The sequence below is a fragment of the Denitratimonas organivorans genome, from assembly GCF_037478135.1.
Classification (GTDB): Bacteria; Pseudomonadota; Gammaproteobacteria; order Xanthomonadales; family Xanthomonadaceae; genus Denitratimonas.
In genome coordinates, this window is sequence record NZ_JBBHDV010000005.1 from 1 (window position 1) to 230686 (window position 230686).

The following is a 230686-nucleotide window of genomic DNA, read 5'->3' on the forward strand; positions in this document are numbered from 1 at the left end:
CGTCAAGCGCCGCCGGCCTTTGCCCCAGTCCGCCTCGCCCTCGACCACGCGCCCGATTGCGCCATTCGAAAGCACTCTCCTTGGCTACGGGTGTGGAGCAGTGCCCGCTTCCGAGGAGCAGTGTGCGCCATCCAGACTGCACCCACTGCTCCTTTTGCTGCTCCAAACGGCGACGGACGCCTGCAAGTGCCCGTCGTCAAAGTGTTAACTTTTGCAACGATTTGACGCTGAATAAAACGCACTCGTTGCCCCAATTCCCCATAAGGCGATGATCTTTCGACCTGCCTTCATCGCGAGCATCTGCGCCAGCGGTAGTCGAAGGCGATTGAGATGCTCCACCACGATTGCATTGTTTCGTCAGGGATATGTGAGCGCGCCATATCGCGTGGTGGCTCCATCTTGCTTCAATGAAAATCCCGACTCCGCACATCCAGTGAGGCATGCCAAGGGCTTGGGTCATGCAGGCCTCTGGCGATCAGGTGGCGGACGCCATCCTTAACCTCCATTTTGCCATCGACCTGCATCAGGCGCGCTTCGATGAAAGGGACGGCGCTGGCGGCTGGCGGCCGATGACGAGGCCGGCGGGTGGACAAATCGCGATGATTCCAGCGCAGCCAGATCGCGGGAGAGGAGGAATGGGGTATATTTGTATTCCATGAGCAGCGCTTCTGCCACCTCTTCCACCTCATGAGATCGCCTGTCATGCGGGACGATAAGGTACGGCTGCACTATTCAAACAAATGAGGCCAGTTCTGTCGGGAGCCTCCAGAAATCTCGGGGCGGTTCAAACAGTCTGCCCCAGTGGCAACGCATTCAGTTCCGCACGAGCATCCCGCCAGGCAGGATAGTGTTGGGCCAGCAGCGATATAAACCGCTCACTGTGCGTCGGCTCGATCAGATGGATCATTTCATGCACGATCACATATTCAAGCAAGTCACGAGGCTTCTTGGCCAGTTCCGTGTTGAGCCGAATGTGGGCCTGGCGATGATTGCAACTACCCCATTTGGTCTTCATCCGTTGCAGGAAGTAGCCATTGACCTTCACGCCGATGCGGGGCTCCCAATATTCGATCAGAGGCGGAATGGCATGGTGTAGTAAACCGCGTTGCCAGCGTTGATAGATGGTTTCGCGCTTGGCTGCATCGGAGCCGGGTCGCACAGACAAGGTAATGCGACGGTGATCCATCTTCACCGTGGGCGGGGCATCGCGCTCCAGCACCGAGAGCAGATAGCGACGTCCCCAGACGTAATGGCTTTCCCTGGTAACGAACTGGCGAGGAGTTTCGCGGGACTGTGCCTGCAATTGCGCTTGTTGCTGGCGAATCCAACGCAGCTTGGAAATAGCATAGGCACGAGCAACTTCCAGCCGCGTGCCCATCGGGGCCACCAGCGTCACCACACCCTCGGGCGGATGCACGGAAAGATGGACATTCTTCACCGCCTTGAACGTGACGGCAATGTCCAGTTCCCCCAGACGTATGTGCGTCTGCACCATCAGTAGCCCGGCTGATTTTTCAGCAAATCGAATAATTTTAGCGTGGCCTCGCGGTTGCGTCCGGTCAACGGATGCAGGAAATTCTGCACGATGCGCTCCTTGGCTTCGTCGCCACGCCATCCTGCCGGGGCTTCGTCATGCATCACACGATCGATCTTCAGCGCCAGCAAGGCCAACGGGTCTCCGTACTCGGCTTGTGGATCTTTGACTCCACCACCCGCATCGGGCAGCACATCGCTGGAAATGATGTCAGGCAGATTGCGATAAATTACCAGCGCACCTGCATTGCCGCGCAATATGGCAGGCTCATCGACATCGTGTTGTTTCGCGCGGTGCTTTTTCAATATGTCTTCCGCCTTGCTCAGGAATGCTTCGTAGGCCTCGGTGCCTTCACGGCTTTGCTGGATCAGGTCATCGAGCAGCTTGGACATCTGCTCATAAAAGCGCGGGTCGGTCAGGCGATCTCGGATGATGGTCTTGCGGACGTTGTTGATGATGGTTTCCGCAATTGCATTCTTCGACAGCTTGCCCTTCTCGTTGAGCTTCTTGGCGATGGCATTGTGGATGCCGGTCTCGATGATCAGCTCGGTCAGCGACAGTTCGGCCAGGTCCCCCAACGCCTGCGCTGGCTCGGCCTGGATATAGGTGTTGATGAGGTGGCGCATGTCGGCCTCATAGGGCTTGATGTCCAGCTCTTCGCCGCTGTAATGCTTGATGGCCGAACGCACCTCGGCATAGAACTCGGTTTCCCGCCGCAAGGTGTCGGCTTCGCTGTCTGAGTAACCCGCCTCGGTCAGGTTCTGCGCGATGTCCGCGAAGGCACGCAGATAGGTCGCCACCGCCTTGTAGAAGGCAATACGCAGCGCCTCGCTTTCCAGCAGTGCCTCCGGATCACCTGCATGGCCGCAGAAGTAGTGGATGAACTGCTCCAGCTCACGCGGCTGCAGCACCGGCTCGCACAGGTAATGCAGCGCTTCACGGGCCTCGTCCAGTTGCTTGCGGCCTTCCTCCAGCCAATTTTTCAGATGGACGTTGTTGTCGCCGCCATTGCCCGCATCGATGTCCAACTCGTCGGAACTGTACACCGCAATGGCCTGCTGCACGTCGCCGAACAGCTCCTTGTAATCGACAATATGACCATAGTCCTTGTCGTCGCCATCAAGCCTGTTGGTACGGCAAATAGCCTGAAACAGGTTGTGATCGTGCAGCTCATTGTCCAGATAGATGTAGGTGCAACTGGGTGCGTCGAAACCAGTAAGCAGCTTGCTGACAACAATCAGCAGCTTCATGCTTGCTGGTTCTTCGATAAAGCGGCGCTTGGTTTCGTCTTCGTACTGCTTCGTACTCTGGCCATCGCGCAGCACGTACTGCTTATAGGTATCGTATTTATAGCGTTCGTCGCTGCCAGCGGATTCTTTCGAGATGGCGGCGGGATTGGGCTCGAAGGAGGTAATGAGACCCACATGCGGGGCAAAATGCGTGTTCTGGAACAACCGGAAGTAATGGCAGGCATCATAAATTGAGGCGGCCACCAGAATCGCCGTGCCACGATCATTGTCCAGGCGCGGTTTGAGGCTGAAGTCCTCAATGATGTCAGCGACGATACGATCCTTGCGCTCCTTGGCGCTCATCAATTCTTCCATCGTTGCCCAGCGCTTGCGCAGGATGGATTTCTGGAAGTTATTTAGTCCGCGCGTCTTTTTCTCAAACCAGGCATCGATGGCCTCGCGCGAGGTTAGCCGCTGCGGCACGTCACGGGCTTCGTATTTCAGATCCAGCACCACCTTGTCGGCCACCGCTTCGTGAAACTTGTAGGTGTGGATATAGGTGCCAAATACCTCGCGGGTGGTTTGCTTGTCTTTGCGCAGTAACGGTGTACCGGTAAAACCAATGAAAAGGGCATCGGCCAGCCAGCGCTTCATCTGCTTGTTCATGTTGCCACCCTGGGTGCGGTGGCATTCGTCCACGAACACATAAAAACGTCCGTGGATTGGCGGCGGCTCACCTTTGAGGTCAGCGGCATCAAATTTATGTATCAACGCGCACAACAGGCGCGGGGCGGTGGCACCAAGCTTCTGCACAAAATCCGCCCGAGAGGTGATGCGCGGCGATGCCGAACCTTCACCGATCACTCCGGCGTTGCGCATCACACCTTCAATTTGTTTATCCAGCTCATCCCGGTCGGTGATGACCAGCACCCGTGCCTGCGGATCGTGCTCCAGCAGCCATTTGGCCAGCAGCACCATCAAAATACTTTTGCCACTACCCTGGGTGTGCCAGATCACGCCACCCTCACGTTTGGCAATGCGCTCCTGAGCGGCCTTGATGCCCTGGTACTGATGCTGGCGCGGCACCTTCTTGAAACCTGCATCGAAAATCACAAAGTTGCGAATCAAGTCCAGCAGCCGTGCCTTGCTACACATCTGTGCCAACGGGCGATCCAGCAAGGCACCCGCTGTGGTGGTGGCTTGCGACTGTTCATCCTTCCACTGTACGAAGAACTGTTCCGGTGTGCCGGTGGTGCCGTAACGAAGGCCTTGCGCATCGCTGCCCGCCAACAGCAACTGCACGGTACTGAAGAAGCCCTGATTGAAGGCCTCCTCCTGATTACTGATCAGTTGCCGAATGCCGTCACCCACATCCACCGAGCTGCGCTTGAGTTCGATCACCGCCACCGCCAGGCCGTTAATATACAAAACGATATCCGGCCGACGGGTGCTCGCGCCCTTCAGCGTCACTTCCTCTGCCAGGGCGAAATGATTGCGCTCCGGTTGTGCCCAGTCGATCAGTTGCACCGTTTCGTGCGATTGCCCTGCGGTAACCTGCACCGGCACACCATAACGCAGTAATTGATAGGTGCGCAGATTGGCCTGATAAGGCGTGATGCCGGTAACATCTACGGCAACTTCCAGTTTCTGCAAGGCGGCGCTGATGTGGGCAGGCGAATAACCGCGTGCGGCCAGATTCTCACGCAGCAGATCGACTTCGATGGCGCGATTACCCTCACGTTTACTCCAGTTGCCTAGGTTCTCGTAGCCCAGGCCACCTTCGGTCTCCGGTGTGGTGAACAACCGCACGATGCGATTCTGACTGCTGCGCTCGGAGCGCGGAACGGATGGATTCATGGCGTTAGGGCTCCTTGCGCAGGGCTTGCCGCAGGGTGTGGCCTGCGGCCGTCAGGCGGTACTTCTGTTGGCTGCTCAACGGTTTGTCCGGAATGGTCATCTCGATAAGACCGGCCTCCATCGCCGGGCGCAGATAGGCATCTTGGAAGTGCTTTCTGTCCCTCAGCCCCAGCAGGGTCTGAATTTCTGCCCGCTTCATATCACCCTGCATAGTGTTTAAAAGACGCAGGACTTCCCCCGTAACTTGGGGGGTAACTTGGGGGGTAACTTGGGGGGTAACTTGGGGGGTAACTTGGGGGGTAACTTGGGGGGTGACTTGGGGGGTGACGCTTGCCCATTCCGCTACTGGCCGCTGAATCACGGCACTGAACTGGTTACCGGTCACATCATCCACCAGATCAATGCGCGGCCACTCCGCCAACGCACGCGGCAAACCGCTGCCCAGCCCACGATAAGGCAACAGGTGAAAAGCATGATCAGTCAGCGTTGGATTGCGGCGGTTGGTTTTACCCTGGCGCACATCGGCCACGCTCAGGCTGTCCGGCAAATGGCCGGGGCTGATGATCTCCACCCGGTCGGCAAAGATCAGGATGCGGATGGAAGCGCTGGTGAAGTAATCGCGGTGCACCAGCGCATTCACCAGTAACTCCTCCAATGTGGCTTCCGGAATTTCCAGCTCACCCGGTGAGTTGAACCCCTGTCCACGTTGTACGTGATGCAAATTGCGCTTGATAAAGGCGAAAGCGCTCCTGAACTGCTCAGCCAGGGTGCCGCTGATGTCCTCGCTGTCCAGATAGCGTGTGTCCCAGATTACCGTGCCGGGAAAAGCCACCGCCTTGATGGTAAAGGCCGGGCACCAGCGCAACGGGTTGCGGCCAAACAGCATCAGGCCAGACAGGTTCAGCTCGCATCCATCGCCCAGGCCAAGGTTTTGCAACACCTGATCCAGCGTTGCACCGGTGCTTTCAATGCTCTGCCCATAGCGCCGCTCAAAGTAGGAGACAAAAGCTTTGTCATCCAGATCGGCCACCGATGTGCCTGCCACCGGCACCACATCTGCCCGCACCAGCCCGGCACGCTGGAACATGCGCTGCATCTCCTCGCGCGAGGTGACATGGCGCTTGTCCGCCCCCTGCTTGATCCACAAGCGCCCCTGGTTATCCAGATAGGGTTTGGACAAACCATCAGGCACCGTTACCACCATTACAATACCTTGTGCCGTTTGCACATTTTCGGTTAAGGGGTGTACCGGCGGACGCACATGCTGGGATGCCGCATTGCCCAGCAACTGATTCAGTCGTCTAACATCGGCAGCATCCAGCCCGGCCACCGTGCCATCGTCATTCACGCCGAGAAACAGCGTACCGCCTCCGCTATTGGCGAATGCCGCCAGCTCCGCAGCCAGGGCATCGGCGTTGGTGGCATCGCGCTTGAACTGGTGGCGGCTGTCTTCGCCTTGTGCCAGTTTCTGGGGGAGGTTAGAAAATCCCATAGAGTCTCTACTTTTTCAAAACCAGTATTAACTCGTCCGACGTTTTTCTTGCCGACCTAGTTATATCGTTTCCCCCTAATGTGCTGAATCGAGTTTTGACAACACGCCTAGACACATTAAAAAAATTATTCGCAAGTTCTTCCAAATCCTCTCCTGCCAGGCCATTGCTGCACTCTCCTTTAGGAAAAGTAAGAATTACTGTGCAACCACAGTCTGAAAGGCTTTTTAACAAGTCCTCTATGGCATCGCGAGATGTCCCTCGCTTACTGTAAGCTGAATTTGGTCGCTCTTCTGATGGAGGATATCGTCCGATGCCACTAACCTGCCCACACTGGCCTCTCGCAATGGTTTCCAGAACATGATAGAAGCGACTGTAATGAACTCCTGAATAGGGAGGATCTACAAAAACCAAGTCGTTCTCAAGTAAGTTTCTTGCAACTTCATTGGAATCCTTGACGCAAGCTTTTCCAATTTTTTTTGCATGAAGAGGGGCTATTTTTTTTACTGCTTGAGTTACATAAAAAAAAGGGTCTCTTGACCATGCTTCCAACAAAAACGGGGCCGCCGTTTTGGTTGCCTTAAAAGGTTGTGCTGTATGCCCAGGAGAAGCAGAGCATTGACTAGCTGCAACAATGGTAGCTGACAGGCATACTGACCTTAACACCTCATCCTCGGGAAGATTTCTTAACAAACTATCGAAAGCGAGAGCCTGGGTTGGGCTAAAATAATGTCCACCATAACGATTGAAAATTATTGAACTTTTGGAGCCTATTCCTGAACTACACAGTTTCTCGGCACTTTTTTTCCAAGATGAAATTTTCTTTTCTTTTCCCTCCAAATGAATAGACTCCTTCCACCCATTCATTTTTCGCAGACTTGCCCTAGAGCGATCAATCCAAATCTTTTCAACGTTTTCTATTGAAACCGGCTGATCCCTTGATATAACTGATTGAGCCATCACCACTGCGTACGATTGCAAATCATACGCTTCTACAGGAATATCAAATCGTGTTGCAGAAAACCATGAAACAGAGGCTGAACCGGAAAAAAGGTCTACGATTCTTGATGCAGACAACGCTTCTTCTTTGAGAAGCTCACCCAATCCATTTTTTAACATCGCCCGTTTTGAACCCATGTACTTCATAGGCATAATCCCCAAAGGGCCACACGTTCAGTAGTAGGAAAAACAGAAATTTGTCGGCTATTCTGTCTCCATATACTATGATACGAAATATGGGGACTATTGGCTGCATCAATCAGTTCGTCTTTAGCTTCGCCAATATCCTCCCATAAGTCAGAGAACTGGTCGGGAGGCGAGTCCGGCTCCCATAGTCTTCGTGAAACGGGAGATCCGGACCACCAAAAATTCAGACTATCTTTACTACCGCCACAGTCTTTAACAAGAACAGAGGTTGATCCAGTTGCGACGCGAAGCAATAGTAGTGCCCGTGAAAGTACTTGACGGGAATGGCCAACTTGATTAACAGAGAGTGTTCCTGCTGACTCTGCCAAGACAGGATGCTTCTCATTTCGTGAAAGAAATTCTTTCCACTGAGATTCGTTCAAATCTTGAGGAGAAATATTATCCAAAATGGTTTGAACATCAGACCGAACCATGCGTTCAAATTCATCTTCACTGTCAATTTTTTGCTTGATTGCTTCGTGAAGTGAAGCGCGAAGTATATGGCGATCCATGACCTGAAATCCGCCTTGAGATCTTGGTTCGCATAACTCCCATAGCTGGCATACAGACGTAATCGTATTCTGAACAGAGTCGCATCCAGGCGAGATGAATGCAGATGGCCTATAACTGGCAACATTTCGGGCATCCCTGTCCTCAGCCATTCTGGCAATGTCAAGACCCCATTGCTTCAACCAGTGGCTAGCCACAAAATTGGCACTGCCTGGGTAGTGGTTTAGCCATTCACCCAAAGGAATGTTTCCAGGGAAAATACTGTTAAACAGGGTATCTCTTGCTGGCAGAAGATCACCCCAATATTGCAACGCTTCCCATACGAACTGATGAGTGCGTAGATATTGACCATCATCCTTTCTAGGAAACAAATAACAAAATCCGTCATCTTTTACGATGACGTGCTTATCGTTAAAAACGCCTATACCATGACCTGCTAGCAAAGACATGGCCGCTCGCAGTTCCGCATAATAGGCCAGGTGTTTTGCGGTATCTGAATCCCCTGAGAGCTCTGCATCCAAAGCTCTACCTAAGAAAGACCACCCATCAAAACAATGGACTACTGTAGACGCTGCAATGTACTCCACCAAATAGCGACAATTTATACTTGTCACCCCTTGCGAAAAAACTTGTTTTAACTTGTTAATACAGTCTGTCTTGTAAGGGTTTTCTGTTGGCATCCATTCACCTTGATGCCAAAAATTTTTCTTTCCTCTTTCGAGGCCATTAAGAATGGCATTTCTGCTGGCTTCTCGGATTAACTCCTGCTGTTGTACGGACAATGACATTAGTTGTACCCCAGAATGCTCAGGAGTTCTCGGGCGGATAAGGCGATATCGTTATCACCTTTTGCCAAATGATTCAGTACATTCTTTCGCAGATCTTTATAGCCACTACTGCCTCTAAACGAGGCCTTTAGTGTTCGCTCATGATCACCTAACCCAGGAGCATCCGATGATCTCCAGTCAAACAGTGCCAGGCTTTCGGCCAAGTTTGACATGAACTGAGATATCAATGGTTGACTACTTAATGAGGCGACTCTTTCTTTTACAACTTCTTGATATTTTTGCTCTTCGTCATGGTGGCCACCCCATTGTTGCAGGCTCAACTTATCGGAGTTGATATAGAACACATCATTGACAACCTGAAGAAAAACCCGAATACCTTGATCTTGGTTAATCAAGGATTTGGCCCCATAGAATGCAGCATCGTCGTCGTCAAAGAGCGATGGCTCCTTTTGATTTCTCAGAGCTTTTGCCCAATCAGCATCGCATTCAGAAACGGCTTGCCGAATCATTTTTCCAGAAAAAATGATAAATGCTGCCTGTTCGACTCTAGTCCAGGGAAGAACCATTTCGTGCTGACCGACAGGTGCTCCAAAAAGCCCACCTACTTTAACGCCAGGGCCTTCCCAACTTTTTATGAAAGAGCTAAGCAGGGATCTTATCCATGCAGCCTGAGCAACCATTTTCCCTTTGGTTCCTGACTCACCCAGCATGTTGATCCTGTGATACCAAGGGCTTTCGTCGCAAGACCAGAGAAGATCCACAATTTCCTGCGCCCTTGTCTCACGATAAATGGCATGGCCTTCAAACTTTGTGAGCCATTCTTGTGTTCTAAGGAGTGGATACAAATCAAATGCCAAGCTAGCGTTGATCTTTTTCGGTTTGACATTGATCGTATAGAAAAGGTACGCCTGCCACTTTAGATCAAGACCAACAAAAGCTATTACCGGAAGTTCAAAGTCGCCCTCTAGATCCAAGTTATCAAATGCCCACAGTCTATGCTGGCCGTCAATAACTTCTATAGGGGGCAAGGTATTACTTCTCCAGCTCGGACCATCAAAGCCATCCGGGAGACAGACTGAAGAAAGACGACTATTTTCGTCATTTTGAATTTTTATGAGGTCGTTGGCGCCAATCTTAGATCCTCGTCGCTCATCATTTTCTGTCAAAATGTTGACAACAATAGCGGTAGGCAACCATCCTGGTCGCTTTAGCTCGTCAAACTCCCCGGAGCTTCTTTTTTTCTCACTCAGATCCGACCAAGGATATCCGTATTGGATGAACTTCTTGATTTCTTCGGAGCGGGATAACTCATGCTTTCGCTGAATGCCGTGGTCATCAGCTCCCTTGGCTCTTTGCGTTGTCCTAGGATAAATACCACTCAAAGCTTTGAGGTCTCTGGCAGACATGCTGAATTGGTAGAACCAATGCTGGGGTTCTGCGCCTCTTTCATTCTCGCCCCATTTAATATCATCCCAGCAATCCAACCACTGTCTGACTTTCAACGCTGGCACCGTGTGATTTTTTTTGGCATCAGACATGACGTGAATTCTCCTTATTAAAACGTGATAATCTGGTTCGACCTGTCAGCAGTTCCTGCATCATAGCTTGCTTGAGGGCGCGGGTCTTGGTGCGACGAGTTTCCAGGGAGGTGATTTCAGTGTCCATGTCGCTGAGGATGGTGGCGATGGCGGCTTGTTCCTCCTCCTCAGGAATATAGACTTCAATTTCAGCCAGCGCTTTTGCACTGATGTGCACAACAGCATCGCCCTGCCCAAAGCTGGCTTTCTGACTGACCAGATTCGGGGTATTGCAGTAGTACCCCATAAACATGGGGTCAGCTTCACTCAGTCTGAGAATCACTATATCGCCGCCTGCATACGCTTCTTCGTCGTCAATGAACACAGCACATTTTCCGATTTCTTCCTTTGTCTCTCCAGAGCAAGCGAACAGAATGTCTCCTGCTCTGATTCGGGTGGCTGATTGTGCAACTTCTTTAGAAATGTATGAATTGAACGAGCGGATTACATCATGATGGTGCGTATACAGCTCACCATAGCGAATGCAAGGCAGCACACCGCTCTGTGCTTCATCTTTGCGTACACCAGAACCTTTCATAAATATTCCGAGATCACCCAACCGCTTCACTTCCCACTCTCCCCAGAACCCCGGCAGGCGGGTTTGACCGGTGAGGAGTTGCTGCATGGTGGCCTGTTTGATGGCGCGCTTTTTGACGATCAGGCGATCCAGTCCGTCCAGCAGCGCGTCCATGTCGCTGAGGGCGGTGGCGATGGCGTCCTGCTCCTCAATTGGCGGAATCTGGATATTTAACCCTGACAGCGTTGCCTGATTCAGGTTGATCATTGTCGAACCGACGGACGCATCCTCAATGGCTTTGATCGCTACGGTACTTGACAGTATTCGCTGCAAGAAACTTGGGTGATCTAGTCGAGGACGAATGAGCATGGAACCTGTGCCACACATCCAGCCTGCATGCCCTTCATCCACGACAGCGCATCGCCCCATATCGCCGCGCCTACCGATGATGATTTCACCAGGCTTCATGCGAAAGTCAGTCAAACGCCGGCCAGCTTCTTCGGAAACAGACATCGTCACAATAGGAGTTATCCGACCATCATTGATGTGCATCGGGTTAATTACAGGAATGCCCCCATCTATATAGTCAGATTGGTGTAGTGTGCTGCCAAATGGTCCGGTTTTAAAACTTGCACGCGTGCCTAACGGTTCGACATCCCAATCCTCCGGAATCACCCCCACTTCCGTTTGCTTATACCCCGGCTTCACTTCCATGTCGCCCCCATCTTTTTCAGGTGCGCTGCCACCTTGGTGCTGAGGGCAGCCACTTCATCTTCCAACTTCGGCAGCGGCGTTTCGTAGCGTTCGGCAAGTTCACGGATACGCTGGGCGAGGGTTTGGGAGATGCGATCCAGCTCTTGCTGCACGTAGCCTTGCAGGCGGGCCAGCCATTTGTCTTGCACCACCAGCGTTTTGACCTTGGCTTCGCTGAGGGTGGCGTAATGGTTGTGGGCTTGCTGGTCGAGTTCTGATTGCAGCGTTTTGACGGCCTTTTTCAGTGCAGCTTCCTGCTCGGAGAGACGCAGCCAAGTGTCTAGAACCTCCAGTTCTTCGGTTTCCTGCGCATCAGCTGAAGGCGCTGGATTCCCGCGTGCGCGGGAATGACGGGCTTTATAGGCTGGGTCTATCTCTTTGATGCGGTCTTTCACCTGCGCGGCGTTGATCTTGTCGAAGCCTGCAAAGGCGCCGTCATCGCTGCCGTGTTCTTCCTCCAGTTCGGCGACCTGGCTAGCAATGCTTTCAAGCTCAGCCTGTTTTGCCTCCAGTTCGGCCTGTTTGGCGGCGAAGTAGCGGGCGACGATATAGCGCTTGGGCAGCAGGTCGCAGGTCCAGCCCTTGTCACGGGTTTTGCCTCTCTTGTCGATTTCCACAATGCGTCGGGGTAGCGCCACCCAGCCATCAGCAGCAATCAGGTAGGCATCGTCCTGCATGGTCTCGGCCCAGTAGTCCATCAGGTGCTGGTAGATGTCGTAGGGGTCGAGCAGTGGCGCGGCCTGGAAGGTGGCAAGCAGGGTTTCGGACACCTGCGCGATCAGCGTCTTGGGTTTGTCGCCGGGCTGGATGCCGGTGAGCAGGGGCATGACGGCCTGCTGCCATTTGCCGAACAGGGTTTCGACCTTGCTGCGGAATTGCTGGAACTGCGGGTGGGCGAGGATGATGGAACGCACTTCGGCCATCGGCTGGCGCAGCCGCGCATAACCGGGACGCTCGGCCTCGAACAGGGCATAGCGCAGGGCGGGCATTTCCTGCCAGTCAGCGGAGAAGGCGTCGATGTCGCGTTCGGGGATGCCGCCGTTGAGGTGGGCGTCGATGTCGTGCAGGTCTTCCGGCTCGCTGCTGTCGATGTAGCGCGGCAGGTTGAGGTTGTAGTCGTTCCTGTCACTGGCGATTTCATCCAGCGGCACCATGCGGGCATAGCGCGGCACGTCTACGCCACGGCGGAAGGCATCGACGATGCGGTGGATGTCCTGCTCGCGCAGTCGGTTCTTGGGACCGTCCTTGATGAAGCCTTTGCTGGCGTCGATCATGAAGATGCCCTTGCGGGCGCTGGCGTTTTCCTTGTCCAGCACCAGGATGCAGGCGGGGATGCCGGTGCCGTAGAACAGGTTGGCAGGCAGGCCGATGATGCCCTTGAGGATGCCGGAGCGCACCAGTTGCCTGCGGATATGAGCTTCCGCATTGCCACGGAACAGCACGCCATGCGGCAGGATGATGGCACCCTTGCCGGTGGTGGCCTTCATGCTGCGGATGACATGCAGCAGGTAGGCATAGTCGCCCTGTTTGGCGGGCGGTTCGCCCCAGGCGAAACGATGGTACGGGTCGTTGGCCGGGTTGAGACCGGTGGACCATTTCTTGTCGGAAAATGGCGGATTGGCAACCACGTAGTCGTAGGCGCGCAGTTGTTCACCGTCCTTGAACTTGGGGTTCACCAGCGTGTCGCCGCTGAGGATGGTGGCATCGGGAAAGTCATGCAGGATCATGTTCATCCGGGCCAGGCCAGCGGTGGTGACGTCCTTTTCCTGCCCTTCCAGAGTGATCCGGCGTCCGGCTTCGGCGGCGACTTTCAGCAACAACGATCCTGAACCGCAGGTCGGGTCATACGCGGTGGTTGAGGCGCGGGTGTTGGCGTGCGAGATGCCAATCACCTGGGCAATGATGCGGCTGACTTCGGCCGGGGTGTAGAACTGGCCTTTGCTCTTGCCGGAATCCTGCGCGAAGTGGCGCATCAGGTATTCGTAGGCATCGCCAAGCAGGTCATCGTTGTCGGCGCGGTTGTTGGCGAAGTTCAGCTCGGGCTTTTCGAAGATGGCGATCAGGTTGCCCAGCCGTTCGACCATGGCCGAACCTTCGCCCAGCTTGTTGGGGTCGTTGAAATCAGGGAAGTCGCTGCGTGCCAGCTTGGTGTTGGCGTCGATCAGCTTCTGGATGACCTGGGTGTTGATCCTGTCACCGATGTCGGCCTTGCCCTTAAGTTTCACCATATCCTTGAACGATGCACCGGGCGGGATAACCACGGGCGGGGCGAAGTCGTCGCTGTCACCGTACTTGTCGCTGATGTACTTGATGAACAGCATGAACAACACGTAGTCCTTGTACTGGCTGGCGTCCATGCCGCCGCGCAGCTCGTCGCAGGAGGCCCAGATGGAGCTGTAGAGGTCGGATTTCTTGACCACGCCGTTGCGTGGGGCAAGTGTCTTGGCAGTAGGGGTAGCAGTCGCTCGGTTCCTCGATGACGAATCTGCTTTCGTCCTTGTCTTCAGGTATGGCACGGAGGCTTCGTGCACTTCCAACGATGTCGCTGATTCTTTGTTGGCCGTATAGGCTGTCATAGCCAGTGCAACCGAACCGCCGCGCCCTCGACCGGGAATGATCCGCCCCTCCTCGATCAGTTGCTGCTTGATGCTGTCATAAGTGGATTCCTGCCATCCCAACGCCTCCCGGAGCCGCTGATTCCCAGCGGAACCTCCTACGGCTTCGAGCTTGCTGATAAAGCGGTCAGTCTTCTGTTCGGTGCTTGTCACTTCAATATCCATCATTGTTGCCGGTCTGTTTTTTGGACACCGGCTCTTTGTTATCTGCATCGTTTGGCATGTCTTGCCTTTTGACCTTCTTGGTATCCACGCCGTCCACGTTGAACGGCGGATTGACCATGACGAAATCGCAACGGTCAATCAATGACTGGCTCTGGTCGTAAAAGGTATTCAGTGGCAGTGAGCTTGGAGTTGGCGACCGATTGCCCCAGGTCGCTTTCGAGTCGCTGGATGTTCATGGGGTGATTTGTTGTTCGTCTGTTCTATTCATCCAGCGCCGACACGGAATCCATCAAGTATCCCGCGACATAGACACCATCAAATCCAAGCCTTCGGGTTTCATCTGCGTACTGACGGCGGTACTCGGCAACGACCGCAGGGAACGCCTGCCCAGGGCACCGGTTTGCATCCAGTAGCAGGACAAGGCCTTGCCGTGCCTCTGGCTCAATCTTGCCAACCTTCTTCTGCACGGCATCCCACATCATTTGCGCAGCCTGGCCGAGACTCAGGGATGCTGTGTACTCGCCCGTTGCACCGAGTTCACGCCAGATTTGAGGGTCTACGATGGCCCGGACGACTTGGATTTTCAGTGTCGCGCCAGCGTTCGCGCCGACACCTTCGGCAACAGCATCGGTATGTGCCGCAGAGCTTTCTGATGGTTCCCCCCACTTGATCTGCTCTCGATTCAACCATTGCACCAGGTTTCGGGCGACCCCCATGGTGTCCTGCTCCCCCTGAGGGCTTACTCCTCGAATCCGATGCTCGACCTGATCACCCCTGATGTCACCAGAGGATGCCGTGCCCTGACGTTCCGACTCGGAGTAACCCACGGTGACCCCGTCGCGTTTAGCTTGCCCGGCGAAGTGCGAGCTGAGCTCTACAGTGTCGGCCAAGTGCACGGAGTAGTGCCGTAGGATTGAGCCGCAATTGGCGCATGGCACGCGGTCGGCAAATGGTGAGTCATCAGGCACTTCAGCATGGCATTGGGCACACGTAACCATGCGGTGAGTGTAGCGGATAGTCGCCTCCCCCCCGCGTTCCCAAGGCCGTGTTGACCGCACTGCCCGAACGGCATCACGTGGCGTACCACTCCTGATGATCCAGAGGCTGCGCAGGCTGATGTTCGGCTGCGACAGATCAGGCAGTCTCGCGCCTCAAAACAGGAACTCACGGAACGCGAGGAGGTACGGAATCAGCACCACCAGATAGAGTACCAATCCCTTGCGCATGGCCTCGGCAATGCCCGTGGCTATCTCAATGTCATCCTTACACGATGGCGATGAACCGCCCCGGCTTTCTTGGAGGCTATTTGGTTTGAGTCAGGCCGCCATGGCCTGACCGGTGTGTTGCCGATAGTAAGCCACTTCGGCTTCCGCTGGCGGGACATGCCCGATCGGCCCCAGCAGTCGCTTGTGGTTGTACCAGTGCACCCAGTCCAGCGTGGCCAGTTCCACCTGCTCGCGGTTGCGCCATGACCGTCGATGGATCACCTCGGCCTTGTACAGCCCATTGATCGTCTCGGCCAGCGCGTTGTCGTAGCTGTCGCCCACACTGCCCACCGACGGTTCGATCTCAGCCTCGGCCAGCCGTTCGCTGTAGCGGATGCTCAGGTATTGCGAGCCCCGGTCGGAGTGGTGGATCAGTTGGCCGTCCGGCTGCCGCGCATGCAGCGCCTGATCCAGCGCATCAAGCACGAAGTCCGTGCTCATCGATGTGGACGCCTTCCAGCCCACGATCCGACGCGCGTACACGTCGACCACGAAGGCCACGTACACCATGCCCTGCCAGGTCGACACATAGGTGAAGTCGCTCACCCACAGCACGTTCGGCTGGTCGGCATGGAACTGCCGGTTCACCCGATCCAGCGGGCATGGCAGCGCGGTGTCGCCGACCGTGGTCTTCACCGGCTTGCCCCGGACGACGCCTCGCAGCCCCAGCCGTCGCATCAGCCGCTCCACCGTGCAACGCGCCACCTGCCAGCCTTCCCGCAACAACTGCTTCCAGACCTTCTTCGACCCGTACACCTGCTTGTTCTCCTCCCACACCCGGCGAACTTCCTCTTCCAGCGCACGATCCCGCCACCACCGGTTCGGGCGCGCTTCCGGATCGGTCTCCCGGGCCGCATGGCTGTAGTAGGTCGACGGAGCGATCTGAAGCACCCGGCAGATCGGCTCGACTCCGTAGGCGTGACGATGGTCGCCCACGAACCTGGTCATGGCTTGAAGCGGCGGTCGAGCTCCGCTTGGGCAAAATACGCCGACGCCTTGCGCAGGATCTCGTTGGCCTGCCGCAGTTCCCGAACCTCGCGTTCCAGCGCCTTCATCCGCACTCGCTCGTCCGTGGTCAGACCCGGACGCAACCCCTGGTCACGCTCGGCCCGCCGCACCCAGTTGCACAGCGTCTGCGCGGTGCAACCGATCTTGCTGGCAATCGACGCGATCGCCGCCCACTGCGAACTGTGCTGATCCTGGTGCTCCAGCACCATCCGGACCGCTCGCTCCCGCACTTCCGGGGAATACTTCACTGGCTTGTTCATGACTCCATCCTCTCAAGATTTGGAGCCTCCAGGAATCCCAAGCCGGTTCATTGGGGCGGTTGAGAATTATCCCCATCACTCATGTGTCAAGCACATGCTCAGGTCGTTGACAAGTGTTCGTTCACGTGATACATATTTTTACAATTCACCGTCTATAGCGGTTGTAGTCCGCCCACATTTGAATGCACTTACATCCAGCGGTCTCTGGTTAAAAGTAATATCTTTGTCTGGCCAGCGGGATATAATTTTTATTATTCATAATAAGGATGCCTATGGATACCAAGTCGACAATAATTGACCTTAGCAAGATTGCTATTGATGAAAATGGGAATATTTTAGCCAGCGATCAAGTTGTAAAGCAGCTAAAAGAAGCGTATGCATCATCAGTTGACGCTCCACAGTCTACGAATCGTTTAAATTGCGCAAACACGGGGTGCGATAACAGTACAAATAGATTAAGTTGCACAAATCGTCTGCGCTGCGACGACAGTAATAACAGCTTGCGTTGTGAGTTTGATAGTCCACACCGTTAATAGTCACGTCAGGGCCAAGGAAGCAATTCATATGTCTACTGAGCAGACGTTTCCGAATGGGTACCATCCATCAACAATAGCATCTGCATTTGATAATTCGACTCTTGAGTTGATAATACTGCCTACCGAAAAATGTAACTTTCGCTGCACTTATTGCTATGAGGATTTCAAAATTGGCAAAATGAGTGCTGAGGTGGTTTCTGGAATCAAGAATCTAATAAGAAATCGCATAACCTCACTAAAGAGGCTCCACCTCTCATGGTTTGGTGGGGAGCCATTGCTGGCAAAATCAATTTTGTTTGATATATCAGAGTTTGCTGCGAAGTTATCGCGGGATAATAAAGTTAGTTTTAATGGGGGGCTGACGACTAATGGTTACTTGTTGGACAAGGAGACCCTTGATCGGCTTGTTAAGTGTGGGCAGAATCACTTCCAAATAACCCTTGATGGTGATGTTGATATTCATGACACGCGTCGATTGCGAGCAGATGGGTCGGGAACATTTGACGTCATTTGGAACAATCTTATGGTGATGAAGTCATCAAGTCATCATATTTCAGTTACTATTCGAGTTCACATCGCCAGTGACAATTTGGACAGTTTGGGGAGGCTCGTGCCGAGGTTGAATGGAAGTTTTGGTGATGATGGGAGGTTTGATATTCACTTTCATAGGCTATCTGATCTCGGGGGGTCAGCATCGGGAAATATACCGACGTTGAACTATTCGGACTACTCCAAGGCCATGCTTCGACTCAAAGGTGAATCCAGGGTATTGGCGGACTCAGAGCTGGATAAAACAAAGCGAAGAGAAATATGTTACGCGGCTCGATCAAATTCAATAATGGTAAGGTCTGACGGGAGGCTGGGGAAGTGTACTGTAGCGCTTGACGATCCAAGAAACACTATCGGTCACATTAACCCGGATGGAACTGTTGATATTGATAATGATCTGCTCCGCCTATGGCTCGAGGGGTTCACAGACTTTGACGTCAGTGCTCTAAGCTGCCCTCTTACGGCTATAAATCGAGCTGCTCGTCGTCAAATCCCCATAGTACTTAATGCCAGCATGAGTTAACTTATGAATAACATCGATCCTTCCTTAGTGTCCCTAAATCAAGATGGCAGCATAAGTATTGACCCGCGGCTTGCTGAAAGACTCGACTCAATAGTTCCGGGAGACTCTGAGGTAATGGCAAATTTCAATAAATGTAGTAATTCATCTAAGTGTGGAGATACAACAAATATCAGCAACTGCACTAATCGGCTGACATGTGGTGGAAACTCTAACTGGTCTGGTTGTAGTAACCTAAACTGCAACCCTCACGAGCAGGAGAAGTAGTTAATGGATAGTCGTCGAGGCTTTATTCAATCAGCTTTAACTGCACTAGCTGCAGCTCCAGTGGTTGCTGCGATGCCTTCTGCTATTGCAGGCGAGAGCAAGAAGGGTTCCGATGTTTTTCATGTTGTTTTCTTTAATAAATCTGACTATTTTCCAATTAATGTTAGTTTTATTCCGTCTGGTGATTTCTCGCACTTCATTGCACCATCTGGAGCTGAGATTGCTGTTCAATTAACTCAACTTCCAAACGATCAAGTAAGCGTTGAGCTGTTTGATGTAACAGAGGGTTTGAAGGTTAGACGTGTCACTAAGTCAATAACAACCATGAATTCATATACTAGTTGGACATCACTGGGATTAGGGATGCATCTACTCCCGAAAGGATAGAAGAGCAAGGACTTGCGGGTAGAGCTCAAATGAATCGACGAGCAATTATATTAGCAGGAGTGGTCGCTGTCACTGTCTTTGGAGTTATAATTCAATGGGGGTATGATGTAATAGCGCCCAAAGAAAAACAGCAGCCTGATGTAACGAAATTAATAGAGAAACAAGCCTTAGACACACTTTCTTCTGCTGTCAGCATAAAATCTTCGCTCGCAACACCCTTGTCGAATGTTGCGGCTGAAACGCTAGAAACCCAAACACTCCCCTCAGTGGATACTCCTGTCATCGATTATTTTGATGAGCTTGCCGAGCAGGCAAGAAACGGAGACGAGCAGGCCGGTTGTAGGCTGGCGCTTGATCTGCAGCTATGTGCAATGCAGCCTCTAATTCAGGCAGGCGTCAATTCATCCGTGGAATTTGCTACCGAATTGCCACCAGGCTCCGGTGCAGAGACTCGAACAATCTCCAATGCAGCGTATTTCAGTGCGCTCGGTGACCGGGCGGCTACGGTATGCGATGGCTTGACGCCAGCACAGGTTTCCAGTTCGTGGCAATACATGCTTATGGCAGCAAACCAAGGCAGCACTGCTGCGGCGGTCCGATTCGCTGGATTTCCTCCGATGATGGCCAACGTCAACAATTTTGCGGTAGATGCAGAAGCGTGGGCGGCGTATCGTGACAATGCACCCCATTTGTTGGAATTTGCAGCTCAACATGGAGATCCAAGAGCTCTATTTATTTTATCCGGGATTCTGTCAGGGCGAGACAGCCTGATTGGATTTCCAGATGATTTCTTCGAGCAAGATCTGATTCGAGCTGCCGCGTACGCGTTGGCTCTCATGCCAATTGCCGATGACATTACTCGTCAAGGGTTTGAGCGGCGACTGGAGGGGATCTGGGAACAGCTGAGCGAAACAGAAGCATTACAGGCTCGACAGATGGCTGAACAGGTCGGGGCAACAATGAGTTCGCGTGAACAAGTCATTGATTTTGCTTCTGGGATATTCAATCGGCTGGAGCCCCAGGATTGCGAAGAGCCCTAAGGAAGGTCTGAACATTCCCTTCCGCTTCGTGTCCACGACCATCACAGGTCATGGGTGATGCCGCATTCCGGGATTTGCTTCAATTTCCGCTTAAATATCACTGATTTTTCTATTTGGGCGATTCCTTCGCCCTTTCCGCGCCCGTCAGGCGCAACTTCTTGTCGGGCAGAGTCGAACACGGATGCCACGGTGAGGATGGGGTGCATGCATTTTCTCGGTCAACCCCCCCTTACCCGAGTCCACTGATAACTGGAATTTCCTGTGACTGCCATCGTCGTTTGAACGCCAACGGCGGCAGCTGACCGATGGCGCTGTGGGTGCGTTGCTCGTTGTAGATGGCCAGCCACTCCTCGGTGACTGCGCGGGCTTGATCCAGCGACTGGAACTGGTTGGCATCCAGCACTTTGAACCGCCCCGGCTTTCTTGGAGGCCATTTGGTTTGAGTCAGGCCGCCATGGCCTGACCGGTGTGTTGCCGATCCGGGTCACGGCTCCGGTCACGGCGGGGTCGCAGGTGCAGGTGCGTCTGCCCAACGGCCTGGTGCTGGGCCTGCCGCTGCCGGCCGAGGCAGCCGGCCTGCAGGCGCTTGTCCGGAGCCTGTGCGCATGCTGAGCATCCGCGCCTGGTGGCTGGTGACCGCGCCCACGGACCTGCGCTGCGGGATGGACCGGCTGTTGCTGCAAGTGCGTGTGGTGCTTGGCCGCGACCCGGCCGAAGGCGAGGCCTACGTGTTCGGCAATCGGGCCGGCACGCGGATCAAGCTGCTGTGCTGTGATCGGCACGGGGTGTGGCTGGCGGTGCGGCGTCTGCAACAGGGGCGGTTCGTATGGCCACGCGCGGGTGAAGCGGCATGGACCCTGAGCGCCGAGCAGTTCGGTTGGCTGTGCGCAGGGGTGGACTGGCAGCGTTTGTCCATCGGACCGATTACACATGCGCGCGCGGGGTAGTGCATGGCATCGTGGCGGGCATGGACCTGTCTGCCCTGGATGCCATCGATGATCCGCAGGCGCTGCGCACGTTGCTGGTTGAGGCATGGGGCGAGCGCGACGCTGCCCTGGCCACGGTGAACCGGCAAGCGACACTGATCAATGCGCGTGATCGCACCATCAGCCACCGCGATGCCCAGATCGCCGCCCTGACGGCGGAGATCGTCCGATTGCGTCGGCTGCAGTTCTCAGCCCGCTGCGAGCGCATGGACCCGGCGGAGCGGGAGCTGTTCGAGGAAACCATGGCTGCCGACATTGCGGCGGTGGAAGCGCAGCTGCAGGCGATCCAGGCCGAGGGCGAAGACGCGGCAGAACGCCAGCGCAAACGCAAGGCGGCCAGCGCCGGCCGCACGCCGCTGCCCGAGCACCTGGAGCGGGTCGAGCGCCGGCATGAGCTGGAGACCTGCACCTGCCCGCAGTGCCAGGGAGCCCTGACCCACATCGGCGATCACGTCAGCGAGAAGCTGGCGTGCTAGCCGCTGACGTTCTACGTCACGCGCGACGTGTACCCGCAGTACGCCTGCCGGACCTGCGAACAGATCGTGGCCGAACCGGTGGCCCCGGCGATCATCGATCGCGGCCAGGCCGATGCCAGCGTGCTGGCACAGGTGGCCATCGCCAAGTATGTCGATCACCTGCCGCTGCACCGGCAGGAAGGGATCTACGCCCGCAGCGGCATTGCGCTGTCGCGCAGTACGCTGGCCGAGTGGATCGGCGCGGTGGGGGTGGCGCTGCAACCGCTGGCCGAGCGGCTGGGCGAACACCTGCGCCAGCAACCGGTACTGCACGCCGACGAGACCCCGGTGGCCCTGCTCGATCCCCAAGGCCGGCAAGACGAAGCGTGCCTACCTGTTCGCCTACAGCAACGCCCGCCACACCGGTGCCGGGCCGCCGCGGGTGGTGTTCCAGTTCCATCCCAACCGCAGTGGCAGCCATGCCCGGCAGTTCCTCGGGGACTGGCGCGGATCGCTGATGGTCGACGAATACGCCGGCTACAAGGTGCTGTGGGCCGAGGGTGTGACCGAACTGGGCTGCTGGGCGCATGCACGTCGGAAATGGTTCGACCAGCACGCCGCCAGCGGCAGCGCGATTGCGCAGGAAGCACTGGCGCGCATCGGCGTGCTGTACCGGATCGAGGAGGCGGTCCGGGACATGACGGTCCAGGCGCGCCATGCCCACCGCCAGCAGCATGCCGTCCCGGCCCTGGCCGGGCTGAAGGCCTGGCTGGACGAACTGCACCCCAAGGTCCTGGGCAACAGCGGCACGGCACGGGCGCTGGCCTACACCCTGCGGCGCTGGGACGCACTGGCCCGCTATGTTGAAGACGGTCGGTACCCGATCGACAACAACGCCATCGAGAACGCGATCCGGCCCATTGCTGTGGGTCGCAAGAACTGGCTGTTCGCCGGCTCCGAGCAAGCCGGCCGACGCGCGGCGGCGATCATGAGCCTGCTGGCCACCGCCAAGGCCAATGGCCTGGACCCGCACGCCTGGCTGACCGACACGCTCAACCGCCTGCCAACCACGCTCAATCGCAACATCGACAGCCTGCTGCCGTTACGTCGGAACTGATCCGAATACAAGGTGTGGGAGTCGGACGCTTACGCACCAGCCGCCTGCGCCGCCGACGCCGGATCGCCAGGCCATACTGCCGATACAGCCGTTCGGTGCGCTTGCGGTTGATACGGTGGCCTTCGTGGCGTAGTTGCCGGTGAAGCTTCGGACAACCCCAGGCCGGATGGGTTTGCGCCAGTTCAATCAAGCGTGCCTCCGTATCCGACGACCCATCCCCGCGACCGCGCAAGCGCCGCCGCTGTGTGGAGCGCGGCTGCTGGGCCAGGCGACAGGCGTGACGCTCGCCCATTGATCGCGCCTCCAAAAGCCAGCCCATCACCTCACGGCGCTGTGCCGGCGTCACCACTTTCTTGCGACGATCTCCTTGAGCAGCTCGTGATCCAGGCTCAGGTTCGCGTACATCTTCTTCAGGCGCGCGTTCTCCTGTTCCAGCTCACGAAGTCGCTGCATGTCAGATACCGCCATCCCGCCGTACTTGGACCGCCAGGCGTAGAAAGTCGCTGCACTGATGCCGTGCTTGCGTGCCACATCGGCTACCGCCGCTCCGGCCTCGGCTTCCTTCAGGATTGACGCGATCTGACTCTCGGTGAACTTTGACTTGCGCATGGGAACCTCTGTGGGGGGAAGTTTCCAGAAACCAGTGGACTCACTCTACGGGGGAAGGACCGGCGGAATTCGAAGGATGTCGATGCAAGTGAGCGGCTCTCGGAACGGCGTCATGCGTGGCGAAGGGGGTTATTCGAGGTGCCCGACTGACAAACTCATTGGGCCACGAAATCACATGAAAAGACGATAGGGGTAGTCTCGACACGGCAGGCTTGGAATGTTGGCGATGGTCCGCGCCAAGCGCTTGGAGTATTGGATCGTCACTGGTAGCGGGTCGTAAAGCGCATCGTTGTTCCAGTCCATCTTGGTTAATGCGAGCGCCTCCGCAGCAATCAACTGCAAAGGCCCTGAACCTGAGTGGCGCGTGAGCACCAAGGGACGCGGGATGCTCTTGCCGCCTTGATAGTACGCGGAGGTTGTCGAGACGCCTGGCGCATTGCCTGCGACCCAGACAAGGCATGAAGTACCGGAACGCGTTTGCAGGATCCCCCGCGGCACCGGGTAGCCATCAGCCTTCGTCGGCTTTGGTCCACTGGGATTGCCGACCATCCATACGCCCCGCCACGACGAATTGCTGCCGACTTCGATGCACTCGAACTCGGGAACTGCCGCCAACGCTTCGCCGGCCCCTTGAATCTCCTCTTCTCGGAATGCGGTCGTCTTGTGGACTACCAGTCGCCGGGGCAACGCACCGCCGTTGCGCTTCTGATACAGCTGCAAGCTGCGAGCAAGTACCGCACGCATGTCCGACCTGCTGAGGAATGGGTTGCGCTTGGCTTCTTGCACATCCTCAACGGGGTCACGAGCCTCGAATGCAACGAACTGCATTCCTCCCCCGTCCATGTCAAACACCTGGGAACAACAGGTAACGTAATGAACCCCGCCCTCATGCGGGCGCAGTGCATACGCCAAGCCGATGTACGCCGTGCCTTCTGGCACACCAGACAGCGGCGCCAGTTTCCACGGAATGCCGCCAGCTTTAACGTAAAGGGCAATTGCCAGCCGCCACGCGATAGATGCCTTGGCCGAGAAAGTAAACGCCCGATCATTGAGAACCTGCGTAGGAATGCCGAATCGCGCACCTATGACCTTCAACATGTCGTGTGCGTTGAAAGTTGGCGTATACAGGGAACCTGCCCATGCATCGGGCAAATGAACGACTACGACATCGAACTCGGAACGCACCAGATCCAGCTGGCTTAACGCTCTCTCGAACGCTGCTTGCAGCCTCTGCTCGCCAGTGCCTTCAAATTGGAAGTCCTCCAAGGCGTCTGGCCAGGTAACGCGCGTGACTGGCGCCGCCGCGCGAAGGGGAACGCCGAAGAGCTTCTGAAACCCCGGGTAATCGGGCACATACTCCTTGCGGTCGCTTGGCCGATGGGACTGCTGTACTAGCTTCATCAGGGCAACCACGTTGTCGCGCCCAGACTGCGGCCCAACCATTGCCACGCGCAGTGTCGGTGTAAAGGTGCCGAAGGATCTCGTTGAGAAAGGGCCGTGATTGATCAGCCCTCGCAGTGGATGTATATCAACCGCCCGCGGATCATCCGGTGCGAAGGACAGGATGGGCTCATCCAGGAGCTGGAAGGGCGCAAGCTTGGCGTCGGCAGCGCTCATCGTCCACCCCGATGGAAGTAGGCGTGGTCGTGCGACGGCCGGCTCCATGCCGACACCGAACCCACTTGAAAGACAGCATCGATACCCTCACCGTCGTTGAGCCAACAGATTCTGGCCTCTCCGGCCAAGAGTTGCGACCACGCATCGATGATGGCCGTCCATTTCCGGTTGTAGCGTTGCGCCCAGCGCTCACGAAGCCAGTCAGCCGCAGGATTGATCCGGAAGCGAACCGGTTCGTCGTCGCGAGCCGCTTCTATCTCTGGAAGGTCCACGTGCGTGAACGCATCGAACACGCACCACCACTTTCCACTCACCTGCTCCAAGCGCAAATCCAGGGCCTCATTGAAGGGAAGATCCGACGGAGAAGTTCGGCCGTACAGTGGAACTCCGTACGCTGATTTCAACGGGCCAAGAGCCTTCAAGCGCTTCGCCCGTCGCGCACCATCCTCACCGTCACGGTCACCCGCCACTACCACCCGGTGGCCTTTGCTCCTCAGCCTTGGGTGAAGGGGCCGACCGCGGCACACCGCGCGCACGAAAGCGTCATAGAGAAGGCCCAGTGCCCAGCTATCATGCTCTGGATAAAGCGCAATCTCCCCTGCGAGCGTGGGCTCGAGTGGTGCAAGTGCGGCCAAGAGCTCCTTGTCCTTGCCGAATGCAGCGAAGTCCCTTCCTGCCGCAGCAATGCTTCCTCCGACCTTGGCTGCCTTGAGTAGGCCGCGCACTTCAATAATGGAGGCTGGCTTCTTGAAACTGATACGCCGCGCGGTAGCGGGCATCTGCGTGATGCGAAGCGCCGAACAACGCAAGATGGGGTCTCTTCGTGCCTCGTTCGCAGGCAAGGGGACAGGAATGACTGTCTTGGTCGGCCCGGCCTCTTGGATGTGCTGCTTCAAGACCTCCTCGAAGGCAAGGACATCTTCCAAGTCACCGGCCAGCTCGTCGAACGTCTCTGATACCAGCAGGTTAGCGCTGACGCCTTTGGCCGCGGCTGTTTTCAGAAATTCATGAACCGCTGGAAGCAAGCCTGATGGCGAGCGTGTCATCCAGTAAATGCCGCCAGGGTACGCTCCCTCCACCGCCAAGGCATCGGTAAGCGCCTTCATGACAGAGGCATCGCGGCCACTGTATCCAACAACAACAAGCGCGAACCGCTGAGCACAAGCAGCCAGCACACCGCGCATTCCAATGTCCTGCTCTACAAGCTCCTGTTCGGTGTTCTTGAGGTCTACGGACTGGAAGTCGCCATGGATCTTCGCCAGGAGTGGCCAATCATTCTCCCTGACACATCGAGCGGCGCGGTCGGCTGAGTCGATCGCAGCCACCGTCATGTCCTTGTGCTTGGTGGGGTCTACCTTCGAACGAGCAACCGTGGTGGCCGACTCCACCAAATTGTCGAAATTGGTGGTGAATATGCAGGGCACCTTTCCGGTGACAAGCATGCAGGCCAGAACCCTGTGCGCATAAGAAGGGACTCCCTGCTGCACCTTCTGTGCGATGTAGGTACGGCGATCATCAACACTTGGGTAGACAGCTTCAAAGGCGCGCGCGTACTCCGACGGGTCACCTGCAGGAGGGAGATTTCCTTGCTGGCTGAGGAAGAGCTCAATTCGAGCCTTCCATATCGGATCGCTCGGATCTATCTCGCGGCGTGGCGTTCCACTTCCCTGACAAAACAGAGTTGTCTTGAAGTCGGTGATCATGTCATAACCCGTGGGGATACGCGCACTTGCGGAGGCACCAGCGCCTAGAAACCACCCGAACTGCTCCGGCCGCAACGCAAACTTGGTCGCAAACTGACGGCCTGTGATCTGTGAAATACTCACTCCCACCCCCTATGGGCTCTCCAACCTTACCCGCTCCTCCGCGCCGCCATCCACTTCCATGCCGGCGTGAGATCGACCCAATCGAACTCGTCGCCTAGGCTACCGTCATCATTGACGATGCGCAGGCGTGTGTCCTCCCGAGTGACGAACAGCACCTTGCCGTAGATCTTGGGCGTACGCTGCGCCTTGCGGCTGGCGTCGAGCCTAGGCAGAACTATGTCAGCATTCAACACCTCATCGTGCTCGATGGCGTTGCGCTCCCAGGTCAGGCCCAGCTTCCGCTTGGTGAGGTGCTCCACCAGTAGCCGCCGCAGTTCGGGGGCACCTAGCTGGCCAAGGCGAGTAAGAAGATCTGTCGGCTTTTCGGGTTGGGTCATGGGCTCGATCAAAGTGTTTGAACGTCCCCTCGGGGCACAGGTTCGTTTAGGATTGTCGCACAAGGCCATCACCCGACTTTACGGGTTCCACGGCCACACACTGGAGGGTACTGGATCGACCGTGTCTGTAACATCGCGTGTGGTGGGCGTCACTACATGCTCGCGTTCAACCCAAGCCGATCCACCATCACCAGCACCGCCAGAATGCCCACCAGAAACCACATTATCCGCTTGAACAAGCCCAGGTATTCGCGCAGGTTCTCAAGCGGAATGCCCGGCTCGGGCTTGCCTTGGGCTTTCAGCCTGGCTGCGTTGCGCATCTGGCCCCTGGCTTCCCAGACCATTCCGACCGAGACGCTGAACAAGATGAGTGTCAGCACCATCATGGACTTGAGCATCGTGACCTCCTGATTCATTTGCGGTGCCCGGCAACACCTTGTCTGCCGGACGGATTGGTACAGGCGTTCAGACCGCCTGCCGTGCCTTGCGGTCACCCTATACGCCGCGTATCTCACAGCGTGAGACGGCATCACAGGTGTGGCTTGAACAGGTTGGCTATACCGCGTTCCGTCCACGCTGTGGCCGTTCCTGATCGCCACGAAACGCGCCCGGCGCGGTAGCCTCGGCGCATCGCCGCCGTTCACGCGATGCGCTCCGCATCGTCGGGTCGGTGGCTGCGCGCGGGATCGGGTCCGGGGTGTGGTGGCGCAATGCCCCGCGCGCAACGCGGGGGGTCTTCGGAGCCCAGCGCAGACATGTGCATCATCAGTCGCGCAGTTGCAGGTTCGCCGGTCGCAGGTTGGTGTAGCGGCGCAATGTGGCCCAGTCCATGTGGCCGGAGAACTGGGCCACTTCGTGGATCTGGTAGCCGGCCTCGAACAGGCGGCTCACGCCTTCATGGCGCAGGTCGTGAAAATGCAGGTCTTCGATGCCCATTCGTTCACAGGCGCGGGTGAAGTTGCCCTGCGCCGTGGTCGGGTTGAACGGGAAGATGCGGACATCGGTGCGTGGCTGCCGATCGATGATCTTCAAGGCGTCGCGGGTCAGCTTCACGGTCACGTCATTGCCCCGGCTGCCCTTGGGGCTTTTCATGTTCCGCACCACGGCGGTCATGGTGTTCCGGTCCAGGTCGTCCCAGCGCAGGCGGAAGATTTCGCCCAGGCGACGGGTGGAGGCGATGGCAAAGTCGATGACATCGCCCATCGGAATCCGGCGGCGGGATTGGGATTGTTCGAACCAGTCGCGTAGCGCGTCCAATTCTTCGTTCGACGGCCGGCGTTCGCGCCGGGTGCTTTCGGCCACCAGTTCCAGATGCAAGGACATGTGGATGCCACTGGCCAGCGCATCCAGCGACACCGGATGGCCCCAGGCACCGCGCGCCACCTTCAGCACCACCCGCAGCCACTTCAGGTCCATGTAGGCAGTGGACGGTTTCACTCCGGCCAACAACCGCTGGCGGACATGCTCAACGATCAATTCCGGCGTCACCGCCGTGGCGTCCCAATGACCGATGCGCACTTGCAAGCTCCGCAGAAAGCCGGTTTTGGCCTCGGACCACTGCTTGATCGGGTAGAACTCGTCAACGTACCGATCAATCAGGGAAGACACCAGAACCGCGCGCCGAGCCTTGAGCCGGGCCGCCGCCTTTTCGCCCACGCCGTCCTGCTTCAACTCGGCTTCGCGATGGCGCGTCCACTGCTGAGCGGTAGGCTTGTCACGGAAGGTGCGCGTTTCCCGATGCAGAACCGTATTGCCGCGCATGATGCGAATGGTGGCTCGATAGCTGCGGGTGCCGTCCTTGCGGCGACGTGCGATGATGGTGGCCAATTGGGTGCTCCTGAAACCCTGCGCGCACAGTGGCGCAGTACGGGAGCAGTATCGGCAATCGAACTGCTCCAAGTCACTGATTCAACAGGGTTGTGGAGCAGTGGATTTCAACCGCTATTTTTGGCGCAATTCCAGGAAAAAGGTCGAAAGATCATCGCCTTATGGGGAATTGGGGCAACGAGTGCGTTTTATTCAGGTGTTAGGCCGCATGTACAGCGTATCGCCCCATATCGTTTCAACTACTCTCACCCGCTGCATCCATGCACGTTTACCTGTCCTGTGCCAATGACCGTCGCTAAGTTCTGACAGCGGCACCGGCCACCATACAAACCGTTCAGCGGAGCGAGGCACTACTTGCGGCTGGAGAAGGCGCTCTCCGTATGCGTTTTGTTGACCCGGTTCCGCTAGTCCGGGAGCCCGTTTTGTTGGTGCTTTCATGCCTCGCTCCGCTCAATGGTCTGCGCCCTAACAAGGCGCTCCAGGCGACGCCGCTTCGCAGCGCGCCTGAGCTTCGGTGTTAGCCTTTCACCGACAATCGATGCAAGAGGGCGAGTTATGAAGAGTTTCAGAATGTTGCTACTTGTGCTCCTCTCATTGTGGGTCCTACCGGCTCAGGCGGGCTACGAGGTTGAGCCAAACAATTCAACCTCGACTGCCACAGCAATCCGTTTCGGCGCTCCAGTTTACGGCAACATAGCAACTCTTTCGGATGTTGACATGTTCACCTTTGATGTCGGGTCTACTTCGTCCGTTCGTGTGTTGTATATGCGCGCACCAAGAAGCTTTCAATACAATCTTGCGCGAATCCGGGTTACGGATGGAACACAAGAGCTTGCGAGCGTCGACGCATATGCGGCGGACGTCTTCACGAGTTTTGATGTTGGCGTTAACCCCGAAGGAACGTATTTTATAGAGGTAACGGGCTGCCAAGAGGTCGGGCAGTATCAAGACTGCCCAGAACATCGCTCAGAGCAATATGAATTAATCGTAATCGGATTGCCCACTCCGACATTTGAATCATAACCTAATAATTCAATCGCACAAGCTGATCCAATCGGATCTAATGCGTGGATTTTTGCTCAACACAGCTCAAAAACGGATGCTGACTACTTCCGCTTTGATGTGCCAGGCCCTGGCGACGTGCTAGTTCACCTTACGCGCCCAGTCGATAATTATGTATATACTCTGTCGAGGATTGAGATTCTAGATGCGAATGGCAATCTACTTACGGGTGATGATGTGTTTGCGCCAAATGGTCAAGGGCGTGCCGTGGTTGGGGTAACAAGCCCTTCCACTCTGTACATACGTGTCACAAGCTGTGCAGGTGGTTCTCGATGCGACATAGTCTTTAGTAATCCATATCAGTTTGTTCTGAGTTTTCGGCCCGCGACCTCTTGTGAGATATTTCAAGATGGTTTTGACTGTCCTGCAAGAGCGCAAATTACTGATCCGATTTTAGGCGTTAGCGCGAGCGAATAATTTTTGGCTAACTAATCGTCCAAGCGGACGCGCGAAAAGCCGCGCGCCGCTTAACTCAGGCGTTGGACCGCAATGGAAAGAACTACGCGACTCGGAAAATGGGAACCCCTTGGTGTCGGGGTAGTCCTGTATGGCTATGCGATTCTTCTCGGGGCCGCATACATGCTTGCTTACTGGAGACCTTTTGGCTTCGACATATTTCCGTATATCTCGCCTCAGCTATTGTTAACATTACCCCTTAACCGTCTGTCCATCCTGCTCGCCCCCGTCGCGCTCGTTGGCTTAGTGCTATTTCTTAACTGGGGCATCAAAGCTCGCATTCCTCGGCTTCTTTTTATTGGATTGGCGGCCCTGCATGTATGGCTAATCTTCTCAAACTTCAGCAATGCGCTCGAACGGTATAAATTTTTAGCGGATAATTACAACAACGAGAAGAGCATTCTTGTATTTATTCCACTTCTTGCGCTGTTGGCGGGAATTTTCATCTTTCAAGCGCTACGTGAGCGGCACCCCATGCGCTTCCAGACAGCCTCACTCGCATTGCTGCAACTATCGGCGGTTCTGGCAGCAGGCTACGCTGATGGGAAGGCGGTCTATCTTGGAGGTGACAGAACCTTCTTCCTTGAAAATCCCACTGCGTGCGAGCCTGATCCAGTAAGGCACTGGGTGTATCTTGGTAGGTTTGATAGCCAAACAATTTTTATGAACACCATCGAGAAGCGCATCTGCATTTTGCAAAATGCCCAGTTCACTCTTACTCCGCGTTCGCTAGTAGACGGAAAATTGGCGGACTAAGTTGCAGCCCAACAATTCATTCAAGCCGACGCCGCTTCGCGGCACGGCTTAATTCAGGCGTTATGCGCTTACATCGGAGGTTCCCATGGTAAATAGCTTTTCGAAAAACGTGGCGCCTTTTGTGGTGACTGAAATTGATTTGGCATTGAAGGCTCGGTGTGCCGGCAACATCGATCTGGAATTCACGCACTTGGAAAATGCGCATGTCATTGGGCAAGAGTCCACTTTCTGGCATGTTAAAGTTCACATCCTTATGCTGCAGTGGGCAGCCAGAAACTCGCGGGTAGGTGAATTTCTTGGCCAAGTGGCTCGTATTATCGGTGCTGCTACAAAAACGGCATTTGGCTTGGTCCCGAAGGGCAATACCGGTGGCGCAAATGTTAGTCCGTTTAAAGTCATGCCAATTAAACCTGAACATCAGGCGGCCATTAGTCGTGCCAAAGCAGGCGCATAACCAGGCGTTCAACTGGACAATTTACAGCGGGGCATTTGCTTCGCAAATTGTGCGCCCCGCTGTAAACCACTGCGCCCGCAAGCGGGCTCCGTTTTGCCAGTTAACTTGGCGTTAGATGCGCAATAAGACTGAAGCCTCCTTTTGGCGTTTCGTGGCGGGTGCTTTAGGCCTGTCGCTGGTGGTATGTGTCCTGATCAATACCGCACGAAACGACGCCGTACCGCATCAGATCACGCTTTTCCTCTTCGGCTGTCTGGTCGCTCTAGGCGTCGGAAGTACAATCGTGAACCCGAATACGTCGCAGGCCATGCTCTCAGAACATGAAGAGTTCAAGTTTCGTAGAAAACAATACGCCGTGGGCTTCTTCTTTAGCGCGATTCTCGCGCTCTTATTGTTCTTAACGGAATTGCGCCACTCCGTTCTGGCGTGGTTATTCGCACCCATTATTGCTTTGCCGTTCGGTCTTCTGATTCGAAACCGCATAACAAAGAAAGGGTAATCGCTGAAAAGTGTACTAACCCCACTGTCCTACAGGGTGCACGGTCTCGGCGCCGCTGCATCTAACATTCGGTTCGAGAGAGGACGCGGCAAAAAGTGCCGCGCCTCTCAACCGAGCCGTTAGCAAACGGGAGCGGTTGCATTCGTGTATTCGGCTTTGCGGTGGGCTTTGCCCGAGCCATCATTCCGGCCAGTCCGCTTGCATGAGGACTGATGGCAACAGACGGCAGCATCTCTACACCGCTGCGGAACAGGCGCTACAGCGCCCTGTCAGCCGGATCAAAGCCTCGCCTCCACCGCGTCACGCGGCAGCAGGTATTTCACGTCGAAGACGATGCCGTCGGGTTTGAGCAGGGCGCGGATGCCGTCTGCGCCCAGTTCGCGGAATTGGCGGTGGGCGACGGCGATCAGTACGGCGTCGTAGTGGCCGGGTTCGGGTTGGGCGATGGGTTCGATGCCGCATTCGGCCTGGCATTGGGCCGCGTCCACCCAGGGATCGTAGGCGTCCACCTGTGCGTGGCAGTCGCGCAGTTCGGCGATCACGCCGGCGACCTGGCTGTTGCGCAGGTCCGGGCAGTTTTCCTTGAAGGTGACGCCCATCACTAGAACACGCGCACCCACGGTGCTGATCCGCGCTTTTGCCATCGCGCGCAGCAGGCGTGCTACCACGCGGCTGGCCATGCCGTCGTTGATGCGGCGCGCGGCCATCACCAGTTCCGGGTGGTAGCCGGCTTCCTGCGCCTTGTGGATCAGGTAGTACGGATCCACGCCGATGCAGTGGCCGCCGACCAGGCCGGGGCGGAACGGCAGGAAGTTCCATTTGGTGCCGGCCGCTTCCAGCACGGCCTCGGTGTCCATGCCCAGGCGCGCGAACATGCCGGCGAATTCGTTCATCAGCGCGATATTGACGTCGCGCTGGGTGTTTTCGATGGCCTTGGCGGCCTCGGCGGTGCGGATGTCCGGGGCCAGATGTGTGCCGGCGCTGATGATGCGCCGGTACAGCGCATCGACGAAGTCCGCAGCCTCCGGCGTGGAGCCGGAGGTGACCTTGACGATATCCGGCAGGCGCCGGGTCTGGTCGCCGGGATTGATCCGTTCCGGGCTGTAGCCGACGAAGAAATCGCGGTTGAACTTCAGCCCGGAGATTTCCTCCAGCACCGGCACGCAGACTTCCTCGGTGGCGCCGGGGTAAACGGTGGATTCGAACACCACGACATTGCCGGGCCGCAGCGCGCGCGCCACCGATTCGCTGGCGGAAATCAATGGCGAAAGATCGGGCCATTTGTGCCGCGTGACCGGTGTCGGCACCGCGACGATGAACACATCGTGCCCGGCGAGCGCGGCCGGATCGTCGGACAGGTGCAGTTTTTCCAGCCAGGGCTGGTCTTCCGCGCCGGTTTCGCCGGTGCTGTCGTGGCCGGCGGCCAGTGCGCGGATGCGGGCACGGTCCAGATCCAGGCCGAAGGTGTGGAACTGGCGCGCGAAAGCCAGCGCCAGCGGCAGACCGACGTAGCCCAGGCCGACGATGGCGATGCGGGCGGAATCGAGCGCGGGAAGCGGGGAAATCGAAGGCGTATTCACGTTGTCATTGTGTCACGTCAGGCTGCCGCCAGAAGCGCCTGGACGGCATCGCGGGCGCGCCGCTTGTCACATTGCGACACGATCGCGCATTGCCGATCCGGCACACTCCGGCGATCATGCCCGCCCGTGTGCTCCGCGCACAGCGCCGGTCCGGCGCCTGACAACCGCTGCGGCAGGGGCCGCACGGCGCCACCTTGCACCTGTCCTTTCAACCCCGGGAGATGCCAATGACGATCCTGCTGCGCCTGTTGCTGGCGGCCATCGTGCTGGCCGTGCCGCTGTCCGGGCAGGCACGCGACATCCGGCTGTTGAATGTCTCCTACGACCCCACGCGCGAACTGTTCCGCGACATCAACGAAAGCTTCGCCGCGCACTGGCTGGAGAAGACCGGCGACACCGTGCGGGTGCAGGCGTCGCATGGCGGTTCCGGCAAGCAGGCGCGTTCGGTGATCGACGGGCTGCCGGCCGATGTGGTGACGCTGGCGCTGGGCTACGACATCGATGCCATCGCCGCGCACGGCCGCAGGTTGTCGCCGGACTGGCAGCAGCGCCTGCCGTTCAACAGCACGCCGTTCACGTCGACCATCGTGTTTCTGGTGCGCGCCGGCAATCCGAAGGACATCCACGATTGGGGCGATCTGGCACGCGAAGGCGTGCGCGTGGTGACACCCAATCCCAAGACCTCCGGCGGTGCGCGCTGGAACCATCTGGCCGCCTACGCCTGGGCGCTGCGCGAGCACGACGGCGATGCGCAAGCCGCGCAACGCTGGATCGGCACGCTGTACCGCAACGTGCCGGTGCTGGATACCGGCGCGCGCGGCGCCACCACTACCTTCGTGCAGCGCGGCATCGGCGATGTGCTGATCACTTGGGAAAACGAGGCCCACCTGGCCTTGCGCGAACTGGGCGCGGATGCGTTGGAGATCGTCACGCCCTCACTGTCGATCCTGGCCGAACCGCCGGTCGCGGTGGTGGATCGCGTGGTCAAGCGCAAGCAGACCGAAGCGGTGGCGCAGGCCTATCTGGAATACCTCTACAGCGCCGAGGGCCAGCGCATCGCGGCCCGTCATTTCTACCGCCCGCGCCATTCCGAATATGCCGATCCGGCCGATATGGCGCGGTTCGATACGCTTGAGATGGTCACGATTGCCGATTTCGGTGGCTGGGCTGCCGCGCATCAGGCCCACTTCGCCGAAGGCGGGCTGTTCGACCGGATCTACACGGCGCCGCGATGATGCCGCCACGCCTGCCATCGCCCTGGATTCACGCATGGACGCACGAAGCGTGAGCACGCCGCGTTGGCGCAGGCGCCGGGTGCTGCCCGGCTTCGGCCTGACGCTGGGTTACACCCTGACGTGGCTGGCGCTGATCGTGCTGATTCCGCTGGCCGGCGTGTTCCTGAAAGCCGCCGAGCTGGGCTGGAGTGGGCTGTGGGCGGTGTGGACCGATCCGCGCGTGCTGTCCGCACTCAAACTCAGCTTCGGCACCGCGCTGGCGGCGGCTGCGTTCAACGCGGTGATGGGCACGCTGGTGGCCTGGGTGCTGGTGCGCTACCGCTTCCCCGGCCGGCGCCTGCTGGATGCAATGATCGACCTGCCCTTCGCCCTGCCCACCGCCGTGGCCGGCATCGCGCTGACCGCGCTGTATTCGGGCAACGGCTGGATCGGGCGCTGGCTGGAGCCGTATGGCATCAAGGTCGCCTACGCGCCGCTGGGCATCGTGGTGGCGCTGGTGTTCATCGGGCTGCCTTTCGTGGTGCGCTCGGTGCAGCCGGTGCTCAGCGAAGCTTCGGTGGAGCTGGAAGAAGCCGCCGCCTCGCTTGGTGCCAGCCGCTGGCAGACGGCGCTGCGGGTCAATCTGCCGACGCTGGCGCCTTCGATCCTGACCGGTTTCGCGCTGGCATTCGCGCGCGCGGTGGGCGAATACGGCTCGGTGATCTTCATCGCCGGCAATATTCCGTATGTGAGCGAGATCGCGCCGCTGCTGATCGTGATCAAGCTGGAGGAATTCGATTACCCCGCCGCCACCGCCGTGGCCGCCGCGATGCTGCTGCTGGCGTTCGCGCTGCTGCTGGCGATCAACCTGCTGCAAGCCTGGAGCATGCGACACCGTGCCGCAGTCCACTGACACCCAGCCATTGCGCGTACCGCGCCCGCCCACCAGCGATCCGCCATGGGTGCGGCGCGGGCTGATCGCGTTGGCGGTGCTGTTCCTGGCCAGCTTCGTGCTGCTGCCGCTGGTGCTGGTGTTCGCCGAGGCGTTGCGCCACGGCGTGGGCACCTTCATGCAGGCGCTGGTGGAACCGGATGCGCTGGCCGCGATCCGGCTGACGCTGCTGGTCGCGGCAATCGCGATTCCCGCCAACCTGGTGTTCGGTATCTGCGCTGCCTGGGCAATTGCCAAATTCCAGTTCCCCGGCAAGCAGATCCTGGTAACGCTGATCGATCTGCCGTTCTCGGTGTCGCCGGTGGTGGCCGGCTTGATCTATCTGCTGATGTTCGGCGCGCAGGGCTGGCTCGGGCCGTGGCTGGACGAGCACGACATCCAGATCGTGTTCGCGGTGCCGGGCATCGTGCTGGCGACGATCTTCGTGACCTTTCCGTTCATCGCGCGCGAGCTGATTCCGCTGATGGCCGAACAGGGCAGCGACGACGAGCAGGCCGCGCTCAGCCTCGGTGCTTCGGGCTGGCGCACCTTCATCGCGGTGACGCTGCCGAATATCCGCTGGGCACTGCTGTACGGCGTGCTGCTGTGCACCGCGCGCGCGATGGGCGAATTTGGCGCGGTCAGCATCCTGTCCGGCCACATCCGCGGCCTGACCAATACCCTGCCGCTGCACGTGGAAATCCTCTACAACGAATACAACTTCGCCGCCGCCTTCGCCGTGGCCTCGCTGCTGGCGCTGCTGGCACTGGTCACGCTGGGGCTGAAATCGGCGCTGGAATGGCGCCTGGACAGCGAACGCGGCGCCGCCGGGCGCCGGGAGTAACCGCCTATGGATATCCGGATCGAAAACCTCTGCAAGCGCTTCGGCAACACGCACGCGCTGGACCAGGTGAACCTGTCGCTGCAAAGCGGCGAACTGGTCGCCCTGCTTGGCCCCTCCGGCTCGGGCAAGACCACGCTGCTGCGCAGCATCGCCGGGCTCGAATTCCCCGACAGCGGCCGCATCCTGTTCAACGGCAACGATGCGCTGCACCTGACCGTGCAGCAGCGTCGCATCGGTTTCGTATTCCAGCATTACGCGCTGTTCGCACATATGAACGTGCTCGACAACGTCGCCTTCGGCCTGCGCTGCAAGCCGCGACGCGAGCGCATGAGCCGCGCGGCGATGCGCGAACACGCGCAGGCGCTGCTGGATACCGTGCAACTTTCCGAACTGGGCCAGCGTTACCCACACCAGCTTTCCGGCGGCCAGCGCCAGCGCGTGGCATTGGCGCGCGCGATGGCCATCGACCCGACCCTGCTGCTGCTGGACGAACCCTTCGGCGCGCTCGATGCCAAGGTGCGCGGCGAACTGCGCGCCTGGCTGCGCCGCATCCACGATGAAACCGGCTACACCACGCTGTTCGTCACCCACGACCAGGAAGAAGCCATCGAACTGGCCGACCGCATCGTGGTGTTCAACCAGGGCCATATCGAACAGGTCGGCACCCCGGACGAGGTCTACGACCAGCCCTGCAACGCCTTCGTGTTCGATTTCCTCGGGCGCGGCAACCGCATCCATGGCGAGTTCTCGGCCGACGGCTTCATTCCGCGCGGCACCGAACTGCGCCTGCCGGCCCGCCATGCCGCCGGCGAAGGTCACATCCTCGTACGCCCGCACGATTACAGCCTCGCCGATGCCGGCCAAGGCTTGAATGGCCGCGTTCGCAGCCGACGCCGCATTGGCGGCCGCATCACGCTGGAACTGGATGTGGAACATCAGCCCGAAGTGATAGAGCTGGACCTTCCCTACGACCTTGGTCCCTCCGCACCGCAGAACGGCGAACACATCGGTGTGGTGCCGACGCGCTATCACGTGCTGGATTGAGGTCGCAGCATCGCGGCTGCATCATGACGTTGGGGTTCCCCCGGATTACGTCCGGGGTCATCTCCAACCCATGTGCTTCCCCGCCAACCCATGCACTTCCTTCGCACCGCGCAGATCGGCATAGGTCGGGCTGAGCAAAGCGATGCCCGACAGGCAGCCGGTTTCGATTCACCAGCCTCGCCGCCGCAGCGCGACCAGCGCCGCCAGCACGAACCAACCCAGATACACCGCCAGGATCAAACGCTGCGCATGGCCCGGCTGCCCGGCCAGCGCCGGCACCAGTTGCTGCGGCGGCTGCACCAGAAACACCAGCAGCAAGGCCGCCAGCGCCGGCCCGACGCGCGTCAACATGCGCCAGCGCGGCGCACGCCGCAGGCTGGCGGCGACGAACATGGCGCCGGCCATCAACCCCAGCAACGCGAACGCCAAGGCCGAGGCATGGCGCTGCGATGTGGCCGCATCCAGTTCGGCAGGATCGAACGCGAACACGCCCTGCGCCGCGAACGCCAGCGCCGACACCATCAGCAAACCGGTGCCCAGCCGCCCGCCGCGCGCCGCGCCATCGCGCTGCATGCCGCGTTCCAATGCGATCACGAACAGCAGCAGCACCACTCCCGTCACGATGTAGCCCAGCAGGTTGAACCACCCCGCGCCCGGCGCACCGACCGCACCCAGCATCGACAGCGACTGCGTGGCCGGCACATAAGCCTCGCGCCAGGCGCCGGCCAGCAACGCCACCAGCACGAACCACAACGGCCCGAACCAGCCGCCATGCAGCATCAGGTGCCAGAAGCCGGCGGCCGGCCGGTTCGATATCGCAGGTTCGCTCTGCATCGTTAGATGGTCCAATGCGCGCTTGGATGGGGCCGCGATCTTGCCTTGCATCGGCGCCAGTCGCCACCATGTTGGGCTTCATCCCTTCAGCCAGCCGCGCACCCGCGCGAACGCAGGAACCCCGCATGCCCAGCAACTCCCCTTCCAACGCCCCCAGCCATGTATTCGATGTCACCACCGAAGGCTTCCAGACCGATGTGCTGGAAAAATCCCTGACCACCCCGGTCCTGCTGGATTTCTGGGCAGAGTGGTGCGGCCCGTGCAAGCAGTTCGGGCCGCTGCTGGAAAAGCTCGCCGCCGAATACAACGGCGCTTTCCTGCTCGCCAAGGTCGATGTCGACGCGCAGCAGCAACTGGCCGGCTACTTCCAGATCCGCTCGGTGCCCACGGTGATGCTGGTCAATGATGGACAGGTCATCGACGGTTTCCCCGGCGTCATTGCCGAAGGCCAGCTGCGCCAGTTCCTGGCCCAGCACGGCATTGAACCGGGCGCGCCGGCCGAACCGGAAGAGGCCGCCCCGCCGACCCCGGCCGAGGATGTCGCTCGACTGCGCGCCGAAAGCGCCGCCAAGCCGGACGATGACAGCCTGCGCCTGGATCTGGCATTGGCGCTGGCACGCAACGGCGATACCGGCGAAGCCTCGCAACTGCTCGATGCCCTGCCCGCCAACCTCGGCACCGACGAGCGTGCACGCAATGCTGGCGTGCTGATCGCCAACGCCGCCGCGCTGCAGGACGCACCGGCCCGCGCCGAACTGGAACGCCGTATCGCCGCCAACCCGGCCGATCTCACCGCGCGTCACCTGCTTGGCCTGCGCCTGCTCGGTGATGGCGAAGCCGAAGCGGCACTGGAGCAGTTTCTCGAAATGCTGCGGCGCGACCGCAACTTCGAGGACGGCCTGCCACGGCGCGCTCTGACCCAGGCCTTCGATGTCATCACCGACGCCGAACTGGTGGCGCGCTACCGCCGCCAGATGGCGCTGATGATGTTCTGAGCACACGCGACGGCGCTTGCCGCCGTCGTATCGCCGCCACGATCACGAGCCTGCACCGATGACACCCCGCCACCTGCGCCGCATCTTCAACCTGTGGCCGCCCTTCCTGTTCGCCGGCATCCGCGTGCACGAGATCGCGCCGGATTGGCGCCATGCGCGGGTGCAGCTGAAACTGGCCTGGTACAACCGCAATTACGTGCGCACCCAGTACGGCGGCAATCTGTTCTCGATGACCGATCCGTTCTGGATGATCCTGGTCATGCACAACCTCGGGCCGGACTACGTGGTCTGGGACAAGGCCGCCGAGATCGAATTCATCGCGCCCGGCCGCGAGGATGTCTTCGCCGATTTCCAGCTGGAGTCGGCGGTACTGGACGAACTGCGCCAGGCCGCCGCCGGCGGCGACAAGGTGCTGCGCTGGTTCGACACCGAAGTGAAAACCGCCAGTGGCGAGCTCGTGGCGCGGGTACGAAAACAACTCTACGTACGCCTCAAGCCCGGCCTGCGCCCGGGCCCGGATGGAACCGCATGACGCGCCTGCCCGGGTGATGCATTGCAGGCTAGAATTAGTCGTATGAATACCACCATCGCCGCCGCGTTCTACCACTTCGCCACCCTGCCCGACTTCGCCGAAAAGCGCGCCCCGCTGCTGTCGCTGTGCGAAGCGCACAAGGTTTCCGGCACCATCCTTCTGGCCGCCGAAGGCGTCAACGGCACCATCGCCGGCACACCGGACGATGTGCGCGCGGTGCTGGATTTCCTGCGGGCCGATCCACGTCTGGCCGCGATGGAGCACAAGGAATCCCCGGCCCGGCGCGAGCCCTTCCACCGCATGAAAGTGCGCCTGAAGCGCGAAATCGTCACGCTCGGCGTTCCCGAAGTCGATGCCTCCACGCAAGCTGGCACCTATGTGGAACCTGCGGACTGGAACGCGCTGCTGGATGATCCGGACGTGGTGCTGGTGGACACCCGCAATGATTACGAAGTGGCGATCGGCAGCTTCCCCGGCGCCTTGAATCCCGCCACCCGCAGTTTCAGTGAACTGCCCGCCTGGGTTGAACAACACCCGGAACTGCGCGGCAAGAAGATCGCGATGTTCTGCACCGGCGGCATCCGCTGCGAGAAATCCACCGCATTGATGCGCCATCACGGTTTTGACGAGGTGTATCACCTCAAGGGCGGCATCCTCAAATATCTGGAAGCCGTGCCGGCGCAGGAAAATCGCTGGCAGGGCGAGTGTTTCGTATTCGATGAGCGCGTCTCGGTCGGCCACGGCCTGGCACAAGGGCCACATACGCTGTGCCGCTCTTGCCGACATCCGCTCGGGCCGGAGGAACGCGCTTCCTCCTTGTACGAAGAAGGCATCGCCTGCCCGCACTGCCACCACACCCTGGATGAAACCCGACGCGCACGTCTGGCCGAGCGCCAGCGGCAAGTCACGCTGGCGGAAAAGCGCGGCCAGCGCCACGTCGGCGCACGCCCCGAGGACATGTAATCACTCGCTGTCGGCGATCCCGTCACCGGTTTCGACTTCGAAAATGATCCGGCCCTGGAACGGTTCGCCCAAGGGCCGTGTGACATAGCCGTGCTGCATGACAGTGCCCTGCACGTGCGCCCAGCGCTCTTGCTTGACGACGTAAATCAGACCGTGTTCCACACCGGTTTCCTTGATCTCGTCCCATAGCGTCTCGTCATCGGAAGGGTTGAAACGCGCGCGCGTGCCCGGCGCGATGGAGACTTTTTCAACCTCCACGCCCAGATGCAGGCGCAGCCCATAACGCGCCATGTCCTCGACGAAGATCACCTCGGAAACATGCGGCGCACGCTCGCGGATCGCATCGGCCCACACCGACGCATCCTTGTGCGTGGGGAAATACGCGCTCGCCAGACGCAGGCCGAGCAGTAACACCACCCACAGCAACAACCAGCGCCCGCGCGGCATGCCCACACCCTGCGCCTGCCGCGTCATCGCCACGGCAATGGCCATCGGCACGAAAAGCGGCAGCAGATATAGCGGCAAACGCGAGCGCGCCAGACAAAACACCAGCAACGGCACCAGCACCCACAGCGCAAGCAACAGCGCCGCAGCTTTGTCCACGCCATCACCTGCGGCCACGCGCGTGCGAAACAGCGCCGGCAAGGTGCGCAGCCAGCGCCACAGACTGGCCGTCCACGGCATGGTTCCGATCAGGATCGTGGGCAGATACACCGCGATCCATCCATACCACTGGCCATTGCGTTCGAAACGGTTGCTGGCAACCCGATCCACCAGTTCCGCACCGAGGAAATAATCGATCAGGCCATCATTGCGAAACGACACCAGCGCAAACCACGGCAGCGCCACGGCGAAAAACAGCACGACCCCGAGCAGATGCCAGCGCCAATGACACGATGTCGGGCGCGGCACGAGCCAGTGCAGCAATACCACCGCCAGCAACGGCATCAATGCCGGCGGCCCCTTGGTCATGAAGCCGAGCGCGAACCCCAGCCACATCAGCACAAGACCGTGCTGCGGCGGGCGCGAAAGATCGAACCGGAACAGGACAAACCCGTACATCGCCAGCGCCTGAAACGCCGCCAGCACGAAGTCGGTGGTGACCAGATGCCCGGCGCTGAAGGGCAGCAGCATCGTCGCGTACACCACCACAGCCAAGGACTCGCTGCCGCGCGCCAGATGCCGCGTGATGCGCCAAATCAGCCACATGCAGGCCAGAAACGCCAGCGCCACCGGCAGCCGCGCCGCCCACGGCGTATGTCCGAACGTCGCGGCGCTGGCGGCGATCAACCAATAGGTGAGCGGCGGCTTGGTCCAGTGCCCGGTGTGCCCGTTGCGCATCGGTTCGATCCAATTGCCGCTGTCGAGCATCGTCAGCGCGACATTGGTGTAACGCCCTTCGTCCGGGTCCCAGATGCCGCGCGTGCCGAGAAAACCGAAGGCAAGGGTCAATGCCAGCGCAATCAGAAGGAACCGATGGCGAGTTGCCATCATCGCCCGTCTCCTGCGGTGACGGTTCGGTGGTCGGAAAGCCGCAGGCGACTCAAGGTGCCTCGGCCCGGTCTGGAGGAAATCGACAGGCTCCAGCCAAGGTGGTCGCACAGGCGACCCAACAGATCCAGCCCGATGCCGCCGCCCTCGCGCCGGCCGCCACGCGCGATCTGCTTGTAGATGCGGCTGATTTCTGCCGGCGTCATGCCGTGACCAGGATCTTCGATGGTGACGGTGGCATCAGCATCCAGCGTCACCAGAATCCTGCCGCGATCACTGTTTTCGATGGCATTGCGCAACAGATTGCCAATAGCGGCCTGCACCAGATGCAAAGGCGCTTCCACCACACACGGAGCCAGATCGTCCACGACAATCTCCAGCGCCTTGTCGTGCAGCAGGTGATGGTGGGCGTCGATGATGTCCGGCAGCAGTTCGTGCAGCCGCAGCGTGTCGTTGCTGCGTGCCAGCCGCGCCGGATCTTTGGCCAGCGTCAGCAGCAGCGCGATGAGTTGTTCAACGTTGCGCGCGGCATCCAGCGCGCGGCGCATCTGTTCGCGTGCGGTCGGCGGCAGGTCGGGCTTTTCCAGTACCAGTTCGATGGCACCGGCGATCACCGCGATGGGCGTGCGCAGTTCATGGCTGGCGGTGTTGTTGAACACCCGCTCGCGCTCGACGAAGGCATCCTGCCGATACAGATAATCATTGAGTGCGTTGGCAATGACATGCAGTTCCGAACTGGCGTGGTCTTCCACCACAACGCGCTGCTCGGCCTGATCCGGTGACAAGGCGCTGATGTCGCCAGCCAGATCGGACAAGGGCTGCAACGAGCGCCGCAATCCCCTCGCCACCAGCACACCCATGACCAGCAACAAGGCAACCGCCAGCCCCAATACGGAAAGAATCAGGCCTTCTTCGAGCGCCTTCAGCTCGGTGATGTCGCGCACCAGAATGAAGTCCACGCCTTGTACCCGCTGCACCAGCACCACGTTTTCATGATCATCGAACCAGAAATCGTCGCGCACCCCGTATGGCAATGCCGACAACGCCGGCGGTGGCGGACGCCCGGGCAGGCTGTAAAGCCGCACCGATTCGGTGTCCTGCCAGCGATAGTCGGGATCGGCGGCCTTGCGTTCCAGATGCTGGGTGATTTCCTGTTCGAGAAAAAATCCCCAGATCCGTTCTTCAAGAACCTCATCGGCAAGAAACAGCGAGATCACCACCGCCAGCAAGACTGCGTACGCACGCAGCCAACGCATGATCTGCGCGTGCAGACTGCGACGCCTTCTCATCGGTTCACCTCATCCTGCGCGATGGCGAGCCGGTAGCCGACGCGCGGCAAGGTCTGGATCAATTTCACCGCAAACGGCCCATCCACGCTGCGGCGCAATTCGTAGATATGCGAGCGCAGCATGTCGCCATCGGGCGGGTCTTCGCCCCATAAGGCGTATTCCAGTTGCTGCCGCGTGACTGCCGCCGGGCTGGCCTGCATCAAGGCCTCCAGCAACTTGCGGCAGGCCGGGTACAGATGCAGCGGCTGGCCCGAGCGCGTGACGTCCAGGGTGGAAAGGTCGAATCGCAGATCGTGCACTTCCAGCACGCGGCGGCGCTGGCGGCCATGCGCACGCGCCATCAGCGCCTCCAGCCGCACTTCCAGTTCGGGCAGGGCGAAGGGCTTGGTCAGGTAATCGTCCGCGCCGGCGCGGAAACCGGCGATCTTGTCGGGCAGGTCGTCGCGCGCGGTCAGCATGATGACCGGCACCGATGAATCATGTTCCTCACGCAGCCGGCGCAGCACTTCAGGGCCATCCATGCGCGGCAGCATCCAGTCCAGCACGATGGCGTCATAGGCCTCGTTGCGCGCCAGATGCAGGCCGGTGACGCCGTCGGGCGCGGCATCCAGGGTGTGGCCGCGCGCCTCGAAATAATCGAACAGATTGGCCACGAGGCTGTGGTTGTCTTCGATGACCAGCAGGCGCATCGGTGGAGCCCGGCGGAAAGGAATGGCCTACAGCATGGCAGGGTGAACGTCGGAAAAGCGTCGGGGAAAGCCTGCCGGCGGACTCCGACGCTTCTCCGACATCGCGCTGGTGAAGATGCCGTCCCATCGCCGCAACGATGATGTGCCGCCCTGATGTCTTCCCCGTTTCCGCGTTCCGCGTCCGCTTGGCGGCTGCCGGTACTGATCGCGCTGGTGGTGCTATCGCTGGCGGCCGGCATCGGCCTGCGCGAGCCGATGCCGGCGGACGAGCCGCGTTTCGCGCTGGCGGCGCAGACGATGGTGGAAAGCGGGCAATGGCTGTTCCCGCATCGCGGCAGCGAGCTGTATGCGGAAAAACCGCCGGTATTCATGTGGATGCAGGCCGCCAGTCACCGGCTGACCGGCAACTGGCGCGTGGCCTTTCTGCTGCCTTCGCTGCTGGCGGCGCTGGCGACCCTGTGGCTGGCGGGCGATCTGACGCGCCGGCTGTGGGGCCGTTGGGCGGTGCCGTATGCGGTGTTCGGCCTGTTCGTCTGCCTGCAATTCGCCTTGCAGGCCAAGCGCGCGCAGATCGACATGGTGCTGGTCGGCCTGACCACGCTGTCGCTGTGGGCGTTGCTGCGCTATCTGCTGGAAAAACCGAGCCCGTGGTTGCTGGCGCTCGGTGCGTTTGCCGCCGGGCTGGGCACCGTCACCAAGGGCGTGGGTTTCCTGCCGCTGCTGGTGTTTTTGCCGTGGCTGTGGCTGCGGAAAAAATCACCGCGTGAACTGCCCACGCATCGTGGCGTGCATGTACTGGCCGGCATCGGTGGTTTCCTGCTCGGCGCGGGCGTGTGGCTGATCCCGATGCTGGCGACGGTGCTGGCCTCGGACGATCCCGCGCTGCACGCCTATGCCCGCGAGATGCTGCTGCGCCAGACCGGCACGCGTTATGCCGCCGCCTGGCACCACGTCCAGCCGTTCTGGTACTACCTGCAATCCATGCTGACGCTGTGGCTGCCGGGCGTGCTGCTCGCGCCGTGGTTGCTGCCGGCGTGGTGGCGACGTTTGCGTCGGGTTGATCCGCGTCAGGTATTGCTGCTGGGCTGGGCGTTGCTGGTGCTGGCGTTCTTCAGTGCCACGCCGGGCAAGCGCGAGGTCTACATCTTCCCGATGCTGCCAGCGCTGTGCGTGGCCGCCGCGCCGCTGTTGCCGGGCCTGCTGCAACGGCGCAGCGTGCGCGCGGTGGTGTGGGCGTACCTGGGCGTATTGGTGCTGGCGGCGTGCGGGTTGGGCATCGGGCTGCTATTGGCAGCACCGGAGCGGCTGCAATCGCTGGTCGAAAGGCGCGGCATGGAGGTGTCCAGCGTGAACACGCTGGGTGCGTGGCTGCTCGCGTTCGGCCTGGCTGCCCTCATCGCGATGGCGTTCTCGTGGTGGAAAACACGTGCGCAGCCAAGATTCGCGCTGGTCGTGGTCACGGCCCTGCTGTGGATCGTCTACGGCATCGGCCTGATGCCGGCGTTGAGCCCCGACAGTTCCGCACAGGCGCTGATGTGGCGCGTGGGCAAGCGCATCGGTCCGGAGGCCGAACTGGCCCTGCTCGGCTGGCGCGAACAACACCTGCTGCAAGCCGACCGCCGGGCCGTGGATTTCGGCTTCAAGCGTCCCTGGGCCGAGCAATGGCCGCCGGCACGCGACTGGCTGCTGGCCGATCCGAACCGGCGCTGGCTGTTCCTGCGCAAGGAAGCCGTCGGGCCATGCATCGACGAAACACAGGTCATCGACATCGGCACTTCCAATCGCCGTGCCTGGGCGCTGGTGCCAGGCAGTGCGTGGATCAGCGGCTGCGCGATGCCTGCCGATTGGGCCACCGACATGGAAAACGAATAACACATGGACATTCTCCTGACCGGCGCCGCCGGCTTCATCGGCTTCCACAGCGCGCAGCGCCTGCTCGCACACGGGCACCGTGTGACCGGCATCGACAACCTCAACGCCTATTACGACGTGCAACTCAAGCACGACCGGCTGACGCGGCTGCAAGGCACGCCCGGATTCACGTTCCGGAAACTCGATCTGGCCGACCGCGATGCGATGGCCGCGCTGTTCGCCACGCAGCGCTTCGACGCCATCCTGCACCTGGGCGCACAGGCCGGCGTGCGGTATTCGCTCGACGCGCCGTTCGCCTACGCGGACAGCAATCTCGTCGGCATGCTCAGCGTGCTCGAAGGCGCGCGGGCGCAGGGCGTGCGGCATCTGGTCTACGCCTCTTCGTCCTCGGTCTATGGCGCGAACGTGAAGCAGCCATTCTCGGTCGAGGACCGCACCGACAACCCGGTATCGCTGTACGCTGCCACCAAGAAGGCGAACGAGCTGATGGCGCGCGCCTATTCGCATCTCTACCGGATTCCGATGACCGGGCTGCGCCTGTTCACCGTGTACGGCCCGTGGGGTCGGCCCGACATGGCCTATTTCAAATTCACCGACGCCATCCTGCGCGGCCAGGCCATCGACCTCTACAACGGCGGGCAGATGGAACGCGATTTCACCTATGTCGACGATGTCGTGGATGGCATCGTGCGCCTGCTCGAAGCCACGCCGGCCTTCGCCGAAGACGCCGTGCCGCATCGCGTCTACAACTTCGGCAACGACCGGCCCGAACGGCTCGGCGATCTGGTCGATCACCTCGAACGCCTGCTCGGCCGCGCGGCCAGCCGCAATCTGCTGCCGATGCAGCCCGGTGACGTATTGAGCACGCGCGCCGATATTTCACTGGCCGCGCGGGAACTGGGCTACGCGCCGAAAACCACGCTGGCGCAGGGTTTGCAGCATTTTGTCATGTGGCATCGCGAGCATTACGGCCACGCCTGCGCGAGAGCCGTGGCATGAAGCGCATCACCGTCGTGGGTGCGGGTTACGTGGGGCTGGCGAACGCCATCGCGCTGGCGCAGCGTCACGCTGTGACCTTGCTCGACATCGACCCGGCGAAGATCGACGCCATCAACCGCAAGACCTCGCCCATCGCCGATCCCGACATCGAGCACCATCTCCAGCACGGCGACCTGCATCTGCACGCCACCACCGATGTGCATGAAGCCTATGCCGGTGCCGACCATGTATTCATCGCCACGCCGACCAACTATGACCCGGACACCCACCGCTTCGACACCGACTCGGTGCAGGCGGTCGCGCGTGAGGCGCTGGTGCGTGCGCAGGATGCGCTGATCGTGCTGAAGTCGACGGTGCCGGTCGGCTTCACCGAGGCACTCAAATCCCGGCTCGGCACGCAGAACCTGGTGTTCTCGCCCGAGTTCCTGCGTGAAGGCGCGGCGCTGCACGATTGCCTGCATCCTTCGCGCATCGTGGTCGGCGAGCGTTCCGAGCGCGGGCAGGAACTGGCCGATCTGTTGCGCGCTGACAGCCCGCGCCCGGGCCCGCCGGTGCTGCTGACCGGCAACACCGAAGCCGAGGCGATCAAGCTGTTCGCCAACACCTATCTCGCGATGCGTGTGGCCTTCTTCAACGAACTGGACACCTACGCCGCGATCCAGGATCTGGATACGCGCCAGATCATCGAAGGCGTCTGCCAGGATCCGCGCATCGGCGATCACTACAACAATCCGTCCTTCGGTTACGGCGGCTATTGCCTGCCCAAGGACACCCGGCAATTGCTGGCCAACTATCACCACGTGCCGCAGAACCTGATCCGCGCCATCGTCGAGGCCAACACCACGCGCAAGGATTTCATCGCCGACGACATCCTGCGCAGGAAACCGCGCGTGGTCGGCATCCATCGGCTGGTGATGAAGGCCGGCAGCGACAACTTCCGTTCCAGCAGCGTGCAGGGCGTGATGAAGCGGCTCAAGGCCAAGGGCGTGGAAGTGATAGTGCACGAGCCGCTGTTGCGCAGGCCTGACTTCTTCAATTCCGAGGTGATCGAGGATCTGGCGGCTTTCAAGCAGCGCAGCGATGTGATCCTCGCCAACCGTCACAGTCCCGAACTGGCTGACGTGGCCGACAAGGTCTACAGCCGCGACCTGTTCGGCGCCGATCATTGACTTCACCGAGCGCAGACATGCCATGAACTCCCTGTCCATCGTCATCCCTGTCTTCAATGAGCAGGACAACATCACGCCGCTGATCCACGAGGTGGTACGGCATCTGCGCGGGCACATCGTGTTCGACATCCTCTGCGTGGACGATCACTCCGACGATGCCACGCGCGATGTACTCGCCGCCCTGATGGCGCAAGTGCCCGAACTGCGCGCGTTGAGCCATCGGCAACGCTGCGGCCAGAGTGCGGCGATCCGCACCGGCGTCAAACATGCCCTCGCGCCGTGGATCGCCACGCTCGATGGCGACGGACAGAACGATCCCGCCGACATCCTGCGTCTGCTGGATGCGCGCACCAAAGCCGATGCGGCGACCCGGCTGTTCGCCGGCTGGCGCGTGGATCGCCAGGACACCGCCAGCAAGCGCTGGGCTTCACGCTGGGCCAATGCGATCCGCTCGCGTGCCCTGCGCGATGCAACGCCGGATACCGGCTGCGGCATCAAACTGTTCGAACGCGCGGCATTTCTCGATTTGCCGTATTTCGATCACATGCACCGCTACCTGCCCGCGCTGATGCAGCGCGCCGGCTGGAAAACCGTCAGCGTGCCGGTATCGCATCGCCCGCGTGAGGCCGGGCAATCCAAATACACCAACCTCGGCCGCGCCCTGGTGGGAATACGCGACCTGCTGGGCGTGGCATGGCTGATCCAGCGCAGCCATGTCGCTTCGGCCAGCGACATCAGCGCACGCCAGCCGACGGAGCGGACAAGATGAATCAGGAAATTCTCTGGTTGAGCTGGACCGGGCTGCATCTCACGCCGTGGAAACTGGTCGGGCTGACGGGCGCACTGATGTTCGGCCTGCGTTGGCTGGTGCAACTGATCGCCTCGCACCGCGCTGGCCGCCCGGTGATTCCGCGCCTGTTCTGGTACATGAGCCTGATCGGCAGCTTGATGGCACTGAGCTATTTTCTGTTATCCGCCAAACAGGACGTGGTGGGCGTGTTGCAAAACCTGCTGCCGGCATTCACGGCGGCATACAGCCTGTTTCTGGATATCCGAAACGGGCACAAGAGCCAGCCTGCTCCGTAAATGCGTTCTCGCCAGCAAGTCGCGCAGCGACACACCACATCACACGACAAACAAATGGTAAGGAATGGTGGCCAATTTGAACGATAGTAAAAAGCTATTGATTCAAGCCAAACCATCAATTTCTCATTGATGTCATGGATCGCTTACGCTGGGCACCCTCTCCACTCAGGAAGCCCGCCATGAGCAAGCCCAGCGACAACGAAAAGAAGTGCCCGGTCACCCACCTGACCACCGATTTCGGCGCGCCCGTGCCGGACAACCAGAACAGCCTTACCGCCGGCCCGCGCGGCCCGCTGCTGGCCCAGGACGTCTGGCTGCATGAGAAGCTCGGCAACTTCGTGCGCGAGGTGATCCCGGAGCGGCGCATGCACGCCAAGGGTTCGGGCGCCTTCGGTACCTTCACCGTCACCCACGACATCACCAGATACACCCGCGCGAAGATCTTCGAATCGGTCGGCAAGAAGACCGAGATGTTCGCCCGCTTCACCACCGTCGCCGGCGAGCGCGGCGCGGCCGACGCCGAGCGCGACATCCGCGGCTTCGCGCTGAAGTTCTACACCGAGGAAGGCAACTGGGACATGGTGGGCAACAACACCCCCGTGTTCTTCATCCGCGACCCGCGCAAGTTCCCCGACCTCAACAAGGTCGTCAAGCGCGATCCGCGCACCAACCTGCGCTCGGCCACCAACAACTGGGACTGGTGGACCCTGCTGCCCGAGGCCCTGCACCAGGTCACGATCGTGATGAGCGACCGCGGCATCCCCGCCAGCTACCGCCACATGCACGGCTTCGGCTCGCATACCTACAGCTTCTGGAACGCGGCCGGCGAGCGGTTCTGGGTCAAGTTCCACTTCCGTACCCAGCAGGGCATCCGCAACCTCAGCGACGCCGAGGCCGCCGAACTGATCGGCAACGACCGCGAGACCCACCAGCGCGACCTGTACGAGGCGATCGAGCGCGGCGAATTCCCGAAGTGGACCATGTACATCCAGGTCATGCCGGAAGAGGACGCCGACAAGGTGCCCTATCATCCGTTCGACCTGACCAAGGTGTGGCCGAAGGGCGACTATCCGCTGATCGAGGTGGGTGAGTTCGAGCTCAACCGCAATCCGGAGAACTTCTTCGCCGACGTCGAGCAGAGCGCGTTCGCGCCAAGCAACCTGGTGCCGGGCATCAGCGCCTCGCCCGACAGGATGCTGCAGGCGCGCCTGTTCAACTACGCCGATGCGCAGCGCTACCGGCTGGGCACCAACTACCAGCAGATCCCGGTCAACAAGGCACGCTGCCCGGTCAACAGCAACCACCGCGACGGCATCGGCCGCGTGGACGGCAACTACGGCAGCCTGCCCCATTACGAGCCCAACAGTTTCAACCAGTGGCAGGAGCAGCCGCAGTTCCGCGAGCCGCCGCTGAAGATCGGCAATGTCGCCGACTGGTTCGACTTCCGCGAGGACGACGCCGACTACTACAAGCAGCCCGGCGACCTGTTCCGGTTGATGACGCCAGACAAGCAGCAACTGCTGTTCGACAACACCGCCCGCGCGATGGGCGATGCGCCGGACTTCATCAAGCGCCGCCACGTGGAGAACTGCACCAAGGCCGATCCTGCCTACGGCGCAGGTGTCGAAGCCGCATTGCGCAAGCTGGGCGCGTTCGCGGGCGAATAGTCACCCGACAGCCCCGGGCAGGAACAAGCCCGGCGCCCTTTCCCGCCACCAGCGGGAAAGAACCTTGCAAGAAGTGAAACGGAACGGGCCTGCCTTGCGGGCCCGTTTCCTTTTCCGGACCAGGCCCAAGCGTGCGCAGCCACCACTTCCTCGCGCTGTCAGGCAGGGTCACCGGCCGCAGCCGGTTCAGCTGCACGGCCACCCGCACGCCGCGCCATCGCGTATCATGGCCGGATGATTCCACCCGATGGGAGAAGCGGGCCCGCCCCGCTGCCGAAGGCGCAACGCCCGTAATCGCTCAGGCCCCGAACCATCGCGTGCGTACAACTCTGGAGAGACCGGAACCATCCGGCGCCGAAGGGGCAAGAGGCCAGGCAACGGCCTTGAAACTCTCAGGCAAAAGGACAGAGGGGCCAGGACGTGCCGCACGGCACGCCACGGTCACCCTTTCTTCCCAGTCCGGATGCCTGCCATGAGCCACGAATCGCTGCACGATCTCGAACACCACGACGCCTTCGTTTCCCGCCACATCGGCCCCAACGAGGCCGAAGTCACGCAGATGCTGGGCGTGCTCGGCCACGAATCGCTGGACGCGCTGACCCAGGCCATCGTGCCGGCCAGCATCGCGCATACCGGCACGCTGGAACTGCCCGGCAGCCTCACCGAAGTCGACGCGCTGGCTAAGATCCGCGCCATCGCCTCGAAGAACAAGGTGTTCCGCAGCTTCATCGGTCAGGGCTATTACGGCACCCACACGCCGAACGTCATCCTGCGCAACATCCTGGAAAACCCGGCCTGGTATACCGCCTACACCCCGTACCAGGCGGAAATCTCGCAGGGCCGGATGGAGGCGCTGATCAACTTCCAGCAGATGTGCGCCGATCTGACCGGCATGGACATCGCCAATGCCTCGCTGCTGGACGAGGCCACCGCCGCGGCCGAAGCGATGACCCTGGCCAAGCGCTCGGCCAAGTCCAAATCCAATACATTCCTGGTCTCCGGCGACACCCACCCGCAGACGCTGGAAGTGCTGCACACCCGCGCCGCGCCGCTCGGCCTGACGATTGAAGTGGCCAACTCCGAACAGGAGTTCGATGCCGCGCTGGCCAAGGGCGACTATTTCGGCGTACTGGTGCAGTACCCGGCCTCCAGCGGCTGGCTGTTCGACTGGGGCCAGTGTGCCGACACCATCCATTCGCACAATGCGCTGTACGTGTTCGTCACCGATCTGCTGGCCCTGACCCTGCTCAAGTCGCCCGGCGAAATGGGCGCGGACATCGTGGTCGGCAGTTCGCAGCGTTTCGGCGTGCCGTTCGGCTTCGGCGGCCCGCACGCCGGCTTCATGGCCTGCCGCGACAGCTTCAAGCGCTCGATGCCGGGCCGCCTGATCGGCGTCTCGGTCGATGTGCACGGCGATCCGGCCTATCGTCTGACGCTGCAAACCCGCGAGCAGCACATCCGCCGCGAGAAGGCCACCTCCAACATCTGCACCGCGCAGGTGCTGCTGGCGGTGATGGCGGCGATGTACGCGGTCTACCACGGCCCCGATGGTCTCAAGCGCATCGCGCGCCGGGTTGCGCGCCAGACCGCCATCCTGAAAGCCGGCCTGAAGCAGCTAGGTTTCGACAACCCACACCACGAAGGCTCCGCGTTCGACACCATCAGCCTGAAGACCGGCGAGCGCACCGATGCGCTGCTGGCGCGCGCGGTATCGATGGGCGCCAACCTGCGCAAGGCCTGGGACGAATACATCTGCATTTCGCTGGATGAAACCACCACCCGCGCCGATATCGAGCTGCTGTGGCGCATCTTCGCCGACGACAACGCCACCCTGCCCTCGATCGACGAACTGGACGCCAGCGCACCCTCGCTGATTCCGGCCGAACTGGAACGCAGCAGCGAATTCCTGACCCATCCGGTGTTCAACACCCACCACAGCGAACACGAGATGCTGCGCTACCTGCGCGCGCTGGCGGACAAGGATCTGGCGATGGATCGCACCATGATCCCGCTGGGTTCGTGCACGATGAAACTCAATGCCACCGCCGAGATGATCCCGATCACCTGGCCGGAGTTCGCCAACATCCACCCGCTGGCCCCGGCCGACCAGGTGCAGGGTTACAAGGAACTGATCGATTCGCTGGAAGCCATGCTGGTGGACATCACCGGCTACGACGCGGTCAGCTTCCAGCCCAACTCCGGCGCGCAGGGCGAATACGCCGGCCTGCTGGCGATCCGCGCGTACCACGCCTCGCGCGGCGAAGGCCATCGCAACATCTGCCTGATCCCGGAATCGGCGCACGGCACCAACCCGGCCTCGGCCCAGATGGCCGGCATGAAGGTCGTGGTCACCAAGTGCGATGCCAACGGCAACGTCGATGTCGCCGACATCCGCGCCCAGGCCGAAAAGCATTCGGAAAATCTGGCCGCGATCATGATGACCTACCCGTCCACGCACGGCGTGTTCGAAGAAGACGTGGTCGAAATCTGCGAGATCGTCCACCAGCACGGCGGCCAGGTGTATACCGACGGCGCCAACATGAATGCGCTGGTCGGCGTCGCCAAGCCCGGCAAGTGGGGCTCGGACGTGTCGCATCTGAACCTGCACAAGACCTTCTGCATCCCGCATGGCGGCGGCGGCCCCGGTGTCGGCCCGTGTGCGGTCAAATCGCATCTGGCGCCCTTCCTGCCGCGCGGCCACAAGGATTCGGACGGCAGCAACGGCATGGTCAGCGCCGCCGCGCACGGCAGCGCCAGCATCCTGCCGATCAGCTGGATGTACATCGCGATGATGGGCGTGGACGGCCTGCGCCGCGCCACCCAGATCGCGATGCTCAACGCCAACTACCTGGCCAAGCGCCTGGAGCCGCACTATCCGACCCTGTACACCGGCCGCAATGATCTGGTCGCGCACGAATGCATCCTGGACCTGCGCCCGCTGGAAAAGGCCACCGGCATCAGCGCCGAAGACGTGGCCAAGCGCCTGATCGACTTCGGCTTCCATGCTCCGACGCTGAGCTTCCCGGTGGCCGGCACGCTGATGGTGGAACCGACCGAATCCGAATCGCTGCACGAACTGGACCGCTTCATCGACGCGATGATCCAGATCCGCGACGAGATCCGCGCGATCGAGGAAGGCCACATGGATCGCGAAGACAACCCGCTCAAGCACGCCCCGCACACCGCCGCCGCCATCGCCGCCGAACAATGGCCGCACGCCTACAGCCGCGAGGCCGCCGTATTCCCGCTGTCCAGCCTGCGCCAGCAGAAATACTGGCCGCCGGTGGGCCGCGTGGACAACGTCTACGGCGACAAGAACGTCTTCTGCGCCTGCATCCCGGTGGATGCCTACAAGGACGAAGACGAAGGCTGATCGGCACGGCCAGGGAAGGCGGGAACGCCTTCCCTGGCCGCATGCGGTGAACGGCATGTCAGTGAAAAACAGCTGTTTCAAGCACAATCCCAAGGACTGACAGGCCACCTTGTGACGCGTTGTAGTACATTGCGTCGGACTTGTTCGGGGATACATCCATGGCTGTCACATCGGTTCGCATCCAGCCAGACATCGAAGAACGTCTTGGCGCCATTTCAGAGCGGCTTCACCGCAGCAGAAACTGGCTTATAAATCAGGCGCTGCGAGAGTTCATTGCGCGTGAAACGGAAACTGCGGAACGCTGGAAGCAGACGCTTGCAGCACTTGAGTCGGTTGCCCAGGGCAATGTCGTTCAAGGCGATGTGGTTCATGAGTGGCTGGAGTCATGGGGCAGCAGCAATGAATTGCCGGCCCCCAAGGTTCCGGAGTGAACCTGCTGTACTCGTCGGAGGCTCTTGCAGACCTGGTACGCCTGCGGGACTTCATCTCCGAACACAATCCGCAGGCTGCCTCCCGCATCGCCAAGGATCTGGTCAAGCGCATCACCTGTCTCGAAGAGTTTCCTGAAATGGGCGTTGGTGTTGCAGAGGCACCCGATCCCGATACGCTCCGGGATCTGATCGTCGGGCGTTATGTTGTCCGTTACGCACTCCACGCAGAAACCATTTTCATCCTTCGCATCTGGCATGGATATGAAGACCGTGGGCGTGGCGCCTGACCATGCGTGCATGACCTCGAAGCCGAAGAAGCAGTGATTCTTGCCCCGGCAGCGACCACGCTGCTGCTTCAACCCGTGACCGGCAACGGGTGCATACCTGTTTTCCCAGACACTGCGCCGTCATCGCCCATCACGAACGCCACCGACGTCCCGCAAGCGCCGACTGGCCCAGTCAACAGGCACGCCACGCTACAATTGCCGGTTTCCTCCGCGCCCAGAGCACGTTGAACACTTCCCAGCCTCTTTTCCCGCCGCTGCCGTTGCCGCACGGCACCCAGAAACGTGCCGACTGGCGTGCGCCAGCCAGCAGCAGTGCGTTGTCGCTGATGCTGGCGCGTGTCGCGCAGGCGCAGTCCGGCGTACTGATCGCGGTCACCCGCGACAGCCATAGCGCACACCTGCTGGAGGCCGAACTGGCGGTGTTCGCACCGGAGCTGCCGGTGCTGCCGTTCCCGGATTGGGAAACCCTGCCCTACGACCTGTTCGGCCCGCAGCCGGACATCGTGTCGCGCCGCGTGGCCACGCTGTACCGGCTGCCGGGCGTGCGCCACGGCGTGCTGGTGGTGCCGGTCTCCACGCTGATGCAGCGGCTGGCACCACCCGGCTTCATCGCCGGCCAGGCGCTGGTGGTGGAACAGGGTCAGCGGCTGTCACTGGAAGAGGAAAAGCGCCGGCTGGAAGCCGCTGGCTACCGCAACGTGCCACAGGTGCTGGATCCAGGCGATTTCGCGGTGCGCGGCGCGCTGCTGGACATCTACCCGATGGGCAGCCCGGAGCCGTACCGGATCGAGCTGTTCGACGAGGACGTGGATTCGATCCGTACCTTCGATCCGGAAACCCAGCGCTCGCTGCACAAGGTCGATTCGGTACGACTGCTGCCGGCGCGCGAATTTCCGCTGGATGAAGACGCCGGGCTCCGCTTCCGCAGCGTGCTGCGCGAACGCTTCCCGATCGATCCGCGCCGCTGTCCGCTGTACCAGGACATGAAACAGGGCGGCGCGCCGGCCGGCATCGAATACTACCTGCCGTTGTTCTTCGAGCAGACCGCAACCCTGTTCGATTATCTGGGCCAGGACGCGCTGTGCGTGCTGGGCGAAGGCGCGTTGGAAGCCGCCGAACATTTCTGGACAGAGACCGGCGAGCGCTACGAACAGCGCCGCCACGATGTCGAACGCCCGGTACTGCCGCCGGAAGAACTGTTCCTGCCGCCCGAATCGCTGCGCGAGGCGCTGAACCTGCGCCGCCGCATCGAGGTGCTGGGCAAGGAGCACAACCGCTGGCAGCAGGCCCATGCGCTGGGCGATATGCCCGCACCAGCGCTGCCGCTGGTGCAGAAGGGCGAAACCAGCGCCGCGGCGCTGCGCGGATTCCTCGACAACTACCCCGGCCGGGTACTGATCGCAGCCGATTCGCCGGGCCGGCGCGAAGCCCTGCTCGACGCGCTTGCCCCGCATGATCTGAAACCGGAAACGGTGGCGGATTGGAATGCGTTTCTGGCCCCCTCTCCCCCGTCTGCGGGGGAGAGGGCTCGGGTGAGGGGGGTTGTTGCGGACACCTCAGCAGAAAACCCTCGCGACTCCATCGCTCGCCCCCTCTCCCTGGGCCTCTCCCCCGCAGACGGCGGAGAGGGAAATGCTGCCTCAGATAACGAAAGGAGCACGCCCCGCTTCGCCATCACCGTCGCCGCGCTGGATGACGGTTTCGCGCTGGAACAGCCCGCCCTGTGCGTGCTGACCGAACGCCAGTTCTACCCCGAACGCGCCGCCGGCCCACGCCGCCGCACCCGCGCCGGACGCGATCCGGACACCATCCTGCGCGATCTTTCGGAAATCTCGATCGGTTCGCCGATCGTGCACGAAGACCACGGCGTCGGCCGCTACGCCGGGCTGGAAACCCTGGATGTCGGCGAACAGCGCGCCGAGTTCCTCTGCATCGAATACGCCAAGGGCGACAAGCTCTACGTGCCGGTGGCGCAGTTGCATCTGGTCAGCCGCTATGCCGGCGCCTCGCCGGAGCTGGCGCCACTGCATTCGCTCGGTGGCGAGCAGTGGGAAAAGGCGAAGAAAAAGGCCGCCGAAAAGGTCCGCGACGTGGCCGCCGAGCTGCTGGAAATCCAGGCCCGCCGCCAGGCCCGCGCCGGCATCGCGCTGGAAGTGGACCGCTCGATGTACACACCGTTCGCCGCGCAGTTCCCGTTCGAGGAAACCCCAGACCAGCTCAATGCCATCGAAGCGGTGATCGCCGATCTGGATTCGGCCCAGCCGATGGACCGCGTGGTCTGCGGCGACGTGGGTTTCGGCAAGACCGAAGTCGCGCTGCGTGCCGCCTTCGTCGCCGCCATCGCCGGCAAACAGGTCGCGGTGCTGGTGCCGACCACGCTGCTGGCCGAACAGCATTACCGCAACTTCCGCGACCGCTTCGCCGACTGGCCGCTGCGGGTGGAAGTGCTGTCGCGCTTCAAGACCGCCAAGGAAATCAAGGCCGAACTGGACAAGCTGGCCGAGGGCCAGATCGACGTCATCGTCGGCACCCACCGGCTGCTGCAACCGGACGTGAAATTCAAGGATCTGGGCCTGGTCATCGTCGATGAGGAACAGCGTTTCGGCGTACGCCAGAAGGAACGGCTGAAGGCGATGCGCGCCGAAGTGCACCTGCTGACGCTGACCGCCACGCCGATCCCGCGCACGCTGAACATGGCGATGAGCGGGCTGCGCGACCTGTCCATCATCGCCACCCCGCCGCCGAACCGGCTCGCGGTGCAGACCGTGGTCACGCAGTGGGATGCAGCGCAGATGCGCGAAGCCTTCCAGCGCGAACTGGCGCGCGGCGGGCAGGTGTATTTCCTGCACAACGAGGTCAGCGACATCGAGCGCGTCGCGCGCGAACTGGGCGAACTGGTGCCCGAGGCGCGCATCCGCGTCGCGCACGGCCAGATGCCCGAGCGTGAGCTGGAACAGGTGATGCTGGATTTCCACCGCCAGCGTTTCAACGTACTGGTCTGCACCACGATCATCGAATCGGGCATCGACATCCCGAACGCCAACACCATCGTCATCGACCGCGCCGACCGCTTCGGCCTGGCCCAGCTGCACCAGTTGCGCGGCCGCGTCGGGCGCTCGCACCACCGCGCCTGGGCCTATCTGATCGTGCCGCCGGACAAGGCCATGACCGGTGACGCGCGCAAGCGTCTGGAAGCCATCGCCTCGCTCGACGAACTGGGCGCCGGTTTCACCCTGGCCACACACGATCTGGAAATCCGCGGCGCCGGTGAGCTACTGGGCGAAGGCCAGTCCGGCCAGATCGCGGAAGTCGGTTTTTCGCTCTACACCGAGCTGCTGGAACGCGCGGTGCGCTCGATCCGCCAAGGCAAGATTCCGGATCTGGACGACACCGACCGCCACGGTGCCGAGGTTGAATTGCATATCCCGGCGCTGATCCCGGACGACTACCTGCCCGATGTCCACACCCGCCTGACGCTGTACAAACGCATCGCCTCGGCCACCAGCCGCGATGCACTGCGTGAGTTGCAGGTGGAAATGATTGACCGCTTCGGACTACTTCCCGATCAGGTCAAGAATCTCTACGCCGTGGCCGAACTGAAACTGGCCGCGACCGCGCTGGGCATCCGCAAGCTGGAAGTCGGCGAACGCGGCGGCCGGGTGCAGTTCGTGCCGCAGCCCAAGGTCGATCCGATGACGGTGATCGGCCTGATCCAGAGCCAGCCGCGCGTGTTCGCGATGGATGGCCCGGACAAGCTGCGTTTCAGATACGAACTGCCCGGCGCGGCCGAGCGCCTTGCGACCGCACGCGATGTGCTGATCGCGCTGGGTGGCAAGGTCTGAGTTTTCACCCGATTGGCAACATTCGCGATCACTGCGGTGCCGGTGCCGATATCCGCAGACGCGCCGGCACCAGCTTCTCCCACTCTGATTGCGCAGTGCAGCACAAATCCGCATGCCTGATGGTGCAGCGCATACGCCTGCGCATGGCACGGATCCGCGCCGCTTCCACCCCGGCCGTGCAACTTCTGCCAGAATAGGCGGACCGGGTCGCATGGCCCGGCTGCAACGCGGATGTCGGCACCCGAACAAACCGATGTCCGGATCGAAGCTGGAATGCACAGGAACAGCCTTCCCCGGCACCCTTCGCAGCCATGCTGCATTGCGCAAATCAGCGCAGAAGGTCCATCCGGAACACTGCCCTTGCCTTCCGGCGCCGCCCGCCTGAGGCCGCAGGCCCTGGTCCATCGTCACCGCTTCCGGAGTTCCATCATGACTGACGTCGTCATCGCAGGTGCCAAGCGCACCGCCATCGGATCCTTCCTCGGCCAGTTCACCGGCGTGCCAACGCCCACGCTCGGCGCCACCGCGATCAAGGCCGCGCTCGAACACGCCGGCATCGACGCCGACCAGGTGGACGAAGCCATCATCGGCTGCGTGCTGCCCGCCGGCCTGGGTCAGGCGCCCGCCCGTCAGGCCGCGCTCGCCGCCGGCCTGCCCACCGCCACCACCTGCACCACGATCAACAAGGTCTGCGGTTCCGGCATGAAGGCCATCATGCTGGGAAGCGACCTGATCCGCGCCGGTTCGGTCAAGGTCGTCGTGGCCGGCGGCATGGAATCCATGACCAACGCCCCGCACCTGCTCAACGGCTCGCGCACCGGCCTGCGTTACGGCAATGCCGAGATGCTCGACCATATGGCCTTCGACGGCCTGACCAACGCCTATGACGGCAAGTCGATGGGCATCTTCGCCGACGCCACGGCGGAGAAGTACAACTTCAGCCGTGAAGACCAGGACGCCTTCGCCGCCGAGAGCGTGCGCCGCGCGCTGGCTGCGCTTGAGTCCAACGCCTTCGCCGACGAGATCGCGCCGGTCACCGTGTCCGGCCGCAAGGGCGACGTGGTGCACAGCACCGACGAACAGCCGGGCCGCTGCAACATCGAGAAGATCCCGACCCTGCGTCCGGCCTTCAACAAGGACGGCACCGTCACCGCCGCCAGCTCCTCCAGCATTTCCGACGGCGCCGCCGCCGTGGTGCTGCTTTCGGCCGACGATGCCAAGGCGCGCGGCATCACGCCGCTGGCGCGCGTCGTCGCGCACGCCGGCCACGCGCAGGAACCGGCCTGGTTCACCACCGCGCCGGTCGCCGCGATCCGCAATGTGCTGGACAAGGCCGGCTGGAAGGTCGAGGACGTCGATCTGTTCGAAGTCAACGAAGCCTTCGCCTGCGTCGCGATGGCCCCGATCAAGGATCTGGGCATCCCGCACGACAAGCTCAATATCCACGGCGGCGCCTGCGCCCTGGGCCACCCGATCGGTGCCAGCGGCACCCGCATCGTCGTGACCCTGCTGCACGCCCTGATCCGCAGCGGCGGCAAGCGTGGCGTCGCGGCACTGTGCATCGGCGGCGGCGAAGCCACCGCGCTGGCGATCGAACTGGTCTGATCCGGCGATCCTGATCCGGTCATCTTGAAACAGCGGAATCCGTGCAATGCAGATTCCGCTGCGAGTTCACCTCAACTGCTTTCGCTCCCGGCACGATAGGTTGGGGTGAGCTTGCGAACCCCAACATGGCACGGTGCCGGAAGTCGCATTGCCGGGATTCGCATATTCACCCGCTGCGGCCCGTCACCGGTATCCGGACCAATTCCGCAAGCGCCGTTTGCAAGCAGCCATAGCCAATACGCTCCTGCTCCAAGCGCAGGTGCGGGCGGATGCGGTCAAAGCGCAGTTCGTCGTAGAGCGCGGTTTCTTCTTCGGAAAGATGCGCAAGATCGCGTCGCGCGGGGTTAAGTTCTTCACCCCAGTGGGTTTGATGGGCCAATAGCGTGGCGCGATCCATCAACAGCGAAACCGCATGCGGAAAATGGCGGCGAAGCTGGTCCAGGATGACAAAGCCATGGGTGTCGATGTCGCCCCAGTAATGCAGTGCGCAACGATGCAACCAATCGGCCTGCGCCAGGGCCTCCCAGCCGTAGCCGGCACCGAATATCACGATGGCGCGCGCGGTGTCGGGAAAGGCCAGGAAGTTGGTTTCGTTCTCGGTGATAAAGACCCGTTCCAGCGGCAGCGCCAGCGCGGCGAAGCTGTCGATATCCAGCGCAATGTCGGACAAACCGTTGCAGCCGGGCAGGCTCGGCAGCGACGGATCGAGCAACCGGAAGCGGATGCGCAGCGGCTTGTCGAGAAAGCCGTAACGGCGCGCGAACTGCGCCACGCCGCCGGCACTGGCATCCACCGCTTCCGGCGGCAATACCAGATCCAGCCATTCGCCCAGCACGCCGCGATGGGCTTCGATGAACTTGCTGTCCACGCCGGGCACATCGACCTGCCGCAAATAGACGCCAGGACGCGGGTGCGCCTGCATCCAGCCTACGATGGCGAGCAACCGCTCCCAGCGATCCGCCAGTTCCAGCGCCTGCAAGGGACGGCGCAACAGCCATGCCGGCAAGGCAGGCTGAGCGCCTTGCGTGTGCTGCCACAGTTGCCGGAATTGCGCCGCTGCGCGGGTTTTTTCGATCATCGCCAGCGCATCGGCCAGCGAATCGACCCAGACCGATTCCGGCAGCCGCTGGCGGCCCTGCACCCGGTGCGTCCATTCGCGCCACTGGATGCGGATGCGCGGCGTGGCAGCCAGCACCGGCAGCCAATCGCGCACCGCCTCGAATCGTGCGGCCAGGTCGGCCGACGACGGCAGTCTCAGGCTCAGCCGCAACGGCCAGTTGATGACGTCATCGGCCACCGTGGCGCGCAGCAGCACCCCGCGATCCCACAGCCGCTGCACTTGCGCGCGCAGATCGGCGGGCGAGCTCCAGCTCATTCCCGGCTGCCCTGACTGGCGGCCTTTTGGGCCTGGTATTCCTCGATGCTCAGGCAACGCAGGCGCGAGTCGCGTCCACCCTCGTTGTGGACGAAACCGACGCTGGAAACGAACGGTTCGATGATGTGGATCTTCTGCAGTGGCGTGACGATCAGCAATTGCAGGTTCAGCTGCCGGAACAGCTCCAGCCCGTACTGCGCCGACTCGTCCGAACCGCGCCCGAAGGCTTCGTCGATCACCACGAAACGGAACGAACGCGAGCGCACCGCGCCCCATTCCAGGCCGAACTGGTAGGCCAGGCTGGCGGCCAGCACGGTGTAGGCCAGCTTCTCCTTCTGTCCGCCGGATTTTCCGCCGGAATCGGAATAGTGCTCGTGTTCGGCATCGTCGGCGCGCCAGCGTTCGCTGGCCGAGAACAGGAACCAGTTGCGCACATCGGTGACCTTGGCCATCCAGCGCCGGTCCGCGTCGGCCAGACCTTCGCGTCCGCGAAAACGGTCGATGATGGCCTTGACCTGGAGGAACTTGGCCTCCGAATACTGCTCGTCGGCCGAGCCGGTCAGCGCGCCTTCGGTGCAGGCCCGCAGATCCTGCTGGAAGTCGCGGATTTCCGCATCCGGGCTGGGCTGCGCCAGCAGCCGGATGTAGCGGCCGGGGTTGTAGTCGATGGCATGCAGCGACTGGTTGATGCGCTCCACACGCTCGCGGATGGTCTCGCGCTCGCGCGCCAGTTGCGCGTTGAAATTGGCGATTTCGTTGATCGTGTTGACGTTCAGCAGTTCCTTGAAACGCGCTTCGAAACGCGGCAGGTCGTCGCGGCCCAGCTCATCGAGCAGGCGCGCGTAATCGGGCAGCGCGGCCAGGCTGGCGTCCATCTCCACGCTCTCGGCCTTGAACGCCTCGCGGAACGCGCCCATCGACTTGAGGATGCGTTCGGTCAGGCGCGCCAGGCGCTTGTCCTGCGCGTCGATCCGGTCCTGCAACCAGCGACGCAAATCCTGCTCGCGGTTGTCGCAGGATTCGACCGTGAGCTGGTGCGCGCCCAGCGCCTCGGCGCGCCAGGCATCGAGGCGGGTGGTCAGGGCGTCATCGAGGAGAGTCTGGGCGGTGATGGCCGCGACCTGTTCGAGCAGGAATTGCGCCGCCTCGTGCCGGCTTCGGATTTCTCCGCGCTTGCCCTGGGCATCGCCGAGGCTGCTTTCGATTTCGACCAGGCGCGCTTGCGCCTCCTGCAACTGGCGCTCCAGTTCGCGCAGGATGTCGGAGGCGGCTTTCAGGCGGGCGTATTCCTCGCCCAGCGTGGCGATCTCGCGCGCCGGGGCATGCCAATCGATCTCGGTGTAGCGCGTGAACACTTCCAGCTTGGCCAGCGCCTCCAGTTGCCCCTGCAGCGCGTCGCGTTCGCGCCTGATGTCGGCGATGCGCTGGCCGAGCGCGGACAACTGCGCTTCCAGCTGTTCGCGCTGGTCGCGCAAGGCGCGCAGCTTGTCGGCATTGCTCCAGCCCAGCACATAGCGGCGGCGGTCGTCGATGCGGTGGCGGTCGTCCTTCTCGTGCCGCCCGCCGGGGTCCTTGATCTGGCCGGCGCGGGTGATGGCGCGCGCTTCGCGCCGGAACTGTTCGAGGCTGTCGCAGCAGGCCACGTCGAAACGCTGGCGCAGTTCGCGCTCCAGCCAGTCGTAATGCGGCGTATCAGGCTTGATCACGAGTTTGCGTGCCAGCGATTGCGGATGCAGCGACGGCAGCGCTGCGGCCTTGCGCGGGCGCAGGTGGAAGTACACCAGCCGCCCGTCCAGATGCTGGCGGTTCACCCAGTCGGCGACGGCGGCGTAGTGCGTATCGGGCACCAGCAGCGTGAGGCCGAAGCCGCGCAGCAGGCGTTCGGCGGCCCCTTGCCAATCGGCCTCATCCTCGCGCACCTGGATCAGCTCGCCAGCGAAGGGCAGCTCGTCCTCGGCGATGTCCAGGGCCGCGCACAGGGCGTCGCGAATGCGGATCTGGGCGGTGTCGATATTGCTCCTGCGGCGTGCGAGGCTGTCGATTTCCGCGCTCAGTGCGGCATGCTCGTCCTTGCCCTTGCGGAAATGGAACGATTGCTCGTGCTCCGCGTTTTCCTGCTCGGCAATGTCGTTGCGCAAGGACGCGGCACGCGCGCCGATGGACTGCTGCCGGGCGATGAAGGCGGCCTCGTCACCAGGCAGCGGCTCGCCGATGCGGGCCAGCAGGCCGGCATAGTCTTCGGCCTTGCGCTGGCGCTGCTGCTTTTCCGATTCCAGATGGCGGATTTGCGCCGCCAGTTGCTGCAAGCGGTCGCCGCCGTTTTCGCGCAGCGCGCCTTGCAGGTTGGCGACATCGCTGCGGACGTTGTCGCGTTGTGTCGTCAGCGCTTCGATCTGGGCCTCGCAGCGTGTCGCTTCCTGGCCCAACAGTTCCAGCCGCCGCTCCAGCAGGCCGCCCTTGAGTCCGGCGAAATACGGCCGCAGCGCATCGCGGCCTTCGCGCAGCACGGCGATTTCCGCCGCCAGTTCCGCGTGCTGGCGGCCATCCTCCACCAGCGGCGTCAGCAGTTCGATCTGGCGCTTGGCCTTGAGCACGGCCTGATGGGCGCGATCCAGATCGTCGAAATGCCCGATCAATGCCTCGATCCGCGCGCCGACATCGAACGGTTCCAGCATGTGGTGGCGCACGAAGTCGGTCAGGTTGCCGATCGACTTCATCGAAACCGTCTGGTGGAACAGCTCCAGCGCCTGCTCGTGCTCGATGCCGAAACGGCGCCGGAACCACGCGCCATACGGCGGAAAGGTGTCCGACAACTCGCAACCGACGGCCCGCAGCCGTCTCCGCAGCGCATTGATTTCATTGCCGAAGCCGGAAAAATCCTTGCTGATGGACAGCGCCCGTTCGGCGGCGACGAACAGGCGCTGCGGCTGGCCTTGCGGTTCCTTGAACCAGAACACCTGGGCCAGCGTCACCGCCTGGTCGTAACCTTCGTTGCGGAACACGCCGAGGATCACCGAGTAGCTCGACGTCTCGCGCAGCGCCACCGCCCGCGCGCTGCCGGAGGTTTCGTGGCGTTCGCTCTTGTAATGGCCCAGCACATAGGAACGCAGCGAACGCTCGCGCGCGTCGGCCCCGGCGGCCTTGTTGTAGGCCACCCGCTGCGCCGGCACCAGCAAGGTGGTGACCGCATCCACCAGCGTGGATTTTCCCGAACCGATGTCGCCGGTCAGCAGACCGTTGCGACCGGCCAGGTCATAGCTCCAGACATGGCGGTCGAAGGTTCCCCAGTTCAGCACTTCCAGTTGATGCAGGCGGAAGCCGACGCGACGCTCGTCGGCAACGAAATCCAGCCCCGGCATCTGCGGCTCGCCGTTCATGCCTCGCCGCCCTCCGCAGCCGGTGCCGACAAGGCCGTGCGATAGGTTTCCAGCCGCGCATCGAATTCCGCCAGCCACTGCGCATCGACGAACGCCTTGAGGATGCGTCGCACCTCGTAAGGCCCGGCATCGGCGCGGCTGCCGCCGCCGGCCTGTTTGAGCCGACGCAGGAATCCCAGTTCCACCACCTTGGTGATGATGCTGTCCACCTGATCCACCAGCCGTGCCTCGTTGCTGCCTTCGGGGAGGAATACCCGCACCATCTCGACCAGTTCGTCGCGGGTCAACACCAGCCGGGTATCGCCGCCGCCGGCATCGAATTCGGCCAGGCGCTTGCGCAGCAGCGCCAGCATCAGACTGACCGGATAGGACAGCGCACGCCGTGCGATCAGACGCGGCGGACGCGGCCCGGGCTGGTCTTCATCCGGATCGGGCCGACTCTTCAGGAAGGCGTGGCCCTCGGCTTCGTCGAGCACCAGCTCCAGCAGCAACACGGCGGCCTGTTCGCGCACCCGCGCCTGCAGGCGCAGCAGGCTGTCCCACTGGGCTTCGTCGTCTTCGCGATGCAGCACGCCCTTGAGCAAGGCCACCATCAGCCGCGAGAGCGCAGGCACGGGATGGCCCGTCCCACCCGGGGCGGCGGCGTTGTTGTCAGTTGCTTCCATGTCCTGGTTTTCCATTCCGCCGCCTCAGCGCAGGAAGATCACGCGCGGCAAACGTGCCTCGCGTTGCACGGGCTGACCGGCCGCGTCATGCGCCTGCCAGCGGATCGTGTCCTGCACGCTCTCGTCCACGGTGGCACGTACATCCTGCAAGCTGCCGCTGCCTGCGTGGGCCAGTTCCAGATAGGCCACCAGCTCGGCCAATCCGTTGCGCAGCGGCATCTCCTCAACCAGCGCATGCAACGAGACCTGGCTGCTGCCGCGCAGCGCCTGCCGGATGTTCGCCGACAACCGCGCCTTGTCCACCACGATCTGCTCGAACAGGCGTGCGGTGTCGATGTCGTCATCGCCCTGCTCGGGCAGCAGTTGTTCCAGCCGCAGCCGGGCCTTGGGCGAAAACAGCGGGCGCTCCAGCGGCAGCGCGATATCCGCACCGATCCCGTCGATCTGCATCACGTCCCCGCGCAGTGCCGTCTGGCGCAGGGCCAGCGCCTTGCTTTCGATGCCGCGCAAAAGGTCCAGGATGCGGCGGTTTTCCTGGAACACGCGGTCATCCAGGAAGCGCCGCAGTTGCTGCGACAACTGCGCCACGGTGCGCTGGGTGTGCTCGCCGGCTTCCAGCCAGTCGTGGTGCATGCGGCGGGTGCGCGGTTCGGGTTTGAGCTCGATCACCTGCGGCAGCGCCAATGCGCGCTCCAGATGTTCGCTCAGGGCTTCCTGCCGACTGCTGGACATCAGGAAATCCCAGAACGCGCGGAAGCTGCGGCCCTGGTCCGAATCGGCAATGGCATCGCGCTCACCCATGATGCTGTCCAGCAGTTCACCCTTGCTGCCATCCCACAGCGCGATCTTCTCGCGCACGCTGCGGTCGAGTTGGCGGAAGTTGTGTTCCACCTCGCGGAAATCGGCGAGCAGTTCGCGCGCCAGTTGTTGGAACTGGAGAAAACGCTCCTTGATCGAGGTGTCGTCCAGCAGCGGTACTTCACCGGCCTGGGCGCGGGCGATATCGGCATCCAGTTGCGCCCGCTTGCGCTGCAATTCCTGCACGCGCCGTGCCGGATCGGACTCGGTACCGGCACTGATCTGCTCCAGCAGCGCGAACAGGGTCAGCAGGCGCGATTCGGTGCCAACGAACGGCCGCTCGGTCAGGGTGACCAGCCAGGTGATCGCCTTTTCCGTGGCCGGAGTCAGGTCGAACTGCGCTTCATCGGTGCCCGGTTTGTAGAACTTGCGCAGCCAGCCCTTGTCCGGTGCCGCCCAGTCGTTCAGATAATCCTGCGCGCGCTTGGGATAGGCCGCCTCGCCCAACTGTTCGCGCAAGGCGAAAAGATCGTCCTCCAGCGCCTGCACCAGATCGGCCTCGCGCATCGTGCGCACGTTCGGCAGCACGAAAACGCGTCGGAGAAAGCTGGCCACCAGCGGCGCATGCGGCGAGGCCAGCAGCCGCCAGGCCGGATGGCGGTCGCGCAGGGTGGCGAGGGTGGCGTGATCCATGGGGAGACGAATGTGCCCGTATGTCGGATTCGGAACGTACTCCAGATTGTAGCGGCGCGGTGTTGTCAGCCACACGCAGTCCACGCTTGGCTTCAACAGCCCGCACGGACTCCTAGGATTTCTTCGCCAATCCCACCCGCCAGTGCCCTTGCGCGGCCTGCTGTACTTCCAGCAAGTCGTAGCTGCGCAGCATGTCCAGCAGACCGGAGTGGCCGTAGGTCTTGGGGCTGAAGTCGGGGTTGGTGCGACGCAGGTAATTGCCCAGCGCGCCGAGATCGACGGTGCCGTCGGAGGCATCGCCGGCCAGCATCGAGACCGCGTTCACGATCAGGCGCGGACGGCGCTTGGATTGGGAGCGGGCGCTGTCGTCGCTATCGGCGCGTTTCAGGCTGGCGCGGCTTTCGGGTTTTTCCGGCGCACCACTGTCGTCATCGCCACTGTCCATGTCCGGCGACCATTCGAAGAAATGATCGCTGGCATTGCGTAGCGCCTTCGGAGTCTTGGCCTCGCCGGCGATACACAGCACCGAGCCGCGTTCGCGTAGCTTGCGGCACAGATAGGCGAAATCCGAATCGCTGGTGACCAGGCAGAAGGTGTCGACGCGCTCGTCGAACAGCAGCTCCATCGCGTCCAGCGCCAGCGCGATGTCGGCGGTGTTCTTGCCGCTGGCGTACTGGTATTGCAGGCACGGGGTGAACGCCAGTTCCACCAGGGTATCCTTCCAGCGCCCGGACAGCGTGCCGGGGTTGCCGTAGCCACGCCGCACCACGACGCGCCCGAACTGCGCGACGAAACGCAGCGCGTGTTCGACGATCTCCGGCTGCACATTGTCGCAGTCCACCAGTACCGCCACCCGGCCTTCGCTGGACTCGGCTTCCATCATCATCGCGCTCCCGTATCCCGGACTGGATCAGGCCACGACGATACCACCGCAGTGAAAAATCACGGGCTTTCAGCCGCCGTGGCGCTGGCGCAGCACCTCCACCGCATCGGCCAGCGACAGGCCGGAAGCGCGCAGCAGCACGATCAGGTGATAGAGCAGATCGGCGGCTTCGTTCTTGAGTTCTTCGGTATCTCGCACGGTGGCGGCCAGCGCGGTTTCCACGCCCTCCTCGCCGACCTTCTGCGCGATGCGCTTGATGCCCGATTCGAACAGTTTGGTGGTGTAGCTGCCTGCCGGCCGCTCGCGTTCGCGCTGCGTGATGAAGGCATCCAGCCCGGCCAGGAAATCCTGCGGCGCACCCGGAAAACAGCTCGCGCGCCCGAGGTGGCAGGTGGGGCCGGCCGGATGTGCCTGCACCAGCAGCGTGTCGGCATCGCAATCGGTTTCGATGCGGACAAGTTTCAGGACATGGCCGGATCTTTCGCCCTTGGTCCACAATCGCTGCTTGCTGCGACTGAAGAAGGTGACGCGTCCACTGTCACAGGTCGCGGACAGCGCCGCGCGGTCCATATAGCCGAGCATCAGCACGCGCCGGTTGTCCGCGTCCTGCACGATCACCGGCAGCAGGCCGTCCTGCTTCTCCCAGGCCAGTGCATCGGGATCGAACGATGCAAGGATTTCATTCGCCATTGCGCACCTCCACGCCAGCGCCGGCCAGTTCGCGTTTGAGTTGTGGAATCGCCACCGCGCCGGAATGGAACACGCTGGCGGCCAGCGCCGCATCGACATCGGCCTGGCGGAACACATCGATGAAATGCGCGATGACACCAGCACCACCGGACGCCACCAGCGGCACCCGGCACACCGCACGCGCGGCGGCGAGCTGTTCGATGTCGTAACCCGTGCGCACGCCGTCCGAACCCATGCAGTTGAGCACGATCTCCCCTGCCCCGCGCTGCTGCGCTTCAACAATCCAGTCCAGCGTGCGGCGCACATGGCTGCGGGTCGCGTCCGGGTCGCCGGTATGGCTGCGCACGCGCCACTGGCCATCGGCATCGCGCAGGCTGTCGATGCCCACCACCACGCATTGCACGCCGAACGCGTCGGCCAGTTCGGAAATCAGTTCCGGCCGCTCCAGCGCGGGAGTGTTGATCGAAATCTTGTCGGCACCGGCATGCAGCACGGCGCGCGCATCGTCCACGCTGCGGATGCCGCCGGCCACGCAGAACGGAATGTCGATCAGCCGCGCCACGCGCTCGACCCAGGCGCGATCCACGCTGCGACCCTGCGGGCTGGCGCTGATGTCATAGAACACCAACTCATCCGCGCCTTCATCGCGGTAGCGCGCGGCCAATTCTTCGATGCCGCCCATGTCGACGTGATCGCGGAAACGCACGCCCTTGACCACGCGGCCATCGCGCACGTCCAGACAGGGCACGATGCGACGGCTCAGCATGCCAGCGCATCCTTCAGTTCGAAGCGCCCTTCCAGCAGCGCCTTGCCGAGGATCGCGCCGCCGCAACCGACCGCGCGCGCGGCGACGATATCGGCCACGTCACGGATGCCGCCCGAAGCCTGCACCGCGACACCGGGCAGCAATGCGCACAGGTGCTGGTACAACGCTGTGTTCGGCCCGGCCAGCATGCCGTCGCGGCCGATATCGGTGCACAGAAGATGCGCCAGACCGGCCTGCGCGTAGAACAATGCCAACTCATCCAGCGTGCGTTCGGAAACATCGGTCCAGCCGTGCAGCGGCAGCCGCCATTGGTCTTCGATCAGGCGCGTATCGAGCGCGATGGTGATGTGCTGCGCGCCGAAACGCGTGATCCAGCCGGCGACGGTTTCCGGCTCGCGCACCGCGAGGCTGCCGACGACGACACGCGCCGCGCCGGCATCGAGCACGCACTGCACATCATCGACGCTGCGGATACCGCCGCCGGTCTGCACCTTCAACGCCGTGCTACCGGCAATCCCACCCAGCAACGGTGCCAGGGTGTAGCCCCCATCGCGCGCTGCATCCAGATCAACCAGATGCAGCCAGTGCGCGCCGTCGGCCGCGTAGCGCTGCGCCAGTTGCAGCGGTGCCGGCGCGTAATCGGTCTGCTGCGCGTAGTCGCCCTGTTTGAGCCGCACGACGCGGCCATCGCGCACGTCGATGGCGGGGTAGATGGTGAGGCTGGGAGTCGGGAATTGGGAATCGGGAATCGGGGAAGCGGCGTTCGGAGCGTTCATGCGTGGCTGCTCCGGACGAAGTTTCCGGCGTGTTCGAGACAGAACGGGATGCCATGCCGCTGCGTAGCCCGGGTAAGGCAAAGTCGCACCCGGGGTTGCGTTGAAAGGAACGCGGGCGCGGACATCAACGACGCCCGAACCTTGTGCGGCCCCGGGTGCACTGCGCTTACCCTGGCTACGTGTTGACTGATCATGGTGATGGGTTCCTGATGAAGTTCTGCAGCAGCCGTGCGCCGACCGCGCCGGAGCGTTCCGGATGGAACTGCGCACCGGCCACGTTGCCGCGCTGCACGACGGCGGCGAACGGCAGGCCGTGGGCGCTGGAGGCGATGCAATCCTGCGTGACGGGTGCGGCGTAGCTGTGTACGAAATAGCAGGCAGCACCGGATTCAATGCCGGCCAGCAGCGGGCTTTCGCGTCGGATCGCCAGCTGGTTCCAGCCCATGTGGGGAATGCGGATTCCGGTGGCTTCCGGCAGTTTCGTGACGCGACCGGCCAGCAAACCAAGCGTTTCCACCTCACCTTCTTCCGAGGAATCGAACAGCAGTTGCATGCCCAGACAAATGCCCAGCAGCGGTTGTTGCAGGCTGCGGATCGTCTCGATCAGATCCAGCTCCCGCAGCCGCGCCATCGCCACCTTCGCCGCACCGACGCCGGGCAGGATCACGCGCTCGCTGGCGACGATCACGTCGGCATCGGCGGTCAATACCGAGGCCACGCCGAGACGGTCGAGCGCATAGCGTACTGAGCCGATGTTGGCGCCGCCGGCGTCGATCACCGCCACGCGCATCACAAGGCCTCCTTGGTGCTGGGCAATTCCCTCCCCTGCCGCGCGATGGCCTGGCGCAAGGCGCGCGCGAAGGCCTTGAAGCTGGCCTCGACCATGTGGTGCGCGTTCTCGCCGCGCACTGAAAGATGCAGGTTCAGGCCGGCGGTTTCGCACAGTGAACGGAAGAAATGCGTGACCAGTTCGGTCGGCAGCTCGCCCACCTGTTCGCGCGGGAATACGCCGTCGAACACGAAGTACGGCCGCCCGGAAAAATCCAGCGCCGCGCGCGCCAGGGTTTCGTCCATCGGCAGCACGATGCCGCCGCGCAGCGGCTCGGATCCGCCGCCCGCCTCGTCGGCCTGTTCCGCGGCCGCACCATAACGCCCGATGCCACGCTTGTCGCCGATGGCCTGGCGCAGCGCCTGCCCCAGTGCCAAGGCACTGTCCTCGACGGTGTGGTGCTCGTCGATATGCAGATCACCATCACAGCGCAGCGCGAGATAAAAGCCTCCGTGCTTGCCGATCTGGTCGAGCATGTGGTCGAAATAGCCGAGCCCGGTGTGGATGTCCGCCGTGCCGGAGCGATCCAGATCCAGCTCGACCCGGATCCGGGTTTCCTTCGTGTTGCGCTCGACCACAGCGGTGCGCGGTGCATCGACCAACGCGTGCGCGATGGATTCCCAGCTTTCCAGTCCCGGGCCGAGCTTGAAACCACGGATACCCAGATTCCGCGCGAATTCGATGTCGGTATCGCGATCACCGACCATCGCCGAGCCGTCCAGATCGATCGAGCGGTCGCGCAGGTAATGCAGCACCAGATCGATGCCCGGCTTGCGCGTGGGCTTGTTCTCGTGCGGGAAGCTCTCGTCGATCAGCACCTCGCGGAAGCGGATGCCCTGCGAAGCGAACACCTGCATCATCAATTCATGCGGACCGATGAAGTGCTCGCGCGGAAAATTCTCGGTGCCGAGGCCATCCTGGTTGGTGACGATGACGAACTCGAAACCCTCGTCGCGCAACTTCAGCATCGCCGGAATCACGCCAGGCACGAAGCGCAGTTTTTCGTAGGCATCGATCTGGAAATCGGCGGGCTCTTCGATCAGCGTGCCATCGCGATCAACGAACAGAATGCGAGTCATGCGGTGGCGTCCTTGTTGTTCGACAGTGCGGCGATCACTGCTTCGTTTTCTTCCGGCGACCCGATGCTGATGCGCAACGCATCGTGCAGTTGCAGCGCGGCGCGCTGATCGCGCACAACGACACCGGCGGCGAGCAATCGGTCGAATGCAACCTGTGCATCGTCGAAACGCACCAGCAGGAAGTTGCCCTGCGAGGGATAGACCCGGCGCACGCCGGGCAGGATTTCCAATGCAGCAGACAGGCGCTCGCGTTCGGCACGGATCTGTTTGATGCGCTCGCGCGTTTGTGCCAACGCCGCCGGTGCCAGCCCGGCCAGCGCCAGATCCACACACGGCGTGGGCAGCGGATACGGTGCCTGGCAGTTGCGCAGCGCCGCGATCAGTTCCGGCGCGGCGATCAAGGTGCCGATGCGCGCCGCCGCCAGCGCGTGCGCCTTGGACAGCGTGCGCAGCACGGCAAGGTTCGGATATGCACCGAGCAAGGCCGTGGCCGAAGGCAGGTCGGAAAATTCGCCATAGGCTTCGTCCACCACGACCACGGCCTTGTCGGAAAGGCGCGATGCCAGAGCGGCGATATCCGCCAGCGCGATAGCCTCGCCGGTAGGGTTACCAGGCGAGCACAGGAACACCAGGTGCGCGCCACCGGCCAGCGCCGCATCGCCGATGGCAGCCAGATCCGGCGCGAAACCCTGCGGCCCGTCAACCAGCGGAATATCGATCAGCGGCGCGTTCTGCAGGCGTGCGCTGACCGCATACATGCCGAACACCGGCGAGGCGGTCACTACGGCATCGCGTTCGGGCCGGCACAGCGCGCGGACCAGCAGGTCGATGGCCTCATCGCTGCCGCGTCCGATCAGTAGCTGCTCGGGGTGAACCTCATACAGTTCGGCCAGCGCCTGGCGCAGCGGCTCCGGCTGTGGCGCCGGATAGCGGTTGCAGTGCGCCCCGGCATCACCCGGGTTTGCCCACGGGCTTTCGTTGGCATTGAGCCAGATGCGGCCACTGACGCCGGTCTTGCGCGCCGAGGTATAGCCGGCAAAAGCGCGCAGATCGGGGCGCAGCAGATCCAGCACGCTCATGCCGCATCTCCGATCCGTGCCAGCCGGCGCAATACTGCCTGGGCGTGGGCGTCGAGCTGTTCGGCTTGGGCCAGCGTCACGGCATCCGGGCCGATCAGTTTCAACCCGGCTGGCGTGACTTCCTGCACCGTGATCGCCTTCTGGAAACTGGCCACCGACACCCCGCTCCAGGCGCGCGCCGCGCCGTAGGTCGGCAGCACGTGATTAGTGCCGCTGCAGTAATCACCCAGCGCCTCGGGTGCGTAATCGCCGAGGAAGATCGAGCCGGCGCTGCTGACCTGATCAAGCCAGCGGCGTGGCTCACGCAGAGACAGGATCAGATGTTCGGGCGCATAGGCGTTGGAGATCGCGATGGCCTGGCCGATGTCGTCCACTCGGATCAGGCGCGCATGCGCCAGCGCGCGATCCACGATGCCCTGACGCGGCAACACGGCGGCCTGTTCGGCAATCTGTGCGGCGACCTGCTCCAGCAGCGCGGCACCGTCGGAAATCGCGATGGCCTGCGAATCCGGGCCGTGTTCGGCCTGCGAGAGAAGATCGGCGGCGACGAACTCCGGGTTCGCGCCGGCATCGGCAATGACCAGCACTTCCGAAGGGCCGGCCGGCATGTCGATGGCCGCGCCCTGCGGATCGTTGGCGACCTGCTGCTTGGCCTGGGTGACCCAACTGTTGCCCGGCCCGAACAGTTTGTCGCAGCGCGGCACATCGCCCACGCCATAGGCCATCGCGGCAATCGCCTGCACCCCGCCGAGCAGGAACACGCGCTCGATGCCGCAGGCTTGCGCGGCCACGAGTACAGCCGGATCGGCGGTGCCATCGGCGCGCGGCGGCGTGCACAGCACGACCTCCGGGCAACGCGCCAGTTGCGCCGGCACGCCGAGCATCAGCGCGGTGGAAGGCAGCGGGGCCGAACCCGCCGGCACGTACAGGCCGACGCGCTGGATCGGCCGCATGACCCGTTCGCAGGCCACGCCCGGCGCGGTTTCCAGCACGTAGGGCCGCATCATGCCGGCAACGTGGAAGCGCTCGATTCGGTCTTTTGCGGCAAGGATCGCGGCACGAAGTTGATCGGACAGCTGCGCGTTGGCGGCGGCAAAGGCCTCGGGGTCGACGCGCAAGTCATCCAGTTCGCAGCCATCGAAACGGGCGGTCAACGCACGCAATGCCGCCTGCCCTTCGCTTCGCACCTGCGCGATCAATGCGGCGACCGAGGCGCGCAGCGCGGCATCGTCGGCCAGCGCCGGGCGTTGCATCAGTGCGCTGCGCTGATTGGCGTCAAGGGCATTCCAGTCGGAAATCTTCATCACCCCGCCCTCACGCCAGCATCTGTTCGACCGGCAGCACCAGCATGGCGCGGGCGCCGGCGCGCTTGAGGTCTTCCAGATGCTGCCAGGTGACTTCACCATCGCAGACTGCCTGCAGCGCCAGCGCGTCGCTGCGGCCTTCAATGACGCTGACGGTCGGCAGCGCGCCGCCGGGCAAAAGTGCGGTGACATCGGCCAGGGTGCTGCGGTCGGTCTGCAACAACAGCAGGCGCGCATCGCGCACCTTCAGCACGCCATCAAGGCGACGCAGCAGCAGATCGGCGAGTGCCGCGCGCTCGTCGGCGAACGCCTGTGCCGGGCCGACCAGCACCGCTTCGCTTTGCAGGATCGTCGCGACTTCACGCAACTGGTTGGCCGCCAGCGTCGCGCCGGAAGACACCAGATCGCAGATCGCCTCGGCCTTGCCCAGACGCGGCGCGATTTCGACCGAGCCGGACAGCATCACGACCTCGGCCTGCACACCATTCTTGTCCAGCCAGTCGGCCAACAGGTTCGGATACGAAGTCGCGATACGCAGCCCGGCCAGGGTCTGCGGACCGTTCCATTCCTGTTCCTGCGGCAGCGCGATGGAGAGTCGGCAGTGGCCGAATCCGAGCGCGCGCAGTTCGGCGAACGCAGGTTCGCGGCCTTCGCGGATTTCGCCCAGACGCAGTTCCTCAAGCACGTTGCGGCCGACGAAACCCAGATCGCAGGTGCCTTCGGCGATCAGGCCGGGAATGTCGTCGTCGCGCACCAGCAGCAGATCGATCGGCAGCACTTCGCCGTAGCAGAACAGGCGGTCGCGGCTTTCGCGGAACGACAGGCCGGAGCGCGTCAGCAGCTCACGCCCGGGCGTGGAGAGACGGCCGGATTTCTGCGTCGCGATACGCAGGCGGTCACGTGGTTTCATGGGATGTCCGGAAAAGGGGAGGAAGTGACGGGCGGCGCTCAGGCCGGATGCGATGGCGGATAGAGCTCCGGATGTCGGCGCAGGCCGAGTGCATCGGCGGCCTGCATATAGCCGCCGGCGCCGTGGGAAAGGCAGCGCGCCACACGTCCGATGGTGGTGACGCTGACGCCGGTACTCTCCTGGATGTCGCGGTACGGCACGCCTTGCAACAACGGCGCGACCACCTGCCAGCGGTCCGAGAGCGCTTCGATCTCGGCCGGCGTGCACAGGTCGATCAGCATCGCGCGCAACTGCTCCGCGGTACGCAGCGACAGCAGCGCCTGGACCAGGGAATCCAGGCCGCGTTCGCGGCATTCGGGGCTTCGGGTGGGGAGGCGTTTCACTTCGGATAAGTGGATCAATGTAATAGCGCGTTATTACATTGGAACATGAAACCCGACATCCGGCAAGCCCATCGCGCCCGACAGCGGCGGGGCGGGTATCGGCAGCGTGCCGCATCAGCAGACTGACCGCCGAAGCCCCCGGATGAATATCGCTTGACCAGGCGCCGTAATCCGCACAGGAGCTTGACGCAGTGCCGTTTTCCCCGGAGAAGGGCTTGTCGGAAACGCGCGCCTCTGGGATGTTCCGAAGACCGGTGGCGCCTTCACATCAACGGCGGCTTGCCACCCTCCAATGCCACTGAACTCGAACCCGACTTCCAACCTGCCCGCCACATGATCGCCCGCCGAACCCTGCCACTTGTGCCATCGACGCGCCTGCGCCGGCTGCCGGGCGCCGGGTTCGCGCTCTGGCTGATGGTGATGTGTCTGGCAGCGCCCGCACTGGCGCGCGCGTCCGTGCCGGCGCCGGTGTGGCTGGACGATGACTCTGCGGCATTGAATCTGGACGCACACACCGCCATCGCACGCGATGCAGCGCACCGGCTGGACGCCGCCACGGTCAGGCAACTGGCGCTGGACGGAGAACTGCCGCTGCGCAACGACAATGCGCGCGGGCTGGGCTATACGCGCGACACGGTCTGGCTGTATTTCGCGCTGGAAAACACGACGCCGCAGCCGCTGCAACGGGTGCTGATCATCCATTACCCACTGCTGGACCATATCCGCCTGCATCGTTTCGATGACGGCATCGCGGCGGCGGTGCGGGAAACTGGCGACCGCCTGCCGTTTTCCTCACGTGACCTGCCGCTGCTGCATCCGAACCTGCTGCTTGATCTGGCGCCCGGCGCACGCGCCGAATTCGTGCTGCAGGTGCGCTCGGAAAGCACGATGCTGGTGCCGCTGAGCCTGGCGCCGACCACCGATCTGGTGCTGGAACGCCTCAAGCCGCGTGTCGTGCTGGGGCTGTACTACGGCATCTTCCTGGCGCTGGGCCTGTACCACCTGTTCCTGTACCTGTCGGTGCGCGACAGCGCCTTCCTCTGGTATTCGATCTACACCGCCAGCTACGGCCTGATGCTGCTGTGCTTCAACGGACTGGCCTTTGCCTATCTGTGGCCGGATCATCCGGACTGGGGCAACCTCGCGGTGCCAGTGTTGATCGGCGCGGCGCAGATGTCGATCTTCCAGTTTTCCCGCCGCTTCCTTGCCCTGGCCGAGCACGCCCCGCGCCAGGACCGCCTGCTGCGCCACCTGCTGCTGGCAACGCTGGCCCTGCTGCTGATGCTCCCGCTGACCAGCTACGGAACCGTGATCCGGCTGCAAACTCTGCTGGCGCTGTTCGGTGCCGCGGCGGTGCTGGGCGTGGCGCTGCTGAACCTGAAGAACAATCCACCTGCGCGCTTCTTCCTGCTGGCCTGGGTTTCGTTGCTGGCCGGCACCGCCGCCTACGCCGCGATGATTCTGGGTTGGCTGCCGCGCACCTTGCTGACCGAATACGGCATCCAGATCGGCTCGGCCCTGGAAGTGCTGCTGCTGGCGTTCGCGATGGCCTATCGCATCAAACTGCTGACCCGGCAGAACCAGGTGATCGCGCAGCAGGCCCGCGACGAACTGGAAAGGCGTGTGCAGCAACGCACTGCCGAACTGGACAACGCCCTGCAGGCGCTGGAACAGGCCAATGCGCGCCTGCGTGATTTCAGCCGCCGCGATGGCCTGACCGGGCTCTACAACCGCCGCCATCTGGACGAACGCCTGGTGGCCGCCTGCAATGCCCCGCAGCGGATGCAGGGCGCGATCGCGCTGCTGATGATCGACGTGGACCATTTCAAATCGATCAACGATCTGCATGGCCACAGTGCCGGCGACGATTGCCTGCGCGGTATCAGTCAGCGCCTGGACGCGCTGCTGCGCGATCTGCCCGCTGCCCTGCTGGCGCGTTACGGTGGCGAGGAATTCGCGATCCTGCTGACCGATTCCACCTCCGAAAGCGCAGTAGAACTGGCCCAGCGTATCCGCAGCGCAATGGCGGCCAGCCCGATCGAATGCGAGCACCAGCCGATCCCGGTGACGGTCAGCATCGGCGTGCACATTGTGCCGCCCGGCGTGCCCTGCACCGCCGCCGACCTGCTGCGCCAGGCCGATGCACGGCTTTACCGCGCCAAGCGCGCCGGACGTGACCGGGTGGACGTGTCCACCGTGCTTTGATATCCGCGACCGTGTTCGCCTACCGCCCGATTCATGTCGAGGATGTGGCCAGCTTGCGGATCCGGCCAGCAAGCAAGGCCGGACCCGCCACGGTTCACTCGAAGCCGTCGCCGAACAGATCGATCATGCGGCAGTTGTAGCAGATCAGCGCAAAATCCTGTGCCGGACGCGGACGCCCGACCTGCCAGGGATCGAGCGCGTTGGCGGCGACATTGGTGGCATCCACCCGCAGCGTCAGCGTACCCGTATGCTGATGCGGGCCGAGGAACACGCCTTCCAGGTTGTTGCGCGGATCGGCCTGGCCATCAGCCGCCGACCAGCCGTCATCACCGATCGCGTTGCCGCGATAGACAACATCGTCCGCGATCACCAACAGATCCAGGTCATTGACCCAGGCCGGCGTGGTGCCGCCCAGGCCGGCGCCGGGCGCATCGGTCCAGGCCAGCATGATGCGTACCGGCCGAGTCGGATCGGCGGCAACCAGCTGCGGCTCCCAATGCTGGCCGGAAGCGCGGAACACATGTTCCTGATCGAAATACAGCGCCGATTCCGGCGGATTAATCACCGCATCCAGATCCAGCCGGCCATAGCCCTGAAAACGGTCCGGACGGTGGCCCATGACGCCGTTGTCGGCATTGCGCTGGCCGTGCAGGTCGCGCGCCACGGCGGTGAACGCGGCCTTCACCAGCGCCGGGCTGGGCGTGGCACCGTCGTTCAGATCCCGGTACTTCTCGATGAACAGCGCCACCGCGCCGGACACCACCGGCGAGGCCATCGAGGTACCGCACATCGTGCCATAGACGGTATTGCTCCCAGCCGTGGCGCTGTCGGTACTGCAACCGGGCGCGACGATATGCGGAACGCGGCGACCATCACAGGCGTCGCCATGCGCCGAGTTCGAGGAAATATCGAACATGGCCGAGGTCTGGCTCGCGCCGGACTGCATCTTCGTGGAACCCACCGCAAACAGGTTCTTGGCCTCATCCGGCGAACCCAGTGACGCCGGCCGGCAGGTGCCGGTATTTCGATCACCATGGCCGTTCATGATCGACCACACCGGCAGCACCGGCTGCTGGCCCGGCACATCCTCCAGCGCATCGCGCGTCACCATGTCCATCTGCCGGGTCGGGATGTCGTAGCCCTGTGGCGAACCGGTCGGCCCCCAGGAATTGTTGGTCAGCACCGCGCCACTGAGCGCGGATTCGCGGTAGATGGTCAGCATGCCGTCGGCCACCATGCCGCCCGGGCCGCCGCCGAGGAACGGGTCGTAATCCTGTGCCACAAGCTTGGCCCCCGGCGCCACGCCCTGCCCGCGCCGGAAGCCATTGCCGTCCAGCGCACCGGCACCTATGCCGGCCACGGCGGCAGCCACATGCGTGCCGTGATCGTCGGGAAGCACGTTGCACGAGGTCGGCACACCGGTCATGCCGCTGTTTTCACACGGCAGCATGCGGCCCACCAGTTCCTGATGGCTCAGGCGCACGCCACCATCCACGATACCCACCACCACGCCATCACCGTCGTAGCCGGACTCTGCCAGCCAGTCGAAATAACCCGGCACAAGGGTATAGCTCGGCGCCGGGCCATGTGCACCCACCACCGAGAGCTGGCTTTTTTCGCCGCGCTTGGCTTCCTCGGCGGTAATCGGCTGGATCCGCTGCACCGCAAACATTCCCGGCAGTGCGGCCAGTTCGGCCAGACGATCGCCGGCGATTTCCAGATGCAGCAGATCGAAATGCTGATCCAGCCGCGTGACGCGTTCGATTTTCGCACCGAGCGCATGCAGGCCCGACTGGCGCGCGCCCGCATCCGCCTTGCGCGCCGCCATCACCATCACCGGATACGGCTGCGCATCCAGGCCACGGCTGGCCTGCGACAGCGCGAATCCGGCGATGTAGGCACCGTTCTAACGCAGCGGCACGCTCTGCGCGGCACGCGACACCTGTTGCGCATCGGCCCAGACCACATAGCTGTAGGGATGGATGTACTGCAGCACCTCGGCGCCGGCATGGTCCAGCGCCTCCAGCCAATCGGGCTGGATCGGGCCGGAAAACTGCACCAGGCGCAGCTGGGCGCCGGCATCGCGGCTGACCGTCGCCGCAGGCGGATCAACCAGCGGATCGAAACGCTGCCCACCCAGATCCAGCATGAAATTCGGATCAGGCGCCGCCGTGGCCGCAGTCGTGAACGGTGAAAACAACAATGCGAAAGACAGCGCCGCAGCAGGCAGCGGCAAGATGGCCTTTATCATGCAAACCCCTGAATTCAAAGGAAATATGGACGCACATATGCATCCGCCCCTGTCTGGAGCCTGCCGCAGTCCGATCAGCAAGTGTGATGGCAAGTACAGCACCTTGCCATCTGGCAGCGCAACACACGCGGCCCGGGATCAGCCCTTCAGGCAGTCTGCGATGGCCTCGCCCAGCACCGCGCACTGGACCTCGGTGAGAGGCTGGTCGCTCTGATCGCTGAGCAGGAAGAAATCCTCCACCCGCTCGCCGAAGGTGGCGATGCGCGCATCATGCACCCGCACCTGATGCTGGTGCAGCAGCGCCGCAACCTGGGCCAGCAGGCCGGGCCGGTCGTTGCAGACCAGGGTCAGCAGCGTGCCGTGGGCCTCATCGGAAAATTCGATCTGCGTCGGCACCCGGAAGTGGCGCAGCTGGCGCGGCAGCGCACGCCGCGCAGGGGGGCGCTGCGGACCGGGTTCACGCAAGCTGTCGCGCAGGTGATGGGCAATGTCCCGGGCGTGGCGTTCGGGCGAAACCGCCTCCGGATCGACTTCCGAATCCAGCACCTGGAAGGTATCCAGCGTCATGCCACCGAGCGAAGTCACCACACGTGCATCGACGATCGACAGGCCCAGCCGGTCCAGCGTGGCCGCGACATGCGCGAACAGGCCATCGCGATCGGGTGAATAGACGAACACCTCCAGCGCGCCGCGCCGCGCATGCGGGCGCACCAGCACCACCGGCAAGCCCTGGCTGCCGGCCTCGGCGATACCGCGCGTCTGCCAGGCGATCTGCTCGGCGCGATAGCGCAGGAAGCTGTCGCTCGGGAACTCGGCCCAGAGCCGGTCGATCAGGGCATCCTCCAGCCCTTCGGCATGCAGTAGCACGCGCGCGGCATCACGGATTTCGGCGATGCGTTCGTCGATGTGCAGGCGCTTGGCCAGACCACGCCGCAGCGCAAAACGCGTGGCCGAATGCAGATCGGCCAGCAGCCGGTCCTTCCACGCATTCCACAATTTTGGACTGGTGCCGGCGATATCGGCCACGGTCAGCAGGTACAGATAATCCAGACGCTCGCGTTCGCCCACCTGGTGCGCGAAGCGCGACACCACTTCCGGGTCGGAAATATCCTTGCGCTGCGCCGTCACCGACATCGTCAGATGCTCGCGCACCAGCCAGGCCACCAGATCGACATCGCCTTCGGACAGGCCGTGCGCCTGGCAGAACTCGCGTGCATCCTGTTCCCCCAGCACCGAATGATCGCCGCCCCGGCCCTTGGCGATGTCGTGGAAAAGACCTGCCAGCAGCAGCAGTTCGGGCTTGCGCAACTGTGACCACAGCTCGTGCCCGAGCGCGAAACGCTCGGCCGACTCGGGCCGCGCGAAGCTGGCAATATTGCGCAGCACCGCCAAGGTGTGTTCGTCCACGGTATAGGCGTGAAACAGGTCGTACTGCATGCGTCCGGCAACGCGCCCGAAAGCCGGCAGATAACGGCCCAGCACGCCCAGACGCGCCATGCGCTCCAGCGTCGGCACCGCCTGCGGATCGCGCAGCAGTTGCATGAACAGCGCGCGGATGCCCGGGTCGGCACGATAGCGTTCGTCCAGCCGTGGCAGCGCCTCGCCCAGCGCGCGTGCGGTGGCCGAATGCAGGCTGGCGATTTCCGGATGCTGCTGCCAGACCCGGAACAGCTGCAGGATCGTGGTCGGACGGCGGTACAGCAGGTCCACATCGCGCAGCGCGAGACTGTCGCCGATGCGGACGAACTCCTCATCCAGCGGCACCGGTTCCTGCGCCACTTGCAGGCTTTCATCGAAACGTTGCAACAACCGGTCGCCCAGCCGCAGCACCAGCGCGGCGCTGCGGAAGAAACCCTGCATCATCTGCTCCACCGCCAGGTTTTCGCGGTGTTCATCGTGCAGCCCCAGGCGCGCGGCCAGCGCTTTCTGGTAATCGAACAGCAGCCGTTCCTCACGCCGCCCGGCCACCAGATGCAGGCCGTAGCGCAGCCGCGAGAGCGCGCGGCGGCGGGTATCGAGCACATCGTATTCATCGCTGCCCAATGCACCCAGCGCCACCAGATCCTCCAGCCCACGCACGCCGAAGATGCGCTTGGCCAACCAGCCCAGCGCCTGGATGTCGCGCAGCCCGCCGGGGCCATCCTTGATGTTGGGTTCGAGGTTGTAGGCGGTGTCGTTGTAGCGCGCATGCCGGGCCCGCCATTCGGTCCGTTTGGCGGCAAGAAACTCGGCCGGCGGCCAGACACCCGGGCCACGCATCGCCACCAGCAGGCGGGTCAGCGCGGCACTGTCACCCACCAATGGCCGGGCTTCGATGATCGCGCTGGCGATCGTGGCATCCTCGCGCGCCGCCGCAACACATTGCGCGACGCTGCGCACCGCATGCCCCGGTGCCAGACCGATGTCCCACAACAGCGCGATCCAGGCTTCGATCGCGCCACGGCACTGTTGCTGGGTGTCCTCCTCGGCCAGCACCAGCAGATCCACATCCGAATACGGGAACAGCTCGCCCCGGCCGTAGCCGCCGGTGGCCACCAGCGCCAGCCCGGGCGCACCTTCGAAACCCAGCATCCAGGCGCCGATCACGGCACGATCCACCGCCTGGGCCCGCTGTGCCAGCAGCCGGTCGATATCGGTGTCCTGATCGAAAGCGGCGGCCAGGCGTTGTTCGTTGTCCTCCAGCGCCGCGCGCATGGTGCGCTTCCAGGCGTCGATGTCGCCGCCTGCCACCCGACCCGGCACCGGCGTGTTCATGGGCCGTTGTCGTCGCCCGGTACGCGGGTCAGGATTTCGACACCATCCCCGGTGACTGCGACGGTGTGCTCCCACTGCGCCGACAGCGAACGGTCCTTGGTCACCACGGTCCAGCCGTCCGGCAGCAGCCGGGTATGGCGGGCGCCGGCATTGATCATCGGTTCGATCGTGAACACCATGCCTTCGCGCAGGACTTCACCGGTACCGGGCATGCCGTAATGCAGCACCTGCGGCTCCTCGTGGTAGATGCGGCCGATGCCGTGGCCGCAGTATTCGCGCACCACCGAGAAGCGCTCGGATTCGGCATAACTCTGGATCGCATGCCCGACATCGCCCAGCGTGGCGCCCGGGCGCACCACACGGATGCCGCGGAACATCGCCTCGCGGGTCACATCCACCAGGCGCTGCGCCAGCACCGAGGGCTTGCCGACGATGTACATGCGGCTGGTATCGCCGTGCCAGCCATCCTTGATCACGGTCACATCGATGTTGAGGATGTCGCCATCCTTCAGCACCTTGGATTCGCTCGGGATGCCGTGGCAGATCACATTGTTGACCGAGGTGCAGGTGGTGGCCGGGAACGGGATGCGCCCGTGGCCGCCACCGTAACCGATGTTGGCCGGGATCGCCTGTTGCACGTTGACGATGTGGTCGTGGCAGATGCGGTCCAGCTCGGCGGTGGTGACGCCGGGCTTCACATGCGGTTCGACCACGCGCAGCACTTCGGCCGCGAGGCGACCGGCGATGCGCATCTTTTCAATGTCTTCGGGGGTTTTGATGGAAATTGCCATTCGGCCATTATCGCGCAGCCGGGCCGGCGGCGGCCAGCGGCGGCCCGATGGTGGCGTCCCGCCTCGGGAGTGATCACCTGCCTGTTTGCCGTCCGCACCATTGCCGGTTACAATTCTCGGGCTTTGCCGCGCGCATTCCGTCCGGCGCCGTCCACATCGCACGTCAGCGGTGAATACACACACGCGGTCTTTTCCCGTTCCGGGGTGCCCTTCGGGGTTCGGCAACGGCACCGCGTGGAGGCCCAACCCCGGAGCGTATCCCCCGCACAACGACGCGGCGCGCTCCCTTTCGCGATCAAGGAAATCCCATGCCACAGATCACCATGCGCCAGATGCTGGAAGCCGGCGTTCACTTCGGCCACCAGACCCGCTACTGGAACCCCAAGATGGCTCCATACATCTTCGGCGCCCGCGGCAAGATCCACATCATCAACCTCGAATCCACGATGCCGCTGTTCGCCGACGCGATGAACTTCATCTCCGGCATGGCGCAGAAGCGCGGCACGATCCTGTTCGTCGGCACCAAGCGTTCGGCGCGTGACGCCATCGCCGAGGAAGCCGCACGCTGCGGCATGCCGTACGTCTCGGCCCGCTGGCTGGGCGGCATGCTGACCAACTTCCGCACCGTCAAGCAGTCGATCGCCCGCCTGAAGGAACTGGAAGCGGCCGAAACCGACGGCAGCCACGCCAAGCTGGTCAAGCACGAAGTGCTGCGCCTGCAGCGCGAGCGCGAGAAGCTGGAGAAGTCCCTGGGCGGCATCAAGAACATGAACGGCCTGCCCGACGCGCTGTTCATCGTCGATATCGGCCACGAAAACATCGCGGTCGACGAAGCCCGCAAGCTGGGCATTCCGATGGTCGCCGTGGTCGATACCAACTACGACCCGAGCCTGGTTGATTACCCGATCCCGGGCAACGACGACGCCATCCGTGCGGTGCAGCTGTATGCCCGCGCCGCCGCCGACGCGGTGCTGGAAGGCAAGTCCGCCGCGCCGATCATGGCTTCGGGTGAAGACGAGTTCATCGAGCTGGACGAACAGGGCAACCCGGTCACCCGCCAGGATGAAGGCGAGGCCCGCAAGGCCGCCCCGCGTGGCCGCGCCCCGGCCAAGAAGGCACCGGCCAAGCGCGCTGCCAAGGCTGCGGATGCGCCAGCTGCCGCTGAAGCTCCGGCTGCCGAAGAGCCCGCCGCCGAAGCACCTGCTGCCGAGGCACCCGCGGCCGAATAAGCCGCAAGCACGTCACATGGGCCACGCACACTGGCCCGCCAACGCGCGGCGGCCACGGCCGCCGCGCACATTCACGCAGAACATTCCGAGGTAGTCATGGAAATCACCGCCGCCCTGGTCAAGGAACTTCGCGAGCGCTCCGGCGCCGGCATGATGGAGTGCAAGAAGGCACTGGTCGAACACAACGGCGACATCGAAGCGGCAATGGAACACCTTCGCAAGACCGGCCTGGCCAAGGCCGACAAGAAGGCCGACCGCGTCGCCGCCGAAGGCCGCATCAGCACCGCCGCCGATGGCGCCCGCGCCGTGCTGGTGGAGGTCAACTGCGAAACCGACTTCGTCGGCAAGGACGAGAACTTCCTGCAGTACAGCAATGAGCTGGCCCAGGTTGCCCTCAGCAGCGGCGCCGCCGATGTCGACGCGCTGAAGAACGCCCGCATGGCCGACGGCAACACCGTCGAGGAAGCCCGCGCCGCACTGATCGCCAAGGTCGGCGAGAACGTGCAGGTGCGCCGCCTGGCGGTGCTGGCCGATGGCCAGAACGTCGGCAGCTACGTGCACGGCGGCCGCATCGGCGTGCTGGTCAACGTCAAGGGCGGTTCACCCGAACTGGCCAAGGGCCTGGCGATGCACATCGCCGCGATGAATCCGCAGTACCTGACCCCGGCCGATGCTCCGGCCGACTTTGTGGCCAAGGAAAAGGAAATCGCGCTGGCGCAGATGAGCGACAAGGACAAGGCCAAGCCGGCCGAAATCCAGGAAAAGATGATCAGCGGCAAGCTCAACAAGACCCTGGCCGAAATCAGCCTCACCGGTCAGGCCTATGTGCTGGACACCGACATGAGCGTGGAGCAGGCGCTGAAGAAGGAAGGCGCCGAAGTGCTGTCGTTCCAGCGCCTGGTCGTGGGCGAAGGCATCGAGAAGAAGGAAGACGACTTCGCTGCCGAGGTGATGAAGCAGGCCGGCCTGGTTTGATTCCGTCCTTCCCTTGCAACACCGGAAAGGCCGCGGTCATCCGCGGCCTTTCCTTGTCCGCCATCGCCGGCGCCGCACGCCGGCCGCGTTGTTTGCATGCAAGCCGAACGCCGGTTTCCCGGCAGGGTGCCGCCGCGCCCGCCACCGGCTACAATTTCGCCGTTTTGTCCCGCTGGAGCCTCCCATGACCGCCGCCAACGCGCCCTATCGCCGCATCCTCCTCAAACTCAGCGGCGAGGCGCTGATGGGCAATGCGGATTACGGCATCGATCCCGAGGTGCTGGTGCGCCTGGCTCGCGAAATCATCGAGCTGCAGGACGATGGCATCGAAGTCGGCCTGGTGATCGGTGGCGGCAACATCTTCCGCGGCGCCGGCCTGGCCTCGTCCGGCATGGACCGCGTCACCGGCGACCACATGGGCATGCTGGCCACCGTGATCAACGCCTTGGCGATGCAGGATGCGCTGGAACAGCTGGGTGCCAGCGTGCGCGTCATGAGCGCGATCAAGATCAACGCCGTGTGCGAGGACTACATCCGGCGCCGCGCGATCCGGCATCTGGAAAAGGGCCGCATCGTGCTGTTCGCCGCCGGCACCGGCAACCCGTTCTTCACCACCGATTCGGCCGCCGCTCTGCGGGCGGTGGAAATCGGCGCCGACCTGCTGCTCAAGGCCACCAAGGTCGACGGCGTGTACGACGCCGACCCGAAGAAGAAGAAGGACGCACGCCGCTTCGAAACGCTGTCCTACGACGATGTGATCGCACGTGATCTGCAGGTGATGGACACCGCTGCGATCGCGCTGTGCCGCGATTCCGGCATCCCGCTGCGGATCTACGACATCACCCGCCCGGGCGACCTGAAGCGCATTGTGCAGGGCGCGGCGATCGGCACCCTGGTGCACGGCCGCAACGACTGAAGCACTCTCTTTCCTGCGCCGGCGGCCTGCCGGCGCACCGCGGCATCAGGCCTTGCGCACGAACTCGGATTTGAGCTTCATCGCGCCGATACCGTCGATCTTGCAATCGATATCGTGATCGCCATCCACCAGACGGATGTTGCGCACCTTTGTGCCGACCTTCACCACCTGCGATGAGCCCTTGATCTTCAGATCCTTGATCACGGTCACCGTATCGCCGTCGGCCAGCACGGTGCCGTTCGCATCGCGGATCTCGCGCTCATCTCCACCTGCACCGCTGCTGTCGGCGGGATCCTGTGGCGACCATTCGTGCGCACATTCCGGGCAGATGTACAGACCCCGGTCCTCGTAGGTGTAGACCGAAGCGCATTCTGGGCAGGCGGGCAATTGACTCATGTTGCAGTTCTCGGTGTTCATCAGACGGCACGCCGCGGTGGCGTGAACCGGCCATCGTGCCAGCGCTGCAGCACCGCGTCCACAGCAGGGCTGGAGCCGCTTCGCTGCACTGCGGCGCGGACGATGGCCGCTTTCGCCTATAATTTCCGATTACCCATCCTGCAAAGAGAACGGAATCCGGCCCATGCTCAACGAAATCAAGAATGACACCCAGCAACGCATGGCCAAGTCGATCGACGCGCTTCGCCACGAACTGACCAAGGTGCGCACCGGCCGTGCCAACAGCGCGCTGGTGGACAACCTGAAGGTGGCCTATTACGGCTCGGACATGCCGCTGTCGCAGGTCGCCACGGTGGCGGTCAGCGATGCCCGCACGCTGACCATCACGCCGTGGGAAAAAGGCATGATCGCGGCAGTGGAAAAAGCCATCTATGCCTCCGACCTGGGCCTGACCCCGAACACCGCCGGCACCGTGATCCGCATCAATCTGCCAGCACTGACCGAAGAGCGCCGCCGCGAACTGGGCAAGCACGTGCATGGCGAAGGTGAAAACACCAAGGTCGCGATCCGCAACGTGCGCCGCGACGCCATCCAGCAGATCAAGGAACTGCAGAAAGCCAAATCGATCAGCGAAGACGACGAGCGCCGTGCCGAGGAGGAAATCCAGAAGCTGACCGACCGCTTCGTCAAGGAAGTCGACGGCGTGGTCAAGGCCAAGGAAGACGAGCTGATGGCGGTGTGATGGTCCGGGAATAGGGAATGGAGAATGGGGAATCGCCCCATCGCCTTCCTCATTTCACTGCTTGCCCAAAGGTGCCTGGACTGCTCTTGAACGACTCCCCACTCCCGACTCCCGATTCCCCCACCCCGCGCCATATCGCGATCATCATGGACGGCAACGGGCGCTGGGCCAAGGCACGCCATCGCCCGCGCAGCATCGGTCATCGCGCCGGTGCACGTGCGGTCAACATCTGCATCGATGCCTGCCTTGAGAAAGGTGTCCAGGCGCTGACGCTGTTCGCTTTCTCCAGCGAAAACTGGCGCCGCCCGGCCGAGGAAGTCGGGGCGTTGATGCAGCTGTTCCTGCGTGCACTGGATCGCGAAGTGGATGAACTGCACCGTCGCGGCGTGCGTATCCGCTTCATCGGCGAGCGCAGCGCGTTCAGCCCGGATATCCAGACCCGCATGGCCCGCGCCGAGACCCTGACCGCCGGCAACCGGCAACTGACGCTGTGCATCGCAGCCAACTATGGCGGGCGCTGGGACATCGTGCAGGCCGCGCGCGCTGCGGCGCACGAGGTGCTGGCCGGTCGTCTGGCACCCGACGACATCGACGAAGCCCGGCTGGGCTCGTTCTTCAGCCTGCATGATCTGCCCGAACCGGATCTTTTCATCCGCACCGGCGGTGATTTGCGGATCAGCAATTTCCTGCTCTGGCAGCTGGCGTACTGCGAGCTGTATTTCACCGAGGTCCTGTGGCCGGATTTCGACCGTGCCGCCCTGCATCTGGCACTGAAGGACTTCGCCCGGCGCGAACGCCGCTTCGGCATGATCTCCGAGCAACTGGCACAGGAATCTCCTGCATGAAACAACGCGTGATCACGGCGCTGCTGCTGGCGCCGGTGGTACTGGCCTGCATCCTGTGGCTGCCGCCGGCGGTGCTGATGGCACTGATCGCCGCAGCGCTGCTGGGCGGGTTGTGGGAATGGACCCGGCTGGTCGGCATCACCAGTCCGACCGGGCGCGCGCTGATCCTGCTTGCGCATGCCGCCGCGATGGCCTGGCTGGCCTGGTATGGCTGGAAGGAACTGTTCCCATGGGTGGTGCTGACCGGTGTGGCCTGGTGGCTGGCGGCGCTGGCGTGGTTGCGCAGGCCCGCATTCGGCAAGGCCGATACCGTGGGCAACCGCAGCCTCAAGCTGGGCGTGGGCGCGCTGCTGACGATCCCGGCCTGGTGCGCGTTCGCGCTGCTGCACGATGATGGCGCGCTGTGGGCACTGCATGGCCTGCTGCTGGTATGGGCCGCGGACACCTTCGCGTATTTTTCCGGAAGGCGTTTCGGTGGCGCGAAACTGGCGCCTTCGATCAGCCCGGGCAAGACCTGGGCCGGTTTCTGGGGCGGCCTGTTCGGCGTGGTAGTGCTGTCGATGCTGATGGCGCCGTTGCTGGGCGTGGTGCTGCCGCAACTGCCCACCCTGATCGCGGTCAGCCTGATCGCCGGGCTGGCATCGGTGCTGGGCGACCTGTTCGAAAGCCTGATCAAGCGCCAGGCCGGGGCCAAGGATTCCGGTTCGCTGCTGCCTGGCCATGGCGGTGTGCTTGACCGCATCGACAGCCTGCTGGCGGCGCTGCCGGTGTTCGCCACCTTCAAGGCATGGTTCGGGCTGTGAGACAGATTGCGGTCCTCGGGGCCACCGGCTCGATCGGCAGCAGCACCCTGGATGTCGTCGCACGCCATCCGGCGCGCTTCCGCGCCAGCGTGCTGAGTGCGCATGACAATGTGGAAGAACTGGTCGCGCTGTGCCTGCGTTTCCGGCCGGACATCGCGATCATCGCCAACGAGGCGCATTACGCCGCCTTGCGGGACAAGCTGGCGGATGCCGGACTGGACACCCGCGCAATGGCGGGCGCGCAGGCACTGGCCGATGTCGCAGGTTCGGATGCCTGCGATACCGTGGTCGCGGCCATCGTCGGCGCCGCCGGACTGGGTTCCACGCTGGCGGCAGCAAAAGCCGGCAAGCGCATCCTGCTGGCCAACAAGGAAGCCATCGTCGTGGCCGGCGCGCTGCTGATGCAGGCGGTGGCCGAATCCGGTGCACAACTGCTGCCGGTGGACAGCGAGCACAACGCAATCTACCAGTGCCTGCCCTGCCCGGCCGGCGAAACCGCCATCGGCGCCGCCGCGCGGCCGGGCGTGCGGCGCATCGTGCTGACCGCCTCGGGCGGGCCGTTCCGGGGATGGAGCCGGACGCAGCTGGAAGGCATCACGCCCGAACAGGCCTGCGCGCACCCGAACTGGCGCATGGGCCGCAAGATTTCGGTCGATTCGGCCACCTTGATGAACAAGGGGCTGGAGGTGATCGAGGCACACTGGCTGTTCGATGCCGCACCCGAGACCATCGACGTGGTGGTGCATCCGCAAAGCATCGTGCATTCGCTGGTGGACTATGTGGACGGCTCCACCCTCGCCCAGCTCGGCAACCCGGACATGCGCACCGCGCTGGCCTATGGCCTGGCCTGGCCGGAACGGATCGAGGCCGGCGTGCCGGCGCTGGATCTTGCCGCGATCGGGCGGCTGGATTTCCAGCCTCCGGACGAGTCCGCCTTCCCCTGCCTGCGTCTGGCCCGACAGGCGCTGATCGCAGGCCCGGCCGCCACCACCGTGCTCAACGCCGCCAACGAAGTCGCGGTTTCAGCCTTTCTTCAGGGCCGGTTGCGTTTCCTTGGGATTCCCGCCGTGTTGGAGTCCACGCTGGCACAATTGCAGGAACGCGGCCACGGCGATCTGGCTTTCCTGCTGGACCTGGATGCACGCGCCCGCCGGTTGGCGGACGAATTGACACGTAGCGAGGCATAGCACGGATGTTCCAGTACGCAGGTTGGATCTGGTGGCTGATCGTCAGCCTCGGCATCCTCGTTACATTCCACGAGTTCGGCCATTACTGGGTCGCACGGCGCTGCGGGGTCAAGGTGCTGCGCTTCTCGGTCGGCTTCGGCCGCCCGATTTTCCGTCGTGTCGGCCGCGACGGTACCGAGTACGTGATCGGCTGGATTCCGCTGGGCGGCTATGTGCGGATGCTGGACGAGCGCGAGGCCGATGTACCGCCGGTGCTGCTCGACCAGGCCTTCAACCGCAAGAGCGTCTACCAGCGTTTTGCCATCGTCGCGGCCGGGCCGCTGTTCAACCTGATCCTGTGCGTGGCCTTCCTGTGGGCCATGTTCGTGATCGGCAAGGCTGATTTCCAGCCATTGGTCGGCCAGGTGCAGGGTGTGGCGGCACAAGCCGACCTGCGCCCGGACGACCGCATCCTGGCGATCGACGGCGAGCGCATGGATACCTGGACGCACGCCCAGATCGCGCTGGCCACGGCCGCGATCGACCGCCGTCCGGTCACGCTGGACGTCATGCGCGGCAACGGCGACAGCGCGCAGTTGAAGATGGACCTGGGCGGTTTCACCGAGGCACCCGCACCGGGCCGCGCGCTGCGCGAGATCGGCATCGTGCCGCGCCAGTTCCTGCTCGACCCGGTGGTCGGCGGCGTCGCACCGGACAGCGCTGCGGCGCAGGCCGGCCTGCGTGGCGGCGACCGCCTGGTATCGATTGGCGGCCAGTCCTTGCGCAGCTGGGACCAGATCGGCCCGCAGGTGCAGGTCCAGGCCGGCGAAAACGCGCCACTGCTGGTGCTCTACGAACGCGACGGCCAACGCCACGAAGCCCGCATCCAGCCGCAACTGGACAGCAGCGGCGAACAGCCGCGCTGGCTGCTGGGTATTTCCGCACCGGCGATGAGCGCCGAACATGACGCTCTGCTGCGCTTCGGCCCGCTGCAGGCGCTCGGCGCCGCGTTCGAGGAAACCGGCCGTCTGGCCAGCGCCACGCTGGGCATCATCTGGCGCATGGTGCGCGGCGCGGTATCGCTGGACAACATCAACGGGCCGATCACCATCGCGCAGTACGCCAATGCCTCGGCGCAGATGGGCCTGGCCTGGTTCCTGTCCTTCCTGGCGATGCTGAGCCTGAGCCTGTGCATCATGAATCTGCTGCCGATCCCGATCTTGGACGGCGGTCACCTCCTGTATTACCTTATCGAAATGATCAAGGGCAGTCCGGTCAGCGAACGTACAATGATCGCCGGCCAGTTCGTGGGCATGGTCCTGCTGGCAGGGCTCATGGGCCTGGCGTTCTACAACGACATCCTGCACCTGGTGTCGTCCTGATCCGCTGCGTGGCGCCGACGAGCCGATGAATCCCCTGCCCGAAGACCATTCCCCATGATCCTCGCCCATTGCCCCGCGTTCGTGGCACATTCGCCGCGGCGCGTTGTTCCTTGCCTTTCTGCCCACCACGTGCAGCGCTACGGCGCCGCCTTTTTCCGGATGTCATGATGAAGCGTATCGCCATCGTCCCGCTGCTCACCTCACTGGCGCTTGCTTCGCCGCTCCACGCGCAGAGCCTGGAACCGTTCACCATCAGCGATATCCGCGTCGATGGCCTGCAACGCATCTCGGCCGGCACGGTGTTCACCTACCTGCCGCTGCAGCGCGGCGACGAAGTCGACCAGGCCACGGCGGCCCGTGCCATCCGCGCCCTGTTCCGCACCGGCTTCTTCAACGATGTGAAGCTGGAGCGGCAGAACGACATCCTCGTGGTGACCGTGACCGAACGTCCGGCGATCAACAAGATCACGCTGATCGGCAACAAGGACATCAAGAGCGAGGAGCTGACCCGCAACCTGAAGGAAATCGGCCTGGCCGAAGGCGAAACCTTCGACCGCCTGCAACTGGACCGCGTGGTGCAGGAACTCACCCGCGCCTACAACAACCGCGGCAAGTACAACGTCTCGATCCAGCCCTCGGTCTCGCCACTGGACCGCAACCGCGTCGATATCCAGATCGACATCAAGGAAGGCAAGGCCGCCAAGATCCGCCACATCAACATCGTCGGCAACGAGACCTTCGAGCAGAAGGAACTGCGCAAGGGCTGGGAATCGGACGAGAGCAACTGGTTGTCCTGGTACCGGCGCGACGACCAGTATTCGCGCGAAAAGCTCTCCGGCGACCTGGAAACCCTGAATTCCTATTACCTGGATCGCGGCTATGTCGATTTCGACATCGAATCCAGCCAGGTCTCGATCAGCCCGGACCGGCGCGATGTCTATCTGACCACCAACGTGCGCGAAGGCGAGGTCTATTCGATCTCCGAGGCCATCGTCACCGGTGACACGGTGATCCCGGTCGAGGAAATGGAGCGCCTGGTGCTGGTCCGTCCCGGCATGACCTTCTCGCGCCGCCTGCTGGAAATCACCGCGGACAACATGATGGCGCTGCTGGGCAACATCGGCTACGCCTTCGCCAACGTCACCCCGGTGCCGGAAGTTGACCGCGAGGGGCGCACCGTCAAGATCAATTTCTTCGTTGAACCGGGCAAGCGCGTGCAGGTGCGCCAGGTGCAGTTCAAGGGCAATACCCGCACCGCCGACGAGGTGCTGCGGCGCGAGATGCGCCAGTTCGAAGGCAGCTGGTACTCGCAGGCCGCGATCGACCGCTCCAAGATCCGCCTGAACCGGCTGGGCTTCTTCAGCGATGTGGAAATCGAAACCCCGGCCGTTCCCGGCACCGACGACCAGGTCGATGTGATCTTCAACGTCACCGAAACCACGTCGGGCAACTTCATGATCGGCCTGGGCTATTCGCAGCTGGCCGGTCTGATCACCTCGTTGTCGGTGTCGCAGAACAACTTCCTGGGCACGGGCAACCGGGTCGGCGTGGCGGTGCAGAACAACGACTATTCCAAGCGCTTCGACGTCAGCTACTTCGATCCCTACTTCACCCGCGACGGCATCTCGGTCGGCTACAACCTGTCCTACAGCGAGTCGGACTACAGCGACTTCAACATCGCCAGCTACTACGCCGACAGCGGCATGGCGCGCGCGGTGTTCGGCCTGCCGCTGACCGAAACCGATACCGTGGGCCTGAGCTTCGGCATCGACTTCAACACCATCACGCCGGCCTGGGGAGTCACGCCGCAGCCGATCATCGACTATATCGATGCGCTCGACCGCCGCACCTTCAACGCCTGGCGCAGCGAGTTGTCCTGGGCACGCGACTCGCGCAACGCTTACTGGAACCCGACCCGCGGCTCGTACCAGCGCGTGGCCGCCGAGCTGACCCTGCCCGGTTCCACGGTCGAGTACTACAAGCTCAACTACCAATACGCGCGCTACTGGCCGGTGCATCGCGCCCTGGTGCTGCTGACCAATTTCGAGCTGGGCTACGGCGACAGCTACGGCGACCGGGTCACGCGTGAAATCTACGACGAGGACGGCAATCTGGTGCGCACCGTGGTGGCAGACGGCCTGCCGTTCTTCGAGAATTTCTACGCTGGCGGTGTGCGCTCGATCCGTGGTTTCGAGGACAACACCCTCGGCCCGTATGCCACCAGCGCGCTGAGCAACTATCGCCAGGCACTGGGCGGTGCGCTGAAGACCACCGGCACGATCGAGGCCATCTTTCCGACCCTGTTCGACACCGACCAGACCCGCCTGTCGGCCTTCCTGGATTTCGGCAACGTCTACCGCGATGCCGACGATTTCGAGTTCCGCGAATACCGCGCCTCGGTCGGTGTCTCGCTGCAGTGGCAGGCCCCGGTCGGCCCGATCGTGTTGAACCTGGCCTACCCGTTCCTGACCGATCGCGACGACCGGACCGAACGCCTGCAATTCTCGTTCGGCACCCAGTTCTGAGCCGCGGAGGCGACCGGGAGTCCCGTGCATGCCAGCATCCGCCCTCACACGAGCACTCCAGCGGTACCGGCCGATCTCGGTGCTGGTGCTGTTGCTGTGCGTGTGCCTGATGGCGCCTGCGGCGCAGGCCCAGGGCAGCACCCGGATCGGCTACGTCGACATGCAGCGGCTGCTGAGCCAGGCCCCGCAGATCCTGGAGGCGCGCAGCCGGCTGCAGCGTGAGTTCGACGCACGTGACGCCGACCTGCGCGTGGACAACGCGCGCCTGGCCGAACTGGAACAGCGCATCGAACGCAGCAGCGATAGCGACGAACAGGCCACACTCACCCGCCAGGCCGACTCGTTGCGCCGCTCGATCGAACGCACCCGCCAGCGCCTGCGCGAGGAACTGGCCAGCCGTGTCGACGAGGAAACCGACAACGCCTGGCCGGCGATCAACGACGCCATCGCCGAACATGGCCGCGAACAGGGCTACGACCTGATCCTGACCAGCCCGGTGGCCTACGTCAGCGGCCGTATCGACCTGACCGACGACATCCTGGCCCGGCTGCGCCGCCAACAGGCCCCGGGACGCTGACATGACGCATACCGTTTTCACCCTCAAGGCCCTGGCCGAACGCTTCGACCTGCAAGTACACGGCGATCCGCAGCACGCGGTACACGGCGTGGCAACGCTGGCCAATGCCGGCCCGCAGCATCTGGGCTTTCTTGCCAACCCACGTTATCGGCGCGAACTGGCGCACTGCGCCGCTGGCGCCCTGGTGCTGCGCGCCGAGGATGCCGGGCACTGGAGCGGCAACGCGCTGCTGGCGCGCGATCCCTATACCGCGTTCGCACGCATCGCCGAGCTGTTCGAACCGCGCGAAGCCTTTGTCGCAGGCATCCATCCCAGCGCCGTGATCGCGCCCGATGCGCAGATCGCCACCGACGCCAGTATCGGCCCGCATGTCAGCATCGGCGCGCGCAGCCGGATCCACGCCGGCGCGCGCATCGGCCCGGGATGCAGCATCGGCGAGGACTGCGAAGTTGGCGCAGATTGCGAACTGGTAGCGCGTGTCACGCTGGTGAAGCGCGTGCGGCTGGGGCGGCGTGTGCGTATTCATCCGGGCGCGGTGCTGGGCGCCGACGGTTTCGGCCTGGCCATGCACGAAGGCCGCTGGATCAAGGTGCCGCAACTGGGCGGCGTGCGCATCGGCGACGACTGCGAAATCGGCGCCAACACCACCATCGACCGGGGCGCGCTGGATGACACCGTGCTGGAAGAGGATGTGCGCCTGGACAACCAGATCCAGATCGCCCACAACGTGGTGGTCGGCGCACATACCGCGATGGCCGGCTGCGTCGCGGTGGCCGGCTCGGCCCGGATCGGGCGCTATTGCCTGATCGGCGGCGGTGCCGGGGTTGCCGGGCATCTCGCGATCGCCGACAAGGTCACGGTGCAGGCGATGAGCCTGGTGACCCAGTCCATCACACAACCCGGCGTCTACAGCGCCACGATTCCGGCACGTGAAGCCCGCAGCTGGCACCGCACCCTGGCACGCCTCAATCGTCTCGACCGTTCCGCCCGCCGCAGCCGCGACAGCAACAGCGACTGATCCGTTCGGACACGGCGCGCGGCATCGCCACCACACGCCACCGCGGCTTGCAGCAGACAATACGACAACACGGGTTTGGAAGCCGATGCGGGTGCATGCGATCATGCGCGGCCCGCCCGGCCGGCTGTCCGGGCCCGCGCCAAGGAGTTTCCATTTGACCACCCAGACCGCTCCGGCCGTCGACCTGCCCGTCGATGTCAACCGCATCAATGCCTTGCTGCCGCACCGCTATCCGTTCCTGCTGGTGGACCGCATCACCGCGCTGGTTCCGCACCAGCGTCTGACCGCGCTCAAGAACGTTTCGATCAACGAGCCGTTCTTCCAGGGCCACTTTCCCGGCCACCCGGTAATGCCCGGCGTGCTGATCATCGAAGCGATGGCGCAGGCCTGCGGTCTGCTGACGCGCCTATCGGAAAATCCGGACAACACCCAGGAGCCGAATCCGTCCTATCTGGTCAAGGTCGACAAGGCGCGTTTCTCGCGCATGGTCGGCCCCGGCGACCAGCTGGTGCTGGAAGTGGAACAGAAGCGCATGCTGCGCCGCATGGGCCTGTACGCCTGCCGCGCGCTGGTCGACGGCGAAGAAGCCGCCTGCGCCGAGATCCTCTGCGCCGAACGGAATTCCTGATGTCCAGCGCCACGCTGATCCATCCCAGTGCCCATGTCGATCCGGCCGCGCGGCTGGGCCAGGGCGTGCAGGTCGGGCCGTTCTGCTGGATCGGCCCGGATGTGGAAATCGGCGACGGCACCCGTTTCGGGCCGCACTGCAGCGTGCAGGGCCCGACCCGGATCGGTTCGGGCAACGTGTTCCACGGCCATGCCGCGATCGGCGGCGAGCCGCAGGACAAGAAATACCGCGGCGAGCGGGTCGAACTGGTGATCGGTGACGACAACATGGTGCGCGAGTTCGTCACGCTCAACCGCGGCACCGGCGATGGCAGCGGCATCACCCGCGTCGGGCACCGCAACTGGCTGCTGGCCTATTGCCATATCGCGCACGATTGCGTGGTCGGCAACGACTGCATTTTTTCCAACAACGCCACACTGGCCGGACATGTGCACATCGGCAACCAGGTGATCCTCAGCGGCTTTGTGGGCGTGCACCAGTTCTGCCGCATCGGCGACCACGCCTTCATCGGCATGGGGGCGCTGGTCAACGGCGATGTGCCGCCGTTCCTGATGGTGGCGCAGGACTCCTACGCGCGCCCGCGCGGGATCAATACCGAGGGCCTGAAGCGGCGCGGCTTCGAACCGGATCGCATCGCCGCGATCAAGCGCGCCTACCGTGCGCTGTACATGGGCGAGGCCAAACTGGAACATGCCAAGACGGAACTGGCCCGCATGGCCAGCAACAGCACCGATGTGCAATCGATGCTGGATTTCATCGCCGGCAGCGAACGCCCGTTGCTGCGTTGACGGCCGGAATCGGGGATCCGCGAATGGAGACTCGGACACGCGCGCCTCGCATTGCCCTGTGCGCGGGAGAAGCCTCCGGCGACTTGCTGGGTGCGGAATTGATCGCACGTCTGCGTGAACGTTTTCCCGATGCGGTCTTTGCCGGCATCGGCGGGCCGAAAATGCGCGCCGAAGGCCTGGATGCCTGGCACGACTGTTCCGAACTGGCCGTGATGGGGCTGGCCGAAGTGCTGGCCCACCTGCCGCGCCTGCTCAAACTGCGCAAGGGTTTCCGGCAGCGCCTGCTGGACTGGCAGCCGGACGTGTTCATCGGCATCGACGCACCCGACTTCAACCTGCCGGTGGAACGCTGGCTCAAACAGCGCGGCCTGCGCACCGTGCACTACGTCAGCCCGTCGGTCTGGGCCTGGCGCGCCGGGCGCGCCGCGAAGATCGGCCGGAGCGCGGACCGGGTGCTGTGCCTGTTTCCGATGGAACCGCCGATCTATGCCCGCCACGGTGTGGATGCGCGCTTTGTCGGCCATCCGATGGCCGATGCGATGCCGATGCAGCCGGATCGCGTCGCCGCGCGCAACGCGCTCGGATTGCGCACGGATGTTCCCGTGCTAGCGCTGCTGCCCGGCAGCAGGCTGGGCGAAATCCGGCGCCTGCTGCCGGAGTTCCTGGCCGCGCTGCCGCATATCGCCCAAGCCATGCCGGCACTGGAAGTGGTACTGCCCGCCGCCAATGCCGCCTGCCGCGAAGAGATCAGCCGCGCACTGGAACAATCCCCGTCACCAGTGCCGCTGCACCTGATCGACGGACGTGCCGGCGAAGCGATGATCGCCGCCGACGTGGTGCTGCTGGCCTCGGGCACCGCAACGCTGGAAGCGATGCTGGCCAAGCGCCCGATGGTCGTGGCCTACCGCATTTCCGGCCTGACCTACGCCATCGTCAAGGGTTTGGGCCTGCTGAAAACTGCGCGCTACAGCCTGCCCAACGCGCTGGCCGGTGAAGAAGTGGTGCCGGAACTGATGCAGCACGACTGCACCCCCGAAAAAATCGCCGCCGCCGTGCTGGACTGGTTCACCCGCCCTGCCCGCATCGCCGAGCTGGAGCCGCGCTTTGCCGCGATCCACGCGCAATTGCGCTGCGATGCATCCGCCCGCGCCACCGACGCGATTACCGGCCTGCTGGATGAATGAGTCCGCGCTGATCACCGGTGTCGATGAAGCCGGACGCGGTCCGCTGGCCGGCCCGCTGGTGGTCGCGGCAGTGATCCTCGACCCTTCCCGCCCCATCGACGGCATCGGTGACTCCAAGGCGCTGACTGAACGCCGTCGCGAAACGCTGTTTCCGCTAATCCGCGAACAGGCGCTGGCCTTCCACATCTGCGTGGTGGAGGTGGCACTGATCGACGAGATCAATATTTTCCAGGCCACGATGCACGGCATGCGCGAATGCGTGCGTGGGCTTGCCGTTTCACCAGCACTGGCACGCATCGACGGCAACCGCATTCCACCCGACCTGCCTTGCGCCGCCGAAGCCTGGGTCGGCGGCGATGCCCGCGATGCCGCCATCGGCGCCGCCTCGATCCTGGCCAAGGTCACGCGCGACCGCATGATGCTGGAACTGCATCAGCGTTTCCCGCACTACGGCTTCGATCGCCACAAGGGCTATCCCACCGCCCAACACCTGGCTGCCTTGCGCGAACACGGCCCCTGCCCCGACCACCGCCGCAGCTTCGCACCGGTGAAGCTGGCCTGCGAACGCGATCTGTTCGGAGCGTAAAAGCCGCAACCCGGGCACGGCTTTCCTTTTCATCTACGAAAAGCTGGGGAATATGCCGGGCACGCCGCACGGAACCTCGTGCCAGCCGCCTATCGGGCACCCCTGCGCCCCGAAACAGCCTGATTTCATCCATTTCATGCCGCACTGCACAATCGGCCCGCAGACTGATAGCATCGGGCCTCACTTCCCGCAACAGGCAACGCGCCGCCATGTGTTCGATCCTCGGCATCCTCGACATCACATCCGACCCGGCCGCGCTGCGCGCCCAAGCGTTGGAGCAATCGCGCCTGATGCGCCACCGCGGCCCGGACTGGTCCGGCGTCTACGACGATGCGCGCGCGATCCTGGTTCATGAGCGCCTGGCCATCGTCGGTGTGGACAGTGGCGCCCAGCCCTTGCGCAGCGCCGACGGAGCCCTCGCACTGGCGGTCAATGGCGAGATCTACAACCACCGCACGCTCCGCGCCGAACACGAGTCCTCTTACGATTTCCAGACCCATTCGGACTGTGAAGTGATCCTGCCGCTGTACCGTGCCGGCAGCGACGCCGAAGCGATCGGCCGATGGCTGAACCGCCTTGAAGGCATGTTCGCCTTTGTGCTGCGCGATGCCGCGCATGACCGCTGGCTGGTGGCGCGCGACCCGATCGGCATCATCCCGCTGTACTGCGGCCACGACGCACAGGGCAATTTCCACGTCGCCTCCGAACTGAAGGCGCTGGCGCAGTTTTGCCGCGATGCAAAAGAATTTCCGCCGGGGCATTTCTGGCTCAGCGGCGAAGCCGGACCGCGCCCCTACTACAACCCGGGCTGGCGCAACTACGCCAGCGTGGCCGGCGCCGACTCGGACCGCGGCGCGCTGCGCCATGCGCTGGAAGCAGCGGTGCGCAGCCACATGATGAGCGACGTGCCCTACGGCGTGCTGCTGTCCGGCGGGCTGGATTCCTCGCTGGTGGCGGCGATTGCCAAGAAGTACGCCGCCCGGCGCGTGGACGAAGACGGCAGGACCGAAGCCTGGTGGCCGCAGTTGCACAGCTTCGCCATCGGCCTGGCCGATTCGCCCGACCTGAAAGCCGCACGCGAAGTGGCCGCGCATATCGGCACCGTGCACCACGAACTGCATTTCACCGTGCAGGAAGGCATCGACGCGCTGTCGGACGTGATCTACCACCTGGAAACCTACGACGTCACCACGATCCGCGCCTCCACCCCGATGTACCTGATGGCGCGCCGCATCCGCGCGATGGGCATCAAGATGGTGCTTTCCGGTGAGGGCTCGGATGAGCTGTTCGGCGGCTATCTGTATTTCCACAAGGCACCCAGCGCGCAGGCGCTGCACGAGGAAACCGTGCGCAAGCTTGACGACCTGCACCTGTTCGACTGCCTGCGCGCCAACAAGTCGATGTCGGCCTGGGGCGTGGAAGCGCGTGTGCCCTATCTGGACCGGGGTTTCATCGATGCGGCGATGTCGCTGGACCCGGAAGTGAAGCTGTCCGGCAAGCAGCGCGGGCGCATCGAAAAGCAGTTCCTGCGCGAAGCCTTCGCCGGCTATCTGCCCGATTCGGTACTGTGGCGGCAGAAGGAGCAGTTCTCCGATGGTGTGGGCTATTCCTGGATCGATTCGCTCAAGGCCCACGCCGAACAGCAGGTCAGCGATCAGGAACTGGAAAGCGCCCGTTTCCGCTTCCCGCACAACACCCCGCTGACCAAGGAAGCGTACTTCTACCGCAGCCTGTTCGAGCGCCACTTCCCGCAGCCGTTCGCGGCCGAGTGCGTACCCGGCGGCCCGTCCGTGGCCTGCTCCACCGCCACCGCGCTGGACTGGGATCCGAGCCTGAAAAACGTCGTGGATCCGTCCGGCCGCGCCGTGCAGTCGGTCCACAACGACGCGTATTGACGCAGGAATCTTGAGGCAGGAATCCGCACCGATCGCCGATGCTCCGGTGGATGTCAGCTGTCCAGGTTGGCCGCCGTTGCTGGCGCAGCATCCGGTGCCATTTCCAGCACCCGACGCAGTCGCAGCGCCACTGCATCAAGCTGTTCGCGCGCGGGCGGCTGCGCGCAGTGTGCCGGCAAGGTCCACGAAAAGCCGTCGCCGGCATGGCGCGGACTGACATGCAGATGCGCGTGAAACACCGTCTGCCCGGCGGCCTCGCCATTACACATCATCAGATTGAAGCCTTCGCCGCCCAGCCCGGCGGGAAAGAACGCCGCCGCCACCTTCTGCGCCACCTGCATCATCCGCGCCGCCGTGGCCGGCGGCATGTCCAGCAGGTTGTCGGCATGGGCATTGGGCACCACCAGCACATGCCCCGCGTTGACTGGCTCAATCGTCATGAAGGCCGAACACAGCTCGTCGCGATGCACGAAACTGGCTTCTGCGCGACCATCCAGGATCGCGCAGAAGATGCAGCCCGCCTCCGGGTTTCCGGACACAGGTCGGGCCTGCGCTGGCCCTGGCTCAGACAAGGAACAGGTAATAGCCTGCCGCACCGGCTGCGGCCAGCGCCGCGACCGTGGCGGCAATCCAGCCGATCGCCGAACCGGTCTTTTCGTTTGCCACCGGCTCCTGCTCCTTGGCCAGGCGCGAGACCTGCGGAATCTCCGCACCGGGCGCCACCAGCAGGAAGCGGATATTGTCCAGGCGCAGCTCCTCGCCCGGCTTCAGCAAGCCCTGCTGCACCCGCTTGCCATTGATGAAGGTGCCGTTGGACGAGCCCAGATCCTCAACCTGAAGGCCCTCCGGCACCGGCCGCACCTGCGCATGGCGGCGCGAAATTTCCTCGCTCGGCACCGCGATGTCGCAATCGGACTGGCGCCCGATGACCTGCTGCGCCATGACCGGATAGGTCTTGCCGAAAGCCGCCCCGGATACACCGCGCAGCACGAAGCGCGGCACTGCCACCCGCACCCGCGTGGCGCTGATGTCATCGACCGGCTGCGGACGCGGCGGCGCGGCGGCAAGGCCGGCCTTCTCCACTTCCACTACGCGCGCCTGCACGCTGCCGAACGTCACCAGATCACCAGCCCGCAACGAGCCGGTGCCGTGGTCGGCCAATGGCTGGCCATTGACGCTGATGCTGGCCTCCGGCGCCAGCGCACGCACCGTGACCTCCTCGCCCTGGCGCACCAGTTCGGCGTGCCGCTCCAGCACATCGGACGCGGTCAGGACCACCGCAAGGCCGGCCGCACTACCCACCTCCTGGCTGCCCGCTCCGAGCAGCACCTGGGGGTGTTCACCATTGGGGAAAAACAGTTTCATCCGGAACCCTTCATTCGATTTGCCGCACGACACGAAAGCCGATGGTATTGAATCCGGTGTCTGCCGGGAAGGACTGCGCCCCGCCATCACCGCGTGGCGAGTGCCAGCTGGCGCCCACCACGATGCGTTCGCGGCAGGCACCGCCGACGCAATCGGCACTCCATTCACGCACATTGCCGCCCAGATCGCGCAGGCCGCCGCGTCCGGCGCGGAAGGCGCTCACCGGCGAGGTGGCAGCGTGGCCGTCATTGCAGGCCAGCGCGTCACGCCCGCCGAACTGCGCGCGGTAGGCCGCATCACGCACATTGGCGGTGCAGTCATCGGCGAAACCAACCCCGGCTGCGAGCAGTTCGGCGCTGGCCGGCACCCGGTAGACCTTGCCACTGCCCTGCGACAGCCAGCGCGCGTAGTCATCGGCCATCGCGGCGCTGACGCAGACGACCGGGTGGTTGTCGGCCTGGCTGAAACCGGGTGAAAGGAAGGTATGGCTGCGGCTGCGGAACAGCGATTCCCGGTCACGGCAGCTTGGCAGGCTGGCACCGAAGCGCTGCTCGCCGGCAGCCGCCCAATAACGCTGGAACTGCGCACGGGTGACCGGCGTGCGGCTGAAGGCCAGCTTCCCGACCACAACCATTTCCGGCCCGCGCCGGGCGCCGCTGCCGTCATGGAAGGCGAAGCCGCTGCGGCCGATATTGCGTGCGCGCGCCAGTGCGCTTTCCAACGCCGCTTCGCCTGGCTCCATGCTCAGCGCGCGCTCGTACAACAGTACCGCGCGTTCCCGCTCCCAACCCTGTACCGCCGCTTCGGCCTGCTCCACCAGTTCGGCTACCCGGGTCTTGCGGCGCTCGACCGCGCCGGCTTCGACACCCGGCACTTGGTGCTGTTTTCCCAGTTCCTCGGCACGTTGCAGATAGCCCAGCCACATCGAGGGATCGTCATCGCCGGCATGTTCGTCGGCCAGCAGCAGATAGGCGCCGGCGACCCGTTCGATACCGGCGCGGGCATCGGTATTGCCGGGCTCGAAACGCTGCACCAGCAGATAGCGCTCCAGCGCATTGCGTCCCGGCGGCGAGGTGTAACGGCGCGCGGCCAGATCCTGGCGCGCCTGCTGCAGCAGTGTTTCGACCGGGTCCTGGACACCATGCATCGCGGAGGCATCCAGCCCGACGTCATCGTCGCTGGCGGAAACACGTTCCGCCTCGACGGCGTTCAAGGTCACGTTCTCCACGCCGCTGTCCATTGCGCCTGCGGGCACGGCTCCGGCAGCCGCATCCGTCGCCAGCGGCGCCGCTGCCTGGCGTTCCCACGGCTTCCATGCAAACAGGCCGAGCACCAGCAGCAGCCCCAGCACCCCGGCAGCCGGGCCCAGCCACGCCGGTTGTGCATCGCTGGCATCCTGCTCCTCATCGCTCGGCACCAGGGCCTGCGAAGCTACAGCTCCGGGTGACAACGCCGGAGTCATCTTCGCCGGATCAGCCGCATCATCCGGATCCGGGAAGCTGACAACATGGTCAACCGCCGGAATCTCCGTGCTGGTGATCGGCCTGGGCGGTTTTGCCACCGGCGCGCGCGGGGCGAACGCGATACCGCGCAGTGCCTCGATGAACTGGCCGCACTCCTGAAAACGCTCGGCCGGATCCTTGGCCATGCAGCGGTCGATCAGCGGCTGCCATTTGGCCAGTGGTTCAGGCAGCGGCGGCACCGGATCGTGCACATGCGAATAGGCCACCGCAAAGCCGTCCTCGCCTTCGAACGGCGGTTTGCCGGTCAGCGCCTCGTAGCACAGCACACCCAGGCTGTAGATGTCCGAACGCGGATCGACTTCGGAGCCGCGCGCCTGTTCCGGACTCATGTAATGGCTGGTGCCCACCGACAGGCCCGAGGCGGTGATGCGCGAAGTCAGCGCCATCGCACGGGCAATGCCGAAATCGGTCAGATAAGGCTTGTCGTCACTGTCGAACAGGATGTTGGCCGGCGTCACATCGCGATGCACATAGCCGCGCGCATGCGCATAGGCCAGCGCATCGGCCACCGCCGACAGTACCCGCACCAGCTCGGCTTCGCCCACCCCTCGTTGCAGGCGCTGGAAAAAGTCGCCATTTTCCAGCAGCTGCATCGAGAAATAATGCTTGCCGGATGGCGTCACGCCCACGTCGTAAACCGGCACCACATGGGGATGGCTGAGTGAAGCCAGCATCCGGGCTTCCTGCAGGAAACGCTGGGCATTGGCCGGATCCGCCGCCAGCGCCGGGATCAGCACCTTCAGCGCGACCTCGCGGTGCAGCATGTCCTGGCGCGCGCGGTAGACCGTGGCCATGCCGCCACGTCCGATCACACCCATCACGCTGTAGCCGGGAAAATCCAGTACGCCTTCCATTCCTCTCGCCCGAGTCATGCCGCCGAACGGCCTGCGCCCACAATGCCCGACCTTGCGCCGATTGTATCCCGTGCCCACCGGCCTGCCAGCATCGACGTCTGTGCCATTGCCTGTTGCGCCGTCCGCCCCCATGCTTGGTCATCGCGTGGAGGACGGATGTGGACATGTTGTCGGCAATCATTGCGCTGGCCATCTTCGGCAGCATCGCCCTGGGCTGGATGAGCGCGCGCGCTGCCAGTGAACTGGCATCGCACTATGGCCGTCGCGCCTGCGAGGAAAGCCGGGTGCAGTGGCTGGACCATACGGTGATGCTGGAACGGATCAGCCTGCGCCGCGCCGCCGATGGCTGGATCCGGCCGCTGCGGCGCTATCGTTTCGATTTCTCCACCAATGGCCACGATCGGCATCGGGGACACCTGGAACTGCATGGACGCGAACTGCGCTGGATCCACATGCCGCCGCCACCCGAAGCGGTGGAACCGGTCGCTCCCCCGCCGCCGGTCACGCTCTGGTTGCCGAAAGGCTGAATCGCGCTGCTGCCGGCAGCAGCGTGGTGCTTCCATTCAAGACAATCTGAGCGACTCCCGCCACACCTGGCGTGCTGTCACTTGACCACGCGCAGATGCGCTCCACGGCGCGCGGCAGGTTCCTGCGGCGCGGGTGGATCGGATTCGGGCGGCGGTTCGACGCCTTCGCCATCGGCCGATTCGGGCGGCATCATCATGCCCTGCCCGGTTTCCTGCGCGTAGATCGCCTGCACTGCCGTGACCGGAAACTCCACCAGTTGGCTGACACCGCCGAAACGTGCCAGAAAATGGATGCTCTGGTTGCCCAGTTCCAGCTGTGACACCGCACGCGCCGCGACATTGAGTACCACCTTGCCGTCACGCACCGCACTGGTCGGCACCTGTACCCCGGGCGAATCGGCGTCCACCAGCAGATACGGCGTCAGACCGTTGTCGCCGATCCACTCGTACATCGCGCGAATCAGGTAGGGACGGTTGGAGGTCATCTGGATCGCCGCTCCACTCATGCCGGCAATTCACCCAGTGCGCGCTCTTCGGCGGTCAGGCTGCGGGCGAAACCGGGATTGCGGAAAATACGCTGCCCGTACTCCTCGATCACTTTGGCGTCCTTTGGCAAGGAAATCCCCAGCGCCGGCAGGCGCCAGACAATAGGGGCCATCGCACAGTCGGCCAGGCTCATTTCCTGATTCAGGAAGAAGCGCGAGGCCTTGAACAACGGCAGCGAGGCCAGCAGCAGATCCTTCAAATGTTTGCGACCGGCATCGGCCTGGTTCTTGGCGCCATGCTGGATGGCCTGGATCTGCGGCACCCATTCGTGCTCGATGCGCAACATCGCCAGGCGCAGGCGCGCACGCGAGAGCGGATCGATCGGCATCAGTGGCGGGTGGGGATAACGTTCATCGAGGAATTCGGACACCACCGAGGCCGCGTACAGCACCAGATCACGGTCCACCAGCGTTGGCACCGAATGGTAGGGGTTGAGTTCGATCAGTTCATCGGGCGGGCTGGAGGGGTCAACGGGCACCATTTCATAGTTGACCCCCTTGGCTGCCAGCACCAGCCGGACCCGGTGACACACCACGCAGTCACGCGCGGAGAACAGGGTCAGGGTATTGCGCGTTCGCGGACTCGCTGCCACCACCATATATCGCCTCCCGGCTCCGGATGATCAGGTCGGCAAGCAGATTCCCGTTGCGGCAACGGGAACCCTGCCGTCAGTGCACGTCCTTCCAGTATTCCTGCTTCAGCAGCCACGCCAGCAGCGTGAACACGGACAGGAACAGGATAACCCACACCCCGAGCGAGCGACGCTTGGCCGCTGAGGGTTCGGCAACATAATTGAGGAAATTGGTCAAATCGCGCACGGTGCGGTCGAATTCGGCCTGGCTCTGCGTGCCGGCCGAAGCCACTTCCAGCCGTTCAACCTGGCCGTTGCCATCGAGAATCGGACGCTGCACGCCCTGCATCTCCCACAGCACGTTCGGCATGCTGGCACCGGGCAGCACGGTGTTGTTCCAGCCGCTGGGGCGCGATTCGTCGACGTAGAACGATTTCAGGAAGGTGTAGGTCCAGTCGGCGCCGCCCAGTTTGGCGCGCGCCACCAGCGAAAGGTCCGGCGGTGCGGTGCCGAACCATTTTTCGCCGTCTTCCGGCTTCATCGCCGACAGCATCGGCTCGCCGTAATTGGCACCGGTGAATACCAGATTCTGCATCACCTCTTCTTCACTCAGCCCCAGATCCTCGGCCATGCGCGAATAGCGCTGGAATCCGAGCGAATGACAGCCGGCGCAGTAGTTCATGAACAATGCCGCGCCGCGCTGCATCGAGGCGGTGTCGTTCGGGTTGATCTGGCTGGACTGCAGCGCGCCGCCGGAGGCCGCCAGGGCCAGTGCGGGCGAAAATGCCAGCAGGAATGCAATCAGTCGCTTAGTCATGCTCGGGCACCCGCTGCGGAACCGGCCTGGTCGCGTCGATACGCGTCCAGATCGGCATGGTGATGAAGAAGGCAAAGTAGTAGAAGGTGAAGATCCGCGCAGCCCAGGTCTGCGCCGTGCTGCCGGACTGCAGGCCCAGCCAGCCCAGGCAGACGAACGCGACCACGAAAATCGCGATGAGGATCTTCGTCAGCCAGCCACGGTAGCGGATCGAGCGCACCGGGCTGCGGTCCAGCCACGGCAGGAAGATCAGGATGATGACCGCACCACCCATCGTCGCCACGCCCAGCAGCTTGTCCGGGATCGCGCGCAACATCGCGTAATACGGCGTGAAGTACCACACCGGCTTGATGTGCTCGGGCGTCACCAGCGGGTTGGCCTCGACGAAGTTGTCATGCTCCAGGAACAGGCCACCCAGGGTCGGCTCGAAGAACAGGATGAAGGCGCACACGATCAGGAAGAAACCGACGTAGAACGTGTCCTTCACCGTGTAGTACGGATGGAACGGCACGCCATCGGCCGGTGCGTTGGCCGACCAGCGGTTGCCCTTCGGGCTCTTCTTGATGTCGATGCCTTCGGGGTTGTTGGAACCCACTTCGTGCAGCGCGAACAGGTGCAGCGCAACCAGCAGCAGGATCACCAGCGGCAGCGCGATCACATGCAGTGCGAAGAAACGGTTCAGCGTGGCATCGGAAACCAGATAGTCGCCACGGATCCACTCGGTCAGCTCCGGCCCGATCACCGGCACCGCGCCGAACAGGTTGATGATCACCTGCGCGCCCCAGTAGCTCATCTGGCCCCACGGCAGCACATAGCCGAAGAAGGCCTCGGCCATCAGCGCAAGGAAGATGAACATGCCCAGCACCCAGACCAGCTCGCGCGGTTTCTGGTAGCTGCCGTAGATCAGACCACGGAACATGTGCAGATAGACCACGATGAAGAACATCGAGGCGCCGGTGCTGTGCATGTAGCGGATCAGCCAGCCCCACTCCACGTCGCGCATGATGTATTCGACGCTGGCAAACGCCTCGGCGGCACTGGGCTTGTAGTTCATCGTCAGCCAGATGCCGGTGACGATCTGGTTGACCAGCACAACGGTGGCCAGGATGCCGAAGATGTACCAGATGTTGAAGTTCTTCGGCGCGTAATACTCGGACATGTGCTTCCGGTAGAACGGCATGAAGCCCGGAGCGCGCTCATTGAACCAGTCGACGGCGCCATTGGCGGCCCGCACGAGAATATTGCTCATCACGCGGTTCCTTCTTCAGGATTGACGCCGATCTGGATGTGGTTGTCGTCCAGGTAACGGTGTGGCGGCACGGCCAGGTTGGTCGGTGCCGGCACACCCTCATAAACGCGTCCGGCCATGTCGAAGCGCGAGTTGTGGCACGGGCAGTAGAAACCGCCCTGCCATTCGGAATCGAACGGCTCGGGGATCATTTCCGGACGGAACGTCGGCGAGCAGCCCAGATGGGTGCAGGTGCCGACCAGGACCAGCAGATCCGGTTTGATCGAGCGGTGCTCGTTGCGCGCGTATTCGGGCTGCTGCTCGGGATTGTCCGAATCCGGATCCCGCAAGCGGCTGGCCTGGGTCGGCAGCGTGGCCAGCATCTCCGGCGTGCGCCGGATGATCCACACCGGCTGGCCGCGCCACTGCAGCACGATGCGCTGGCCCGGTTCGAGCCGGCTGATGTCCTCGGTCACCGGCGCACCGGCCACCTGCGCCCGGGCACTGGGCTTGAGGGTCTTGAGGAACGGGATTGCAGCCACTGCTGCACCTGCGCCTCCCACCACCACGGTTGTGGCGGTGAGGAATCGGCGACGGCCAGTATTGACGCCTTGGTCAGCCATTCGGCTCTCCACAGTCACGCTGAAGTTGGATTCCGGATGACAGCCATGGCGATTGGGGTGGCTCACGGCTGCCGCAAAGCAACTTAGTTTAACGGAAGGTTCAGACCGGCCACAACGCTTGCCGGCCGCGTGCGACAATTCCGGCCCCTGCCTGCCGCACCCGGTCTGTCATTTTGCCCAGCAAACGCCTGCCTTTTGCCCGCTTCCTGCTGCAATCCGTGCTGCTGGGGCTGGCGGCCGCCTTCATCATCGGACTGCTGGTTCCCGAAGCCGGGCCATGGCTGCGCGCGCGGCTGGGCTTGACCGGCGTGGCGGGCCAACCCAGTCAAAACGTCCCGGCCCAACACCCGCCCGCGGCGCCGCACTCCTATGCCGATGCGGTGCAGCGCGCGGCGCCCTCGGTCGTCAGTGTCTACGTCAACAAGGTCATCACCGAGCGTCCGATCCTGCTGCCCAATCCGACGATGCAGCGTTTTTCCGGCATCACCCTGGGCCTGCCACGGCAGCGTCTGCAACGCGCGCAGGGTTCGGGCGTGCTGGTGTCTCCGGACGGCTACATCCTGACCAACCACCATGTCGTGGCCGGCGCCAACGAGATCCAGATCGTGCTGTGGGACGGGCGGGTCACTGCGGCCACCATCGTCGGCAGCGATCGCGATACCGACCTTGCGGTGCTGAAGATCGACGGCAATCACCTGCCAGCGATGGCGCTGGACCATGAAATCCCGCTGCGTGTGGGCGACGTGGTGCTGGCGATCGGCAATCCGTTCGGGCTGAGCCAGACCGTGACCCAGGGCATCGTGTCCGGGCTGGCGCGCAGCCAGGCGTTGCTGGGCGGCCCGGAAAACGCGCAATCGTTTCCGGCGGTGGACTTCATCCAGACCGACGCCGCGATCAATGCCGGCAACTCCGGCGGCGCATTGGTCGATGCCCAGGGCCGGCTGATCGGCATCAACACCTTCGTGCTCGGGCGCATGAGTATGGACGCTGAAGGCATCGGCTTCGCGATCCCGGCCGCGACGGCACGTGCAGTGCTGGCGCAGATCGTCGAACACGGCATCGTGGTGCGCGGCTGGCTTGGCGCCGAGTACAGCGATGCGCCGGCCGGCAGCGGCAATCTGCCCCCGGAAATCTCGCACGGCGTGGTGCTGACCGGCCTTTACGCCAACGGCCCGGCGGCGCAGGCCGGATTGCGCCCGGGCGATGTGCTGCTGAGCCTGGACGGAGTCGACATCATTGACCAGTTCGATCTGCGCAGCCGCGAAACCGCCGCCGCGCCCGGCACCGAAGTGACACTGGCCGGGCTGCGCGCAGGGGTGCCATTTGAATTGCGCCTCCAGCTGGCACAACGGCCGGCTTCACGGCCGGGGTGAGTTGCTGCAACCAGATTCAGAAGGCGTAGCGGCAGCGCAGGATTCGCACGAACCGGCTGGGACCCGGACTGCGCTGAGGTTCCCCGCAGCAACGACTGCCGGCTCATCTGCTCCGCTGCGTCCGATTCCCGCCGCATCGCCTGAACGGGTTATGCGTCACCCGGGCAATTGACACCGTCACACCACCGACATGCGTTCCGCGTTCCGCGTTCAGCTGCCGCCGGCCGGAACACTGGCGGCCGTCACGGCCGCTGCGGTCGGCCCGGTCTTGGCCAGCAGTTCCTTGCGGTAGCGATCGCGCAGGATGCCGACGCGCTCCACGAAAACGAGGGTTTCCTGATACGGCGGCACCCCGCCATGCCGGTCGACCGCGCCCTCGCCGGCGTTGTAACCGGCCGCGATGCGATTCAAATCACCGTCGAAACGCTGGCTCAGCCATGCCAGATAGCCGACGCCACCATCGATGTTCTGGGCCGGTTCGAACGCATCGCTGACGCCGAAACGTGCCGCCGTGGCCGGCATCAGCTGCATCAGACCCTGCGCACCCACGCGCGACACCGCATTCGGATTGAACGCCGATTCGGCATGGATGATGGCCCGCACCAGTGCTTCCTCGACCCCATGGCGCGCCATCGCGGCATTGATCTCGTCGGTGAACGCGGTCAGGTTCAGGCCGACATTGTTGAAGTCCACGCCGGGCCGGCTGCCGCAAGCAAAACAGGTTTCGATATAGGTGAACAGCACCTGCGAGCGCTGCCCGGCCGGGCGCTGGTTGGTGTAGTGCGTCACGCCGTTGCGCTCGTACTTGTAGACCGCGCCACGCATCACCCGGGGCGTGGCGCTGGCCGGCGCCGCCACCTTCTTGGGTTCGGCATCGCCTGGCGCGGTGCGGAATTCGACCGCAGCCGGGGCCGCCGTCGGGGCCGATGCCGATGAACCGGCTTCAGCAGGCTGTGCCGCGATCTGCGCCGGCGCCGCCTTGCGCTCGGGCGGGAAGTTGCCGATCAGCGAACACTGCTGGTACCCGGCACGGGTGCTGGTGTAGGCGGTGACACCCTGCGCGTCCTTGCAGCGGTACAGCGCACTGGCCGTTGCCGTGGCCGGCAGCAGCAGGCCCGACAGGCACAGCCCGGCCAGCACCAGCGGCGCAGCGGAGAAACGGAACGAAGGGCGCGGGAGCGATTTCACGAGGCAAGTCTTGACCAGTTTCGGGGAAAAGCCAAGCACAACCGGTGCTTGCGATGGCCCGGGCATCGACCACGGCGTACAATGCGCAGTTCCCCGCGCAGCTGTTCCGAATGCAGGCGCGCGCTGTTTTCCGTCCCGCCCGCCGCTCCATTCCGCGACCGGCCCGCCAGCCCACGAGTGCCCCATGTCCGGCAAGACCCCAGCAGGAAAGCTCTTCATCAAGACCCACGGTTGCCAGATGAACGAGTACGACTCGACCAAGATGGTCGACGTGCTCGCAGCCGAGCACGGCCTGACGCTGACCGACAACGAGGCCGAGGCCGACGTGATCCTGATCAACACCTGCTCGATCCGCGAGAAGGCGCAGGAGAAGGTCTTCAGCCAGCTCGGGCGCTGGAAGGAACTCAAGCAGACCAACAGCAATGTCATCATCGGCGTGGGCGGCTGCGTGGCCTCGCAGGAAGGCGAAGCGATCATCAAGCGCGCACCGTACGTGGACCTGGTGTTCGGCCCGCAGACGCTGCACCGGCTGCCGGAACTGATCCGCGCCAAGCGCGAATCGGGCCAGCCTCAAGTGGACATCTCTTTTCCGGAAATCGAGAAGTTCGACCGCCTGCCCGAGCCACGCGCCGAAGGCCCGACCGCGTTCGTCTCGATCATGGAAGGCTGCTCGAAATATTGCAGCTACTGCGTGGTGCCCTACACCCGTGGCGAGGAGATCAGCCGCCCGTTCGACGATGTGATCGTGGAAGTGGCGCAACTGGCCGCGCAGGGCGTGCGCGAGGTCAACCTGCTGGGCCAGAACGTCAACGCCTACCGTGGCGTGATGCATGATGGCGAAACTGCGGACCTGGGCTTCCTGATCCGTGCGATCGCGCAGATCGACGGCATCGGTCGCATCCGTTTCACCACCTCGCACCCGATGGAGTTTTCCGATTCGTTGATCGAGGCGTACCGCGATGTGCCGCAACTGGCCAACTATCTGCACCTGCCGGTGCAGGCCGGTTCGGACCGCATCCTGGCCGCGATGAAGCGTGGCTACACCGCCCTGGAATACAAGCAGCGCATCCGCAAGCTGCGCGAAGTGCGGCCGGACATCTCGATCGCCACCGACATCATCGTCGGCTTCCCCGGCGAGACCGATGCCGATTTCGACAAGACCATGAAGCTGGTGCACGACATCGGCTTCGACGCCAGTTACAGCTTCATCTATTCATCGCGCCCCGGCACCCCGGCCTCGAACCTGCCCGACGAGGTTCCGGCCGACATCTGCAAGCAGCGCCTGGCCACGCTGCAGGCCGTGATCGATGCCAACGCCAAGGCGATCTCGCAGGCGATGATCGGCAGCGTCCAGACGGTGCTGGTCGAAGGCCCGAGCCGCAAGGATCCGAACGAACTGGCCGGCCGCACCGAGAACATGCGCTATGTGAATTTCCCGGCCAGCGCCGAAACGCACCGCGCGCTGATCGGCCAGTTCGTCAATGTCGTGGTCACGCACGCGATGAGCAACTCACTGCGCGGACGCCTGGCTGCACCGGCCGCGATTGCGGTTTGAAAGCGCTGATCGAGTTGTGGTTCGCGACCCCTACGGGTGCGCGATGGATCCTTGCACCCGCCTCAAAACTCCAGATCCAGCGCCGCGCACAGATAATCCACGAACGGCGCCAGCGCGCGCAGGTCGGCTTCGATCTGACAGCGCAGCTCCGGCCCGGTCATCACCGCATCCTCCAGCGGCCGTGACAGCGCCCAGCTGCGCAGCTTCAGATCATCGATATGCGCGAAATCCGCCGGAAACCCGCGCGGTGGCCGGCGCAGCGAACCTCCCCGATCCAGCGCATAGCGCTTGCGCACCGCCGACGCATGCGCAGCCGCCTCCCAGCTGGCCGGGTTGTCGAAAATGAACTGGCGGATGCGGTACTGCACCGGCGTTTCCGGCTGCCACAGCCCGGCACCGACGAAACTCGCACCCGGTTGCAGATGCAGATAGAACGCCGGTGACGGCACTTCGCGCCGCCGCTCGTGGAACAGCCGCGCGCCCTGCCAAGGCTTGTACGGCGACTTGTCGTGGCTGTAACGGATATCGCGATGGATGCGGAACAACGAGCCGCCCACGATGCGCGGATCCGCCTGAAAATGCGGGCTGATCTTGGCCAGTGCCGGCTGCAGGTCCGCGATCAGGCGCAGGAACGGCTCACGCACGAAGCGCTCGTAATCGCTGCGGTGCTGGTCGAACCAGGTTTTATTGTTGTTGTCGGCCAGCTGCTGCAGGAAGCGCAGGCTGCGCTGTTCGAAATAGATGCTCATGTCACTCCCGCACACCGATGCCTCATTCACGCCCGATGGCCGAGTGCCGCGCCAATTCACGCCGATAGAAGGCTTCGATCTCCCCCATGCGTGCCTGTGGTTCGAAACGCTGCATCGGGTAATCGCGCCGCACCGGGCGCTGGCGATGCAGTTCGAGCAGCGCCTGCGCCAGAGCATCGGCATCGCCTGGTGGCAGCAACGGCGTGCCGATCACATCGGCCAGATGCCGCGCGCCTTCGCTGGCACTGGCCAGAATCGGCAGGCGCGCGTTCATCGCCTCCAGCAAGACCAGCCCGAACGGCTCGCGCCGTGCCGCGCTGACGAACACATCGAACACCTCCAGCCAGTCGCGGGTATTGCTGACAAAACCGGGCATCAGCACGCCCTCCGGCGCGGCCCGACGCAAGGCGTCGAAAGCACTGCCCTGCCCGACGATCACCAGACGCGCATCGGCCGGCAAAGCAGCCTGGCGCCACGCCTGCACCAGCACATCCAGGCCCTTGCCGTGTTCGATCCGCCCCAGCGCGCCGAACACGAACGCATCCGGCGCGATACCGGCCTCGCGCCGCAGCCGTTCGCGCGCATCGGCGCTGGCGGCTTCGGGCTGGGTCCAGTTGTCGATCTGCACGCAGTGTTGGCGTTGCGCTTCCGGAATGTCGGCCAACTGCCACGGCGCGATCGCGATCAGTGCATCCAGTCCGGCGTGCTGCTGCGGCTTGTACTGGATATGCAGCGTGGCCAGGCGCAGACCGACGCCATCGGCCCGATCCAGGGCCTGCAACGCACGACAGGCGCGGCTCAAATGCGCATGCGCCACGTCCGGGCGCAGCCGTCGCAGCAGCCGCCGCGCCCGCCATGTCTGGAACAGCTCACCAACGGTTTCCAGCATCACGCGCGGATCCAGCCGCGCCGCGATCGCATCCGCCCTCGGCGCGGCAGCGATCCTGCGCAGCACCATCACCACCTCGTGCCCGGCGGCGGCCTGCGCATTGGCCAGTTCCACCGCATAACGCTCGCTGCCGGCGAAGCGGCGGGTCAGGATCAGATGGACGATGCGCAGCGGACGCGCAGCGGTCTCAGCGGAATCCGGATGCTTCATCGAAGCGCTCATCGGTGACGATGGTACGCGGCCACCTCATTGCCCCGCCAGCGTCTTCAGGATCAACCCGGTGACATAGGCCAGATAGGTGCCGGTGGCATAGCCCAGCGTGCCCAGCAGCACCCCGACCGGCGCCAGCGACGGATGGAACGCGGCCGCCACCACGGGTGCCGAGGCCGCCGCCCCGATATTGCCCTGCGAACCAATCGCGAAATAGAACAGCGGCACCCGGGTCAGCTTCATCGCGATCAGCAGGCAGATGATGTGGACACTCATCCAGACCACGCCCAGCGCAAACAGCCATGGCCGGTCCAGCAACGCCAGCAAATCCATCTGCATGCCGATGCAGGCGATCAGGAAATAAAGCAGCAGCGAACCGATCTTCGATGCGCCGGCACCTTCCAGCCGGCGCGCGCGGGTGAAGCTCAGCAGCAGGCCCATCGTGGTGGACAGCACCACCACCCAGACAAAGCTCGATGTCAGGCTGAACTGCGCGGCCCAGGACACATTCGCCGCGAACCAGGCCGCGATCACGCCGCCCAGCGCATGCGCCAGCGCCACGATGCCGAAACCGGTGCCGACGATCACCATCAGGTCGGTCAGGCTCGGAATCCGCGCGTGCTGCGCCTCGTAGGCCGCCGCCTTGGCCTTCAACTCGTCCAGCGCCCGGGTATCCACACCTGAGCGCGCGTCCAGTTCTTCCGAACGCCCGGCCAGATACAGCAGCACCGCCATCCACAGGCTGGCCACCGCCACATCGACCACGGCGAACTGGCCGAAGGTGGTGGCATCGACCTCGAACACTTCGCGGGCCGCGACCATGTTCGCGCCACCACCGATCCAGCTTCCGGCCAGTGCCGCCATGCCGGCCCAGGTATCGCCTTCCACCGTCACCGGATGCAGCCAGTCGAACAGCAGGAACGACACCACCGCACCCAGCATCACGCCGAGGGTGCCGGCCGCGAACACGATCAGCAGCTTCGGCCCAAGCCCGAAGATGCCCTTCAGATCGATCGACAAGGTCAGCAGCACCAGCGCCGCCGGCAGCAGCACATCGCGCGCCACCGGGTTGTAGAGCGGCGTGTTGATGCCATCGATCAGACCGGTGGTGTTGTAGATCGCCGGGATGAAGTAGCACAGCAGCAATGCCGGCACGACCTTGAAAAAGCGCTGCAGGAACGGCGTCGGCCCGCTCGCGGCCCAGAAGATCGCGCCCAGGGTGGCGGCGATGAGGCCGAACACGACGATGTCGTTGGTGATCAGGGGTGCAGCGGTCTGTACATCAGGCATGGAAACTCCCGGTGGTTGCGACGATCCCGGCCAGGCCGGGCGAGCGGCGACTATACTGGCGCTCCTGCTTTCACGTCATGGTTCCCCTTGCATGAACCCCAACTTCCTCGACTTCGAACAACCCATCGCCGAACTGGAGGCCAAGATCCAGGAACTTCGCCACGCCAGCCAGGGCAGCGCCTTCAACATCGAGGAGGAAGTCGCCAAGCTGCAGGACAAGCTCAAGGCCCGCACCGCCGAGATCTTCCGCAACCTGACACCGTGGCAGGTCTCGCAGCTGGCGCGCCACCCGCAGCGCCCCTACACCCTGGATTACGTGAAACTGGTCTGCGACGAATTCCATGAACTGGCCGGTGACCGCGCCTATGCCGACGATGCCGCCATCGTCGGCGGCCTGGCCCGCATCGGGGGCCGCGCGGTGATGCTGATCGGCCAGCAGAAGGGCCGCGACACCAAGGCCAAGATCAAGCGCAACTTCGGCATGCCGCGCCCGGAGGGCTACCGCAAGGCGCTGCGCCTGATGCAGACCGCCGAGCGTTTCAAACTGCCCATCATCACCTTCATCGACACCCCAGGCGCGTATCCGGGTGTGGGCGCGGAAGAGCGCGGCCAGTCCGAGGCGATCGCGCGCAACCTGCTGGAAATGGCGCGCCTGCGCGTGCCGATCATCTGCACCGTGATCGGTGAAGGCGGCTCCGGCGGCGCGCTGGCCATCGGCGTTGGCGACCGCACCCTGATGCTCGAATACAGCACCTACTCGGTGATCTCGCCGGAAGGCTGCGCCTCGATTCTGTGGAAGACCGCCGAACGTGCCAAGGATGCCGCCGAAGCCCTGGGCATCACCGCCCCGCGCCTGCTGGAACTGGGCCTGATCGACCACCTCATCAAGGAGCCACTGGGCGGCGCGCACCGCGATCCGCAAGACATGGCCGACCGCCTCAAGAACACACTGCTGGCCCAGCTCGACCAGCTCGAAGGCCGCAACCCCGACGCCCTGCTGCAGGATCGCTACGAACGCCTGCGCGGTTACGGGCAGTATCAGGCGGCGTGAGGATCTGCATGCATCCAATGCTCCCTTGGCCGATGATCAGGAATGCATCGCCTCCATCCTCGACGCGTTCGACGCCGTGGTGAGCGATCTGTTCTCCGGTCTGCCGGCTGGACCAAGGCCCGCCTCCAGCAATGCGAACACTGCCATGATCGCCTGCTCACCTTCCGGGAAGCCGCATGACGCCGGTTGATACCGTGAACAGAAAGATCATCATCATTGCTGGCCCCAACGGGGCGGGTAAAACCACCTTCGCTTGCTCCTTCCTGCCCGCTGAAGCGCAGCTGCCCCGCTTCATCAATGCCGATCTTATCGCTGCCGGGCTTGGCTCCGTTCGCGCCAGAGACCGCCGCGATCAAGGCCGGCCGGCTGATGCTGGAAGAGATCGACCATTGTGCAAAACGCGGCGAGAGCTTCGCCTTCGAGACCACGCTTTCGGGCATCGGCTATCTGCGCCACATCACGCAGTGGCGTGCCCAAGGCTATCGGATCAGCCTGTTCTTCCTGAGCCTGCCCAACGTCGAAATCGCCATCGCCCGCGTTGCCGAGCGTGTGCGACAGGGTGGGCACGACATCCCGCAAGCCGTCATCCGGCGCCGTTTCGCTGCAGGCTTGAAGAATTTCCACGATCATTACCGCACTGCCGTGGACGATTGGGCGCTTTACGACAACTCCGGCAGCACACCGGTGATGCTGGCATGGGGAGAGAACGCATGAATCAACAGGAACTTTCCAAGGCAAGAAACCCGGACCTGCGCGCAGCGTTCGTCGCCTTGCAACGTGCAGCAAAACTGGCGCGCCAGGCGGCCGTACAGACCAACACCGCCATCGTGGTGATGCAAGAAGGCCAGTTGATACGCATCCCCGCCGATGAGTTGCGCAAAACCATGCATTCGGCATGAGCGAAGCGCCCGCGTACGGGCTGATCGCGCTTTCCAGTGAAAGCACCGCCTCTATCGCGGTGGGTGTCCACTTTTTCGATTGAACATCCGGGGCAACAGTAAAGACCTGTCCGATATCGTGAAGAAGTCCGGAAGCCGACGCTGCTGGACAAGCTGGCAGCGTTCTTCGAACGGTATTTCGAACCTGGTTGACGCTCTTTTTGATCCGTGTTGTTTGCAGCGATGGGCGAAGCAGCGCGCAACGGTTTCAGGTCACACCGGCTGCTCCCGCTTGAACACCAACGCTCACTGCCCGGAATCACCCTCGCGCTGCGCCCACGCCGCTTCGCCCTGCGCCACGCTCCAATCGACGATTTGCGGCAGCAGCTCCTGCAAGGCATCGCCGAAGGCCGCGACCGCGTCCGGCGCCTGCTGGCTGCGTGCCGGTGCCCGTGCCTGCAGCACATGGCTGGCGAGGATGCGGCCGGCCGGATAACCGACCAGTTGCAGTTTGACCCCGATCACCGCCTGCGGCCCGCCTTCCAGTTCGAGCTGGAAATCGCGCAGTTCGGCGGCCAGTTCGAAATCGCTGAAACGGCCGGAATTGGCATGGTCCAGCATCGCCACGCGGGCATCGGCCTCGAACGCCCGGAACAGCGCGTCACCGAGCAGGCCGGACGGCACCTGGGCCCAGCGCGCCTGCGGATAGACCTCGATTTCACCGGGCACCGGCTGCACCAGAATGCGCGGCGTGATCAGTTGCCCGGTGGCCGAAGGGCGCGCCAGTCCAAGCCGCCATTCAACCGGCTTCACCTGCCCACTGCGCGGCGGGAACTGTGGTTGCGGCTGGTAAAGCGTCACCGGCGGGCGGCTCGGCAGCACATTGCAGCCGGCCAGCAGCACCAGCAATACCGCCATTGATATCCAGAAAATACGCTTCATCGCGGGGTGAACTCCCTGGGTTGCGGGTTGCCGAGGAAGGCGCTGTCCGAACGCGAAAGATGTTCGGACAGCTGTTGCAGCGCGGCCAGCGTGGCGCGCAGTTCTTCCAGCGTCGGGCCGACCTGACGCAGGCCCTGGTTGCTGAAGCTGGCCAGTGGCGCGCGGTTTTCGGCCACCATGCCGTCCAGTTGCGCCACCAGCCCGTCGAGCCGGTCCAGCGCCTGCCCGGCACCGGCCAGCACCTGTTGCACTTCGCCTTCGGCCAGGCCCTGGACGGAGCGTGCGGCGGCATCAATCGAACCCAGCGTGGTCTGCAACTGGCTGGAAGCGGCCGACAGCTGGCGGATCGCCTCGGCCAGGGTCTGGCGCTCTTCGCCCACCGAGGCCACCAGCACGTCGATGTTTTCCAGCACCTTCCCGACATGCTCGGTGTTCTTGGGCGACAGCAGATCCGACAGCCGCGCCGCGACCTCGTTGAGATTGACCATGATGTCCTCACCCGAGGCCGCGAGCTTGGACAAGGCCGACGGGCTGGCGAAGATCACCGGCACCTGCTGGCGCGTTTCCAGCACCGGGCTTTGCGGCGAACCACCGGCCAGACGGATGTCGGCCACGCCGGTGATCGCGGAAAACCCGAGCGTGGCCTGGGTGTCCTGCCGCAGCAGATCGGGCGTACCGACCCGCACCCGCACCACCACGCGCGCCAGATGTTCCGGGTCCACCGCCAACGACAGCACCTCGCCCACCGGCACCCCGTTGTAGGACACCATCGAGCCCTTGGTCAGGCCGATCACCGATTCCTCGAACACGATGTCGTAGTGCGCCTGGTCACGATCACTGCCGAAGGCGTTGAGCCACAGCAGGCAGCCCAGCGCCAGCGCGAACACGGCGATCACGAACAATCCGATCAGCAGATGGTTGGCACGTGTTTCCATGGGTCAGAGCCTGTGAAAAGGTTGAATATCAGCGGATCGTGGTCCGCGCCGGATTGCGCGAGCGCGGTGCCGGATATTTCCGGCAGGCTGCGCCGCGTGAAGACAAGGGAGCCCGATGCGCCTGGATCGCCAACCCCATGCCTGCGGCGCCTGTGCCGATCTGACTGCACTGCCGCAGCCCCTACAACAGCGCGAAGGAACGGATCCATCACCGGTTTCGCACAAGCCCGCAGACCGGAGCGTTCGCAAGCACCCACTGTGGCCGGACAAAATTTTCATGGCGTCACCACCCCGGCCTGGGTGGACGCGGTCAGTTGTGCGGCGCGCCCGCGCGGGCCGTGGAAATAGTCCTGGATCCAGCGATCCGGATGGCGCGCGACGTTGTCCAGTGTATCGGCCACCAGCACACGTTTCTGCGACAGCACGGCAACCCGGTCGCAGATGGTGTGCAGCGTATCCAGATCATGCGTGATCAGGAACACCGTCAGCCCGAGGCTGTCGCGCAGCGTCAGGATCAGCTGATCGAACGCGGCCGCGCCGATCGGATCCAGCCCGGCCGTGGGTTCGTCCAGGAACAGCAGTTCCGCATCCAGCGCCAGCGCCCGCGCCAGTGCCGCGCGCTTGATCATGCCGCCGGACAGCTGCGACGGAAACTTTTCCCCGGCGCCGGCCGGCAACCCGGCCAGCGCCAGCTTCAAGGCCGCCAGACGCTGCATCATCGGCACGGAAAGCCCGCCCAGTTCGCGCATCGGCACCTGGATGTTCTCGGCCACGCTGAGCGAGGAAAACAGCGCGCCGTACTGGAACAGCACACCACAGCGCCGGTCCAGACGCTGGCGCTGGGCCTGCGACATCGGCCCGACATCCTCGCCGAACAGCTGCACACTGCCAGCCGCGGCGCGGTTCAGGCCGATGATCGAGCGCATCAGCACCGATTTGCCGCTGCCCGAACCACCGACCACGCCGAGGATCTCGCCACGGTGCAGGTCCAGATCCAGGTTTTCGTGCACCACCTGGGTGCCGAACTGGTTGCGCATGCCGCGCACCCGCACCACCGCCTCGCGCGCCTGCTCCACCACCGCGCTCACCAGCCCATCTCCATGAAGAAGACCGCCGCCAACGCATCGATCAGGATCACCACGAAGATCGACTGCACCACGCTGGACGTGGTGTGCTTGCCGACCGATTCGGCACTGCCTGCGACCTTGAAGCCTTCCAGACAACCGATCAGCGCAATCATCAGCGCGAACAGCGGCGCCTTCGACATGCCGACCCAGAAATGCCGCACTTCCAGCGTGTCGTGGATGCGCGAGAAATACATCATCGGCGAGATGTCCAACGCCAGCGCGCAGACCACCGCGCCACCGAGAATGCCCGACAGCATCGCCAGCACCGTCAGCAGCGGCAGCGACACCAGCAGCGCCAGCGCACGCGGCACCACCAGCACCTGGACCGGATCCATGCCCAGGGTGCGGATCGCATCGATTTCCTCGCGTGATTTCATCGAACCCAGCTGCGCGGTGAAGGCGCTGCCGGAGCGTCCGGCCACCATGATCGCGGTCAGCAGCACGCCGAATTCGCGCAGAAACGAGAACGCGATCAGATCCACCGTGTACAGCGTGGCGCCGAATTCGCGCAGGATCGTCGCGCCCAGGAATGCCACCACGGCGCCGACCAAAAATGTCAGCAGCGCGATGATCGGCACCGCGTTCAAGCCGGTCTGATGGATCTGCACCACCCACGGCGCCACACGCCAGCGCTGCGGCGACACCAGCACGCGCGGCAATGTCGCCAGCAACAACCCGAGAAAACTGACCAGACGCAGCGCATCGCGCCAGATCGCCAGCACCGCCGCCCCGATGCCGGCGATGAAATCGCCCACGCCCTCCCGAACCGGCGCCGGCAGCGGCTCGGCATCGGCCTGTGCCACCGCAGCCAGCAGGCGCGCATGGCGTGGCGCCAGTGCATCGAACTGTTCCAGCCCGGCTCCGCCGGCCAGTTGCAGCAACAGGCTGGCACCGGCGGTATCCACCTTTCCCAGCGCCTGTGCATCGATGCGCTGCACGCCGGCTTCACGTGCGGACAACGCGGCCAGCGCGCGTTCCAGCCGGGTTGCGTGCGCCAGTGTCCAGTCGCCGGACAGCTGCACGCGGCCCTGCGCATCCGGGCCCTGGAAACTGCCAGGCGTGGTCGCTGCCATGTCGGCTTCGTGCGCGTGCGTGTTCATGTGCGCAGGCACCAGTGCCACGGCTCGTAGACAATGCCGTGCGGGTTGTCGCGCGGGTAACTCAGGTGGAATCCGAACGCCGCCGCGTTTTCGCACAGCCACGCGAAGGCCGGTGTGGCTTCGAAAGACTCCTCGGCCGGCGGCTGGCCCGGCGTGCCGATGTCCAGCGCGCGCCCGGAATGGTGCTCACTGTAGCCGGGCGCGGCGTTGACCGACAGGATCTGCGCCAGCGTCTGCCCACGCGCCAGTTTGCGCCGGAAAATCCCGAGCTGATAAGCGTGGCTGCGATAACCGGAAATCGCTTCCAGCCGCACCCCATCGGCAGCTGCGGCAGCCTGCATTCTGCGCCAGCCGGCCGCCGCCTGCGGCAGCAGCCACAACGGTCGCTGCCAGCGATCAAAATCAGCCAGTGCCAGCCAGGAAGGTTCCGGCACCAGCGGCAACCCATGGCGCTGGCTGTAGCCGGCATCCAGTCCAAGCCGGACGCAGTGTTCGCGCAGTGCGTGGGAAGGCATGGGAGCCGGGCGGGGCTGCCGTTCAACCTGATGCAGGTGTCCGGAAAGTTCCGCCGGATGCAGTTGCCGGCGGGCGCGGGCCAGCGCCGGTGGCAGCAACGCGTACAGTTTCCCGTCCGCGTCCAGCGTCGCCAGATAGCGCCCATCGGCCTTGCGCCGCAGCACCCAGCGCGCCGCGCGCAGCGCCCGCACACTGGCATTTCCGCGCGCGCGCAGCAGCGTCGCCGGCCAGGCTTCCATGCGTTCGAAATTGACCAGGCGCAGATCGCGGTGATTCATGCGCGGCAGCTTATCAGGCGGCCGTGACGGCCTGGACGACGGCAAACGCGGCACCGTTCAGCTGCGGCGGCCGGTCTGCTGCAAGGCCTGCAGCAACGACTGCGGCTTTTCCGGGCTGAGCAGCAGCACCCGGTCACTGCGTTGCGGCAACAGCAATACGTTGCGGCGCGAGGTCAGTGCGCAGAACAGTTTCTGCTTCCACTCACGGCCACGGTAATGGCCGGCGTCCAGACCTGGCAGGCTCATGCCGTTGAGACGAACCATTGGCCGCCATTGCGGGTGTTCGGCCAGATCGATGATCCGCGCCGCGTCCACATCAAGATCGGCCAGCGCGATGCGCTGGGTGTAGAACGTGGCGCGCACCACCAGCCGGCCGTCTTCCAGCGTCACCCGCATACGCCGCACCACCAGCAGTAACATGGCCGCGCCCGCCAGCAACCCGAACGCGACCAGGGCCAGTGTCGCCGGCCCCAGATCCTGGCCACCCGCGACAAACAGCGCGCCGAAGGTGAACAGCAGGCCCAGCACCAGCGCGGCCAGCGTCACCCGCGTCGGCTTGCCGATGGGCTGCATCGGAAAATCCCGCGCCATCACGCCGCTCCGCGCGTTGCGGTTTCCGGTTCGCCACGCAGGGTGCTGCTGGCCGGCGCCGAAGTCGAAGCCGGCGTTTGCGCCGGCACCAGCCGGAAGTCTTCGACCAGCCCGTCGGCATTGATGGTGATCCGTGCATCCAGTGCGGTGCTGCCGTATTGCAGCCGCGCCGTAACCAGCGGTTTGCCCTTGATCGCCTCGCCGCGCAAGGCATCGCGTGTGCGGCGCTCACCGAACTGTTCCGGCAGCCCCTCCCAAACCTGCTTCAGCCGCGCTTCGTCCAGCGACTGGCGCAGCGCCGGGGCCAGCAGTTCCAGCGCCTGCGTGTAATGCCCGCCATCAAGCCGGTCGAGGAGTTCCGCGCCGATGCGCAGATGGGCGGGATCGGCCACCGCACTTTCCGCCACCGGCGGCGCCAGCATCGCCTGGGTGAACCAGCGCGCGCTGAAGAACACTCCGGCCATCGCGATCAGGGCGAAGAAGATGGTCTTTTTCATCGCCGCATCCATCAGCGCCTCCGCTTCATGAAGAAGTGCACCTTCATGCCGTAGTACAGCGTGTTGACCAATTCCCAGCCCTGCTGGCCTTCCTTGTTCAAGGCTTCGGTCATCTGCTCGGGCTTGCTTGTGCCCCAGACCGAGACCGGCGCCTGTATGACCTTGTATTCCCAGCGATCCATCGTGTCATTCCTTGTCTTTTTCTGCCTGCGGCGCACCGTGCTTGAGCCGCTTGGCGCGGCGCAACGCATCGCGCAGCACGTACTCGATCTGGGCGTTGAGTGAGCGCAGTTCGTCATCGGCCCAGTGCTGCATCGCCGCCAATACCTGGGCGTTGATGCGCAGCGGGTAGGCTTTCTTTTCGTTCATGGCAGGCTGATCCAGTTCCCAAGGCCCGCAAGCCCGCAGCGGCGCCTGCGAATCCCCAATCCCGAATCCCCGATCCCGGCTGTCAATACAGCGACCCGGCGTTGACCACCGGTTGCGTGGCGCGGTCCGAACACAGCACCACCAGCAGGTTGCTGACCATCGCGGCGCGGCGTTCCTCGTCCAGTTCCACGACACCGTTCTTCTTCAGCTCGTCCAGCGCCATTTCCACCATGCTGACCGCGCCGTAGACGATGCGGGTGCGGGCCGCGACCACGGCATTGGCCTGCTGCCGCTGCAGCATTGCCTGCGCGATTTCCGGGGCGTAGGCCAGATGGCTGATGCGCGCCTCGATCACGTCCACGCCGGCACGCGCCAGACGTTCGGCGATCTGTTCCTGCAGGTGCTGGGAAATTTCCTGAGGATGGCTGCGCAGCGCGATCTGGCCGTCCTCATGCTGGTCGTAGGGATAGCTGGACGCCATCGCGCGCAGCGCCGATTCGGACTGGATGTGGACGTAGCTTTCGTAGTCATCGACGTTGTAGACCGCCTCGGCCGAATCCACCACCTGCCACACGATCACCGCCGCGATCTCGATCGGGCTGCCTTCCAGTTCGTTGACCTTGAGCTTGCCGCTTTCGAAGTTGCGCACCCGCAGCGACACCTTCCTGGCCGAGAAGAACGGATTGTTCCAGCGCAGCCCGCTGTCCTTGACCGTGCCCACGTACTTGCCGAACAGGCTCAGCACCGCCGCCTGGTTGGGTTCCACCGAATAGAAACCGGCCAGCGCCACCAGCAGCACCACGCCTCCGGCCACCGACAGCAGCACCAGCAACAGGCCCTCCTGCCGAATCCCCAACACGAACAGCACGATCACCCCGACCACACCGAGCAGGACCGCCAACAACACCGGAATCCCCGGCAGCGAACTTCTGGAAACCTCTTGCATGGCACTCTCCGAATTTGTGGAAAAAAGATATCACATTGATATCAGTCTGCAAGACGTGCGTGCTGCCGGATTGTGACGCGCGGTGTGGTCAGGGCGCGATTTTCCTTTTCAGCGCGCGCGCCGCGCCCTCCGGCAGGTTCGGGAGCGATTTCAGCACCCACGGCAGCAGCTTGCGGCGTGCACCACTGATCGATTCGGGTACCACGGCTTCGATCAGATGCGGACCGGGATGCGCCAGCGCGTACTCGAATGCCTTGCAGAACGATCTGGCGCTGTCGGCGCGCGCGGCGTGTACGCCCATGCCCTGCGCCAGCCGGGTGAAATCCAGCATCGGGCCATGCAGATCCAGCTGCGACTTGGCCTTGGCCCCGCCCTGCTCGGCGCCGACGCGATCCAGTTCGACATTGAGTACCGAGTAGGACGCGTTGTTGAAAATGATCGCGGTGACATCGAGGTTTTCGCGCGCCATCGTCCACAGCGCCTGGATCGTGTACATCGCGGTGCCATCGCCAATCAGCGCGATCACCGGACGATCCGGACAGGCGACTGCCGCTCCGACCGCGCTCGGCAAACCCTGTCCGATGGCACCGCCGGTTAGTGTGAGCAGGTCGTGGCGTGGCGCGCCAGCGGTCATCGCAGCCAGCATCAGAGTCGAGGTGATGCCTTCATCGATCAGGATGGCGTTATCCGGCAGCAGGTGGCCGACGGCCTTGCAGACCTTGGCGGCGCTGAGCCGGCCGCGTGGGCGGCTCGGACGCTGCGCTTCCTGCAATGCCGGCGCGGTGTTGGCTGCATCCAGCGCCTGCACCAGTTTTTCCAGGCTGCTGGCCGCGTCCTGTGCCGGCGTGGCGAGGGTGTGTACGGTGCAGCCCTCGGGCACCAGATCGCTCTTCTTGCCCGGATAGGCGAAGAACGACACCGGCGATTTGGCATCGACCAGCACCAGATGTTGCAGGCCGGTCAATTGCACGCTGGCCAACTCGGCCATGTAGGCGATGCGCTCGACCGGCGGCAGACCGGTACCGCGTTCCATCCGGGTCGGGAAGGTTTCGGCGAACAGTTGCACGCCGTGCGCTTGCGCGAGGCGCGCAGCGGCAAGCAGGGCCGGTTCGCGCAGCGCGCGGCCGCCAAGCAGCAGCGCGGCCTTGCCACCGGCACGGATCGCCGCAGCGATCGACTGCACAACGGTGTCATCAGCGGCTTCCAGCTGCATCGGCTCTGGTGGCGGGCACGGGACACCACCCTCACCCCAGGACACATCGGCCGGCAGGATCAGCGTCGCGACCTGCCCCGGCAAACCGCGCGCGGCGACGATGGCATCGACCGCGTCCCGGCTCAGCTGCGCGGTCGTGGTCGAGGTGCGCACGAAGTTGGGCGAAACATTGCGCGCCACGGTTTCGATGTCCGACTGGAGTTGCGCGTCGTATTGGGCGTGATAGGTCGCGTGATCACCGACGATGTTGACCACCGGCACCTTGCCCTTGCGCGCGTTGTGCAGATTGGCCAGCCCATTGCCCAGGCCGCAGCCCAGATGCAGCAGCGTGGCGGCGGGCTTGTCGGCCATGCGCGCATAACCGTCGGCGGCGCCGGTCGCCACGCCTTCAAACAAGGCCAGCACCGCACGCATCCGGGGCTCGGCATCGAGCGCGGCGACGAAGTGCATTTCCGAGGTGCCGGGGTTGGAAAAACACACCTCGATGCCGGCATCGGCCAGGGTTTTCATCAGGGCTTGGGCGCCGTTCATGGCGATCCTCCATGCAGTGAATCGGAATGAAGTGGGTCGAAATGAAGTGAGTCGGGGTTGATATCGGCGATGCGGGTGACGCCGGCGAAAGTCATCGCCAGATACAGTTCGCGCCGCAGCATGCCCAGGTAATCGCGCAGGCCGTCACTGCCGGCGCCGGCCAGCGCCCAGACCCACGGGCGGCCGATCAGCACGCCACGCGCGCCCAGCGCCAGCGCCTTGAAGATGTCGCTGCCGCTGCGTACGCCGCCATCCAGCAGCACCTCGGTGCGCTCACCCACCGCCGCCGCGATGGACGGCAGCATCGAAATCGACGAGGCCACCGGGTCCTGTTGCCTTCCGCCATGGTTGGACACCACGATGCCATCGGCGCCGACCTGCACCGCCGAGCGTGCATCCTCGACATCGAGGATGCCCTTGAGCAGCAGCCGGCCTTTCCAGCGCGCGCGCAGCCATTCGATGTCCTGCCAGGTGACGGAAGGATCGAACTGCGTATCGACCCAGGCCTTGAATGCATCCAGGTTGCTCGCGTTCGGCACCTGCTGCGCCAGACACCCGAACTTCAACGGCTTGCCGCCCAGCGCCACCTCGCGCAGCCAACGCGGCCGCGCCAGCACCTGGCGCAGGCGCAGCAATGCACCGGCAGCACCGCGCGCTTCCAGCCCGTTGCGTACATCGCGATGGCGCAGGCCCGGCAGCGGCAGATCGACGGTGAACACCAGCGTCCTGCAATCGGCCGCCCAGGCTTCATCCAGCAACGCCGCGACCACGCCGCGATCGCGCAGCATGTAAAGCTGGAACCAGAACGGCGTGCGCCGCGCGGCCTGCACTTCGGCCAGCGGGCAGATGCCGACGGTGGACAGCGTGAACGGCACGCCGGCCGCTTCGGCCACGCGTGCCGCCTGCGCTTCGCCACGGCGCGCCATCATCCCGGCCAGCCCGATCGGCGCCAACGCCAGCGGCAGCGCGCAGTCCTCGCCGACGATCACGGCGCGCGTGTCGATGCCATCGACGTTGCGCAGCACGCGCTGGCGCAGACGCAGCGCGGCGAAATCATCGAGATTGGCCGCCAGCGTGTGTTCGTCGCCGGCACCGCCATCGACGTAATCGAACAGGAAGCGCGGCAGTCGGCGCGCGGCCAGAGCGCGGTAGTCGGTTGCGGTGGAAGGGAAATGTGCAGGCATGGTTGAACTCTACCCGGAGACAAACAATCGCGGGCAAGCCCGCTTCAACAAACGCCGCCCGGCAGCAACCCCACACCGCGGATACACGTTGATTCGTATTTTCATGGGAGCAGTGGCGCAACGGGCTGGCGCTGCTGTGGGAGCGGGCTTGCCCGCGATCTTGATGCCTGGATTGATGGAATGACCGGTTCGGCGGGAATGCCCCACCGCGGGCAAGCCCGCACCCACGAAGAGCGACAAGCTCCGCCGGTGGCGCATCAATCCTTGCCGGTGATCGACCGAGCGGCCGCGCGCGCGGTCAGGATGCAACCGGGCAGGAAGGTGCCTTCCAGCGAGCGCTTTCCGTTGGCACCACCACCGCCGAAACCGGCCGCTTCGCCGACGCAATAAAGACCATCGATGGGCGCGTCGTTGCCATCCAGCACGCGACTGTGCAGATCGGTACGCAGGCCGCCGAGGCTCTTGCGCGTGATCAGCTGGGTGCGGATCGCGATGAACGGGCCGGCGCCTTTCTTCTGCAGCGGCGCGGGTTTGCAGGTGCGCAGCCGGTCCGGTGCCCATTGGCGAGCGTGGCGGATGAGGCGGAGTTGGTCGTCGTTTTCCAACGCGTCGCCACGCGCGAACTGCGCATCGAAGGCATCGACCGTGGCCTGCAAACGTGCCGGATCGACATCGTGCGAAGCGGTCAGCGCGTTCATCTTTCCGGCCAGTGCGGCGAGCGTGTCGGCGACGAGGAAATCCGGGCTTTCATCGCGCATCTGCCGCACCAGGCGCTGGTTGCCGAACAGGGTGTCGGCGAGGAAACGCAGGAATTGCCTGTCGCGGATGCGCGGGTTGTGTTCGGCCCCGGAAATCGCGAATTCCCTGGCGGCGATGCGCCAGTTCATCAACTGCCACGTCCAGGGTTTTTCCTGCTCGGCCACGCGCTGGCAGAGCCAGTTCGTATCGAATCCGGTGACCAGCGGTTCCGGACCGATGCGCTGGCCGCGATGGTCCAGCCAGAGCGCCGATTTGCACGGAATCATCGACAGGCCGTGGCCGTCGAAATGCGGGAACGGATGCGCGAAGCCGGCGGCGTAGTTCCACATTTCCCCGGCATGGGTGATGCGCGCGCCGAGGCGGTCCGCAGCGTGATGATGCAGCGCACCGTCGGCGAAGGGATGTGCGCCATTGAGCATCGTTGCCGGCATCCGGCGATCCTTTGGCCAGTTCGCGCGCACCTGCGCGTGGCAGCCGTTGATGCCACCCATCGCCAGCACCACGACCGGTGCCTGCAACCACACTTCCTTACCGCTGACTTCGTCCACCGCATGCGCACCGGCAAGCCGGCCGCCGGCGTGTTCCAGTTCGATCACGCGATGACGATGCAGCACGGTCAAACGGCCACCGCTGTCGGCGGCGTGCATCGCCGCGATCATGCGGCGTGTGAGTTCACGCGAGGTGCCCCAGACGATGTGATAGCGCGGCAGGCTGTTGCCCTCGCCAAAGCGTCCGCGTTCGACCCAGTTCACCGCCGGCATGAAGGAAATGCCTTCGCCCACGAGCCAGTCGTGCACCTCCGGGCGCGAGCGCTCGACGTAATGCTGCGCCCAGCGCAGCGGCCACGTGCCGTTCGGGTCCAGTTCGCCGAAGCGCAGCCAGTCGGCCAGCGCGATCTCCGGCGTATCGCGGATGCCGCGGCGCGCCTGCAACAGCGTGCCGACCAGCGCCATGCCGCCAAAGGCCCACAGCGCCAGACCGCCCAGACGCTCGGGCGTATCGCGGTCCACCAGGGTCACGCGCTGGCCGGCGCGCAAGGCTTCCAGCGCGGTGACGATGCCGGCCAGGCCGCCGCCAATGATGAGGATGTCCGATTGCCGCGATCCCACCCTTGCCTCTCCCCTGGAACACGCCCGCCCCGACGCCGTCCGGGTGCAGGCGAAAACACCAAGCATACGGCAGCGCATGGAGATGCGGGAGGCGTCATCGGGAACGAATGCATCAGCCTTGAGCAAGGCGCCTCCGTGGGCGACCGGATCTTCGCGATGCTGATCCGGCTGACGGCGTGGCCGCGACGGCTATGAGCCTGATGGGTGCACGGTGATCGCGCATTGCAGAACGTCTTATCGCGGCCACCGCGTTACCCACCCCCACGCCGACAAGTCCGCGGCTGCGGTTGCGCTCAGCGGTATTGCCTTTGCCTGTGCGCTGGCGTCATCGGGCACGCAGCCGCGCAGATCAATCCTTCGGCGGTGGTGGCGCCAGCACGGTGCGATCGCCGTTGTGTTCGGGCGGGGAGACGATGCCGGCCGCTTCCATCGCTTCCACCAGACGGGCGGCGCGGTTGTAGCCGATGCGCAGGTGGCGCTGCACGCTGGAAATGCTGGCGCGGCGGCTTTCGGTAACGATGCGCACGGCCTGGTCGAACAGCGCGTCGGCTTCCGGATCGCCGCTGTTGGCCGGTTCCGGCAGGCCGGTAGCGCCGATCACCTGGCCATCGCCCAGGGTCTGGGTGTCTTCCAGCACGCCTTCCATGTAATCCGGGCCGCCGGAGCTTTCCTTGAGGAAATCCACCACGCGGTGCACTTCGTCATCGGAAACGAAGGCACCGTGCAGGCGCTCGGGCATCGCGGTGCCAGGCGGCAGGTAGAGCATGTCGCCGTGGCCGAGCAGGGTTTCCGCGCCGGACTGGTCCAGGATGGTGCGCGAATCAATCTTGGAACTGACCTGGAACGCGATCCGCGTGGGAATATTGGCCTTGATCAGGCCGGTGATGACGTCGACCGAGGGCCGCTGCGTGGCCAGGATCAGATGGATGCCGGCCGCGCGCGCCTTCTGCGCCAGGCGCGCGATCAGCTCTTCGACCTTCTTGCCGACGATCATCATCATGTCGGCGAACTCGTCGATGATGACGACGATATACGGCAGCGTTTCCAGCTCGCGCGGCACCTCGTCCAGCTCCGGATTCGGCTTGAACAGAGGATCCATCAGCGGCTGGCCGGCCTCGATCGCATCCTTGACCTTCTTGTTGAAGCCGGCCAGGTTGCGCACCCCGACCGCGCTCATCAGCTTGTAGCGGCGCTCCATCTCGGCCACGCACCAGCGCAGACCGTTGGCCGCCTCCCTCATGTCGGTGACCACCGGCGCCAGCAGATGCGGAATGCCTTCGTAGACGGAAAGCTCCAGCATCTTCGGATCGATCATCAGCATGCGCACATCGCGTGCGCTGGATTTGTAGAGCAGGCTCAGCACCATCGCGTTGACCGCGACCGATTTGCCCGAGCCCGTCGTGCCGGCCACCAGCAGATGCGGCATCCGCGCCAGATCGGCCACCGTCGGGCGGCCGCCGATATCCTTGCCCAGCGCCAACGTCAGCGGGCTGCCGGCCTTGTCGTATTCCTTGGAACGCAGGATCTCGGACAGGAAGATGATTTCGCGGTTGGCATTCGGAATCTCGAGCCCGATCACCGACTTGCCCGGAATCACATCCACCACGCGCACCGACTTCACCGAAAGGCCGCGCGCGATGTCCTTGTCCAGGCTGGATACCTGGCTGCCCTTGACGCCCGGCGCCGGCTCCATCTCGAAGCGCGTCACCACCGGCCCGGGATAAACCCCGACGACCTGCCCTTCGATGCGGAAATCCTTGAGCTTGAATTCGATCTGGCGCGACAGGGTTTCCAGCGCCTCGTCCGAATAGCCGCGCGGCTGTGGCTTGGGATCATCCAGCAAGGACAGCGGCGGCAATCCGCCATCGCGGCTGGGTGCGCCGGCGAACAGCGGAATCTGCGTCTCGCGCTCGGCGCGGTCGCTTTTCTGGACCGGCGGCGGCGGTGGCTCGATCCGCACCGGCTCGCGCTTGGCGCGCTTGATCTTCTCCTCGCGCCGGGTTTCCTCGCGCTCGGCCTTGATCACGCGCGCCGCGCGCCGTTGTTCGACCTCCTGCGCGGTCCGGCCCAGCATGCCACCCAGCCACGCGAACGCCGCCAGTACTGCCCGGCCGATGCGATCCATCAACGCGAACCAGGACAATCCGGTGGCCAGGGTGATGCCCACCAGCAGCACCGTCACCGCGAACAGCGCCGCGCCCAGATAACCGAACACATGCTGCAGCGAATCGCTGACCAATTGCCCGAGCAGGCCACCGGCCCCGACCGGCAGTTGCGTGGCGAAGTGGTCGGGCGGGTTCAGATGCGCCAGGCCGGACACGGCAACCAGAAACCCGAAGACGCCGATCAGCCGCAGTGCCGGCGTCAACGCCGTCTCGCCACCGTTTCCGCGCCCGCGCAGCGCCAGCCAGATCACGTAACCCAGCAGGAATGGCAGCAGATAGGCACCGATGCCGAAGAATGACAGCATGATGTCGGCAAAATACGCGCCGGCGACGCCGCCGAAATTGCCGATCGGGCCGGTGACGCTGCCCGAACGCGACCAACCCGGATCCTCCGGGCTGTAGCTGACCAGGCAGGCCAGCAGGTACAGCAGCACCGGCACCACGAGCAGCACCAGGCTTTCCCGCCATACCCGGCGCCCGACGCCGCCTTCCCCCTGAATGTCCTGTCGCGCGCGTGCCACCTGATCAAGCCGCCTCATCCGATCAATCCAACGGTCGATTGTATCAGCGCCGCCCGCCTGCCCGGCGCATGCGGAACAGTGCGCGAAATCAGGCTTCCTCTCCGATGAAACCACCGGACTGGCGCCGCCAAAGCGCGGCATAAAGGCCATTGTTTTCAATCAGTTGTGCGTGCGTTCCCTGTTCCAGGATGCGACCCTTGTCGAGTACGACGAGCCGGTCCATGCGTGCGATCGTGGACAACCGGTGCGCAATCGCGATCGTGGTCTTGTCCTGCATCAGGGTATCCAGTTGTTCCTGGATCGCCGCCTCCACATCCGAATCCAGCGCCGAGGTGGCCTCGTCCAGCACCAGGATCGGCGCGTTCTTCAGCAACACCCGCGCGATTGCCATGCGCTGGCGCTGGCCACCGGACAGTTTCACGCCACGCTCGCCCACTTCCACGTCATAACCGCGCTGACCATCGCGACCACTCAGACCCTCGATGAATTCATCGGCCCGGGCCCAGCGCGCGGCCTCACGCATTTCGGTTTCGCTCGCGTCCGGGCGGCCATAAAGCAGGTTTTCGCGCACCGTGCGATGCAGCAGCGAGGTGTCCTGCGTCACTACACCGATATTGCGCCGCAGGGATTCCTGGGTGACGGCGGAAATGTCCTGCCCATCAATCAGGATGCGGCCACCCTCGACATCGTGGAAGCGCAGCAGCAGGTTCACCAGCGTCGACTTGCCGGCACCGGAACGGCCGATCAGGCCGATTTTCTCGCCCGGGCGGATGTCCAGCGAGAAATCATCGATGACATTGCCGCCGGCACCGTAGTGGAAACGCACCTGCTCGAAGCGGATGCCGCCGTCGGTGACGACCAGTTCCCTGGTGCTGCGGTCCACCACGCGCAGCGGTTCGGCCAACGTGCCGATGCCGTCCTGCACGGTGCCGATGTTCTCGAACAGCCCGGCCACTTCCCACAGCACCCATTCGGACATCGAACGGATACGCATCACCAGCGCGATCGACACCGCAATCGCGCCACCGCTGATGCTGCCATGCAACCAGACCGCGACCGCCACCGCCGCGGTGCCGATCAGCAGCAGCGCGTTGAGCGTGTGCAGGCTGGTGGTCAGCAGGGTCACCAGCCGCATCTGGCGGTGCACCGTGACCAGGAAACCATCCATCGCCTCGCGCGCATAATCCTGCTCGCGCGCGGTGTGGGCGAACAGCTTGACCGTCTGGATATTGGCGTAGCTGTCGACGATGCGTCCGGTCATCTGCGCGCGCGCATCGGCCTGCGCCATCGACACCTTCTGCAGGCGCGGCACGAAAAACCGCACCAGCCCGGCATAGCCGAGCAGCCAGGCCAGCAGCGGCAAGGCCAGCCAGACATCGGACTTGAAGGCGAGGAACAGCGTGCCGATGAAATACACCACCACGTAGACGAAAGCATCGAGCAGCTTCAGCACTGTCTCGCGGATCGCCAGTGCGGTCTGCATCACCTTCTGCGATACCCGCCCGCCGAACTCGTCCTGGAAGAACGACAGGCTCTGGCGCAGCATGTAGCGATGCGCCAGCCAGCGCGCGATCATCGGGTAATTGCCCAGCAGCGTCTGATGCACGAACAGCGCCTGCAGACCGATCAGCAGCGGATAACCCAGCAGCACCAGCAGGCCCACGCCCAGCAACTCGCGTCCGTGCCGCTCCATGAAACCTTCGCGCGGCTCCTGCCCGACCCAGTCCACGATGCGCCCGATCCAGTCGAAGAAATAGATCTCCGCCGCCGACACCATCGCGGTCAGCAGCGCGACCGCCACCAGCCACGGCAACACCGGGCGCGAGTAATGCAGCACGAACGCCCACAACCGGCGCGGTGGCGCCTCCGGCTCGCGCATCGGATAGGGATCGACCAGCGATTCGAAGAATCGGAACATGATTCCGCCACGACAGAAAAGGCAAAGCCCGCCGCAAACGCTGCGACGGGCTGTTCGGAAAGCTCCCGCCACAGCGGAAGCACGACTCAATACGACATCAAACCGCGGCCCGCCTGTTGCGGGCAGGAACGCGGGTTCAATCCGGATCCGGGATCAAGCCGGATTCGGGATCACAACCCTGGCCCAGATCATAGGTCGGGGTGAGCACCGCGAACCCCGACATCGTGATACCCGGAACCCGACCACGTTGGGGCTCGCAACGCTCACCCCAACCTATAACGTCCGGTGGTTGAAGCCCCGCAGGCCCTCAGCCCGGATCCAGCGGCGTCAACAGCTTCGGGCCGCGATTGTCGCCAATCATGTAGACCCCGCCATCGGCCAGCGCCTCGGGTGAGGTGGCGTTGCGGACGTCCTCCGGCGACAGCCACGGCAATGGCTGAAGCGGGCCGGGAACATAGGCGGTCCATGTGCCCTCGTGGCGGGATTTCGCCCGGTGCATCGTCGTCAGCCGGAATGAAACGGGCACGCTCACCAGCCAGTACGGCTCAGCGGCGGACTCACCTTCCGTGGGCGGCAGGAAGCGCCAGTCACGTACCGCCTTCAGGCTGGCATCGCTCAACAGCCCGCGCCAGCGCTTCATTCTGTTGTCCGAAGCGGCCGACAACAGATTGACCTGGCGCACGGCCGCATCCTCCACGCCACCATCGGGCCCGATTTTCAAGGCCAGATGCACATCGCCCTGCACACCGGCGCGCAGCGCCTGATTCGGGTACGTGGGCGCACGGTTCTTCTCCCAACGCACCTGGGTCGCGTCCTGCGGATCGTAGACTTCGAAACTGGCGCTGCGGATGAATGCGCGGAACTCGCCTTCATCGTTGCTGACGGCCGTCAGCCGGAGGGAAACCGGCGCCTTTGCCGGCACCGCAACGCCCTGCTGCATGATCGGCTCAAACCGCCAGGCCATGATGGTTTGGCGAATGAACCCGGCCAGACTGCGTTCCAGCTCCTCCTCGTGATTCAGCTCCAGGCTTTCGACCGAACCATCTGTCGCGATATGGATTTCCCCGCTGACCCGCATGCTGGCTTCCAGCTGCTTACCCGAAGCACGCGCGCCTGCCGCCATCGCCACACCGGCGACCAGGAAAAGAACCAGACCGCACATGGTCCGCAGAAGACTGTTTCGCATGGTGACTCCTCACATTGCTGGACAGAACCGGACACCGCCATCGGCAATATCCGCATCGCCGTCGATGGTGGCAGCCCGGCACACGAAAAGACAACCCGGCGCCAGCCCGAAGCCACGGCCTGGAATCGGGTGTGCGAACGCGCAAAATCATAGGTCGGGGTGAGCGAAGCGATCCCCGACATCACAACACCCAAAACCCGGCCACGTTGGGGTTCGCAAGCTCACCCCAACCTATGGCATCGGGTGCTTGAAAGCCCGCAGGCTCTCAGTCCGGATCCAGCGGCGTCAGCAACTTCGGGCTGCGTGCTACGCCTTCCAGATAGACACCGCCATCGGGCAGCACATCGGGAAGCGTGGTGTAGGCGGTGGGTGCCAGCCACGGCAACGGTTGCAGCGGGCCGGGCACGTAGGCCACCCAGGTGGCTTCACGTTCGCTGGCCTTGGTCGGTTCGGGATCAAGGCGGAAGGCGACCGGCACCGTGACCACCCAGAACGGCGCGTTCACGGCCTCGCCGCGACTGGGCGGCGTGAATGTCCAATCACGCGCGGCGCGCAGGCTGGCCGATGCCAGGGCCGTGCGCCAGCGTTCCATCGTGCGTTCGGACTCCAGCGCGTGCACATTGATCTGGCGCACCATCGAATCCTCGACCTTGCCGTTGCGCCCGATCTTCAATGCCAGATAGACATCGGCGGCCACGCCGGCGCGCGCCACGATATTGGGATATTCCGGTGGCCGGGTGCTTTTCCAGCGCACCTGGGTCGGATCGTCGGGATCGTAGACATCGAAACCGACGCCGCCGATCATCGCGCGGTAATCGCCAGCCCCGGATTCCCGTGCCACCAACCGGATCGACATCGGCGATTCCACCGTCACCGCCGTGCCCTGCTGCATGACCGGCTCGAAACGCCAGGTCAGTGCGGTCTGTTCGATGAATTCGGCCAGTGCCGGCATCAGTTTCTGTGCCTTGTTGATTTCGGCCTTCTGCACCGTGCCGTCGGCGGCGATATGGATGCTGCCGGTCAGCAGCATGCTGCTTTCGACCTGGGCATCGGTCTGGGTGAGTCCGCTGGCGGCCAGCGGTCCGGCCAACAGCACCAGACCCCAGCCCAGCAGGAACCGCGAAATCTCGTTTCGCATCTGTGCTTCCTCCCTGTTGTCCGACATCGCCACGTAACGCCAACAACAGCGTTTTGCCGCGCCGTTGTCTTGATACTGTCACGCATGGCGACCAGATGAAACCCGGGCGCGATCAGGGAGGAAGGGCGTAACTCAGGCAGCTTCGTCCAGCAGCTGGATCTGCACGGTATCCGGGTCCACACGCTGAACATCGATGCCCTGCGCACGCAGCATCTGCACCAGCCCGTCTTCGCCGATCAGGTGCATCGCGCCAACGATGACCAGGTGCGTGCCGTCACCGCTCTCCAGCATCGCGCGCACCTGCGGCAGCCATTTCAGATTGCGATCGCGGTTCAGCAATACGTACATCTGCGGGGTCTTGTCGATCATTTCGCCATTGATCATGTCCACCAGACGGGTGTCGTCGCCGCTGCGCCAGATATCCAGCAGTTCCATCAGCTTCTTGCGCATTTCCGCCGGCGGGCCGAGCGCTTCGTCCAGCATCTGGGCCTGCTCTTCAAGTGGGGAATTGTCCAGCGCGCCGAGTTGTTCCAGCACGGTTTCAAGGCCACTGACCGGCTTGCCATCGGCAGCGGCGCGCTGCATGAAGTGCTGGTCCAGGCCGAGCGAGGGATTGAGCCCGGCGGCAGTCATCGCGCCGACTGCCAGGTTCATGCCCATGAACCACGGCTTGAATGCATCCGAACTGGCCATCGCAGCCTCGCTGCCGCCCATGAAGGCCTGCAATTTGGCGGCGGTTTCCTCCGGAATCACCGAACGCAGGGTGCGGCCGTCATCGAACTTGGCCAGCGCCTGGATCGACGCCATGGTTTCCGGCGCGGTCATTTCCGCCGGGTCCACCTCGAACACCACGCGGCCGGCTTCGGAATAGGCCAGCTCCACCTGCGGGTGCAGCGGGTAATCCTCCGGCGTGAGCAGGTGGAACGAGCCCAGCATGTAGACCGTGCCGGCCTTGCCTTCGGCCTTCCACAGCAGCGGCACCGGTGCCGCCAGCGCGTTGCCGATCCCGACCATGGCCAGCAGGCAGCCGACCAACCATCCTTTCCTCATCGTGTTTCTCCATAACTTGCGTGTGTGCTGTCGCCATCGAACAGCTTGTGCGGGTTCATGACGCCGTTGGGGTCGAAGGCGTGACGGATGCCGCGCATCAGCGCCAGCTCGGCGGCATCGCGGGTGCTGGACAGATGCGGTTTCTTGACCAGGCCGATGCCGTGTTCGGCCGAGATGCTGCCACCGTGGCGTTGCAGCGCCTGCGCCAGCAGCGAGGTGACGCGGCTGCATTCGTGCACGAAATCGGCATTGGCCATCGGCTCCGGTTTCAGCACGTTGATATGCAGATTGCCATCGCCGATATGGCCGAACCAGACCACATCGAACTGCGGATATTCGCGTGCCAGCAGGGCCTGGGTTTCGGCCAGAAACGCCGGCATCGCGCCGATCCTGACCGAGACATCGTTCTTGTAAGGCACATGCGGCGCCAGCGCTTCGGTGATGCCTTCACGCAGGCGCCACAGCGCGGCGGCCTGGGCCTGGCTCTGCGCGATCACGCCATCGCCCACCAGCCCGGCATCGAGCAGTTCGCTGAAGGCGGCCAGCGCGGCGTCCTGCTTTTCCTCCGTGTCCGCATCGAATTCGGTGACCACGTAATACGGATGCTCCTCCTCGAACGGCCGCTGCGCGCCATGCGCCACCACATGCACCAGCGCGCGCTGGGTGAAGAACTCGAATGCCGACAGCGTCAGCCGCGCGCGCAAGCCCTCGAACACCTGCATCAGCGCCTCGAACGACGGCAACGCGAGCAGCATCACGCTGGATTCGGGCGGCGGATCGGTCAGCCACAGCATCGCCTCGACCACGATCCCGAGCGTGCCTTCGGCGCCGATCACCAGCTGGCGCAGGTCGTAGCCGCTGGAATTCTTGACCAGCCCACGATTGAGCTGAACCAGCTCGCCGCTGCCGCTGACCAGGGTCAGCCCGGCGATCCAGTTGCGGGTATTGCCGTAGCGGATCACGCGGATGCCACCGGCGTTGGTGGCGATATTGCCACCGATGGTGCAGGAACCGCGCGCAGCAAAATCCACCGGATAGATCAGCCCGTGTTCGCGCGCCGCCGCATGCACCATTTCCAGCGGCACGCCGGGTTGCACCGTCAGAATGCGGTCCGCCGGATCAAAGTCCAGCACCCGGTTCATCCGCTCAAGGCTGAGCACCAGCTCGCCGTTGGCCGCGACCGCACCGCCGGAAAGCCCCGTTCTACCGCCCGAGGGGACAATCGCCACCTGATGCGTATTCGCCCATCGCACCAGGCCCTGCACGTCCTCGACGCACGAAGGAAACGCAATCGCCAACGGTGCCGGCACCCAGCGACGGGTCCAGTCGCGGCCGTAGTACTCAAGATCGGCCGAATCGGTCTTGAACATGACTCCGGGAAAAAGGCGGGCAAGTTCGGCGGGGCGGGAGTCGCTCATGGTCGGCGCAGGGAAATATCAGTAGAACGCAAAGCGTTGAACGCCGCGAAGCACGACTTTGCGGCATCGCAGCACGGGAGCGACAGCGTGCCAGCCCCGTGGCACGCCGTCCATTGCTCGCATACTCATTGCACTTCCGCAGGTGGGTCCGAACGCGAAGCCGGCAGCGGAGTACGCCAGTCGGATTGGCCCGAATGTCCTCGCAGCGGTATCCGTATCTTGCCGGTGGCCGAGTCGATCACCGCAGCACGTGCGGCATCGGCATCAAGGCGCAGCTCGCTTTTCCTCTGGGCCTGAAAGGAGAATCCGCCGTTGGTGCCCGCTTCGGCGCGCAGGCGCAACGCGTGATCCACGGCGCGCACCATCGCGTGGATGTCCTGGAACCGCTGCAGATACGGCGTGTACGCCACGGCCGTCATGGGCGCCACGGAACAGCCCAGGACATTGCTGATGCAGCGCCACTGCCGTAACGCGGGCACCCCCGGCACGGGCGGAATATCGCCTCCGTCTGCCAGCGCGCGACGCACCGGTGCAGCACAGGCGTGACCGTAAACAGGGGCCATCATGGCGCGCGTGGCGCGCACATCCAGCACCAACGGGCGCAAAAAGCGGTAGGCCTCCTGATCATTGCGCTCCAAATGGGCGTGGACGGTCTGTTCTTCCCCCCGCATCGCGCTGCACAGGTCGGGAGCGACGTGCAAAGGATCAAACGCCGTAGAGCAAATCGGCGGCAGCGGTTGATCCAGTGGCAACTCCGCCAGCATGTCGGCAAACAGGCGTGATCCGACGGCGACCATGGCACCACCCGTCACGGCGAAAACCAGCGAATCGCTTTGGGCACTCAAACGCCGCCAGGTCTCCACATCCCGGCATACGGCTTCCAGCGCCGCCTGCTGCCGACCCTCGACGAAATCCAGCGCGCTGGCGGCGGGTGAAACGAAAATCCAGCGTAGCGCCGGGAGCGGCGCGAAGGTATGGCCCTTCATCGGGCTGCGGTAGTGATCGAATGCCGACAGGCCACGTACCCGCTCCACGATCGCCCTGTCGTGCTCGATCTGCTGCGCGTATTCATCGCGCTGCGCGCGGACACTTGCCAGACACGCCTGACTGGCAGAGCCGCAATGCTGCAGCCCGGAGGGCCTGCTTGAGTGCCGGGCAAACCTGCCCTCGGCCACGCTTGTCAGGTTGGATAGCACCTGACTCGAGGCCGCGCCATTCAAGGCCTGCCGATAGTTCTCGACATCCGCTGCGACGACCGATTCGACCTCCTCCGGCGGCACGTCGTATTCGATCAGCCACAGCGCCGCGAACGCATTGCGCCCCGGCGGCGCGGGCTCGTCATCCAGCCATGCCAGAGCGGCACGCTGCTCGTCGTTCGGCCCCATCGTCCTTGAAACAACGAACAGCCCGACGACAAATCCCGCCACTATCAACACCAGCAAGCCGACCCATCGCATCAAACGCCTCATGCATACTTCCCCTGCATCTCATGGCTTCAGACTCCAGCCAACGACGCCTGCATCCTCGCGATTGTGACTGTGGCTGTCGGAAACCGGTTTCAGCGCCGCCCGCTGGCGTGCCGCACGAAGAAGCGTTTGAGCGGCGGAAGCCGGTCCACCAGACCCAGCGCCGGACCGCGCAGCAGCGTCGGCAGCACCGCATCGCTGCCGAACAGGCGCTCGATACCGTCGAAGGCGTAGGCCGCCAGCGTGGTTTCGCTGCGGCGACGGCGGGCATAGCGCGACAGCAGCAATTCGGCGCCGATGTCCTGGCCAGCGGCATGTGCGGGCGGCAGCAGGCGCAGCAGTTCGGCCACGTCCTGGAATCCGAGATTGACGCCCTGCCCGGCCAGCGGGTGCACGCCGTGCGCGGCATCCCCGATCAGCAGCGCACGCTCGGCGGCATAGCGTTGCGCCAGTTTCAGCCGCAACGGAAATCCGGCGCGCGGAGAAAGCGATGTCATTGCACCAAGGCGTCCTGCAAACGCGCGTTCCAGTTCCATCGCGAAAGCATCGTCATCCAGCGCCAGCACACGCTGCGCCTCGATTTCCGGCAGGCTCCAGACGATCGAACTGCGGCCCTGGGTGAAGGGCAGCACCGCCAGCGGCCCGCTCGGCAGGAAGCGCTGCCAGGCGGTGTTTTCGTGCGATTGCGCGGCCTGGATGTAGCCGACCACGCCGCGCGCGCCATAATCCCGGCCCCGTGTGGCGATGCCCAGCCGTTCGCGTAGCGGCGAGGCACTGCCATCGGCGCCGATCAGCAGGCGCGCGTGCAGATGCTCGCCGTTGTCCAATTCCACCTCGATTCCGCGTGCCTGGCGGTGCAGCGCGACGATCTGAGCCGGGCAATGCAGACGGATGCCGGGTTCACGTTCCAGCGCCTGCCACAACAGGCTCTGGATCACCGATTGCTCGACGATATGTCCCAGCGCCGAGGCGCCGGCGTGTTCGCCGTGGAAGGTGACGCTGTCCTGCGGCGCGGCCGCGTCCCAGACCTGCATACGGTGATAGGGCTGAGCGCGTGCGGCCAGCACAGCGGGCCAGATCTCCAGTTGCGTGAGCAGATCAGCCGAGGCCGGCGAGATCGCGAAGACGCGCAGATCCGGCGGATTGTCCGCCTGCCACGGCGCCGGCCGGCGCGGTTCGATCACCGCCACACGCATGCCGGCGCGGGCCAATCCCAGCGCCGTGGCGGCACCAACCAGTCCGGCGCCGGCGACGATCACGTCCTGTCCAGCCCGGCTCATGCGCTGCGCTCCCGCGCCAGTTCCGAAACATCGCCACCGAAGCCCATCGCATCGGTCACCAGCCCATCGGCCAGGCCCGGCATCCGGTCCATCGCCACCATCGCGGCCGAGCGCAACAGCCGCAGCGGTCCGAAACGGTTGCCGAAAATCCGCGCCAGCCCGTCGCTCATCGCCAGCGTGGCGTCGCGATCCGGGATGCGGCGCTGGACATGCGCCTGCAACAACGCATCGGCACCGATGTCCTGCCCGCCGGCATGCGCCTGCAACACCAGTTCGGCCAGCGTCAGTGCATCGCGCAGGCCCAGATTGAAACCCTGCGCGCCGATCGGATGCAGCGTCTGCGCGGCGTTGCCGACCAGCACCGCACGCGCCGCAGTCAGGCGCTGCGCAACCACTTTCTTCAGCGCGTAGCCGCTGCGCTTGCCGGCCCGCAGGAAACGCCCCGCACGCCAGCCGAAACGCTGCTGCATCAGTTCCAGATAACCGGCGTCATCCAGCGCACGCACCTGTTCGGCCATCGACGAAGGCACGGTGCAGACGCTGCCCAGACGGCCGCCACCCAGCGGCAGCAAAGCTACCGGACCCTGCTCGGTGAAACGCTCGTAGGCGGTATCCGGCGGCGCCTTGGCCGCGCTCAGCACGCTGACAAACAGGGTCTGCTCGTAATCATGCACATCGGTGCCGATGCCCAGCGCATCGCGCAGCGTGGAACCGGTGCCGTCGGCGGCGACCAGCAAGCGGGCACGCAAGGTGCGCGGGCCGGATTCGGTTTCAAGCCGCGCTTCGACATGGTCGTCGTGCTGCTCCAGCACCGTCACGCGCGCCGGGCGCAGACGTTGCAGATCGGACAGTTCGGCCAGACGCGCTTCCAGCGCGGCACCCAGCTCGCGCGCCACGACCACGGCACCGAACGCATCCAGCCCGCGCGCCGGGGCATCCAGTTGCACGCTGCCGAAATCACCGCGACTGGAGACATGGATATGCCGGATCGGTGCCGGCGGCGTCGCGATATGGCGCCATACACCCAGCGCCTGCAGCGCATTGATGCTGGCACGCGCCAGCGCCAGATTGCGTTCATCGAAACTCGGGGCCGCCGCCGGCAAGGGCGGCGTCGCTTCGGCCAGCGTCACACGCAGTCCGGCACCTTCCAGCGCACAGGCCAGGCTGCTCCCGACCAGCCCGCCACCGACGATCAGCACATCGCAGAAATTTTCCATCGCGCAATGATAAGGCAGCGCGGTGCGATGGAAGTTGAGCAGGATCAGGGCCTGATGCGCTCAGGCACCCGTACTTCCAGATCCGGACACAGACCTGCGCCTACCCAATCCCGAATCCCGATTCCCCAATCCCGGCTTTTACGCCCCCGGCCCCAGCGCCAGTGGAATGGTCAGGCGGTCGCCGGCCTTGACCATGTCGCCCTTGAGCGCATTGGCCGAACGCAGGCTGCTGAGCGTGACGCCGTGGCGCTGTGCGATCAGGCCAAGGGTTTCGCCGCGGCTGACCACGTGATGGCGCGGCTTGGGCGTGGCATTGGCCGCCAGCCAGGTGCCCGGCGGTGGCTGCACCGAGAAGTAGTCGCGCACGCCTTCGACGATCGACGCCGCCAGCTTGTTGCGATGGTTGGCGTCGTTGAGCTTCTTTTCTTCGGCCGGATTGCTGATGAACGCGGTTTCCACCAGCATCGACGGCACATCGGGCGAGCGCAGCACGACGAAATTGGCGCGTTCCACATGCGGCTTGTGCGCCTTGCCCAGACGCTTCATCGCTTCCAGCACATGTGTGGCGGCGTCGCCGGAGGCTTTCATCGTGGCGCTTTGCGACAGATCCAGCAGCACCGCGGCCAGGGTGTTGTCCTTGTCTTCCAGCGACACGCCGCCCACCAGATCGGACTGGTTTTCGCTCGCCGCCAGCCAGCGCGCGGCCTCGTTGGAGGCGCCACGGGTGGACAACACGAAGACCGATGATCCGGATGCGGTGGATTTGTGGAAGGCGTCGGCGTGGATCGAAATGAACAGGTCGGCGCGGGCTTCACGCGCCTTCTGATAGCGCTTCTGCAGCGGGATGAAATAATCACCGTCGCGGATCAGCACCGCTTCCATACCCGGCTCGGCGTCGATCTGGCGCTTGAGTTCGCGCGCCACCGCCAGCGTGATGTGCTTTTCCCAGGTCTTGCCCGAAGCACCGCGCGCGCCGGGATCCTCGCCGCCGTGGCCGGCGTCGATGGCGATGATGACGTTGCGTTCGGTCGAGGGCACCGCCTGTTCCACGGTGCGCACCACCGGCGCGGCCTTGGCCGCAGTCGGCAGCAAATCAATGACCAGACGATGGCCGAGCTTGTCGGCCGGCGGCAGCAGAAAACTCTTGGGCCGCACGCCTTCAGTCAGGTCGAACACCACCCGCAGATTGCGCTCGCCGTGTTTGCCGGTGCGCACCCTGCCCAGCAGGCCGGAGGCTTCGGGTGCGGTGAAGTCGCCGGACAAGGCCGAGGCTTCGATGTCGAGTACCAGGCGGTCCGGATTTTCCAGCGTGAACAGCTTGTAATCCAGCGGCCCGGAGATATCGAACACCGCGCGGGTGTGGTCCGGGCCGGCCCAGACACGCAGCGCCTGGATGTCGGCGGCGTGCACGGCAGCAGGCGCCACCGGCAGCAACGCCAGCAGCAACAAGGCACGCACGAAACGGGCAGGCATCCGCGTCATGATGCGGATTCAACCATCATTGTGTGACGTGACGCAAGAACTTTCCCCTGATATTCCATGGCCTTATTCGACGCTTCTCGACCAGCTGAAAGGATAAGCCGGCACCATGCCAGCAGTATGAATGGAACTGAAAAATCCGGCATGGCCAGACTTTTCCCTTTCAACACAAGCACTTGCCATGGCGGCCCTAGATTCCGGCGAGCGACCACCGGTCGAGCACACCGAACAAACCGGAGCAAACAGACCAACGCTCAGGACACAGCCTGTTCCCACGCGCGTTGCACGCTGTCCGCCCAGACACGACCCGCGTCGCTGACCGGGTCCAGCGTGGCCATGCGGCCTGCGCCCTGCACCGCCAGACGCAACACCAGATCCACCGCCGGCAACATGCCGTGCCCGCGCTGCGGCCATTCCACCAGCCACAGACGCGCCTCGGCGGCCAGCTCGTCCAGTGCGAGGAATTCCAGTTCCTCCGGATCGGCGATGCGGTACAGATCCAGATGCGCGACCTCGCCGCGTGCGGTGTCGTAGCGTTCGATCAGGGTGTAAGTGGGGCTGCGTACCGGGCCTTCGACCCCGAGACTGCGCAGCAATGCACGCGCCAGCGTGGTCTTGCCGGCACCCAGATCGCCTTCCAGATGCAGCACCGCCGCCGTCGCCGGCAGATGCGCAGCCAGCAATACGCCGAGGCGTTCGGTGGCCGCCGGTGACGCCAGATGCAGCTTCACGGATTGGCCAGGCGGCGCATGAAGGGGAACAGGTCGGCAGCCAGCATGCCGCGCTCGCCACCATCGCGTGCGGCCGCGTCGGCGGCAGCCGAATGCAGCAGCGTCGCGGCACAGGCGGCCGACCAGCCATCCAGCCCCTGCGCCCGCAACGCAGCAATCGCACCGGTCAGCACATCGCCCATGCCGCCGCTGCCCATGCCCGGATTGCCGGCGCCGATGACCACCGGCACCTGGCCGGGTGCGGCGATGATGCTGCCGGTGCCCTTCAGCACCACGACCGCGTCGTAGCGTTCCACCAGCGCCTGCGCCGCCGCGAAGCGGTCGGCCTCGACCGAGGGCACGTCCACGCCCAGCAGGCGCGCGGCCTCACCCGGATGCGGACTCAGCACCGCGGCCGGTACGCGTGTCTGGGTCGTGGCCAGCAGGTTCAGGCCATCGGCATCGATGACACTGGGAAGGCCCAGCGCCACCGCCGCCTGGAACAGCAGTTGCGACCATTCACCACGCCCCAACCCCGGCCCCAGCGCCAGCACATCGGCATTGGCCGCCAGCTGGTGCAGCGCGGCGGCATCCTCGACCGCGTGCGGCATCGCTTCCGGGCGCGCGGCCAGCATCGGCGCGACGTGCTTGTCGCGCGTGGCCACGGTCACCAGTCCGGCGCCGCAACGCAGCGCGGCCTCGACACAAAGCCGGATCGCACCGCCGTAGCCGTGATCGCCACCGATGGCCAGCACGCGGCCGTTGTCACCCTTGTGCGCATCGCGCGGGCGCCGCGTAAGCCAGCGTCCGAGCTGGCTGGCGACGATCAGTTCGGCCACCGGCGGGCGCAGGCTGCGGGTTTCCAGCGGCACGTCCAGCGTCGCCAGCTCCACCGGCCCGGCAATGGCGCGCCCCAATCCGGTGAACAGACCGCGTTTGTGCGCAATGAACGACACCGTGCGGGTGGCACGCACCGCCTCGCCATCGGCACTGCCGGAATCGGCATCCAGACCGGACGGCACATCCAGCGCCAGCACCGGGCGCCCGGCCGCGTTGATCGCCTGGATCAGCGCCAGACCGATGCCTTCGGGCAGGCGCGACAGGCCAATGCCGAACAGCGCATCGACGATGACATCGGCCTCAGGCAGGCTGTCGCCGGGCTTGAAGACGATCTCCTCGCCACCGGTTTCGCGCCAATGCGCATAGGCGCGGCGCGCCGGATCGGCCGCAGGTTCGCCTTCGTGCCCGACCACCAGCGTGACCTGCAAACCGGCCAGCCGCGACAAGCGCGCCAGCACGAAACCATCGCCGCCGTTGTTGCCCTGCCCGCAGACCACGCAGATGCGCCGCGCCATCGGCCAGTCCAGCTTCATCCGCGCGAACGCGGCGGCGGCGGCGCGGGTCATCAGCGCATAGGCGTCGATGCCATCGTGTTCGATTGCATGCGCCTCAAAAGCGCGCACGTCCTCACATCGGTACAGCGGAAGGGGCTTGTCCATGGCCGGAATTCTAGCTCGGATGAGGTGAGCGGACCTGTCTGTTTCCGTGCCATCCGGCGGGCGCGGTGCGACACTTGGCGCACGCCCGCCGCCGCCTTCGTCCATGCCTTCCCGCCTGCCACCCGATCCTGCCGAACTTGTCGCCGAGCTGCGTGTCTGGGCGGCGGAGCTGGGCTTCCAGCAACTGGGCATCGCCGACACCGGGCTGCGCACCGACGCCGCCCACCTTGAGAGATGGCTGGCCGAAGGCATGCACGGCGAGATGGATTACATGGCGCGCAACACCGGGATGCGCGCCCATCCCGAGCGTCTGGTGGAAGGCACCTTGAGGGTGATTTCGGTGCGCATGGACTACGGCGAAGCCGATCCGGACAAGGGCTGGGCCACGCTGCACGATGGCCAGCGCGCCTATGTGGCGCGCTACGCGTTGGGACGCGACTACCACAAGCTGATCCGCAACCGCCTGCAGAAACTGGCGACCCGCCTGAGCGAGCGCATCGGCCCATTCGGCTACCGCGCCTTCACCGACTCGGCGCCGGTGCTGGAACGCGCGCTGGCGCGCAATGGCGGCCTGGGCTGGATCGGCAAACACACCTGCCTGATCAACCGTCACGCCGGCTCATGGTTCTTCCTGGGCGAACTGTTCACCGACCTGCCACTGCCCACCGATACCGAAACCGGCGCGCATTGCGGCACCTGCACCCGCTGCATCGAGGTCTGCCCGACGCAGGCGATCATCGCGCCGTACCGCGTCGATGCGCGGCGCTGCATCAGCTACCTGACGATCGAACTGCGCGGCGCGATTCCCGAAGAACTGCGCGCACCGATGGGCAACCGCATCTTCGGCTGCGACGACTGCCAGCTGATATGCCCGTGGAACAAGTTCGCACAGCGCCACGACGAACCGGATTTCCGTGCCCGCAACGATCTGGATCACGCCACGCTGGCCGAGCTGTTCGCCTGGGAAGAAGATGAATTCCTGCGCCGCACCGAAGGCTCGGCCATCCGCCGCACCGGCCACATCGGCTGGCTGCGCAATATCGCCGTGGCGCTGGGCAATGCGCCCACCACCCCGGAAGTGCTCGCCGCGCTGCAATCACGCGAAAGCCATCCCTCCGAACTGGTACGCGAACACGTGGCCTGGGCACTGGCACGGCATTCGGTGGAATGATTCGCGGCGGCGGCCAGCGCGGGACACACCACGCATCCCATTCAACAACGAAATAGGGGCGCCGCACTTTCCCTACAGATTGCTCTCATCCGGCGGCACACTTCTGGAAAGCGGCGCGACACCGGTACTGTTGTCCTGGACCGCCGGACAATCGGCGCCCAGCCCCAGACAGGTCATCGACAGCGAGCCGTAGGCGCTGCCTTCCACCAGGCTGTCCAGCCCCTGCCCTGCGGCGGCGGCCATGCCGGCCAGGTACAGCACGGGCAGGAAGTGTTCGGGCGTGGGTGCGGACGCGGCGTAATCCGGGTGCTCCATCAGCGATACCGCCTCGGCCGGGCGCTCGGCCAGCAGCTGGCGGGTATCCGAATCGAAGCGCCGGTTCCAGTCGAAACAGGCGTCCGGCTGCTTCCGGTCCATCGCGCGCAGGTTGTGCACGATGTTGCCGCTGCCCAGCACCAGCACGCCGCTTTCACGCAACGCCGCGAGCCGGGCGCCCAGTTCCAGATGAAATTCGGGCGGCTTCTGCGCATTGATCGACAACTGCGCCACCGGGATGTCGGCATCGGGAAAGGCATGCACCAGCACCGACCAGGTGCCGTGGTCCAGACCCCAGACATCGATATCCGGGCCGACGAAATCCGGATGCGCCAGATCGGCGACTTCCTCGGCCAGTTCGGGGATGCCCGGCGCCGGGTACTGCACATCGAACAGGGCCTGCGGAAAGCCGAAGAAGTCGTGGATCGTGCGTGGATCCGGCATCGCCGTAACCGCCGTGGCATTGACGTACCAGTGCGCCGACACCACCAGGATCGCGCGTGGCCGTGGTACCGATGCGCCGAATGCGCGCCAGATGTCGGTATAGCGATTGCGCTCCAGCGCATTCATCGGGCTGCCATGACCAAGGAAAGCGGCAGGCATCGGCGGCGTGGTGGTCATGGCGGCTCCGGCGTGGCGACAGGGAGGCCGCCAGTGTCCTGCCGCACCCGGCGCCGGGCAAGCCGGACCGGGCGAATCCGCTCAGGCCAGCCGCAGCAAGCGCCCGACATACGGCAGCAACGCCAACGCCCGTGCCACCACGAACAGCACGAACGCCAGCCACAGCCCATGGTTGCCGAACGCCGCCGTCAACGGCAGCGCACACAAGAGAAACGCCGTCAGCGACACCAGGCTGGCATTGCGCATCTCGCGCGTGCGCGTGGCGCCGATGAAGATGCCGTCCAGCTGGAAAGCCGCCACCGACAGCAGCACATACAGCGCCGCCCACGGCAGATACATCCAGGCCTGCGCCGACACATCCGGCAGCGAGGTCAGCAGCCCGATCACGCTGCCACCGCCCAGCCACAAAGCCAGCGCCAGCAGTGCCGCCGTGCCCGCCGCCAGTTCACTGGAAAGCCGCACCACGCGCCGCAACCGGCCGGCATCGCGCGCGCCGATCGCGGCACCAACCTGGGCTTCGGCCACGAAGGCGAAGCCATCCAGGAAGAACGCACTGAACGACACCAGTTGCAGCAACAGGTGATTGGCCGCCAGCGTCGCATCGCCCATGCGCGCGCCCTGGCTGGCGAACCAACCGAAACCGCCGAGCAGGCACAGCGTGCGCACCATGATGTCGCCATTGGCCGCCAGGGTGCGCAGCAGCCGCGTTCGATCAGCGATGCGCGCCCACGGCAGGAACGGCTCGGTATCACGATGGCGTTCGCGCAACACCCGCCACAGCACGAAGGCCGCGACCACGCAGGTGGTCCATTCAGCAATCACGGTCCCGAAACCGATACCGCGCGCACCCAGCCCAAGCACGCCGGCGAAGTACACATCCAGCCCGGCATTCAGCCCATTGAGCAACAGCTGCACGCCCAGCAGCGCCCGGGTATGGCCCAGACCGATCAACGCACCGCTGAAGGCATACAACGCCAACGCCGCCGGTGCGCCCCAGACGCGCGCATGGAAATACTCGTGGCCGGTCGCCGCCACCGCATCACTGGCATCCATCAGCAGGAAAAAACCCCGCACCAGCGGCCATTGCAGCGCCAACACCAGTACGCCAAGGCCCAGCCCCATCAGCAGCGGCCGCACCAGCGCCGCGCGCACTTCCGCTTCATCACCGGCACCGACCGCCTGCGCGACAAAGCCGGTCGTGGCCATGCGCAGGAAACCAAAACTCCAGTAGATGAAATTGAACAGCAGCGCGCCCAGCGCCAGCGCACCCAGATCGGCGGTGCTGCCGTAATGCCCGATCACGGCGGTATCCACCAGGCCCAGCAACGGCACGGCGGCATTGGCCAGAATGACCGGCCAGGCCTGACGCGCGATGTCGCGCCGTGTCATGCCGGAACCGCAGCGGTTTCAGCGTGCGGCCTGGCCCGATGGAAGCCGGGCCGGAAGCCAGGGCCAGCGCCGCGTTTACCTACGCCAGCGTCAAATGCCCGTTCCACAGCGTGCCTGCGCGTCCGCGTCCGCGGCCAGCGCAAGGCAGCGCTGGCGATCAAGCCGCTTGCGCACTTCGCCTTCCAGTCCACGAAGCCCCCAGCGCCGGCCTTCCTCCACCGCGCTTTGGTCGTCCGCCCCGTGCAGCCATGCGGCACGCAGCGCCACCAACGCACCCACGCGGTTGCCGCTGGCGCAATGCACCAGGGTCGTGCCCTCGCGGCCTTCAAGCAGGCGATCAAAGGCGATCACATTCGCCACGGTGAGATCATCTGGGCCGCTGATCGGAAGATTGTCGTAACGCAGGCCGGCGGCACGCACGGCTGCTGCCTCGTCGAAGTCTGGGGTTTCCTCGTCCGGCGTCAGATCAATGACATGCCGGACATTCTCGGCGCTGAGCGCCGGCAGGTCGGTGGCATGGATCCGGTCACCGGCATGCAGGCCCTCGGCCGGCTGGACAAAACCTTCCAGCGCCGATGCAGGCACCTGCGTCATCGCCCCCGTCTCCGAAGCAGGCGATGGCGCCGAAGGCTTCAGTGCGCAGCCGCCGCCCAAGGCGACAACCGCGGCCAGACGCACAGCGCTGAGGACAGTTCGACGAAACATCAGCGCACCCTCAATCGAACGGATCCTGCAGCACCATGGTGTGCTCGCGGTCCGGCCCGGTGCTAACGATTGACAGCGGACAGCCGGCCAGTTCCTCCAGCGCACGCAGGTAAGCCCGCGCCGCCGGCGGCAGCTTGTCCCATTCGGTGATGCCGTGGGTGTCTTCGCTCCAACCGGGGAATTCCAGATACACCGGCTCGCATTCGTCCCAGCCTTGGGCATCGAGCGGCGCGTACTCGGTTTCCTTGTCGCGGTAGCGGTAGGCGATGCACATCTTCAACTTGTCGAAGCCGTCGAGCACATCGAGCTTGGTGATGCACAGGCCGCTGATGCCGTTGATCGCGACAGCGCGCTTCAGCGCCACGATATCGATCCAGCCACAGCGGCGCGGACGGCCGGTGGTAGCGCCATATTCCTGGCCGCGATCACGCAGACGCTGGCCGATGTCGTCATCCAGTTCGGTCGGAAACGGACCGCTGCCGACGCGCGTGGCGTAGGCCTTGCAGATGCCCAGCACGTAGTCGATCGAATCCGCACCGACGCCGGTGCCGGCGAGCGCGCCACCGACGGTGGTGTTGGAACTGGTGACATAGGGATAGGTGCCGTGGTCGATATCCAGCAGCGAGCCCTGTGCACCCTCGAACAGCACGCGTTTTCCCTGCTTGCGCAGATCGTGCAGGATGCCGGCGACGTCGGACTTCATCGGCTCCACGTAATCGGCGAAGGCCAGCGCTTCGTCATAGGTCTGCTGGAAGTCGATGGCGTCCGCGCCCAGATATTTCGTCAGCACGAAGTTGTGGTAATCCAGCGCGGTGCGCAGCAGGTCTTCCAGCTGCTTGGGATAGTGCAGATCGGCGACGCGGATGCCGCGGCGTGCGACCTTGTCCTCGTAGGCCGGCCCGATGCCGCGCCCGGTGGTGCCGATGGCCTTGCCGCCAGCGGCGCGCTCGCGGGCCTGATCCAGCGCGATGTGGTACGGCATGATCAGCGGCGTCGCCGGGCTGATCTTCAGGCGCGAACGCACTTCCACGCCGGCCTCTTCCAGCTCGGCGATTTCCTTCATCAATGCGGCCGGGCTGAGCACCACGCCGTTGCCGATCAGGCACAGCGCGTCGTCGCGCAGGATGCCGGAGGGAATCAGATGCAGCACGGTTTTCTTGCCGCCGATCACCAGGGTGTGGCCAGCATTGTGGCCGCCCTGGAAGCGGACCACGCCGCCGATGTCCTGCGTCAGCAGATCGACGATCTTGCCCTTGCCCTCGTCGCCCCACTGAGCGCCCAGCACCACGACCGACTGACCCATTTCAACACTCCTTGACCGGTGCAGCGGCCTCACCCGGGAGTACCGCTGCAAAATTGACCGTCTGTCCACAAGTTGCGCGTGCCGCAGGCCCGCAGTGTGGCGGGATCTGCCGCAAGCACGCTTCAGGCCGTGGCCCGGACGCGAAAAAAGCCGGACAGATCCGGCTTTTGCGGATTATCCGCCAATCCGCGCCGCGCCACTAGCCGCAGGCGCGAAAATTGCGGCATTGCAGCACGGATCCCGGCCAGTGCTGCGCATCAACAGCGCCCGTAAACGTCTTCCAGACGCTCGATGTCGTCCTCGCCGAAGTAGTCACCGCATTGGGTTTCGATCAGATGAAGATCGCTGTCACCGGGGTTTTCCAGCCGGTGCAGCGTGTTCATCGGGATATAGGTGGACTGGTTGCGCTGCAACAGCATGTCCTCATCGCCAACGCGCACCTTCGCCACGCCCTGCACCACGGTCCAATGCTCGCTGCGGCGCTGATGCCGTTGCAGCGACAGCACGCCACCCGGCTTGACGGTCAGGCGCTTGACCTTGCAGTCATCGGCATCTTCCAGAACGGTGTAGCTGCCCCACGGCCGATGCACAGTCAGATGGTGCTGGGCCGCGTAGTGCTCGCGCTGGCGTAGCGTGTCCACGACCTGCCGCACCGCCTGCACCTGATGCCGGTCGGCCACCAGCACGGCGTCGCCGGCATCCACGATCACCAGATCGCTGACGCCCACCGCCGCCACCAGCCTGCCTTCGGTCTGGATGTAGTTGCCACCACCGTCGACGACAATAGCCTGGCCCTGCACCCGGTTGCCGGCGGCGTCGGGTTCGGTGAGTTCGCCCAGTGCGTTCCAGGAGCCAATGTCGCTCCAGCCGAACGTCGCCGGCACCACGGCGCGGCGTTGCGCGCGTTCCATCACCGCGTAGTCGATGGAAATATCGGGCTGGGCGAGGAAACTTTCGCGCTCGAACGCGACCACATCGCCACTGGCATCGGTCACGGCCACGCAGGCGCGCGCGGCAGCCAGCACGTCCGGACAGACCTGCGTGGCGGCAGCGATCAGGTCGCGCGCGCTGAAGCAGAACATGCCGGCATTCCAGAAGTAGTTGCCGGCCGCGACATACCCCTCGGCCGTGGCCAGATCGGGCTTTTCAACGAAGGCTTCGATCTGGAAACCGCCTTCGACCGCACTGCCGGCATGGATGTAGCCGAAGCCGGTTTCCGGCGCCGTCGGCACGATGCCGAAGGTGACCAGAAAACCCTGTGCGGCCAACACACGCGCGGCGGCGACATCGCGCACGAAGGCATCGACATCATCGATCAGATGGTCAGCCGGCAACACCAGCAGCTGCGCGTCCTCGCCATGACGTGCGGCGATGTCCAGCGCCGCCAGCACGATCGCCGGTGCGGTGTTGCGCCCGGCCGGCTCCAGCAGCAGGCGCGAGCGGAAATCCTGCTGCGTGCTGCGGGCATATTCGTCGGCGGTCAGGAAGCGGTAGTCGGCGCCGGTAACGGTGACCACCTCCCCGCCATCGGTCACCGCCAACGCGCGTTTCAGCGTGCGCCCGAGCAACGATTCACCGTTGGCAAGACGTATGAACGGCTTGGGGAAAGCGCGCCGCGACACCGGCCACAAGCGGGTGCCGGCGCCGCCGGAAAGGATCACGGGAATCAGTGCGGACATAGCATGCTCTGGAATTGCGTTATTGGGCTCCCTCTCCCCCGCAAGCGGGGGAGAGGGAATAAGCGTGTTGCCAACAATTGACGATTGGAAGTCGTGAGAATCAATGAATCAACACCCTGCCAACTCAGCCAACGTCTGCGTCACACCCTTGCGCCAGTCCGGCAACGAGATGCCGAAGCGCTCGCGCAGCGCTGACGTATCCAGGCAGGAATACGCCGGGCGTTGCGCCGGCGTCGGGTAGTCGCTGGTGCTGATCGCCTCGACCGTGGGCGCGCGTTCCAGCAGTCCGGTTTCCAGCGCGGCGGCGAAGATCGCTTCGGCAAACCCGTGCCAGCTGGTCTGCCCGCTCGCGGTCAGGTGCACGATGCCCGAAGGCCACGCCGCGCCGGCCTGCCAGCGTGCGATCAGTGCACTGCTGACCGCCGCGATCCAGCGCGCCGGCGTCGGCGAACCGATCTGGTCGGACACCACGCGCAGATGCTCGCGTTCACCGGCCAGACGCAGCATCGTGCGCATGAAGTTGTGGCCGCGCGCGGCATAGACCCAGGCGGTGCGCAGGATCAGGTGATCGCAACCGCTGGCCTGGATCGCGACTTCACCGGCACGCTTGCTGTGGCCGTAGACGCCCAGCGGCGCGGTGGCATCGTCCTCGCGCCAGCGTCGATCGCTGCGCCCGTCGAACACATAATCGGTCGAATAGTGCAACAGTTTCGAACCCTGCGCGGCGCACCAGCGCGCCAGCAGCGCCGGTGCGTCGGCATTGATCGCCTGCGCCAGTTCCGGTTCGGATTCGGCCCGGTCCACGGCGGTGTAGGCGGCGGCGTTGACGATGACATCCGGGCGGATATCGTCCAGCAGCGTTTCGAGCGTGGCCGGGGCGGCAAGATCTGCGATGCCTGCGCTGCCGCCGCCGGGCAGGCGTCCATCGCGCGTGGCCGGAATCACCTGGCCCAATGCACCCAGCCCGCGATGCAATTCGAACCCGACCTGCCCGGCCGCGCCCAGCAACAGGATCTTCATGCCCGCGCCTTCATGTAGCCCGGCTTTCATGGAATGTAGAGCGGCAACCGCTCAGGCGGAATATCGGCCAGGAACGGTGCTTTTGCGTCCTTGTCCGACAGCGTCGGCTCGGCCAGCGGCCAGTCGATGCCGAGCGCGGCATCGTTCCAGCGCAGCCCGGCGTCGGCGGCGGCGTCATAGCCGGCGGTGCACTGGTAGGTGAACACGGCGCGCTCGGAGACCACGGCAAAGCCGTGTGCGAAGCCTTCGGGAATCCAGAAGTGGCGTTTGTTCTCGGCCGTCAGCATCACCGCCGTCCAGCGCCCGAAGCTGGGCGATCCGCGCCTGATATCGACCGCGACATCGTAGACCTCGCCTTCCAGCACGCTGACCAGTTTTCCCTGCGGGTTCGGCCACTGGTAATGCAGGCCGCGCAGCACGCCACGGGCCGAGGCCGAGACATTGCCCTGGACGAAATCCAGGTGCAGGCCGGCTTCGGCGAAGCGCGCCTTGTTCCAGCTTTCGTAGAAGAATCCGCGTTCATCGCCGAATACGCGCGGCTCGATCACGACACACCCGGGCAGATCGGTTTCGATCAGTTTCATGGCCGCTGCCCGTCAGGCCAGCTCGCCGCGCAGCAGCGACAGCAGATACTGGCCGTAGCCGTTCTTGGCCAGCGGCGTGGCCAGCGCTTCCAGTGCGGCATCGTCGATCCAACGGTTGCGCCAGGCGATTTCCTCCGGGCAGCAGACCTGAAGGCCCTGCCGCTCCTGCAAGGTCTGGATGAAGTTGCCGGCCTGCAACAGCGATTCGTGCGTGCCGGTATCCAGCCACGCGCTGCCGCGTCCCAGGCGTTCCAGATGCAAGCGGCCTTCGTCCAGATAGCGACGATTGAGATCGGTGATTTCCAGTTCGCCGCGCGCTGAAGGTTTCAGTTCGGCGGCATAGTCGCAGACCTTGTCGTCGTAGAAGTACAGGCCGGTGACGGCGTGGTGGGATTTGGGCTGGGTCGGCTTTTCCTCCAGCCCGACCACGCGCCCGTCGGCATCGAACTCGGCCACGCCGTAGCGTTCCGGATCACTGACGCGGTAGCCGAACACCGTGGCCGCATCGGTGCGCTGCGCGGCATGGCGCAGCTGCGCCTGCAGGCCATGGCCGTGGAAGATGTTGTCGCCCAGGATCAGGCAACTCGGCTGGCCGGCGATGAAGTCGCGCCCGATCAAAAACGCCTGCGCCAGGCCATCGGGGCTGGGCTGCACCGCGTATTCGATCTGCATGCCCCACTGGCTGCCATCACCCAGCAGGCTGCGGAACAGCATCTGCTCATGCGGCGTGTTGATGACCAGCACGCGACGGATGCCGGCCATCATCAAGGTGGCCAGCGGGTAATAGATCATCGGCTTGTCGTAGACCGGCAAAAGCTGCTTGGAGACGCCCTTGGTGATCGGATACAGCCGGGTGCCGGAGCCGCCGGCGAGAATGATGCCGCGGTCGATCGCGGCGGAAGTCGTGGAAGTCATGGCGTCCTGTCAGGAAGAAGACTGCCGGCCGAGGCGCTCCATCCGGTAGCTGCCGTCGAGCACGCGACCGACCCAGTCCTGGTGCTCCAGGTACCAGTCCACGGTTCGCGCCAAGCCGCTGTCGAAATCCACCTGCGGGCGCCAGCCCAGTTCGTTCTGCAGCTTGGAGGAATCGATCGCATAGCGCCGGTCGTGGCCGGGACGGTCGGTGACGAAGGTGATCTGACTGGCACGCGGCTGGCCATCGGCACGCGGACGGCGTTCGTCCAGCAACGCGCAGATCGTGCGCACCACGTCGATGTTGCGCCGCTCGGCATCGCCGCCGACGTTGTAGACCTCGCCCACGCGCCCGCCCTGCAATACCGCGCGGATCGCATCGCAATGGTCCTGCACGTACAGCCAGTCGCGCACGTTGCTGCCATCGCCGTACACCGGCAGCGCCTCGCCGGCCAGCGCCCGCGCGATGATCAGCGGGATGAGCTTTTCCGGGAACTGGTACGGGCCGTAGTTGTTGGAACAGTTGGTGGTCAGCACCGGCAAGCCGTAGGTGTGGTGGAAGGCGCGCACCAGATGATCCGACGCCGCCTTCGACGCCGAATACGGCGAGTTCGGCGCGTACGGCGTGGTTTCGGTGAAGTGGCCGGTGTCGCCGAGCGAACCGTAGACCTCGTCGGTGGAGACATGCAGGAAGCGGAAACCGGCGCGCTGTTCCTCCGGCAGTTCACGCCAGTAGTCACGTGCCTTTTCCAGCAGGTTCAGCGTACCCACGACATTGGTCTGCACGAACGCCGCCGGGCCGTCGATGGAGCGGTCCACATGGCTTTCGGCGGCGAAGTTGATGATCGCCTGCGGTCGATGTTCCGCCAGCAGGCGCGTCACCAGTTCGGCATCGCCGATGTCGCCATGCACGAAGTGGTGACGCTGCGAGGCGTCCAGCCCGGCCAGCGTGTCGGGATTGCCGGCATAGGTCAGCGCGTCGAGATTGACGATGGTCCAGCCATCGGCAATCGCGGCACGCACGAAGTTGCCGCCAATGAAGCCGGCGCCGCCGGTGACAAGTGCTGTGGTCATCAGTATCTGTTTGCCAGAAGCCAGTATGGCTTAGAACGGAATATCGTCATCGTCGAAGCCGTCATTGGACGGGCGCTGCGGTTCGGGCTGGGCGCGCGAAGGTGCACGATCGCCACCACGCGATTCGCCATAACCGCCGCCACGCGGCTCGCCGCCGTAACCACCACGACTCTCGAACCCGTCACCGCGCTGACCGCGGGAACCGCCGCCACCGCCATCGCCGCGGCCGCCGAGCATCTGCATCTCGTTGGCGACGATGTCGGTGCTGTACTTCTCGACACCGTCCTTGTCGGTGTACTTGTCGTAGCGGATTTCGCCTTCGATGTAGACCTGCGAGCCCTTGCGCAGGTACTCGGCAGCGATCTCGGCCAGACGGCCGAAGAACACCACACGATGCCATTCGGTGCGTTCCTGGGTGTTGCCGTCCCGATCCTTGCGCACCGAAGTGGTGGCCAGGCTGGCACGGGTCACTGCCATGCCCGAAGCGGTGGAACGGTGCTCGGGGTCGTTGCCCAGATTGCCGACCAGGATCGCCTTGTTGATGCCGCGCGCCATATGCGTGGTTCCTTGGAAATGCCGCAACCTGCGGCGGGATGAGCAGGCTAGTATAGCGGCGCGGCGGGCGCAGCCGGAGAACTCCCGCAGCGGCCTGCGGGTTCCGCTGATCCTTGCATCGGAGTTCGGCCCGGCGCTGTTGCGGCGCCGTATAATTGCCGCATGAGCATCGCCACGCCCACCCCGCAAACCTCTCCTTCCCCCCGCGCACTCGGCTTTTCCGACATCCAGGCCCTGGCCCGCGATGACATGGCCGGCGTGGATGCGCTGATCCGCAGCCGCTTGTCCTCGGACGTATTGCTAATCAACCAGATTGGTGAACACATCACCGGCGCCGGTGGCAAGCGCCTGCGCCCGCAGCTGCACCTGCTGGCCGCACGCGCGCTGGGCTACGACGGACGCGACCACTTGCAACTGGCCGCGATCATCGAGTTCATCCACACCTCCACCCTGCTGCACGACGATGTGGTCGACGAATCCGATCTGCGCCGCGGGCGCAAGACCGCGAACGCGCTGTGGGGCAATGCCGCCAGCGTGCTGGTCGGAGATTTCCTGTATTCGCGCAGCTTCCAGCTGATGGTGGAACTGGACCGGATGGCGGTGATGCAGGTGCTGGCCGACACCACCAACGCCATTGCCGAAGGCGAAGTGCTGCAATTGCTGCACGTCAACAATCCCGATACCGACGAAGCCGCCTATCTGCGCGTGATCGAGCGCAAGACCGCCGTGCTGTTCGCCGCCGCCACCCGTCTGGGCGCGGTGCTGTGCGACCAGGACCAGCGTTACGGACAGGCGCTGTACGACTACGGTCTGAACCTGGGCTACGCCTTCCAGATCGCCGACGATGTGCTCGATTACACTGCCGACGCCGCCGCGCTGGGCAAGAACCTCGGCGACGATCTGGCCGAAGGCAAGGCCACGCTGCCGCTGATCCACGCGATGGCACATGCCGACGAACGCGCGCGCCTGCGCTTGCGGCAAGCCATCGAACAGGGCGACACCGGTGCGATGCCGGACGTGCTGGCCGCAATTGAAGCCGCCGGCAGCATCGCCTACAGCACCGCGCGCGCGCATGACTACGCCCGCGCGGCGGAAACCGCGCTGGATGTCCTGCCCGATTCGGACTGGTGCGCGGCGCTGCGCGGGCTGGCGCGTTATGCGGTGGACCGGGACCACTGATTCGCGCTTTTCCCGGCGGGATGTTCGGACATCGCCGGAAAAGCTCCATCGCGGTCGAGGCCATTCCTGCAAAAGCGCGATAGGGATTGCCCGGCAATCGCGCCCATCTGCGATGTGCGCTCCTACAGCGAGGCGATGCATCACGAATGGGCGAGCGTGTGCGTAATACCAACCCGCAAACCTTCTGTAGACACTCTGTCCCAAGTCAAACAGCGGACATGGCCTGGAAGAGCTTTGCTCCGTCGCAGGAGCGCACCCAAAGGGGGCGCGATTGGGCGCAAGCTCCGCCCTCCATCGCGGCCAAGGGGGCCGTTCCTGTGGAAGCCGGATGCTGCTGGGTTGACGGTGAACGATGCGGAAGCTGGCAGGCGGAACCTGGCGGCGTGATGGGCGGCGTGATGTTCGAGAACGGGCAAGATACGGAGTCGCCGAACATTACCGCGTCGGGCTTCGCAAGCTCACCTCGACCTGTGTCCGATTCAGGATTTTGCAGGAGCGAGCGTGCCCGCGATCCTGCTGCCGGGCATTACCGGGAAAGCCCATTGGCATGAAAGCCCGATACCTCCCAGCACCGGATCACCGCACCGGATCCCACCGCAGCGTTGTAATGCTGCGGTGGGACAGTCCGGTTTACTGTGCTGCGTGCTGCGCCAGTTGTGCGAGGCGGCGCAGTGCCACCGAGGCCGTGGCGTAGTCCATTTCGCGCTGGCCACGCATTTCGTTGAGCATCGCGGTGGTAAAGCGCAGGCCGGCATCATCACGCCCCAGCCAGCTGTCCAGGCGAGCTTGCGGCGTACCGCTGGACAGGCCCAGCAACTGTGCCACCAGGGCACTCTGCTGGTTCTGCAGCTCATCGCTGAGCGAACCGCGCGCCAGCGCATGCCAGCGACCTTCCACCGGCAGTTCCTCGATACGGCGGGCGAGCCAGCCCAGATGCAGCGCCTGGCCAAGGCCGAAGTAGCAGGCTGCCACTTCCTCTACCGGGAAGCCGCCATCCAGCGCCACCTGCACGATGTCCAGCGCACTGCCCAGGAACGGCAGCGCCGCCAGATGCGCCGCCATGTCCTGCGGGAAGCCTTCGTCCATCCAGCGAGCGCGGGCATCGGCATAGGCGACCTTGTCCTGCTCGGACAGCACCTGATCCAGGCTGCCGCGAAGTGCGGCGAAACCAGCGCCGTAACGCTCCGTCATCGCGGCGATGTCGAGGTTGCCGCCGGGGCGGTTCAGCAGCCAGCGCGTCATGCTGCGGATCTGGTTCCAGACCAGTGCCAGTGCGTCCAGCTGCGAACGCTCGGGCACTTCGTGGTCGAGCGCGTCGATGCCGTCCCACAGCTCGCGCGCATCCATGATCACGCGGCCGATGCTGTAGGCCTTGGCGACCTGCGCCGCGCTGGCGCCGGTGTCTTCCTGCATGCGCAGCGAGAACGTGGCGCCCATGCGGTTGACCATCGAGTTGGTGACCGCGGTGGCGATGATCTCGCGCTTCAGGCGATGGCGCTGCATATTGGCCGAGAAACGCTCCTGCAGCGGCCGCGGGAAGTAGCGCATCAGCTCGGCCGAGAGGAACGGATCTTCGGGCACGTCCGAATCGAGCAGCTGGCTGTAGACGCCCATCTTGGCGTAGGACAGCAGCACCGACAGTTCCGGCCGGGTCAAACCCTCGCCGCGCGCACGGCGCTCGGCGATCTCTGCATCGGAGGGCAGGAATTCGATCTGGCGATCCAGCAGGCCCTGGCCTTCCAACGTGCGGATGAAGTGCTGCTTGGAACCCAACCGCGACACGCTCATGCGTTCCATCACCGACAGCGCCTGGTTCTGGCGAATGTTGTCGCGCAGCACCAGCTCAGCCACCTCGTCGGTCATGTCGCGCAGAAGGGTGTTGCGCGCCTCGATATCCAGCTCGCCGTTGGCAACGGCATCATTGAGCAGGATCTTGATGTTGACCTCGTGGTCGGAGGTGTCCACACCGGCCGAGTTGTCGATGAAGTCGGTGTTGAGGATCACCCCGGCTTGCGCCGCCTCGATGCGACCGCGCTGGGTCATGCCCAGGTTGCCGCCTTCGCCAATGATGCGGCAGCGCAGCTGGTTGCCGTTGATCCGGATCGCGTTGTTGGCACGATCACCGACATCGGCATGGGTTTCGGAGCTGGCCTTGATGTAGGTGCCGATGCCGCCGTTGTAGAGCAGATCCACCGGTGCGCACAGCGCCGCGCTGATCAGCTCGTTCGGGGTCAGGCTCTTCACATCCTCGGCCAGACCCAGCACGGCACGCATTTCCGGCGTGATCGCGATGCTCTTCAGGCTGCGCGGGAACACACCGCCACCGGCCGAAATCAGCGCCGGGTCGTAATCGGCCCAGGACGAACGCGGCAGCTTGAACAGGCGCTCGCGTTCGACATACGAGGTGGCCGAATCCGGATTCGGGTCGACGAAGATGTCGCGGTGGTCGAACGCCACTACCAAGCGGATGTGGCGCGACAGCAGCATGCCGTTGCCGAACACGTCGCCGGACATGTCGCCGATACCCACAGCGGTGAAATCCTCCTTCTGCGAATCTCGGCCGAGGGCGCGGAAATGGCGCTTGACCGATTCCCAGGCACCACGTGCGGTGATGCCCATGCCCTTGTGGTCGTAACCGACCGAACCACCGGAGGCGAACGCGTCTCCGAGCCAGAAGCCGTGCTCCAGCGACAGCGCATTGGCGATGTCGGAGAAACGCGCGGTGCCCTTGTCGGCCGCGACCACCAGATAAGGATCATCATCGTCATGCCGCACCACGTCGCGCGGCGGCACGATGGCGCCGTCGACGATGTTGTCGGTGATGTCCAGCATCGAGCCGATGAACAGGCGGTAGCAGGCGATGCCTTCGGCCATGAACGCATCGCGGTCGCTGGCCGCCGGCGGACGCTTGACGAAGAAACCACCCTTGGCGCCTTCCGGCACGATCACGGTGTTCTTCACCATCTGCGCCTTGACCAGGCCCAGCACCTCGGTGCGGAAGTCTTCGCGGCGATCCGACCAGCGCAGGCCACCGCGTGCCACCGGGCCGAAGCGCAGATGGGTGCCTTCCACGCGCGGGCCGTAGACGAAGATTTCGCGGTACGGGCGCGGCTTGGGCGAATCCGGCATCGCGGCAGGATCGAACTTGAACGCGATGACCTCGCCGGCACGCTCGGTGTGGGTCTGGTAGAAGCTGGTGCGCAGCGTGGCCAGCATCGCAGTCTTGAAAGCACGCAGGATGCGGTCCTCGTCGATGCTCTCGACCGTATCCAGCAGCCCGAGCAGCGCCTGCTGCGCGGCCTCCATCTGCACCTGACGGCTGTCGGTGCGCGCCTGGATGACCGGCTCCAGCAGCTTCAGTGCGGCTTCGTCATCACTGGCCAGCGCTTCCAGTTCGGCCTTGAATGCGGCCTGCCCGGCAGCCTTCTGCTCAGGATCCTCGTCCGGATGGAAGCGTGCCTCGAACAGCTCCACCAGCAACCGCGCCGCCAGCGGATAGCGGGCCAGCGTCTCTTCCATATAGCTCTGCGAGAATGGTACGCCCACCTGCAGCAGATACTTGGCGTAACCGCGCAGCATCGACACCTGACGCCACTCCAGCCGCGCACCCAGGATCAGGCGGTTGAAGCCGTCGCTCTCGGCCTGGCCGCGCCAGATCGCCTCGAACGCCGCCTCGAACTTGGCCCGCACCGCATCCACATTGACCGGCATGCCGGCATCGATCTCGAAATCCTGGATGTGGATGCGCTGGCCTTCGACCTGCACCAGATACGGGTGCTCGGTCTGGATCCGCAGGCCGAGGTTTTCCATCAGCGGCAACGCTTCGGACAGCGAGATGTCGCGCCCGGCGCGGTACAGCTTGAAGCGCAGCTGCGAGCTGCCATCGGCACGGTGGCGGCAATACAGGTTCAGACGCAGATCGTCATTGCCTTCCAGCAAAGCCATGCGTTCGACGTCGGCCGCCGCCACTTCCGGCGAGACTTCCTCGATATAGCCGGCCGGCAAGGCGCGGCCGTAGCGCGAGGCCAGCTTGAGGCCGCGCGCTTCGCCATTGCCCTGCACCAGCAATTCGCGCAGCGCGTCATGCCAGTTGCGCACGATGCCGGCCAGACGACGGTCCAGCTCGGCCACATCGACCGCGGCCGGAGCGCCTGCCTTGGGCCGCACGATCATGTAAAGCTGTGCCAGTGGCGAGGTGCCGACCTGGCTGCTGGTATCGATGCGCTGGCCGTTCAATGCCTCCATCAGCATCGCTTCGACACGGCGCTTGGCATCGGTGTTGAAGCGCTCACGCGGGATGTAGACCAGTACCGAGAAGAAGCGCCCGAAACGGTCGCGGCGCAGGAACAGATGCGGACGGATGCGCTCCTGCAACGCCAGGATGCCCATCGCGGTATGGAACAGTTCGTCGCGACTGGACTGGAACAGTTCGTCGCGCGGCAGGGTTTCCAGGATATGGCGCAGCGCCTTGCCGCTATGGCTGTCGGCGCTCAGCTGCGAACGCTCCATCACGTAGTCGTGGCGCTGGCGCACCAGCGGAATTTCCCACGGACGGCGGTTGTAGGCACTGGAGGTGTACAGGCCGATGAAGCGCTTCTCGCCACTGGCGCGGCCATTGGCGTCGAACTCCAGCACACCGATGTAGTCCATGTAGCCGGCACGGTGCACGGTGGAACGGGCATTGGTCTTGGTCAGGATCAGCGCATCGCGCTCGGCCCCGTGCGCGGCCAGCGATTCGATCAGGCCACGCACCGAACGCACGCGCCCGGCACGCTGGTCGCTGCGCAGCAGACCCAGGCCGTTGTCCGGCAGCGGACGCAGCAGGATGTCGCCCTCGGCCTCGGTTACTTCGTATTGGCGGTAGCCCAGCAGGATGAAGTGGTCATCGGCCGCCCAGCGCAGGAAGTCGCCAGCTTCGCGCACGCGTTCGGCCGCCACCGGCGTGCTCTGCGTGGCCAGTGATTCGGCACTGTCGCGCAGCCGTTCGAGCATCGGCTTCCAGTCTTCCACGCAGACGCGCACATCCGCGAGCGTGGCCAGGATGTCGCGTTCCAGCCGGGCGAAATCGCCGGCCTCGCTCTGGCGGTCGATCTCGATATGCATCAGCGATTCGGCCTTGCCTTCGCCGAAGCGCTCGACCCGGCCCTGGGCATCGCGCTGCACCGCCATCACCGGATGGCCCAGCACATGCACACCGATGTCGGTATCGGCCAGCACCATGCTGACCGAATCGACCAGGAACGGCATGTCGTCATTGGCGATCTGGATCACCGTGTGCGGCGATTCCCAGCCGTGCTGCTCGAGCGTGGGGTTGAAGATGCGGATCGCGGCCTGTCCCGGCGTGCGCGAACGCGCGAACTCCAGGAAGCCACCCGCCAGCGCGGCCCAGGCCTTCGGATCACGGATCCGGAATTCGTCCGCGCTCATGCGTGCATAGAATACGCGGGCGAACAGATCGGCTTCCCTGGCGTGTGCCTCGGATACCGAATTGCGCAGGGCATCAAGAATGGAATCGAGCGCCACATCGTTGACCGACGTGGTTGAAGCAGGTTGGGCGTTCATCGCAGACCGCAGGTTGACGAGGTAGCCGGCAATTGTGCCAGCACCGCCCCGCAACGGCCATGTGCAATGCACAATAAGCGGATGATTTGACGGAATTTTTCCGCCAGAGGGGTCAGCCGTTGTTCAGCCTCGGGATTGACCTTTTACGTAGAGCGTACCGTGTCGCCCCCTGTCCGCGCCCAAAGCTCCGCACCGCTGCCGGCACGCGCAGTCAGGAGCCGGCCATCAACCTGTGCAGAAACCAACCGATGGCGCAACGCAACACGGCAGCCGTCGTGGCGGCTGCCGTGCAATGGCGCGAAGCGATGATCGAACCGGTCAGGGTTGACCGGCATCGGCGTCTTCGCTTGCCGCCTCGATGGGTGACACGCCCCGGGTCGCGCGGCTGTAGCCGTAGAAACCGGCCAACACCTTTTCATAGCCGGCATAGTCGCTGGCCAGCGCGGTTTCAAAACGGGTGGCGCCCAGTTCCACCAGCACGTTGTAGAGCGCCGGATCCTCGTGCAGCGCGTTGAGCGCCTCCCGCACTGCTTCGACATCGGCCGCATCCACGCCGGGGGCGGCGGTGAAGGCCTGACCGGGAAGCTCGGCGCTGCGTTGCAGTTCCACCAGATAGGGGTAGTCCTTGGCCAGATGCACCGGCACCATCGCGCCTTCCACCTCGCCGGCCAGCAGCATCTGCAGGCTGTCGCGCCAGGACACCGCCTCCGAACGCACCGCCGGCTGCGCCACCGGGTTGTCCTCGTACATTTCGGCCAGCAGCGCGAAGCCCAGGCTTGGCGCCGACACGCACGCCACCGGCAGGCCGATCACCGAACGCATGCCCTGCCCCTCGTAATGCGATTGCGCCAGCAGCGCATAGACCGTGGGCTCGGCGATGCGCGCCACCGGCACGAAACCGTTGTGCTGGATGCGGTAGTCGGCGAAATGCGCTTCATCGAAGGCGAAATCCACCGGCAGGTCTTCGCGCAGATCACGCCAATACGCGTGGTAGTTGCGTGACAACACCAGCTCGAAGCGGTGGCCGGTGGTCCGATTGAGGTATTCCACCAGCGGCTTGTAGACCTCTTCGGCCTGCTCGGCCGGATAGGACGGCTCCACCGCCAGGCGATAGCGCGCAGCCGAGGCATCGGCCGCGAACAGGGCCGCGATGCACAGGCCCAGCCTTATTGCTGTTGCGAATCCACTCACGAGCTCCCTCCTGTGGTTTGCCGGAACCGCCCCGCAGCCAGCAGCGCCTTTCCGGTAACGAAGTCACGTTTTCAGGTCAAGTAGACACGCTCGCGCGGCATGGCGCAACGTGAAACCGCAACCACAGACTGATGCCCCGGAGGATCTGCGCGCGCCCCTGATGGTGCAGCACCCGGCCGGCGGCAGGAGCGCAACCGGGAGTGTTGACATCATCGGAGCGAAGCCTTAAATTGCCCAGCTCGCCCGGCCCATCCGGATCGGCGCGACACCTGCCCAGGTGGCGGAATTGGTAGACGCACTAGTTTCAGGTACTAGCGCCGCGAGGCGTGGAGGTTCGAGTCCTCTCTTGGGCACCAAATCACGGTCTTCGGAAACACTCCGCAGCCCAGTTTTCGGGCGGTTAGCTCAGCGGTAGAGCACTGCCTTCACACGGCAGGGGTCACAAGTTCGAACCTTGTACCGCCCACCAGAGAAAACAACGACTTAGGCTCGCTTCGGCGGGCCTTTTTCGTTTTCGCACGGCATTCGTACGGCACTCTGTGCAGCCCGAACATCCCGTCGTCCCAAACCCTCGCACCACTGGCCTGTCCACCCAAGCACAACCGAGATGCTCTTCAGGCGATGTTTGGCAAGCAACGGGCGCTGCATCGACAATGCCCGGATTGCCACAGGACCAGAACCCATGCTCCGACTCTCCCGCCTTGCCTGCATCCTGCTTTTCGCCTGCACCCTGCCGCTCGCCCACGCCGAAGAGCAGGCCGATTCCTCGGTGGCGCGCAAGCTGGACGCCTTCGATACCCCCTATGTCGTCGATGACGATGGCGACTACCGCATCCTGGTCCGGCTTGAAGACGACCGCACCCAATTGGTCTGGGTGCGCAGCCAGGTCCACACCAGCGGCAGCCAGAACATCCGCGAAATCTGGACCTACGGCCTGCGTTCGGAAGAACGCCGCCTCCCGGCCCATATCGCCAACCGGCTGTTGCAGGAAAACTTCGAACTGGTGCAAGGCACCTGGGCGCGCCACGACGGCAACGCGGTACTGGTGATCCGCATCGACGCCGATGCCGAAGCCCGTGTGCTGGACGAATCCATCGATCTGGCCGCCTCGATCGGCGACCGCATGGAACAGCGCCTGGTCAGCGGGGACGAACTGTGAACCAGCGCCGCGACCGCGGCCGGTTGCCGCGGGTATCGGTGGCCACGGTCGTGGTGCGCGACGGAAAAATGCTGTTCGTCGAGGAAGAAAGTGCGCGGGGCCTGGTGCTGAACCAGCCCGCCGGCCATCTGGATCCGGGCGAAACCCTGCTGCAGGCCGCGGTACGTGAAACCATCGAGGAATCGGCCTGGACCGTGCGCCTGACCCATCTGGTCGGGCTCTACCAGTGGCGGGCGCCGGATGGGCAGGACTTCGTGCGCGTGGGATTCGCCGCCGACCCGGTGGAACACGATCCGGCGCGCGAACTGGATACCGGCATCGTGCGCGCACTGTGGCTGTCGCCAGCGGAATTGCGCGCGGAAACGCCTCGCCTGCGCAGCCCGCTGGTGCTGGCACTGGCCGACGACTGGCTGGCCGGCGCGCGTTATCCGCTCGCGATGGCGCGGACGATCGGTATATGAAGCGCTTGCGCCCGGACGCAGCTTCAGCCCTCCCCGTTTGTGGAAACGACACAGCGGCAAGGCCTCGCACATGAAAACCTTCGACGCCATGGTCGGCATTTCCGGCGGCGTGGACTCCTCCGTCGCCGCCTTGCTGCTGCAACGCCAGGGCCTGCGCATCGCCGGCCTGTTCATGCAGAACTGGGACGATGACGGCAGCGGCGACTGCCGCGCCGAGGACGACCGGCGCGATGCGGTGGCGATCTGCGGCCAGCTCGGCATCCCGTTTTTCGCGCGCAATTTCGCCCAGGAATACTGGGCCGGCGTGTTCGAACATTTCCTCGCCGAATACCGCGCCGGCCGCACGCCGAACCCGGATGTGCTGTGCAACCGCGAGATCAAGTTCCGCACCTTCCTCGACGAAGCCCGCGCACTCGGCGCGCAACGCATCGCCACCGGCCACTACGCCCGCGTCGACGAGCACGATGGCCGCTACCGGTTGTTGCGCGCGGTCGACCAGAGCAAGGACCAGACCTATTTCCTGCACGCGCTCGGGCAGGAAGCGCTGGCCTCCACGCTGTTTCCCATCGGTGAACTGCCCAAGGCGCAGGTGCGCGAGCTGGCGCGCGAGGCCGGTTTTTCGGTGCATGCGAAAAAGGATTCGACCGGCATCTGTTTCATCGGCGAACGCGATTTCCGCGACTTCCTCGGCCAGTACATCCCGGCCCGGCCCGGCCCGATCCGCGCCGTGGATGGTGAAACCCTGGGCGAACACGCCGGCGTCTTCTACTACACACTGGGCCAGCGTGAAGGGCTGAACCTGGGCGGCGTCAAAGGCCGCCCGCAGGCGCCGTGGTTCGTGGTCGGCAAGGATGTCGCCGGCAACGTGCTGTACGTGGACCAGGGCCACGACAGCCCGTATCTGCAATCCACCACGCTGCGCGCCTCACAGCCCAGCTTCACCGCCGATGCCGCGCCGGCCACGCAGTTCCGCTGCACCGCCAAGACCCGCTACCGCCAGGCCGATGAAGCCTGCACCGTGGAACGGCTCGCCGATGGCGTGCTTGAAGTGCGCTTCGACCGCCCGCAACGCGCGGTGACACCGGGCCAATCGGTGGTGTTCTACGACGGCGAGGAATGTCTGGGCGGTGCCGTCATCGACAGCACCGATACACCGCTGCAAGGCATCAGCGCTTCAGCCTGAAACACCCGGCTTCGCCCCTTCCCAGCGACGTGACCACGCATGGGAAAACATGGGCATGGGAAAACATGGTGAGTCGGATCGCGCACTCCGTCCTCCTGCTCCACCCGCCATGTCCTGCACCCGCACCGGGCATGAGCGGCCGGCACGCCGACTCACCCCATCCTCACCCAGCGCAGCAGCGTCGCGAAGCTCGGTGGCTTGCCGTGCATCAGCAGGCCGATGCGGAAGACCTTGCCGGCAAACCACACCGCCGCCGCCATCGACGCCACACCGATGCCGATCGACAGCCACACCTGCCAGGTCGGCGGTGGTGTGCTGGAGCCCAGCCGCAGCATCATCACGAACGGATTGACCGGCGGCAGCAGCGACAGCACCGTGGCGAAGGTGGAATTCGGATCGCGGCTGATCGGCATCCACAACATCATCGGCAACATCACCACCAGCATCACCGGGGTCAGCAGCGTCTGCGCCTCGCGCAGTTCGTTCACCGCCGCGCCGATGGCGGCCATCATCGCGGCCAGCACCACGAAGGCGATCAGGAAGAACACCGCCAGATAGAACAGCAGCCACGGATCCAGCAGGCCGGTGGCGGCAAAACTGACCAGCGCCAGTACGCCCAGACCGCCGTACAGCGCCAGCATCAGCGTGGCCACGCCCATCTGCCCGAGGATCTTGCCGGCCATCAGTTCCGTCGGTGATACCGCCGAAAGCAGCACTTCGACCACGCGGCTGGATTTTTCCTCGATGGTGGAGGTCATCAGCTGCTGCCCGCCGGTCATCACCGCGATCAGGATCAGCGCCATGAAAGCCATCGGCAGCAGGCGCGAAGCGATCTCGTTGGCGCTTTTCTCGCCCTCCTCACCGATGGTGCGCGGGGTCGCGCGTGGCACCCGCACCAGCTGGCGCACTTCGCGTGCATCCAGGTCACGCGCGGCCAGCCGGGCATCGACGATGGAAGTCGCCAGCGCGTCGCGCAGTTCATCGATCAGGCGGTCGTCGAGCTTCTTGCGGACGAACAGGTCGTACGTGCCCAGTCCGTCTTCGCCGGCTGTCACCGCATCCGGCGCGATCGCCACCACCGCCAGCGCGGTGTCACTTTCGCGCAATGCCTCCTTGGCCGTTTCCAGCGCAGCGGCGGAGTCCAGCGCATCCAGCGTCAGCGTCGGCACCGCGCCGAGTGCCTGCTCCATTGCAGCCTGCATCGCGTCTTCACCGCCGCTGGCCACCAGCCCGCGCATCGCATCGGGCAAGACCGAGTCCAGCCTGCGCTGCATCTCCACGCGGCGCTGTGCGAAAGCCTGCGGCGAAAGGTGTTCGCGGGCGCGTTCGAGCACCTGGCCGGTGGGGTCGTGGATCGCCACGCTGCCCTCGATCCTGGGCGACTGTTCCTTGAGCAGGAACGGCATCACGACAATCAGCGCGGCGATCATCAGCGGCATGACCAGCAGGCCGATCAGGAATCCCTTGGTCATCACCGTCGCGAGGAATTCGCGCCGGGCGATCTGCAGCGTCTTGGTGATGTTCATGCGGCCCCCTGCGTTGCGGCATCGTTGTTCCCGCCGTGGGCCGTGGCGATTCCGACGAACACGTCCTCAAGGCTGGGCCTTACCAGTTCCAGCCGCGCCGGCGCCACCTGCGCGGCGACGGCCTGCACCATCGCCGGCACGTCCACATCGGGGCTGAAATCCAGCCGCCATCGTCCTTCCTCGCGCGTCATCCGTTCGATGCCCGGCACCGCACGAAAGGCGGTCTGCACGTCCACAGCGGCATTCAATGGTTCGAAATCCAGCGCACGCGGCGTGTGCCGGGCGCGGATCGCGGCAAGCGGATCGTCCAGCACCTTTTCGCCGTTGTGGATCATCACGATGTGCTCGCACAACTGTTCGGCCTGGAACATCACATGGGTGGAAAACAGCACCGTGGTGCCGCTGGCGTGCTGCTCCAGGATCAGTTCCCTGAGCAGGCGCATATTGACCGGATCCAGCCCGCTGAAAGGCTCGTCGAGGATCAGCAGTTCCGGCTGCTGGATCACCGCCGCGATGTACTGCACCTTCTGCTGCATGCCCTTCGACAATTCCTCGCAGCGTTTGCCGAAGGTGTCGCCCAGCCCCATGCGTTCCAGCCAGCGCGTCACCTCGTTTCGTGCCTGCGCCCGCGCCATGCCCTTGAGCACGGCCATGTGCAGCAGGAAGTCACCGACTTTCATCTTGCGGTAGACACCGCGTTCCTCAGGCAGATAACCGATGCGGTCCTTGGCCGCCAGCGCCGAACCGCCGAGCACGCGGATGCTGCCGCTGTCGGGGAACAGGATCGACAGCATCATCCGCAAGGTGGTGCTCTTGCCGGCCCCGTTCGGGCCGATGATCCCGTACAGCGCGCCGCGCGGAACCGACAGCGACAGATCGCGGACGGCGCGTTTGTCGCCGAAGGATTTTTCGACGTGGGAAAGTTCGATGGCAGCAGTCATGACAAGGTATCGGTCTCGGATGCGGGGACAGTAACAGGACGGCATTGCCGCGATAGCGTGACCGGGAACCTCGCATCACCTGGTGGCTACGATGCGAAATCCGCCCGACGCCCTCTGCGCGAATGCACACTGGTGTTGTGGGAATTTCGCCGTTGCCACGGGTGATTGCGCTTCACGTCAGACGCAAGCGGCCGTGGCTGTGGCGAGGGCCGACTCCACGCTGGAACCGCATGGCCTGCGGCCGCTTTTCGCAGAAGCAGGTTCAGATTTTCCCGCAATCCTGATGTCAGCGATCAGCGGGAAAGCCCATCGCGGCCAAGCCCGCTCCCGCGGGAGCACGCTGCCCGCATGCAGATACCGCGCGCACTCAATCCAGCAGCGCGCCCTGCTCCACCAGTTCGCAGATGCGGGCCACTTCGCCATCCATCGCGCGGTCGCGCTGCATGAAGGCGATGTGTTCGCGCAGGCGTGCGTGCACGCGCTGCACGCGCGGCGATGCGTGGAAATCCACGTCCTGCGCAAGTTGCGCCATCAGCTGCGTGCATTCCTCGATGAAGACCGCGTGCTCGGGATGGCCTGGCGGCGGCGCGTTGGAGACCTTGGCGGCCAGTGCGGCGACATCGCCACGCCGTGCCAGCGTGCGCGCCGCTTCGATCATGTCGCGGCGGTAGTCCAGCGCCTGCGCGGCGGTATAAAGCTCCAGCGCCAGCACATGCGAGAGGTCTTGCGTCATGTCCAGCACGTGGCGGGCCTCGTTGGCGCCCATCGAAACGTGATCTTCGGCGTTGGCGCTGGTCGGAATCGAATAGACGCTGGCCGGGTGCGCACGGCTGGCCAGATCATTGACCAGCGCAGCAGAGGTGTACTGCACGATCATGAAACCCGAATCGGTGGCGTCCTCGTTGCCGATCAGGAAAGCCGGCAGGCCATCATTGGTGGCCGGATCCACCAGCTTGTTGAGGCGGCGCTCGGAAATCGATGCCAGCACCGGAATCGCGGCCTTCAGATAGCTCATCGCCAGCGCCAACGGCATGCCGTGGAAGTGTCCGGCGGAAATCACCTGGTCCTCGATCTGGCGCGCATCCGGCGTATCCGGGAACACCAGCGGGTTGTCGGTGACGGCGTTGAGTTCGATCTCGATCACGCGCGTGGCCTGCGCCAAGGCATCACGCACCGCACCGTGCACCTGCGGGATGCAGCGCAGCGAATAGCTGTCCTGCGGCTGGTGCTTCTTGCCGCCACGGAACGGCAGAAAGCGCGTGTAGAAGGCCTCGCGCCCATGCCGCTGCGACGGCGGCAGCCATTCCCAGGCGATATCGAAATGGTGCTGCTGGTCGGCCGGATCGGCCCAGCTTTCCGGCAGCCAGCTGCGGAAACGCGGCACGAGATGATAGGGAATATCGACCAGCGTGGAACCGTCCAGCAGTTCACGCAGGTTCGCGGCCGATTCGACCTGGCCCGGATGCGGGCGCAGTTCGTGCACGCGCTCATCGAAGGCACGGGTGCGGCCGGCGAAGGCTTCCAGCGTCATCGCCGCAGCCAGGTCGGCAGTTTGCAGCAGCTGCTCCATGCGTCCGATGGCGAGCGTGGCCGTTGCCAGCATCTGCGCGGTGCCGTTGTTGAGCGCCAGGCCTTCCTTGAACGACAGCCGCACCGGCGCCAGACCGGCACGTTCCAGCGCCTGCGCGCCGGGCATCCGCTCGCCCTGGTAAAACGCTTCGCCGCCGCCGAGCAGCACGATCGCCAGATGCGACAGCGGCGCCAGATCGCCACTGGCCCCGACCGAACCCTTCTTCGGCACCACCGGCACGATGCCGGCATTGAGCATCGCCGCCAGTGCCTGCAACGTGGAAACCCGGATACCGGAATGGCCGCGCATCAGCGTGTTGATGCGGATCACCAGCATCGCGCGCACCACGTCCGGCGCGAACGGTTCGCCGACGCAGACCGCGTGGGTGATGATCAGATTGCGTTGCAGTTCTTCCAGCAGGCCGCCTTCGGCCTGCTCGCTTCCCGGCAAGCCTTCGCGCGCGCGGCGTGCGCCCAGCAGCTTGTCGGCGTTGCTGCCAAAGCCGGTGCTGACGCCGTAGATCGGCTCCTGCCGTTCGACCTGCGTGGCGAGGAACTGCGCGGCGGCATCCACTTTTTCCAGCTGCGCGGCATCCAGTTCCACCGCTACGCCCTGCTGCGCCACGGCCAGCACCTGGGCCCGGCTGAGCGAACCGCCATCCAACCGCACCAGCGTCATTGGTCGGCTCCGACATTGCCCATGGCGCGGCTCTGTTCCAGCTCCACCCGGAGGCTGCGGCCCAGATCCTCGCGTGCGATCTCGAACTGTTCGCCACGGCGCAGATCCTTGACCGAGACCACGCCACGCGCTTCCTCGTCTTCACCCACGATCACCACGAAACGGATTCCGGCGCGGTCGGCATACTGCATCTGGCGCGCGAGTTTGCGCGGCTCCAGCTGCACTTCGGTGTTCAGCCCGGCGGCGCGCAGCTCGCTGGCGATGGCCAGATAGGTCGGCAGGCGCGCCTCGTCCATCTGGCTGACCAGCACCTCGACCGAACTGTCGGCGGTATCCACCAGACCGGCTTCGCGCAGCTGCCAGAACAGCCGGGTCAGGCCAATCGAGATGCCGACGCCGGGTAGTTTCGACTTGGTGTAATGGCTGGCGAGGTTCTCGTAGCGCCCGCCCGAACAGATCGAGCCGATCTGCGGGTAGTCATCGAGCAGAGTCTCGTAGACGGTGCCGGTGTAGTAGTCCAGGCCGCGCGCGATCGACAGGTTCAGCGCGTAATGGCTTTCCGGCACGCCCAGTGCGCGCACCAGTTCCAGCGTCTGGCGCAGCTCGGCGATGCCTTCGTTGAAGACCTCGCTGCCCTGCCCGAGCGCATCCAGTTTCGCCAGCGCATCGGCATGACCCTGCGAGCGGATCTGCACGAAATCCAGGATCTTCTGCGCCGCCTCGACGGACAGGCCGAAACCTTCGCCGGTCAGGGTTTCGCGCACATAGTCGGCACCGCGCTTGTCGAGCTTGTCGACCTCGCGCAGCACCAGCATCTGCTGCTGCTCATCGGCAACCCCGAGGTTTTCGAAGAAACCGCGCATCAGCTTGCGGTTGTTGAGCTGGATGGTGAACTTGCCGATCGCCAGTTCGTTGAACACCGCGAAGATCACCGCCGGCAGCTCGGCGTCGTAACGCACACTCAGCGCGTCCTTGCCGATCACATCGATATCGCACTGGTAGAACTCGCGGAAGCGCCCGCGCTGGGCACGCTCGCCGCGGTACACGCGCTGCATCTGGTAGCGCCGGAACGGGAAGCTCAGATCGTGCTCGTGTTCGGCGACATAGCGCGCCAGCGGCACGGTGAGATCAAAGCGCAGCGCCAGTTCCGGCGTCGCATTCTCACCTGCTGCGGCATTGGCCAGCGCGCCGGTGGACTGCACGAAATACACCTGTCGCTCGGTCTCGCCACCGCTCTTGGTCAACAGCACTTCGGACAGCTCGAACACCGGCGTTTCCACCGGCAGGAAGCCGAAGCGCTCGAAGTTGCGCCGGATCGTGTCGAGCATCTGCTGGAACGCGATCTGGTCACGCGGCAGCAGCTCCATGATGCCGGGCGGGGTACGGGGCTTGATCAAGGCAGGCTCCAGAAAAATGCGCAGGAAAGGACATCATTCTACCTGCCACGCCACCGCTGCATCGCCCCCGGGCGGCATCCGCGTGATGGGCAGCCCGCCATCCCGTGCTGCCAACGGCCAGCACAGATCAGGCACGCGTCGGGCTTGATCCGGAATGTCACCGGGCCGTACAATGTGCAGCTCGCAGATGTCGGGGTGTAGCTCAGTCTGGTAGAGCGCTACGTTCGGGACGTAGAGGTCGCAGGTTCGAATCCTGTCTCCCCGACCAATCTCACGTTTTCATCGAAAACCCGGCCATGTGCCGGGTTTTTCGTAACTGCACCGTAACTGCAATACAGGCAATCCAGCATCCCTGAAACGTGACTGTGTAACGGTACGCCAGCCGCAGACTCGCTCCGGCTCTCGCCAAGCACTACCAGACCCTGTCAGCCTGGTGCCACTGACCCGCTATGGCACTGCCTGCCATTACGCAGTAGCGGTGATCCAGTTAACAGCGGCAACCGTCTGCGTCCCGACGTTCAGCAGCTCGGCATCATCCAGTTCGACGGCAACGTGATCGCTCATGAGTTCAGTTGGCTCGCGGCTGAACTTCATGGCCATGCCTGCGCAACTTCCATTCCACACAGGTCGAACGGATCGGCAGGCGTGCCGCTCACCCCTCCGCAACCTCGCGCATGGCCGCACGCAATACGTTCTTCGGATCGTTACGGATCGCGCGCAACAAGACCTTGGCTGGGCCGGTCGGTTCCCGGCGGCCTTGCTCCCAGTTCCGCAAGGTGCCCAATGGCACGTCAATTACCGCTGCAAACTTGGCTTGCGACAGCCCGGATGCAGCGCGTACCTCCTTCACTGTGGTCATGGTGTGAAACTCGCGCGATGGTGCGCGCTCGCCGCGCAAAATCTCATCCATCTGCGTGACACTTTCCATAAGCTCGTTGAAAAAGTCGGACACTCGGTTATCTCCAGTTTTCTATTACAGCCTTCAACGCCTTGCGCTGGGCGTCGGTAAGGTCGCTTTGGGCGTTCTTTGGGTAGATCAGCAGCAGCGCGATATGCGACGCGGAAACGAAGTGATAGTAGATGACTCGTGCGCCACCGCTCTTGCCTTGTCCGCCAGTCGAAACCCGCACTTTCCGCAGGCCGCCGGTGCCCTCGATTACAGCGCCAGCATTGGGTTTATCACGCAAGAACGCCTGAAACTTGGCATAGGCATCGTCGTCCAGCAGCTCCTTGACTCTCTTGGTGAACGCTGGGGTTTCAATGAAGATCATCATTGGATGATGCGCCCTTGGCGCACATGCGTCAATGGCGCACTTCCAATTCCGCCATGGCATCGACCAGTCTGCCGGGCGCAAGATGCGCGCACCGCAGGGTCATCTTGATGTCGATCTGCGATTTTATGGCCTGTCTCCCATCCCGGCATCGGCACAAAATTCCACACACACAAATAAAGAAAACGGCCGGGCAAAAGCCCGGCCGTTTGTCTTGCAGCGTATCGCGGTGGATTGCGATCAGAACTCGTAACGCAGAGTCAGCATGGCCGACCAGCGCGACACCAGGCGCGACGGGAAGGCGCTGCTGGCATCGTATTCCCGCACTTCCTGCCAAGTCGGGGAGTTCGGGCTTCCCAGATTGTAGGTGTAGGTGCCGTCGGCATTCACGCCCACCAGGCCCGCCAGCTGACGGGTGTTGTCGGAGAACGTGCCGCCGTAGGTCTGGCCCCAGGACTTCTTGATCATGTTGCCGATGTTGTAGATGTCCAGACGCAGGATCGACTTGTGGCCTTCCATGAAGCCCGGCAGTTCCTGCTGGAAGCTGACGTCGAACTGGTTCACCCACGGATAACGGTCGGCGTGGCGGCCGGCGATCTGGCCACGATGCGAACGCAGGTACTCGTTGCTTTCGATGAAGGACTGGAACGCGGCGATCTGCTCGGCCGTGGCATTGCCGTAGCTGACGATCGGATCGTTCAGCAGCGGGATGTAGGCCGGATCCTGGAAGATACGGTCACCGTTGGCATCGCCGTTGAAGGTCCAGGTGTACGGCAGGCCGGAGTGGCCGGTGTAGAACAGCGAAGCGCTGGTGCGGTAGTCACCGAAGAACGCGCGCTCCCAGCCCAGCGTTGCCTTGAACGAATCGCGGACCTGGCGACCGGCAGTGGTCGTGAACTCCTGATTCGGATTGATGCGCGAGACGTACTGGTAGCTCGACCACGCCTGCGAACTGCCGTCCGAAGCCACTTCCTTGGCATCGGTGAAGGTGTAGCTGATGCTGCCGAACCAGTTGTCCGACATCGGCTTGGTCAGCGCCAGGGTCAGGGCCGAGGACTTGCCCTTGTTGGTGTTGCCCAGCAGGGTCGAGTTGTAGTTGAAGCCCGGAACGGCACCGCAGTTCTTGTTCGAGTTGCTGTTGCCGGCACCCATGGTGCACCAGTAGCTGGCGCGGCCATCGGCCAGCGTACCCTGCGCTTCACCGATGTTCAGCGCCTGATAGAACACGGCGTTCTTGGCCTGGATCTGCTGGTACTCGACGGTACCGATCAGGCCGTACCACGGCAGTTCGGCGTCGTAGCCCAGGCTGATCTTGTAGACCGACGGCAGCTTGAAGTCAGGATCGATGACGTCCATCTGCGCCAGGCCGGACACGCTCAGATCGTCCGGGATCGGCTGGTTGTACGGATCCGGGCTGAACGGGTACAGGTCCGGGTTGGACGAGTTGAACGCCGCTGCGGTCACGCCGTTGTTCTGGTACGGGTTGGCCATCCACACGAACGGCGGGATGCTCTGGAACACGCCCGCACCACCACGCAGCTGCGAGTAGCGCTCGGTATCGAACTGGTAGTTGAACGAGAAGCGCGGCATGACGATCTTGTTGTCGGAGCCCAGCTTGTAGTCGTTCGGGAAGCCGAAGGTCTGCTCGAAGGTCGGGTGACGCGGCGGTGCCTTGTCGGCCTTCGGGATGTTGATGCGCACACCGAAGGTCATCGACAGGTTGTCGGTGGCCTGCCAGGTGTCCTGGATGTACGGGCTGAACTGCTCGTACACCAGCGCGGCGGCGGTGTCGGCTTCGCTGAAGCCGCCGACCGGGCGACGCACCGAGTAGTTGCTGTAGTTGCCGGCAGCGAAATCCTCGATGCTGGCGAAGGTGTACACGCCATGCAGGTCACGGCCGTACAGGTTCAGCACGTCGTGTTCCTGGTAATCGAAACCACCCTTGATGGTGTGGTTGGCGGCGTAATAGGTACCGAACAGCGAGACCGACAGCCTTTCGGTGTTGATCTTGTTCTCGTGGCGGTTGCGGTCCTCACCGATGGCGATACCGGTGCTGTCGCTGGTGGCCACGATGTTGGCGGTGCCGACGTTGATCGCCGGGCCATCATTGAAGGTGTTGCCGTTTTCCTGATCGAACTTCTGGTGGCTGACCTTGAATTCGGTGCTGAAGTTCGTGGTCCAGTCACTGAACAGCTGGAACGAGGTGTTCTTGGTGACGTTGTCGATGTTGTACCAGCGGCTGCTCAGTGCGACCGAGTTGTTGGTGATGTTGTACGGAGAAGGACGGTTCTCCTCGGTCTGCTGGTAGGTCAGGCTGGCGCGGTGGTTGTCGCTGATGTTCCAGTCCAGCTTGCCCAGATAGCGCTTGTTCTCCAGGTTCACGCCGAGGTTGCCGTAGACACCCGGGTCAATGCCCCAGACGTTGCGTGCAATGTCGATCACCTGGTCGATTTCGGCCTGGGTAATCGCACCACGCGAGAAGGCGTCGGTGGAGGAGGCGCCACCGAAGTCCTTGATGGTCTGCTCTTCGTACGAACCGAAGAAGAACAGGCGGTCCTTCAGCAGCGGACCACCGAAGGTCAGGCCCTTGGTGATGTCGGTATCGAACAGGTTGTAGTCCTGGCCATCGCGGCTGCCGACCATGTTCTCGGCGTCCTTGTACACGTAGTACAGCGAGCCGTGGAATTCGTTGGTACCGGACTTGGTCACCGCGTTGATCGTGGCGCCCACGGTGTCGGCGGCAACGTCGTAGTCGGAAACCTTGATGTCATAGGCCTCGATGGTGTCCACCGAGATCGGGCTGCCGGTGTACGGCATGCCGTTGGAGTTCAGGCCGAACGGGTCGCCCTGCGACAGGCCGTCCACCGAGATGGTGTTGTAGCGGTTGTTGACGCCGGCCACCGAGATCGAGCCGGAAGCCTGGTCGATCACAGAGACGCGCGGATCAAGACGGGCAACGTCGTCGATCGAGCGGCTGGAAAGCGGGATCAGATCCAGCTGGCGACCATCGACCGAGGTGCCCACACCGGTATTTTCCTGCGAGAAGATCATCGACCCGGTGGAAGCCACCACCTGGATGGCTTCCAGCGAGGTTGCATCGGCGTCCAGATCCATGTTCAGCGCGGAGGTCTCACCCAGCGACAGGAACACGTTTTCATTGGACTCGCCCCGGAAACCGTCACGCGTGACGGTGACCTGGTAGGGACCACCCACGCGCAGACCACGTGCGGTGTAGCGACCCTGCGCGTCGGTGACGGCGCGGCTGGTCGTACCCGACGGGGTGTGCACGATGATGACTTCAGCACCGGCCAGCGGCGCACCCTCGTTGTCGGTCACGCGGCCAGCGAGGTTCGAGGAAGTCTGCTGGGCGTAGACCGGCGAGGTCATCAGCAGAATGGCGAGAGCGCCAGCAAGACGCTTTACACGGAGCTGTTTTTTCATGGGTAATCCCTAGAAGTTGCCTGACGTTTCTTACGTTGGGTGCGCGATGCAACCGGCGCGAAAAACCATGGCCTCACCGACACCTGCGTGCCTGCGAGAGCCATTTCCTGCCCTGCGAAATTGCAAAGTCCAGCTTGAAGGGCGCCCGGAAAACAGACCGCCTTGTTCGGCTTCCGGGCACCCTTTAACCATAGTTTAACCGATCCAGATGACGGATTTGCTACTCATCCGACATATGCCTGCCGCGCGGTATCCGACGGGTTCAGCCCACAGCCGGGAACCGGGCGGGTCGGATCAATGCCCCAGATACGTGCCCACGCCGTCTAGGAACATCTGCACCGATAGCGCCACCAGCAGCATCCCCATCAAGCGCTCCACCGCGGTCAGCACCTGGCTGCCCAGCACCTTGTAGAGGAAGGTGGCGGAAAACAGGATCGCGGCGGTCGCGGCCCAGGCGATGAACAGCGCCAACGACCAGTCGCCCAGGCGGTTGGGCTCACTGCTGGCCATCAGGATCACCGCCGCCATGCCGGACGGCCCAGCGATCAGCGGAATCGCCATCGGCACGATGAACGGTTCACCTTCGGGCAGATGGCCGACCAGCCCGTCGCGGCTGGGAAAGATCATCCGGATGCCGATCAGGAACAGCACGATGCCGCCAGCGATCGATACCGATTCCTCGCGCAGGTGCATCGCGCCGAGGATCGACTTGCCGGCGAACAGGAACAGGAACAGCACCGCCAGCGCGATCAGCAGTTCGCGCGCAAGCACATAGCGCTGGCGCTTGGGCGGCAAGCCTCGCAACAGCGAAAGGAATACCGGCACATTGCCAAGCGGATCCAGGATCAGGAACAGCAGGATCGCGGCGGAAATCGTGGTCATGGATGATACCGGCCCGCACGCGGCGGGCATGTTCGGGTGGCAGGCACCCTGAGAGGGGAAGACTTCCGCTGCTGCGGCACAGGCGCCGGAGCGGAAGGGCACATCATCGAAGAAGACCGGCCATTGTGACCGGAAGATGTCAAAGCACCGGCCAGGGTTGGCTGGCATCCGGCCGTGCACTGCCTCCGCTCAGATGCGATGGCTGCGCAGGCCGGAAACAAGCGCAGACCAGCGGTCATGACCGCTGGTCTGCCGAACATCAGGCTGCGGGCCGGCTTCGACCCGCAGCAGATACGAACGGAATCAGCGCAGGCGGCTGGCGACGAATTCCCAGTTCACCAGATTCCAGAAATGCTCCAGGTACTTCGGGCGCGCGTTGCGGTAGTCGATGTAATAGGCGTGTTCCCACACATCGCAAGTCAGCAGCGGGGTGTCCTCGCCGGTGATCGGGGTGCCGGCGTTGGAAGTGCTGACCAGGCCGAGCGAGCCGTCCGGACGCTGCACCAGCCAGCCCCAGCCGGAACCGAAGGTGCCGATCGACAGCTTGGTGAACTCTTCCTTGAAGGTATCGAACGAACCAAAGGCCTTGTCGATGGCCTCGGCCAGCTTGCCGCTGGGCGCGCCGCCGCCGTTGGGCGCCAGGCACAGCCAGTAGAAATTGTGGTTCCACACCTGCGCGGCGTTGTTGAACATGCCGCCTTGCGCCTTGCGCACGATGGTTTCGAGCGGAGCGTCTTCCAGCTCGGTGCCCTTGATCTGATTGTTCAGGTTGGTGACGTAGGTCTGGTGGTGCTTGCCGTAGTGGTAGTCGATGGTCTCGGCGGAAATATGCGGTTCCAGCGCATCACGGGAATACGGCAGCGGGGGAAGTTCAATCGCCATGGGGGCTCTCCTTCGTCAGGTTGGCAAAAAAGCGCACAGTGCGCTCGGCGGTACCGGTACAATTCTACCCGACGCCCGCCGGATCAGGCAGGCGACGCACGCCATTCTCCGGGAGCAAGTACAACATGGGCATGACGGACCGCATCCGGGCCGAACTCGAGTCGCACCCGGTGGTGCTGTTCATGAAGGGCACGCCGCAGCACCCGATGTGCGGTTTTTCCGACCGTGCCGCGCAGGCGCTAGAGGCCTGCGGGTTGCCCTATCACACGATCAATGTGCTGGCCGATCCGGAAATCCGCGCCTACCTGCCACGCTACAGCAACTGGCCGACCTTCCCGCAGTTGTTCCTTGCCGGCGAGCTGATTGGCGGCTGCGACATCGTGGTCGAACTGCACCAGCAGGGCGAACTGCAGGGCATGGTCGCCGACGCACTGAAGGCGGCGTGATGTTGAACACCTCCGAACTGGTTCCCGCCGCCGATACGCTGGCCGGGCGCGTGGTGCTGGTCACCGGCGCCAACGGCGGCCTGGGCGAAGCCGTGGTCCGCGCCTGCGCCGGTGCCGGTGCACAGGTCGTTCTGATCGGCCGGCGCCTGCCGAAACTGACCCGCCTCTACGATTCACTGGTGACTGGCGGCGCGCCGACGCCGGCGCTGTATCCGATGGATCTGGCCGGCGCCACGCCGGACGATCATCAGGACATGGCGCAGGCACTGGAGCGCGAATTCGGACGCCTGGACGGCATCATGCATGGCGCTGCCGAGTTGAAGGGCCTGGTGTCGCTGGAAAACCTGCCGCTGGAAGACTGGTTCACCGGCCTGCATGTGAACCTGACCGCCCCCTTCCTGCTGACCCGCGCCTGCCTGCCGCTGCTGCGCAAAAGTCCGGATGCGCGCGTGCTGTTCCCGCTGGATGACGACGACTACGGCCGGCGCGCGTTCTGGGGCAGCTACGGCATTGCCAAACAGGCGCAACGCAGCCTGATCGCGACATTGCGCGATGAACTGGCCAACTCCACGGTGCGGGTGCACGGGGTGCAGCCCGGGCCGATGCGTACCGCGCTGCGCGCACGCGCCTGGTTCGGCGAGGATGCGTCCGCCATTCCACCGCCGCAGGCCTACGCTCCGGCGATCGCCTGCCTGCTCGGCGCGGCCGGCTCCGGCATCGATCAGGACATCGTGCAGTTGCGCGCCAACAGCACGCCCAGCGGTCCTCGTGCGCTCGGCCTGGCGACCTTTTCCATCTGATTCCATCCGAAGATCACCGGGCTGCGCCCTGTCGCGCACTTGCCCGCCGCCGCAACGGGTAGAATCAGCGGTCTTTGTCCCTGTCGCTGAAGCCATGCGCCGCCTGCCACTCAATGCCCTGCTGCTCGGTCTTTCGCTCGCCCTGCCGGCGACCGGAGCCGCCCAGTCCATCGATCCCCGCAACTTCGACACGTCCACTGCGGCCTGCACCGATTTCTACCAGCACGCCAATGGCGGCTGGCTGGGTGCCAATCCGATCCCGGCCGGCTTCGCCAGCTGGGGCACGTTCGAGGAAGTCGCACTGCTCGGCCTGCAGCAACAGCGCAGCCTGGTGGAAGCAGCCGCCAACAGCGACGACCACGTCACCCGCCTGCTCGGCGACCTGTACGCCAGCGGCATGGACGAGGCCGCCATCGAAACCGCCGCCGCCGCACCGCTGCGGCCGCTGCTGGAACGCATCGGTAAGATCACCCGCCAGCGCGATGTCGCGCCGGCACTGGCCGATCTGCATACGCGCGGCATTCCGGTGTTGTTCGACTTCGGCGCCAGCGATGACCTGAAAAACCCGGCACGCCGCATCGCCTATGCCAACCAGGGCGGCCTGGGCCTGTCCGACCGCGACTATTACCTGCGCGAAGACGCCGATACCCGCCTGCTGCTGACCGCCTACCAGGGTTATGTCGAGCGTCTGCTGACCCTGACCGGCAGCTCGGCTTCGACCGCTGCGGCCGAAGCCGAGGCCGTGGTCGCGATCGAAAAGAAGCTGGCGCTGGCATCACTGTCGCTGTTACAGCTGCGCGATCCGAACAATTCCTACCGCATCCTCGCGGTGCGCGATCTGGAAAAGACCTTCCCCGGCATACAGTGGCGCAAGTTCCTGCGGACCCAGGGCGTGGCCAACAGCGTCACGACGATTTCGCTGGCCCACACCGTGTTCTTCCGCGAAGCCGATGCGCTGGTGCGCACGCTGCCGCCGGAGCAGTGGCGCGCGTATCTGCGCTTCCATGTCGCGCACGCGATGGCGCCGTATCTTTCGAGCGGCTTCGTGCAGGCGCACGATGCGATGTACCTGCGCACCCTGCGCGGCTCGCAGGAGCCGATGCCGCGCTGGCGCCGGGTACTGACCAGCGTGGATACACTGCTTGGCCCGGCCTTGGGGCGGCGCTATCTGCAGGCGCATTTCCCTCCGGCCTCGATGCAGGCGGCCGAAAACCTGGTCGAAACGGTCAAGGCCGCGCTGCGCGCGCAACTGGCCGAAGCGCCGTGGCTGGGCACGCAGGCGCGCATCACCGCGCTGGAGAAGATCGATTCGGTCGACATCAAGCTCGGCGGCCCCGGTCAGGCCCTGCCCTATACCGGCCTGAAGCTGTCCCCGAACAATTACGGCGGCAACGTGCTGGCAATCGTGTCCTGGCTGCACAAGCACCATATGGCCGCGATCGACAAGACCCGTGAAGAATGGCAATGGCCGCAGCCGGCGCATGCGGTCAACGTCTACTACGACCCGGCCCGCAACCAGCTGGTGCTGCCGGCCGGCCTGATGCAGGCGCCGATCTTCGATCCGGATGGCGATGTCGCCGCCAACTACGGCGCGCTGGGCAGCATCGTGGCGCACGAACTGATGCGCGGTTTCGATAGCATCGGCCGCAACTTCGATGCCCAGGGCCGCATCGCGCCGTGGTGGCAGGAGGCCGACATCAATGCCTTCAACGTCCGCTTCGCGCCGCTGGTGGAGCAGTACAACGCCTATCCGGTGCTGGGCCAGGTCAAGGTCAATGGCCAGCTCTCGCTGCCGGAAAACATCGCCGATCTGGCCGGTGTCGAAGTCGCCCGTCTCGCGCTGGATTCGCTCGGCCCGCAACCGGACATCGGCAGCCTCGACGCGGCCAAGCGCTATTACCTTTCCTATGCGCAGCTGTGGCGCCGCAACTACCGCGATGAGGAACTGCAACTGCGCGCCAGCATCGATGTGCACGCCCCGGCCAAATGGCGCGTCAACGGCCCGCTGTCGAATCTGACCGCCTTCGCCGAAGCGTTTGATTGCAAGGTCGGCGCACCTTCGATGATGCGGCCGGAAGACCAGCGCGTGACGGTGTTCTGATCCGCTCCCCCAGGCATCGCGTCGCGGACGGCGGCGTGATGCCTGCGCGGGCATCTCGGCGCGACGGCACGGCTGCAGCATTGCCATCGCGTGCCGACGCGCCCAGCCCGGAAACGCACTGGACCACTGCCGGTGCAAGCCGCGCCACCAATCTGGCGCATGAGCATCGGTTCATGCGCGCGAATTCGCGTGGCACAGTCACCGGCAGGAATGCCACAAACCACGAAAACGGCTGCGGAAACATCCACTTCCGCGCCACCCACCCCACCCCTGCGGCGCTGCGCCGCACCCGGACGAGAAAGACATGCTGACCCTTGAATCCCGCCTCACCCTGCCCGCCTGGATCCACGAGCGCATCGACACCCGCGCCCGTTACGCCGACGACACCAGCAAGGTGCAATTGGCAATCACGCTGGCACAGCACAACATCGAGGACGGCGGTGGCCCGTTCGGTGCCGCCGTGTTCGATTCCGAAGGCCAGCTGCTCGGCGCCGGCGTCAACCGCGTGGTGCCCGAACAGTGTTCGGTCGCGCATGCTGAAATGATGGCCTACCTGACCGCACAGGCCCACACCGGCCGCGCGCGCCTCAACCAGGACCATCCCGGCGTCACCCTGGCCACCTCGGCGCAACCGTGCTGCATGTGCTACGGCGCCACCTTCTGGGCCGGTATCGACACCCTGCTGATCGGCGCCAGCGCCGCCGATGTCATGCAGCTGACCGAATTCGATGAAGGCCCGCTGCCGGCCGACTGGCGCGGTGAACTGGAAAAGCGCGGCATCGCCGTACGCGAAGCCATCGCCCGCGACGACGCCCGTGCCGTGCTCGCCCACTATGCGCAGCGCGGCGGTATTCATTACTGAACCGACCCATGAACCTCCTGCTACTGTGCCGCCCCGGCTTCGAGCCTGAAACCGCCGCTGAAATCGCCGACTGGGCAGCGCGGCGCGAGATCGCCGGCTATCCGCAGGCCGAACGCGGCAGCGGCTGGGTCCGGTTTCACGACCTTGCCGCGCAGCAGGAAAACACCGGAGCGGACCCGGAGGAAGAAGCCGGGCGCAACACGGCCCGCCCTGCGCTGCCGCCGCGCAACCTGATCTTCGCGCGCCAATGCGTGCGGGTGCTGGCCGATCTGCCGCAGCTGGATCCGAGCGACCGCCTGACCCCGATGCTGGCCGCACTGGCCGATACGCCATGGCGCCCGTTCGGCAGCCTGATCGTCGAGCATCCGGATTCGGACGCGGCGCGCCCGCTGGCCGGGTTGGCGCGCAGCTTCGGCAACGCCCTGCGTCCGGCGCTACGCAAGGCCGGTCTGCTTTCAGCCAGTGAAGACCTGCAACAGCCCTGTCTGCATCTGTGCTTTTTTTCCGGCACCCATGCCGTGCTCGGGGTATCGCAGCCACGCGGCGAGCGGATCTGGCCGCAGGGCATCCCGCGTTTGCGTCTGCCAAAGGAGGCGCCGAGCCGTTCGGCGCAGAAGCTGGAAGAAGCCTTCCAGATACTGTTGCGTCCGGACGAACGCGAGCAGTGGTTGAAGCCGGGCATGAGCGCAGTCGATCTGGGCGCCGCGCCGGGTGGCTGGAGCTGGATCCTGACCCGCCACCACATCCACGTGACCGCGATCGACAACGGCCCGCTGGCCGACAGCCTGCTGGCCACCGGCCTGGTGCGTCATCTGCGCGCCGACGGTTTCAGCTGGCAACCGACACAGCCGGTGGACTGGATGGTTTGCGACATGGTGGAACAGCCGCGCCGCGTCGCCGCACGCATGGCCGAATGGTTCGCCCACGGGTGGTGCCGGCGCGCGGTGTTCAACCTCAAGCTGCCGATGAAAAAACGCCACGCCGAAGTGCAGGCCAACCTCGCCGACTTCCACGCACACTGTGCCGAGGCCGGCGTCGCGGTACAAACCCGCGCCCGCCAGCTCTACCACGATCGGGAAGAAATCACGGTGTTGGCCTGGAGCTGATGGCCGGCCTTGTTGCCACGTATCCCACAGCCGGGACGAGCAATGACGCGCAGAGCGCTCCAGCAGTTTGCCCGGCTCCAGTTCCGGGTGCGGCTTCGCCTTAACCAGGCTACACGGCCGAAAACGCTTGCATCTCGTAGCAGACAGGCGGTGCAAACAGAAACGGCGCAGCGGTTGCCCGCCACGCCGTTCCGTCCAGCCTTCGTCTGCGCTGATTACTTGATCAGACGCAGCGCGAATGGATAGCGGTAGTACTGACCCTCGTTGGCCTTGATGCCACCGATGATGGTGAACACCAGCGCTGCGATGCCGACGATCGGCAACAGCAACAGCCCGATCAACACGAAGCTAAGCACGATGCAGATCAGCATCGCGATGGCGACGGTGATCTGGAAGTTCAGCGCTTCCTTGCCCTGGTCATCGACGAACGGCATTTCCGCCTTCTTGACCTGCCAGATGATCAGCGGACCGAGCACGTTGCCGAACGGGATGATCAGGCCAATCAGCGCCGAGAGATGCGCGAACAGCCCCCATTGGCGGGCGTCAGCCGGAACGGCATCGGTTGACGGTGGCTGGGTGTCGAAATCGCTCATGTCCGGTTCTCCTTAAAAGGTGCCCCGGCAGCGCCGGAGCCGAAGAGTGAAAAGTCTAAGTGAAAGACGGCACGTTACACCACGTCGGCACCGATCCGCCATTGCTCATTGCAGAGCCGGCTGGCGGGAGAATCAGGTATGGGCGGGCGCATCACTCTCCGCCCGCCACCATCATTCTTCCGATGAGGATTGAGCCGGTCAGCACATGTGAACGGGTGTCCACATCGGCGCCGACCGCTTCGATGCCCAGCAGCATGTCCTTGAGGTTGCCGGCGATGGTGGCTTCATCCACCGGGAAGGCGATTTCGCCGTTCTCCACCCAGAATCCGGCGGCGCCGCGCGAGTAGTCGCCGGTGATCGTATTGACGCCCTGCCCCATCAGTTCGGTGACCAGCAGGCCGCGTCCCATGCCCCGGATCAATGCAGCCATATCATCGGTGCCGGTGCTGATCTGCAGGTTGTGCACGCCGCCGGCATTGGCGGTGCTTTCCAGCCCGAGCTTGCGCGCCGAATAGCTGCCCAGCACATAGCGCTCCAGCACGCCGTCGCGCACCAGCGCTGATTCGCGCGTGGCCACGCCTTCGGCATCGAACGCGGCCGAGCGGTGGCCGCGCACCAGATGCGGACGCTCGATCAGGTCGATGCCGCGCGGCAACACCGGCTTGCCGAGGTGGTCCAGCAGGAACGATGCGCGCCGATACAGCGCACCGCCCGAGACCGCGCCCAGCAGATGCCCGATCAGCGAACGCGCCACTTCAGCGCTGAACAACACCGGGAAGCTGCCGGTCGGTGCCGGTCGCGGCGACAGTCGCGCCACGGTGCGCTGCGCCGCGCGCCGGCCGATCTCCTCCGGCGACTGCAACAGGCCCTGATGGCAATGCGCGTCGTACCAGTAATCGCGCTGCATCTGCTCGCCTTCGCCGGCGATCAGCGACAGCGAAAGACTGTGGCTGGTGCCGCACTCGGCGCCGATGAAACCGTGGCTGTTGGCATAGACCGAAATGCTGTGACCGTGGGCCGCGTTGGCACCTTCGGAATTGGCAATGCGCCGGTCGGCGTCGCGCCCGGCGGCTTCGCAGGCCAATGCCCGCTGGATCGCCGCATCCGCGTCCATTGGAAGCGGGTGCCACAGATCGAAATCAGGGAATTCACGCGCCATGAGCGCCGCATCGGCGAGCCCGGCACAGGCGTCGTCTTCGGTATGGCGCGCGATCGCGCAGGCCTGATCGATGGTGGCCTGGATCGATGCCGGATCCAGATCCGCAGTGCTGGCGCTGGCCTTGCGCTGGCCGAAATAGACCGTCAGCGAAAGCCCGTGATCACGCGTGTACTCGATCGTTTCGACCTCGCCCAGACGCACACCAACCGACAGCCCGGCGTCCTCGCTCAAGGCCAGCTCGGCCTGCGAGGCGCCAAGGGTGCGGCAGCGGTCCAGCACCTGGCTGGCCAGCTCCGAAAGCCGTGCCTGCGTGCTGGCCGGATCCACCATGCCGCTGCCCGCCTGTGCGGGCCGTTGCGTGACTGAAGTGTTGTTCACTTGAAGTGTCCCTTGAAGGTTGGGATTCGGAATTGGGGATTGGAGATTCGTCAAAAGCCGGCCTTGGCTGCTTGTACGAATCCCCAATCCTCAACTCCCAATCCCGTTGCCTGTACGATTCCCGCTTCCCCATTCCCGATTCCCCAGAAAAATGCGCGGTCGCGACGAAGAAACCGGTGAATTCCTTGGCCCCAGCCGCAGCCAGCAGCGCCGCGAAGCGCTGGAAGTACTGGAACTGGCCGAGCGCCTGCTGGCGCTGGGCGAGCGCGAACTGGCCGCCGTGCCGATGCCCGATGCCCTGCGCGATCTGGTGCAGGACTCGCGCCGCATCACCGCGCAGATCGCACGCAAGCGCCAGTTGCAGTTCCTAGCCAAGAACATGCGGCGCGAAGACGACGACGTCATTGATGCGATCCGTCGCACGCTGCAACGCGACCGCGACGACGCCCGCCGCGAAGCCGCCCGCCTGCACCGGCTCGAAGCCTGGCGCGAGCGGCTTCTGGAAGAAGGCGACGAGGCCTTGGCCGAACTCATCGCCCAACACCCCGATGCCGACCGCCAGAAGCTGCGCCAACTGGTGCGCAATGCCCGGCTGGAACGGGAAAAGCAGCGCCCGCCCCACGCCTTCCGCGAACTGTTCCGCGAACTGAAGACGCTAATGGCCGAAGAAGTGGTCGACGAGGATGAAGCCGGTAACACCGATGCTGCCACTGAAGGCAGTACTGAAAACTTCGACGACGATTTCAACGGCGACGATTTCAACGACGAAAACACAGCGTCATAACGCAGCGCGCGATTTTCTCCTTCTCCCCCACGCGTGTGGGTGAGGGAGAAGCCGACTCCCAACCTCACGCCTGCGTCCCGCCGACCGTCATCTGGTCGATCTTCATCGTCGGCTGGCCCACGCCCACCGGCACGCTCTGGCCTTCCTTGCCGCACACGCCCACGCCCTCGTCCAGCGCCAGATCGTGACCGACCATGCTGACCCGCGTCATCGCTTCCGGGCCGTTGCCGATCAGCGTGGCGCCCTTGACCGGCGCGGTGATCCGGCCGTCTTCGATCAGATAGGCCTCGGTCGCGGAAAAGACGAACTTTCCGGAGGTGATATCGACCTGGCCACCGCCGAAATTCACTGCGTACAGCCCACGCTTGACGCTCTTGATGATGTCGGCCGGATCATCCTTGCCGGCCAGCATGTAGGTGTTGGTCATGCGCGGCATCGGCAGATGCGCGAAGGATTCGCGCCGGCCATTGCCGGTGGACGTGGCACCCATCAGGCGCGCGTTCATCGTGTCCTGCATGTAGCCGACCAAGCGGCCGTTTTCGATCAGCGTGGTGCACTGCGTCGGCGTGCCTTCGTCATCGATGCTGAGCGAACCGCGCCGCCCCGGCAGGCTGCCGTCGTCCACGATGGTGCACAGCTCCGATGCCACCTTCTGCCCGATGCGCCCGGCATACGTGGACGTGCCCTTGCGATTGAAATCGCCTTCCAGCCCGTGCCCGACGGCTTCGTGCAGCATCACGCCGGGCCAGCCCGGGCCCAGCACCACCGGCATTGAACCGGCCGGCGCGGCAATCGCTTCCAGCGCCACCAATGCCTGCCGCAACGCCTCATCAGCCATCGCGAACGCGCGGCCATCACGCAGCAACCCGTCATAGCCGTAGCGCCCACCACCGCCGGCATAGCCCTGCTCACGACGCCCGTTGCGTTCCACGATCACGCTGATATTGAGCCGCACCAGCGGCCGCACATCGCCGGCCATCACGCCATCCGAACGCGCCACCAGCACCGTGTCCAGCGTCGCCGCCAGGCTCACCATCACCTGCGTCACGCAGGGATCCTTGGCGCGCAGATAGGCGTCGATCTCACGCAGCACCCGCACCTTGGCCTCGCTGTCCAGGCTTTCGACCGGATCGATCGCCGGATACAGCGCCGGCGCCTGCCGCAGCGCCAGTCCGGCACCGGGCAAGGTCCGACCACTGCGCGCAATCGCCCGCGCCGCACCGACGGCTTCCAGCAACGCCGGCAGCCGCAGTTCGTCCGAATAGGCGAAACCGGTCTTCTCACCCGCCATTGCCCGCACGCCCACGCCTTGTTCAATCGAGTGCGAACCGCTCTTGACGATGCCATCCTCCATCGCCCAGCTCTCTTGGCGCGAATGCTGGAAATACAGATCAGCGGTATCCACGCCCGGCCCCATCAGACGCCCGAAAGCGTGTTCAAGATCGGACGCGGCAAGCCCGGCGGGCGCCAGCAGGCGCGACTGCGCCAAGGCCAGGGAAGAAGTCATCAGGGGGAAACCTCGCAGAAAGTCGGGTGCCGGATGATCCGGAATCGGTCGGCATGATGCCGGACATGGGCGCTGAACGGGCCGGTCTCAAGGCATGCAAGGCCGGTTCGGTGACCATTTCCGGCTCCATGCCCGCAGCTTTGGCTAATTCCATCACTGTTTTCCGATTGAGCAGGAAACCGCCCTACTCCGGAGAACCGCCATGCCCCTGCGAACCCTGCTGCCGTCGATCTGCCTGCCAATCCTCGCCCTGCTGCTGGCCGGATCCGCCCTCGCGGCCACCCATACCTGGCCCGGCACACCTCCCTGTGCCGGCGTGCTGCAAGCCTGCATCAATGCCGCCGCCGACAACGACCGCATCGAGATCGCCACCGACACGCCCATCACCGTCTCCGTGGGCGTGCAGAACAAACACCTCACCCTGACCGCCGCCGATGGCTATAGCCCGGTCTTCCAGAACGCCTACGTGACCGTCTACAACAGCGACTACGACGGTGACATCGGCCTGAACCTGAGCAGGATCCGCTTCGAGGGCGGGCATGTGTCGGCGAGCTATACGGGCACTGGAAACGCGAGCTTCGACTTCCGCGAATTAAGCATTTCCCAGCCATCAGGAAAACCCGGCATTCAGGTAGATGCCAACAGTGGCACGGTCGATGCCATGCTGTACGACAACCGGATCGACGGCAGCCCACCTTTTTACTGGGGCGGCCTGATCGACCTGCGATCCAGAAATGGAGGCACGCTGCACGCCAGGGCGTACTACAACCACGTCATGCGCACCACGGCGGGCGACGGCGGCGGTGCCGGCATCTATGCCCAGTATTACGGAAGCGGCAGCGATGGCAGCGTCAAGCTGCACGGCAACACGGTGCGAGGGTCTTTCCGTACCGGCAGCATCACGCTCGCGGAAGGCAGCCCGGACTTCCCGAGCCCTGTCAGCTTCGATGCGCGTGTCTACAACAACGTGGTCATCGGCGGCGGCAAGACGCTGGATCTTGGCATCCGGCTGGGGCTCTCCCATGGACAGATCGACGCACAACTGATCAACAACACCGTCACTCGGGTCCAGACCGCCATCGACGCCGGACACTGGACCGTCGATGGCACCGATGGCCAGCTCAGCGGCATGCTCTACAACAACCTCCTCGTCGCCGCACAGGCCATCCACATCGCACCCGTCGTTGTCGCGGGCATCACCAACTCCAACAACCTCGTCAACGGCAACGTTTTCGGAATAACAATGGACGCCAGCACCCTCACCGCGCCGGCCAGGCTGAACGGCCAGAACGACGCCCGCCTGGCTCCGGACTCGCCGGCCATCGATGCCGGCGACAACGCCGCGCTGGGGCTCGGATTGATTTTCAACGGTCTGCCCAGCACCGATGCCGACGGTCTGCGGCGCTTCAAGAAAAAGACGCCGGCCACCATCGGTGACGGCCGCGTGGACATCGGCGCCTACGAATACGGCGACTTTAGCTTCTCGCACGCCGTCACCGCAGACAACAGATCCGGCCACATCACCTCGCTCACACACCCGGCGATCAACGACCAGTCTGGTGCCAACCTGTTCGCCACCTCGCATTACATCTCCGGTGTCACCCTGGAAAGCGGCCAGCCGATAGGCAGCTGGGAGTTCAGCGGCGTATGGAGCCTCTACAACAAGAACAGCACGATCGACATGCCACTGAGTGCGCGTTACAACGTCTTTGCGGCCGGGGCTGGCAGCGGCGTATCACGTCATACGACCACCGCCGACAACACTACCAATGCCAGCAGCGCTCTGGATCTGACCGACAACCCGGACCTGATCGTGTTCGCGATGCAGAACTACAACACCGGCGCAGCCGCCAATCCACGGCATACCGGCGTGCTCTATTTCGCGCTGCTCGGCAGTGGAGCCTGGTACGTGACCAATCTGGATACCACCCAGGCCATGCCGCTCAACGTGGGTTTCAGCATCTACGCCCAGTTGCCCAGCCCCAACGTGTTTCGTGCCACCGCAACCGCCGGCAACATGATCGGCAGCGATGCGATGCGGCTGGATCACCCGCTGCTCAATGGCAATCCTTGTGCGCAACCGGTGATCACACGCATGCTCACCCATGTCGATGACAGCGACTTCGACATGGAATACTCCACCTCGGAAAGCCGCTGGCAGATCTACGACTACAACGGTATGCCCGTCGGCAGCCGCTTCCACGTGCTGGTCAACCCGGCCCAGGCGGAAACCTGTGGTGGTCCGCTCTTCTATGATGGTTTCGAGTAGGTGGTCGCATATCACCAGCACTGTCCACATGGATCGCATCCCGTTCCAGCAACGATCCATGTGGACAAGGTGGATAGCCGACCGGTGCCCAATACAGGAAAGCGGGCTGCGGAATAGCAGCAATCAAAATCGCATGGGGCGACCTGTCCAGGCCATCACACCACCGGATACAACACCTCGCCAAAATCTGCATCCGGGTGTTCCAGCATCACCGCAATCACCACGGGCACCAGTGCGCCGAGGATGGCGACGGCATCCTTGAGCTGGTTCCGGTTGACGCGGCTGCTCCACGTCGCGCCGCCATGCACAAGCTGGTTGCGCAGCACATAGAGCCGGTCGAACACGACCGACAGCACGGTGGCGGTGTCGCCATTCATCACGGCGGTCAGGGCAACCTTGCGGCTGGCCCTGAAACTGCGCTCCCACCCGTCACTGGAATCATGATCGCGCAGAGCAATCCAGAACGGTTCGAACACGAAATGGTTGTCCAGCAGAGTCCGGATCGGGCCGCTGAACTGGCTGAACAGCACATCATGCAGCCGACCCTGCACATCCAGCGCCACCAGGGTGTCGATGAAGCGGCGCGCGCGCTCGCGTTCGGTGGTATCGGTGAAAGCCTGCGCGTAGACGGCATTGAGCGCGATCCACTGGAAGATAAAGCGCGCGTCGGTATCCTCGTGTTCCTGCTCCGAGCGGGCCAGCCAGCTGATCGCGCGATGGATGCGCACCCGCCATTGTTCGGGGGTTTCCGCATCCAGTTGCGGCCGGAATTTTTCCTTCAGCTCGCCGGACGGGAACATGTTGCCTGCCGTAATGGGACTGGAGTCAGCATGCAGCCCTGCCTGGCAACTGGCAAGGCGCCCATGCCGGAAACGTCCGCCATCCATCCCGCCGCATCACGCGTGACGCAAAACAGCAGCGTGGTTGCAGCAGCCGGGGTCGCTACAACCTTTGCCACGCGAATTACATCACTCCTTCTCCCGCACCCGCACATGCAGTTCCGCCAGTTGCGCATCCGGGATCGGCGAGGGGGCGCCGGTCATCAGGCATTGGGCGGTGGTGGTCTTGGGGAACGGGATCACGTCGCGGATGGATTCGGTGCCGGCCATCAATGCGGCGATGCGGTCGATGCCGAAGGCAACACCGCCGTGCGGCGGCGCGCCGAAGCGCAGCGCGTCGAGCAGGAAGCCGAACTTGGCCTGGGCTTCTTCTTCATCGATGCCGAGCAGTTCGAACACGGCGCTCTGCATATCGCTGCGGTGGATACGGATCGAGCCGCCGCCGATTTCATTGCCGTTGAGCACCATGTCATAACCGCGCGAGACGGCGGTTTTCGCGTTGGCCTTGAGTTCGGCAATGTCGTCCACCGCCGGTGCGGTGAACGGGTGGTGCAAGGCGACGTGGCGGTTTTCCTCGGCGTCCCATTCGAACATCGGGAAGTCGGTGACCCACAGCGGGCGCCAGCTGCTTTCGACCAGTTCGAAGTCCTTGCCGGCCTTCAGCCGCAGCGCGCCCATGAAGTCGCTGACGACACCGAACGCGCCGGCACCGAAGAACACGATGTCGCCGTTCTGCGCACCGCAATGCGCCAGCAGCGCAGCGAAGGCATCTTCCGGGAAGAATTTCTGGATCGGCGAATTGATCGCGCCATCCTCGCCAAGCTTGGCGTAGGCCAGCCCCTTGGCGCCGTACTTGGCGGCGTGCGCGGCATATTCGTCGATCTGCTTGCGTGACAGTCGCGCGCCACCGGGAATGCGCAATGCCGCGACACGCCCGTCGTCCTGGCCCGCGGCATCGGTGAAGACCTTGAATTCGCACTCACGCACCAATTCGGCCACGTCCACCAGTTCCAGCGCGATGCGCAGATCCGGCTTGTCCGAGCCGAAGCGGCGCATCGCCTCATGCCAGGTCATGCGCGGGAATGGATCGGCCAGCTCCACCCCGATCACTTCCTTGAACACATGCCGAATCAGCTCCTCGGTCGTGCCCTGTACCGTGGCTTCATCCACCCACGCAAACTCCATGTCCAGCTGGGTGAATTCGAGCTGGCGGTCGGCGCGCAGGGCCTCGTCGCGGAAGCAGCGCGCAATCTGGTAGTAACGGTCGAAGCCGGCCACCATCAGGATCTGCTTGAACAGCTGCGGGCTCTGCGGCAATGCGTAGAACTCGCCCTCGTGCATGCGCGCCGGCACGAGGAAATCGCGCGCGCCCTCCGGCGTGGCCTTGGTCAGGATCGGGGTTTCGATGTCCTGGAAACCGCGTGCATCCAGCCAGCGTCGCAGCGCCTGCACCAGCGCGATGCGGGTGCGCTGCATGCGCTGCATCTCCGGGCGACGCAGGTCGAGGTAACGATAGGTCAGACGCGCTTCCTCGCCGGGCGTTTCGTGCATGTAGAACGGCAGCGTATCGGCCTTGTTGAGGATTTCGATTTGGGTGGCCACCACTTCCACCTTGCCCGAACGCAGCTTGTCGTTCACCGCATGACGAGCACGCACCGTGCCGCTGATGCGCAGGCAATATTCGTAGCCCACCTGCGCCGCCACATCGAACACCTCGCCCTGATCCGGCTCGGCCACGATCTGCACGATGCCCTCATGGTCGCGCAGGTCGATGAAGCAGACCCCGCCAAGGTTGCGGGCAACGTCGGCCCAGCCGCACAAGGTCACGGACTGGCCGATCAGGGTCTCGTCGACGAGACCGCAGTAATGGGTACGCATGCAAAGCTCCGGGAGGAAAAGCGCCCGCGCCGTTCACCGGCCGGGGATTGGCGCGGGATCGCGGGGGGCAAAGGGATGAAATGCTATCGGCCGGCCGCCGCGCAGGCAACGATCAGGTTCAGAATCCCAGCGATTCATCGACCGGATCACCATTGCAGGAACGGCGTCGACCACGCCGGGCTCTGCCGATTACGCCCCGCATCAGGCTCGCGCGCAGGCCCGCTGCCGCCGGGCGGCGCTTGCGCTAGGCTGGAGCGGCCCCATCTTTTCCACCTTGATCCGCCCACAGGCTCCCGATGAACATCCGCGATCTGCGCTACCTGGTTGCACTGGCCGAGCACCGCCATTTCGGGCGGGCGGCGGCGGCCAGTTTCGTCAGCCAGCCGACGCTTTCCACCCAGATCCGTAAGTTGGAGGACGAACTGGGCGTGGCGCTGATCGAACGCGCGCCGCGCCGTGTGATGCTGACCCCGATCGGGCACGACATCGCCGACCGCGCACGCCGCATCCTGGCCGAAATCGATGCCCTGCGCGAAGCGGCGCGGCGTTCGGCCGATCCGGAAGCCGGCAGCGTGCGGCTGGGGATTTTTCCGACATTGGGGCCGTATCTGCTGCCGCACGTGATCACCCGCATCCGCGACCGCTTCCCGAAGCTGGAACTGCTGCTGGCCGAGGAAAAGACCGAGGTGCTGCTGGCCCAGCTGCGTCACGGCAAAATCGACGCGGCGATCCTGGCGCTGCCGCTGCCTGACGATCAGCTGCACGTGGAATTCCTGTTCGAGGAACCCTTCCAACTGGCGGTACCAGCCGACCACACACTGGCGCAGCGCCGCTCGATCTCGCTCGACGATCTGCACGAGGAAAGCCTGCTGCTGCTGGAAGACGGCCATTGCCTGCGCGAACAGGCGTTGGATGTCTGCCAACTGGCCGGTGCCAGCGAGAAATCCGGTTTCCGCGCCACCAGCCTGGAAACCCTGCGCCAGATGGTCGCGGCCGGGGTCGGCATCACCTTGCTGCCGCAGCTGGCGGTGGCGCCGCCGGTGCCGCCGTCCAACGACATTGTGCTGGTACCGTTCCGCAACCCACCGCCGCACCGGCGCATCGCGATGGTGTGGCGCCGTAGTTCGGCGATGGCCGCGTTTCTGCTGGAACTGGCCGGGCTGTTCCGGCAATTGCCGGCATCGCTGTTTGATGCAACATCGGCCGCGCCGCTGCAGGCGCGGGATTCAAACACGCCCGTACCCTGAAATCGCCGTAGCCGGCCCATACCGATTGAAAGCCACCGGCGTCCAATGTAGCCTGCCCGCACACGACAACTGACTTTGGAAGGCGGCGCACTCGCGCCGCCTTCTTCACTTCGATCCCGAGGGATATTGCTAATGTCTGCGGCACCCCAACCCCCCATCACTGTCAGCAGCCTGGATCTGGCGCGTCTTGAACGCCTGCTGGAGTTGCCGGCCTACCGCGATCAGGACGCCGCACAGCGCCTGGGCGATGAGCTCATCCGGGCCAATATCCTGCCACCGTCACAGATGCCGCCGGATGTGGTGACGATGAACTCGCGCGTCACCTTCATTGAGGAAATCAGCGGCAAGGAGCATGAGCTGACCCTGGTCTATCCGAAAGACGCCAGCAATGCGGAAAACCGGGTGTCGGTGCTGGCGCCGATCGGGGCCGCGCTACTGGGCCTGTCGATCGGCCAGAGCATCGACTGGAACACGCCCGATGGCCGACCGCTGCGCGTGCGCGTGGCGACGATCCAATACCAGCCGGAAGCCTCCGGCGATCTGTCGCTGTGACCATGCACTGCGCGGATCGTCGCCATGCAGGCTGCGCCCTCGCCGGCTGCAGCTGATTCCGCAGCGGGCACCACCGGTGCCCATTTCCCAATCCCCCGAAACACGAGGCCGCGCCGGTGATTGATCCCGGCGCGGCTTTGCGTAGGCCGTATGGAAATACCTCCGTGCAGGTGCGGCGTTCTGCCGACCTGCCGGTGACCGTTGTGCCTGGGCTCATTCGCCTGCGAAACGCCGCAGCAGTTCGGCCAAATCATCGCCACGCACCGGTTTGCGCATGAAGCCCTGCATTCCAGCCTGCCGCGCGCGTTCCTCGGCCTCGGCGTCAGCGCGTGCGGTCAAGGCCACGATCGGTGGCGGATCCGGCTCGTTGTTGATCAGACGCGCAATCTCGAATCCATTGAGGCCGGGCAGGTCCAGATCCATCAGCACCAGCGAAAAGCGCCGGCCGCGCAGTTCCGCCAGCGCCGCCAGCCCGTGCCCGGCATGAATCACATGGTGGCCCTGACCGCGCAGCAGATCGCTGATGACCTGGGCCACGACCGGATCGTCCTCCACCAGCAGGATGTCGCGCGCAACCACCTTGGCCGAGCCGGCGCCGGATTCCGTCCTGGCCGGTGCCTCGGCATGCGGCAGCGGTGCCTGAAAGACAAAAGTCGCGCCCTTACCCGGCTGGCTCTCGACACTGATTTTGCCGTCCATCGCGGCGGCCAGTTCCTGGCAGATCGCCAGCCCCAGCCCGCTGCCGCCATGCCGGCGCGCGGTCAGATGGCCTTCACCCTGCTCGAAACGCTGATAAAGCCGGGCCTGCTGCTCGGCATCCAGTCCCGGGCCGGTATCGCGCACTGCCAGCCGGAGGCCAGCACCGTCTTCCATCGTGGAAACCCGTACCGCGACCTCGCCTTCGGCGGTGAACTTGACCGCGTTGTTGACCAGATTCAGCACGATCTGCTGTACCCGCTGGCCGTCGCCGCACAGCCAATGCGGCGCGTCCGGCGCAAAATCCACGGTCAGCGCCAGCCCCTTGCGTTCGGCCTGCGGCTGCGACAGCTGGATCACCTGCGCAACCAGCGCGCGCGCATCGAATACCTCATCGGCCAACGCCAGCTTGCCGGCCTCGATCCTGGCCAGATCCAGCGCATCGTTGACCAGACGCAGCATCAGGTCGCCGGAATGCTGGATGGCCTGCACATGCGCGCGCTGACGCTCGTCCAGCGGTGATTTGAGCAGCAGTTCGGCCATGCCCAGCACGCCGGTCATCGGAGTGCGGATCTCGTGCCCCATCGTGGCCAGGAAGCTGCTCTTGGCGCGTGAGGCGCGCTCGGCCCATTCGGCCTGGCGCTGCGCCATTTCCAGTGCATGGATGCGGGTCAGGCGACGGCGGTAGGCGACCGAACCGGCCGCCAGCAGCGCCAGCAGCGCCAGCGCGTAACCCAGCCAGGCCCAGCGGCTCTGCCACCACGGCCCGCGTACGTGGATCTGGCGCCGCAACGGCATCGCCGACCATACATCCGAGCCGTTGCCGCCGACGATTTCCAGCAGATAGCGTCCCGGTGGCAGTTTCGGGAAGATGCGCTGGCCGCGTGCGTCCACATCCACCCATTGCTCGTCGAAACCGCGCAGGCGGAAGCGGTAGCGGTTGGACGGTACATCGGAGAACGACAGCAGGCGCGCGGTAACGGTCAGTTCCCGATCATCCCAACCTAATTGCAGCGGCCCTTGCCCGGGCAGCACGGCGCGGCCTTCCGGGCGCAGCAGGGAAACTTCTTCCAGCACCAGCCGCGGCTCGGTCCGGGTGCGGCTGATGCGGGCCGGATCGAACACCACCACACCACGGATCGAGGGCGCCACGATGATGCCGTTGTCGCTGATCAGCGGCGGTGTCCAGACGAATTCCTCGGTCGGCAGCCCATCCAGCACGCCGAAATGCGCGAGCACGCCGGTATCGCGCGAATAACGCCACAGCCCCCGGATCGTGGTGATCCACAGATCGCCGACCTGATCCACCACCAGGCCGCCGACCTCGGCCGCCGGCATGCCCAGTTCCGGGCCGATCCGGGCCACGCGCTGCAGCGCGCCGTCACGCCACAGATAGCGTTCGATATAGCCAAGACGCGCCACCCAGGCTTCGCCCTGCGGGGTGAAGGCCAGCCCCATCAGGCGGCCCGGCTCCTGCCCCGGCGGCGCGGAAAAACTGCCGGTGGACACGTCATAGCGCAGCAGGCCGAAATCGCCGGCCAACCAGGGTTCGCCATCCGGGCCGAAGTCGATCGCCTCGATCGAGCCTTCCGGCAGACCGCCGTCTTCACCCATGCGCCAGGTTCCAAGCACGCGGCCGTCCTCGTCGCGGCATTGCAGCCCGCCGCCATAGGTGGATATCCACAACTGGCCATCGGCATCAAAGCGCATCAGATCCACGCTGCCCACGGGCGGCGCATCCTCGCCCGATTGCGGGTACCAGAAACGGACGTCACCGCTGGTGGGGTCGAACAAGGCAAGGCCGCGTGCATAACCCAGCCAGAGCCGGCCATCCGCGCGTGCCAGCACCGATGCACCCGAGAGCATCCGCCCCTGGATCGCCGGATCGTCGAGATAGCGTGTGACTGCACCCTGAGCCGAGACATGTTCCAGCACGGTATTGCGATGCATCAGCCACAGCCCGCCGCTGCCATCGGTCGCCACTCCCGGCGCATGGTCGCTGTGCAGGCCACCGACATCGGCCTCGCCCGCCCGCAGCAGCGAGAAGTTCGCCCAGTCCGGCGGCAACCGCCGCAGCCCGACATTGCGCAGCACGAACCACAAGCCGCCTTCATGGTCTTCAAGCATATCCAGCAGCAGCTCGCCACCGGGCAGCGCGGCGTAGGACGCACTGTCATGCACCTTGCCGTTGCGCAGATGGCGCAGGCCGGCGCGGGTGCCCAGCCAGTAGCCGCCATTGCGGTCGGGCATCATGTCGAGCACGCCGGAGCTGACCTGCGCGAGATTGGCTTCGTCTTCGAACACCGGGCTGAAACGGCCGTCCTCCAGCTTTTCCAGGCCCGCCTGGGTGCCCACCCAGATCGAGCCGTCCGCGTGTTCCATGAGCGACAGCACCATGCCCGGCGACTCATGCACGAACGGCGGCACATCCAGGAATCGGCCCTCATGCAGAATCGCAAGGCCGGCGCTGCTGGCCACATAGAGCTTGCCGTCCGATGCCAGCATCAGGTCCAGCACATGGTTGGACGGCAAACCACCGCCGTCCGGATCGGCGCGGGTGACCTCGACCACATCGTTGACGGTGTCGAAGCGATGCAGGCCGCCGGCATAGCCGCCCAGCCACACCACGCCGTTGCCGTCGGACGTGATCGCCCAGACATCGGACAGCGCGAAGCGTGGATCGGTGGCGGGAGAAAAATGGCGGAAACGGCTGCGGTCGGCGTCCAGCATGCTGAGCCCGCCGCCCTCGGTGCCCACCCAGAGGCGATCGGAAGCATCGACGTGCAAGGTCTGCACCGAGTTGGTCGGCAGAGAGTCCGGATCGCCAACCCGGTGGCGGAAGGTGTGGAACTCGACACCGTCATAACGCGCCAGACCGTCCTGGGTGCCGATCCAGACATAGCCGGTGGCATCTTCGGCCAGCGCCATCGCATAGGTGGACGGCAGACCATCGGCGCCGGTCATCGCCACGAACAACGGTGCCTCGGGCACCTCCATCGCACCCGGCGCACCGCTCAACGCTACGCACACGGCCACCAGTGCCGCCCGCCATCGCATCATCGAATACCCCTCGTGCCCCTTCGCACCCGTGCAGCATCCTCGCAATGCCTCTGCGTTGGTGCAAGCCCGCACCGCACCCGAATCAGCGCCATCGGCACTGCTAAAGTGCCTTGCCCACTCCCGACTTGACGCATCCGCATGTCCCGACCCAGCCAGCCGCTTCGCCTCCTGATTGCCGCCGCGCTCGTGCTCGGTGCCGCGATGCTGGTGCTGACGCTGCTGCGCGCCACCGATGCCGCGCTCTCGGTCTGGGACCGGCTGCGGGCCTGGCCGGACTGGGTAGGCATCCTATTCCTGGTGGCGCTGGTCTTGCTGCTGACCGGCGTGGTCTGGGGCATCTGGCGCCTGCTGCGGCCGGCACGCCGCCGTGCGCCGCGCGCGCAGGCGCTGGACCGGAACGAACTGGAGCAACGCATCGAACGCATCGGCGTGGAAACACCGGAAGCATTCGAAGCGCACAGCGAATTGGCCGAACTGGACCGGCGCCGCAGTGAAGGCAGCGTGCAGGTCTGCCTGTTCGGACAGGTCTCCAGCGGCAAGAGCAGCCTGCTGAAGGCGCTGGCACCGGAGACGGCGCCGCAGATCGGCGTCACCGCCGGCACCACCACCACGATCACCCGGCATCGCGGCCAACTGCCCGATGGCCGCCAGCTGGACATCGCCGATGTGCCCGGCAGCGCCGAAGCCGGCGACCGCGATCATCTGGCACTGGCACAGGCCGAAGCCGCGCGTTCGCATGCACTGGTCTATGTCGTGGATGGCGATCTGGGCCGCAGCCAGGCGCAGGAACTGGAGGCACTGGGCCGCTTTGGTCGCCCGATCATCCTGGCCTTGAACAAGAGCGACCGCTTCGACCAGGAGCAACTCGATGCATTGCGCCGGCGCCTGCGCGAGCGCAGTGCGCATCTTCAAGCCCAGGTGATCCCGGTCTCGGCCGGGCACGAGGAAGAACTGCTGCGCGAACATCCCGATGGCCGCCAGGAATGGATCACGCGCCCGGCGCCAGCGCGCATCGAAGAATTGCAACGCGCGATCCAGCGCATCGCCGCGCTCGGTGCCGAAGCGCTGGAACCAGGACGCGAAGCGGCACTGTTCTCGCACGTGGACACGCGCTTGGCCGAAGGCGAACAACGCCTGCAGGCCGAACGCAGCCAGGCCGCGATCGAGCGCTACACCCGCCGTGCCGTGCTCGGCGCGCTGGCTGCCGTCGCGCCCGGCACCGATCTGGTGATCCAGGGCGCACTGGCCACCGCGCTGACGCGCGAGCTGTGCCAGATCCACGGCCTGCGCGCGCGCGATGTCGATATCGACGACCTGATCAGCCGCGCCGGCGGCCTGCTGCGCACCGGCACCTCGATTACGCTGGCGGTGGTCGGCAATGCGCTGAAGGCCTTCCCCGGCTTCGGCACGCTCGGCGGCGGCCTGGTGCATGCGGTGGCCTACGGCCTGATCTTCGACAGCCTCGGCCACGCGCTGGCGCAAACCCTGGCCAACACCCGCGAACTGGACCGCGACGCCACCCTGGAAGCCTTCCACCAGCGCCTGTCGATGCCCTCCTCCGAACGCCTGCTGACGCTGGCGCGGCTGGCGCTGGAAAGTCGCGAGGCGGCCAGGAACGACCCACCCCAGTCAGAAAAAAACTGAGGCCGTGCGGCCGGCTTCAGCCCACAGGCGCGCCGGACTCCAGCGCCAGCAGCTTGCGTTTGCGATCCAGCCCGCCGGCATAGCCGGTCAAGGAGCCATCGGCGCCCAGCACGCGGTGGCAGGGCAGGATCACGCACATCGGGTTGCGCCCGATTGCTGCGCCCACGGCGCGCACCGCACGCGGTCGACCCAGCTGGGCGGCCAATAGCGCGTAACTGGTGGTCGTGCCGTATGGCACCTGCACCAGCGAGCGCCAGACCTGTTGCTGGAACAGGGTTCCGCGCGACAGATCCAGCGGCAGATCGAATGCCTTGCGCGCACCGGCAAAATATTCGCCCACCTGGTGCGCGGCGCGTTGCAGCAGCGGATCATCCGGTGCCATCACCCAATCCTCCATGCCGGGACGGTGGCTTTGCTGGTCGAACCAGGCACCGAACAATCCCTGATCGGTGGCCGCCAAGGTGAGGCCACCCAGCGGTGTCTGGATCCGATGCATGCGACGAAGCGTCACGGTGGCTTTCATGGCGAACTCCGGAAGTGGAACCCATGGCCTGCGGCGCCCGCCGTTCAGGCCCGTGTCGAGGCACGCGGGTGCGCGCCTCCGTGTGCAATGTCCTCGACGTGTGCGCCTGCTTGCCCTCGTCGGCGAAGCGGATTGAGGTGATGCGAGCTGCGCTGTGGCAAGTGGCTTTTGCCTGTCCGCAGAAGCGGAAGCCGCGCTTTGCGCCATCCACCCCAGCCTTGCCTTCCCGGGAGAGAGCGGCAGTCAAGAACATTGCCCACGTATGCGATTCACCTGCGTGTCGGCAATGCACAGCGTGCGGCAAACCCTTCACCCGACATCGGCAGCTTACGCCTGTCGAAGGCAGATGTTGAGCATTCCTGCGGCATGGCGTGCGATGCGGCCTGCGGCGATACCACGGATGATGGCGGTTGCCATCGTTATTACGGGGAAAGGCCGGGCCGTGGCTCGGTATCGGGTACGGGGAGCGTTTCCTGCGGCGGCACAGGTCCGCTTCCGGTCTCTTCTCCGGCGTCAGCAGGGCCACGCGACGTGCTGCCGCTTTCCCGCTCCAGCACGGTGATCTGCGGTTCGCTCCATGAGCCGGCCACGTGGTAGACGATGCGGGTCATCTCCTTCAACGGTTGGCGCAATACCGCCTGCGCCACCGCGCCGACCGCCGCACCGGCAGGGCCGCCGGCAATCGCGCCCAGTGCCGGCAACATGCTGCCGGCCTTGGGCAGCACTTCCATGGTCTGGTCGTAATCGCGCGCGGCCAGGCCGGTGCGCCCGCGCAGCCGCACTTCGGCCGAGGGCGCGTCGATGCGGAAATCCTCGGTCACCGCGTTGCCGCTGCGGATCACGAAGCTGCCCGACATCTGGTTGAAGGCCAGCCCGGAGCGGAAGAAATCGCTGAAATCCAGCGCCAGCCGGCGCGGGATCTCGGTCAGGCTCAGCAAGCCGAACAGCCGCCCGGCGCCCGGCTCCACTTCCAGCACGCGGCCCTTGCCCAGCGCCAGGCTCAGTTCGCCGTCGGCATGTTCCCAGGCGAATTCGCCCGGCGAACCCGGCCAGGCCAAACTCAACTGGCCGTGCGCGGCGCCGCCATCCAGCAGGCGGGAAAAGCCCAGCGCTTCCAGCATCGCGCCGGCATCGGCTGCGGAAAAATCCAGCGCCACACGGCTCGATTGTCCTTGCGCATCCGCGTTCCAGTCGCCCTTGGCCTTGATCGACACCGCATCGGACTGCGCATCCAGCCGCTCCACGTGCATGCCCTCGGCGGTGGGATAGGTTTCCAGCCACAGCGTGCCCAGATGCGCGCCGGCGAAGGCGGCATCGGCCACTTCAAGGTGCAGGGGCGGCAGGCTGGCGGGCGAAAATGTGCTGGCGTCTGCATCCTGTTGTGCTTCGGCATCGTTCTCGCTGCCTGGCCAGTGCAGCTTGCGGAAGTTGCCGACGATGCCCTTCAGCGCCAGTCCTTCAAACGGAATCTGCAGGCTGCCATCCAGCGCCGGGCCAGACACGCCGATCTCCAGATGGCTCGCCTCGCGCTGCATCCAGGCGCGGGTTTCGTGGAAGGGCCGGCCCAGCAGGTTCAGTTCGCCAGCGAACAGGTCGACCGAAGCCACATGCAGGCCTTGCCCCGCCTCCGGGCTTGCGCTGGCGACCGCAGCCCAGGCCGCCAGATCCAGCACCGGCACCTGGCCGGCGATATGCAGGCCGCTGACGGCATCCCGCTGTCCGGTATCGGCCACCTCGCCGAATGCGGCCAGTCCGCTGAATCCGCCCTGCCCATCATTGCGTCCGCGCAGGTGCAGCAGGCCGCCCAGGCGCAGGTCCAGCCCGGCATCCTCCAGCGGCAGGCCCAGGCTCAGATCCAGCGCCATGCGGTCGGATGCGGTCTTGCGCATCGGCGCCGGCAAGGTGATCGCGGTGCCGACCAGATCCGAGCGCACCCGCAGTACCGGCGCGGCGGATTGATCCGGCGCCACGCTGGGCACGGTCAGTTGCAGGTTCCAGTCCGAATCGCCGGCCAGCCAGGGCTTGAGCCAGCGGCTGGCCTCGTGCTGGGCGGTCAGCACATGCGCCGGGAAACGGCCGCGCAGGCTGGCTTCGACCAGATGCCCGTCTTCGGAGGTGTAGCCGCCCACCGCCACCGTCAGCGCGCCCAGTGCGCCGTTGAAGCCGACATTGAGTTCATCGGCCAGAAAACCGCGTTCGGAAAAACGCACCCGCCCGCTGGCCGCGTCGAAATCCACGCCCCAGGTGGTGTCGTGCAGATCGACCCGTTCGATATCGGCGTGGCCGTCAACGCGCGGTTCGCCCAGCTTGGCTTCCAGCGGAATATGCAGCGCCAGCGCCACCGCGCCCTGCCCGCCCAGGCGCAGGCCGCGCATGTAGTCGCCGTACTGGCGTTGCAGCGGGCTGCGCCGCAGCACCTCCAGCAGCGCGGCGCCGCTGCCGTCACCTTCCACATCCAGTTGCAGGATGGCGTCACCGAAATCCGGGATGCTGCCCTGGGCACGGCGGATCGTGACGCCGGCCACTTCACCATGCAGGTCCAGTTCCATGCCGGTGTTGACGAAGCGCACATCGCCGCCGACCTTTTCGCCCAGCGGCCAGTCGTTGCGGTAGCGGATCTGCGCGTCGGCCAGTTCGGCGGTGGCCTCGAAACGTCCTTCACCGCCGTGGAACGGCCAGTCGCGCACATTGCCGCGCACCAGCGCACGGCCGTGGCGCACGGTGCCGTCGAGCAGTGCATCGTCGAGCCAGCGCACCGCCGCCGATGGCATTACATTGATCGGCCAGAAGCGCTTGGCCACCACGATTGGCGCCTCGGCCACATCCGAACGCAGATCCAGCAGCACGCCGCCTTCGCGCGGGAACTGCACGCCGCCGGCCAGGCTGATGTCGTAGTGGTCCTCGAAAAGCCGCAGGCCCGGGGTTTCGATGCGGCGCCCTTCGTCATCCTGCCAGGCGATCACTTCGCCACTGACGCTGGGTGCGAATCCTTCCCGCAGCATGCCCGGCGCCTGCATGTCCCACAGCCCGCCTTGCAGACGCAGGCGTTGCGCGCGTGCATCGCCATCCAGCAGCCCGGAAACCCCGTGCAGCGCCGGGATGCCGGACGCCGGCGACCAGCCCAGATCCTGGACCCGGGCCTGGAACGTATAGGCCTGCGGCCCGAACCAGGTGGCCTGTGCCTCGTGCAGTCGCGCCTGCGGCGCCGCCTCCGCCAGCCAGTGCCGTACTGCGGCGGGCAGCTGCGGTGCCAGACTGGCCAGCTGCAACAACGGCCCCAGCTCAGCCCCGTCCACCTGCACCCGCACCAGTCCACCAGCGGCATCGCGCGTGGCATGGGCCTGGCGCAGTGCATCGATGATGTCGTCATCTCCATGACGCACCTGCCACAGCGGCACCTGCATCCGCCAGCCGTCGGCTCCGCGCTGCCAGCGCGCACGCGCCTGCCAGTGGGAAAAGTCCGCGCCGATTTCCTCCAGCCGGCCTTCCCCTTCGGCGTCCTCGATCACCCCGTGCAGGTTGAACGGCGCCAGCGTGCTCTCCAGTTGCAGCCCGGTGGGCTGGCCATCACTGAAATCCAGCCACAACCGCAGGTCGCCATGCGCCCGGGTCACGCCCACGCCATGCCAGGACAGGCCGCGCGCCCAAGCGGCCCAGTCCTGCTGCAAGCCTTCCAGATAAAGATGCCCTTCGCGTCCATCACCGGCAACATCGCCGGCGATGCGCCATTGCCCGCCGTGGGCGCCATGCACCAGCGCGCCGAATTGCAACCGCCGGCCACGGCGCTGCATGCGCGCGTCGATCTGCGGCAGGGTCAGATCCAGCTCGCGCTGCGCATCACGCAGGCGCAGCCGCGCCTTGACGATATCGATCGCGCCGAAGCGGTCCAGCGCCGCCATCGGTGAGGCGCCTTCCTGCACCGCGCCGCGTCCGAGGCCATCCAGACGCCAGCGCCCGTCATCCTGGCGCTGCAATTCCAGCTCCGGCCCATGCAGGCGCAGCTCGGTCAGCGCAATACCCGGCCACAGCCCGGCGTAGACATTGATCTGCAATTGCGCGCTGCCGATATCCAGCACTTCCGGCGTGCTGCCGATGCGCAACCCGGAAAGGGTCAGCAGCGGCCCGGCGCGGTTCCAGTTGGCCTCCACCGCCGCCAGTTCGACCGGTGCCCCGATCTGCGCTCCGAGCCAGCGCGCCACCGCATCCGGATGCCGCGCCAGCAACGGCAGCAACTGGCTGGCCAGGGCCACGCACAGCGCCACCAGGATCAGCAGCGCCAGCAGCGCGTGCAGCAATGCCACGCCCAGACGTCGCGCGAGACGGCGCACGCGTCCTTGTGTGCCTGTGTTCATGCCGCGTGGTACATCGGCCGGGTGCTACAGCAGCACAACGTCGTATTGCTCCTGCGCATAGTGCTCATCGGCCTGGAACCGGATGGTCTTGCCGATGAATTCTTCCAGCTCGGCCACCGCCCCGGATTCTTCTTCCAGAATCCGGGACACGACCCGGTTGGACGCCAGCACCAGCAGTTTTTCCGCATCGAACTGGCGCACCGCGCGGGTGATTTCGCGGAAGATTTCATAGCACACGGTCTCCGCAGTCTTGACGCTGCCACGCCCGGCGCAGGTCGGGCACGGCTCGCACAATTGCCGTTCCAGGCTCTCGGTGGTGCGCTTACGGGTCATTTCGACCAGCCCCAGCGGCGAGAACTCGTAGACCGTGGATTTGGTGTGGTCGTGCGCCAGTGATTTTTCCAGCTGGCGCAGCACCTGGCGGCGGTGCTCGGCATCGGCCATGTCGATGAAGTCGATGATGATGATGCCGCCCAGATTGCGCAGCCGCAGTTGCCGTGCCGCCGCCTGCGCCGCTTCCAGATTGGTGCGGAACACGGTGTCTTCCAGATTGCGGTGGCCCAGGTAGGCACCGGTGTTCACATCGACCGTGGTCATCGCCTCGGTCTGGTCCAGCACCAGATAGCCACCGGATTTCAGCGGCACCTGTTTCTGCATCGCGCGCTGGATTTCGTCTTCCACGCCATACAGATCGAAGATCGGGCGCTCGCCGGGGTAATGCTCCACGCGCTCGGCCAGTTCCGGGATGAAGCGCGAGACGAAGCGCCGGATACGCTCGTAGGATTCACGCGAATCCACGCGCAGCTTTTCCACGTCCTCGCGCATGTAGTCGCGCACACAGCGCAGCGGCAGCGACAGGTCCTCGTAGACGCAGGCACCCACGCGCGCTTCGCCCATACCGCTGCGGATCGCGTTCCAGACCTTGCCCAGATAGGCCACGTCCTTGGCCAGGGCTTCGCGTGGCTGGCCTTCGGCATTGGTCCGAACGATGTAGCCCAGCGGCATCGGCTCGATCAACTCGGCCATGATGCCCTTGAGGCGGGCGCGCTCCTCATCGGATTCGATCCGCGCCGAAACCCCCAGCACGCGACCATAGGGCAGCAGCACCAGATAGCGCGAGGGAATGCTGAGCTGGGTGGTCAGGCGTGCGCCCTTGCTACCGATCGGTTCCTTGACCACCTGCACGATCAGATCCTGGCCTTCGCGCAGCAGTTCGCCGATCGGTGGTGTGGGGGTCGGCGCCGGTGCGGTCGGCTCGCCGCTTTCGCCTTCGACCGAATCCTCGACCATCGGCCGCAGGATGTCCGAGGCGTGCAGGAAGGCGGCCCGCTCCAGCCCGATATCGACGAAGGCCGCCTGCATGCCCGGCATCACCCGCAACACCCGGCCCTTGTAGATGTTGCCGACATAGCCGCGACGGCTGGCGCGCTCGATCAGCACTTCCTGCAGCATGCCGTTTTCGACCACGGCCACGCGGGTTTCTCGGGGGGTGACGTTGATCAGGATTTCTTCGGACATGAAAACGTCTGCCTGCGCGTGGAGTTCGGATCGTAGCCGGAGGACGCGCCCGGCTCACCCATGCACCGGCACCGGCAGGCAGCCGGCAGCGGCCAGCAGGGCGGCGGTTTCGTGCAACGGCAGGCCCATGACGCCGGAATAGCTGCCCTCAAGCCGGGAAATGAAGGCCGCCGCGCGGCCCTGGATCGCATAGGCGCCAGCCTTGCCGAAGGCTTCGCCGCAGGCCAGATAGGCCGCGATCGTGGCCTCGTCCAACGCCGCGAAAGTGACCTGGCTGCGGCTGACCGCCGTGGTTTCGGCCACCACCGACACCAGCCACACCACCGACATCACCTCATGCGTGCGGCCGGACAGGCGGCGCAACATCGCGGCGGCATCGGCCACATCGCGCGGCTTGCCGAACACCTCGTCGTCCAGCACCACCTCGGTATCAGCGCCCAGCACCCGCGCATCGGGTGCGCTGCCGAGCGCGGCGAGGCCGGCACAGGCCTTTTCGCGCGCCACGCGCGAGACATAGTCCTGCGCGGATTCACCCGCGGCGCGAACCTCGGGCACCTCGATATCGAGGCCTTGGAAACGGTAGCCCAGCTGTTCGAGCAGCTGATGGCGGCGGGGTGAGCGGGAGGCGAGATAAAGCATCGACAAAGCTTACCCTGCCGCTGCTGTACGCACTGCGACGCCGCCGGCAAAGTCTGAATGATCGGACCGATCCTGCGACATCACGGTCGCGCGCGCCGCCAGCGCGGACGCCGGAGCCGCGATGGCTGAAGCCTAGTTCAGCTTCAAGCGATGGGCTCCGGCAGACGCTGCTGCCGGAGCCGGGGGACGCTCAGTCTTCGAAGCCATCGGCGAAGAGGCGATCGGGGTCGGGCGGCTCGCCCAGTTGCCAGGATTGCTCGAACGCACCGACATCGCACTGCGCCACCAGGTCGCCATCGCCGTCGAAGGGCCGCGCATTGCCGAGGATGTCGCTGTCCCGGCAGGCATCGGCATCGTCGATCGCATCGATCACGCTGCTGCCATCGAACCAGAACAGGCTGATGTCCTGGCCGAAATCCCGCTGTTCCAGCCTGAATTGCCCCAGGTCGTCTGCCGGCAAGGCCTCGTTGGCCAGATCGCCGCCGCAACCACTATTGACGAACAGGTTCAGCCGCACCAGCCCTGTCGCCGGTGCCGGGACGGATGTCGAACCGCTACAGGCCGAGGACTGGTTGCCGGACGTGGCGGCCAACAGGTTGGCGCGGAAACCCAGCAGGCTGATGCTGCTGCCGAAACGGATGTGCCCACCCTCCTGGGCAGCGTTGACGTAGAAGCTGTTGTTGACGGCATCCAGTTGCACGGCGCTTGCCAGATTCAGCGCCCCGCCCTGGCCAGGCACAAGGTTGCCGTGGAAGGCATTGTTGTAGAGCCGCGCCGTCACGCCGCTTCCCGGCGAATGGCCGCGCCGCAGGTACAGGGCACCCCCCTCGTTTCCCAGGTTGACATAGAACCAGTTGCGCTCCAGTTGTACCTCGCAGGTGGCGCAGGACAGGTACACGGCACCTCCGCTCCCGCCCTGGGCTTCGCCGGGGGAAGCTGAGTTCCCGATGAAACTGGAATCGCCGATCCAGACGCTGCCCAGGATCGCTCCATCGGTATGGAGCGCACCGCCATGGGCAATCCCGGTTTCCGCCACGGTGGCGTTGCTCTGGAACCAGCTGCGCAGGATGCTCATATCGAGCACCCTGATGCTGAGCGCGCCGCCGCCGCCCTGCCCCGCGTCGCCCGTGATCTCGGCACGATTTCCGATGAACTGGCTGTCGATGATTTCCACAGAGCCATTGCTGCGCGTCCACCTCACCGCCCCGCCCCAGGCCAGCGTCGTGGCCTCCAGCGTGCAGTTGCGGAAGATGGTCCGGTCCAGGACCAGCTTGCCGAGCGTGCCGCTGGCCGCGCCCAGGCAGGCACCGCCCTGGCCGGGCGAACCGGTCGAATAACCATTGCGCAGTTCCAGGTTTTCCAGCGTCAGCTCCCGGTTGCCGGTCTCCGAGTAGAGAATGCGGTGGCTACCGCCGCCATCGATCACCGGTGCGCTCAACGTGCCGACGATATGAAGCTCTGCCGCCGTGATGGCAGGCAGCGGCGACTGGAGCGCAATCGTGCCGCCGTAGGGATAGGTTTCATCGAAGAAATAGATGAAGTGGGGCTCGTCGGGCGCGGCGTTGGCATTCAGGATTGCCTGCCGCAGCGAGCCAGTGCCCGAGTCGTTGGTGTTGCCCACCAGGAATCCGGCCGCCCGCGTATCGAGCGCTGTGAGGGTAAGCAACAGCAAGGCGCAAAACGTGAAAGATCTCATCATCGTGTTCTCCCGATGGGCATCACCCAGTCATGGGGAAAACAGGATCAGGCCGCCGTTTCGGACATGGATGCGGGCGCTTTTTTCAGCCCGCATTCATGAAAACAGACGACCCGCCCCGGCATACGGCCGGGGCGGCATTGGAGCAGTTACCAGATCACCACCTTGACCTCATCCGGGCGCACCATCGCGTCGCCGGCCTTGCAATCGAAGGCGGCGGCGAAGCTGTCCATATTGGACGGGGCGCCGATTGCGCGGAACGGTGCCGGTGCGTGCGAATCGGTGTTCAGGCGTACCTTCAGCTCGCCATCGGTGAAGTTGCGGCGCCAGACCGTGCCCCAGTTCATGAAGAAGCGCTGTTCCTGGGTCAGTCCATCGATCATCGGATCGCTGAAACCGTCGCCCTGCGCCGCCTTCATCGCATCGTAGGCCACCGACAGGCCGCCCAGATCGGCGATGTTCTCGCCCAGCGTCAGGGTGCCGTTGACGTGGATGCCGTCGATGGATTCATAGCCGTTGAACTGTTCCACCAGACGCGCGGTGCGGGCCTCGAAGCCGGCGCGGTCGGCGTCGGTCCACCAGTTGTGGAAGTTGCCGTGGGCATCGAACTTGCTGCCCTGATCGTCATAGCCGTGGATCATTTCGTGCCCGATCACCGCCACGATGCCGCCGTAGTTGAGCGCGTCATCAGCCTTCGGATCGAAGAACGGCGGTTGCAGGATGCCGGCCGGGAACACGATCTCGTTGCGGGTCGAGTTGTAGTAGGCGTTGACCGTCTGCGGCGGCATGAACCATTCGCTCTTGTCCACCGGCTTGCCGATCTTGGAATAGTTGTGGCGCATGTTGAAGGCACGCGCGGCCAACACGTTGCCGGCGAAGTTGTCGCGGTCGAACTCCAGCCCGCTCCAGTCGCGCCACTTGTCCGGATAACCGATCTTGGGCGTGAAGGTGGCCCACTTTTCCAGCGCCTTCTGCTTGGTTTCATCGCCCATCCATTCCAGCCCCTCGATGCGCAGCTTCAGCGCCTGCGAGAGATTCCTCACCAGCGCTTCCATCTTGGTCTTGGATTCCGGCGGGAAGGCGGCATCGACGTAGATCTGGCCGAAGGCCTCGCCGACCGAGCCGTTGAGCGCGTCCAGCATGCGCTTCCAGCGCGGGGTCTGCTCGGCCTGACCGCGCAGGGCCTGGCTGTAGAACGCGAAGCTCTGCTGCGCGAACGCTTCGGACAGGTACGGCGCGGCATTGTCGATTTCATGGAAGCGCAGGTAGGCGCGCCATTCAGCGACCGGGACTTCGTCCAGCATGGTGTTCACTTCGCGGAAGAAATCCGGCATCGCCAGCGAGAACATCTCCGGCCGCGCCACGCCGACGGCGTCGAAGAAGGCGGTCCAGCTCAGGTTCGGGGTCAGCGCGTCGGCTTCGGCCAGCGTAGTCGGCACATAGCGCTTGGCCGGATCGCGCAGTTCCACGCGCGGTGTGGAGGCGGTCGCCAGACGAGTTTCAAAACGCATCACCGCATCGGCCTGCTGCGCGGCGACTTCGGCGTCATCGCCCACCAGGGTGAACAGCGCGGTGGCGTGGGCACGCAGCGCATCGCGGGCGCTGGCGTAATCGGCGCGGTCTTCCAGATAGTAGGCGCGCTCGGGCAGCGACAGCCCGCCCTGGCCGGCATAGGCGATCACCTGGTTGGAATCGCGGTAATCGGCATTGCCGTAGAAAGAGAACAGCACGCCACGGCCATTGGCATAGGCGTCGCGCACATAGTTGGCGACATCGACCTTGCTTTCCAGCGCGGCGACGCGCGACAGGATCGGCTCCAGCGGCGTGGCGCCGGCACGCTCGATCGCGGCTTCGTCCATCGCCGAGGCATAGAAATCACCCACCAGTTTTGCCACACCCGTGGCATCGGCATTGGCGGCAGCGGCTTCGGCCAGGATGCGCTGGATTTCCAGCGAACGCTCGCTCAGGGTTTCAAAACTGCCCCAGGTGGTGCGGTCCGACGGCACCGGATTGGCCGCCAGCCATTTGCCGTTGACGTGTGCGTTGAAGTCATCGCAGGCGTTCACCGCCGGATCCAGATCGGACGCCTGGAAACGCACCACCTGGGTGCGCACGGCGGCAAGATCCAGCCCCGGCGCGGCCGGCGCCGGCGTGGCGGCAGGTGTGGCAGCCGTGGAATCGGTGGATTCGCCAGACGTGGCGGCAGGCTGGCAGGCGGAAAGGAAAAGCGCGGAAGCCAGCGCCAGCACCAGCGGTTTGCGGAAATTGGAGGACATCGGAGCACCCGGTATCAGTTGTGAACACCTCACTGTAGGCCATGCCCGCCACGCCCGACAGCTCCGGAAGTCATGGTCGCGCAGGGCGGCCGCATTGCTGCAACAATGCCCCTCCAGCCAGCAGGGGAACGGAAATGAAGCGCAAGCACTACCGGAAAGCACTGAAGCCGATGCAGGCCGAACTGATGGGCCTGGGACGTTGGGCCAAGCGCGAGGGCGAACGCATCCTGGTGCTGTTCGAAGGCCGCGATACCGCCGGCAAGAGCGGCGTGATCAACGCCATCGCCGATGTCATGAATCCGCGCCAGTGCCATGTGGTGGCGCTGTCCACGCCGTCCGAACGCGAACAGGGCCAGTGGTATTTCCAGCGTTACGTGCCGCACCTGCCCAGCGCCGGCGAGATCGTGCTGTTCGACCGCAGCTGGTACAACCGCGCCGGAGTGGAAAAGGTCATGGGTTTCTGCGACGACGCGCAATACCGCAATTTCCTGCGCCAGGTGCCGGAGTTCGAGCGCCTGCTGGTGGATGACGGCATCCGCCTGTTCAAGTACTGGCTGACGGTGGACCAGGTGGAACAGGAAAAGCGCTTCGCCGAGCGCGCGATCAACCCGTTCAAGCAGTGGAAACTGTCGCCGGTGGACATGAAGGCACGCGAGCTGTACGCCGAATACGGCGCCGCGCGCGACGCGATGCTGGCGGCAACACACACCACGCACGCACCGTGGACGCTGGTGGACTTCAACGACCAGCGCCTGGGCCGGCTTACCCTGATCGACCACTTCCTGCGCACCGTGCCCGAGGAAGACACTCCGCCGGAACCGGAAACCCTGCCGCCGCTGTCGCAACCGCTGCAATCGGAAAGTTTCACCGGCCCGCTGACGCCGATCGAACCGTTCCAGTTGGAAAGCGGCAACCGCGACCGGTAGGCATCGCCGGGAAGTCACGTGGACACCGGCCAGGCAGCAACTGCGGATTCACGCCTGATCCACAACACATGAACCGCCCGGAGTGCCGCCGCACCCGGGCGTCACTCCGGTTCAGCCCCAGTCGTAGCCGGTCCAGCGTTCGTATGCGGCTCGCAGTGGCCGCTGTTGCATCCCGGCGGAGTCGGCGTCCGTGATTTGCCTGTGGACCAGTCCCTGCACGGCGCGGAACGGATTGATCCAGGTCTTGCTTCCCATCACCACCGGACAACCCCGGTCAATATTGTTGGCCGGCCGGGCGGGGCCGGCACTCCAGGCTAGGGACGGTTTCCATGCGATCAGCGTCGCCCCCAGGTGTCGTGCCAGCACGTCGATGACCCACAGTGTGTCCTGGTGGAAACGCAGGGCATGGATACGGTCGTGGATGAACCATGACGGCAGCAGATGGAGCGGGCCGAGCGCACGGAGGCTGCCCTTGTGGAGCGTCGGCGCCGCCGTGGTCTCCGGGTGGACGTAATCATCCTGCCAACGCATTGCCCAATGGTTGACTGCGACCTCCCAGATCATGTCCAGCGCCTCGGGTCGTGTTTCATCTGCCAACCCCGGATCCGCTCCCGCCGACGCCAGCATGCCGGCAAGCCGGGCATTGCTGGCGGGCAGTTCCGCGACGAACCGGGCCAGGTATTCCTTTGCATCTTTGTGCGAAAGCCGCTGGAAGTACGGGGGCAGCTGTGCATCCGGGATATCGTGGTCCATCGGGTTCTCCAGTGGGGCGCGTGCCGTTGGCTCAGTGCGGCGCACAAGGCCGGCGGGATAGCCAGCTTCGATTGTCGCCACAAGCTCCTGCTTTCCCGGTCAGCAGGAATCATCATCGCATCCAGGCCCGCTTGCACGGAACTCCGGGCCGGATTCCGCATAGGTCGAGGTGAGCCTGGCGAACTCCGACATCACCATGCCTATCGGCTCCTTATTCGGGCAACGCTCGTGAACAGCATCCGTGACGCCGCACCCCAGTTCGCCCCGAACTCACCGACCCAAGGCAATGGCCTGCGCGATCTGCTGGTCGATGTCGTGACCGGCTTCATCCGTTTCGCGTGGCATCAGATAGAGGCCGTTCGGGTACTTTCGTGCCCACAGCTCGCCCACGGCGCGCTTGGCGACATTCTTCGGGTGGTCGTAACGATCATCACCCTTGTACTCGATGATGAAAATACGCCCGTCCTTCAACTTCGCAATGAAATCGGGATAGGTGAAGCCGGTCTCGGTCGCCATACGGTACTGGGTCGGATGCACCAGGTTGCGCACCCACACCTCCACGTCGGGATTGCGCTCGATAGCCAGCGCACAGCGGTATTCCTCGGCCAGTTTCCCATCCTTGCGGCGGTAGGGAAGATCGCCGGGCACGGCGTAGTAGTGCTTTTCCCACTCCATCGGTGCCGGACACGGCGAGCGCATGGGATAGGCGAGCTCCGGGAAGGTGAACACCACGGCCGGGTCGACCACCACTTCTTCCAGCGTAAACAGGCGCTGATGGGCGCGCTTGCCGCGCTGGGTCCGCGCTTCTGCCAGCAGCGCCTGCAAACGCCGCATGATGATGAAACGCCCACGCACCATTTGCCCAAGGCTGTAGCCCTTGTGCTTCAACGGCGCAATCGCCTGTGCGATCCACGCGATCATCGTTTCCTGGCGCACATCGTTCTGACGGACGCGATCTTCCAGCCACACCAGCAGGTCGGATTCCTTCCAGTTTCCGGAAAGACCGGCCAGATACTCGGTCTGCGGTTCCTGCACCATGTTCATCTTCACCGCCTTCTCGCCGATGTCGATTTGCCAGGTCTGGGTGCGGGTGTCGAAGCTCAGCGTATCGAGCGCGCCAGCGGCCTCCGCCGGATTCCAGAATCCCTCCTCCACCAACAGATCGTTGGCGACCGGCAGCACGCGGTCACCGAAGCGGATCGACAACTGCGGGACCTCGAATTTCACACCCTTCTGCGCCGGTGTCTGGCGCAGCTGTGCGCGTGCGTTGTGCTGTTCCAGCGAGGTGCGCACCCTGTCGCGCCCCTTGCCGGTGAACACCTTGGCGATAGCCTCGATGCTCTCCGGCTGGATCGCACCCGTCACGACGACATCGAACTTGCCTTCTTCAGCGGCGGCCGTGATTGCGATGTTGCGCAAGTCGCCGGCTGGCACGTTGGCCAGATCCGGTTTCCTGGTCGCGGTGAAGCGCGATGTCTCGACCTTCAGTGCCGGATGCTCACCCTCATCGCCGATCAGCGACGGCTGCAACGGCACGCTCTGGGCGGCTTCCAGCCGCGAGAAGCCCATGCTTTCCAGGTGGTCGGTGAACTCGACCGCCTTCGCTCCGAAGTACGGCGAGACGACATGCGCATACGCCTTGTTCAGTGCCTCCTGCGCACGCCTGCGCGCGTAAGGCATGCGCAGCACGCGCCCGAGCAACTGTTCGATGGTGGTTGCCGACTTCGTCCCGGCCACCGAGCACAGCACATAGGCGAACGAACAATCCCAGCCTTCCTTCAATGCCTCCATCGTGATGATGATGCGTACCGGGCAATCGGGTGCGAACAGGTCGATGCCCTCCAGTTCGCGCTGATCGCCGGTGGCGATCTTCACCCAATCGGGATCGATGCGTTCGCCGTCCTGCCCGGTCAGGTGTTCATGGATGGTGTCAACCGTTGCCTGGCCGCCCTTGTGCTCGGCCTGGATCAGCAGGATCGGGCGGATGTAGTCGGGCTCCTTTTTCGCGATTTCCTCCAGTTCCTGCCGTCGCAGCAGCGCATGGCGCAGCGCCACTTCCCAGCCGTCCAGGTGTTCTTCCAGCAGCACCGGCAGCTTGATCATTTCTTCGGCGAACAACTGCGAGGCCGAGACGCGCACCAGCACATTGCTGGTGCTCATGTCCGGCGTTGCGGTCAGTTCGATGATCGCGCTGGGTGCAAGCCGCTCGTAGACCGTTGCGGACAACTCCGTGGCAGCGTTGTGCGCCTCGTCGGTAATCACCAGCGGGCGATGCAGGCGCAACAGGTTGGCGAAGGAAAAGCGCGGTCCCCCGCCATCCTCTGTCCGCTCAAGATCAGGCGGCACGGCATCCTTCGGCAATGCGATGAAATGCGGCTCCAGGTCTTCCTTGTGCGCGTAGAAGTCCCGCATGTCGATGTTCTGCACGCGCGCCGCCGCCATCGTCGCGACCACGATGCAGGTGCGGCTGGCCAGTTCCTGCGGCGTCAGTTGCGCGATATCGTCGCTGTCGAACACCGATACCTGCCCGCCGAACGCATCATCCAGTTCCCGCCGGTAGGGATGGCGGCGGTTCTTCAATGCCTCCAGCGTCTGCTGCTTGATGGTGCGGCTGGGCACCAGCCACATCACCAGCGGCCGCTCGCGCTCCAGCCAGTGGTCGGCGGCATAACGGATGAACCGGGCGCCCATCAGCGTCTTGCCGCCGCCGGTGGGAATGCGGATCGCGACATAAGGCACATCGCGCAGGCTCGGCAGCTCCCGCCCATCCTTGTCGCGCAAGGTGCGGTACTCGGGTACCAGCATGGTCCTGGCGTCCGGGTGCGCATGCCTGGCGAACGCCTCGGCAATGCCATCCGTGCGCGCAGCGCGCAGGAATTGGCCGAGCCGTTCCAGGGTTTCCCGCTGGTAAGTTTTCAGCTCCATGCCGTCACCTCGCACGGATGTCGTTGGGTGTCTTGCGGAACCGGATGCCGAGCGAGCGCAGACGGTCGTTGCTCAGGTTGGTGCCCTCGCCGTAGATCACCATCGGCCCATCGTGCTTTGGCAGTTCCGTCAACAGCTTCATGGTCAGCATGTTGCCGCCGGCCAGCGATTGGTCGCCCAGAATGCCGTTGTAGAGCAGGTAATACGCGGTGCCGTTGTGCACGCCCAGCAGCGGTGATTTCATCGCACGCGTGCTGCGCGCGGTGCCGGTCTCGGCGAACCAGATATGCGCGGCCAGATGCTCGAACCTGATTTCGGGATTGATCCGGCCCTGATCGTCGAACACTCTGGGACCGAGCTGGTAGAAGCGGAAACCGCCACCGCCTTGCCAGCCGACCGCCTCGGAAATGCCGCCCTGTTCCCCGTCGACGACTTTCCTCAGACGCGGCTGGCAATGGGTACGGGCATGCTCGCCCATCTCGATACCGATCCAGCGCCGGCCCATCTTGTGCGCGACGGCGGCGGTGGTGCCGGAGCCGAGGAAGCTGTCGAGAACCAGGTCGCCCGGTTGTGAAGCGACCTCAATCACCCTGGCCATTAGCCGTTCCGGCTTCGGCGTCATGAAGTTCTCGCTGCCGAACAGCGCAACCACTTCCTTCTTCGCTTCCTGTGTATTCCCCACGTCGGCGTTCATCCACATGGTCTGAGGCACCACGCCTTGCTTGACTTCGGAGAGGAATCGCTTGATTCGAGGGGTGTTGCTGCCGTTTGCGCCCCACCAAATCCGGCCATCCTTATCCATCTCATCGAACTTCTCGCGCGAAACTCGCCAATACATTCCGTTGGGCGGCCCGCTGATGGTCCGTCCAGATGGTGTCGTTATCGGATACGTGCCAGCGCCGTAGAAATTTCGCGCCGATAGATCGCCAGAAGTCCACGGCCCACGCGGATCATCGTCGGGATTCTTGTAGGTGGCGGCTTGCTTCGCCGAACGTTCTAGATGGTTTGGACGCCATGTTTCGGCGACCTTCGCGTAAACGAAAAGGTGGTCATGATCGACGGAAAAATGTCGAGCCGAATTTTTCGGTGAAAACACTTTCTGCCATAAAACATTAGCGATGAAATTTCCTCGCCCAAAAACCTCATCGCACATCACCTTGAAGTAATGCGCTTCGTTGTCATCCAGCGTGATCCAGATCGAGCCGTCCTCGCTCAGCAGCTCGCGCAGCAGCACCATGCGCGGATACATCATCGACAGCCACTTGGCATGTTCCAGATTGTCGTCGTAGTGCTCGAACGCGCTCTTGGTGTTGTACGGCGGGTCGATGAAGATGCACTTCACCTGCCCGGCGTAATACGGCAGCAGCGCCTTCAGCGCTTCCAGGTTGTCGCCCTGGATCAGCATGTTCGGCGCGTCTTCGTCGCCGTACGACAGGGACTGGTTCGGTTGCAGCAGGCGGTATGGCGTTTTCGCCGTCGCCTTCAGGTCTTCATCACGCTTGTGCCATTCCAACCAGGGCATTCAGTGGCTCTCCATTTGCGCGACGGCGCATGTGCGCCCGCTGTTGTCTGATCGCCGCAGTGTGCCGCAGCGGCGTCTCATCGGCTGAGACGGGTTGCCGCACATGCCACTCACGGGCAGATAAGTTCCAGTTTCGGATAATAGGTGCGATACCGCTTCGCGTCCCGCGTCAGCAGGGCCATGCCTTCGATCGCGGCATGGGCACCGATATAGAAGTCGTGCAGCGGCGAGGTCCGCGCGCCCTTGGCGCGGCGGTATTGCAGGAATGCCTTGCCGGCGAGGAAACCGGCTTCCCAGGGCAACTCCAGCCGGGTGAAGGCATCGGGCGACAAGGCTTCATCCAGTTCCTCAATACGTTCGAAGCCGACCGAGACTTCGGCATAGATGATCGCGTTGATGCACAGCTGGGTTTCAGCGGCGCACGCGTCGAGCCGGGCCGCCGACCAGTCATGCCAGTGCGGGTCATCTGTCAGCACGTCCAGCAGGACATTGGCATCCACCAGCACGCGCCGGCCCCCGGCCGGCGTTGCGGCGGGCGTTTCAGTTGCCACGGGTCAGCTTCATGATGTCTTCGGTGCTCATGCGCACGGTCGCGCGCCCACGCAGACGGGCCGCCAAACTTCCCTTTGCGGCCGTTGGCGGGTGGGCAATCGTGGTGTCGGCTTCGCGCAATGCGGCATCCCGCACGAAGGTGGCCAGCGGCAAGCCGTGCAACTTGGCGGCGCGGCGCAGGCGGTTCTTGTCCTCGGTGCTGAGGCGCAGATCAAGACGGTCGGCGGTGCTGGACATGTCCGGTCTCCTTTGTACGGCATCGTACCGTACCTGGGCGGTATTGATCGCTACACAGATGCCCGAAATCCGATTACAGGCAAGGTCGCTCCCATGGGGTTTCGGTGGAAGGGCGTAATCTGCGTGATCCCTTCGCGCGCCCTGCGTGATCTCCCTTCGCGCCCCCTGCGGGTGCGCTCCTACAACATCGTGTCGCATCCACCTTGGTAGGAGCGCACCCGCAGGGGGCGCGATTCCCTGCCAACACCACGGCCGGATGGTGGGCCTGTTCGGTCAGCAGGAATCCCTATCGCGGGCAGGTCCGCTCCGGCAAAAGCAGCCGCAGGCCATGCCGTTTCCCGTGGAAGAAGCCTTGGCCGCGATGGGGTTTTCCCATGCTGCCCCGCCATCCACATGCCGCACACCATCCAGACGGATCAATCAGTCGGATGGCCTGACCGGCGCCGGTTCTTCACACAGCGCCGCCAATGCCGTGCTGCGCATCGGGCGGCCGAGCCAGTAGCCCTGGGCGCAGTCGCAGCCGCGCGCACGCAGGGCCTCGTACTGGCCTTCGGTTTCCACGCCTTCGGCGGTGACGGTGATGCCGAGCGAGTGCGCCATCGCGATGATGGCCGAGGTCAGCGCCATGTCGTCCGGGTCGTCGAGCAGATCGGCGACGAAGCTGCGGTCGATCTTGACGCCGTCCACCGGCACCCGGCGCAGGTGGCTCAGGCCGGAGAAGCCGGTACCGAAATCATCCAGCCAGATCTTCACGCCGTGGCCGCGCAGGCGGGTGCAGGTGGCGATGGCTTCGCTTTCGTTGGAATACATCGCGGTTTCGGTCAGCTCCAGATGCAGTCGGCGCGGTGCCAGGCGGCTGCGGCGCAACTGGTCTTCCACCATTATCGGCAGTTGCCCGTGCTGTAGCTGGCGGGCCGAGACGTTGACCGAGACGAACAGCGCCGGCCCGTGCACCGGTTGCGGCCAGGTGGTGGCATCCAGGCAGGCGGTGCGCAGCACGAATTCGCCCAGCGCGTCGATCTGCCCGGTCTGCTCGGCCACGGTGATGAACAGTTCCGGCGAAATGTTGCCGCGCTGCGGGTGTTCCCAGCGCAGCAGTGCCTCGGCGCCGACGATGGTGCCGTTTTCCAGCGAATAGATCGGCTGGTAGAACACCGACAGTTCCTCGCGCTCCAGCGCCAGGCGCAGGTCCTGTTCCAGCTGCATCTGGCGTTCCACCGCCAGGTCCATGTCACGGGTGTAGAAGCGCCAGCAGTTCTTGCCGTCGAGTTTGGCGCGGTACATCGCGATATCGGCGTTCTTCAACAGCGCCGCCGGAGTGTCGGCATCGTCCGGGTAGAGCGTGATGCCGATCGAGGCCGCCAGCACGATGCTGCGCTCATCCACGATGATCGGGCGCGAAAGTTCGGCCAGGATGCCTTGCGCCAGGCGCGCGGCGCGTTCGCGCACCCGTTCACCGGACATCAGCACGACGAATTCGTCGCCACCGAAGCGCGCCATTTCGCCCCGCCCCAGGCCCACCGCGTCGATCGCGATGCGCATGCGGGTGCCGAACTGCACCAGCACCTCGTCGCCGGCGTCGTGGCCCATGGTGTCGTTGATGCGCTTGAAGTCATCCAGATCCACGAACAGCAGCGCCAGTTGCAGTTCGCCGCGCTCGGCCACCTGCACCCGGGTGTTGAGGATTTCGCGGAACGCGGCGCGGTTGGGCAGCCCGGTGAGCGCGTCGCCATAGGCCAGACGGCGGATATCGCGATCGTGCTGACCGACGTTTTCGCTCATCTGCACGAAGGCCGCTTCCAGATCGCCGATCTCGTCCTGCCGTGCCGACAGCGGCCATTCGACCAGGTAATTGCCCTGCCCGAGCTGCTGCGCGGCATGCGCCAGACGCTGGATCGGCCGCACCAGTCCGCGCGAAATCAGCCAGGCGGTCAGCAATACCAGCGCCAGCAATCCGGCGGACAGGCCGGCGGCGATCGCCAGCATGCGCTGCTGCAGATTGCGTGCGCTGCGTTCGACCGCGACCTGGGCCTGCTGCTCGAACACCAGCGGTGCACTCATTGAAATTCCCACGCGGATGCCGCCGATGCGTTCCTGCCCCAGATGCATCGGCACCGCAGCATCGATGATGCCCTGCTCCGGCGCCATCTGGATGATCGCCTCGCTGGCCGCGATGGCCTCGGTCGCCAGTGCATCGCCCATGCGCTGGCCGAAACGCGGAATGTCGGCACTGCCATCGTGCACGATGCGGCCATCGGCATCGTAGATCAGCACATAGGCCACTTCCGGCTGCTGCAGGGCCGAGTGTGCGGCCTCGCCGATCAGCGCCAGATCGAAGTAGTAGAACGGGTTGATCGTGGCCTCGGCGATCATTTCGGCAATCGCCAGCGCGCGCCGCTGTTCACTCTGCAGGCTGGCTTCGTGGATCGCCTGGCCGCTGATCTGCAACAGCCGGTCCACCCCGGCCGACTGTTGCCGCCAGCCGGCAAAGCCGACCACCAGGCACAGCAGCACCGCCACCAGGACGATCAGCCAGAACTTGGTACGCAGTCCGAAGCGCATCGTTATTCCAGCCGCCCGCGCACAAGGTCGACATCACCGCGCAGGCGCGACAGCCCCTGCTTCGTCTGCTCGTCCAGCGGCACGAAGCCACGGGTATCGAAGAAGCGCGCCAGCGGCTCGCGTGCGGCTGGATCGTCGGCCGCAGCCAGCAGCACTTCGCGCAGGCGTTCGCGCACCTTCGGGTCCAGATCCGGCGCCACCACCTCGATCGCGCGCGGCACCGGCTGGCTTTCATGGAACACCACCAGTTCTTCGCGGAAACTCTGCGGCAGCGCGGCCAGACTGGCCCAGTCCAGGTTGGAGAACGCGCCGGCATCGACCATGCGCTTCTGCACCCAGGTGGCGACGTTGCTTTCGCTGCGTGCGAACACGTAGCCGGCGCGCCCGGCCGCCGGACGATCCAGCGGCGACAGCAGCACGTCCAGTTCCAGCCCAGCGCGCAGCATTTCGGCTGCCGGGATCACATAGCTGCTGGTCGAATACGGGTTCTGGAACGCGATGCTGCGGCCCTTCAGCGCCGCCAGCGAATCGATGCCGCTGCCGCGCCAGGTGAAGAACACCGAATGGTAGGCCACGCCGCCGCCGCGATCGGTGGCCAGCAGCAGCCGGGCGCCGACGCGGTCGCGGTAATCCACCGCCATCACGGCGGTATCGCTGACCCAGTCCACGCGCTGGCGGCGCAGATAGCTCTGCATCTGCACCGCATCGCGCGCCATCAGGATGCGGCCTTCGCGGATGCCGACCGAGCGCATCCGGGGCACCACGTAGTCCAGCATCGGTTGCAGCGCCTCGGCGTGCTGCTTGGGGTTGTCGCTCACCCGTCCCAGCACCAACACTTCGCGCGAGGCCGATTGCCCCGGCTGTGCCATCGCCGGCCACCACGGCAGCACGGACAGCATCAGCAGCAGGCAGGTGGCCAGACGCGACATGGAGTGGAACCGATCCGGAATCAGGCGGAAATTCCGCCAAAGCCTATCCGATAGCCTTGACGCCGGATAGCAGCAGCTGATGCGGAGCCGCTGTACGGCGACGCACGGCGGATCGCAGTGCGAACGGTCGCATCACGCCTTCCCGGACTCGCGCGCGATCCGCGCCATGCGCTGCGCATCGGCGAAGATGCCGCGCAACACCCGCACCTCGCGCTGGTCCGGCTGCGCCCGCAGCAGCAATTGCCGCAGGCGGCGCATCACCGTGCCCGGTGCGCGCCCCTTGTGGAAATCGATGTCGTCCAGCATCTGTTCCAGATGCCCGAACATGCCTTCCATCTGCGCCACGGTGGCCGGCGGTTCGTCTTCCGGCGCCTGCGGCACAGGCTCACCGGCCAGCGCGGCGCGCGCCAATGCCTCACGCCGCAGCTCCCAGCTGAGCACTTGCACCGCCGCGGCCAGATTCAGCGAGCTGAATTCCTCCACCGACGGGATGTGCACGGCGGCGTGGCACAACTTCAGCTCCTCGTTGGTCAGACCGGTGCGTTCACGGCCGAATACCAGCGCGGTGGCGCCCGCCGCACTGGCCTGCCAGATGCGCGCGGCGGCATCGCCCGGAGCGTATTCATCCATCACCACGCTGCGGCGGCGCGCGGTGCAGCCCATGATCCAGCGGCAATCGGCGACGGCTTCCTCCAGCGTGGCGAACACACGCGCCTGTTCCAGCACCTGGTCGGCACCGGCCGCCATCGCGCTGGCATCGGCGTGTGGGAAGCGCTCGGGCGCGACCAGATACAGCTGTTCCAGCCCCATCGTGCGCATCGCGCGCGCGGCGGCGCCGATATTGCCCGGATGCGAGGTTCCCACCAATACGATGCGCACCTGCCGGTACGCGCTTGTTGCATCGCTCACGCTGCTTTCCTGTGATGACCGCCACGGCGGCCCGGGCAAAAGAGCGGACCTGAAGCGACGGGATTTGCTAGAATCCGCGCCCGTCCTGCGCCTGGCGCCGGACCGGTTCTTTCCCACTTTCGACGTACTGGAATCCGCATGCAGAAGCCCGCGGTCAACATCATGGTCAAGGCCGCACGCGCGGCCGGAAACATCATCCTGCGCCATGTCTCGCGACTGGACGGCCTCAACATCGTCGAAAAAGGACGCCAGGACTACGCCAGCGAAGTGGACGCGCTGGCCGAGAAGGAAATCATACGCGAGCTGCGCCGCGCATTCCCCGACCACGCCTTCCTCGGTGAGGAAAGCGGTGCGCTGGGGCAATCGCGCAACACCTTCGTCATCGATCCGCTCGACGGCACCAGCAACTTCCTGCACGGCATCCCGCATTACGCGGTGTCGATCGGGCTGCTGGAAGGCAATGAGCCGATGCACGCGGTGATCTACGACCCGCAGCGCAACGAAATCTTCACTGCCAGCCGCGGCAGCGGCGCCTTCCTCAATGATCGCCGTATCCGCGTGACGGCGCGCACCGAACTGGAAGGCGCGATGCTGATCACCGGCTTCGCGCCGCGCGAGCGCAAGCGTCTGGCGCCGCAGCTTGAGGCAGTACGCAACATGCTGGACGAGGCGGAAGACATCCGCCGCACCGGTTCGGCCGCGCTGGATCTGGCCTATGTCGCCTGCGGCCGCGCCGACGCCTATTTCGAAGCCGGGGTGAAACCCTGGGACATCGCCGCCGGCATGCTGCTGGTGCGCGAAGCCGGCGGACGCTGCCTGGATTTCCGTGGCGGCAGTGACAGCCTGCGCAGCGGCCACATCGTGGCCGGCAACCTGCGCATGACCGATCTGGTGCAGAAGCGCATCGTCGACAGCGGCTATGCCGCCGCCTTCGATACCCGCGTGGCCGATCGCACCGCCTGATTTCCGGCGCTCACCGGCGCCGCACACATCCCGTTGGGCTGCGACACAGCCAGCAGCGCGACAACGGCGTTAAACTTCTCCGCTCCGCACCCTGCGGGTGCCCATTCTCAAACTTCGGAGTCATCGAATGTTCCTGCGTAACCTGCTGATCGCCGGCCTGATGCTGCCCACACTCGCCCTGGCCCAGGACACCGGCACCGCCGCCGAGACCGTTGCCGCCGAGACCGTTGCCGCCGAACCGGTTGCGACCGAGCCGGCCCCGCGCGTGGCACTGCACACCAATCTGGGCGACATCATCATCGAGCTGGATCCGGTCAAGGCGCCGCTGTCCTCGGAAAACTTCCTGACCTACGTCAAGGACGGTTTCTACAACGGCACCGTGTTCCACCGCGTGATCGACAACTTCATGGCGCAGGGCGGCGGCTTCACTGCCGATCTGCAGCAGAAGCCGACCCGTGCGCCGATCCGCAACGAGGCCAACAACGGCCTGTCCAACCTGCGCGGCACCATCGCCATGGCACGTACCGGCGACCCGCATTCGGCCAATTCGCAGTTCTTCATCAACCTGGTCGACAACCCGCGTCTTGACCACGTCAACGAGCAGAGCGGCATGACCTGGGGTTATGCGGTGTTCGGCAAGGTGGTCGAAGGCATGGATGTGGTCGACAAGATCCGTGCAATCCCGACCGGCGGCCAGGGCCCGTTCCGCACCGATGTGCCGACCCAGGCCGTGGTGATCGAGCGCGCCGAAGTGCTTGCGTCGGCGCCTGCGCCGGCCGACAGCGCTGAATAATCCGCGTTCCGGGGCGCGCATGGACACCGGTGACGGTCGCCTGCGCGCCCTGTTCGTTTCAGACCTGCACCTGGATCCGGACCGGCCGCAGATCACCGCGCTGTTCCTGGCTTTCCTGCGCGACGAAGCGCGCAAGGTGCCGCAGCTGTATATCCCCGGCGACCTGTTCGAAGCCTTCATCGGCGATGATGATGACGCCGAACTGCCCGGCGCCGTGGCCGATGCGTTGAAAGCGGTCGCCGATGCCGGCACCCGCATCGGCTTCATCCACGGCAACCGCGATTTTCTGGTCGGACGCGACTACGCCGCGCGCGCCGGCTTCGACCTCCTGCCCGATCCCTGCGTGATCAGCCTGTGCGGCCAGCCGACGCTGCTGCTGCACGGCGACCTGCTGTGCTGGGACGACACCGCCTACCTCAAGGTGCGCCAGCAGGTGCGAGATCCGGCCTGGCAGCAGGCATTGCTGGCCCGCCCTCTGGCCGAACGCCGCGCCTTTGCGCAGGCCGCGCGCCAATCCAGCGCCGCACACCAGCAATCGATGAGCTCGCTCGACATCGGCGATGCCACGGCACCGGCGATCGAGGACATGTTCCGCCGCTACGGCGTGACCCGCATGATCCACGGCCACACCCACCGCCCCGCGATCCATGAGCTGGCAGTCGACGGCGTGCCACGCCAGCGCATCGTGCTGGGCGACTGGTACGAACAGGGCAGCGTGCTGCGCGTTTACGACAACGGCCATTGCGAACTGGCGGGCCTGCCCACGACTTGATGCTCTGCATCGTCGGGAACGCACCATCACCGCAACGTCAGCTCCGCCGCGTTGCGGGAGCACGGCTGCGAGCACTTCATAGGTTGGTGGTGAGTACAGCGAATCCCAACGTGCGAGAACCGGCCAGGTAACGCGCGGGAGCCGGCAGGTGGGTGCGTGGTGGTCAAACAGATGCCACGTTGCTGATTTGCCAACGTCGGAGTTCGCTGTACTCACCACCAACCTATGCAGACTGCCAGCTGCACGCAGGCATCGGATATTTCCCCGGACAATGCTCGTCGTGCGGGCCGCCGCAGCACAGCCGGGCCCATCCAATGGCGCCAACAACTCATCCCAAGCCATTGTTCTGAAATGAATTTTCCAACTTCCTCGCAGTTTCATCGCATTTTCATGACTTCGACGGGCCATGCCGCCAACGTCCCTGCGTCCTTGAGCACCGCAGGAGAAGTCCATGCCCGGCCCGCCCCTTTCCCACTGCACGTTTTCACCTCTTTTCCGGCTTGCCGCCGTGCTGGCCGTCAGCATGCTGAGCTGGAGCATCAGCACCGCAGCCCTGGCATCTCCATCTCCGGATGTGGAGCCACCACCACGGCCCACCGCCACCGAAGCGCTGGACCAGCAGCGCCCGGCCGGTGTCAGCGATGACATCTGGCTGGCGCTGCGATCGGCCGTGCTGGAAAGCAAGCTCACCCCTCCCGACGGTTACCTGAACGACAGATTCGGTTTTTCGGTCAGCCTGTCCGGCAACTGGGCCCTGATCGGTGCACTCGGCGATGACAGGGTGGGCACCAAT

Annotated in this window: 192 protein-coding genes, 3 tRNA genes, 2 pseudogenes, 1 riboswitch and 1 other annotated feature (1 of these 199 cut by a window edge); of the genes and pseudogenes, 74 read left to right on the forward strand and 123 right to left on the reverse strand. The window is 64.3% G+C overall.

The genetic code is table 11. From position 1 onward, the window contains the following. Window positions 1-784: 784 nt before the first annotated feature. The 11 genes from WDB66_RS06665 to WDB66_RS06715 all read right to left on the reverse strand — a co-directional run bounded on the left by WDB66_RS06665 (window position 785) and on the right by WDB66_RS06715 (window position 16753). Window positions 785-1495 (reverse strand): M48 family metallopeptidase, encoded by a 711-nt coding sequence (locus tag WDB66_RS06665; RefSeq protein WP_339397760.1) that lies wholly within the window; start codon window positions 1493-1495, stop codon window positions 785-787. Further along, window positions 1495-4620 (reverse strand): type I restriction endonuclease subunit R, encoded by a 3126-nt coding sequence (locus WDB66_RS06670; protein ID WP_339397761.1) that lies wholly within the window; start codon window positions 4618-4620, stop codon window positions 1495-1497. The genes WDB66_RS06665 and WDB66_RS06670 overlap by 1 nt, the downstream gene beginning before the upstream one ends. A gap of 4 nt (window positions 4621-4624) precedes the next feature. Further along, the gene (locus WDB66_RS06675; protein ID WP_339397763.1) at window positions 4625-6112 is read right to left on the reverse strand and encodes an RNA/DNA-binding domain-containing protein; all 1488 of its coding nucleotides are present in this window, start codon (window positions 6110-6112) and stop codon (window positions 4625-4627) included. A gap of 7 nt (window positions 6113-6119) precedes the next feature. After that, window positions 6120-7256, reverse strand: a complete 1137-nt coding sequence (locus tag WDB66_RS06680; RefSeq protein ID WP_339397764.1) for a DNA adenine methylase — start codon at window positions 7254-7256, stop codon at window positions 6120-6122. Beyond that, window positions 7253-8593 carry a hypothetical protein gene (locus WDB66_RS06685; RefSeq protein WP_339397765.1) on the reverse strand — a complete coding sequence of 447 codons (1341 nt, stop codon included), beginning with the start codon at window positions 8591-8593 and terminating at the stop codon, window positions 7253-7255. Before WDB66_RS06685 ends, WDB66_RS06680 begins: the two co-directional genes overlap by 4 nt. Further along, entirely contained in the window at window positions 8593-10131 is a 1539-nt protein-coding gene (locus WDB66_RS06690) for a DGQHR domain-containing protein (protein WP_339397766.1), read from the reverse strand. Before WDB66_RS06690 ends, WDB66_RS06685 begins: the two co-directional genes overlap by 1 nt. Further along, entirely contained in the window at window positions 10124-11401 is a 1278-nt protein-coding gene (locus WDB66_RS06695; protein ID WP_339397767.1) for a restriction endonuclease subunit S, read from the reverse strand. The genes WDB66_RS06690 and WDB66_RS06695 overlap by 8 nt, the downstream gene beginning before the upstream one ends. Then, window positions 11392-14220, reverse strand: coding sequence for a type I restriction-modification system subunit M (locus WDB66_RS06700; RefSeq protein WP_339397768.1), 2829 nt, complete (start codon window positions 14218-14220; stop codon window positions 11392-11394). The genes WDB66_RS06695 and WDB66_RS06700 overlap by 10 nt, the downstream gene beginning before the upstream one ends. Beyond that, window positions 14210-14338: a hypothetical protein gene (locus WDB66_RS06705; protein ID WP_339397769.1), complete on the reverse strand. Its 129-nt coding sequence runs from the start codon at window positions 14336-14338 to the stop codon at window positions 14210-14212. Before WDB66_RS06705 ends, WDB66_RS06700 begins: the two co-directional genes overlap by 11 nt. A 142-nt stretch (window positions 14339-14480) precedes the next feature. Continuing rightward, window positions 14481-15116 (reverse strand): hypothetical protein, encoded by a 636-nt coding sequence (locus tag WDB66_RS06710; RefSeq protein ID WP_339397770.1) that lies wholly within the window; start codon window positions 15114-15116, stop codon window positions 14481-14483. A gap of 420 nt (window positions 15117-15536) precedes the next feature. Further along, window positions 15537-16753, reverse strand: a protein-coding gene (locus WDB66_RS06715; protein WP_489670831.1) for an IS3 family transposase whose coding sequence is annotated in 2 segments (ribosomal slippage) — window positions 15537-16468 and window positions 16468-16753 — 1218 coding nt in all. Because the reading frame shifts where the segments join, the coding sequence is not laid out codon by codon here. Beyond that, window positions 16359-16475 (reverse strand) — a sequence feature (AL1L pseudoknot). It overlaps the preceding gene by 117 nt. A 564-nt stretch (window positions 16754-17317) precedes the next feature. Between WDB66_RS06715 and WDB66_RS06720 the strand changes: the two genes are divergently transcribed. The 3 genes from WDB66_RS06720 (at window position 17318) to WDB66_RS06730 (ending at window position 20052) form a co-directional block, all read left to right on the forward strand. Next, window positions 17318-18361, forward strand: a complete 1044-nt coding sequence (locus WDB66_RS06720) for a radical SAM protein (RefSeq protein ID WP_339397773.1) — start codon at window positions 17318-17320, stop codon at window positions 18359-18361. A 267-nt stretch (window positions 18362-18628) separates the two neighbouring features. Then, complete coding sequence (locus WDB66_RS06725) at window positions 18629-19012, forward strand: hypothetical protein (protein WP_339397774.1); 384 nt, start codon at window positions 18629-18631, stop codon at window positions 19010-19012. A gap of 29 nt (window positions 19013-19041) precedes the next feature. Further along, complete coding sequence (locus WDB66_RS06730; RefSeq protein WP_339397775.1) at window positions 19042-20052, forward strand: hypothetical protein; 1011 nt, start codon at window positions 19042-19044, stop codon at window positions 20050-20052. 41 nt (window positions 20053-20093) lie between these two features. On the opposite strand, the gene WDB66_RS06735 is transcribed toward WDB66_RS06730, so the two are convergent. Next, the gene (locus tag WDB66_RS06735; protein WP_339397776.1) at window positions 20094-20258 is read right to left on the reverse strand and encodes a hypothetical protein; all 165 of its coding nucleotides are present in this window, start codon (window positions 20256-20258) and stop codon (window positions 20094-20096) included. A gap of 23 nt (window positions 20259-20281) precedes the next feature. Beyond that, on the reverse strand, window positions 20282-20455 hold the full coding sequence (locus WDB66_RS06740) for an integrase core domain-containing protein (protein WP_339397777.1): 174 nt from the start codon (window positions 20453-20455) through the stop codon (window positions 20282-20284). Between the two features lie 202 nt (window positions 20456-20657). Here WDB66_RS06740 and tnpB point away from each other — a divergent pair, with 202 nt between their 5' ends. Further along, the gene (gene tnpB, locus WDB66_RS06745; protein WP_339397778.1) at window positions 20658-20999 is read left to right on the forward strand and encodes an IS66 family insertion sequence element accessory protein TnpB; all 342 of its coding nucleotides are present in this window, start codon (window positions 20658-20660) and stop codon (window positions 20997-20999) included. Window positions 21000-21019: 20 nt separating this feature from the next. Beyond that, a pseudogene (gene tnpC / locus WDB66_RS06750) lies at window positions 21020-22610 on the forward strand (IS66 family transposase). Here tnpC and WDB66_RS15210 read toward each other — a convergent pair. The 7 genes from WDB66_RS15210 to WDB66_RS06780 form a co-directional block, all read right to left on the reverse strand. Next, on the reverse strand, window positions 22567-22929 hold the full coding sequence (locus tag WDB66_RS15210; RefSeq protein ID WP_489670837.1) for an IS3 family transposase: 363 nt from the start codon (window positions 22927-22929) through the stop codon (window positions 22567-22569). The pseudogene tnpC and the gene WDB66_RS15210 overlap by 44 nt on opposite strands. A gap of 23 nt (window positions 22930-22952) precedes the next feature. After that, a complete protein-coding gene (locus WDB66_RS06755) occupies window positions 22953-23219 on the reverse strand; it encodes a transposase (RefSeq protein ID WP_339397779.1) in 267 nt (88 codons plus the stop codon). A gap of 171 nt (window positions 23220-23390) precedes the next feature. Beyond that, window positions 23391-24836 carry an argonaute/piwi family protein gene (locus WDB66_RS06760; RefSeq protein ID WP_339397780.1) on the reverse strand — a complete coding sequence of 482 codons (1446 nt, stop codon included), beginning with the start codon at window positions 24834-24836 and terminating at the stop codon, window positions 23391-23393. Next, window positions 24833-26539 (reverse strand): SIR2 family protein, encoded by a 1707-nt coding sequence (locus WDB66_RS06765; protein ID WP_339397781.1) that lies wholly within the window; start codon window positions 26537-26539, stop codon window positions 24833-24835. Before WDB66_RS06765 ends, WDB66_RS06760 begins: the two co-directional genes overlap by 4 nt. 149 nt (window positions 26540-26688) lie before the next feature. Beyond that, entirely contained in the window at window positions 26689-27039 is a 351-nt protein-coding gene (locus WDB66_RS06770) for a hypothetical protein (RefSeq protein ID WP_339397782.1), read from the reverse strand. A gap of 152 nt (window positions 27040-27191) precedes the next feature. Continuing rightward, a complete protein-coding gene (locus tag WDB66_RS06775; RefSeq protein ID WP_339397783.1) occupies window positions 27192-27437 on the reverse strand; it encodes a hypothetical protein in 246 nt (81 codons plus the stop codon). Window positions 27438-27804: 367 nt separating this feature from the next. Further along, the gene (locus WDB66_RS06780) at window positions 27805-28557 is read right to left on the reverse strand and encodes a site-specific integrase (RefSeq protein WP_339397784.1); all 753 of its coding nucleotides are present in this window, start codon (window positions 28555-28557) and stop codon (window positions 27805-27807) included. Here WDB66_RS06780 and WDB66_RS06785 point away from each other — a divergent pair. The 4 genes from WDB66_RS06785 (at window position 28543) to WDB66_RS06800 (ending at window position 32093) form a co-directional block, all read left to right on the forward strand. Then, window positions 28543-29172, forward strand: coding sequence for a hypothetical protein (locus WDB66_RS06785; RefSeq protein ID WP_339397785.1), 630 nt, complete (start codon window positions 28543-28545; stop codon window positions 29170-29172). The genes WDB66_RS06780 and WDB66_RS06785 overlap by 15 nt on opposite strands. A gap of 1335 nt (window positions 29173-30507) precedes the next feature. After that, window positions 30508-31140: a hypothetical protein gene (locus WDB66_RS06790; RefSeq protein WP_339397786.1), complete on the forward strand. Its 633-nt coding sequence runs from the start codon at window positions 30508-30510 to the stop codon at window positions 31138-31140. Window positions 31141-31225: 85 nt separating this feature from the next. Then, complete coding sequence (locus WDB66_RS06795; RefSeq protein WP_339397787.1) at window positions 31226-31594, forward strand: DUF3703 domain-containing protein; 369 nt, start codon at window positions 31226-31228, stop codon at window positions 31592-31594. Between the two features lie 115 nt (window positions 31595-31709). Next, on the forward strand, window positions 31710-32093 hold the full coding sequence (locus WDB66_RS06800) for a hypothetical protein (RefSeq protein ID WP_339397788.1): 384 nt from the start codon (window positions 31710-31712) through the stop codon (window positions 32091-32093). A gap of 278 nt (window positions 32094-32371) precedes the next feature. Here WDB66_RS06800 and WDB66_RS06805 read toward each other — a convergent pair whose 3' ends face one another. Next, window positions 32372-33673, reverse strand: a complete 1302-nt coding sequence (locus tag WDB66_RS06805) for a nucleotide sugar dehydrogenase (RefSeq protein ID WP_339397789.1) — start codon at window positions 33671-33673, stop codon at window positions 32372-32374. A 221-nt stretch (window positions 33674-33894) separates the two neighbouring features. Here WDB66_RS06805 and WDB66_RS06810 point away from each other — a divergent pair, with 221 nt between their 5' ends. The 4 genes from WDB66_RS06810 to WDB66_RS06825 are packed head-to-tail and all read left to right on the forward strand — an operon-like array spanning window position 33895 to window position 37706. Further along, a complete protein-coding gene (locus tag WDB66_RS06810) occupies window positions 33895-34908 on the forward strand; it encodes a sulfate ABC transporter substrate-binding protein (RefSeq protein ID WP_489670832.1) in 1014 nt (337 codons plus the stop codon). Window positions 34909-34942: 34 nt separating this feature from the next. Continuing rightward, a complete protein-coding gene (gene cysT / locus WDB66_RS06815; protein ID WP_339397791.1) occupies window positions 34943-35800 on the forward strand; it encodes a sulfate ABC transporter permease subunit CysT in 858 nt (285 codons plus the stop codon). Then, window positions 35784-36662 (forward strand): sulfate ABC transporter permease subunit CysW, encoded by an 879-nt coding sequence (gene cysW / locus WDB66_RS06820; protein WP_339397792.1) that lies wholly within the window; start codon window positions 35784-35786, stop codon window positions 36660-36662. The genes cysT and cysW overlap by 17 nt, the downstream gene beginning before the upstream one ends. A gap of 6 nt (window positions 36663-36668) precedes the next feature. Continuing rightward, window positions 36669-37706, forward strand: a complete 1038-nt coding sequence (locus WDB66_RS06825) for a sulfate/molybdate ABC transporter ATP-binding protein (RefSeq protein WP_339397793.1) — start codon at window positions 36669-36671, stop codon at window positions 37704-37706. 168 nt (window positions 37707-37874) lie between these two features. Here the strand turns inward: WDB66_RS06825 and WDB66_RS06830 are convergent, their stop codons facing one another. After that, window positions 37875-38540, reverse strand: coding sequence for a DUF998 domain-containing protein (locus tag WDB66_RS06830; RefSeq protein ID WP_339397794.1), 666 nt, complete (start codon window positions 38538-38540; stop codon window positions 37875-37877). A 125-nt stretch (window positions 38541-38665) separates the two neighbouring features. Between WDB66_RS06830 and WDB66_RS06835 the strand changes: the two genes are divergently transcribed. From WDB66_RS06835 to trhO, 3 genes are read left to right on the forward strand one after another with little or no spacing between them, the layout of a single operon-like run. Next, entirely contained in the window at window positions 38666-39535 is an 870-nt protein-coding gene (locus WDB66_RS06835; protein ID WP_339397795.1) for a tetratricopeptide repeat protein, read from the forward strand. 58 nt (window positions 39536-39593) lie between these two features. After that, window positions 39594-40067, forward strand: coding sequence for a DUF4442 domain-containing protein (locus WDB66_RS06840; protein WP_339397796.1), 474 nt, complete (start codon window positions 39594-39596; stop codon window positions 40065-40067). A 42-nt stretch (window positions 40068-40109) separates the two neighbouring features. Next, window positions 40110-41030 carry an oxygen-dependent tRNA uridine(34) hydroxylase TrhO gene (gene trhO / locus WDB66_RS06845; protein WP_339397797.1) on the forward strand — a complete coding sequence of 307 codons (921 nt, stop codon included), beginning with the start codon at window positions 40110-40112 and terminating at the stop codon, window positions 41028-41030. Here trhO and WDB66_RS06850 read toward each other — a convergent pair whose 3' ends face one another. Genes WDB66_RS06850 through WDB66_RS06860 form a run of 3 tightly spaced genes read right to left on the reverse strand, consistent with a single transcriptional unit; the run spans window position 41031 to window position 44499 of the window. Then, on the reverse strand, window positions 41031-42521 hold the full coding sequence (locus WDB66_RS06850; protein WP_339397798.1) for an ArnT family glycosyltransferase: 1491 nt from the start codon (window positions 42519-42521) through the stop codon (window positions 41031-41033). Continuing rightward, complete coding sequence (locus tag WDB66_RS06855; RefSeq protein ID WP_339397799.1) at window positions 42521-43810, reverse strand: sensor histidine kinase; 1290 nt, start codon at window positions 43808-43810, stop codon at window positions 42521-42523. The genes WDB66_RS06850 and WDB66_RS06855 overlap by 1 nt, the downstream gene beginning before the upstream one ends. Further along, a complete protein-coding gene (locus tag WDB66_RS06860) occupies window positions 43807-44499 on the reverse strand; it encodes a response regulator transcription factor (RefSeq protein ID WP_339397800.1) in 693 nt (230 codons plus the stop codon). The genes WDB66_RS06855 and WDB66_RS06860 overlap by 4 nt, the downstream gene beginning before the upstream one ends. Before the next feature lie 150 nt (window positions 44500-44649). Here WDB66_RS06860 and WDB66_RS06865 point away from each other — a divergent pair, with 150 nt between their 5' ends. From WDB66_RS06865 to WDB66_RS06915, 11 genes are all read left to right on the forward strand, one after another. Then, window positions 44650-46371, forward strand: coding sequence for an ArnT family glycosyltransferase (locus tag WDB66_RS06865; protein WP_487932436.1), 1722 nt, complete (start codon window positions 44650-44652; stop codon window positions 46369-46371). A 3-nt stretch (window positions 46372-46374) separates the two neighbouring features. Next, window positions 46375-47370: an NAD-dependent epimerase/dehydratase family protein gene (locus WDB66_RS06870; RefSeq protein ID WP_339397802.1), complete on the forward strand. Its 996-nt coding sequence runs from the start codon at window positions 46375-46377 to the stop codon at window positions 47368-47370. Then, complete coding sequence (locus tag WDB66_RS06875; RefSeq protein WP_339397803.1) at window positions 47367-48539, forward strand: nucleotide sugar dehydrogenase; 1173 nt, start codon at window positions 47367-47369, stop codon at window positions 48537-48539. Before WDB66_RS06870 ends, WDB66_RS06875 begins: the two co-directional genes overlap by 4 nt. 22 nt (window positions 48540-48561) lie before the next feature. Next, window positions 48562-49308 (forward strand): glycosyltransferase family 2 protein, encoded by a 747-nt coding sequence (locus WDB66_RS06880; protein WP_339397804.1) that lies wholly within the window; start codon window positions 48562-48564, stop codon window positions 49306-49308. Then, window positions 49305-49625 (forward strand): lipid-A-disaccharide synthase N-terminal domain-containing protein, encoded by a 321-nt coding sequence (locus WDB66_RS06885; protein ID WP_339397805.1) that lies wholly within the window; start codon window positions 49305-49307, stop codon window positions 49623-49625. The genes WDB66_RS06880 and WDB66_RS06885 overlap by 4 nt, the downstream gene beginning before the upstream one ends. Window positions 49626-49804: 179 nt before the next feature. Next, window positions 49805-51292 (forward strand): catalase, encoded by a 1488-nt coding sequence (locus tag WDB66_RS06890; protein WP_339397806.1) that lies wholly within the window; start codon window positions 49805-49807, stop codon window positions 51290-51292. A 319-nt stretch (window positions 51293-51611) separates the two neighbouring features. After that, window positions 51612-51710, forward strand: a riboswitch (glycine riboswitch). 54 nt (window positions 51711-51764) lie between these two features. Beyond that, window positions 51765-54665 (forward strand): aminomethyl-transferring glycine dehydrogenase, encoded by a 2901-nt coding sequence (gene gcvP, locus WDB66_RS06895; RefSeq protein ID WP_489670833.1) that lies wholly within the window; start codon window positions 51765-51767, stop codon window positions 54663-54665. A 158-nt stretch (window positions 54666-54823) separates the two neighbouring features. After that, window positions 54824-55096, forward strand: coding sequence for a CopG family ribbon-helix-helix protein (locus WDB66_RS06900; RefSeq protein ID WP_339397808.1), 273 nt, complete (start codon window positions 54824-54826; stop codon window positions 55094-55096). Continuing rightward, a complete protein-coding gene (locus WDB66_RS06905) occupies window positions 55093-55383 on the forward strand; it encodes a type II toxin-antitoxin system RelE/ParE family toxin (RefSeq protein ID WP_339397809.1) in 291 nt (96 codons plus the stop codon). Before WDB66_RS06900 ends, WDB66_RS06905 begins: the two co-directional genes overlap by 4 nt. Window positions 55384-55607: 224 nt before the next feature. Then, the gene (gene mfd, locus WDB66_RS06910; RefSeq protein ID WP_339397810.1) at window positions 55608-59225 is read left to right on the forward strand and encodes a transcription-repair coupling factor; all 3618 of its coding nucleotides are present in this window, start codon (window positions 55608-55610) and stop codon (window positions 59223-59225) included. Window positions 59226-59654: 429 nt separating this feature from the next. Beyond that, window positions 59655-60830: a thiolase family protein gene (locus WDB66_RS06915; protein ID WP_339397811.1), complete on the forward strand. Its 1176-nt coding sequence runs from the start codon at window positions 59655-59657 to the stop codon at window positions 60828-60830. Window positions 60831-60996: 166 nt separating this feature from the next. Here WDB66_RS06915 and WDB66_RS06920 read toward each other — a convergent pair whose 3' ends face one another. From WDB66_RS06920 to WDB66_RS06985, 14 genes are all read right to left on the reverse strand, one after another. Further along, window positions 60997-62205: a Wadjet anti-phage system protein JetD domain-containing protein gene (locus tag WDB66_RS06920; RefSeq protein WP_339397812.1), complete on the reverse strand. Its 1209-nt coding sequence runs from the start codon at window positions 62203-62205 to the stop codon at window positions 60997-60999. Beyond that, window positions 62202-65582: an ATP-binding protein gene (locus WDB66_RS06925; protein WP_339397813.1), complete on the reverse strand. Its 3381-nt coding sequence runs from the start codon at window positions 65580-65582 to the stop codon at window positions 62202-62204. Before WDB66_RS06925 ends, WDB66_RS06920 begins: the two co-directional genes overlap by 4 nt. Beyond that, entirely contained in the window at window positions 65579-66247 is a 669-nt protein-coding gene (locus WDB66_RS06930) for a DUF4194 domain-containing protein (protein WP_339397814.1), read from the reverse strand. The genes WDB66_RS06925 and WDB66_RS06930 overlap by 4 nt, the downstream gene beginning before the upstream one ends. A gap of 24 nt (window positions 66248-66271) precedes the next feature. Next, window positions 66272-67738: a DUF3375 domain-containing protein gene (locus tag WDB66_RS06935; RefSeq protein ID WP_339397815.1), complete on the reverse strand. Its 1467-nt coding sequence runs from the start codon at window positions 67736-67738 to the stop codon at window positions 66272-66274. A gap of 112 nt (window positions 67739-67850) precedes the next feature. Then, window positions 67851-68621, reverse strand: coding sequence for an NYN domain-containing protein (locus WDB66_RS06940; RefSeq protein ID WP_339397816.1), 771 nt, complete (start codon window positions 68619-68621; stop codon window positions 67851-67853). A gap of 69 nt (window positions 68622-68690) precedes the next feature. After that, window positions 68691-69311: a bifunctional phosphoribosyl-AMP cyclohydrolase/phosphoribosyl-ATP diphosphatase HisIE gene (hisIE, locus tag WDB66_RS06945; protein ID WP_339397817.1), complete on the reverse strand. Its 621-nt coding sequence runs from the start codon at window positions 69309-69311 to the stop codon at window positions 68691-68693. Further along, entirely contained in the window at window positions 69301-70077 is a 777-nt protein-coding gene (gene hisF, locus WDB66_RS06950) for an imidazole glycerol phosphate synthase subunit HisF (RefSeq protein WP_339397818.1), read from the reverse strand. The genes hisIE and hisF overlap by 11 nt, the downstream gene beginning before the upstream one ends. After that, the gene (hisA, locus tag WDB66_RS06955) at window positions 70071-70853 is read right to left on the reverse strand and encodes a 1-(5-phosphoribosyl)-5-[(5-phosphoribosylamino)methylideneamino]imidazole-4-carboxamide isomerase (RefSeq protein ID WP_339397819.1); all 783 of its coding nucleotides are present in this window, start codon (window positions 70851-70853) and stop codon (window positions 70071-70073) included. The genes hisF and hisA overlap by 7 nt, the downstream gene beginning before the upstream one ends. A 190-nt stretch (window positions 70854-71043) precedes the next feature. Beyond that, window positions 71044-71646, reverse strand: coding sequence for an imidazole glycerol phosphate synthase subunit HisH (hisH, locus tag WDB66_RS06960; RefSeq protein WP_339397820.1), 603 nt, complete (start codon window positions 71644-71646; stop codon window positions 71044-71046). Continuing rightward, window positions 71643-72761 carry a bifunctional histidinol-phosphatase/imidazoleglycerol-phosphate dehydratase HisB gene (gene hisB, locus WDB66_RS06965; RefSeq protein ID WP_339397821.1) on the reverse strand — a complete coding sequence of 373 codons (1119 nt, stop codon included), beginning with the start codon at window positions 72759-72761 and terminating at the stop codon, window positions 71643-71645. Before hisB ends, hisH begins: the two co-directional genes overlap by 4 nt. Further along, window positions 72758-73840 carry a histidinol-phosphate transaminase gene (gene hisC, locus WDB66_RS06970; protein ID WP_339397822.1) on the reverse strand — a complete coding sequence of 361 codons (1083 nt, stop codon included), beginning with the start codon at window positions 73838-73840 and terminating at the stop codon, window positions 72758-72760. The genes hisB and hisC overlap by 4 nt, the downstream gene beginning before the upstream one ends. Then, on the reverse strand, window positions 73837-75144 hold the full coding sequence (hisD, locus tag WDB66_RS06975; protein ID WP_489670834.1) for a histidinol dehydrogenase: 1308 nt from the start codon (window positions 75142-75144) through the stop codon (window positions 73837-73839). The genes hisC and hisD overlap by 4 nt, the downstream gene beginning before the upstream one ends. A gap of 10 nt (window positions 75145-75154) precedes the next feature. After that, on the reverse strand, window positions 75155-76054 hold the full coding sequence (gene hisG / locus WDB66_RS06980; RefSeq protein WP_339397823.1) for an ATP phosphoribosyltransferase: 900 nt from the start codon (window positions 76052-76054) through the stop codon (window positions 75155-75157). A gap of 38 nt (window positions 76055-76092) precedes the next feature. Then, window positions 76093-76437, reverse strand: a complete 345-nt coding sequence (locus WDB66_RS06985) for a YerC/YecD family TrpR-related protein (protein WP_339397824.1) — start codon at window positions 76435-76437, stop codon at window positions 76093-76095. Between the two features lie 333 nt (window positions 76438-76770). On the opposite strand from WDB66_RS06985, the gene WDB66_RS06990 reads away from it, so the two are divergent. Then, the gene (locus WDB66_RS06990) at window positions 76771-78642 is read left to right on the forward strand and encodes a sensor domain-containing diguanylate cyclase (RefSeq protein ID WP_339397825.1); all 1872 of its coding nucleotides are present in this window, start codon (window positions 76771-76773) and stop codon (window positions 78640-78642) included. A 94-nt stretch (window positions 78643-78736) separates the two neighbouring features. Here the strand turns inward: WDB66_RS06990 and WDB66_RS06995 are convergent, their stop codons facing one another. From WDB66_RS06995 to map, 4 genes are all read right to left on the reverse strand, one after another. Further along, the gene (locus tag WDB66_RS06995; RefSeq protein ID WP_339397826.1) at window positions 78737-80470 is read right to left on the reverse strand and encodes a S8 family serine peptidase; all 1734 of its coding nucleotides are present in this window, start codon (window positions 80468-80470) and stop codon (window positions 78737-78739) included. A gap of 78 nt (window positions 80471-80548) precedes the next feature. Next, entirely contained in the window at window positions 80549-80893 is a 345-nt protein-coding gene (locus WDB66_RS07000) for a DUF8729 domain-containing protein (RefSeq protein WP_339397827.1), read from the reverse strand. Between the two features lie 138 nt (window positions 80894-81031). Then, window positions 81032-83647, reverse strand: coding sequence for a [protein-PII] uridylyltransferase (gene glnD, locus WDB66_RS07005; protein ID WP_339397828.1), 2616 nt, complete (start codon window positions 83645-83647; stop codon window positions 81032-81034). Continuing rightward, on the reverse strand, window positions 83644-84438 hold the full coding sequence (gene map / locus WDB66_RS07010; RefSeq protein WP_339397829.1) for a type I methionyl aminopeptidase: 795 nt from the start codon (window positions 84436-84438) through the stop codon (window positions 83644-83646). The genes glnD and map overlap by 4 nt, the downstream gene beginning before the upstream one ends. A gap of 308 nt (window positions 84439-84746) precedes the next feature. Between map and rpsB the strand changes: the two genes are divergently transcribed. The 3 genes from rpsB (at window position 84747) to pyrH (ending at window position 87558) form a co-directional block, all read left to right on the forward strand. After that, the gene (rpsB, locus tag WDB66_RS07015) at window positions 84747-85667 is read left to right on the forward strand and encodes a 30S ribosomal protein S2 (protein ID WP_339397830.1); all 921 of its coding nucleotides are present in this window, start codon (window positions 84747-84749) and stop codon (window positions 85665-85667) included. A 96-nt stretch (window positions 85668-85763) separates the two neighbouring features. Further along, window positions 85764-86642, forward strand: coding sequence for a translation elongation factor Ts (gene tsf, locus WDB66_RS07020; protein WP_339397831.1), 879 nt, complete (start codon window positions 85764-85766; stop codon window positions 86640-86642). 184 nt (window positions 86643-86826) lie between these two features. Further along, window positions 86827-87558 carry a UMP kinase gene (gene pyrH, locus WDB66_RS07025; protein WP_339397832.1) on the forward strand — a complete coding sequence of 244 codons (732 nt, stop codon included), beginning with the start codon at window positions 86827-86829 and terminating at the stop codon, window positions 87556-87558. A 45-nt stretch (window positions 87559-87603) separates the two neighbouring features. On the opposite strand, the gene WDB66_RS07030 is transcribed toward pyrH, so the two are convergent. Further along, window positions 87604-87954, reverse strand: a complete 351-nt coding sequence (locus tag WDB66_RS07030; RefSeq protein WP_339397833.1) for a zinc ribbon domain-containing protein YjdM — start codon at window positions 87952-87954, stop codon at window positions 87604-87606. 184 nt (window positions 87955-88138) lie between these two features. Here WDB66_RS07030 and frr point away from each other — a divergent pair, with 184 nt between their 5' ends. The 13 genes from frr to asnB all read left to right on the forward strand — a co-directional run bounded on the left by frr (window position 88139) and on the right by asnB (window position 102093). Further along, window positions 88139-88696 carry a ribosome recycling factor gene (gene frr / locus WDB66_RS07035; RefSeq protein WP_339397834.1) on the forward strand — a complete coding sequence of 186 codons (558 nt, stop codon included), beginning with the start codon at window positions 88139-88141 and terminating at the stop codon, window positions 88694-88696. 86 nt (window positions 88697-88782) lie between these two features. Next, window positions 88783-89541, forward strand: coding sequence for a polyprenyl diphosphate synthase (uppS, locus tag WDB66_RS07040; RefSeq protein WP_339397835.1), 759 nt, complete (start codon window positions 88783-88785; stop codon window positions 89539-89541). After that, on the forward strand, window positions 89538-90344 hold the full coding sequence (locus WDB66_RS07045) for a phosphatidate cytidylyltransferase (RefSeq protein WP_339397836.1): 807 nt from the start codon (window positions 89538-89540) through the stop codon (window positions 90342-90344). Before uppS ends, WDB66_RS07045 begins: the two co-directional genes overlap by 4 nt. After that, on the forward strand, window positions 90329-91531 hold the full coding sequence (locus WDB66_RS07050; protein WP_339397837.1) for a 1-deoxy-D-xylulose-5-phosphate reductoisomerase: 1203 nt from the start codon (window positions 90329-90331) through the stop codon (window positions 91529-91531). Before WDB66_RS07045 ends, WDB66_RS07050 begins: the two co-directional genes overlap by 16 nt. 5 nt (window positions 91532-91536) lie before the next feature. Beyond that, window positions 91537-92892: an RIP metalloprotease RseP gene (rseP, locus tag WDB66_RS07055; protein WP_339397838.1), complete on the forward strand. Its 1356-nt coding sequence runs from the start codon at window positions 91537-91539 to the stop codon at window positions 92890-92892. 167 nt (window positions 92893-93059) lie between these two features. Then, window positions 93060-95417, forward strand: a complete 2358-nt coding sequence (gene bamA, locus WDB66_RS07060; protein WP_339397839.1) for an outer membrane protein assembly factor BamA — start codon at window positions 93060-93062, stop codon at window positions 95415-95417. Window positions 95418-95445: 28 nt separating this feature from the next. Next, on the forward strand, window positions 95446-95994 hold the full coding sequence (locus tag WDB66_RS07065) for an OmpH/Skp family outer membrane protein (protein WP_339397840.1): 549 nt from the start codon (window positions 95446-95448) through the stop codon (window positions 95992-95994). A 1-nt stretch (window position 95995) separates the two neighbouring features. Further along, entirely contained in the window at window positions 95996-97012 is a 1017-nt protein-coding gene (gene lpxD / locus WDB66_RS07070; protein WP_339397841.1) for a UDP-3-O-(3-hydroxymyristoyl)glucosamine N-acyltransferase, read from the forward strand. A gap of 154 nt (window positions 97013-97166) precedes the next feature. Next, window positions 97167-97640, forward strand: coding sequence for a 3-hydroxyacyl-ACP dehydratase FabZ (gene fabZ / locus WDB66_RS07075; protein ID WP_339397842.1), 474 nt, complete (start codon window positions 97167-97169; stop codon window positions 97638-97640). Then, a complete protein-coding gene (gene lpxA / locus WDB66_RS07080; RefSeq protein ID WP_487931473.1) occupies window positions 97640-98428 on the forward strand; it encodes an acyl-ACP--UDP-N-acetylglucosamine O-acyltransferase in 789 nt (262 codons plus the stop codon). The genes fabZ and lpxA overlap by 1 nt, the downstream gene beginning before the upstream one ends. 23 nt (window positions 98429-98451) lie before the next feature. After that, window positions 98452-99612 carry a lipid-A-disaccharide synthase gene (gene lpxB / locus WDB66_RS07085; RefSeq protein WP_339397843.1) on the forward strand — a complete coding sequence of 387 codons (1161 nt, stop codon included), beginning with the start codon at window positions 98452-98454 and terminating at the stop codon, window positions 99610-99612. Next, window positions 99563-100198 carry a ribonuclease HII gene (gene rnhB / locus WDB66_RS07090; RefSeq protein ID WP_489670835.1) on the forward strand — a complete coding sequence of 212 codons (636 nt, stop codon included), beginning with the start codon at window positions 99563-99565 and terminating at the stop codon, window positions 100196-100198. Before lpxB ends, rnhB begins: the two co-directional genes overlap by 50 nt. Window positions 100199-100407: 209 nt before the next feature. Further along, the gene (gene asnB, locus WDB66_RS07095) at window positions 100408-102093 is read left to right on the forward strand and encodes an asparagine synthase B (protein WP_339397845.1); all 1686 of its coding nucleotides are present in this window, start codon (window positions 100408-100410) and stop codon (window positions 102091-102093) included. A gap of 53 nt (window positions 102094-102146) precedes the next feature. On the opposite strand, the gene WDB66_RS07100 is transcribed toward asnB, so the two are convergent. From WDB66_RS07100 to WDB66_RS07110, 3 genes are read right to left on the reverse strand one after another with little or no spacing between them, the layout of a single operon-like run. Beyond that, window positions 102147-102632, reverse strand: coding sequence for an HIT family protein (locus tag WDB66_RS07100; protein ID WP_339397846.1), 486 nt, complete (start codon window positions 102630-102632; stop codon window positions 102147-102149). Window positions 102633-102657: 25 nt separating this feature from the next. After that, on the reverse strand, window positions 102658-103458 hold the full coding sequence (locus WDB66_RS07105; RefSeq protein WP_339397847.1) for an FHA domain-containing protein: 801 nt from the start codon (window positions 103456-103458) through the stop codon (window positions 102658-102660). A 10-nt stretch (window positions 103459-103468) separates the two neighbouring features. Continuing rightward, a complete protein-coding gene (locus tag WDB66_RS07110; protein WP_339397848.1) occupies window positions 103469-105835 on the reverse strand; it encodes a bifunctional serine/threonine-protein kinase/formylglycine-generating enzyme family protein in 2367 nt (788 codons plus the stop codon). 164 nt (window positions 105836-105999) lie between these two features. Here WDB66_RS07110 and WDB66_RS07115 point away from each other — a divergent pair, with 164 nt between their 5' ends. Continuing rightward, on the forward strand, window positions 106000-106362 hold the full coding sequence (locus WDB66_RS07115; protein WP_339397849.1) for a DUF3301 domain-containing protein: 363 nt from the start codon (window positions 106000-106002) through the stop codon (window positions 106360-106362). Window positions 106363-106439: 77 nt separating this feature from the next. Here WDB66_RS07115 and WDB66_RS07120 read toward each other — a convergent pair whose 3' ends face one another. From WDB66_RS07120 to petA, 5 genes are all read right to left on the reverse strand, one after another. Continuing rightward, a complete protein-coding gene (locus WDB66_RS07120; protein WP_339397850.1) occupies window positions 106440-106868 on the reverse strand; it encodes a ClpXP protease specificity-enhancing factor in 429 nt (142 codons plus the stop codon). After that, entirely contained in the window at window positions 106865-107500 is a 636-nt protein-coding gene (locus WDB66_RS07125; protein WP_339397976.1) for a glutathione S-transferase N-terminal domain-containing protein, read from the reverse strand. Before WDB66_RS07125 ends, WDB66_RS07120 begins: the two co-directional genes overlap by 4 nt. A 76-nt stretch (window positions 107501-107576) precedes the next feature. Then, window positions 107577-108296, reverse strand: a complete 720-nt coding sequence (locus WDB66_RS07130; protein WP_339397851.1) for a cytochrome c1 — start codon at window positions 108294-108296, stop codon at window positions 107577-107579. Continuing rightward, entirely contained in the window at window positions 108289-109545 is a 1257-nt protein-coding gene (locus tag WDB66_RS07135) for a cytochrome b (RefSeq protein ID WP_339397852.1), read from the reverse strand. Before WDB66_RS07135 ends, WDB66_RS07130 begins: the two co-directional genes overlap by 8 nt. Further along, window positions 109545-110147, reverse strand: a complete 603-nt coding sequence (petA, locus tag WDB66_RS07140) for a ubiquinol-cytochrome c reductase iron-sulfur subunit (protein WP_339397853.1) — start codon at window positions 110145-110147, stop codon at window positions 109545-109547. Before petA ends, WDB66_RS07135 begins: the two co-directional genes overlap by 1 nt. A gap of 173 nt (window positions 110148-110320) precedes the next feature. On the opposite strand from petA, the gene WDB66_RS07145 reads away from it, so the two are divergent. After that, window positions 110321-111520, forward strand: a complete 1200-nt coding sequence (locus WDB66_RS07145) for a S1C family serine protease (protein WP_339397854.1) — start codon at window positions 110321-110323, stop codon at window positions 111518-111520. 210 nt (window positions 111521-111730) lie between these two features. Here WDB66_RS07145 and WDB66_RS07150 read toward each other — a convergent pair whose 3' ends face one another. Continuing rightward, window positions 111731-112663 carry a transglycosylase SLT domain-containing protein gene (locus WDB66_RS07150; protein WP_339397977.1) on the reverse strand — a complete coding sequence of 311 codons (933 nt, stop codon included), beginning with the start codon at window positions 112661-112663 and terminating at the stop codon, window positions 111731-111733. Window positions 112664-112892: 229 nt separating this feature from the next. Between WDB66_RS07150 and miaB the strand changes: the two genes are divergently transcribed. Next, entirely contained in the window at window positions 112893-114263 is a 1371-nt protein-coding gene (gene miaB / locus WDB66_RS07155) for a tRNA (N6-isopentenyl adenosine(37)-C2)-methylthiotransferase MiaB (protein ID WP_339397855.1), read from the forward strand. 62 nt (window positions 114264-114325) lie between these two features. Here the strand turns inward: miaB and WDB66_RS07160 are convergent, their stop codons facing one another. From WDB66_RS07160 to WDB66_RS07170, 3 genes are read right to left on the reverse strand one after another with little or no spacing between them, the layout of a single operon-like run. Then, the gene (locus WDB66_RS07160) at window positions 114326-115012 is read right to left on the reverse strand and encodes a DUF2461 domain-containing protein (protein WP_339397856.1); all 687 of its coding nucleotides are present in this window, start codon (window positions 115010-115012) and stop codon (window positions 114326-114328) included. A gap of 22 nt (window positions 115013-115034) precedes the next feature. Then, window positions 115035-116111 carry a glycosyltransferase gene (locus WDB66_RS07165; protein WP_339397857.1) on the reverse strand — a complete coding sequence of 359 codons (1077 nt, stop codon included), beginning with the start codon at window positions 116109-116111 and terminating at the stop codon, window positions 115035-115037. 36 nt (window positions 116112-116147) lie between these two features. Beyond that, window positions 116148-117401, reverse strand: coding sequence for a DUF819 family protein (locus WDB66_RS07170; RefSeq protein ID WP_339397858.1), 1254 nt, complete (start codon window positions 117399-117401; stop codon window positions 116148-116150). A 91-nt stretch (window positions 117402-117492) separates the two neighbouring features. Between WDB66_RS07170 and WDB66_RS07175 the strand changes: the two genes are divergently transcribed. The 3 genes from WDB66_RS07175 (at window position 117493) to WDB66_RS07185 (ending at window position 119351) form a co-directional block, all read left to right on the forward strand. Continuing rightward, on the forward strand, window positions 117493-118452 hold the full coding sequence (locus tag WDB66_RS07175) for an acetyl-CoA carboxylase carboxyltransferase subunit alpha (RefSeq protein WP_339397859.1): 960 nt from the start codon (window positions 117493-117495) through the stop codon (window positions 118450-118452). A gap of 297 nt (window positions 118453-118749) precedes the next feature. After that, a complete protein-coding gene (locus WDB66_RS07180; RefSeq protein WP_339397860.1) occupies window positions 118750-119166 on the forward strand; it encodes an ATPase in 417 nt (138 codons plus the stop codon). After that, window positions 119163-119351, forward strand: a complete 189-nt coding sequence (locus WDB66_RS07185) for a hypothetical protein (RefSeq protein ID WP_339397861.1) — start codon at window positions 119163-119165, stop codon at window positions 119349-119351. Before WDB66_RS07180 ends, WDB66_RS07185 begins: the two co-directional genes overlap by 4 nt. Window positions 119352-119636: 285 nt before the next feature. Here the strand turns inward: WDB66_RS07185 and WDB66_RS07190 are convergent, their stop codons facing one another. The 12 genes from WDB66_RS07190 to WDB66_RS07245 all read right to left on the reverse strand — a co-directional run bounded on the left by WDB66_RS07190 (window position 119637) and on the right by WDB66_RS07245 (window position 129559). Then, entirely contained in the window at window positions 119637-120272 is a 636-nt protein-coding gene (locus WDB66_RS07190; protein WP_339397862.1) for an ABC-type transport auxiliary lipoprotein family protein, read from the reverse strand. Beyond that, window positions 120269-121207 carry an MlaD family protein gene (locus WDB66_RS07195; protein ID WP_339397863.1) on the reverse strand — a complete coding sequence of 313 codons (939 nt, stop codon included), beginning with the start codon at window positions 121205-121207 and terminating at the stop codon, window positions 120269-120271. Before WDB66_RS07195 ends, WDB66_RS07190 begins: the two co-directional genes overlap by 4 nt. Before the next feature lie 275 nt (window positions 121208-121482). Beyond that, window positions 121483-122244, reverse strand: coding sequence for an ABC transporter ATP-binding protein (locus WDB66_RS07200; RefSeq protein WP_339397978.1), 762 nt, complete (start codon window positions 122242-122244; stop codon window positions 121483-121485). Between the two features lie 47 nt (window positions 122245-122291). After that, the gene (locus WDB66_RS07205) at window positions 122292-123434 is read right to left on the reverse strand and encodes an MlaE family lipid ABC transporter permease subunit (RefSeq protein WP_487931623.1); all 1143 of its coding nucleotides are present in this window, start codon (window positions 123432-123434) and stop codon (window positions 122292-122294) included. Beyond that, window positions 123431-124228, reverse strand: coding sequence for a M15 family metallopeptidase (locus WDB66_RS07210; protein ID WP_339397864.1), 798 nt, complete (start codon window positions 124226-124228; stop codon window positions 123431-123433). Before WDB66_RS07210 ends, WDB66_RS07205 begins: the two co-directional genes overlap by 4 nt. Before the next feature lie 57 nt (window positions 124229-124285). Next, window positions 124286-124819 carry a PH domain-containing protein gene (locus WDB66_RS07215; RefSeq protein ID WP_339397865.1) on the reverse strand — a complete coding sequence of 178 codons (534 nt, stop codon included), beginning with the start codon at window positions 124817-124819 and terminating at the stop codon, window positions 124286-124288. Beyond that, window positions 124819-125316 (reverse strand): hypothetical protein, encoded by a 498-nt coding sequence (locus WDB66_RS07220; RefSeq protein ID WP_339397866.1) that lies wholly within the window; start codon window positions 125314-125316, stop codon window positions 124819-124821. Before WDB66_RS07220 ends, WDB66_RS07215 begins: the two co-directional genes overlap by 1 nt. 11 nt (window positions 125317-125327) lie before the next feature. Next, window positions 125328-125498, reverse strand: coding sequence for a DUF4177 domain-containing protein (locus WDB66_RS07225; protein WP_339397867.1), 171 nt, complete (start codon window positions 125496-125498; stop codon window positions 125328-125330). A 4-nt stretch (window positions 125499-125502) separates the two neighbouring features. Continuing rightward, window positions 125503-125685 (reverse strand): type II toxin-antitoxin system antitoxin, encoded by a 183-nt coding sequence (locus WDB66_RS07230; protein ID WP_339397868.1) that lies wholly within the window; start codon window positions 125683-125685, stop codon window positions 125503-125505. An 82-nt stretch (window positions 125686-125767) separates the two neighbouring features. After that, entirely contained in the window at window positions 125768-126631 is an 864-nt protein-coding gene (locus WDB66_RS07235) for an SPFH domain-containing protein (protein WP_339397869.1), read from the reverse strand. A gap of 88 nt (window positions 126632-126719) precedes the next feature. After that, on the reverse strand, window positions 126720-128375 hold the full coding sequence (locus tag WDB66_RS07240; protein ID WP_339397870.1) for an acetolactate synthase large subunit: 1656 nt from the start codon (window positions 128373-128375) through the stop codon (window positions 126720-126722). Beyond that, window positions 128372-129559 (reverse strand): L-lactate dehydrogenase, encoded by a 1188-nt coding sequence (locus WDB66_RS07245; RefSeq protein WP_339397871.1) that lies wholly within the window; start codon window positions 129557-129559, stop codon window positions 128372-128374. Before WDB66_RS07245 ends, WDB66_RS07240 begins: the two co-directional genes overlap by 4 nt. On the opposite strand from WDB66_RS07245, the gene WDB66_RS07250 reads away from it, so the two are divergent. Then, window positions 129558-129743, forward strand: coding sequence for a hypothetical protein (locus tag WDB66_RS07250; protein WP_339397872.1), 186 nt, complete (start codon window positions 129558-129560; stop codon window positions 129741-129743). The genes WDB66_RS07245 and WDB66_RS07250 overlap by 2 nt on opposite strands. Window positions 129744-129816: 73 nt before the next feature. Here the strand turns inward: WDB66_RS07250 and WDB66_RS07255 are convergent, their stop codons facing one another. From WDB66_RS07255 to WDB66_RS07315, 13 genes and pseudogenes are all read right to left on the reverse strand, one after another. Beyond that, entirely contained in the window at window positions 129817-131427 is a 1611-nt protein-coding gene (locus tag WDB66_RS07255) for an FAD-dependent oxidoreductase (RefSeq protein WP_339397873.1), read from the reverse strand. Between the two features lie 349 nt (window positions 131428-131776). Further along, a pseudogene (locus WDB66_RS07260) lies at window positions 131777-134068 on the reverse strand (DNA translocase FtsK); the annotation flags it as partial. Between the two features lie 133 nt (window positions 134069-134201). Beyond that, window positions 134202-136031 carry an ABC transporter ATP-binding protein gene (locus WDB66_RS07265; RefSeq protein WP_339397875.1) on the reverse strand — a complete coding sequence of 610 codons (1830 nt, stop codon included), beginning with the start codon at window positions 136029-136031 and terminating at the stop codon, window positions 134202-134204. Window positions 136032-136338: 307 nt separating this feature from the next. Then, window positions 136339-137217, reverse strand: coding sequence for an energy transducer TonB (locus WDB66_RS07270; RefSeq protein ID WP_339397876.1), 879 nt, complete (start codon window positions 137215-137217; stop codon window positions 136339-136341). Window positions 137218-137482: 265 nt separating this feature from the next. Further along, on the reverse strand, window positions 137483-138355 hold the full coding sequence (locus WDB66_RS07275) for an energy transducer TonB (RefSeq protein WP_339397877.1): 873 nt from the start codon (window positions 138353-138355) through the stop codon (window positions 137483-137485). A 132-nt stretch (window positions 138356-138487) separates the two neighbouring features. Further along, window positions 138488-139405, reverse strand: coding sequence for a TraB/GumN family protein (locus tag WDB66_RS07280; protein WP_339397878.1), 918 nt, complete (start codon window positions 139403-139405; stop codon window positions 138488-138490). Beyond that, window positions 139402-140823: an FAD-binding oxidoreductase gene (locus WDB66_RS07285; protein WP_339397879.1), complete on the reverse strand. Its 1422-nt coding sequence runs from the start codon at window positions 140821-140823 to the stop codon at window positions 139402-139404. Before WDB66_RS07285 ends, WDB66_RS07280 begins: the two co-directional genes overlap by 4 nt. 125 nt (window positions 140824-140948) lie before the next feature. After that, on the reverse strand, window positions 140949-142292 hold the full coding sequence (locus WDB66_RS07290; protein ID WP_339397880.1) for a hypothetical protein: 1344 nt from the start codon (window positions 142290-142292) through the stop codon (window positions 140949-140951). A gap of 89 nt (window positions 142293-142381) precedes the next feature. Continuing rightward, entirely contained in the window at window positions 142382-143569 is a 1188-nt protein-coding gene (locus tag WDB66_RS07295; RefSeq protein ID WP_339397881.1) for a UbiH/UbiF/VisC/COQ6 family ubiquinone biosynthesis hydroxylase, read from the reverse strand. Beyond that, a complete protein-coding gene (gene ubiH / locus WDB66_RS07300) occupies window positions 143566-144786 on the reverse strand; it encodes a 2-octaprenyl-6-methoxyphenyl hydroxylase (RefSeq protein WP_339397882.1) in 1221 nt (406 codons plus the stop codon). The genes WDB66_RS07295 and ubiH overlap by 4 nt, the downstream gene beginning before the upstream one ends. Window positions 144787-144924: 138 nt before the next feature. Continuing rightward, window positions 144925-146268, reverse strand: a complete 1344-nt coding sequence (locus tag WDB66_RS07305) for an N-acetylmuramoyl-L-alanine amidase (RefSeq protein ID WP_339397883.1) — start codon at window positions 146266-146268, stop codon at window positions 144925-144927. Between the two features lie 251 nt (window positions 146269-146519). After that, a complete protein-coding gene (gene tsaE / locus WDB66_RS07310) occupies window positions 146520-146996 on the reverse strand; it encodes a tRNA (adenosine(37)-N6)-threonylcarbamoyltransferase complex ATPase subunit type 1 TsaE (RefSeq protein WP_339397884.1) in 477 nt (158 codons plus the stop codon). Continuing rightward, window positions 146993-148474: an NAD(P)H-hydrate dehydratase gene (locus WDB66_RS07315; RefSeq protein ID WP_339397885.1), complete on the reverse strand. Its 1482-nt coding sequence runs from the start codon at window positions 148472-148474 to the stop codon at window positions 146993-146995. Before WDB66_RS07315 ends, tsaE begins: the two co-directional genes overlap by 4 nt. Window positions 148475-148577: 103 nt before the next feature. Here WDB66_RS07315 and queG point away from each other — a divergent pair, with 103 nt between their 5' ends. Next, window positions 148578-149645 (forward strand): tRNA epoxyqueuosine(34) reductase QueG, encoded by a 1068-nt coding sequence (gene queG / locus WDB66_RS07320; protein ID WP_339397886.1) that lies wholly within the window; start codon window positions 148578-148580, stop codon window positions 149643-149645. A gap of 72 nt (window positions 149646-149717) precedes the next feature. Here queG and ygiD read toward each other — a convergent pair whose 3' ends face one another. From ygiD to ssb, 10 genes are all read right to left on the reverse strand, one after another. Further along, window positions 149718-150581 carry a 4,5-DOPA-extradiol-dioxygenase gene (ygiD, locus tag WDB66_RS07325; RefSeq protein WP_339397887.1) on the reverse strand — a complete coding sequence of 288 codons (864 nt, stop codon included), beginning with the start codon at window positions 150579-150581 and terminating at the stop codon, window positions 149718-149720. Between the two features lie 81 nt (window positions 150582-150662). Continuing rightward, the gene (locus tag WDB66_RS07330) at window positions 150663-151970 is read right to left on the reverse strand and encodes an MATE family efflux transporter (RefSeq protein ID WP_339397888.1); all 1308 of its coding nucleotides are present in this window, start codon (window positions 151968-151970) and stop codon (window positions 150663-150665) included. Window positions 151971-152060: 90 nt separating this feature from the next. Continuing rightward, window positions 152061-152564 carry a protein tyrosine phosphatase family protein gene (locus WDB66_RS07335; RefSeq protein WP_339397889.1) on the reverse strand — a complete coding sequence of 168 codons (504 nt, stop codon included), beginning with the start codon at window positions 152562-152564 and terminating at the stop codon, window positions 152061-152063. Between the two features lie 121 nt (window positions 152565-152685). After that, the gene (locus tag WDB66_RS07340; protein ID WP_339397890.1) at window positions 152686-153978 is read right to left on the reverse strand and encodes an adenylosuccinate synthase; all 1293 of its coding nucleotides are present in this window, start codon (window positions 153976-153978) and stop codon (window positions 152686-152688) included. 257 nt (window positions 153979-154235) lie between these two features. After that, window positions 154236-155657: a mannose-1-phosphate guanylyltransferase/mannose-6-phosphate isomerase gene (locus WDB66_RS07345; RefSeq protein WP_339397891.1), complete on the reverse strand. Its 1422-nt coding sequence runs from the start codon at window positions 155655-155657 to the stop codon at window positions 154236-154238. 108 nt (window positions 155658-155765) lie between these two features. Further along, entirely contained in the window at window positions 155766-156677 is a 912-nt protein-coding gene (gene rfbD / locus WDB66_RS07350; RefSeq protein WP_339397892.1) for a dTDP-4-dehydrorhamnose reductase, read from the reverse strand. 26 nt (window positions 156678-156703) lie between these two features. Next, a complete protein-coding gene (rfbC, locus tag WDB66_RS07355) occupies window positions 156704-157261 on the reverse strand; it encodes a dTDP-4-dehydrorhamnose 3,5-epimerase (protein ID WP_339397893.1) in 558 nt (185 codons plus the stop codon). 12 nt (window positions 157262-157273) lie between these two features. Then, window positions 157274-158176 carry a glucose-1-phosphate thymidylyltransferase RfbA gene (gene rfbA, locus WDB66_RS07360; RefSeq protein WP_339397894.1) on the reverse strand — a complete coding sequence of 301 codons (903 nt, stop codon included), beginning with the start codon at window positions 158174-158176 and terminating at the stop codon, window positions 157274-157276. Between the two features lie 9 nt (window positions 158177-158185). After that, complete coding sequence (gene rfbB, locus WDB66_RS07365) at window positions 158186-159247, reverse strand: dTDP-glucose 4,6-dehydratase (protein ID WP_339397895.1); 1062 nt, start codon at window positions 159245-159247, stop codon at window positions 158186-158188. Window positions 159248-159277: 30 nt separating this feature from the next. Continuing rightward, window positions 159278-159802 (reverse strand): single-stranded DNA-binding protein, encoded by a 525-nt coding sequence (gene ssb / locus WDB66_RS07370; protein WP_339397896.1) that lies wholly within the window; start codon window positions 159800-159802, stop codon window positions 159278-159280. A gap of 162 nt (window positions 159803-159964) precedes the next feature. On the opposite strand from ssb, the gene WDB66_RS07375 reads away from it, so the two are divergent. Further along, on the forward strand, window positions 159965-160981 hold the full coding sequence (locus tag WDB66_RS07375) for a polyprenyl synthetase family protein (protein WP_339397897.1): 1017 nt from the start codon (window positions 159965-159967) through the stop codon (window positions 160979-160981). 630 nt (window positions 160982-161611) lie between these two features. Here WDB66_RS07375 and WDB66_RS07380 read toward each other — a convergent pair. Both WDB66_RS07380 and WDB66_RS07385 read right to left on the reverse strand, forming a co-directional pair. Next, complete coding sequence (locus WDB66_RS07380) at window positions 161612-166543, reverse strand: NAD-glutamate dehydrogenase (protein ID WP_339397898.1); 4932 nt, start codon at window positions 166541-166543, stop codon at window positions 161612-161614. A gap of 318 nt (window positions 166544-166861) precedes the next feature. Beyond that, entirely contained in the window at window positions 166862-167734 is an 873-nt protein-coding gene (locus tag WDB66_RS07385) for a phosphate/phosphite/phosphonate ABC transporter substrate-binding protein (protein ID WP_339397899.1), read from the reverse strand. 271 nt (window positions 167735-168005) lie between these two features. On the opposite strand from WDB66_RS07385, the gene WDB66_RS07390 reads away from it, so the two are divergent. The 5 genes from WDB66_RS07390 (at window position 168006) to mnmA (ending at window position 170537) form a co-directional block, all read left to right on the forward strand. Then, window positions 168006-168090, forward strand: a tRNA-Leu gene (locus tag WDB66_RS07390). A gap of 38 nt (window positions 168091-168128) precedes the next feature. Then, a tRNA-Val gene (locus WDB66_RS07395) sits at window positions 168129-168203 on the forward strand. 213 nt (window positions 168204-168416) lie between these two features. After that, window positions 168417-168893 carry a hypothetical protein gene (locus WDB66_RS07400; protein ID WP_339397900.1) on the forward strand — a complete coding sequence of 159 codons (477 nt, stop codon included), beginning with the start codon at window positions 168417-168419 and terminating at the stop codon, window positions 168891-168893. After that, entirely contained in the window at window positions 168890-169354 is a 465-nt protein-coding gene (locus WDB66_RS07405) for an NUDIX hydrolase (protein ID WP_339397901.1), read from the forward strand. The genes WDB66_RS07400 and WDB66_RS07405 overlap by 4 nt, the downstream gene beginning before the upstream one ends. Window positions 169355-169424: 70 nt before the next feature. Beyond that, window positions 169425-170537, forward strand: a complete 1113-nt coding sequence (mnmA, locus tag WDB66_RS07410) for a tRNA 2-thiouridine(34) synthase MnmA (protein WP_339397902.1) — start codon at window positions 169425-169427, stop codon at window positions 170535-170537. Window positions 170538-170689: 152 nt separating this feature from the next. Here the strand turns inward: mnmA and WDB66_RS07415 are convergent, their stop codons facing one another. The 4 genes from WDB66_RS07415 to hisS form a co-directional block, all read right to left on the reverse strand. Next, window positions 170690-172063: an ABC transporter permease gene (locus tag WDB66_RS07415; protein ID WP_339397903.1), complete on the reverse strand. Its 1374-nt coding sequence runs from the start codon at window positions 172061-172063 to the stop codon at window positions 170690-170692. Next, entirely contained in the window at window positions 172060-173004 is a 945-nt protein-coding gene (locus tag WDB66_RS07420) for an ABC transporter ATP-binding protein (RefSeq protein ID WP_339397904.1), read from the reverse strand. Before WDB66_RS07420 ends, WDB66_RS07415 begins: the two co-directional genes overlap by 4 nt. Window positions 173005-173371: 367 nt before the next feature. Next, window positions 173372-175252: an HAL/PAL/TAL family ammonia-lyase gene (locus tag WDB66_RS07425; RefSeq protein ID WP_339397905.1), complete on the reverse strand. Its 1881-nt coding sequence runs from the start codon at window positions 175250-175252 to the stop codon at window positions 173372-173374. Continuing rightward, window positions 175249-176649: a histidine--tRNA ligase gene (gene hisS, locus WDB66_RS07430; protein WP_339397906.1), complete on the reverse strand. Its 1401-nt coding sequence runs from the start codon at window positions 176647-176649 to the stop codon at window positions 175249-175251. Before hisS ends, WDB66_RS07425 begins: the two co-directional genes overlap by 4 nt. 191 nt (window positions 176650-176840) lie before the next feature. On the opposite strand from hisS, the gene WDB66_RS07435 reads away from it, so the two are divergent. Further along, window positions 176841-176917: transfer RNA gene (locus WDB66_RS07435), tRNA-Pro, on the forward strand. Window positions 176918-177114: 197 nt separating this feature from the next. On the opposite strand, the gene WDB66_RS07440 is transcribed toward WDB66_RS07435, so the two are convergent. The 6 genes from WDB66_RS07440 to WDB66_RS07465 all read right to left on the reverse strand — a co-directional run bounded on the left by WDB66_RS07440 (window position 177115) and on the right by WDB66_RS07465 (window position 183125). Next, window positions 177115-177243, reverse strand: coding sequence for a hypothetical protein (locus WDB66_RS07440; protein WP_339397907.1), 129 nt, complete (start codon window positions 177241-177243; stop codon window positions 177115-177117). Window positions 177244-177301: 58 nt separating this feature from the next. Next, window positions 177302-177601, reverse strand: a complete 300-nt coding sequence (locus tag WDB66_RS07445) for a helix-turn-helix domain-containing protein (RefSeq protein WP_345786370.1) — start codon at window positions 177599-177601, stop codon at window positions 177302-177304. Window positions 177602-177605: 4 nt separating this feature from the next. Then, entirely contained in the window at window positions 177606-177923 is a 318-nt protein-coding gene (locus WDB66_RS07450; RefSeq protein ID WP_339397908.1) for a type II toxin-antitoxin system RelE/ParE family toxin, read from the reverse strand. A 237-nt stretch (window positions 177924-178160) separates the two neighbouring features. Beyond that, window positions 178161-181361, reverse strand: a complete 3201-nt coding sequence (locus WDB66_RS07455; protein ID WP_339397909.1) for a TonB-dependent receptor — start codon at window positions 181359-181361, stop codon at window positions 178161-178163. A gap of 294 nt (window positions 181362-181655) precedes the next feature. Then, window positions 181656-182243 carry a YhgN family NAAT transporter gene (locus WDB66_RS07460; RefSeq protein WP_339397910.1) on the reverse strand — a complete coding sequence of 196 codons (588 nt, stop codon included), beginning with the start codon at window positions 182241-182243 and terminating at the stop codon, window positions 181656-181658. A 303-nt stretch (window positions 182244-182546) separates the two neighbouring features. After that, window positions 182547-183125, reverse strand: coding sequence for a superoxide dismutase (locus tag WDB66_RS07465; RefSeq protein WP_339397911.1), 579 nt, complete (start codon window positions 183123-183125; stop codon window positions 182547-182549). A gap of 125 nt (window positions 183126-183250) precedes the next feature. On the opposite strand from WDB66_RS07465, the gene grxD reads away from it, so the two are divergent. From grxD to rlmM, 5 genes are all read left to right on the forward strand, one after another. Further along, window positions 183251-183571, forward strand: coding sequence for a Grx4 family monothiol glutaredoxin (gene grxD, locus WDB66_RS07470; protein WP_339397912.1), 321 nt, complete (start codon window positions 183251-183253; stop codon window positions 183569-183571). Next, window positions 183571-184371, forward strand: a complete 801-nt coding sequence (locus tag WDB66_RS07475) for an SDR family NAD(P)-dependent oxidoreductase (protein WP_339397913.1) — start codon at window positions 183571-183573, stop codon at window positions 184369-184371. Before grxD ends, WDB66_RS07475 begins: the two co-directional genes overlap by 1 nt. A 94-nt stretch (window positions 184372-184465) precedes the next feature. Beyond that, on the forward strand, window positions 184466-186472 hold the full coding sequence (locus WDB66_RS07480; protein ID WP_339397914.1) for a M13 family metallopeptidase: 2007 nt from the start codon (window positions 184466-184468) through the stop codon (window positions 186470-186472). Window positions 186473-186776: 304 nt separating this feature from the next. After that, on the forward strand, window positions 186777-187334 hold the full coding sequence (locus tag WDB66_RS07485; RefSeq protein WP_339397915.1) for a nucleoside deaminase: 558 nt from the start codon (window positions 186777-186779) through the stop codon (window positions 187332-187334). Between the two features lie 8 nt (window positions 187335-187342). Next, on the forward strand, window positions 187343-188440 hold the full coding sequence (rlmM, locus tag WDB66_RS07490; protein ID WP_339397916.1) for a 23S rRNA (cytidine(2498)-2'-O)-methyltransferase RlmM: 1098 nt from the start codon (window positions 187343-187345) through the stop codon (window positions 188438-188440). A gap of 215 nt (window positions 188441-188655) precedes the next feature. On the opposite strand, the gene WDB66_RS07495 is transcribed toward rlmM, so the two are convergent. Together WDB66_RS07495 and pmbA are read right to left on the reverse strand one after the other, a co-directional pair. Next, a complete protein-coding gene (locus WDB66_RS07495) occupies window positions 188656-189033 on the reverse strand; it encodes a DUF4870 domain-containing protein (RefSeq protein WP_339397917.1) in 378 nt (125 codons plus the stop codon). Between the two features lie 151 nt (window positions 189034-189184). Beyond that, the gene (gene pmbA, locus WDB66_RS07500; protein WP_339397981.1) at window positions 189185-190522 is read right to left on the reverse strand and encodes a metalloprotease PmbA; all 1338 of its coding nucleotides are present in this window, start codon (window positions 190520-190522) and stop codon (window positions 189185-189187) included. A 199-nt stretch (window positions 190523-190721) separates the two neighbouring features. Here pmbA and yjgA point away from each other — a divergent pair, with 199 nt between their 5' ends. Beyond that, window positions 190722-191354 (forward strand): ribosome biogenesis factor YjgA, encoded by a 633-nt coding sequence (gene yjgA / locus WDB66_RS07505; protein ID WP_339397918.1) that lies wholly within the window; start codon window positions 190722-190724, stop codon window positions 191352-191354. Window positions 191355-191418: 64 nt separating this feature from the next. Here the strand turns inward: yjgA and tldD are convergent, their stop codons facing one another. Beyond that, entirely contained in the window at window positions 191419-192861 is a 1443-nt protein-coding gene (gene tldD, locus WDB66_RS07510) for a metalloprotease TldD (protein WP_489670836.1), read from the reverse strand. Between the two features lie 202 nt (window positions 192862-193063). Here tldD and WDB66_RS07515 point away from each other — a divergent pair, with 202 nt between their 5' ends. Next, a complete protein-coding gene (locus WDB66_RS07515; RefSeq protein ID WP_339397919.1) occupies window positions 193064-195130 on the forward strand; it encodes a DUF7452 domain-containing protein in 2067 nt (688 codons plus the stop codon). A gap of 155 nt (window positions 195131-195285) precedes the next feature. Here WDB66_RS07515 and WDB66_RS07520 read toward each other — a convergent pair whose 3' ends face one another. Both WDB66_RS07520 and aspS read right to left on the reverse strand, forming a co-directional pair. Then, a complete protein-coding gene (locus tag WDB66_RS07520; protein WP_339397920.1) occupies window positions 195286-195930 on the reverse strand; it encodes a hypothetical protein in 645 nt (214 codons plus the stop codon). Between the two features lie 168 nt (window positions 195931-196098). Beyond that, the gene (gene aspS, locus WDB66_RS07525) at window positions 196099-197847 is read right to left on the reverse strand and encodes an aspartate--tRNA ligase (RefSeq protein ID WP_339397921.1); all 1749 of its coding nucleotides are present in this window, start codon (window positions 197845-197847) and stop codon (window positions 196099-196101) included. 296 nt (window positions 197848-198143) lie between these two features. On the opposite strand from aspS, the gene oxyR reads away from it, so the two are divergent. Together oxyR and rnk are read left to right on the forward strand one after the other, a co-directional pair. Then, window positions 198144-199094: a DNA-binding transcriptional regulator OxyR gene (oxyR, locus tag WDB66_RS07530; protein WP_339397922.1), complete on the forward strand. Its 951-nt coding sequence runs from the start codon at window positions 198144-198146 to the stop codon at window positions 199092-199094. A gap of 132 nt (window positions 199095-199226) precedes the next feature. Next, on the forward strand, window positions 199227-199646 hold the full coding sequence (gene rnk / locus WDB66_RS07535; RefSeq protein ID WP_339397923.1) for a nucleoside diphosphate kinase regulator: 420 nt from the start codon (window positions 199227-199229) through the stop codon (window positions 199644-199646). A gap of 213 nt (window positions 199647-199859) precedes the next feature. On the opposite strand, the gene WDB66_RS07540 is transcribed toward rnk, so the two are convergent. Further along, window positions 199860-203402 carry a hybrid sensor histidine kinase/response regulator gene (locus WDB66_RS07540; protein WP_339397924.1) on the reverse strand — a complete coding sequence of 1181 codons (3543 nt, stop codon included), beginning with the start codon at window positions 203400-203402 and terminating at the stop codon, window positions 199860-199862. A 138-nt stretch (window positions 203403-203540) separates the two neighbouring features. Here WDB66_RS07540 and WDB66_RS07545 point away from each other — a divergent pair, with 138 nt between their 5' ends. Next, window positions 203541-205046 carry a GTPase gene (locus WDB66_RS07545; RefSeq protein WP_339397925.1) on the forward strand — a complete coding sequence of 502 codons (1506 nt, stop codon included), beginning with the start codon at window positions 203541-203543 and terminating at the stop codon, window positions 205044-205046. A gap of 16 nt (window positions 205047-205062) precedes the next feature. Here WDB66_RS07545 and WDB66_RS07550 read toward each other — a convergent pair whose 3' ends face one another. The 6 genes from WDB66_RS07550 to WDB66_RS07575 form a co-directional block, all read right to left on the reverse strand. Beyond that, window positions 205063-205569 (reverse strand): methylated-DNA--[protein]-cysteine S-methyltransferase, encoded by a 507-nt coding sequence (locus WDB66_RS07550; protein WP_339397926.1) that lies wholly within the window; start codon window positions 205567-205569, stop codon window positions 205063-205065. 422 nt (window positions 205570-205991) lie between these two features. Further along, a complete protein-coding gene (locus tag WDB66_RS07555; RefSeq protein ID WP_339397927.1) occupies window positions 205992-209921 on the reverse strand; it encodes a YhdP family protein in 3930 nt (1309 codons plus the stop codon). A 24-nt stretch (window positions 209922-209945) separates the two neighbouring features. Next, complete coding sequence (rng, locus tag WDB66_RS07560) at window positions 209946-211439, reverse strand: ribonuclease G (protein ID WP_339397928.1); 1494 nt, start codon at window positions 211437-211439, stop codon at window positions 209946-209948. A gap of 54 nt (window positions 211440-211493) precedes the next feature. Then, window positions 211494-212078 (reverse strand): Maf family protein, encoded by a 585-nt coding sequence (locus tag WDB66_RS07565; protein WP_339397929.1) that lies wholly within the window; start codon window positions 212076-212078, stop codon window positions 211494-211496. Window positions 212079-212268: 190 nt separating this feature from the next. Then, entirely contained in the window at window positions 212269-213774 is a 1506-nt protein-coding gene (locus WDB66_RS07570; protein ID WP_339397930.1) for a hypothetical protein, read from the reverse strand. A gap of 149 nt (window positions 213775-213923) precedes the next feature. Then, the gene (locus WDB66_RS07575; protein WP_339397931.1) at window positions 213924-216050 is read right to left on the reverse strand and encodes a M13 family metallopeptidase; all 2127 of its coding nucleotides are present in this window, start codon (window positions 216048-216050) and stop codon (window positions 213924-213926) included. A 134-nt stretch (window positions 216051-216184) separates the two neighbouring features. On the opposite strand from WDB66_RS07575, the gene ppk2 reads away from it, so the two are divergent. Continuing rightward, window positions 216185-216976 (forward strand): polyphosphate kinase 2, encoded by a 792-nt coding sequence (gene ppk2 / locus WDB66_RS07580; RefSeq protein ID WP_339397932.1) that lies wholly within the window; start codon window positions 216185-216187, stop codon window positions 216974-216976. A gap of 111 nt (window positions 216977-217087) precedes the next feature. Here ppk2 and WDB66_RS07585 read toward each other — a convergent pair whose 3' ends face one another. From WDB66_RS07585 to WDB66_RS07620, 8 genes are all read right to left on the reverse strand, one after another. Then, window positions 217088-217729, reverse strand: coding sequence for a hypothetical protein (locus WDB66_RS07585; RefSeq protein ID WP_339397933.1), 642 nt, complete (start codon window positions 217727-217729; stop codon window positions 217088-217090). A 270-nt stretch (window positions 217730-217999) separates the two neighbouring features. Next, on the reverse strand, window positions 218000-220654 hold the full coding sequence (locus WDB66_RS07590; RefSeq protein WP_339397934.1) for a DEAD/DEAH box helicase: 2655 nt from the start codon (window positions 220652-220654) through the stop codon (window positions 218000-218002). A gap of 4 nt (window positions 220655-220658) precedes the next feature. After that, window positions 220659-222176 carry a site-specific DNA-methyltransferase gene (locus WDB66_RS07595; RefSeq protein ID WP_339397935.1) on the reverse strand — a complete coding sequence of 506 codons (1518 nt, stop codon included), beginning with the start codon at window positions 222174-222176 and terminating at the stop codon, window positions 220659-220661. Between the two features lie 110 nt (window positions 222177-222286). Then, the gene (locus tag WDB66_RS07600) at window positions 222287-222727 is read right to left on the reverse strand and encodes a type II toxin-antitoxin system VapC family toxin (protein ID WP_339397936.1); all 441 of its coding nucleotides are present in this window, start codon (window positions 222725-222727) and stop codon (window positions 222287-222289) included. Then, complete coding sequence (locus tag WDB66_RS07605) at window positions 222717-222965, reverse strand: type II toxin -antitoxin system TacA 1-like antitoxin (RefSeq protein ID WP_339397937.1); 249 nt, start codon at window positions 222963-222965, stop codon at window positions 222717-222719. Before WDB66_RS07605 ends, WDB66_RS07600 begins: the two co-directional genes overlap by 11 nt. Window positions 222966-223385: 420 nt before the next feature. Then, on the reverse strand, window positions 223386-225527 hold the full coding sequence (locus tag WDB66_RS07610) for a putative bifunctional diguanylate cyclase/phosphodiesterase (RefSeq protein WP_339397938.1): 2142 nt from the start codon (window positions 225525-225527) through the stop codon (window positions 223386-223388). 2 nt (window positions 225528-225529) lie between these two features. Beyond that, window positions 225530-226456: a phosphate/phosphite/phosphonate ABC transporter substrate-binding protein gene (locus WDB66_RS07615; RefSeq protein ID WP_339397939.1), complete on the reverse strand. Its 927-nt coding sequence runs from the start codon at window positions 226454-226456 to the stop codon at window positions 225530-225532. A 132-nt stretch (window positions 226457-226588) separates the two neighbouring features. Next, entirely contained in the window at window positions 226589-227365 is a 777-nt protein-coding gene (locus WDB66_RS07620) for an RNA methyltransferase (RefSeq protein WP_339397940.1), read from the reverse strand. Between the two features lie 138 nt (window positions 227366-227503). On the opposite strand from WDB66_RS07620, the gene WDB66_RS07625 reads away from it, so the two are divergent. The 4 genes from WDB66_RS07625 to WDB66_RS07640 form a co-directional block, all read left to right on the forward strand. Continuing rightward, entirely contained in the window at window positions 227504-228328 is an 825-nt protein-coding gene (locus WDB66_RS07625; protein ID WP_339397941.1) for an inositol monophosphatase family protein, read from the forward strand. Window positions 228329-228455: 127 nt separating this feature from the next. Further along, window positions 228456-229121: a peptidylprolyl isomerase gene (locus tag WDB66_RS07630; RefSeq protein WP_339397942.1), complete on the forward strand. Its 666-nt coding sequence runs from the start codon at window positions 228456-228458 to the stop codon at window positions 229119-229121. 40 nt (window positions 229122-229161) lie between these two features. Then, window positions 229162-229893, forward strand: a complete 732-nt coding sequence (gene lpxH, locus WDB66_RS07635) for a UDP-2,3-diacylglucosamine diphosphatase (protein WP_339397983.1) — start codon at window positions 229162-229164, stop codon at window positions 229891-229893. Window positions 229894-230563: 670 nt separating this feature from the next. Continuing rightward, window positions 230564-230686, forward strand: the 5' end (the start) of a protein-coding gene (locus WDB66_RS07640) for a hypothetical protein (protein WP_339397943.1). Its footprint extends 1722 nt past the window's final position; 123 of the gene's 1845 nt are visible here — the first part of the coding sequence; its start codon is at window positions 230564-230566; its stop codon lies off the right edge, out of view.

Coding starts and splice junctions, on each gene's coding strand:
- WDB66_RS06860 (WP_339397800.1), bottom strand. CDS start 44,499: ATGCGCCTGCTGGTCATCGAAGACAACCACAGCCTCGTGGCCAATCTG.
- pyrH (WP_339397832.1), top strand. CDS start 86,827: ATGACCGCCGCCAACGCGCCCTATCGCCGCATCCTCCTCAAACTCAGC.
- WDB66_RS07240 (WP_339397870.1), bottom strand. CDS start 128,375: ATGAACGGCGCCCAAGCCCTGATGAAAACCCTGGCCGATGCCGGCATC.
- WDB66_RS06850 (WP_339397798.1), bottom strand. CDS start 42,521: ATGGCAACTCGCCATCGGTTCCTTCTGATTGCGCTGGCATTGACCCTT.
- WDB66_RS07135 (WP_339397852.1), bottom strand. CDS start 109,545: ATGAGCAATATTCTCGTGCGGGCCGCCAATGGCGCCGTCGACTGGTTC.
- WDB66_RS07170 (WP_339397858.1), bottom strand. CDS start 117,401: ATGCCTGATGTACAGACCGCTGCACCCCTGATCACCAACGACATCGTC.
- WDB66_RS06695 (WP_339397767.1), bottom strand. CDS start 11,401: ATGGAAGTGAAGCCGGGGTATAAGCAAACGGAAGTGGGGGTGATTCCG.
- WDB66_RS07190 (WP_339397862.1), bottom strand. CDS start 120,272: ATGAAGCGTATTTTCTGGATATCAATGGCGGTATTGCTGGTGCTGCTG.
- WDB66_RS06825 (WP_339397793.1), top strand. CDS start 36,669: ATGGATATCCGGATCGAAAACCTCTGCAAGCGCTTCGGCAACACGCAC.
- WDB66_RS06940 (WP_339397816.1), bottom strand. CDS start 68,621: ATGATGGAAGCCGAGTCCAGCGAAGGCCGGGTGGCGGTACTGGTGGAC.
- WDB66_RS06680 (WP_339397764.1), bottom strand. CDS start 7,256: ATGAAGTACATGGGTTCAAAACGGGCGATGTTAAAAAATGGATTGGGT.
- WDB66_RS07565 (WP_339397929.1), bottom strand. CDS start 212,078: ATGCTTTATCTCGCCTCCCGCTCACCCCGCCGCCATCAGCTGCTCGAA.
- ubiH (WP_339397882.1), bottom strand. CDS start 144,786: ATGGAAAATTTCTGCGATGTGCTGATCGTCGGTGGCGGGCTGGTCGGG.
- rfbD (WP_339397892.1), bottom strand. CDS start 156,677: ATGAAGATCCTGTTGCTGGGCGCGGCCGGGCAGGTCGGGTTCGAATTG.
- WDB66_RS07250 (WP_339397872.1), top strand. CDS start 129,558: ATGGTTGAACTCTACCCGGAGACAAACAATCGCGGGCAAGCCCGCTTC.
- rfbA (WP_339397894.1), bottom strand. CDS start 158,176: ATGACTTCCACGACTTCCGCCGCGATCGACCGCGGCATCATTCTCGCC.
- WDB66_RS06935 (WP_339397815.1), bottom strand. CDS start 67,738: ATGGATCACGCCACCCTCGCCACCCTGCGCGACCGCCATCCGGCCTGG.
- WDB66_RS07175 (WP_339397859.1), top strand. CDS start 117,493: ATGAACCCCAACTTCCTCGACTTCGAACAACCCATCGCCGAACTGGAG.
- hisIE (WP_339397817.1), bottom strand. CDS start 69,311: ATGGCGAATGAAATCCTTGCATCGTTCGATCCCGATGCACTGGCCTGG.
- WDB66_RS06735 (WP_339397776.1), bottom strand. CDS start 20,258: ATGCACCCCATCCTCACCGTGGCATCCGTGTTCGACTCTGCCCGACAA.
- WDB66_RS07130 (WP_339397851.1), bottom strand. CDS start 108,296: ATGACTAAGCGACTGATTGCATTCCTGCTGGCATTTTCGCCCGCACTG.
- mnmA (WP_339397902.1), top strand. CDS start 169,425: ATGAAAACCTTCGACGCCATGGTCGGCATTTCCGGCGGCGTGGACTCC.
- WDB66_RS07480 (WP_339397914.1), top strand. CDS start 184,466: ATGCGCCGCCTGCCACTCAATGCCCTGCTGCTCGGTCTTTCGCTCGCC.
- bamA (WP_339397839.1), top strand. CDS start 93,060: ATGAAGCGTATCGCCATCGTCCCGCTGCTCACCTCACTGGCGCTTGCT.
- pmbA (WP_339397981.1), bottom strand. CDS start 190,522: ATGGTGGATCCGGCCAGCACGCAGGCACGGCTTTCGGAGCTGGCCAGC.
- WDB66_RS07515 (WP_339397919.1), top strand. CDS start 193,064: ATGCCCCTGCGAACCCTGCTGCCGTCGATCTGCCTGCCAATCCTCGCC.
- WDB66_RS07195 (WP_339397863.1), bottom strand. CDS start 121,207: ATGGAAACACGTGCCAACCATCTGCTGATCGGATTGTTCGTGATCGCC.
- WDB66_RS07425 (WP_339397905.1), bottom strand. CDS start 175,252: ATGACGCTGGTGCGGTTGGATGGCGGTTCGCTCAGCCGGGCCCAGGTG.
- WDB66_RS07545 (WP_339397925.1), top strand. CDS start 203,541: ATGTCCCGACCCAGCCAGCCGCTTCGCCTCCTGATTGCCGCCGCGCTC.
- WDB66_RS06720 (WP_339397773.1), top strand. CDS start 17,318: ATGTCTACTGAGCAGACGTTTCCGAATGGGTACCATCCATCAACAATA.
- WDB66_RS07160 (WP_339397856.1), bottom strand. CDS start 115,012: ATGAGCATCTATTTCGAACAGCGCAGCCTGCGCTTCCTGCAGCAGCTG.
- rfbB (WP_339397895.1), bottom strand. CDS start 159,247: ATGACCACAGCACTTGTCACCGGCGGCGCCGGCTTCATTGGCGGCAAC.
- WDB66_RS06785 (WP_339397785.1), top strand. CDS start 28,543: ATGACCGATGCGCACTTGCAAGCTCCGCAGAAAGCCGGTTTTGGCCTC.
- WDB66_RS07590 (WP_339397934.1), bottom strand. CDS start 220,654: ATGGAGCTGAAAACTTACCAGCGGGAAACCCTGGAACGGCTCGGCCAA.
- WDB66_RS07165 (WP_339397857.1), bottom strand. CDS start 116,111: ATGAAGCATCCGGATTCCGCTGAGACCGCTGCGCGTCCGCTGCGCATC.
- WDB66_RS06830 (WP_339397794.1), bottom strand. CDS start 38,540: ATGCAGAGCGAACCTGCGATATCGAACCGGCCGGCCGCCGGCTTCTGG.
- hisC (WP_339397822.1), bottom strand. CDS start 73,840: ATGAGCGTGCTGGATCTGCTGCGCCCCGATCTGCGCGCTTTTGCCGGC.
- WDB66_RS07280 (WP_339397878.1), bottom strand. CDS start 139,405: ATGAGGAAAGGATGGTTGGTCGGCTGCCTGCTGGCCATGGTCGGGATC.
- WDB66_RS06755 (WP_339397779.1), bottom strand. CDS start 23,219: ATGCGCAAGTCAAAGTTCACCGAGAGTCAGATCGCGTCAATCCTGAAG.
- WDB66_RS06795 (WP_339397787.1), top strand. CDS start 31,226: ATGGTAAATAGCTTTTCGAAAAACGTGGCGCCTTTTGTGGTGACTGAA.
- WDB66_RS06840 (WP_339397796.1), top strand. CDS start 39,594: ATGACACCCCGCCACCTGCGCCGCATCTTCAACCTGTGGCCGCCCTTC.
- WDB66_RS06675 (WP_339397763.1), bottom strand. CDS start 6,112: ATGGGATTTTCTAACCTCCCCCAGAAACTGGCACAAGGCGAAGACAGC.
- WDB66_RS07215 (WP_339397865.1), bottom strand. CDS start 124,819: ATGGCGCGGGATTTTCCGATGCAGCCCATCGGCAAGCCGACGCGGGTG.
- tldD (WP_489670836.1), bottom strand. CDS start 192,861: ATGACTTCTTCCCTGGCCTTGGCGCAGTCGCGCCTGCTGGCGCCCGCC.
- WDB66_RS06700 (WP_339397768.1), bottom strand. CDS start 14,220: ATGGATATTGAAGTGACAAGCACCGAACAGAAGACTGACCGCTTTATC.
- WDB66_RS06990 (WP_339397825.1), top strand. CDS start 76,771: ATGATCGCCCGCCGAACCCTGCCACTTGTGCCATCGACGCGCCTGCGC.
- WDB66_RS07415 (WP_339397903.1), bottom strand. CDS start 172,063: ATGAACATCACCAAGACGCTGCAGATCGCCCGGCGCGAATTCCTCGCG.
- WDB66_RS07555 (WP_339397927.1), bottom strand. CDS start 209,921: ATGAACACAGGCACACAAGGACGCGTGCGCCGTCTCGCGCGACGTCTG.
- trhO (WP_339397797.1), top strand. CDS start 40,110: ATGAATACCACCATCGCCGCCGCGTTCTACCACTTCGCCACCCTGCCC.
- hisA (WP_339397819.1), bottom strand. CDS start 70,853: ATGAACGCTCCGAACGCCGCTTCCCCGATTCCCGATTCCCAATTCCCG.
- WDB66_RS06925 (WP_339397813.1), bottom strand. CDS start 65,582: ATGAACGGCGAGCCGCAGATGCCGGGGCTGGATTTCGTTGCCGACGAG.
- WDB66_RS06995 (WP_339397826.1), bottom strand. CDS start 80,470: ATGGCGGCGCGCAAGGCGGATGCGGGCGCGCGCCAGTCGGGCCTGCAT.
- WDB66_RS06855 (WP_339397799.1), bottom strand. CDS start 43,810: ATGAGAAGGCGTCGCAGTCTGCACGCGCAGATCATGCGTTGGCTGCGT.
- cysT (WP_339397791.1), top strand. CDS start 34,943: ATGGACGCACGAAGCGTGAGCACGCCGCGTTGGCGCAGGCGCCGGGTG.
- WDB66_RS07270 (WP_339397876.1), bottom strand. CDS start 137,217: ATGCGAAACAGTCTTCTGCGGACCATGTGCGGTCTGGTTCTTTTCCTG.
- petA (WP_339397853.1), bottom strand. CDS start 110,147: ATGGCTGACCAAGGCGTCAATACTGGCCGTCGCCGATTCCTCACCGCC.
- WDB66_RS07045 (WP_339397836.1), top strand. CDS start 89,538: ATGAAACAACGCGTGATCACGGCGCTGCTGCTGGCGCCGGTGGTACTG.
- WDB66_RS06900 (WP_339397808.1), top strand. CDS start 54,824: ATGGCTGTCACATCGGTTCGCATCCAGCCAGACATCGAAGAACGTCTT.
- WDB66_RS07115 (WP_339397849.1), top strand. CDS start 106,000: ATGTTGTCGGCAATCATTGCGCTGGCCATCTTCGGCAGCATCGCCCTG.
- WDB66_RS07550 (WP_339397926.1), bottom strand. CDS start 205,569: ATGAAAGCCACCGTGACGCTTCGTCGCATGCATCGGATCCAGACACCG.
- WDB66_RS06875 (WP_339397803.1), top strand. CDS start 47,367: ATGAAGCGCATCACCGTCGTGGGTGCGGGTTACGTGGGGCTGGCGAAC.
- WDB66_RS07330 (WP_339397888.1), bottom strand. CDS start 151,970: ATGACACGGCGCGACATCGCGCGTCAGGCCTGGCCGGTCATTCTGGCC.
- WDB66_RS06760 (WP_339397780.1), bottom strand. CDS start 24,836: ATGAGCGCTGCCGACGCCAAGCTTGCGCCCTTCCAGCTCCTGGATGAG.
- WDB66_RS07440 (WP_339397907.1), bottom strand. CDS start 177,243: ATGAAGTTCAGCCGCGAGCCAACTGAACTCATGAGCGATCACGTTGCC.
- WDB66_RS07420 (WP_339397904.1), bottom strand. CDS start 173,004: ATGACTGCTGCCATCGAACTTTCCCACGTCGAAAAATCCTTCGGCGAC.
- WDB66_RS07540 (WP_339397924.1), bottom strand. CDS start 203,402: ATGATGCGATGGCGGGCGGCACTGGTGGCCGTGTGCGTAGCGTTGAGC.
- WDB66_RS06870 (WP_339397802.1), top strand. CDS start 46,375: ATGGACATTCTCCTGACCGGCGCCGCCGGCTTCATCGGCTTCCACAGC.
- WDB66_RS07185 (WP_339397861.1), top strand. CDS start 119,163: ATGAATCAACAGGAACTTTCCAAGGCAAGAAACCCGGACCTGCGCGCA.
- WDB66_RS07315 (WP_339397885.1), bottom strand. CDS start 148,474: ATGGACAAGCCCCTTCCGCTGTACCGATGTGAGGACGTGCGCGCTTTT.
- WDB66_RS07585 (WP_339397933.1), bottom strand. CDS start 217,729: ATGGACCACGATATCCCGGATGCACAGCTGCCCCCGTACTTCCAGCGG.
- WDB66_RS07265 (WP_339397875.1), bottom strand. CDS start 136,031: ATGTTCCGATTCTTCGAATCGCTGGTCGATCCCTATCCGATGCGCGAG.
- WDB66_RS07465 (WP_339397911.1), bottom strand. CDS start 183,125: ATGGCGATTGAACTTCCCCCGCTGCCGTATTCCCGTGATGCGCTGGAA.
- hisD (WP_489670834.1), bottom strand. CDS start 75,144: ATGAAGATTTCCGACTGGAATGCCCTTGACGCCAATCAGCGCAGCGCA.
- WDB66_RS07625 (WP_339397941.1), top strand. CDS start 227,504: ATGCAGAAGCCCGCGGTCAACATCATGGTCAAGGCCGCACGCGCGGCC.
- WDB66_RS07205 (WP_487931623.1), bottom strand. CDS start 123,434: ATGAACACGCACGCGCACGAAGCCGACATGGCAGCGACCACGCCTGGC.
- WDB66_RS07595 (WP_339397935.1), bottom strand. CDS start 222,176: ATGCCCTGGTTGGAATGGCACAAGCGTGATGAAGACCTGAAGGCGACG.
- WDB66_RS06885 (WP_339397805.1), top strand. CDS start 49,305: ATGAATCAGGAAATTCTCTGGTTGAGCTGGACCGGGCTGCATCTCACG.
- WDB66_RS07615 (WP_339397939.1), bottom strand. CDS start 226,456: ATGTCGCGTCTGGCCACCTGCCTGCTGCTGATGCTGTCCGTGCTGCCG.
- WDB66_RS07570 (WP_339397930.1), bottom strand. CDS start 213,774: ATGAGATCTTTCACGTTTTGCGCCTTGCTGTTGCTTACCCTCACAGCG.
- WDB66_RS07450 (WP_339397908.1), bottom strand. CDS start 177,923: ATGATGATCTTCATTGAAACCCCAGCGTTCACCAAGAGAGTCAAGGAG.
- lpxA (WP_487931473.1), top strand. CDS start 97,640: ATGTCCAGCGCCACGCTGATCCATCCCAGTGCCCATGTCGATCCGGCC.
- frr (WP_339397834.1), top strand. CDS start 88,139: ATGCTCAACGAAATCAAGAATGACACCCAGCAACGCATGGCCAAGTCG.
- ppk2 (WP_339397932.1), top strand. CDS start 216,185: ATGAAGCGCAAGCACTACCGGAAAGCACTGAAGCCGATGCAGGCCGAA.
- miaB (WP_339397855.1), top strand. CDS start 112,893: ATGTCCGGCAAGACCCCAGCAGGAAAGCTCTTCATCAAGACCCACGGT.
- WDB66_RS07200 (WP_339397978.1), bottom strand. CDS start 122,244: ATGCGCAACCAGTTCGGCACCCAGGTGGTGCACGAAAACCTGGATCTG.
- oxyR (WP_339397922.1), top strand. CDS start 198,144: ATGAACATCCGCGATCTGCGCTACCTGGTTGCACTGGCCGAGCACCGC.
- rnk (WP_339397923.1), top strand. CDS start 199,227: ATGTCTGCGGCACCCCAACCCCCCATCACTGTCAGCAGCCTGGATCTG.
- hisG (WP_339397823.1), bottom strand. CDS start 76,054: ATGAAACCACGTGACCGCCTGCGTATCGCGACGCAGAAATCCGGCCGT.
- WDB66_RS07400 (WP_339397900.1), top strand. CDS start 168,417: ATGCTCCGACTCTCCCGCCTTGCCTGCATCCTGCTTTTCGCCTGCACC.
- WDB66_RS06920 (WP_339397812.1), bottom strand. CDS start 62,205: ATGAGCTGGAGCTCGCCCGCCGATCTGCGCGCGCAAGTGCAGCGGCTG.
- WDB66_RS07475 (WP_339397913.1), top strand. CDS start 183,571: ATGTTGAACACCTCCGAACTGGTTCCCGCCGCCGATACGCTGGCCGGG.
- WDB66_RS06810 (WP_489670832.1), top strand. CDS start 33,895: ATGCCAATGACGATCCTGCTGCGCCTGTTGCTGGCGGCCATCGTGCTG.
- WDB66_RS06800 (WP_339397788.1), top strand. CDS start 31,710: ATGCGCAATAAGACTGAAGCCTCCTTTTGGCGTTTCGTGGCGGGTGCT.
- WDB66_RS07455 (WP_339397909.1), bottom strand. CDS start 181,361: ATGAAAAAACAGCTCCGTGTAAAGCGTCTTGCTGGCGCTCTCGCCATT.
- WDB66_RS06790 (WP_339397786.1), top strand. CDS start 30,508: ATGCTTGCTTACTGGAGACCTTTTGGCTTCGACATATTTCCGTATATC.
- WDB66_RS07610 (WP_339397938.1), bottom strand. CDS start 225,527: ATGCGCTTCGGACTGCGTACCAAGTTCTGGCTGATCGTCCTGGTGGCG.
- rfbC (WP_339397893.1), bottom strand. CDS start 157,261: ATGAAACTGATCGAAACCGATCTGCCCGGGTGTGTCGTGATCGAGCCG.
- WDB66_RS06730 (WP_339397775.1), top strand. CDS start 19,042: ATGAATCGACGAGCAATTATATTAGCAGGAGTGGTCGCTGTCACTGTC.
- WDB66_RS07275 (WP_339397877.1), bottom strand. CDS start 138,355: ATGCGAAACGAGATTTCGCGGTTCCTGCTGGGCTGGGGTCTGGTGCTG.
- aspS (WP_339397921.1), bottom strand. CDS start 197,847: ATGCGTACCCATTACTGCGGTCTCGTCGACGAGACCCTGATCGGCCAG.
- WDB66_RS07120 (WP_339397850.1), bottom strand. CDS start 106,868: ATGAGTGGAGCGGCGATCCAGATGACCTCCAACCGTCCCTACCTGATT.
- rng (WP_339397928.1), bottom strand. CDS start 211,439: ATGTCCGAAGAAATCCTGATCAACGTCACCCCCCGAGAAACCCGCGTG.
- WDB66_RS06765 (WP_339397781.1), bottom strand. CDS start 26,539: ATGATCACCGACTTCAAGACAACTCTGTTTTGTCAGGGAAGTGGAACG.
- ssb (WP_339397896.1), bottom strand. CDS start 159,802: ATGGCGCGCGGCATCAACAAGGCGATCCTGGTCGGCAATCTGGGCAAC.
- WDB66_RS07305 (WP_339397883.1), bottom strand. CDS start 146,268: ATGACGCGGATGCCTGCCCGTTTCGTGCGTGCCTTGTTGCTGCTGGCG.
- WDB66_RS07110 (WP_339397848.1), bottom strand. CDS start 105,835: ATGGAAGGCGTACTGGATTTTCCCGGCTACAGCGTGATGGGTGTGATC.
- WDB66_RS07630 (WP_339397942.1), top strand. CDS start 228,456: ATGTTCCTGCGTAACCTGCTGATCGCCGGCCTGATGCTGCCCACACTC.
- WDB66_RS06775 (WP_339397783.1), bottom strand. CDS start 27,437: ATGCTCAAGTCCATGATGGTGCTGACACTCATCTTGTTCAGCGTCTCG.
- rseP (WP_339397838.1), top strand. CDS start 91,537: ATGTTCCAGTACGCAGGTTGGATCTGGTGGCTGATCGTCAGCCTCGGC.
- lpxD (WP_339397841.1), top strand. CDS start 95,996: ATGACGCATACCGTTTTCACCCTCAAGGCCCTGGCCGAACGCTTCGAC.
- WDB66_RS07220 (WP_339397866.1), bottom strand. CDS start 125,316: ATGAAAAAGACCATCTTCTTCGCCCTGATCGCGATGGCCGGAGTGTTC.
- WDB66_RS06770 (WP_339397782.1), bottom strand. CDS start 27,039: ATGACCCAACCCGAAAAGCCGACAGATCTTCTTACTCGCCTTGGCCAG.
- WDB66_RS06665 (WP_339397760.1), bottom strand. CDS start 1,495: ATGGTGCAGACGCACATACGTCTGGGGGAACTGGACATTGCCGTCACG.
- WDB66_RS07460 (WP_339397910.1), bottom strand. CDS start 182,243: ATGACCACGATTTCCGCCGCGATCCTGCTGTTCCTGATCCTGGATCCG.
- WDB66_RS07180 (WP_339397860.1), top strand. CDS start 118,750: ATGCCGATCTTATCGCTGCCGGGCTTGGCTCCGTTCGCGCCAGAGACC.
- tsf (WP_339397831.1), top strand. CDS start 85,764: ATGGAAATCACCGCCGCCCTGGTCAAGGAACTTCGCGAGCGCTCCGGC.
- WDB66_RS07290 (WP_339397880.1), bottom strand. CDS start 142,292: ATGAGGCGTTTGATGCGATGGGTCGGCTTGCTGGTGTTGATAGTGGCG.
- hisB (WP_339397821.1), bottom strand. CDS start 72,761: ATGACTCGCATTCTGTTCGTTGATCGCGATGGCACGCTGATCGAAGAG.
- WDB66_RS07000 (WP_339397827.1), bottom strand. CDS start 80,893: ATGATAAAGGCCATCTTGCCGCTGCCTGCTGCGGCGCTGTCTTTCGCA.
- WDB66_RS07295 (WP_339397881.1), bottom strand. CDS start 143,569: ATGAGCCGGGCTGGACAGGACGTGATCGTCGCCGGCGCCGGACTGGTT.
- yjgA (WP_339397918.1), top strand. CDS start 190,722: ATGCGCGGTCGCGACGAAGAAACCGGTGAATTCCTTGGCCCCAGCCGC.
- WDB66_RS06890 (WP_339397806.1), top strand. CDS start 49,805: ATGAGCAAGCCCAGCGACAACGAAAAGAAGTGCCCGGTCACCCACCTG.
- queG (WP_339397886.1), top strand. CDS start 148,578: ATGCCTTCCCGCCTGCCACCCGATCCTGCCGAACTTGTCGCCGAGCTG.
- WDB66_RS07245 (WP_339397871.1), bottom strand. CDS start 129,559: ATGCCTGCACATTTCCCTTCCACCGCAACCGACTACCGCGCTCTGGCC.
- WDB66_RS15210 (WP_489670837.1), bottom strand. CDS start 22,929: ATGGGCTGGCTTTTGGAGGCGCGATCAATGGGCGAGCGTCACGCCTGT.
- hisF (WP_339397818.1), bottom strand. CDS start 70,077: ATGCTGAGCCGTCGCATCGTGCCCTGTCTGGACGTGCGCGATGGCCGC.
- WDB66_RS06690 (WP_339397766.1), bottom strand. CDS start 10,131: ATGTCTGATGCCAAAAAAAATCACACGGTGCCAGCGTTGAAAGTCAGA.
- WDB66_RS07605 (WP_339397937.1), bottom strand. CDS start 222,965: ATGTCCAGCACCGCCGACCGTCTTGATCTGCGCCTCAGCACCGAGGAC.
- gcvP (WP_489670833.1), top strand. CDS start 51,765: ATGAGCCACGAATCGCTGCACGATCTCGAACACCACGACGCCTTCGTT.
- WDB66_RS07050 (WP_339397837.1), top strand. CDS start 90,329: ATGGTTCGGGCTGTGAGACAGATTGCGGTCCTCGGGGCCACCGGCTCG.
- WDB66_RS07105 (WP_339397847.1), bottom strand. CDS start 103,458: ATGAAACTGTTTTTCCCCAATGGTGAACACCCCCAGGTGCTGCTCGGA.
- WDB66_RS07230 (WP_339397868.1), bottom strand. CDS start 125,685: ATGAACGAAAAGAAAGCCTACCCGCTGCGCATCAACGCCCAGGTATTG.
- WDB66_RS07065 (WP_339397840.1), top strand. CDS start 95,446: ATGCCAGCATCCGCCCTCACACGAGCACTCCAGCGGTACCGGCCGATC.
- WDB66_RS06670 (WP_339397761.1), bottom strand. CDS start 4,620: ATGAATCCATCCGTTCCGCGCTCCGAGCGCAGCAGTCAGAATCGCATC.
- grxD (WP_339397912.1), top strand. CDS start 183,251: ATGGGCATGACGGACCGCATCCGGGCCGAACTCGAGTCGCACCCGGTG.
- WDB66_RS06915 (WP_339397811.1), top strand. CDS start 59,655: ATGACTGACGTCGTCATCGCAGGTGCCAAGCGCACCGCCATCGGATCC.
- WDB66_RS06725 (WP_339397774.1), top strand. CDS start 18,629: ATGGATAGTCGTCGAGGCTTTATTCAATCAGCTTTAACTGCACTAGCT.
- rpsB (WP_339397830.1), top strand. CDS start 84,747: ATGCCACAGATCACCATGCGCCAGATGCTGGAAGCCGGCGTTCACTTC.
- WDB66_RS06835 (WP_339397795.1), top strand. CDS start 38,666: ATGCCCAGCAACTCCCCTTCCAACGCCCCCAGCCATGTATTCGATGTC.
- WDB66_RS07575 (WP_339397931.1), bottom strand. CDS start 216,050: ATGTCCTCCAATTTCCGCAAACCGCTGGTGCTGGCGCTGGCTTCCGCG.
- WDB66_RS07375 (WP_339397897.1), top strand. CDS start 159,965: ATGAGCATCGCCACGCCCACCCCGCAAACCTCTCCTTCCCCCCGCGCA.
- WDB66_RS06930 (WP_339397814.1), bottom strand. CDS start 66,247: ATGGAAGCAACTGACAACAACGCCGCCGCCCCGGGTGGGACGGGCCAT.
- asnB (WP_339397845.1), top strand. CDS start 100,408: ATGTGTTCGATCCTCGGCATCCTCGACATCACATCCGACCCGGCCGCG.
- rnhB (WP_489670835.1), top strand. CDS start 99,563: ATGCATCCGCCCGCGCCACCGACGCGATTACCGGCCTGCTGGATGAAT.
- rlmM (WP_339397916.1), top strand. CDS start 187,343: ATGAACCTCCTGCTACTGTGCCGCCCCGGCTTCGAGCCTGAAACCGCC.
- WDB66_RS07520 (WP_339397920.1), bottom strand. CDS start 195,930: ATGTTCCCGTCCGGCGAGCTGAAGGAAAAATTCCGGCCGCAACTGGAT.
- WDB66_RS07235 (WP_339397869.1), bottom strand. CDS start 126,631: ATGCAAGAGGTTTCCAGAAGTTCGCTGCCGGGGATTCCGGTGTTGTTG.
- WDB66_RS07210 (WP_339397864.1), bottom strand. CDS start 124,228: ATGAATCACCGCGATCTGCGCCTGGTCAATTTCGAACGCATGGAAGCC.
- WDB66_RS07285 (WP_339397879.1), bottom strand. CDS start 140,823: ATGAGCGACTCCCGCCCCGCCGAACTTGCCCGCCTTTTTCCCGGAGTC.
- WDB66_RS07225 (WP_339397867.1), bottom strand. CDS start 125,498: ATGGATCGCTGGGAATACAAGGTCATACAGGCGCCGGTCTCGGTCTGG.
- WDB66_RS07345 (WP_339397891.1), bottom strand. CDS start 155,657: ATGTCCGCACTGATTCCCGTGATCCTTTCCGGCGGCGCCGGCACCCGC.
- WDB66_RS06705 (WP_339397769.1), bottom strand. CDS start 14,338: ATGGTCAATCCGCCGTTCAACGTGGACGGCGTGGATACCAAGAAGGTC.
- ygiD (WP_339397887.1), bottom strand. CDS start 150,581: ATGACCACCACGCCGCCGATGCCTGCCGCTTTCCTTGGTCATGGCAGC.
- WDB66_RS07380 (WP_339397898.1), bottom strand. CDS start 166,543: ATGAACGCCCAACCTGCTTCAACCACGTCGGTCAACGATGTGGCGCTC.
- WDB66_RS07335 (WP_339397889.1), bottom strand. CDS start 152,564: ATGACGCAGGTGCCTGCATCGGCGCTGGAAGGTTTTGTCCAGCCGGCC.
- WDB66_RS06880 (WP_339397804.1), top strand. CDS start 48,562: ATGAACTCCCTGTCCATCGTCATCCCTGTCTTCAATGAGCAGGACAAC.
- WDB66_RS07340 (WP_339397890.1), bottom strand. CDS start 153,978: ATGGGTCAGTCGGTCGTGGTGCTGGGCGCTCAGTGGGGCGACGAGGGC.
- glnD (WP_339397828.1), bottom strand. CDS start 83,647: ATGAACACGCCGGTGCCGGGTCGGGTGGCAGGCGGCGACATCGACGCC.
- WDB66_RS06685 (WP_339397765.1), bottom strand. CDS start 8,593: ATGTCATTGTCCGTACAACAGCAGGAGTTAATCCGAGAAGCCAGCAGA.
- map (WP_339397829.1), bottom strand. CDS start 84,438: ATGGCAATTTCCATCAAAACCCCCGAAGACATTGAAAAGATGCGCATC.
- lpxB (WP_339397843.1), top strand. CDS start 98,452: ATGGAGACTCGGACACGCGCGCCTCGCATTGCCCTGTGCGCGGGAGAA.
- WDB66_RS07495 (WP_339397917.1), bottom strand. CDS start 189,033: ATGAGCGATTTCGACACCCAGCCACCGTCAACCGATGCCGTTCCGGCT.
- tnpB (WP_339397778.1), top strand. CDS start 20,658: ATGCTGAGCATCCGCGCCTGGTGGCTGGTGACCGCGCCCACGGACCTG.
- WDB66_RS07485 (WP_339397915.1), top strand. CDS start 186,777: ATGCTGACCCTTGAATCCCGCCTCACCCTGCCCGCCTGGATCCACGAG.
- WDB66_RS07030 (WP_339397833.1), bottom strand. CDS start 87,954: ATGAGTCAATTGCCCGCCTGCCCAGAATGCGCTTCGGTCTACACCTAC.